The sequence below is a fragment of the Sporosarcina aquimarina genome (assembly GCF_023715615.1).
Classification (GTDB): Bacteria; Bacillota; Bacilli; order Bacillales_A; family Planococcaceae; genus Sporosarcina; species Sporosarcina aquimarina_A.
Genome location: NZ_JAMBOM010000001.1, coordinates 634,388 through 865,073 on the forward strand (window position 1 = coordinate 634,388; position 230,686 = coordinate 865,073).

Sequence of the window (230,686 nt, forward strand, 5' to 3'; positions counted from 1 at the left end):
AGAATATCGCAGATTGAGCGAACGAGAACATAAAGGCTCATTCCATCAGCACGAAATACGCCGACCTTTGCATCTGTTAACGAAGAGGGAATGTGAAGTACTGCAATTGTTGACGGATGGCCAAAGCAACCGGGCAATTGGAGAGACTTTGTTCATCTCAGAAAAGACTGTAAAAAACCACGTCTCAAGTATTTTACAAAAAATGAACGTGAACGACCGTACACAAGCAGTTGTCACAGCAATTAAAAACGGTTGGGTTGAAGTGAAGTAATGCAGTATTTATAAAAGGACCTCCAATCGGATGGTCCTTTTGTTATGAAAGGAGAAGGCATATGAAGAAAATTACAGGACTCGTCGGAATGGTAACACTAGCACTTATGCTAAGCGCTTGCAGTGGGGATGATGATAGTGCTCAAAAGAATTCAGGTTCGATCGACGATGGTGAACAGACGAACGAAAACGGTTCGATTGACCATGGAGTTAAAGAAAGTGGTGAAAAAGAAGGGAAGAAAGATGAAACGGGCGAAGATGGCATTGATGTAGGCTTCAGTCTGGAAGGGGGCAGTATTGAAGAAGCGGCCAACGTTCCTGCAGAGCAAAAAATAGCCATTGTAGAATCTTTTAGTCGATATATCGATACATTGAATGTAGGGGACGTGGATGCGTACCTTGAAACGCTTTCTGCAGATGGCTATAATGTTGAAGAAGAGCGGGCTGCGACTAAAGAATTGCTTGCTACCCATGTACTGACGCGCACTCCAGAAGACATTACAATCGTTAAGTATTCCGATACAGAAGCACAAGTATTCACGTCGATGGAAACCGCAGTAAAAGATAAAGAAAGCGGCGAACAAGATGTAAACATAGGACGCCAAGTAACAGTAATGACAAACGAGGATGGCAACTGGAAAGTAAAATCAGTTCACTACATTGGTGATCAGGAACCAAAAGAATAAAATTCTATTTCAAGCAGTGGATTAGATGGCAATTTGCCTTCTAATTCACTGTTTTTTGGTTGCATTTTTTCTTAGTATGTCATAAAATAATAAATAGAACAAACGTTCGATTATTGGAGGTGGAGAAATGACAGCCTTGAAAACAGAAGTGATTCCCTATTTAGAGAATATGATTTACTTACCGATGATATTAACGATTTTGGAGAGGGATCGATTGCATATACAGCAGGGGGAATTCAAGTTGAAAAAACCGTACTTGGGGCTCGTGGATGATGTCGCAAAGCGCGTACACAAAGAGCTTGGAAATACGGCTGCATATTTGCGTATGAATCATTTATCGGTGGTGAGGGGGAAAATGGATGATATTTTTACAGAATATATTTTTGTACACGACCACCAACAGGACTGCCGAAGATACCTAAATGTACGCTTACGCAATCGAACGGAAGAGTTGCTCACTCAGTATCTTCGACAACCGGGTATCTAAACGAACCTTCTTGTGCAAGGTACGTTCTAGGTCTGTGCAACAAAAATTGTTTTTTTGCAAAGTCCCGTTCAAGTAAAGCAGCAAAAGCAAACTGGCGCCACATAGTCGGAGTAGATACGTTTACTTTCACTTTATAGCCATTCTCCAGTAGAATGGAGCACCCGACATTCTCTTCCTGAAAGTCAACAATTGCCTGGTAGGAAATCCAAATATTCTCTTCTGCATTCGGTGACATAGTAGGCAAAAAGATATAAGGAGTATCAAATGCATGTGCCACAACAATAGGTGTTTTATGGCGATTGCCTAGAGCGTGTCGCGCAGTTAGTGTACGAGTTTTTAATGAAGCTCCATAAAGTTCACACGTTTTTTTGACAATTTGAATCGGCTTCTTAGGAAGTTCAAATTCGGCATTGCGCTCAATTACACGAGTCGTTAATTTGTAGTCCTCACGAATGGGTTGTAACACAAACGTATCGGAATTGATGAGGTAATTCTCCGCATTTTTTCGTGAATGCATTCAAGTCACTCCTACTCAATAAGTAATAACTCCTATTATATAGGATAAATATTGGAAAGCAATCAGTTAAAATGAAATAATTATAAAAAGTAAAAAAACTCTGAACTTGCCACAACTTGACGACCTTTCGTGAAAAGGGCAGCAAGACATGTAGCAGAGTTGCAGAGTAGATGGTTATTTTATTAGTTTTGATAAGCAAGAGCGGCTGCACCGAGTGTTTTGGCAGCAGTTAGCATTGCGGATTCATCAAAGTCGAATCGCGGGTGATGATGAGGAAATGCGTTTTCAGGTTGTGCACCTGTGAAAAAGAACGTTCCAGGAACTTGTTCCAAGTAGTAAGCGAAATCTTCGCCGCCCATTTGAGGGATGGTTTGAACTACTTCTTTTACTCCTGGGACTTCTTTGGCAACGTCACGCAAAAATGCTGTCTCTTTTTCGTGATTTACGACAGCTGGATAGCCGCGCGTATATGTGACACTGATTTCACAGTTGTTCATAAGCGCAGTTCCTTCAGCGATTCTATGGATCTCTGATTCCATGAGATCGCGAATTTCAGGAGAAAACGTTCGAACGGTTCCTTTGAGCTCTGCTTGATCGGCGATAATGTTGAACGCATTGTCAGATACGAATGAGCCAATTGATAGAACAGCGGACTCAATCGGATCGACACGACGAGAGACAAGCTGCTGGAAGTTAGTGACGAGTTGGGAAGCAATCACGATTGCATCTTTAGTTTGGTGCGGAGAAGCACCATGACCACCAGCACCTTGAACTGTAATTTCGATACGGTCTGCGGCTGCCATAATTGGACCGCTTACGTACTGAATTGTGTTCGGTTCCATCATTGACCATAAGTGAGTACCGAAAATAACATCCACACCGTCCAGGCAACCGTCTTCAATCATAGAAATAGCACCTCCTGGAGCATATTCTTCAGCGTGTTGGTGAATGAAGACATATGTACCAGCAAGTTCATCTTTTAGCTCATTCATTGCTTTAGCAAGGTGAAGCAGTGTGGAAGTGTGGCCATCATGACCGCAAGCGTGCATAACACCAGGGACGGTTGATTTATAAGGAACATCTTTTTGGTCGTGGATCGGTAGTGCATCAAAATCAGCTCGAAGTGCAACTGTTTTGCCAGGTTTGCTACCTTCAATACGAGCAACAATACCGTTTCCACCAACATTACTCCTAAATTCTACGCCTAATTTCTTATAGAAATCTTGAATGTATTGTGCTGTATTGGTCTCGTGGAATGACACTTCTGGATGCTGGTGCAAGTAACGGCGCACGTCAACCATGTCATCAAAAGAGTTGTCGAGTAGTGTAAAAAGTTTTTCATTCATGAAAGACATCTCCTTTTTCGAATATGGTATCCAGTATATCAGTGTGTTTTCGAACTCGCAATTGTTTGATAACAAAAAGAAAGGCACAAGGCCTCTCTGGAATTATCATTCTGAATCATGATTTTGGAGTGAACTAAATAATGTAATATAAGGTGCACTTGAGAAGATATGAATGGAAGGACCAGCGACGATATCCCTTTTTGTAGTATCATATGCAGCTGAAAAAGAAGGGGTGTTCTTATTCAAATCGAATGATTGGCTATCTTCCCACTCTGTTAAAATGATATACGTATCTGAATCGATGGATCGTAGTAATCGGAAAGCGATAAAACCTGAAGTGTCTTTCATAGCTAAATGATCTTTTTTGAAGCGTTCTTCAAAAATGGGTTTCCCTTCATCGGAAACGGATATATTGTTAAGTGCAAAAAATCCATGTTCCTGAAGTTGCCCCATTTCTTCGAGGACTTCATATCGCTGCGGTGTTTGAAAAACCGTTTTTCCTGCGGTTTCGTGTAGCAGCTGAGAAGACCCACTACCGTGCATTAAAATCATATTCTCTCCTGCATATTTCTCTTTGACCTTCTCCATGAATTCTGGAGTGCCTCGTGTAATGTATAAATTTTTCATAATTGGTACCCTCCTTGGCTAGTTTAACCAAATAATACTCTTCTTCAGTTATTTCCCCGAATCCTGCTCCTAAAACAAACGATGTCAAAACAATGACGGAATGTGGCACAAATTTATGACAATGGGTGTATATTGCTATACATCCCAACAGTTTACGTCTATATTGAAAACGATAAGCTACTCGTGAAATTCATAATTCAGTTCGGTAGAAAGAGAATGGGGGAATTTGTTCATGACAATAGTAAATGATACGCTTCTTAGAGCTGCCCGTGGAGAACATATTGATCACACACCGGTTTGGTATATGCGTCAGGCAGGAAGATCGCAACCTGAATATCGGAAAATCAAGGAAAAGTACTCACTTGAAGAGATTACGCACCAACCTGAATTGTGTGCCTATGTTACAAAATTACCAGTCGACCAATATGGCGTAGATGCTGCAATTTTATATAAAGATATTGTCACACCACTTCCTGGAATGGGCGTCGATGTTCAGATTAAAGCTGGAATTGGGCCGGTTATTTCGAATCCGATTAAATCAGTCGCGGATATCGAGAAATTGACAGCGATGAATCCTGAAGATGATATTCCATTTGTTCTTGAAACGATTCGAATCCTAACCGAAGAACAATTAGATGTACCTCTCATCGGTTTTGCAGGAGCTCCCTTCACACTTGCGAGCTACATGATTGAAGGAGGTCCATCAAGAAATTATGCACGTACAAAAGCGTTTATGGTATCCGAGCCTCAAGCTTGGTTCGCGCTCATGGACAAACTTGCGGACACAATGATTACCTACGTCACTGCACAAGTCAAAGCAGGTGCGTCAGCGATTCAACTGTTCGATTCTTGGGTAGGAGCCTTGAATGTATCCGACTATCGTATTTTCATTAAACCTGTAATGGAACGTATTTTCACAGAACTACGCAAATTGAATGTTCCTTTGATCACGTTTGGAGTAGGTGCAAGTCACCTAGCGAACGAGTGGCATGAGCTTCCTGTTGATGTCGTCGGTCTAGATTGGAGACTCTCGATAGAAGAAGCAGGACAACGTGGATTAACAAAACCACTACAAGGGAATCTTGACCCTACACTATTGCTGGCGAATTGGTCCGTCATTGAAGAACGTGCAAAAGTGATTATTGAACAAGGGGTTGCACACGGCAGCCACATCTTTAACTTGGGGCATGGAGTATTCCCAGAAATCGAACCTGCCAAGCTGAAAAAACTAACTGAACTGATTCACACGTACAGTGCGGAATTACGCGCAACTAAAAACTAAACTTGAGGTGATTGACATGGGAAAACGCACAATGGGACTTTTAGTAATGGCTTATGGTACACCTTACAAGGAAGAGGACATCGAGCCGTACTACACACATATCCGTCACGGACGTAAACCTGCACCGGAGCAACTTGAAGATTTGAAGAATCGTTACGAAGCAATCGGTGGAATTTCTCCACTTGCTCACATCACTGAAGGTCAAGCACAAGCACTTTGTGACACGTTGAACCAGGCTCAAGATGAGATTGAGTTCAAACTATATATTGGTCTAAAACACATTACGCCATTCATTGAAGAAGCCGTGGCGCAGATGGATAAAGACGGAATCAAAGAGGTAGTAACTGTTGTCCTGGCTCCTCACTATTCAACATTCTCTGTGAAATCGTACAATACACGTGCGAAAGAAGAAGCGGATAAATACGGGATTTCCATCACTTCTGTTGAAAGCTGGTACAAACAACCGAAGTTCTTAAAGTATTGGGAAGAGAAGATTCGTGAAACCTTCGACAGTATGAGCGATGCAGAACGCGAAAAGTCAGTACTTGTAGTTTCAGCACACTCACTCCCACAAAAAATTCGCGAAGCTGGTGATCCTTACCCAGACCAGCTAGAGGAAACAGCAAAACTACTTGCAGAGGCAGCAGATGTGAAGGAATACGCTGTCGGATGGCAAAGTGAAGGACAGACAGGCGAGCCATGGCTTGGGCCAGATGTACAAGACTTAACACGTGAATTAAACAAGAAAAAAGGGTACACGTCATTTGTCTATACTCCAGTAGGTTTTGTTTCAGATCACTTAGAAGTACTTTTTGACAACGACTATGAATGTAAAGTGGTCTGCGATGAAATCGGCGCAGCGTACCACCGACCTGCAATGCCAAATACAGATCCACTCTTTATCGGAGCTGTTGCAGATGCAGTGATTGAAAAAGTAAACCAGTAAGTTTTGAAAAGGACGTGTGAAGGCAATGGACGAACAGCGTAAAAAAGTTGTCATTGCGGGGGGCGGCATCACGGGTCTATCTGCTGCATTCTACATGCAGCAACAAATCCGTGAGCAGAATCTTCCCATCGATATTATTCTTGTCGAAGCAACTAACCGACTTGGTGGTAAGATCCAAACTGTCAGACGCAACGGCTATATTATAGAACGCGGTCCAGATTCCTTTTTGATACGAAAAAAAAGTATGGACCGTCTTGCACAAGAGCTCGGTATCGCCGATCAGCTCGTGAAAAATGCAACAGGACAGTCGTATGTATTGTTGAATGATGAATTGCATCCAATTCCGGGTGGTTCGATTATGGGAGTTCCGACAGAAATCGGACCTTTCCTGAAAAGTAATCTGTTTTCATTGACAGGTAAAATTCGTGCAGCAGGGGATATTTTCTTACCCCGCTCTGATATTAAAGGCGATCAGTCATTAGGTGCATTTTTCCGACGTCGTTTCGGAAATGAAGTCGTGAATAACCTGATTGAACCGTTACTCTCTGGAGTCTATGCGGGTGACATTGACCACATGAGCATGGAATCGACATTCCCGCAATTTGTCAGCGTAGAAGAAAAACACAGAAGCCTCATCCTAGGCATGAAGAAAACACAACCAAAGCCTGAACAACTACCGAACAAAGGGCATGCTGCAAAAAAAGAAGGCGCATTCCACACATTCCGTAATGGACTTGAAACAATTGTGGAGGCTCTGGAAGAACAGTTGCCTGAGGTGAATTTCATCAAAGGCGTTCGAATCGAGAGAATTGAAAAAGAAGAGGGTCGGACATTCGTAACCCTCAATGAAGGTTCTGTTATCGAAGCGGATGCAGTCATCCTCACTACGGGACATGCAGTCGCTCGTCAATTATTCGAGCCGCATGGGATTTTGCAAGAGCTGGAAGAGATTAAAACGTCATCCGTTGCGACGATAACGCTCGCATTCCCGGAAAGTGCTGTTGTCCAAGATAAGGAAGGAACAGGCTTCCTAGTCTCACGGAGTGGCGACTATTCCATTACCGCTTGCACGTGGTTGAACCGTAAATGGCCGACTACGACACCTGACGGTAAAGTATTATTGCGTGCATTCGTCGGACGGATCGGCGAAGAAGCCATCGTCGATTTACCGGATGATGAAATTGAACAAATCGTTCTAGCGGATTTGCGAAAAATCTTTGAAATTAATGAAGATCCTGAGTTCTCCATCGTCACACGTTGGAAAGATGATCGTCCGCAATACCGGGTCGGTCATAAAAAACTCATTGCAGACGCCAAAGAACAATTACGCACCGCATTTCCAGATATTGAGCTAGCAGGCGCATCTTATGAAGGAGTCGGCTTACCAGACTGCATCGACCAAGGAAAAGCAGCAGCGGAAAGCGTCATGCAGCGATTGACTCGCTAAAATTGATTAATCTGAAAGACCTCACCCAGCCTATTTTGGCATGTGTGAGGTTTTTTTGTTTGCTCGTCAGGTTAAAATGGCGGTTTTGGACGTTGTCGGACACTCAGCATAGATTCTCGATCACTCATGGGGGGTTCTCGATCAAACTTATGGAATTCTCCGCCACTTCGTGTGGTTTCTTCGACACATCTCGTAATTTCTTGATAACGGTACACAATTCAACGACTTAAAGGGATTAATTGGTGGCGCTTCGCTTGTTTAGTGAAGGGCTATCCCGTCGCACGTCATCATTTCTGTGTTCACTGACAGTCCGCAGTGATTCCCCGATACTTCGAGAGATTTCTCCGACACAAGAGCATGTTTCTCCATCACCCCAGAATATTTCTCCGACACCTAGCAGAATTTCTCGATAACGGGACACAATTCCCAAAATTTAAAGGATAAATTGGTAGCGCTTCGCTTGATTATTATGAGGGGGATATGGAGGGAGTATCCTCATGGACTTATTATGACAATGGGAACAACTAAAGTTAACAATAATACGTAGATTTCAGCGTAGGATGGCGACTCCTGAGGGATCAGGGAAGATTGAAGACCCTGGACGGAGCAAAGCGAAGGAAGCGGCTGAAATCAAGCCCCGCGGAAAGCGTCCATCCGAAGCAGAAATCAACAAAGTCTAATCTTTCCCACTCCCACAAAAAAACTGCCTCAGAAGCCAGTATGTACTGACGTCCTGTGACAGCCAATCAATCTAACCTATAACAGCAGCTCGTTATTCTGAGCACGATGGGCATTTTGTTTGATAGCACTCATGTTGTTCTTCCATCTGTTCACCGCAAGTAACACACTGTTTCGGAGGCAAATTCTTAAAAAATTCTACAACGTTTTCAATCATTTCTCATCCGCTCCATTCAATTTGTAGTAGTACTACCTTGTCCAGTGACGAGTGTTATGCAACAGAGGCGACAAAAAAATTTGCTCTTCAGCTCCTTTGTACTAGCACTTCGACTTGTTACTCATAGTGTATTATAACAGATGGTCGACTGTCAATAATTTTTTAACAATTTAGAAAAATGGTTCTATCTTCATATGACAGCATAAGTCTATTTATTCACGAACAGCTGTAGGCTACACTTGTCCCTATCATTACAAGTTATGTTAGAATGTCACTATCAGCTTCATATAAAGGGGAGACTAGCATGCGTTTTGTAGATAACCAAGGCATTACGGATCCGCGAATTAACTTAGCGATTGAGGAATACGTACTCAAAACAATGGATACCGATGAGGATTCTTATCTTCTGTTCTATATCAATGAACCTTCCATCATTATTGGGAAAAACCAGAACACAATTGAAGAAATTGATACAGAGTACGTGGATGCAAACGGGATTCATGTCGTACGCAGACTTTCTGGTGGTGGCGCAGTGTACCATGATAAAGGAAACTTGAACTTCAGCTTCATCACAAAAGATGATGGCCAGTCGTTCCGTAACTTTAAAAAGTTCACGGAACCAGTTGTGGAAGCACTCGCTATAATGGGTGTGAAAGCGGAGTTACTTGGACGCAACGACTTACTCGTTGACGGTAAAAAAGTTTCAGGAAATGCACAATTTGCAACCCAAGGTCGCATGTTCAGCCATGGGACGCTCATGTTTGACACGGAAATTGAAGAAGTAGTCAATGCGTTACGTGTAAAGAAAGATAAGATTGAGTCCAAGGGGATTAAATCGATTCGCAGTCGTGTTACGAATATTTCTGAGCATATGGACAAACCGATGACGATCGAACAATTCCGTATGGAAATCTTAAATTCGATTTTTGGTGGCGAAGAAAAAATACAATACAAAGTATTAACTGAGGAAGACTGGAAGAACATACACCAATTGTCCAAAGAGCGTTATGGCAACTGGAATTGGAACTATGGTCGCTCGCCGAAATGTAACGTCCAACATTCACATCGCTTCCCTGTGGGGAGCATCGATGTTCGACTACAAGTTGAAAAAGGGACAATCCATGAAGTACACATTTTTGGTGACTTCTTCGGAATCGGTAGTGTCACAGAGATTGAAAATCGTCTCGTGAATTGTCAGTATGACCGAGAATCGATTACAGCTGCAGTCAGCAATCTCGATATTCCTAAGTTACTCGGTGGCATTACACAAGAAGAATTCGTGAATTTGATTTACTGACATCCAAACAGGTTTCTTCTGCCCAATCGGCGAGAGGAGCCTGTTTTTCATATGTGTGAGAAAGGCGAGTGGAGAGGATTTACGGTATACTGATACTACTTGTAAAGGGGGCGCGGATCTATGGAGAAACATCGTATTTTTATCGTTGAGGATGATCGTAAAATCGCGGAACTGCTTGCAGACACACTGCGGAAATACCAGTATGACGTAGCCGTTGCGGAGGATTTTGATCAAATCGCGGATGAGTGTCTGTCGTTCGATCCGCATCTGATTTTACTCGACATCAACTTACCTACATATGACGGCTATTATTGGTGCCGCCAGTTGAGGACTCAAACGACATGTCCGATTCTTTTTATTTCGGCACGTTCAGGTGATATGGACCAAGTGTTTGCACTTGAAAATGGTGGAGACGATTTTATCACGAAACCATTCCATTATGACGTCGTTTTAGCAAAAATCAGAAGCCATCTACGCCGTTCGTTTGGCGAATATGCACCTGCGCAGTCGGAACGAATTGTAAAAGTAGGGGCGTTGACGCTGTTTGCAGAAAGAATGGAACTACAATCAGGAGACACCCTTGTTCCACTTCAGAAAAAGGAGTGCATTATTCTGGAGTTGTTGATGGAGGCGGCACCGAAAGTGGTATCCCGCGAGACGTTACTCGAAGAACTCTGGGACGATCAGTCATTTGTAGATGAAAACACGTTGAATGTCAACATTGCTCGCGTCCGAAAAAAACTAGCGGATTTTGATATTCTTTCAACAATCGATACAGTTCGTGGAGCTGGTTACCGATTTGTACTAGCGACTGAAGAAGTATGAATAAGTACAGGCTATTTATAAAGGAACATGCCTCATTTTTGCTGTTCCAGTTTGTATTGCTGCTATTTATTGTCCTTCTTTTTTGGCTCGATGGTTCGCGCGACTGGGGCACAGCCGTGTACGCAATAGTGATGGGGATCATGTTGACCATTGGCTACTTACTCGTGAAATTCATTACACGGCGATCGTTTTATGAAGTGTACGAGCGAGATCCGGGGCGGATGGAAGATGCCTTAATCGGACGGCCACAAACGCCGGAACATCGGATGACAGCACAATATATGCGTAAATTGTATAGACTCTATCATAGTGATGTTCAAAAGCTTGACGCAGCACAACATCGACAACTGCATTTCATTAACCAATGGGTGCATCAGATGAAAACACCGATTTCAGTTCTTGGCTTACTCTTGCAAGAAGAAGAAATCGATCGAAAAAGTTTCCATGAAGAGCTCGATAGATTGCAGGATGGACTAGATGCGGTGCTCGTCAATGCACGACTCGAGACATTTGAAGATGATATGAGAATTGAGCGGATTGTATTGGAAGACCTCGTTCGACAAGTGGTGACAGAGCATAAGCGGTTATTCATCACAAATGGGGTGTTTCCTGAAATTCATGTAGATCCGGAATATGTCGTCGCAACCGACCCGAAATGGATGAAAATTATACTTGGACAATTTATAACGAATGCGGTGAAGTATACGTTTAAAAAAGGCAAAAAAGTGTACATGACTGCTGATAGAACGGAGCAAGGCATCAAGTTGACCGTAGAGGATGAAGGTATTGGTATACCTGAAACGGATGTGAAGCGAGTAACTCGTGCGTTTTTCACTGGAGAAAACGGTCGGAAAACTGGAGAATCGACAGGGATGGGATTATATATCGCATCTGAAGTATGCGAACGACTTGGACACGCGTTGACAATTGAGTCGAAAGTGGGCGAAGGGACAGCAGTGTCTGTGTTGTTTTCGAATGGAGAGGCGGTAGAAAACGATGGCGCGGAAAATCGTCGAGTTATCGGAAGTGACGAAAATTTATGAAGGCAAAGTGATGCATCGAGCGTTGAATCGTCTCGATTTTGAAGCAGAAGAAGGCGAGTTCATCGCGATTATGGGGCCATCTGGTAGCGGTAAAACGACATTGCTTAATCTTATTTCAACAATTGACTTGCCAACGTATGGAAGGATTGCGGTGAATGGGATTGAACCCGAAGCGCTCAATCAAAATGACCTCGCGTTATTTAGAAGAAGGAACTTAGGATTTGTCTTTCAGACAATCAATTTGCTACAAATGCTGACAGTTGAGGAAAACTTGGTGCTCCCGTTAACGCTCGATCACGTGTCAGTGCCTGAGATGAAACAAAGAATTGCAGCTCTCGCGGACAAACTGTCACTAAATGAAATTTTATCCAGAAGACCAGACGAATTATCTGGTGGGCAAGCACAACGCACAGCAGTCGGCCGTGCGCTTATCCATGAGCCAGAACTCATTTTGGCAGATGAACCGACAGGAAATCTCGACTCGAAATCAGCACGGGATGTATTGGAACTACTATCGAAAATCAATCAAACTGCAGGCACCACGATTATTATGGTGACACATGATCCGCTTGCCGCAAGTTATTGTGATCGTGTGTTGTTCATCAAAGATGGTGAGTTTTTCAATGAATTGTACAAAGATGAACAGCGCCGGACATTTTTTCAGCAGATTTTAAACGTGCTGTCGTTGCTCGGAGGGAACGTCAATGACCTTTCGTCAGTTCGCCTACCGTAACGTCGTCCGGAATCGACGTATTTACGCAGCCTTCTTTATGGCGAGTGCCTTTTCAGTCATGGTGTTCTTCCTTTACTCTATGCTATTGTTCCACCCTGCGATGAACGAAGGCTTTGTCCAAGATATTGCGACGAGTGGAATGATTACTGCAGAATTTGTGTTGTTCATCTTCACACTTTTTTTCTTGTTCTATTCAATGCGCGCTTTTTTACAAGCTAGGACGAAAGAGTTTGGTATTTTGTTATTGATCGGTATGGCAAGGAGGCAGCTCCAACGACTCATTTTCCTTGAAACGATGTTGATAGGAGGTGTTGCAATCGTTGCAGGAACATTTCTTGGATTTGTTTTCTCGAAATTTTTCTTGATGATTGTCAAAGAACTCATCCAAGTTCCGACACTGCCGCTTTATTTCACATGGCATCCCTTTGTTTTGACAGTGGGGAGTTTCGCGAGTGTATTCATCATCATTTCACTGCTTGCTCCCATGTTCATCCGAACGGGGGAAGTGTACGATTTACTGCAAGGAGAAGCAGCGGAACAAGATGCGTATTCGACGTCAAAATGGCGTGCGTTCGCTGGAATTGCAATGCTGGTATTGACGTATACAATGGCTGTCTACGCAACGCATACGTATGTCATCCGGGTTATTTTTATGTTACCGGCTGCGGCTGTAATTGGAACGTATTTCTTCTTTAGCGACTCCTTGCCGTATTTGATTCAGCTGTTACGGACACGAAAACGCATTTATTGGCGGCCGTTTTGGCTACTATCGCTCTCAGAAGGCGTTGTCCGTTTGAAAGAAAATGCGCGCATGTTTTTTATCGTTACGATGGTATCTACGCTTGCGTTCATGTCAGTCGGATTGCTCGCATCCCTCACTTCTTTTGCCAATCAATACCGGGAAATCAACCCTTTAGGGCTTGTCTACAAGAGTTATCCAGGAAACGTGCTGGAGCAGATTCATGTTCGGGAGCTCACAGACGAGTTGAATGAGAAGGCAATCGACTATAATCTCGTTGAATTTCAGGTGCTTGAACAGAAGTCATCCTTTACTAATATGAATGTGTCGATTGTTAGACTGTCGAGTATCAATGCACTCGGATACACGTTCGGTTATCCGGCTGTTGACATAGAAGATGGGGAAGCACTCTTTTTGCCACAGTCTGAATCATCCTACCAACAATTAAAAGATCGAACAGTCAACACCTCACTAGAAAAAAGTGGTCTCGATATAGAAATCTCTGGAGCGTATTCACATCAGCTATTCCCACCGAATGCAATTGGAGCCAATGCAATCATTTTGACGAACGCAGACTTTGAACGGGTACTTATGGGGGAGAACGGATCGGAGTCCTCGCTATTTCGCTATTACGCGTTTAATATATCGGATTGGCAAGAGACGAAAGATGTTGGACGCGCACTACATGAAGACGAATTACAGTCCATTTTACTTGGTGGCGAATCGGGAACGTTGTTTTCGTTCGGCAATCCAGGCCTGAATTATTCCATCATCCGTACAACATTTTCTTTATTGCTGTTCATGGGATTAATGCTCGCGGCGGTGTTGTTCCTTGCTGCAGGCAGTTTCGTTTATTTCCGTTTATATACTACCTTGGACCGTGACCGCAGACAGTTTGATGTGCTGCGACGTATGGGAATAACGGATAGCGAGTTAAAGAAGATTGTGAATCGACAGCTGCTACCACAGTTTTTCATCCCTTGGGGAGTGGCATTTGTGCATAGTGCGTTCGCATTCTTAGCGCTTCAAGTCATTTGGGATGCACTCGCAGAAATTTCAATTGTAAAAGAGCTTACGCTGGTATTAGGTGGATTTGCGGTCTTACAAATCTCTTATTTCTATCTAATTCGATGGCGGTATCTATCTCACATTCGGACACCGGAGTAATTTTCGGTGTCTTTTAATTTGGTGGAAAAGTAGTTTGTTGATAAAATATCGAAAAATATAGGCTATTGAATTATTTAAATTTTTCTTATATACTAATAGTTGACGGTAATGAATGACTATTCATTCAACTACGAAGGGTGGTACTACGATGAACTTAGTAGAAAGAGTCCGGGCAACCGCTAAATCACAGCCTGGAAAAACAGCATATCACTTTACAGGTAAGGATACATCGTACGCAGAATTTGACCAATCAGTCGCATTATTCGCATCCGCTTTACAAGACTTAGGAGTTAACAAAGGAGATCACGTCGCTTTGTTACTCGGCAACACACCACATTTTCTTATATCGCTCTATGCAACCATGCGATTAGGTGCAACTGCGATTCCAGTAAATCCAATCTATTCACCAGATGAAATCTCGTACATTCTGCAAGATAGCGATTCAAAAGTAGTAGTTGCGCTCGAACAACTACTTCCACTCGTTGAAGCAGCATCTGTTCAACACCCTGCTATTGAACAGTATATTGTGTGTGAGACAACGGCTGAAACAAGTGAAAAAGTCAGTGTATTATCTGCTGGAGCAAAAGCGAAAACACACTTATTCACCCAAGTACTTAGAAGTGGAAAGCCTGACATGGAGCCAGTTTCTGTTGATGAAAATGAAACCGCTATCATTCTATATACATCTGGTACGACAGGACGTCCAAAAGGCGCGATGTTGACGCATCGAAACTTGTATTCAAACGCTAGTGACGTTGGTGAGTATCTCGGATTTTCTTCTGAAGACCGCGTCATCGCAACGTTGCCAGTGTTCCATGTTTTCGCTCTGACTGTTGTCGTCAACGCACCTCTCGTTAAAGGTGCAACGATTGTTTTGATGCCAAGATTCAGTCCGGCTGAAGTGTTCAAGGCAGTGAAAGAACAGCAAGCGACAATCTTTGCGGGTGTGCCGACGATGTACAACTTCATGGTGCAATACCCGGAAGCAACGCGAGAAGATTTTTCATCGATTCGACTTGCAATTTCAGGCGGGGCATCCCTTCCAGTTGCTCTCCTTGAAAGCTTCGAAGAGAAGTTTCAAGTGAAAGTGTCGGAAGGATACGGTTTGTCGGAAGCCTCGCCAGTGACATGTTTTAATCCACTAGATCGGGAACGGATTCCGGGATCAATCGGAACGTCGATCTTAAATGTAAAGAACAAAGTAGTCGATGAGCTTGGAGATGAAGTACCTGTCGGACAAGTCGGCGAACTTATCGTTCAAGGCGACAATGTCATGAAAGGCTATTACAAGATGCCTGAAGAAACAGCAGCTGCCCTTCGTGACGGCTGGTTGTACACAGGCGACCTCGCGCGCAAAGACGAAGATGGCTACTTCTACATAGTCGATCGCAAGAAAGATTTGATCATCGTGGGTGGATATAATGTCTATCCGCGAGAAGTAGAAGAAGTATTGTTCACACATCGCGACCTCATCGAAGCAGCAGTGCTCGGCGTACCAGATCCTGATTTCGGTGAAGAGGTGCTTGCTTATGTGGTTGCAAAAGAAGGCGTAGATGTGACCGAAGAGCAGCTGATCGCATTTTGCGAGAAACGTCTCGCAAAGTACAAAGTGCCGAAGCATATCGAATTTCTGGATGAACTACCAAAGAACACAACCGGCAAAATCTTGCGTCGTTCTTTGAAAGATTACGTGAAAGTTTGACGGAAAGTGGGGGAAGAGAGGGGGCGCGCATTTGCGTCCTCTTTTTTGTGCAATAAAACTTGAGCTACCTGTTCGTTTCGTGGTGAAACCCGCCCGTTTTCGAGGTGGCCCCGCTCGTTTCGGCGTGGACCCCGCCCGTTCTCGAGGTGGCCCCGCCCGTTTCCACACGGAACCCGCCCGTTCCCGAGGTGGCCCCGCCCGTTTCGGCCCGGAACCCGCCCGTTCTCGAGGGGCCCCGCCCGTTTCGGCGTGTGCCCCGCCCGTTCTTGAGATGAACCCGCTCGTTTCGTGGTGAAACCCGCCCGTTCCCGAGGTGGAGCCGCTCGTTTCGGCCCGGAACCCGCTCGTTTCGGCGTGGACCCCGCCCGTTTCGGCCCGGAACCCGCCCGTTCTAGAGGTGGACCCGCTCGTTTCGGCGTGGAACCCGCCCGTTTTAGAGGTGGCCCTCCCGTTTCGGCGTGGGACCCGCCCGTTCTTGAGATGAACCCGCTCGTTTCGTGATGAAACCCGCCCAATTACGTAGTTTAAGCGCTCCATTCCACAAGGCACCCCTTCCACTCCATCAACCCTTTTCACCACACCTTGCAAATATATTAAAAATTCACACGTATGTCGAATCTCTATAAGTTTTGGTCGATATATACGCTATATACTAAAAGTATCAAAAGGGGGTGCCTTATGAAAAAGTCGGTTAGAGGAAAATTGAATGCTGTTTTCGGAACTATTTTGGTCTTGATCCTCGTGCTTGGAAGTATTGGTGTGGTTAGTTCGTACAGGTTGAATGAGAACACAAAGGCTATCGATGAAGGGGTTCTGCCGAAGATTCAATACAACAACGAACTCGAGCAAACGGTGCAACAGATGCTAAGTGCTACGCAGCGTCATCTTGTGTCGAAAGATCGTCCGTTTGAAGAAAAATATGAAGAAGAAATTGCATCCAACCAAGAACAATTGCAAGCGACAGAAACCGCTTATAAGAAAGTGCTCTCCTCAAACGAACAACAAGCTTTTGATGCAGTACAAGTTCAACTTGATACCTACAACAGTCAAATCAAGCAGTTATTGCAAACAAGCAAAGCAGGAGATAAACAGACAGCTATCCAAAACTCCTATGAAACGGGAGTTACCATCGATACACTGAGAAGTGACCTACTCTCGCTTGAACAGGCACATAAAGATGAATTAACAGCAATCGAAAAGGAAGGAGAAGCTTTATACTTAAGTGTTCTTATTACAATGATTGCCGGTGCAATCCTAGGCATCGTAATTGCCGGACTGGGCATTCGCTATTTGCAAAGCAAAATCCAAAAACCAATCACCAGCATTACGAACCGGATGAATGCAATGGCGGAAGGTAAATTGACGCCAGAACCAATCGAAGTCGGAGATCCCGACGAAATTGGACAATTGACACGAGATGCCAATATGCTATCCGACAATTTATATCGAATCATTGCGGAACTACAGACAACGATTGCTACAATCGCTTCGACATCAAGTGAATTGACAGCGAGTGCGGACGAAACTGCACAAGCTTCGACACAAATTACGGAAGAAATCGTCGGCATATCGGAAGGTTCGTCCGAACAATTGGAATACACACACTCAACGACGACAATCGTTTCTGAAATTTCTCAAGGTATGGATCAAACCGCAACGGCGATTCATACAGTGTCGGACCTTGCAATTTCCACAACGGAGGAAACTCAAAATGGTACAGCCGTCATGGAACAAACCGTTAAAAAAATTGAGCAAATACAAGCGTCCACGGAACATACGGCAAGTGTGGTGGATGAACTCTCCAAGAGATCTGAGAAGATTGGGAGTATCGTTGAGCTCATTACAAAGATTGCGGGGCAGACGAATTTGCTAGCATTGAATGCTTCAATTGAAGCGGCGCGCGCTGGGGAGCATGGGAAAGGGTTCGCTGTTGTTGCGGGTGAAGTCGGAAATTTGGCGTCGGAGTCTGCGCAAGCGGCGAGTGAAATCAACCGATTAATTGGAGAAATCCAAATGGAAGTGAAGAGTGTGCAACAGGCAACAACTGTAACGAAGTCGAATGTCGAAGAAGGGTTGTCGATGGCAAATCGTTCAGGCGAGCGTTTCCATGAGATCGCGAAGATGATTGGCGAGGTGTCAGCCCAGACGGAGGAAGTGTCTGCGATTAGTGAGGAAATCAATGCAAGTACGCATTCGATGAAATCGCTTGTTGGGCAAGTGGAGGAGTTGTCGGAGCGGTCTGAGGGCAGCGCGCAAAATATTGTGGCGGCGGCTGAGGAGCAGAATGCCACGATGGAGGAGATTTCGGCTAGTGCACATGTGTTGAGTGATATGGCGGAGTCGCTGAAGACGATGATTGATGTGTTTGAGTTGGAAACTGGTAATCCAGATAATCGACAGGGCTGATTTACTCTACAGACGGACGCTTTCCGAGGGGCTTGGTTTCAGCCTCCTCGGTTCGCTTCGCTTCCTGCGGGGTCTTCAACCTGCGCTTATCCCTCCGGAGTCGCCGTCTTCCGCTGCAATCAGCGGAGAATGGGTGGCATAGGATTCCTCTACTAAAACAGATGGAGAAGAAAAAGAAAAACCATAAATCCACAGGAAATGTTTCATGAATAAAAGGAAAAGTCTTCCGAGTGTCGAAATAGATGGCATTAGGGAGGAATGAAGATGACAGGTAAACAGATGGTTCGGCAAGAGGATTTATTTGAATTGAAATCGGTGACGAATCCGGTGTTATCTCCGGATGCTTCTGAAGCGGTGTTTATTGTAACGCAGATGGATAAAGAAGAGAATGCGTATCATGCACATTTGCATCACCTCGATGTGGAGTCTGGTAGTTCGACGCAATGGACGTATGGGAAAGAGCGCGTTTCTCAGCCTCAATGGTCGCCGGATGGAAGTCGAGTCGCATTTTTGTCGACGCGTGATGAGAAGAACCAGCTATTTGTTATGCAAGTTAGTGGAGGAGAAGCACGCCGTTTGACGGATTATGAGACAGGTGTGACTAGCTTCTTGTGGGCGCCATGTGGAACGAAAATCTGGCTAACTAGTACACTGAAAGACGGAAAAACATTTACAGATAAAGAAGAGAAGGATGAAAAGAAACAGCCTGAAGCACTTCGCGTTACGACGATGAAATATAAAGCGGATGGGGCAGGTTTTGTGAAAGACGACCGTCATTCGCAAATCGGTTGTCTCAATCTTGAAAGTGGAGAAATCACAGCATTCACTGAAGATGTGTACGATCATTCCTTACAAGCAGTGTCACATTGCGGAAAGAAGCTCGTTGTCGGCGTTAACCGCGCGGAAAACAAAGATTTCGACTTTCGTCAGCCTTTGGTGCTCGTTGATATCGAAACGAAAGAAGAAACGGTTCTTGTCGATGAACAAGGTTATTTTGGTGGTGCAACGTTTTCCGAAGATGATCGCTATATTGCTTATGGCGGATCGGATCGGACGTTTGAGAACGCGACCCACTCTAACCTATTTGTCTATGACTGTGAAAACCAGACGACGCTTAATCTGACGGAAGCACTCGATGCGCCTCTTGGAGATGCAGTAGTCGCGGATCATCAGCAAGGACCGAACCCGCCTGAAGCGGTTTGGACGGAAGGCAATTACTTGTACTTCCAAGTCACGACGATGGGTGATGTTCGACTGTATTTCGCAGATTTGGAAGGTAGCTTGTATCCTGCTTCTCCTGAGTCGGCGCATGTCTACGATTATGATGTCGCTAAAAACGGACAGTTCGCACTCGTAGCTGTTAGCACTCCGGTGAATCCAGGCGAATTGTATCGTCTTGACATTTTTACGGGGGAACGAAAAGCACTGACTTCGTTCAATGAAAACTACTTAGCTAATACGATTTTAGTAAAACCAGAAACGATTCAATTAGAAGGCGCTGGAGGCTTTGACGTACATGGTTGGCTAATGAAACCTGCAAACTATCAAGAGGGCAACACGTATCCGCTCGTCGTGAACATTCATGGTGGTCCACACGCGATGTACGGCAATTCGTTCTTCCACGAAATGCAAGTGCTAGCGGCAAACGGTTGGGGGGTTCTCTACATTAATCCACGCGGTAGTCACGGGTATAGCCAAGCATTTGTCGATGCAGTGCGTGGCGATTATGGTGGTGGTGATTATCAAGACATTATGGATGCACTTGATGATGTTTTAAAAAATCATAGCTGGATCGATAAAGACCGGCTCGGCGTAACAGGCGGAAGCTATGGCGGATTCATGACGAACTGGATTGTTGGCCACACGGATCGATTCAAAGCCGCTGTTACACAACGTTCTATTTCCAATTGGATCAGTTTCTTCGGAGTTTCAGACATCGGGTATTATTTCAGTGACTGGCAAATGAAAGCAGATATGACGGATGTGGACACATTGTGGAAGCATTCGCCGCTGAAATACGCAGAAAATGTGAAAACTCCAATTCTTATTCTTCACTCTGAAAATGACTTGCGTTGTCCGATAGAACAAGCGGAACAGTTGTACATTACATTGAAAAGCATGAAGAAGGAAACCGAATTCGTTCGGTTCCCGGAGTCCGACCATAACTTGTCCCGTATAGGAAAACCGAACTTGCGTGTTACACGATTAAATGAGCTGACGGGCTGGTTTGAAAAATATTTGTGACATGAGGAAAACGCCTGTCCCGGGGGAAGGGACAGGCGTTTTTTGATGAGGAGGGGAAGGGGTTAGCGTGAGCAGCAATCTCCTACATATGGGGGATTTACTGAATCGTCGGCTGCATCGATTGCGATGCCTGCTCTGATTTTCTTAACAACTGCGTCTTCGATACAACAAACGCCTTTCAATACATCAGCGAGAGCTTTGTCGAACTCAATTTTTTCGCAAGGTGACGTATCATTGTCATTGAATTCGCGGAACTTTTCTACCTCTTCAAACAAGAGAAGTGTAACTGCAAATTCTGTCAGCAAAGCAGAAACGATAGTGATCTCACCCAATGTGACACGAGGATTGTTGAGGGATTCTGCCGCTGCTGCTTGAAGTTGATTAAGCATTTTAGCGTGGTCCATGTTCATTCACCTCCTTTAAATGTGGTGCGTCCGGACACTTCTAGTATATGCGGCTCGTTTTACAAGAGTTGGACAACCGTCCGTGGGACAATCTGCTCAACGTGTTGTGGATGTGTTTTTGATCGACATGTCGAGGAAGGATGGTTTTACTAGTCCGTACATTAATAGTGTATGATGTGAACTTTGCAAGAGTTGGACAAGCGTCCGAGGGAAATTGTCTTGTGGATGTGTTTTGAACTATGCGTTGTTTTAGGTAGGATTAATTCGTCCGAACACTATTACTATATGCTGCTTGTTTACTGAGAATTGGACAACCGTCCGAGGCCAACTGTCTTGTAGAGACAAAGTGCTGATGTGAGTGCGTTTCAAGCATGTTTCATCCGAACACTTCTACTATATTCCGCTCCGTCAATGGTAAAGGGACAGACGTCTGAGGACAAACTTCTTAGGGGGACTAGGAATTTCAGCAAAACAAAAGCGATTGCAACTATTTAGGAAATATTGTAGGATGTACGTATTAGAAAAACTGTCCATACTTTTCCAGATTCCTTGAAGGATTGGATAGCTACAAAGAGTCTTGAAGGGAATTTGAATGGAGGAGAACGAAGTGGGAGTCCACAATGTAATGGAAGATGTCGTTCGTGATACCTTGTTGTCATATAAGAATAATATGAATCTAGCGTGTGACTGCGAACAGTGCTTGAATGACATTTCAGCACTTGCCCTCAATGAATTACCACCTCGGTACATAGCTAACTCAAAATATGGTCCGTATGTCCGGGCAACACATGAAGCGAATCACCAAGGAATTACTAATATCATAGCCATCATCGCTAAATCAGCAGCTCTTGTTTCTCAGAGCCCACGCTGTGAGACATTTGCATTGAAACAAGAACAGTAAAAACACCGAAGCGCATGTGGCTTCGGTGTTTTTTCTTTACTCACAATACAATTCACGGTGTTGATTTCCGCTTCTGGCGGACGCGGGCCTACAGGATGTAGGTCATGCAACCGTTGCGGCAGGACGCCGCGAACTTAGGTTGTTTCCATTGGCATCCCTCCGGAGTCGCCGCCATCCGCTTCAATCAACGGGACTGTCTTGAATCACTAGATATTGACATTGAAATTTATTTCAACAATCCAAGTGACTCCTGCAATGTGCTGTTCACATGCTTAATCAGCAACTCGTCGCCTTTCTTCCGGATGTCGGATCCGACAAAGTCCATCATTTCTCTTGCCATATCGGCGTCTTCTAATAGTGATAACGACTTATTCAAGTTCACTTCAAAAACGCCAGCGTTCGTTAGATGATGCTCAAGTGATTCCATTTGCGAACCGATTTTTGTGAGATAACCTGTCACTGTACCTAGCGCATTATCAATCGTGCTTATCAGCTTGTCTGCGTCTTCCTGAGTCGCTAGCGATGCACCGCCGAGCCCGATTGCATCTGTGTGGACGTCGAATAAGCTTATTTTCATTTGCTGAGAAGCATTTCCACCTACTTGAAGCGTCAGCTCGCTATCTTCTCCAAGAATCTTCTTCGTGTTGAACTCAAGCTTATCCGCTGTATCATTGATAGCAGCAAAAATTTGCTCCAGTTCCAATCCGCTTGCTATACGGTCTGAATCCGTAAACGTTCCATTCGCAGACTGAACCGCCAATTCCCTTGCCCGTTGCAACAAGCCGTTGACGTTGTTCATCCCTTCATTGGAAGATTCGAGAACAGACAATCCGTCCTGCATATTGCGCTGGGCTTGCGAAATCCCACGAATTTGCGCGCGCATTGTTTCAGAAATCGCAGAGCCCGCTGCATTATCGGCACTCGTTGCAATTTTTAATCCACTTCCTAGATGGCGTAACGACTTCTCAATCTGCTTGTCGTTTCGTACGCCGCGATTCGCTGCCATTTGAATTTGTTCGTTGCTATTTATACGCACGTGGCTCACCTCATTTATGTAAATAATGGCTTCTCACGTTATATCGACCGAAAGTCATAAAATTGAATGAGAACTTACCGATATAGATAGAAGAATGGAGGTGGAGTGGGTGATCACTGTCAAACAAGCGGTCACAGCCTATCGCAACATGAATGCCAAATCACTACCGCCACTTACCGCGGTATGCCAAGCGCTGGAAGCAATCGATCAAAAGTTGGATGCTTCACTTCATCATCTCGAACAAAATGACAAACGCTGGCGAGACGGACTCCTACTAGCCCAGCAATTGGTCTTCGAATTAATGGCGATGACAGATGCTACCTCTGTAGAAGGCCAACGACTACTAACCCTCTACATCTATGCCAATCAAACCCTAGTGACGGCATCGCTCAAAGCGGACGTGGATGCAATTGCGGAAGTCCAGGCGATTGCGAGGAACCTACATACCGATTGGCAACACGCAAAGAAGAAGCAAGTTCATACAACATATGTTTGAAAAGCTGCCAGAACCAGTGGCGGCTTTTTTGTATGGAAAGGGAAGATGAGAGAAGGGAGAACGGACGGGTGCGGAGAGGAAACGGACGGGTGCGGAGAGGAAACGGGCGGGTGCGGAGAGGAAACGGGCGGGTGCGGAGAGGAAACGAGCGGGTACGGAGAGGAAACGGGCGGGTGCAGAGGAAAAACGAGCTGGTGCGGAGGAGAAACGAGCGGGTGCGGAGGAGAAACGAGCGGGTGCAGAGGAGAAACGAGCGGGTGCGGTGAGGAAACGAGCGGGTGCAGAGGAAACGGGCGGGTACGGAGAGAAAACGAGCGGGTGCAGCGCAGAAACGAGCGCGTACAGCGAATCTACTCCACCCATCCCAACAAAAAACACGAATCCACCACAAAAGCAGATTCGTGTGTCCCCCTCTTATCTTCCTTTAAACTCCGGCTTCCTCTTTTCCGCGAACGCATTCAACGCTTCCATTCGATCCTCTGTCGGAATCGTGATTTCGTACGCTTTTCGTTCAATCGTAAGTCCTGTCGCAAGATCCGCCTTCATTCCTTGTTTTATCGCAAATTTCGCTTGTTGTACTCCAATTGGCCCATTTGCGAGAATTTTGTCGGCAAATGCCTGTGTCTCTTCTTTCAACATAGCATCTTCGACAGTACGTGTCACAAGTCCGCACAATGCGGCATCAGATGCAGATACTCGTTGAGCGGTCAAAATGAGCTCAAGTGCTTTTGCTTCTCCTACGAGACGCGGCAAACGCTGGGTTCCTCCTGCACCTGGAATGATCGCAAGCCCTGTTTCCGTCAGCCCCATAACAGCGGACATCGCTGCGAATCGGAAATCACAGGCGAGCGCAAGTTCCATTCCACCACCGAACGCAAACCCGTTGATCATCGCAATTGTCGGCTGCGGCAGCTGATCAATCATCGTGAAAACATCACCGATTTTATTCAAATTACGTTTCACGTCAACGTCCGTTAACGTCTTTCGTTCTTTTAAATCGGCCCCCACACTAAGCGCACGGTCTCCAGATCCTGTCAATATAACGACGCGTACTTCCGGATCCACTCTAAGTTGTTCGACCGTTTCCCCAAGTTCGCGAATCATGTCGTAATTAAACGCATTCATCGAATCAGGTCGATTCAACGTTACCCAAGCGAGTCCATTTTTCTTTTCCAATAAAATTGTTTCCATTCTATACACCCCCGAAATCATTGAATACTCTTAAAACATATCATTTCAAAGAATTTGAAGCCAGAAGAAGGATATTATAGTAAAATAGTGAACTTGCAAGTTAGTGCTAATTTGCTACAATATAGGAAAATGGACTAAGTTAGGTGGAATCCCAGTGGACGCAAGTGTATTTGTAGGCAGACAGCCGATTTTAGATCGTAATGGAAACCTTTTCGGCTATGAACTTTTATATCGCAACAGTGAAGTGAACCGGTTTCCAAACGTCAATCCAGAAAAAGCGACAATCGGTGTATTAGTCAATACATTTCTCACGATCGGTGTCGATCGCGTTTCTGGGGCATACCCTTCCTTCATCAACTTTACCGGTGAGTTGTTGGCGCAAGATTTGTATGATCACCTCAATCCAGCGAGAGTCATTATCGAAGTGTTGGAAGATGTCGAAATTACGCCGACACTTCTTACTAAGCTACGGAAATTGAAAAACCAAGGCTTTCGTATCGCGCTAGATGATTTTGTCCTGACGAAACAATATGAAGTCGAAAAAGGACTGTTTGAAATTATCGATTTCATCAAAGTCGATTTCATCCAATCAGATCGACAAGAACGCGAACGGATTCAAAATTTCATACGTGTCTATCCGAATGTACAATTGCTTGCTGAGAAAATTGAAACAGAAGACGATTTTCAGGAAGCAAAAGATGCGGGGTACGCGCTCTTTCAAGGGTATTTCTTCGCTACACCTGAAATAGTAATGGGCGCTGAAGTTCCTGCGATTGATGAGCACAATTTCCGGATTATGGACCGATTGAATACCGAGCTACCGAGTGTGCAGGAAGTGGCGGGACTCATTACGCAAGATATGTCACTTACTTACAAACTACTCCGCTTCATCAACACCTATGCGTTTGGGATCCCGAGAAAAATTACATCCATTCAACAAGCGATTGTCCTTATTGGACTGCAAGAAACAAAAAAATGGCTCTACATCATTACGCTCCATCAAATGGGCATCGGTCAAGGGAAAGGCAGAACGAAAGTACTTGTTGACTACTCCCTCGTACGAGCGAAGTTATGTGAACTGCTTGCAAAACGAAATGGTCACCAAAACTCAGATGAATTTTTCTTAGTAGGTATGTTTTCGATGTTGGACGTAATTCTCCATCGTGATTGGCAGGAAATTGAACATGATATTCCCCTTTCGGATGAAGTCATGCAAACACTAATGGGGGACGCGACAAAGATGACCCCGTTTCTTCAAATCGCAGTTGCTGTTGAACGTCTCGACTTACCACAAATGAAAGTGCTATGTGAGGAACTGGACATCCCGTTGAACGATTTGTGTGTGTATTCCCAAGAAGCAATCCGTTGGGGACGTCAACTTGACTAAAAATCTTTTACTTTTCATCGCATTGCATTTCCCAATTCTAGCGCAATTCGTTAGAATGAGGAAAGGAGTTGATGAGAGTGAAAATTGCAGTTGTTACAGACAGTACGGCCTATCTACCCGAAGACTTGCGCAAGCGGCTAAAGATCCATATTGTTCCGCTCGCAGTAACAATAGAAGGACAAGACTATGACGAAGAAATCGATTTAACCTCTAAAGAATTTTACGACAAAGTGCGTGGAGATGGACCCCTACCGAAAACTTCGCAACCGTCAGTCGGCCAATTCGCATCGAAGTTCAACGAATTGAAAGACGCAGGTGTAGAGGGAATCGTTTCTATTCACTTGTCGAGTGGCATCAGCGGTACATACGCTGGTGCCGTCCAAGCGGGTGAATTAGCTGCAAACTTGGACGTTCGTGTCTTCGATTCGGAAATCTCCTGTTACATGCAAGGGTTCTATGCGATTCGTGCAGCTGAGCTGGCACTAGCAGGCGCTTCGATGGATGAGATCATGAGTGAACTCGCTGAAATGAAACAAACGATGCGTGCGTATTTCATGGTTGATGATTTGTCACACTTGCAACGTGGTGGGAGACTATCCAGCGCTCAAGCATTAATTGGCGGCCTATTACAAGTGAAACCTATTTTGCATTTTGTCGATAAAGTCATTGTGCCATTCGAGAAAATTCGGACTCGTAAAAAAGCGATGAAGCGGATTGCAGACATGCTTGCAGAAGACGCAGCGAACATGCCTCTTGAAGCCTCCATCATTCATGGCAACCAACCCGAAGAGGCGGAGGCATGGCTAGCAGAATTGAGTGACCGCCTCCCGGATGTGAAATTCACCATCAGCCATTTCGGTCCCGTTATCGGTACTCATCTCGGCGAAGGTGCCATGGGACTCGGTTGGGTCAAGCGAAAAACGAACAACTAAACAGTAGGGGGTGTGCGGATGAACAAACCATTCGATCCGGCCGTCAGAGACTTTCTGGACGGTCGCATTTGGTTGCGTCAGCACACGCCTTTTTCTGTGGAAAAAATCAACGAGCATATCGAAAGTGGCATGGTTGAAACAACTCCGGGAGTCAAGATGAAAAAAGGTTTGTTCGGGCAACCAAGTTGTAAATGTGTTCGGTGCGAAAACGTAGACCCACAACTATTCACCTCGTTCGACTGCCTGCAATGCGAAGGTCCATGTGCATATTGCCGTAACTGCCTGCAAATGGGAAGAGTCTCCGTTTGTACGGAGCTTATTGTCTGGAAAGGTCCATGTACCGAGTACCCGACAGAACACGCTCTTGCCTGGGAAGGAACATTGACGAAACGCCAGAAACAAGCGTCAAAAGAGTTATATGAAAGTATTGTGAGGGCACGTCCCCACCTAATTCATGCAGTGTGTGGATCTGGTAAGACGGAAATTTTATTTGAACCGATACATAAGCTACTCTTAGCAGGCAAACGAGTTTGCATCGCAGCACCTCGCGTCGATGTCATTTTAGAACTGGAACCACGACTACGCGCAGCCTTTCCATCGACCAAACTGGAGGCATTGTATGGAGGTGCAGATGTCCAAGCATTCGACGCCCAACTTATTCTAGCAACGACCCATCAGCTGTACCGATTCCGTCATGCATTCGATGCGATTTTTGTCGACGAAGCCGATGCTTTTCCATATACTGCAGAGAAAACCCTTCAGCACGCCGTCCGAAAAGCTGCAAAACCAGATGCACCAATCCATTTCGTCACCGCAACGCCCTCAGACAAATTACTGACAGACATCAAGAAAACAGGCGCAGTCTCGACCATCTATCGTCGTTATCACGGTCACCCACTCCCTGGTCCACGATATGAATCGCTCTGGAACTACTCAAAACAGCTATCTAAAGGAAAAATGCCGAAAGCACTCGAAAAATGGATTCAACAACGACTTGAACTGAGCGAACCATTCCTAGTATTCTTTCATGAAATTGAACTAATGATGAAAGCGGAGCAAGCCATCCGACAACTCGACGATCGGATCCGAGCTGTCCATTCCGCGCATCCTGATCGTAAACAGCACGTCCAAGACTTACGGGCAGGGAAGATACCGGGGTTGCTGACGACAACTATATTAGAACGTGGGATTACGATTAAAAACATCCAAGTGGCGGTCGTCGGTGCAGAACAATCCTTATTTGACGCTGGTGCACTTGTTCAAATTGGAGGTCGGGTTGGTCGAAATGTGAACCATCCTTCCGGCGATTTCGTGTTGTTCCATAACGGAATCAGTTATGCGATGGACCAAGCGCGTCGGGAAATAAAACGGCTCAATGCAGGAGGGGATCAACCATGAACCCATGTTTATTGTGCATGAAACCAATCTCAGAAGTCGCCTCTTGGCAATCGTTCTTCGGCATAGAAAAGAAAAAGACACTTTGTGACGACTGTTCAAAACGGTTCGTTCGTGCCGACATAAAGGAAGAAGGGGACGTATTGGATGCCGTTCATTCTCTATATGAATACGATGAAGCCATGCGGGATTGGCTACATCAATACAAGTTCCTCCAAGATGTAGCACTTGCACAAGTGTTCTCAAACGAACTGCGACGAGCATTTTCAAACAAGGATACGATCGTTCCCATACCGATGCATCCAGAACGGGCACGGAATCGGACCTTTGCTCACGTAGAAACGCTATTGGATGGTGCAAAACGACCCTATGTGCAGTTACTGACTAAGACCAATACAACTGTCATGGGCGAAAAATCCAGACACGAACGACTCAACATGGGTCAGTTATTTGAACTCGTACCAGGTGCAGTAGTACAACCAATCACGTATCGATTGGTGGACGATATTTATACGACAGGAACGACATTGCGTCGGGCAGCAACTGTCTTGAAACAAGCAGGCGCTGCAAGAGTAGAAGCAGTGACCTTGATTCGATCAATTCAGAAATGAGTACAGGAGGAACTACAAATGGCAGAACTAAGACATTGCCCATCATGCGGCGATTTTTTCAACTATACAGGAGTGCGTGACGTGTGCGGGAAATGTGGGATGAACGAAGAACGAGTGTACGAAGAGGTATACCGTTTCTTACGGAAGCGAGAAAACCGTGCAGCGACAATCGAACGCATTGTAGAAATGACAGAAGCGACTGAGTCCATGCTTCACAAATGGGTTCGAAAAGGACGCTTGCAACCTGCTTTGTTTCCGAATCTAGGCTATCCATGCGATAATTGTGGAAAGTTGACTTCTAAAGGGAAATTGTGTGACGAGTGTACAGCAGACCTAAAACAAGATTTAAAAACGTTTGAAGCAGCTACAGAGTTCCGTGAAGCGATTCAACAGAAAGAACAAAGCACGTATCTTTCAGAACGTAAAAAATGATTAATTGGCAGTTCCAAGGGTCATACAATGACTAAGTGGGATTGCCATTAATTTTTCTGGTATTGAACTGGATTGTTGACGGTGTTGATCTACGTTTCAAGTGGACGCTTTCCGAGGAGCTCGATTTCAGCCTCCTCACTCGTTTCACTCACTGCGGGGTCTTCAAAAGAAATGCTCTTAACGTTGCGCTTTTACTCGCAAAAGCAGTTCTTCGTTACGGCTTTCGCTGATCCCCCGGGAGTCGCCACTTTCCAATTCAATCAACGAAGTTTTCTGAAAATCAGGGTTGTCTACAATATAATACGCATCTAATGAATTAGTTTTATAACTATTAAAACGGGTACGTGTAAAGCGCTACCAAACCCGTAGGTATACAGATGTATATATCCGGAAAACTGTAATTTCGTACAAAAGACCCTTCAACAACTCGGAATTCAACCGAAATAGTAACTAATAGCCAAAAAACTCGAAAGGAGCGAGAACAGACATGAAGATTACAAACAATAACATTCCTCCGGTGAACCCTTATCGGACGAACCAAGTGAAAAACGAACAAACAAAGAATGACACAGCTGTTCAGAAAGACCGTCTAGAAATTTCAAAAGAGGCCAAGCAACTTTCCGAACCGAGCCCGATTACGTCACAACGTAACGAAAAAGTCAGCGCATTGAAAGCACAAATCCAAGCTGGCACGTATAAGGTCGACGCGGAACAGCTCGCTTCCGATCTAATCGGCTATTACCAACCAAAACAATAAGCGAGCGCACTTAACTTGAAGAAAGCAGGGAATTCCATGCCAATCGAACAGATTCTAGCCTCGCTGGACCAACTAGAAAAGTTACATCGAAGCCTGCTACGCATCGCAAACGAAAAAACAACGCTCATCAAGAAAAATGACATCAGCGGACTCGATCAGCTACTAAAAGACGAGCAAGCTCATCTCGCTGCAATCTTGCAGACAGACAAAGCCCGCGAAACAGCAGTCGTTGCTTTTTTTACCGAACAAGGACGTCCGGTACCATTACAACCGACAATCACAGATGTACTCAACATCATCCAAGAGCCGGAACACGCACAGCTCAAGGAGGCGAAGGACCGTCTCCTGCACGCGATTCATGAATTGAAATGGCAGAACGATTTAAACCAGAAGCTTACCTACCAATCGCTTCAATTTGTGAATCTGTCGCTGGACATGGTCCGTCCACGGACCGAATCCGTGAACTACTCGAAAAAAGAAGTACAAGGCAAACCACTAACAGAGAAAATCACATCATTCGATTCGCAAGCTTGAGGAGGAAATCATCATGGGCTCAACATTTATGGGACTAGAAACTAGCAAACGCGGCCTGCAAACCCAGCAGTCCGCTCTTTATACGACAGGGCATAATATTAGTAATGCGAATACGCTTGGCTACTCGCGTCAGCGTGTCAATATGCAGGCGACCAGTGGATTCCCAGGAGTGGGAATGAATGCTGGGACGATGCCTGGATTCTTGGGCACAGGAGTTCAAGCCGGTTCTATTCAGCGAATTCGTGATGGATTTGTGGATCAGCAATACCGTGGGGAGTTCAATAAATTGGGATACTGGGATACGCGTTCAAATGCGATTGGTCAGGTTGAAGATATTATGAACGAACCTTCTGAATATGGATTGCAGAAATCACTCAGCCAGTTTTGGAGTAGTTTAGAAGATTTAGGAGTCCACCCAGAAAATGGTGGAGCTCGTAAAGTTGTCATTGAACGAGGGAAAGCAGTAGCCGATGCGTTTAACTATATGAATAAGTCATTGCAAGAGTTAAAGACCAACACTGGCCAAGAACTGGATATCGCGGCAAAAGACATCAATTCAATTTTAAAACAAATCGCGGGCCTCAATGAACAAATCTCCAGCATTGAGCCTAACGGATACTTACCAAACGATTTATATGACGCACGGGATTCATTGATCGACGAGCTTTCAGGCTATTTGCCAATCGAAGTGAGTTATACAAAATCAGGTGGGAATGCTTCTGCAGTTGCTGAAGGTTCCGTGACGATTAAGTTGAAATCGAATGATACGACTACCACTATGAATCTCGTATCAGGAAAAGATCATACTACAATGACCGTGAATAAAACGGATGAAGCTGTCACTGGTATTTCTTTTTCTACAAAAGATCCTACGCCTTACACACTTAACGTTGAAGATATGATAACTACAGGGAGTATCAAGTCACTGATCAATACATTTGGATACGTGGAGAACAACGAGGTGAAAGGTCTTCTCCCTGATATGATCGGGAAGTTAGACAGAATGGAAAAAGCCTTTGTGAAAGCATTCAATGATCAACACGAAGAAGGTTACCAGTTAAATTCAGACAATAAGGGAGAAGTTTTCTTTATCAAAAACTCTGATGGCAAATTGGTAGTCAATGAAGAAATCATTAAAGATCCTTCCAAAATCGCAGCTTCTTCTGCGAAAAATGCAGAGGGAAATGGTGATAATGCAAAAAAACTAGGCGGAATTCAGTTCCTGAAAATTGACGGGGAAGGGGATGGCCAATTGGGCGGTGCTACGGTCCAAACCTACTTCCAAGGGATAATCGGTGAACTAGGCGTTGATGGAGAACAAGCAGCTAAAATGAAATTCAACTCAGAAACGCTCATGATTTCAGTATCGAATCGTCGTGATTCCATCAGTGCCGTATCACTCGATGAAGAAATGACAAACATGATCACATTCCAGCAAGCTTACAATGCTTCTGCGAGAATGGTTACAGTTGTTGACGAAACGCTCGACAAAATCATCAACGGTATGGGTGTCGTCGGTAGATAATAAGGAGGAATCATAGAAATGCGAGTTACACAATCAATGCTTTCCAATAATATGCTTCGCAATTTAACGTCCAGCTATAGCAAAATGGGCAAACTTAACGATCAGTTAACTACCGGAAAAAAAGTAAACCGTCCATCCGATGACCCTGTCGTAGCTATGCGGGGTCTAGGCTATCGTATGCAGGTAGATAAAGTCGTACAGTATCAGCGGAACATTGGTGAAGTGAATAACTGGCTCGATAGTACGGATGATGCTCTTGATAAGGTCGGTCAGGCATTGCACCGCACAAAAGAACTTGTTACAAACGCTGCAAACTCGGGAGCTATGACAGATGCAGACCGTGAGAAAATCAAATCCGAGCTAGACCAACTTCGTCAACAGATTCAAGATACAGCAAATACAAAAGTTGGCGATAAATACATTTTTAGCGGTACGAAAACGAATTCACCTTTACATGATAAAACGATTACTCCACCAAGTACAGAACCTAACGGCTATCCGGATTTAACGGACCCGAACAATGCAGCATTTACTTCGGATATCAACATAAATGTCTTTGATGGAGTTGAGTTAAACGTTAACTCGAAGTCTGCTGAACTATTTAAAGAAATTGACGACATGTTTAAAAGCTTCAATGACCCTGATGTCGACTTCGGTGCTGCAATTGGAAAAGTCGATGGCATGATGGATGAACTCTTGACTGAACGTGCAGATGTTGGTGCACGTCAAAATAGAGCAGAACTTATGAATGACCGCTTAGAAACACAAGAATTAATTTCTACTAAGCAAATGTCAATGAACGAGGATATCGATTTCGAAAAGGTCATTACTGAAATGATTTCACAAGAATCAGTCCATCGTGCAGCTCTTTCAGTTGGTGCACGTATCATTCAACCATCCCTCGTAGATTTCTTAAGATAATAATAGATTCTGCACGAGTTGTGCCAGGTACTCTTGTGCCTGGCATTTGTTGTTTCACATATAGAAGGAGGTGCCACTCATGCAAATGCCAGAACTTCAAATTCAGACAACACCTGGTAAATTAGGTCTAAACATCGAAAAGTCAGTACAGCAAATCGAACAACCAAGAGCGACAATCGATCAACAGCAACCCGCTGCCATATTAGAAATTTCAACTACAAAGCCTCAGCTATCTTTAGATACCTCCGCAGTACGTGAAGATATTGATATGAAGAGTGTATTTAAACGTACTGAAGAATACGCTCAACTGGGACGACTAGCAGCGATAGACGGAGTAGGGAGGCGAGCTGAAGAGGGACAGCAGCTATTGAGGATAGAAAACGGTGGCAATGCAATTGCAGACTTAGCGAAGCAAAATGGCACACCGCCTCCAGCACCTTTAGGTATTCGATTTGTTGCCAATCGCTCTAAAATACAAATGTCCATTACACCTGGATCGCTCACCATAAACGCAACACCGCAAAAACCGATATTTAATGCGCAAATTACCAAACCAATGCACATGTACACGTCCGGCAAAGTGACCGGCACCATGGAACAGTACCCATCCATCCAGATCGACTGGAAAGGATAATCCGTATACCAAAGGAGACACCCGTATGACCATCCAGACCAAATTTCACGGCGAACTCGACCTGGACATACTAACACAATGGACATTCCCGAAAGGACTGCCCGGACTCGAAGACGAGACTGCATTCGTCCTCCTGCCAATCGAAGGAAACGACAGCTTCCAGGTTATGCAGTCTGTGCAGTCACCTGCCGTCGCTCTCATCGTCGCCAACCCGTACACCGTCGTCAGCGACTACTCATTCACCATCGACGACCCGACACTCGAACTGCTCGGCATCGGCTCCCAGGAAGACCTCATGATCCTGTCTGTCATGTCCATGAAAGACCCGTTCGACGCATCGACCATCAACCTGCAGGCGCCGCTCATCTTCAATATCCAGAATCACAACGCCAAGCAGATGATCCTGAATGACACCAGTTACAGCCTGCGAACGCCAATCGGTGCTCCGGCACAAAAGGGGGACCGCTGACATGCTCGTCCTTTCCCGTAAACCGAACGAATCCATCAAAATCGGCGACACCATCGAACTTAAAATCATCGAAATCAAAGGCGAAACGGTCCGCATCGGCATCGAAGCCCCCAAATCCGTCGAAATCCTGCGCGGCGAACTCGTTGCCTCCATTTCCGAAAACAACACCAAAGCCATCGAAATCGACCTAAACCTCTTCAACCAACTGAAAAGCAACTAAAAAAGAGCCCACCCGGCTCTTTTTTCATACATTCACACCACCACCCACCAGGTAGATGTACCTGCTGCCTGGCACCATCACACACCAGGCGTACCGGTATATTACATCCATTACCGTCCTACTGTGAATTGTGACATGCACAGCGTAACCGGGTTGATTGGAAGTAGTCCGCATTCATCCCTCCCTTCACAAAGAGAAAAAAATCCAAAAAAACTCTCAAAAAACACTAAACAACCCCCAGCCACTTCCGATACTATTACTGTAAGCAAGAGAAGGATGGTTCGGCCGGCATTCCGATCGCGCAAACAAAAAACAAACGGGTCACAAGGACGTGAACCCTCACAACTCAAGGAGGAAACAACAATGATTATCAATCACAACATCGCTGCAATGAACACACACCGTCAATTAGGATCGAACAATGCAGCAGCATCTAAGAACTTGGAGAAACTCTCTTCTGGTCTTAAAATTAATAAAGCTGGAGATGACGCGGCGGGTCTTGCAATCTCTGAAAAAATGCGTGGACAGATTCGTGGCCTCGATATGGCTGCAAAGAACTCCCAAGATGGTATTTCGCTGATTCAGACAGCTGAAGGAGCATTGAACGAAACTCACGACATTCTTCAACGTATGCGGGAATTAGCTGTCCAGGCTGGTAACGATACTAATACTGATAAAGACCGTGGCGAGATTCAAAAAGAAATTAATTCACTAACTTCTGAAGTGAATCGTATTGGTAACACTACCGAATTTAATACACAGAAACTATTAAACAGCGAGAAAGACGGATCAGCTGCAGTTGCTGGGGTGCAAGGTAAATATACTTTGACACTAACTGCAGGAGCAGCAGCAAGTGATAAAGTGACTATCGATGGTAAAGAGTTAACATTTGGAGGAGCAGCAGCAGACGAAACTGCTGCAGCAAGTGCTCTTAAAACTTTGATTGAAGCAGATACAGATTTGAACGCTAAGTATACAGTAACAACTGCAGCAGGGGTTATTACTCTTGAACAAAAAGCTGGTTCAGAATCTGCAACAGCACCTACCTCAACTTTAGGAACAGTTGCTACTGCTACTGAGGGAGTAAAAGGAAAAGCGGCTGGAGCTGGAGATAGCTTGAATTTCCAAATTGGTGCAAATCAAAATCAAAGTCTCACATTAGATATCTCTGATATGAGAGCAAGTGCTTTGGGAATTACAACTGCTGGAACTAACGCTGACTTGGCAGTTAATGATGGAACAAGTAAGACACAGACAGAGCAAGCTCTGGATGTATCTACCCATGAAAAAGCAGCAGAAGCTGTGACTAAATTCCAACAAGCTATTGACACTGTATCAGCAGAGCGCTCGAAACTCGGTGCAACTCAAAACCGCCTAGAGCACACAATCAACAACCTCGGAACATCTTCCGAAAACCTCACAGCTGCGGAATCACGGATCCGCGACGTGGATTATGTTTTATCAGCTGCGTAAGCAACTGAGACAAACACAGTCGTCCTGACTGGTAACGGTCAGTGAGTACGATCGGGTGAATTGCTGGAAACCCCTGAGAGCTGTTCTTGCCACAACGAAACCGGAAACGGTAGGCGTGACGGCCTGAAAAAAGAACAAATTGGGCAATCAGCAGCCAAGCTCCTGTCTCGAAAGAGTGGAGAAGGTTCAACGACTAGGGTATACCATCTACCGGCTGCGGCCCATGATGATGAAACCCGTAGGAAACGCAGGACTGAGTACCCTACCGCTCCGAAGTGCCCGACCCCTACCCGATGTGGAGGGTGAAGATATAGTCTGGTCATTCATGAAAGTGGATGTTCGCACGATGGCGAAAGAAATGATGTCGTTCACTAAGAACAACATCCTTACTCAAGCAGCACAAGCAATGCTTGCGCAAGCTAACCAACAACCACAAGGCGTACTTCAATTGCTACGTTAATTAGGTTAACGAAACGCGATCCAATTTATTGGGTCGCGTTTTATATTTCAATAACAATCATTGTAGGAGGAATTTATTTTGAAACTAATACGTATCTCTCTAATCATTAATAAACTAGTTTTTGAAGGAGATTTTCCACAAAATAATGACCTGATTAATGAATGGGCATTCAGCTCGGAAACTGTGAACAAATCATCTCTTACTAATTTGTATAATAAAGCAATAGACCCATCTCGGATTGGATGGTCATCGTATGAAATAGTAGTAACTGCATCTGAAACTAGAATAGAAATAAGACCAACTTTTTTTGTGGACTCAACTGATGATAAATATAGGGAAACTGAAAAAATATTAATCAGAGCTATTGAAAATGAAATTGAAAAGTTTGTATATGATAATGAGGCAAAGAGCATCGAATTTAATTTGGATGAAAAAAGCGATGATAATGATTATAATGTGTTTATTTATAGTTGTCCCGGAGCTAGTGATAGTAATGAATTTAGAGACTTTATTAGTGAATTAGAGCAGGATACGATTTCTTATAAAATCGAATATGAACGCTCTCAAGTAACTGATCAAGGAGCAAGTGGTGGCATATATGAGGTTTTGCTTTATATTGTAGACACAATTACTGCTGGTGTTGTATATGATTTGATTAAGAAGATGCCGGAATTTAAAATAATTACCAATTTAAAGAAAAGTAGAATTGAAAATTTTAAGAAAAAAGCAGCTTTATGTTTAAATACGTTACCTGGAAATCTTGAGCTAAATGAAATTAACGAGATAAGCAACGGAAATAAAAATATGCAAGTTACCTTTCGCTTTAATAGGAATTATTATGATTTTGTTTTTGATAATGATAATGAAATAATACATTTCATTCAAAAACAGGACGGATGATATAAAATATTTGTCTGGGTATGACACACTTTAAATGAAGTGTAAATCAGTCCCAAAAGTCTGTTCGAGTTTGGGGTTCGTCACACAAATAAAAGGAGCAGGTACTTGTACCCCGTACAATTCGAATGCTATTCAGCCAACTATAGTTTTGGATGCTTGTGCAACAAACTTTTACGGTTCTTGTACAACATATGAGTAGGTACCTGGACCGCACACCAATCAGATACTATTCAGATGACTTTGTTTTATAATCTCACCATCTCAATCAGCCTTTAGTCAGTCCTTGTTGGAGTATCGCAAAAATGTATAGTAGTAGCCTGTATTGAAAGCAGAAACTTTACATGAAAAGAGTGTTACTGTGAATGATAATAGACATAGTGAAATAGAACAGGTCAAGAAACAGTTAGAGTTATGTAAGCATCAAGATCAGCTCCTGGAGGAAATTGAAGTTCTATTGCATGAAATGAAAAAGATTGCTTTATACGCAGCAGCGAGTAAACTTCCTTCTCATGAAAGTGAGCACCTGAATAATGAAATCCTGAAGAAACAACAAGCTATTCACGTTTTGGAGGGCAAGTTATTACAGTTGCAGTCCACGCTATATCTACAGTAGGAAATAATAGAGACACATACATTGTCTATATACTACCGTCTTTCTACACAATTTTGTTCAAAACAGTAAGTGATTAACTCGCTGATTGTTAATCCTGTATGTTGCCGTATCTCTGCTAAAGAATCTCGATATTCATAGTTAATACTTACCTGATAGGGCTTCGTTGGTTGTCTGTTCTTCCGTTGCAAAAGAATCTGGAGAATGTCTGAGTCTTTTATTGCCAAGCTGCATTTATAATCGTTAAAAGAAGATAGAGTTGTTAGCTGTTCATTGATTTCCCTGGTAGGATGATGGAGTTCAAACCGTTTTGGTAAGTAAACAGTTGTTCTATTTGCAATCGGTTTCAAAGGCGGAAGGAGATGTGCTTTTCTTTCCATGCACGGTTGCAAGTAAGGTGCTACTATGTTCAAGAATCGGATGATTTGTGCTTGGTCATAGAGGAGTAGTCGGTTTTGTCCATCGAGTGAAAACTGTAGATCAAATTTGTTTCTTAATAATTGAATTAGCCATAAGTTCTCGGCCATTGTGAAGCTGTCAGTTGATAAAACGATTTTCTTCATTATACCGTTGTGTATTTTTAGATGTCCGTCGTCTTGGTACCACCATGCGAGTGCTTCTTCAGTGAGGTGAGTAGTTATGAAAGGGATAGGCAGTTGTTTGGATTCGTTTGGGTACCAAATCTCTCGTAACTCGGTAATGATAGGTGATGTTTTGCTTTGTACCATAATACTTTCCGTATATCCTTTTACCATTCTTGAATCGATGGTGGTTCGAAGGAACGGATGAGCTAGAGGAATGTGATTTCTTAGTTTTTCATGGCAATACGCGGTCCATGGCTCATCCTCTATTCGGTGTATGAATTGAAACCTTGGCTTTCTCCCTTTCTGTTGTACGATACTCCCATCCCCTAAAAGCTTTCCACACATTCTTGAAAAGAATATAGAATCCATCTCCATCTCTCCCTCAACTATGGTGTACTAAGTATACCATGGAAGGGAACGTATATTCCCGTTTGAACTTGAATTTATTTTCGGACTAATGATTAGGTATCTGGATTCTCTGCAATTCGAATACTATTAAGACAACTAGAGTTTTAGATGTTTGTGCAGCAGCCTTTTACGGCTCTTGTACAACATCTCGATGCAATTCAAATTAACACCAAGTAGTATAAGGAGGTGGATTTGACTTATTGAAAAGTATGAACCCTTCCTTTTACGAAAAAGCGGCCACCCATTAGCGGGAAAGCCGCTTTTTTGTCGTCTGTTGTTCGATAGTAATCGGCATGTGCTTTGCCGCTTTGCCAAGTCCGTATTTGGGCATGTTGACATAGACGGATTCGTATTGTCCTTTACGAATGATATATGTTTCGTGGTAGATACCGACTGCGTCATTAGTGGCGGTTAGCTGATTGAACTTTCTCCAAGCTTTTAGGTGATTTTCGTTTCTCGAATAGGCGAGCAGATCGTCGAGAGACTGCCAATATTGGATCATTGCGGTTGTACGCAGTCCGAAGTAATTTTCAGCTGATAGAAAACCAAGTTCGCTTTTATGTGTGTGCAGCTCCCTTATCATACCTGGCATGGAAAGAAAAACGGGCAGCCATTTGTGGATGGAAAGCCTTTTATTGATGCGCATACCGATGATAAAGACAACGATGTCTTCCGAATTATCGGCTGTATGCCTGCAGGTAAAAATAGATGATAACATTTAGGTAATCCTCCTTCGCTTAGTCTTGCACGGCATTTATATCCACTACGACATCCCCATTTTCGTCCAGCAGTGCAGTCCGCCGAGATATCCATCCCAGCTGTATAAGTAGTGGACGCCTGTTATCTTATCTACTCATATTTAACACCAGATAAATAACATCCTGATGTACAATCACGAACCGCTTTTTGTCATGTTCTTTCATCTTAACGCCCCCACTTTTTGTATTACTATCTTTACGTTTCTACTATTATAAAGTTTCGCCGGCTTCTAAATATCTCAATATGTACCTTCGATTTGCTGTATGCTTATTTCCCAGTTTATAAACCGCCTTAAAGAAGATTGCAAAAACCATTGCAATCTTCTTTTTTTGTATATAGTGTATATAAAGTGTATATACGATATTTTTAAAAGACGATTGTGAAGAGGGATAGCATGCAGATAATATTATCGAATCAGTCAAAGGAACCGTTGTACGAACAGATCATGAACCAAGTCATCTCTGCCGTTTTGTCGGGGGAGATGGAAGAAGGGAGTGCGTTGCCGTCGATTCGTCAACTGGCGAAGGATTTGCATATCAGTGTGATTACGACGAAGCGTGCTTATGAGGAGTTGGAGAAAGTGGGTTTCATTTATTCCATTGTTGGCAAAGGGTCGTTTGTGGCGGAGCAGAACATGGAGGTTATTCGGGAGAAGAAATTGAAAGCGATTGAGGAACAGCTCGGAAATGTTATCCGAAACAGTAAGGAAATCGGGATTTCCTATGATGAGTTGCAGGACATACTGAAGATTCTATATGAGGAGTGAATGGGTTGGAACCGATCATTGAGTTTACGAATGTATCCAAACAGTTGAAGGGTTTTGCTATTGAGAATATGAATTTGGGTGTGAATAAAGGGTTTGTCACAGGATTCATCGGCGCAAATGGTGCAGGGAAATCGACGACCATCAAGCTGATGATGAACTTGCTGAGACCTGATGAGGGGGAAGTGCGCATCTTTGGGCTCGATTATGCGACCCATGAAAAAGCGATTAAAGAGCGTATTGGCTTTGTGTATGATGGCAATGTGTTTTACGAAGGGATGAATTTAAAGGACATTCAACGGATTGTCGGTCCTGCATATAAGCGATGGAATGATGCCTTGTTCCACCGGTATGTGGAACAGTTCGAACTGCCACTGAATAAGGCCATTAAGACATTCTCCAAAGGGATGCAGATGAAGGCTTCGCTGGCATTGGCGCTATCCCATCAGGCAGAACTGATTATTATGGATGAACCGACCGCAGGCCTGGACCCTATTTTTCGAAGAGAACTGCTCGATATGCTGCAGGAAATCATGTTGGACGGCGAGCGGACGATATTCTTTTCCACGCATATTACAAGTGATCTGGACAGAATCGCGGATTATATCGCATTCATAAAAAACGGTGAGCTTATGTTCAATCAATCCATTCATAACGTAGAGGAAAATTACGGACTGGTGAAAGGCACTGTGGACTTGTTGGACCGGGATACGGAAAAGTTGTTCGTTCACGTGAACCGCACACAGGCTGGATTTGAAGCATTGACTTCAAATGTGAGGGAAGCGGGTAGCGTTTTCGGTGAGTCGGCTTTGATTGAAAAGGCCACGCTTGAAGATATTATGTATTATTCCAAGAGGAGTGAAGTTCATGTTTAACTTGATAAAACGGGAGGTCATTATTCAGAAAAAACAGTTGCTGTTGTTTATTCCTTTCATTATATTTTTTATTGTGATGGATTCGCATCCGGTCTTCATTTTTTTAGTGACCAGTCTGTTTGTACCTTTTAACGCATTGGCGTTTGATGAAAAAACGAATGTCAATGTGTTGCTGAACTCGCTGCCTTATACACGTAAAGAAATCATTGCTTCCCGATATCTTGGTAGCTTAGTCTATATGGCAATTGCAATTGGTTTGACAGCATTGGCTTTATTCGTTGCGGACCGATCCTTCACGTTTTCACATATTGCACTCGGAGCTGGACTGTTTCTATTGTTTTCGGCCATGACTTTTCCGCTGTTTTACATCCTCAAACAGGGTTATATTTTTCCAATTGTCATGATCAGTTTTTTCCTATTCGTAGGGGGAGGGCCGGCTGTGTTTGAGCTCGTAAGTGGTTCCCTTCAAGGCATCATCCAATTTGTGATGGGCTTATCCATGCCAATCATTCTGTCTGGGTTCCTCGCGATCGCAGCGGTGATTTACAGTCTGTCTTGGGTAGTATCGGCTACGGTTTATGAGCGGAAGGTTTTTTAAAACGATAGAATTACGTGAAGATATACTAAATGTAATTCGCTAGAGGTAAATCTAAAAAGAGCATCCAAACACTACTAGAAGCGGCTCCCAAACAACGAGAAAGCTGATTGTCCGCTTCTCCAACGTGATCGGTGAGAGCACTGGCACTAGTGTAAGGCGCCAGGGGAACAAAATATCACGCTTGTTTCATGCACAACACTTGATACTCAAGTCTTTGAATTATTCATCTAATGGATTTAAAACCTTCAAATCTGGGAATACATCAATAGCGACCAAAACCATCCACGGATCTACGGATGGTTTTGCTATTTTATTTTTAAAGGAGATTTCCATCATGAAACCACTAATAGGCATTACTTCAGACATAGACGAAAACGGAGAAACCTTCCTAAAAGCAGACTACAGCAGGGCAATTTTGCGAGCGGGAGGATTACCCGTAGTACTTCCGGCGGGACTTGAAGATATCGATGAAATCTGCGACCGAATTGATGGGTTACTATTGACTGGAGGGGAAGACGTAAATCCGCTTCTATTTGGAGAGGAGCCCAAACACGAGCTTGGCAAAATTGCCCCTGAGCGAGATGAGATGGAGATGGCACTTGCGAAATGTGCCGTTGGTAAGGACATGCCAGTTCTCGGAATTTGCCGTGGTCATCAAATTTTGAATGTTGCGCTGGGAGGAACTGTCTATCAGCACATTTACTCCGATTTAGAAAGAGATTTGTTACAACATAAGCAACAAGCAAATAGAAACTATCCGACACATACTGTTCAAGTAACAGAGGGAAGCCGTCTAGCAGAATATGCTTCGGACAAAGATATACTTGTGAACTCTCTCCACCATCAAGCAGTGAAGGAAGTACCTGAACCATTGAAAGTCATTGCTACTGCGACTGATGGGATTATCGAAGCGTTAGAAAGTACGAAGCATCGTTTTGTGTTGAGTGTGCAATGGCATCCCGAAGCACTCTTCAACCGAGGGGATGAAACTTCGTTGAGATTGTTTGAGGAGTTCGTTCAAGCTTCTAGCAAATCGTAATTCATCATAATAGAACGATCAAAAGGGACTGCCGTGTAACTTTGGCAGTCCCTTTTGTTTAAGTCCTACATCTTAAACCGATCAATTGCATGACTCAATTCTTCACTCAAGTTCGTCAACGTCTCTGCTGCATCCGTCACCGACTGGATCGCACGAAGTTGCTCTTCCGTTGAGGCACTCACTTCTTCACAAGTAGCTGCAGTCTCTTGCGACGTTGCCGCCATCGTTTGAATCGTCATCGCTACCTCATCTTTATGCTGTGAAACAGTTAGGATCTCAATTGAAATTGCATCAATGGAAGCTTGCATGTCCGCCATTAACGCTGACAATTGACCAAATGTCGATTCGGTTTCTTGGACGACGACGCCTTGATCACGGAACGTTGTAATCGTTTCTTCCATTTGTTTAGTCACTAGATGCGATTCTTGTTGCAACTGCTGGACAGTCGTTTGAACTTCTTCAGTGGCACGCGCGGATTGTTCTGCGAGTTTCCGTACTTCCTCTGCTACCACTGCAAAGCCTTTTCCGTGCTCACCTGCACGTGCGGCTTCAATGCTAGCGTTCAATGCGAGTAAGTTCGTTTGAGATGAGATATCCGTAATCGTATCCATCACGCCGCCAATCGCTTTTACTTTCTCACCAAGCGTTGCAATCGCTGCACTCATAGATTGCAGGTTCGTACCGGACGATTTAAATGTTTCTTGCAACTGTGCCATTTGTGTTTGTCCGTTCGTGTTTATGTTGCCTGTGCGTTCCGCAATTTCAGTCATGGACGTAGCTCGTTTTGTAATGTCGTTAATTTGACGAGCGAGTTCCTCTGTTCGATCCGTGGCCATTTCCGAGTCTTGCGCTGACTTCGATGCCCCTTCTGCAATCTCATTCACCGCGTGCGCAACTTCTGCACTCGACGCGCTAGTTTCTTCTGCGACTGCACTTAAACTTTCAGAGTTTGACCGTACATTATCTGCAGATTGATTGACGACAGAAATGATGCTGTGCATATTTGTGAGCATCTGGTTGAAGTTATCGCTGAGCTGTCCGATTTCATCTTTCGAACGAATATCAGATTGAACAGTCAAATCACCTTCTGCTACTGCATCCATCGAATTGCGTAGTCGCCCAATTGGTTTCAACAATTTTCCGATGATGAAGTACAAGCCAGTACCTACAATGGCTAGAGTGATAAGTGAAATAATGAGAATGGAAACTTGCAATTGTTTGGCCATGCCCATCAAGTTCTTTTCTTCATATACGGTTCCAATCTTCCATCCATAATCGGGAAGTGTCTTAAAGACGTTTACACGTTCTATCCCTTTTTCGTCTTTATAAAGTAAGCTTCCTTGTTCTTTGGTAAACAAATCTTTCACATAGGATACGTCCATCAAGTTGTTCCCACTCTTTGTCGGATGGGAGATGGCAGTTCCTTCGCTATCATACAACACTGGAAATCCATCATAAGCGATTTTAGTAGCATTCAGTGCGGCAGTCATCGAAGAAAGTTGGATGTCTACACCTGCGACACCAGCAAGTGTTCCATTTTTCTCAATGGCTTTTGATGCGGTAATTACGAATTCGCCTGTTGCTTCATCCACATATGGTTTGGACCATTGGACTTCATCGGGATTCGATGCTGCCTTTTGGTACCATTCTCGCTCTGTCGGATCGAAACCTGTTAAGTCCACCACCGGAAAGATTCCTGTATATTTCGAGGGGAGGGCGTAATAGGAAGATGATGCATCCGGATAAATCTCAAGAAATTCCTCCAACTCCTTTAACAGCTCATTTTCAGTGATTTCTCCGCCCTCAGGACCGGTAAAGTTCATGAGTTTATCTGACGTTGTAACGAGGTTAATTCCTTTCCCGTACTGGTTAAGAAACGTTTCTACAGAATAGCCCATCTGATCAGCCAAACCTTCGCTCGAATCAATTACGCGCTCTAAAGAACGTTTTTTTACTTGGTCGTTCAGCATGTATGCCATTAGGGCCATACCTACTAAAAAGAGTACGATTGTTGCTAGAATAATTTTTGTTTTCAGCGACTTCGCCATACTCATTACCCTCTTCCCTTGTATTATATGTATATATACTAGTTACTTCGACAATCTTCGCAGGAAGTTGAGTTCGAATCATTTAAATATTTCTTAATTATAGGCGAAAGAGAGTAAATGAATTGACGGATAGTAGCGGTAGGGATTGAAAAGAAAAAATTGCTAGATTTCAAGAAAAAAGAGGCTGCCTATTATATGGCAGCACCCTGTTATACATCTTTTAAACGTTAAATCGAGCAATTGTTTGACTCAATTCTTCACTTAGATTCGTCAATGTCTCTGCTGCATCCGTTACCGATTGAATGGCACGTAGCTGTTCTTCCGTAGATGCACTTACTTCTTCACAGGCAGCAGCGGTTTCTTGTGACGTTGCCGCCATAGTTTGAATTGTAGAAGCCACATCGTCTTTGTGTTCTGAAACCGTCTGAATTTCAGATGAAATCGAATTGATGGATACTTGCATATCCTCCATCAGAGTAGATAATTGACCGAATGTTGTTTCGGTATCTTTGACGACCATGCCTTGGTTATAGAACGTGGTAATTGTCTCTTCCATTTGTTTTGTAACGAGACGTGACTCATCCTGCAATTGCTGAACAGTCGTTTGAACATCTTTGGTTGCTTGCGCTGATTGTTCTGCAAGTTTGCGAACTTCTTCGGCAACCACCGCGAATCCTTTTCCATGCTCACCAGCACGTGCTGCTTCAATGCTTGCGTTTAGTGCCAACAAATTCGTTTGCGATGAAATATCCGTGATTGTATCCATTACTCCGCCAATTTCTTTCACTTTCTCACTGAGTGTGAAAATTGCTTCATTCATCGATTTCAAATTCATGCCGGATGTCTGGAATGTCTGCTGCAATTGAGCCATCTGAGCTTGTCCATTTGTGTTCATGGCCCCTGTACGCTCAGCGATTTCTGTCATCGATTCAGCACGGTTTGTAATGCCGTTAATTTGACGACCGAGCTCGTCTGACCGTTCTGTCACCATTTCAGCATCTTCTGCAGATTTTGCAGCACCTAAAGCAATTTCATTCACAGCATGCGCGACTTCTGAGCTCGATGCACTCGTTTCTTCAGCAACTGCGCTCAAACTTTCAGAGTTAGCTCGTACATGTTCTGCAGATTGGTTCACGACGGAAATGATACCATGCATGTTGATAATCATCTGATTGAAGTTCGTGCTTAACTGGCCAATTTCGTCTAGGGTTTGAATATCGGATTGAACAGTAAGATCACCCTCCGCCACTTCATCCATGAGTGCGCGAAGACGAGCAATCGGTTTAAGCATTCTTCCGATTAGGAAATACAACACGACAGCAACAAATACTAAAACGATTCCAGAGATGATTAGAATGGAGGTTCTCATCTGTTTTGCCATTCCCATCAAGTTATCTTTCTCGTATACAGTTCCAACCTTCCAACCGAATTCGGGGAGTGTGTTGAAAATACTTACCATTTCTTTTCCGTTTTCCTTGTAAGTCAGGTCACCTTGTTCATAATTGTACATATCTTTCACATAGGACAAGTTCATAAGGTTCTCACCAATTTTTGTGGGATGAGAAAGAGCCGTCCCTTCTTTATCAAAGAGAATTGGTCGTCCGTCATAAGGGATAGATGTTTCATTCAGCATCTCCGAAATAGCAGTCAGTTCAAGGTCCACAGCTGCCACTCCAGATAGCGTTCCGTTCGTTTCAACGGCAAGAGAAGCGGTTGTCATGAGATTACCGGTTGCTTCATCTGCATATGGAGGAGTCCATTGGATTTTACCGGGAGATTCAGCGGCTAACTGATACCATGGACGTTCTGTCGGATCGAAAGCAGTAGTATCTCCTTTTGGAAATTGTACAGTGTGCTTGGATGGGGCCGAAAAGTAGACAGCAACGGCATCATCATAAGAGCTAAGGAAGTGTTCAAGCTGTTCCTGCAGCTGGGCTTCAGCAGGTGCACTTTCTTTAGTAGTAGTGAAGTCCGCTATTTCCTTTGAATCTGCAAGAAAAGACAATCCTTTACTGTATTGTGATAAGAAATTTTCTACGGAATCGGACATTTGGTCTGTTGTCCCTTCGCTAGAACTGATGACCCGTTCAACGGAGCGGATTTTGATCATACCATTCAGCATATAGGCCATCAGCAGAACACCGACTAAAAATAGTACAAGTGTTACTGAAATGATTTTGGTTTTAAGAGACTTTGTCATGATTTTCCTTCTTTCATCTATAATGTTCACAAAGCCTATTTCGGTAGATTGAACTAAAAGTTTAGCAACAATTTAATTATTTTAAAATAGTAATTCAAAAAAGAGCATGCTCGTTTTCCATCCTGCATTCCAAAACTCCTGTAAACTTCTCTCAATCATTGCCGATATAACAAATAGTAAAGTGTGACTTTAGAGGAGGACGGAGAAATGGTCAGTCAAATAGGGGGAGGCCCAGACCGCCAACATACGGCAGGGCAGACGGATGGAACTGCATCCGGAATTGTGACAAAAGTTGAAGCCATTCACGACCAAGCACAACAGCAAGCATCTAGAGAACAGGATCTCCCCATCAAGAAAGCCAAAGAATTAACAGCGGGGTTAAATAAGTTTCTAGAGAGCGTAGATACGCAGTTGAGGTTTAAAATGCACGACGAACTTCACGAATACTATGTGACGATTGTAGATTCCAAAACCGAAGAAGTAATCCGAGAAATCCCATCCAAAAAGCTGATGGACATGCACGCAGAAATGAAAAAATTCCTCGGACTGCTCATCGATCGTAAAATCTAAAGGAGTGACTGGATATGAAAATAGGCGGATTAGCTAGTGGAATAGATACTGAATCAATTATTAAGGACTTAATGAAAGCTCAACGTATACCGTTGGATAAAGTAACACAGAAGAAACAGTATTTTGAATGGCAGTTGAATGATTATCGCAGTGCGAATCGGGATTTGAAGAGCTTTAGTGATAAGTTGTTTGATAATGTGATTTTACAGAAGAACTACACTGCGAAGAATGTTTCAATTTCAGCCCCTGATGATATTTCGATTAAGTCAAAAGGCAATACGGAAAATTTTTCTGGGACGATTAATATTAAACAGCTTGCGACGAATGCCACGTATACAGGGGGCACTACACTTAATATTGATAAGAAGTTAAAAGGCGATTCATCAATTAAAATACAGGGCCCAGGTGACTCAGAACCTGTAGAGATTGAATTTGCTAAAGGCGATAGCATGGATGACATTGTAAAGAAGATTAATGAGAAATCTAGTGTTCGTGCATTTTATGATGAAAAAACAGGTAATTTTGGTTTCACTGCAAAACAAAGTGGTGAGGGCAATATCGTGATTACAGAAGGTAGTAAGGGAACTGGTATAGCTGGCTATTTGGGAATTTCAAGTAAGACTCAAGGCACAGGAACGGCGGGGGTGGATGCTAAAATTCAATATAACGGAATGGATATAACCCGCTCGTCCAACATATTCGAATTAGACGGTATGGAAATCACTCTTAAAGCTGCAAATCAGAAAGATATAACATTTGATGCAACAACTGATACAGATAAAGTGTTCGAAACTGTCAAAGGATTCGTCGACAACTATAATAAACTAATAGAAGATCTAAACAAAAAAATCCGAGAACCCAAATATCGCTCGTACCAACCTTTATCTGCAGAAGAAAAAGCAGATATGAAAGAAAAGGAAATTGAGTTATGGGAAGAAAAGGCGAAAAGCGGAACACTCCGTAATGATCCTGAACTCTCAAATCTTTTATCTTCAATGAGAACTGCACTTACAGGAACTGTTGAAATAGATGGCAAAAAACTCAATTTAAGCTCTTTAGGAATCACCACCTCTAAAGACTATCTCGATAATGGTAAATTAGTGATTAATGAAACCAAGTTGAAAGAAGCAATTTCTAAGGATCCTGTTGAGGTACAAAAGTTATTTTCAAACGATGGTGCCGGTAAAGAACAGGGGCTTGCTCGTAGAGTGCGTGCTGCTGTCGATGCAACGCAAAAATCTATTCAAAACAGTGCCGGCAAAGTAGGCGACAGTAATAAGTCATTTAGTTTAGGTCGTACTCTTGATGATATGAATAAGCAAATTGAACGTTTCGAGACACGCATGCAAATGGTCGAATCCCGCTACTGGAAACAGTTCACGGCGATGGAGAATGCAATTCAACGTGCAAATGCGCAGTCTGCAAGTTTGATGTCTGCGCTCGGTGGCGGTGCTTAATTGAAACACGTAATACAAAAGGAGAGTCTTTAAAATGGTTATGCATAATCCGTACGCTACGTACCAAAATAATTCTGTCACAACGTCGACGCCTGGTGAATTGACTCTGATGCTGTATAACGGTTGTTTGAAGTTCATTGAACAGGCGAAACGTGCTGCGGACTTGGGTCAGATAGAACAGAAGAATACGGCTGTGCAAAAAGCGCAAGCAATTATTTCTGAACTGATGATCACGTTGGATGCCTCGTTCCCTGTCGCGAAAGACATGCTCGTGTTGTATGAATTCGCAAACAGCCGTCTGGTTGATGGGAATATAAAAAATGATGCAAAGCTGTTTGATGAAGCCGCTGAAATCATTACGGAGTTCCGTGATACGTGGAAGCAAGTCATTCAATTGAATCGTCAAAAGCAATACGGGAACGTGAGTGAGATATGATTCGGACAGAGCTCATTCAATGGAAAGAAGCAACAGATCGGTTGCTTGCACTTCCCATCGTAAATGATGACGACCAACGCGATGCGATGATTGCTTCCGTTAAAAAGATTTTAGATGAACGGGAGCAATTGCAACCTTTCATCCAGCCACCTTTTTCCTTGGAAGAAGAAGTGTTTGGAAAAGAATTAGTTGCTCAGGAGCCGAAAGTCGCTGGAAAGTTGGAAAATTATCTAACTGCCATTCGAAAAGATCTCTCCGCTTCTCAAACAAAAAAAGATGGTGTGCGGAGTTATGTCAATCCTTATAGCAAAGTAGCCCGTGATGGTACATTTTACGATGCAAAACAATAAGAATACCAGCCGACGAATTTATATTTCGTCGGTTTTTATGTGTCTTTAAGTCTATTATCAGAGGTTGTCAGATGAGGTATAATAGTAATAAGAAATTGGAAGAACTATCAAAATGAGGAGTGATGCTATGACGATTGAGCAGTTGAAACATGCTGACTGGCTTAGGAAAAATCATATTCTGTTTATTGGTTTTGCGATTGGTGGAGGACTAGGACTCGTTGCACAGCTTATTTTCCAATCTAATATACAAACAATTCTTTCCGTAGCCATCCCTTTACTCATCGGATCTGCGTTTTATGTTGCCTTTCGTTTTACGAAAACTAAATGGCTGACGCTCAGTTTGCCGTACATATTATTAGCATCTACATTTGCGGTATCACTTGGCGTTATTTTATTGTCACAGGCTAATTTGGGTTCTATTGGGATTATCTTTTTCTTATTAGTATTTGGTGCAATCCATGGACGCTTGCTTATTATGGGTGTCGCTTATGTGCTAAGTTTAGGAGCACTCATCCTGAATAATGGGGTGTTTGTGAACCCCGAATTAGTCGATGGAAGTGGTGCGAATTTAATCTTGCTGCACTTTTTGAGTGGAATGATTCTACTGCTCGTCGTCCATCAAAATGCAAAGAACTTTTCGGAGATTGAACGCTTTACTGAGCAAACGGAAGCGCTGAGAAGAGAAGAAGCAGAACTTGCAGAACGTCTGGATCGAACTGTTGAGAAAATCACGAGTAACTTGAGTAAACTTCGTGCTTCTTCCGAGACTTCATTAGGCTCTCAACGTGAAATGCTGGCAGCCATTCATGAAGTAAGCGGAGCTAGTCAACATCAGGCGGACCACATTTCGGAAATTGCTGAGCGTTCTGAACAGACGTATGAATCAATTGAGGAAATTTCTAAAGGACTTTCGTTGCTTGTCCAAAAAGCAAATGATGCGGGTGCGAGTGCGGGTGAAGGAAGTACCAAGATTGCTGGATTGAAAAGTGGAATCGATGCATTTGCAAAATTCTTTGATGAGCTAAACAGTACGTTTTTGGAGTTATCCGATAAGATTGCGGAAACAAATGCGTTTGCAGGTTCCATTAAAGAGATTACGGATCAGACGAATTTGCTTGCGTTGAATGCTTCCATTGAAGCAGCAAGAGCGGGTGAGCACGGGAAAGGCTTCGCTGTCGTTGCTGATGAAATCCGTAAGCTTGCAGGAATGACAGATCAAACGTTATCTAAAATCGATACGAACCTCTCTGAAGTGAATACGTTCAGTGAACTCGCAGTATCCAAGCTAGCTACTGGGAAAAAACAGATTTCTAAGCAAACGGAAGTAGCGGATTCGTCGAACACGACATTTACCACATTGCATGAAGGCATGCGCGACTTGCAGAAAGAAATGCAATTGTTCATCGCGGCATTTAAAGAAATCTCAGTGAACACGGGCAATGTTCAGGAGCGGACGATGGAATTTGCTTCGGTTATTGAAGAAAGTACGGCTACCATTGAAGAGTTGGATGCGACACTTACACATCTTGTGGACGAACAAAGTGAAATCGACGCATACTTACAAGAAACGTATCATGAAGCAGTTAGCCTACGCGGTTAACGATGGCTCACTCGGCTGTTGTTGGGTGAGCATTTTTTATAAATGAGTCCAAGTTCGGAAACATATGGTTAACGACGCCCACATTTAGAGAAAGAGGTTTCGTCTCGCGTCTGTTTGGTAATAGTAGAGGACGGAACACTTACTAAAGTATTCGGTGAAATGAAGGACACGGAACTGGTAACGATTTGATATACTGAAGGGACTAGAGACATGGATGGAGTGTGAAGATATGCACTATAAACGTGACGAAGCTTTCAGATTTCCCTTTAATGAACCTATCCCAGCAGAATTCAGTATTTATCTCAAAAACAGTGATCGTCCTGGAACCGGAACGGGTGACTCTAAGTTGCTGGATATTAGTCCGGGCGGAACCCGCATGGAAACGTCATTTAATATTCCAGTAAAAAGAGAAGAAGTCGCTATTCGATTGCGCTTCAACCTTTTTCAGCAACCAATTGAAACAGACGGAGTCATTGTCTGGAAGGAAGCGGTTGGAACGGGTTGGATGTACGGCATAGACTTTGACGAGAACGAGGAAGTGGCTCAAACAATCGTCAATGATCTTAAGCTTCGCAGACAAGCTGAGCGTTAATCAGCTAGAAAAGCGCTTCGGCAAGTTTCGACAAAATTCTTTTTAAATTTCATAAAGAAAAGAAGGGTTTTGTTCATTCAATGGAGAAGATAGAGATAGTGTCAAATTAAAGGAGGAGTTTATATGTTAGACTTCAACATTCGTGGCGAAAACGTAGAGGTTACTCCAGCAATTCGAGAGTACGTTGAAAAGAAAGTCAGTAAACTGGAAAGGTACTTCACTGAGGGTGTGAAAGCAACAGCCCACGTGAACTTGAAAGTATACAGCGACAAGCAAACTAAAGTTGAAATTACAATTCCAATGAAAAATTTGACACTCCGAGCAGAAGAACGTCATAACGATTTATACGCAGCCATCGACTTAATCGTCGATAAACTCGAGCGTCAAATCCGTAAATATAAAACACGTGTGAATCGTAAGTTCCGCGAGCGAGAAGGCGTTGGTGCATTCTTGCAAGCAACAATGGAAAACGAATCGAAAGAGCAAGAGTATGCAGATGACGAAAACGACTTCAACGTAGTTCGTACAAAGCAACTCGACTTGAAGCCGATGGATCAAGAAGAAGCCATCCTTCAAATGAATATGCTCGGACACGATTTCTTCATCTTCACTGATGGAGAGTCTGATTCGACAAACATCGTCTACAAACGCCGTGACGGCAAGTACGGCTTGATTGAAACAGGAGCTACTCTATAATTGGAAACCGCCCATAACTTTGGGCGGTTTTTTTGTGAGAAATTTTAGGTTTGCTTTCATGTGCTCCATTATTGTTGGTAGCGGCTCCATTACGCGGTTGAGTGCTCTAGAAGGTACTTACACGCTCAAGCGAGGTCGAAAGTGATCAAGCAAAAGGTGAATCTGCTCAAGCGAGGTCGAAAGTGATCAAGCAAGTGGTGGATCCGCTCAAGCGAGGCAGAAAGTGATCAAGCGAGAGGTGAATCTGATCAAGCGAGAGGTGAATCTGATCAAGCGAGAGGTGAATCTGATCAAGCGAGAGGTGAATCTGATCAAGCGAGTCAGAATGTGATCATACAAGCCAAACTTGCTCAATCCCGCGGCAACCTCCCTTTTTCTAAATAGGTATCCTAGCTCGCGACCAATCCATCTTTCCTAGATCTTAAAACCAAGACTGATTGGTGTGCTCCGCTACGCTCCGCATTTAGTGATGAGAAGTGGGGAATTTAGGATTTCGTCTCAAGCGAGGCAGAAAGTGGTCAAGCGAGTAACAAAACTGCACAAGCGAGGTCAAAAGTGATCAAGCAACCAGCAAATCAGCTCAAGCGAGCCCCAAGAGTGATCAAGCCACCACAAAATCCGCTCAAGCACCTCCCATACTTCCTCCCAACATTCAAAAGTCGGAAATTTCATTGCATTGCATTTGCGCCTACCCATTCACAATGTTAAAATGAAGGGTGAACTTTGTGAGGATGTGACCAAATTATGCTAAGCGTATTGAATAAAATGTTTGATCCGAATAAACGTGATTTGAAACGACTAGAAAAGATTGCTGATCAGACAGAAGCCTTTGCTACCCAAATGGAGCAACTATCAGATGCTGATCTGACTGCAAAAACAGCGGAATTCCAAAAACGTGTGAGCGAAGGGGAAACCCTGGACCAGATTCAACCGGAAGCCTTTGCGGTTGTTCGTGAAGCGGCGCGCCGTGTTCTCGGCTTGTATCCATTCCGTGTTCAAATCGTGGGTGCAGCAGCACTACACGAAGGTAATATCGCGGAGATGAAAACCGGTGAAGGTAAGACGTTAACGTCAACGCTTGCGGTGTACTTGAATGCCTTAGACGGCAAAGGCGTACACGTCGTTACAGTTAACGAATACTTGGCTTCGCGTGACGCACAGGAAATGGGACAGTTGTATGAGTTCCTTGGATTGACTGTCGGCTTGAACTTGAACAGTTTAGGTAAAGATGAAAAGCGTGAAGCGTACCTTGCTGATGTGACGTATACGACGAATAATGAACTTGGCTTTGACTATTTGCGCGACAACATGGTGTTGTACAGCGAGCACAAAGTACAGCGCCCACTTCATTATGCAGTCATTGACGAAGTTGACTCGATCTTGATTGACGAAGCTCGAACTCCACTTATCATTTCGGGGCAGGCTGCGAAATCAGCAGAATTGTACCGTTTGGCGAATCGTTTCGTAACGACGCTGAAAAAAGAGGAAGACTTTGCATTTGATGAAACTACTAAAGGTGTCACAATGACAGAGAGTGGGATTGAGAAAGCGGAGAAAGCTTTCGGGATCGATAACTTGTTCGATTTGCAGCACGTGACTCTCAACCACACGATTAATCAGTCGTTAAAAGCGCATGTAAGTATGCATGTTGACGTAGACTATGTCGTGCAAGAAGGCGAAGTGGTCATCGTCGATTCATTCACAGGTCGACTTATGAAAGGTCGTCGCTACAGTGATGGACTTCACCAAGCAATTGAAGCAAAAGAAGGCTTGGAAGTTCAAAACGAATCGATGACGCTTGCGACGATTACATTCCAGAACTATTTCCGGATGTATGACAAGTTGTCTGGAATGACAGGTACTGCAAAGACGGAGGAAGAGGAATTCCGCAACATTTACAATATGAACGTTGTGGCGATTCCGACGAACCGTCCGATTGCTCGTGATGACCGCCCAGATTTAATCTTCTCTTCAACAGAAGGGAAGTATAAAGCGGTTGCGGATGATATTAAAGAGCGTCACAAAAATGGCCAGCCGGTTCTTGTCGGTACGGTTGCGATTGAAACGTCTGAGATCATTTCGAACTTCTTGAAGAAGTACGGGGTGCCTCATAATGTATTGAACGCGAAAAACCACGGTCGTGAAGCAGAAATCATCGAGCAAGCTGGCCAACCAGGTGCGGTTACGATCGCAACGAACATGGCGGGGCGTGGTACGGATATCAAGCTTGGCGAAGGCGTTCAAGAAGTCGGCGGACTTGCAGTAGTTGGTACTGAGCGACATGAATCTCGTCGTATTGATAATCAGTTGCGTGGACGTTCTGGTCGTCAAGGGGACGCAGGAATTACCCAGTTTTACTTGTCACTTGAAGATGAACTCATGCGCCGTTTTGGTTCTGAGCAAATGAAAGGCATGATGACGAAACTCGGTATGGATGATGAAACCCCAATCCAATCGAAAATGGTTTCACGCTCTGTTGAATCTGCTCAGAAGCGCGTAGAAGGAAATAACTTCGACTCCCGTAAACGATTGCTTCAATATGATGATGTGTTGCGTCAACAACGTGAAATTATCTATAAAGAACGTAATGACGTACTCGAATCAGACAACGTACGCCCAGTACTAGAAGCAATGATTGAACGTGTCATCGAAAATGCGGTGGCGATTCATACGACTGAAGAAAAACAAGAAGACTGGGCACTTAAAGCTCTTGTTGATTACTTAGGCGCAAACTTCTTGCCTGAGGACCAGCTGACAGTTTCAGACTTCGAAGGTAAATCGGCACAGGAACTCACTGAATTCATCAAAGCGGAAGTTATTAAACGGTACGATGAAAAAGAAGAGGAAATGTCTGAAGAGAAAATGCGTGAGTTTGAAAAAGTTGTTCTCCTTCGTGCGATCGATACAAAATGGATGGACCATATCGATGCGATGGATCAACTCCGTCACGGTATCCACTTGCGTGCGTATGGTCAAAACGATCCTCTTCGCGAGTATCAGGCAGAAGGATTTGGCATGTTTGAAGAGATGGTGAATGCTATTGAATCGGATGCTGCGAAATACGTCATGAAAGCGGAAATCCGCAACAACCTAGAGCGTGAAGAAGTCGCAAAAGGGCAAGCGGTAAATCCGAAAGAGGACGGCGAGAAACCAGCTAAAAAGCCGGTTCGTCGCTCCGTCAATATCGGCCGTAATGACCCATGTCCGTGTGGCAGTGGGAAGAAATATAAGAATTGTCATGGTCAAGAATAACTTGGTTGTGAACCTGAATTTTTGGAGGAACAATATATGATGGAATTATCAGATGTACGTAACGAGCTCGACAAAACAGCTAAGAAATTAGTGGACTTTAGGGGGTCTCTTTGACTTAGAAAACAAAGAGGCTCGTATGCAAGAACTAGAGGAAATGATGTTAGATCCTACGTTTTGGGATAACCAAGACGCAGCTCAGACCGTCATTTCTGAATCGAATGCACTCAAAGACGTCGTCGGCGAGTTCCATGAGATGAATGAAGAGCAAGAAAATCTAGAAATGACAGTTGAATTGTTGAAAGAAGAGCCAGATGAAGAGCTCCAAGAAGAACTCGGTAGCGAGTTGAAAACATTCTTGAAGCGTATGGAAGACTTCGACTTGCAGATGCTTTTGAGTGAAGAATACGACAGCAGCAATGCCGTCCTTGAAATTCACTCAGGTGCTGGTGGTACGGAGTCTCAAGACTGGGCATCCATGATATTACGGATGTATACACGCTGGGCAGAGCAGCGCGGGTACAAAGTGGAGACACTCGATTACCAAGCAGGCGACGAAGCTGGCGTAAAATCTGTAACACTTTCCATCAAAGGTCACAATGCGTATGGCTACTTGAAAGCTGAAAAAGGCGTTCATCGTCTTGTTCGTATTTCACCGTTCGATTCGTCAGGTCGTCGTCACACGTCATTCTCTTCTGTTGAAGTGATGCCTGAATTCTCAGGTGACGTAGACATCGATTTGAAGATGGAAGACGTTAAAATCGACACGTACCGTTCAAGTGGTGCGGGTGGACAGCACGTTAACACGACGGATTCAGCCGTTCGTATGACTCACCTTCCAACAGGTGCAATCGTTACGTGTCAGACAGAACGTTCACAGATCAAAAACCGTGAACGGGCTATCAACTTATTGAAAGCCAAAATTTATCAAATCCGTGTCGAAGAAGAAGAGGCACGCCTTCTCGAAATCCGTGGAGATCAAAAAGAAATCGGATGGGGCAGCCAGATTCGCTCTTACGTTTTCCACCCATATTCAATGGTCAAAGACCATCGTACCAATGAAGAAACGGGTAACGTCGGTTCTGTAATGGATGGCGAAATCGATCCATTCATTAACGCATTCTTGCGTTCACGTATTTCGTAATACACCTAAAATAGCTAGGCTGTCATCGAAAGTCACGTAATTGACATTCGAAGGCAGCCCTGTTTTTTATAATAATTTATTTGAAAATTTAGTTCCCTTATACATAGAATAATCCTTACCCGGAGGTGAGAATATGTTTTTTAAAAAGAAAGAAAAACCGATTCAAGTGCTATATAACGTTCTAGTCTTTACAAGCGATTCGACGGATGAAGACACGTTACAAGAGTGGACTGATCAGCTAATGGACGCTGCTGACAATGTGGGGACAGCTGAATGGATTATTGCTGAAAAATATGACAGCCGGGAACTTGAGTTACTTCAGGAACGGTTTCCAGCCGTTGATCAGCAACGTCCTTTTTTCCAAATCAATGAAATTGACTATGCCGCGATTCGAAATGAAGAGGAAAAAATGGAAAGCACCCAGAAGTGGCGGAAGTTTTTCAACCTCATCCCTTTAGAAAATTATCTTGAAATCGAAGACAGAATTGTTTCAGATGCATCGAAGGCGCTATTCTGCACAAATGATTTGGATGAAGCTGAACGATATTTAGTAAAACAGGCGAAGATTGATAATTGAGGATGAATAAATAACCGCCAATTGGCCAGCCTAAAGAGGTAGATGGCAATTGGAAGAAACAGTTGCAGGCGTCATTTTGATGAAGGTTGACAAACAGTAGTGAAATAGTGGTCGAAATCAACAAATGATCATTTCAAAACGAATACTTCATCAAAATAGGTTTGATTTCTGTAGAAAAGAGAATATTAACTAGTAGGAGAGCGCTCTATATAAGGTATTCGTCCTGATTTTGTCACACGGTTTAGAGCGGGTTTGGTCTTTTTTTGCTATACTAGGAAAGCACGTATTTATTTTATCTAAAGGAGGAAATTTCATGAAAATGAAAAACAAATTCTTAGCAACAATCTTCGGCGCAGCACTTGTACTTGGTGCTTGTGGTGGCGGCGGAGATGACAAAGGTGGAGACAAAGATTCAGCTGCTGGCGGCGTAGACGCGGACAAAGTATACCAAGCGAACTGTGCAACTTGTCACGGTGGGAAATTGGAAGGTATGAACGGTCCTGCACTCGCAAACATCGGTGGAGAGCTTTCTGAAGACGAAATCCACGACATCATCGAAAACGGTAAATCCGGCGGAATGCCTGGAGGTCTCATTAAAGGGGAAGAGCTTGACGCAGTTGCTAAATGGCTTTCTGAAAAGAAATAAGCTGCTGTAAACAATCAACCAACATCCACATAACGAACAGAGGTATGCTTCGGCTGCCTCTGTTTTTTGTTCTTTTTACATACAAAAGCGCATGTCCACTCTTCGACATAAACTCAATGAGACTACCAAAAACGGGTTCCATATTACAGATTTGTTGAAAAGCTGTGAACGTTTTAGGGAAAATGAAATATTCCTGTAATATTGTGTAGGTTTATATCTGTTATACTTAAAAAGCTGAAAACAAGTTTTGAATCAGGTGGTTACAAAAAATGATTAAAATGAAAAACGTGTACAAAAAGTATTCTAACGGTGTCGTTGCCGCCAATGGTATTAATATCGACATCAACCACGGTGAATTTATTTACGTCGTGGGTCCGAGTGGTGCAGGTAAATCGACATTCATTAAAATGATGTATCGTGAGGAAGCTCCAACAAGCGGACAAATTTTGATTGACGGGACAGACCTTGGTTTGTTAAAAAACAAAGAGATCCCCTACTTGCGTAGACAGATTGGGGTTGTGTTTCAGGACTTTAAATTGCTTCCAAGACTCAATGTTTATGAGAATGTGGCATTTGCGCTTGAGGTAATTGAAGAGACACCAACAGAAATACGTAAAAAGGTAACAGATGTTTTAGCGCTGGTCGGATTATCCCAAAAAGCGAGAATGTTTCCTAACGAGTTATCAGGCGGAGAACAGCAGCGAGTGTCCATTGCACGTTCGATTGTGAATGAACCTAAATTGGTCATTGCAGATGAACCAACAGGAAACCTCGATCCGGATACGTCGTTAGGCATCATGAACATCTTCGAGAAAATTAACAACCGTGGGACGACCATTATTATGGCGACACACAACAAAGACATTGTGAACAGCATCCGCCATCGGGTTTTGTTAGTAGAAGGCGGAATGATTACTAGAGATGAATATGAAGGAGAATACAGTTATGAAGGGTAGAACGCTAAGCCGACACTTCCGGGAAAGTTTCAAGAGCCTCGGACGAAATGGCTGGATGACGTTCGCCTCCATCAGCGCCGTTGCGGTTACTCTCCTACTTGTAGGTAGTTTCATTGTGATGATGATGAACTTGAACAAGATGGCAGATAACATTGAAAACGACGTAGAAATTAAAGTGGTTGCGGACGCTGCAGCAAGTGATGCGGCCGTAAAAGAGTTGAAAGAGAAAGTAGAAAAGATAGACGGCGTGGCAAGTGTAGAATTCGCCTCGAGAGAAGATGAGTTAGATAAGATTATTAAATCTTACGGGAAAGAACTCTCACTCTACAAACAAAGTAATCCATTAGGAGATGCCCTTTATGTGAAAGCGGCAGATCCACATGATACGGCTGCTATTGCGAAAAAAATCGATACATACGAGTACACAGCAGATGTTGTCTATGGAGCAGGGAAAGTCGAGAAATTGTTCGATGTCGTAGAAATCAGTCGGAACGTTGGTCTGATTTTAATATTGGCGCTACTCTTTACGGCAATGTTCCTCATCTCCAATACAATTCGTTTGACGATTATTGCACGTGGTCGAGAAATTGAAATTATGAAACTGGTAGGAGCGACCAATAATTTTGTTCGCATACCGTTTATATTAGAAGGTGTTTGGTTAGGAATCTTCGGATCTATTCTTCCGATGGCCGCCATCGCTATAGCGTATCAACAAATCTATGCTTACTGGCAACCTAAATTGGTCAATGAAATGTTCCAATTGCTAGATCCGATACCGTTCATCATACAGGTAGATGGTTTGTTGTTGTTCATGGGAGTGTTTATCGGCGTGTGGGGCAGTTTGATGTCCGTACGCAAATTCTTGAAAGTCTAAAAAGCCGATCGAATTGAAAGGGGAACTGGGACTGTGAGAAAGAATAAGGGTTTGCTACTATCTACAATGGGTGTGTTGTTGCTTTCAACTACATTATCTGGAACAGTAGCATCAGCGAGCTCGCTGAAAGATATGCAGGACGAACAGAAGGTGCTTCAACAAAAACAACGAGAGTTGAATAAAGGCATCCAAAACAAATCCAATGAGATTAATAAAAAGCAAACAAAGAAACAATCGTTTTTGGAGCAAATTACAAAGTTGAATGGTGAAATCGAAACCAACAACGAGAAAATTCGTGACGTTAAGGAACAAATTAGCCAAACGACTACAGAAATTACGGAACTTCGTGCTTCTATCAAGACGTTGGAAAAGCGAATTAAAGAGCGTGACGAAGTGTTAAGAGAAAGAGTTCGTACGATGCAGGTGAAAGGCGGAGACGTCAGCTACCTGGACGTGCTACTTGGTGCGAACAGTTTTTCTGATTTCATTGACCGTTTCTCAGCAGTCTCGACTTTGATGGATGCTGACCGTAAAATCATGCAACAGCAAGAAGATGACATGAACCAACTTGAAGAAGAAAAGCAAATGGTTGAGACTAAACTTGCGCAACAAGAAGAGCGTAAAAACAAATTGACAGAGTTGAAGAAAAAGCTTGAAGGTCAAAAAGTTGAAAAGGACAAGCTTGTCGATCAGTTGGAAACTGAACAAGCTAAACTTTCAACTGAAAAAGCAAGCTTAGAGAACGAATATGACGAAACACACGAACTTTCCGCAGATCTTGTGAATCAAATTAGTGCTGAACAAGATCGTTTGGCAGAAGTTGCTCGTCAAGCAGAACTTAAGCGTAAAAGTGAAGCAGAAGCTGCAGCGAAGCGCCGGGCACAACAAGCAGCGAATTCATCAAGTTCTTCGTCGTCAAATAACCATGATTATAGCCAACCGACTGCTCCTCCAGTTTCAAGTGGCACATGGACTCGTCCAGCAAGTGGTCCACTTACATCGTCATTCGGTTGGAGAATGCACCCAATCTTCCATACACAGAAGCAACACCGTGGACAAGACATTGGTGTTCCAGTTGGTACAACAGTCGTTTCTGCCGCTGAAGGTGTAGTGTCCCATGCAGGACCGATGGGCGGATTTGGTAATGCGATTATGGTTACACACTCCATAAACGGGCAAATCTTTACATCTGTTTACGCACACTTGTCTAGTATTGGTGTGAGTACAGGACAGCACGTTGGCAAAGGACAATTCATTGGGAAATCAGGGAATACAGGAAATTCAACAGGGCCACACTTGCACTTTGAAATTCACGTAGGTAACTTCTCTGCATCCGGTCCAAGTGCCGTGAACCCGTTACGTTATGTATCATTCTAAGTAACCCTTCTATAAGTTCTATTACCGGTTTTTCCCTAAAACAAACATGTTGGAATCAGGGATTACCGATTAAAAGGAAAGGCTCGCATACATGCGGGCCTTTTTCTTTATAAACCATAAGTAAATTTAGTGGTTTTGGTAGGCACTTTACGATACCATATGAGGTATACTGGACTAAAGGAGATTCCGATGCCTGTCACAGACTATTTTCTATTATGGAAGGTTACTGTACCTTCTTCTTGGATTGCAGCCATCATTGGATTTATTCTCGCTTGGCTCGCTGTTAACATGAGATTTGGTAAACCAGTCGCAGATATTGTGGTGGATGCGCTCTTTACCACGATTATTGTATGGAAACTGTCCGTAATTGTAACGGACTTTGAAACAGTACGTCGTGCACCCATGGCCATCGCTTATTTTAATGGGGGCATGTTTGGATTCCTAGCAGGGATTATTATTGCTGCTCTGTTCATTCTTTTTTCACGTAAGCCTAAGCCGCCAAAAGTTAGTAATGGACTTTTGCTAGGCGTTATTAGTGCACAGACAGGCTATCAATTGATGATGGCGTTGCTGAATGAGGGAACGCTTGTAACAAAGGTGATCACAATCGTCTTGTTTACATCGTTTGCTGTGCTTGCCTTTATTTATGCAAAACATGAAAACATACCGGTTATCTATGTGGCAGGGTTGTTTGTGGCTATCCACGTGTTCATTGCTGCACTGCAGCCTGCTGGATTTACGGGAATTCCGTTCGCCGCAACATGTATGACAAGCATCTTAGTCGTAATAATTGCGGGTCGTTTGACACAAGGTAAGGAAACAGATGGAGGGATACGATGAATAAAAAGTGGATTGGCTATGCAATCGCAATTCTATTGATCGGTACGATGATTGTTTTGATGGTAAAGTCCAATTTGGATAAACCTGAAGTCATCAACACGGCTTCTACTAAAGCAATGTCCAAAAGCACAGTGGGGCTTGAACAAGGAGATACACCGCCAGACTTTGAGCTCGAAACATTGGATGGGGATAAAGTTCGGCTTTCTGATTTGAAAGGCAAGAAAGTTATTTTGAACTTTTGGGCAACGTGGTGCCCACCTTGTAAAGCAGAGATGCCCCATATGGAAAACTACTATAAGAACTTAAAGCCCGAAGACAATGTAGAACTGATTTCCGTCAACTTGACGACTGCAGAAAACCGTGGGGTTAAAGCTGTCGAAGAGTTTGTGGATGCTTATGAGCTAACGTTTCCAATTTTGCTCGATACAGAAGAACTCGGTATGACCGACTACAAAGTATTCTCTATTCCCACGACCTACATCCTTAGAACTGACGGAACCATCGACAACCAAATCGTCGGCCCCATGGACGAAGAAATGATGAAGCAGCTAGTGAAGGATGTTAAGTAACGGTCTTGACCTTTTTCTTTTTTAACCCTTTCATTCAATGAAAGTCATAAATCCAGTCAAATTCGTTGATTGAAACGAAAGACGGCGACTCCGTAGGGATGTTAATGGAAACAACCTAAGTTCGCGGCGTCCTACCGCAACGGTTGCATAACCTACATCCTGTAGGCCCGCGTCCGTCTGTAGTGTAATTCAAACATGTTAGTTCTAATTACAAATAGCGGTTCTTGCTTGTCGTAACCTTCTCCCTTCTTTCATATAGTGGAAAGAGGAGGGGATGGTGACGATGCGCAGGAGCCGTTTTTTGGCGTTTGTAATTTTAGCCGCAGTTGCGGTTTGTCTAGTACTGGTGTTGGATGGCTGCGGGAAAAGTGAGGAAAAAACCCACAACTCGAGTGGGAAATTTGGAGTCCTTGACGAAGCGTATGAGGTCATAACAGGGAACGCGGTGTATAAACTCAAAGACGATGAGTTAATCGAAGGCGCCTTGAGAGGTATGGCGGACGTAATCGGTGATCCATATTCAACGTACTTGACGAAGGAAGAAGCAGCGTCCCATAAAGAATCGCTCGCTGGAGAACGGGTGGGGATAGGAGCAGAGATTACGCGTACCAATGGCAAGTTTGTAATTGTTTCACCAGTCAAAGGATCGCCTTCAGAAAAGGCTGGGTTGCTTCCTTATGACGAACTGGTGCAAATTGATGGAGAACGTGTGGATGGACTCACACTAAAAGAAGTCGTCAAAAAAATACGAGGGAAACAAGGGACATCTGTGAAAATGGTTGTCTATCGTCCGGAATCTGGTAAGCATGTAGAATTTACAATTGAACGTGATGTGATTGCTGTTCACACAGTATCTTCGGAAATCTTGGAAGAACGCGGCAAGAAAATTGGCTACATAGGGTTGACGATGTTTGGAGAAGATAGTGCGAAAGAGTGGCAAGCGGCGACAGAGTTACTTGTTAAGGAAGGTGCAGAAGCACTACTCATTGATGTTCGTGGAAATCCGGGAGGCTACTTGCATGCCGTAGGGAATATTGCAGGGAGTATGCTTCCTGAAGATACAGTATTTGCGTATATGGAAGACGTGAAAGGTCAATTGACACCACTTGTAACAGAATCGGCCAAAGAATTGGAGTATAATCCGAAGCTGCAGAGCATACCGGTAGTCTTGTTGCAGGATAAAGGAAGTGCTTCTGCAAGTGAAGTATTGAGTGGTGCACTCCAGGATCTCGGCCGAGGCTTCATTGTAGGGACGACAAGTTTCGGGAAAGGGACAGTACAAGAGACGATGAAGCTATCGAATGGTGGAGAAGTGAAGTTGTCTACCCATAAGTGGTTAACCCCAAAAGAACGCTGGATTCACTCGGAAGGGGTCGCTTCGGATTTAGAAGTGAAGCAGAATAGCTTGTTTTCTGAGCATTTGAGAGTGATTGCAGACGTCTATAAAGAACAGCAATTTAACGACGACATCGCGTATGCACAGCGAGTACTCAAGTCACTAGGCTATGACCCAGGTCGGGTGGATGGTTTCTTTGACGAAACAACGAGTCAGACAATAGCGGATTTCATGAAAGATGAAAAAGTAGAGTCTACTGGGGAAATGGACAGTAAATTCTTCCAAACATTGAAAGCGAGTGCGGAGGCATATCGCAACGATCGTGCCAACGATGAACAGCTGTCGATGGCAGTCGGCTATTTGCATCACAAGCTGTCTGAAAACTGATCGATTTGCCCTACTCATAAATTACAGTCTGTCGCGACTATCCATTCCAATCCAATCTTTGTTACAATAGAAGAAAACAGCGGGATTGGATTGGAGTGTGATAGAACGTGTCAGAGAATTGGTTGTTCGATGTCTTACAAGCAGTGGGAGTATTCTTCTTGAATCCACTATTTCTGCTAATTCTCCTCGTTGCGGTTGCGCTCGGGTATATGAGAGTGAAGCGGGAGCGAAAAGACTTCAACATTAGGAAGTTGCCAGGGCTCACGGAATTGAGACGGCTCGTTGCGGACTCATGGTTGCATGCACTCATTTTGTCCGTCCTGCTAAGCGGAATCGGATTTGTGGTGGATGCAGGATGGATCGTAATGTTTTCTGCGATCATGCTTGTCGTTTTAGTGAGTTTTTATTACCAATGGGGATCTCCGATATACACAACTGCGATTGCGTTTTTCGGATTGTACGCATGGCAAGAATTTGGCGGTACGTTTACGTATCGTGGATGGTCTTTACAGGATGTGGATTTGTTTGGACAATTGTCTGTAACGATCCCTGTTATTGCAGGGCTATTTCTCATAGCAGAAGGAGCGCTCATCCGAAAGTCTTCAGTGCGCTATGCGTCGCCACATCTTGAGAAGACAAGCAGAGGACTTCGTGCAGCGGTCTTTAAAGTGAAGAAAATATGGTTATTACCAGTAATTTTACTTGTACCTGGTGACATGATTTCAGCATATGTACCGTATTGGCCACAATTTACACTTGGTGCTGTATCGTTCAGCTTCGTTCCAGTGCCGGTGTTGATTGGCTTTAGCCAGATTGCCCGCAAACGTTTTCCAGACCAAATCTTTCCGAAACTCGGGATGTCAGTTAGTTGGACAGGTGTCGCTGTCGCGGTGCTCGGTTTAGGCGCACTCTATGAACCTTTCATTGGATGGGGAGCATTGGTTCTAGGTGTCCTCCTAAGATCGGTGTTAACGATGGCCGTTGCGGTACAAGAACGCAGTGGTGGTTATGCAGCATTGCCGAGTGCGAAAGGTGTTGTCATTGCAGGAGTTCTTCCTGGATCACCTGCAGAAAAGCTAGGGTTGTTACCTGGTGAAGTGATTCGTGCGGTAAATGGGATACAAGTAGCGAACGATAAGGAATTGTATGATGCGATTCAAGTGAATGCAGCGCATTGCCGCCTGCAAGTTGCAGATCGAAACGGAGAAGTCCGTCTTATGCAACAAGTGCTATACCGGCATGATCATTATCAACTTGGACTGTTGCTCGTTCGATGATAGATAGAAAGGAGGCGGTGCAAAGTGGAGAGTCTAGCAACTAAATTAGTGATGGCGTTGTTCATCCCAGGAGTTCTAGTCGTGTTTTTCACGCGGGTTACGTTCCATCAACTAGTCGGTTTGGTGCTAACGATTGCGCTAATCGCCGCCTCTGTGTATGCAGGCTATACGCATAACTGGTTGCTGTACGTGGCAGATGCGTTGTCGTTGACGGTCGGATTTTGGATTGCGAATCGAATGGTCGCAAATTCCCACCGTCAGTCCAATGAAAATCTGCATGAATAACGAAAAAGCCTTGCACATGGTGTAAGGCTTTTTCATTTCTTCTATTCTACAAGTATGAGAAACGAAATTTATGGGTATGATAGGTTTAAAGGGATTACATGAACAAACTGTAGAATGCGAGAACTCCAATTGTTCCAAGGACAACGGTCATCAGTCCGAAACCAAAGATTGCAATGAGAAATGCAGTTACAGCCCCTATCAACCCGAAAAGAAAGTTGCCTTCCTGTACATAGAATACTGCTGGGAAAATGAGTGCACCAAGCACAGCAAATGGGATGTTGCTTAAAATTCCAGTGACGAGTGGCGGTAACTTTCTCCCATCGAGGACTGTGAGTGGGATCATACGTGGAATGTACGTCACAAGCGCCATTCCGAACAACATCCACCAATAGGTTGGACCCATCAGCTCTCCTCCTTTTCAACAGCTGGAATTGGGGCTAGTCCGTATTTTGCATAAAGCAGTTCGATAATTATCGATGATAGTAATGTAGACGCAAGAATTGCCCACCCAGTGGATAATAATTCGGTATAATAAAAGAAGCAATGTAAGAGTGCAGCAAGACTCGCGAGTAAAATAACTTTCCGGTTGCCTTTCATCGATGGGACAAGTAATGCGATGAAGAGGGCATAGAGCGCGATGGACATGGCAGCTTGAAGAAATAGCGGTAAGTTGGCGCCAATGACATGCCCTAAAGCCGTGAAAATTACCCAGCTTCCATAAGCAATGGTGATGACGCCAAACGCGTGGGCACTCGATACTTTGTCTTGTTTACTCGTCGCGATGACGGAAAAGGTTTCATCTGTCACCCCGAATGCGTATGCAGCTTTGATGGGCTTTGGTGCAGGTTGCATCTTTTCATTCAGCGAAGCCGTCATAAGGAAGTGACGGATGTTGACGATGAATGTATTCATGACAATTAATAATGGATCGACGCCAGCAGTTACCAAGCTGAGCGATATGTATTGTGATGCGCCTGCAAAGACGAAAATGCTCATCGCGGTCGCTTCGAACAGCGAAAGACCGGTCGATTTGGCAAGGAGCCCAAATGTAAGCGCGACTGGGAAATACCCGATGGCTATGCTGAGACCGGCGCGAAGTCCGTTGTTAAATTCACTGCGTTCCATTTCACATCCCAGCTTTCTTATGAATTTCAATACTAGTGATTATACTACAACTGCTAAAGACAACAAGACTGAATTTTTAAATGGTTTAAAAAAGGGAGAAAAGGTTGAGGTGACTCAAGATGCAAGAATGGTTAAGTGTGGATAAAGTTACTGAACTTGCAGAACATTATAGGGCATTCGGTCCGTTCATAGGCATTTTGTTGCCGTTCATCGAGTCGTTTCTGCCTTTTTTACCGTTATTTGTGTTTGTCATCGCAAATATCACCGCATACGGATTGTGGTTAGGCTTCATTTTTTCCTGGGGTGGAACAGTCGTCGGCTCCTATGTCGTATTTTTGATCATCCGAAAATATGGTCAAAGTCGCATACTAAACTTCCTCACCAAGCATAAAAAAGTGAAAAAGCTCATTTTATGGGTGGAGAGCAATGGATTTGGTCCGTTGTTCTTGTTCATTTGTTTCCCATTTACGCCATCTGCTCTCGTAAATCTAGTGGCGGGACTGTCGAATATGAAGAAGACGTACTACTTAATGATTTTGATAGCAGGGAAGTTTGTCATGGTATTCATGATCAGTTTTGTCGGCTACGATTTGAAAGCATTGTTTACACAACCGATTCGCTCCGCCATTGTTGGTGTTGTAATTTTGCTAATGTGGCTAGCAGGTAAATATTTTGAACGACGGTTGAACAAGAAAGTAGAACGCCATGCAAGGGAGTGGAATGGACACAAACATTGGGACAAGTAAGAAGTATTTGTAGATAAAGATGTGCGCTTCGCCTTTGCGAAGCGTTTTTTTGATTAAAAGTAACTAGATTTTTGAGTACGTGCTTGGAGTTTGGTTGGGTGCTCATAAAAGTGGAAAAGTGATCATAACTCATGGAAAGTGCTCATAAACCTGGAAAAGTGATCATAAACTCATGGAAAGTGCTCATAAACCTGGAAAAGTGATCATAACTCATGGAAAGTGCTCATAAACCTGGAAAAGTGATCATAACTCGTGGAAAGTGCTCATAAAAGTGGAAAAGTGATCATAACTCATGGAAAGTGCTCATAAAAGTGGAAAAGTGATCATAACTCATGGAAAGTGCTCATAAAAGTGGAAAAGTGATCATAACTCGTGGAAAGTGCTCATAAAAGTGGAAAAGTGATCATAACTCATGGAAAGTGCTCATAAACCTGGAAAAGTGATCATAACTCATGGAAAGTGCTCATAAAAGTGGAAAAGTGATCATACCTCATGGAAAATACTCATAAACCTGGAAAAGTGATCATACCTCGTGGAAAGTGCTCAAAAAAATGGAAAAGTGATCATAACTCATGAAAAGTGCTCATAAACCTGGAAAAGTGATCATAACTCGTGGAAAGTGCTCATAAAAGTGGAAAAGTGATCATAACTCGTGGAAAGTGCTCATAAAAGTGGAAAAGTGATCATAACTCATGGAAAGTGCTCATAAACTTGAAAAAATGCTCATAAATCTCACCAAACGCTCATAAACTACTACACAATTTTTCATCTAACAACCTTCAAGTTGTATCACTCACAAAAATACGAACGTTCATTCGTTAAAAAGCCTCTCAAACTTTGATTCTTCTTACGAAAACAATTACAATGAGGAGACTAGTAGGACAGAGAGGGGCTATCTGATGACGCTGCGATTTATAACGGGACGTTCCGGGACTGGAAAAACGTACACTATTGAGCATGAAATTGTGGAAGCACTTCGACAAGATCCTCTTGGCGCACCGATTGTGTTAATCGTGCCAGACCAAATGTCGTATTCGTTAGAGCATAGTTTAGCGGCTCAATTCGGATTGAATGGAATGGTACGCACACAAGTACTGACATTTAAACGATTGGCTTGGCGAGTGCTACAAGAAACAGGAGGAATCACACGACGCGAAGTGGACGGATTCGGATACCGGATGCTCATTCGCAGTGTGTTGGAAGAAAATCGAGAGGACTTCAAGTTGTTCCGACAGGCAGCTGATAAACGTGGATTCACTGAGCAAGTAGAAGGGGTGTTGAAAGAGTTCAGCCGATATTGCTTGGACCACACGAGATTGGCACAGCTTCATACCGAGTTAACGGCAGTTTCTGCACCGCGTTCATTGGTAGACAAAGCAGGAGATTTATCGCTTCTATTGGAGAAAGTTGAAGAACGTCTTGGCACTTCCTACGTTGATAGTGAAGGACACTTATCGATGCTTTCCGGACAAGTTCAATTCTCTTCATATATCAAAGAAGCAGACATTTACATAGACGGATTTGAGCTACTGACAAACCGTGAACACGAGATTATTAAAGAGTTATTGAAACATGCAAAACGAGTGACAGTAGCGCTTCCGACAGACGGTGATGGGGAAGCAACTGCTGACCACGAGCTGTTTTTCAGTCCGATGCGCACAAAACAACTCATAACGGAACTAGCACGTGAGGTATCGGTGGAAGTGGAGCCTGAGATGCGATTGACGAAAACTCACCGATTCCGGAATCCTGATGTGATGCATTTGGAAGCCCAATTTGATAAGTATCCGGCGACACCACAAGCGAGTAGTGGAGATGTCAAAATATTAGAAGCGACGGATCGCCGTGCTGAATTACATGCAGTGGCGCGTTCGATTCGAAAACTTGTAATGTCAGGCAAACGGTATAACGAGATTGCTATTTTGTACCGCCAACCGGAAGTGTACGATGAATTGATGGAGACGATTTTTCCGCAGTACGACATTCCGGTGTTCATTAGTCAGAAAAAGCCGATGCTACACCATCCCCTCATTGAATTCACACGATCGGTACTAGAAGCGGTGACTGGAAATTGGTCATATGAAGCCATATTCCGTGCAGTGAAGACAGACTTGTTCTTCCCGCATGGAGAAGACCGTCAATTATGGCGAGAACGTGCGGATCGCTTGGAGAACTATGTGTTAGCGCATGGAATCCATGGACACCGGTGGTTTGACGATGTTCGGTGGCGGGTGAAAAAGTATCGTGGTCTTGAATTGCATACGGAAGTTCAAACGGATGAAGAACTTGCTATGCAGGAAGAGTTGCATAGTGTACGGGACTTGATTCGCAGACCACTTGAGAAGTTCGAAAAACAGTTGAAAGTGGCAAAAAACGGCAGGCAAGTTGCGGAAGCGTTGTTTGCATTCATGGAAGAACTCCATGTGTATGATAAAATCATTGACCTTCGTGCCGAAGAAGAGCGTGCAGGACGATTGCTTGGCGCATCGGAGCATGAACAGGCTTGGAACGGATGGATCAATATTCTCGACCAGTTTGTGCTGATGTTTGGTGATGTCAAAATGGCACCAAAAGACGCAGTACGAGTACTCGATGAAGGATTCGATACACTTGAATTTTCAAGGATTCCGCCATCGCTCGATCAAGTGACCGTGATGACGATTGACCTCGCAACTTTTTTAAGTATTGATGAAATTTTTGTCATTGGGACTAACGATGGCGTGTTGCCACAACGAATTGACAATGAAGGGCTCATATCCGATGCCGATCGACAATGGTTTGAAACGGTCGGATTTGAACTGGCCCCTTCTGCTAAATCACGTTTAATGGATGAAACGTACAAAGCGTACCGTGCGTTTACTGCAGCCTCAGAAGGATTGACGATATCCTATCCCATAGCAGACGAAGCAGGAAAAGCGCTCATACCTTCACTATATATTCCTAGAATCGGTCAACTACTTGAAGGAATAACTACGGAAATCGTCGTTGCCGATCCGTTAGATTTAGTAGGTGATGTGGACGAATTTTCGTATGTTAGCCATCCGAGAGCTGTGTTGCCGTACGCGTCCGCTCAACTTCGTCAAGCGGAAACGGGGAGATCCTTATCCCCCTTATGGCTGGCGGTAGTGGCATATTATGAGGACGACCCTCTCTGGGCTTCGATCCTTAGAGGTATTCAAGGAAAGAGGAAGCATGGGACCGATACGGAGCGGCTGACGCCAGATTTAACATCGGGTTTATATGGTGAAACGATGTCATCGAGTGTCTCGCGTGTCGAATCGTATTACAGTTGTCCGTTTCAGCATTATGCGACATATGGTCTCGGGTTACGTGAAAGAACTGAATTCACATTGGAAGCACCTGCAATCGGAGATTTATTCCACGCGGCTCTGAAATGGGTATCGGATGACATAATGAGAACAGGAGCAACATGGGCCGGGTTAACGAAAGAGGACTGCTTCCGATTGGCGCGGGAAGCGGTAGACGGTATTGCACCGTATTTCTTCCATCGAATTTTGTTGTCGACGAACCGTCATGTTTACATTAAACGCAAACTGACACGCATTATCCAGCGGACGCTGTTTGCGCTCCGCAGCCAAGCGTCGGCGTCTAGTTTTGAGCCGATTGCAGTCGAAGTTGGATTTGGACAAGGAGAGCAAATGCCACCACTGTCCATTCCGTTAAAACGCGGTGGGCACATGAATTTACGTGGACGGATTGACCGTGTCGATGCATCGAAAGTGAATGAGAAGACATATATCCGCATTGTCGACTACAAATCTTCTGCAAAAGCGCTAGATTTGACCGAAGTGTATTATGGATTGTCGCTACAAATGCTGACATATCTGGATGTTGCACTTGAGCATGCGGACGAATGGCTAGAAGTGCAGGCAAATCCTGCTGGCATGTTGTATGTTCACGTTCACAATCCAATGGTGCGCAGTATTCAGGAGTTGACAGAGGATGCAGTTGAAGAAGAGATGCTGAAGTCATTTTCGATGAAAGGGTATGTGCTTGAGGATTTATCTGTTGTCAAAGAAATGGACAGTGACATTGAACAATCGTCCAAAATCATTCCTGCTCGTGTGAAGAAAGATGGTTCGTTCTATGCGACCTCTAAAGTGCTCGCACCAGACGATATGCACGTTCTGCGTGGGGCAGTTCGTTCTCGACATCGTCAAGCGGGTGACGCGATGCTTGCAGGGGATGCACGGGTGTATCCATATCGATTGAAAGAGCGGATGCCATGTAACTATTGTCCGTATCAAGGGGTATGCCAGTTCGACACGACCGATCCGGACGCAAAGTACCGGAATTACGCAGAACTCTCCGCGAAAGAATCGCTTGAAAAAATGAGGAAGGAGGTTAAAGGCGATGCACATACCACCGAAACCGAGTGACGTGACGTTTACAGACGACCAATGGAAAGCAATTTACGCTTCCGGGCACGACATCCTCGTTTCCGCAGCAGCGGGATCTGGGAAAACGAAAGTACTCATCACCCGACTTATTGAAAAGGTCTTAGATGATAAAAATCCGATCAACGTGGATGAATTGCTCGTCGTGACCTTCACGAATGCTGCGGCTGCTGAAATGCGCCATCGTATGGGAACTGCGCTGGAAGAGGCGATCGCCTTGCATCCAGAATCCCCGCATTTGCGAAAACAGCTCAGTTTATTGAACAAAGCTCAAATTTCATCGATGCACTCATTTTGTCTGAATGTCGTTCGACAATATGCGTATCTGCTAGATATTGACCCAGGATTCCGGATAGCGGATCCTACAGAAGCGGCGTTACTGCGCGACGATACGATTGCAGATGTGTTGGAAGATGCTTATAGCGCAGAGAATCCCGAAGCAGTTTATCGATTGGCGGACAGTTTCACTTCGGACAGGAATGACCAGTCATTGGAATTATTAATTGATCGACTGTATGACTATTCTCGTGTGCATCCTGATCCTGAATCATGGTTGCTGCAAATTCCGCAACAATACGAAATCGGCGAGGAAATCACGATTGATGACTTGGAATTTATAGGACCTTTGAAATCCGCTATTCAGCAGAAACTGGAAGAAGCGGCTGCACTCACAACAGATCTGCATCGTATTGCTGATTTACCTGACGGGCCAACACCACTTATTAAGACGGCAGAAGCGGACTTGGTTTGGATCAACGAAGCCATTCGTTCAATTTCAACAAGTACTTGGGAACAAACTCATGCGTTGTTCCAACAGTTAGTCTGGGTGAAAGCGGGAGCAGTGAAAAAAGATTCGTGTGATGAAGAACTCGCAAAGCGCGCGAAATCCTTAAGGGATTCCGTGAAAAAGCTTGTCACTGGAATTAAAGATGCCTATTTTGTCCGGACGCCAGCGCGTTTGCTTACGGAAATCCGTTTAATGGCACCGATGATGCATACGCTCATTGAGCTGGTCATAGAATTTGGTCATCGCTATCGCACAGTTAAATCGGAGAAAGGAATTGTCGACTTTTCCGACCTTGAGCATTTTGCGCTAGATATTTTAACTAATCGTGAAGGTGACGTTCTTGTCCCATCTGATATTGCGATGGACTATCGTTCCAAATTCAAAGAAGTGTTAGTCGATGAATACCAAGACACTAATTTATTGCAAGAAGCAATCGTGCAATTCGTGAAAAGTGGAACGGAGTCAGATGGCAATTTGTTCATGGTTGGGGATGTGAAGCAATCCATCTATCGCTTCCGTCTTGCAGAGCCCGGCTTATTCTTAGGGAAATACGGGCGTTTTACTGAAGACGCCATGGAACAAGGGTTGAAAATTGATTTGAACGCGAATTTCCGGAGTCGTAAGGAAGTATTGGATGCGACGAATTTCATCTTCTCACAAATCATGGGGGAGCGTGTTGGTGAAATCGAATACGATGAGGCTGCAGAGTTAAAATACGGTGCGCGTTATCCAGAGATGGAAGCGGCTGCGCATTTGACTGTCCTTTATTCTGAAGAGGAAGAGTTTGAAGATGAAACGACGGAGGACTTAGAAAATCTGAAGAGTTCTCAGGCAGAAGCACGTTATATGGTTAAGAAAATCAAACAGTGGATGTCGGACGGACATGAAGTGTGCGATGCATTCAGTGGGGAGAAACGTCCGATCCGATACAGCGACATTGTAGTGCTTATGCGTTCGATGACGTGGTCTGCTGAAATTGCAGAGGAATTTAAGCGTGCTGAAATTCCTGTTTACGTTGAACTGTCCCGTGGCTATTTCGATGCACTTGAAGTGACGATTATGTTGAACACATTGCGGGTGATCGACAATCCTTATCAAGACATTCCGCTCGCTTCTGTGCTACGTGCGCCGTTCGTCGGTATGACGGAAAATGAGTTAGCAGAAGTGCGTCTCGCTGCGAAGAACGTCCCGTTTTATGAAGCATTGAAGACGTTTATAGCGACTAAAGGATCTGGAATGGCACCAGAAACACAGAGAAAGCTGCAACGATTCATGCTTGCTTTTGAAGAGTGGCGGAATCTAGCACGTCGTGGATCATTATCCGAGCTTATCTGGCAAGTGTATAGGGATACGAATTACTATGAAATGGTTGGAAGTATGTCGAATGGTAAACAACGGCAAGCGAATTTGCGTGCGCTGCATGATCGAGCCATTGAATATGAGAAGACTTCATTCCGTGGACTATTCCGCTTTTTGCGATTTGTCGATAGGATGCAACGGCGTGGTGATGATCTAGGAGCTGCACGGTATTTGAGTGAAAAGGAAAACGTTGTACGCATTATGACGATTCACTCGTCAAAAGGATTGGAGTTTCCGAATGTGTTTGTTGCTGGGATGGGCAGACAGTTCAACAAAATGGATTTTAACGAACCCTATCTGTTTGACCAGCACTTCGGTTTGGCGGTTAAAGCGATTGATCCGGATAAACGGATTATGTATACGTCATTGCCGTTTCTCGCGATGAAAGAACAGAAAGAGTTGGAGATGCGTTCTGAAGAAATGCGTATTTTGTATGTCGCAATGACTCGTGCAAAAGAACAGTTGGAACTGATTGCGACGGTGAAGGATATCGAAAAGTCGATAACGAAATGGCAAGATGCACAACTCGTAGAACCGGGAGATCGATTGCCAGATTACATGCGCTCCCGTGCAAATGGGTACTTAGATTGGATTGGTCCAGCGGTAGCGCGCCATGCAGATTTCATGAAGTTCGGAACGACGCAAGGTGCTCTGGTGAAAGAACACCCTTCCAAGTGGGCTATCAATGCACTGCCGGTATCCTACTTCAGCGAGTCTTTGTCTGAGCCGGAACTCATTGAGGATTTATCCGAACCGGAAGAACTGCAGATACCCGTTGTAGATGAATCGATTCATGCAGAAGTGACGAAGCGCTTTGACTATCATTATCCATACGATGCGTCTGTCAAAAAGCGATCGAAAGTCTCTGTGACCGAATTGAAAAGGATTGCACAACTGGAAGCGGAAGCCTCGCATAATGATCCGTTTGCAAGTCGGAATCTAGAAGTGAGCCAAGCGTATTTGCACGCACGACCTGCGTTTTTACAACAACGATCGATCAGTGCAGCTGAAGTCGGAACGGCGATGCATACTGTGATGCAACATATCGACTTAGCGAAAACGAATGATCTGGCAAGTGTAGACGTCTTGTTGGAGGATTTGTTGCAGCGTCAGTTGTTGACGAAAGCTGAAGTAAATTCCCTTAATAGGGATGCGATTGTCCAATTTACAAACTCGCCGGTTTCAAAGAGAATGCAGCAAGCAACACGCGTTTTAAAAGAATTACCCTTCACGTTTGCGGTTGAAGGAGAAGACGGGGATTCACAGATTTTACAAGGAATCGCGGACTGTTTGTTTGAAGAGCCGGACGGATGGGTGTTACTGGATTACAAAACGGATCGATTGAAGGGCCGTTTTGCATCACAGGAAGCGGCAGATGTTGAGATGCGTTCGCGTTATCACATGCAACTGAGCTTATACAAAACCGCGATAGAAGCGATTACTCATGTGACGATTAAAGAAATGCTGTTGTACTTGTTTGATGAAGATCGAGCACTGACAGTTCAGGAGGAGACAGTTTGACTAGACTACCAACCGGTGAGACCGGACGTATTGAATCGTTAGATATGCTAAGAGGATTTGCATTACTTGGTATTTTTATCGCCAACATGCTCGTTTTTCATTCGCCATATATGTACATGGATCCATATAGTTGGTTTGAAAGCAACGGTGATGGTTTTTCGTTTATGTGGCTAGATATTCTCATAGAAGCGAGTTTTTATCCGATATTTGCGATGCTTTTCGGGTATGGACTAAGTATGCAGTATGAAAAGTCGTTGCTGCAAAAGTCTCCATTTGGACCGGTTGTGGTTCGTCGTATGGTGATACTGCTCTTGTTTGGTCTGATTCACGCGTTTTTCATCTGGTCAGGGGATATTTTATTCACGTATGCGATGATGGGCTTTCTTATGATTGCGCTCGTCCGAATTCCTCCTAAGTGGTTGTTTTTCGGAGCATTGGCGCTCTACATCGTGCCAAACGGATTACTTACAGGGATGACGTACGTCGTTGAACAAATTGACACAGATGGGGTATTTTCGGAGTTTGCCGATATTCAGCGAATTCAGGAGACCATTGAAGCGTATGGACACGGAAGCTATTTGGCGGCTCTCGCATTTCGTGCAAAAGAATGGTTGTTTGTAAGTGGTGCAAATCTATTCTTAACACCGTTTATGATTTTACCACTTATGATGATCGGGGCAGCATTTGCGAAGTGGAAACTTTTTGAACGAGCGAATGAACTGAAGGGACGTCTACTTGTAGTTGGAGGTAGTCTCCTCATTGTTGGGATATTACTAAAGGCATTGCCGTTTTTGGTAGTCCCCAATTTTTCAATGCAACTTGTTCAAACTTATTTTGGAGGTCCACTCGTTGCCTTAGGGTATGGAGCACTCGTGTTGCTGTTGTGCACAACGCCATGGTTTTCGAAAGTGTTCCGTCCAGTTGCAAAGGCAGGTCGTATGTCACTCACAACCTATCTTAGCCAGTCCGTTATTGCGACACTCATTTTTTATAATTATGGGTTCGGGATGTACGGCAAAGTGGATATTATGACGGGAACTCTCATCGCGATTGGAATCTTTGTTGTTCAGGCGTTACTCGCTGACTTGTGGCTATCTCGATACAAAATGGGGCCAATTGAATGGATTTGGCGTATTGGCACATATGGTACATTTTTATCGAATAAAAAGGAGAAACGACAAGACTTGTCGTAACAGTACGTAATGCAAACCAATGATGGAAGGGATGGACTATTCAATGAAACTACTTTCGTTCAAGTATGATGGGAAGACGTTATTCGGACCTAAAGTGAAAAAGGAAGAAGCGGTATGGGATGTACAGAAAATTGCTGAGGCAGTTGGAGAGCAGAACTTTCCTGCTTCAATCGCAGAAGGCGTTGCATCAGGAATGGATTTTGTAGAAAATATCCGTAACTTGTGCGAAAAAGCCCACTCTCATGAAGACATGGATACCTTTAAGTACTCGTTCGAAGCAATTGAATGGTTATCTCCAATTCCACGAACACCTAAAAATGTACTAGGTGTTGGTAAAAACTACGCTGATCACGCATCCGAAATGGGAGGCGAAGGTGTACCCGCCAAGATGATGATTTTCACAAAAGCTCCGACTGCGATTGCTGGAGATGAGCAGACGCTGTCCATCCATGAAACCCTTACAAGTCAGCTGGATTATGAAGGCGAACTTGCGGTTGTCATTGGAAAAGGTGGACGTAATATCCCGAAACAGCTCGCATACGACACGATTTTCGGATATACCATCGCGAACGATCTAACTGCGCGTGATTTACAGGCAGAGCGCAAACAGTTCTTCCTCGGAAAAACACTGGATGGCAGCTGCCCACTAGGACCTTACATCGTTACGAAAGACGAGATTCCAAATCCACATAACTTGTCAATTGTCACCAAAGTGAATGATGACGTTCGCCAAAATGGCAATACCGGATCTATGATTATTCCTATCGATGAAATCATTGAGGAACTGTCTAAGTTTGTCACACTGGAGCCGGGAGATGTCATTTTAACAGGGACTCCAGCAGGTGTTGGAAAAGGGATGAATCCTCCGAGTTACTTGAAGGCGGGCGACACTGTGAAGATATCTGTTGAAGGAATCGGAACACTCGTCAACTATTTCGAGTAAAGGTCCCTCTATTTTCCCTAACTTATGATGTATGGTAAGATGAGGGATGCACATATGAAATTTAAACGAGGTGACTAACTTGGATTTTTTATCGAACTCGACACATTTACACATTTTCTCGTGGGTAGTCGGCATTATTATGTTCTTGATTGCAGCGACTCAACCCCTCGACTCCAAAGGTCGTAAAATTACGAAGATGGTGCTCCGTGTATTCTACATTCTAATCATTATTACTGGAGTTGCGTTGTTCATTCGCTATATGAACATAAATGCTGCTTTATACGGCGTGAAATTCGTATTCGGTATTGTAACAATCGGTATGATGGAAATGGTATTGGCACGACAATCTAAAAGCAAACCCACACAACTATTTTGGATTTTGTTCGTAGTTTCCGTACTAATTACGATGTTCCTTGGCTTCAAATTGCCAATTGGACTGGACTTCTTCGCTTAATAATTTTTCAATGAACGACTAAGGAGGGTGCTTGAATGGTAGGATGGATGGTATTGCTAGGTGTTTTCGGCATCATGCTACTATTCGCACTCTCTGTAGTTGTGACATCGCGGAGAATGCAAACGAATGATGATCATGATGAGTTAGAATGAAAGCAAGTAACCCGCTGATATAATCATCAGCGGGTTTTGCTTTGTAGTTTTCACAAGTTTGCCTTATTTTTGTAACATGGTTTTAGTTTTCTTTAGAAACCATGGCGATGGTGGATGCGGTTTGGTAGTATAAAGTGATGAGTTAGGATTATTATTCATAAGTTATGAGCATAATTTGAGATTTATGAGCGAAAACCGTGAGTTATGAGCACAATTTGAGAGTTATGAGCGGAAACCGTGAGTTATGAGCATAATTTGAGAGTTATGAGCGGAAACCGTGAGTTATGAGCATAATTTGAGAGTTATGAGCGGAAATCGTGAGTTTATGAGCATAATTTGAGAGTTATGAGCGAAAATCGTGAGTTTATGAGCATAATTTGAGATTTATGAGCGGAAATCGTGAGTTATGAGCACAATACGAGATTTATGAGCGAAATGTGTGAGTTATTAGCATAATTCAAAACTTATGAGCGAAACTCGTAGACTATGATCACATTAAAGAATTTATGAGCAAATTTTAAGGATGAATTGTTGAAGGAGGCTTTTTGGGTGAACGTCAAACGACTACTTAGTGTTATGATGATGGTTATTTTACTTGTTCCAACAGCACTACCAAGCTGGGCTTCGGCTGAGACGAAACGGACCTTGAATGACGAAAGTATATATGATTTATTGGTGGACCGTTTTAATAACGGGGATGGACAAAACGATATAGATACAGATACACAGGATTTGTCCGCATTCAATGGTGGCGATTTCTCGGGGATTGCCCTCCGTTTACAACATATTTTAGATATGGGCTTCACAGCTGTTTCCATCGGGCCAGTTTTCCAAACAGCAACTTACGACGGCAGTGAGGTTCTCGATTATACGAAACTTGAAAAACACTTTGGAACCGAAGAAGATTTCAAGTCAATGCTCAAAGAATTACATGATAAGGATGTCCGTGTCATTGCTGATTTCCCGCTAGCGGGAGTGAGTAAAGATCATGTATGGGCCAACAAGCTCTCGTTCATACAAGGGAAAGGGAATACCATTGATTGGAAAGCAGACGATGCGGATGTGCAACGTAATTTGGAAGAAACTATGGTCGACTTTGTGAAAACTTTTGAGTTGGACGGGATTCGTCTAACAAAAACGGAAGGGTATTCGAAAGAAGTGCTCGATCAATTTATTGCTTCTTTAAAAAAAGCATCACCTGATCTGTATATATTGTCTGATGAAGAAACTGACGCGGCTGTCGATGCCAAACCGAACAATTCCTCTATGGAGGCCTTACGTAAGTCGTTTGTAAGAGTGAATCCTGATTCATCTCAAATAAATCAATTTGAAACAGGTGAACCGAATGATTTGATCCAATTCGATCAGCTAACAGGCCCGCGTTTCACTTACAACATCGTGGAGCAGCGTATGTTTCCACCGACCCGTTGGAAAGTAGGCGTTACTGCACTATTTACGCTACCAGGAATTCCGGTCATGCCTTATGGAACCGAAATTGCGGTGAACGGAAAAGAAGCACCTGAGAGCCACCCACTATTCAACTTTAAGACCGATATGGAACTGAAGGAGCTTATTGGAGATTTAAATACGCTTCGAAACCAGTCGAATACACTTCGTAACGGGAACTTCAAAATGCTTCACAATCAAGATGGATATATCGTGTACAAAGTTTACGATGATGAAGAATCATGGATCATCGCCATCAACAACACTTCTGAAACACAAAGTTATGCTTTAGATCCAGAGGAGATTGGTAGTAAAAAACGGTTACGTGGATTGTTGGATAATGATCAAATTGTGGAAACCGAGGATGACAAATATCACGTTGTTCTGGACCGTGAAATGGCAGAAATCTATTTGGTGAAAGAAGACAAAGGATTCAATATCCCTTATCTGATCGCATCGATTATGGTATACGTCCTCTTCTTAAGCTTCCTTTGGGCAGTTTGGAGAAAAGGTCGAAAAGCACGTCAAGAACGGAAAGCAGCAGCCAAAAAGTAAGGATGAAAGAGAGCGCATCAGTGCTCTCTTTTTGTTTGGAGAAAATCTAGATCGAGCTTCAAGAAAAACGCAAAAAAAAGCAGCTCAGACGTCATAATAGATGAACGACGGAGTTGCTTATAACTAACTTACTGTTTGTTTAAGAAAAATACGGCGAGCGTACCAGGGCCTGCATGCGAGCCGATGACCGAGCCAATCATGTGGACTTGAATTTCTTTAGGGTGGAACTTTTCCTCGATTAAGTCCCGTAACTCAAGAGCGCCTTCTTCGTCATCGCCATGACTGATTGCTATCACTTGTTCGGAAACATGATCCCCGCGTTCTTCCATGAGTTCTAGAATTCGACGAAACACTTTTTTGCGTCCGCGATGCTTTTCAATTGGCACTAAACGTCCACTCTCTACATGCAACAATGGTTTGATGTTCAACAGTCCACCGAAAAACGCGCTTGCTTTTGAGACGCGTCCCCCTTTAGCGAGGTAATCGAGATCTTCGACAGTGAACAAATGCTCCATGTTGCTGGCCATTTTACGAATTTTGCGTTCAATGGTTCGGACATCTTCTCCCGCATCGCGTAAACGTACAGCTTCCTGGACAACTAATCCACAGCCAAGGGAAGCGCAACGTGTATCGACAACAATTAAGTTCATACGCGGATTGCCTTCTTTCACCTGATCCCGCATCATGACAGATGTCTGATATGTACCCGACAATTCGGAAGAGAATGAGATGTAAATTCCATCTTCTCCAGTCTCAGCAAATTCTTTCCAGAGCGCAAGCACCCGATCTGGAGAAACTTGAGATGTTTTTGGCTGTTTGCCTGCACGAATGGCTTGGAATACTTCTTTTGCGTCAATATCCACGATATCTTGATATTCTTTTCCGTCAAGCAACACTGTTAAAGGAAGCAACGTGACATCATTTTCATCTAAATAAGATTTTTGTAAGTCACAACCACTATCTACAAAAATTTTCATGTGAATCCTCCAATCTCTTTATGAAGTTTTTAAATTAAGTCGTTCTTGTAACATTATGGCTATGCCATCTTCATTATTCGTCAAGGTCACTTCATTCGCAATCGATTTCAGTTGATCAATCCCGTTGCCCATTGCAACACCAATTCCCGCGTAATCGAGCATTTCCAAATCGTTGTCTTCATCCCCGAATGCAATAATTCGTTCTTGTGGTATACCAATCCACTCGGAAACTTTGGAAATTCCGACCGCTTTGTTGAGACCGTGACGAATGACTTCGACGATTTCCCAAGGAGCTCCCCAGCGTCTATGCTCGATGACTTCTGCATGGACTTCTTCCAAGTGCTTACGAATCGGGTCGGCCATTCCTTCGCCACCATGAATGAGAAGACTCGTCGGGTTCACTTGTAGGTATTGACGAATATCACCTTCTTGAATTTTCGGGCTCCCGGTACTGAAGATATCAAGCAATTTCTCATCGTGGTAATGCAAGTAGACGTCATCCATAACTTCCGCCACAATGTTTTTCAAGTTAAAGTCTTGCATGGCATCGATTACATCTTTAGCAACAGTTAAATCAATAGTTTCATGGACGGTTTTCCAAGTACGGTCAGTAGGGTGATGTACGAACGCTCCATTAAAGTTAACAATCGGTGTTTTAAGTCCTAGCTGGCGGTAATAGACTTCACTGGAGCGATAGGGGCGTCCGGTCGCAATCATGATTTGATGCCCTTCTGATTCCGCCTGTTTTAGTGTAGCTAGCGTTTTCTCAGAGATTACTTTTTGATCATTTAATAACGTTCCATCTAAATCGAGTGCAATTAAATGAGGTTTCATGGCAAAACGCCTCCTTCCTAATTCAAGTGTAGCCTTTTGGAAGTGTACAAGTCAAAAAACTAATTATCCGTGCACAACTTTTGTTTTTCTAGAAAAATATTGGTATGCTCAACAAAACTGTAAACGAGGTGTCCAGCATGATTATCAGTGAAGAACAATGGGGCACAGTCCCTCTATTGCATATTGTAGATGAGCAACAAGAATCGTCTGAGATGCCGGTCGTCATCTTTTTCCACGGCTTTACGAGCGCAAAAGAACATAACTTGCATTACGCTTTCAATCTTGCGAAGAAGGGAATCCGTGTGTTATTGCCTGAAGCGCATCTGCACGGTGTCCGTTCCGAAGCACTTGATGAAGTTCAACTTAGCTTGCGATTCTGGGAGATCGTACTGACTTCCATAGAAGAAGCAGGATTGTTACACCAACAATTGAAAGAAAAAGGATTGTTGAATTCTGGGCAAATCGCATTTTCTGGAACGTCCATGGGAGGCATTACGACACTTGGTTGCTTAGCAGCGTATCCCTGGATCACAAGCGCAGCGGTTATGATGGGGACCCCTGGTTATGTGAAACTTGCAAAAGGTCAAATGAAGCAATTTGAGAATAAAGGATTCAAACTTCCGATGAAAGACGAAGATGTTCACAAGCTACTGAGCACGCTCGCTGAATTTGATTTGACTCAACATCCAGAACGTTTGAATGGCCGACCTGTCTTTTTCTGGCATGGCATGAACGATACAATGGTACCGTTTGAACCGACACATCATTTCTACAATGCCGTGAAAGAGAAGTACAGCGAGCAACCAGAAGACTTTGAGTTCATGGTGGACGAGCATGCAGGTCACGCTGTTTCAAGACCTGGCATGTTGCGTGCTGTGGACTTCCTTGCAGACCGTTTGAACGATTGAGTTCGTTTTGATATGATGAGTACAACAAATTGTAAGAGAAAGGGGAATTCCAATGGCTGATGAAATGAAAGAAAGCATGATGGGCGTTCTTGAAAATGTGATTGACCCTGAGCTTGGTGTAGATATAGTAAACCTCGGTCTCGTCTATGATGCAGAATTGCTTGAAGGCGGAATCGGTAAAGTCACGATGACACTTACATCTATCGGTTGTCCGATGGGTCCTCAAATTGTTGCGAATGTGAAGCAAGAACTGATGGAGCTCCCAGAAGTGAAAGACGTCGAAGTCGACATCGTTTGGAATCCACCTTGGTCACGTGAAAACATGTCACGCTATGCAAAAATGGCGCTAGGCGTGCGATAAATAAGCAGAATAAGATCCGGCTGGTGAGTTTTTCACTGGTCGGATTTTTTGTGTTTTACTAATATGTGCGCGGGAAATACTAGTTAATGAGACCTAAGCATCTGACTTTACATGCGCAGAAAAGCGAGGTATACTATTATTAGTCAAAGATAGTCAAAGTCAAATTAACAATAAATTATAATGAGGTGATGGTTCATGAGAATGGACGGCGTACAAGAAGATCAGCGTTTACCATTAGAACAATTTGGACGCAACCTGGTTGAAGAAGTGAAAAACGGAAAAATGGATCCCGTTATTGGCCGAGATGAAGAAATTAGAAATGTGATTCGAATTTTATCGAGGAAAACGAAAAATAATCCGGTCTTAATCGGAGAACCTGGTGTTGGTAAGACGGCAATCGTCGAAGGACTTGCTCAACGTATTGTAAAAGGTGATGTGCCAGAAGGGTTAAAAGACCGTCAAATTCACGAACTCGATATGAGTTCACTCATTGCGGGAGCGAAGTATCGTGGAGAATTTGAAGAACGACTTAAAGCGGTGTTAAAACAAGTAAAAGAGAGTAATGGTGAAATTATTCTCTTCATTGACGAAATTCATACGATTGTTGGCGCAGGGAAGACGGAAGGAGCGATGGATGCTGGAAATATGTTGAAACCGATGCTTGCACGAGGTGAATTATACTGTATCGGTGCCACAACATTAGACGAATATCGGATGTATATCGAAAAAGATCCAGCACTTGAGCGACGTTTCCAGCAAGTAATGGTGCGAGAACCATCAATTGAAGATACGATTTCGATTTTACGTGGATTAAAAGAGCGTTTTGAATTGCACCATGGAGTACGAATCCATGACCGGGCTCTTGTTGCATCGGCAACATTGTCAGATCGCTATTTAACAGAACGATTCATGCCAGACAAAGCGATTGACCTCATGGATGAAGCAAGTGCAATGATTCGTACAGAAATCGATTCGATGCCGCAAGAGCTAGACCAAGTGACACGTCGTATTTTGCAACTTGAAATTGAAGAACAGGCATTGACGAAAGAAAAGGATCCCATTAGTCAAAATCGACTCGCCGCCTTGCGTGATGAACTAAAAGAGTTGAAAGATTCTTCGGCAGGCATGCGCGAGCAATGGGAGACCGAAAAGAAAAAACTACAAGATGTGCAAGATGTGCGCGAGAAGTTAGATCGTTATCGTCGTGAATTGGAAGATGCGGAAAACAAATTCGACCTGAACAAAGCCGCGGAATTACGTCACGGTAAAATTCCTATGCTGGAACACCAACTGCATGAATTAGAAGAGCAGTTTAAGGGTGGGGCAGAAAACCGTTTGATTCGCGAAGAAGTAACCGAAGATGAAATCGCGATGATTGTAGCGCGCTGGACAGGAATCCCAGTAACGAAGCTGATGGAAGGCGAACGTGAGAAGTTGTTACGATTGGGCGATACGTTGAAAGAGCGGGTCATTGGTCAAGATAATGCCGTTCAACTTGTGACGGAAGCGGTATGGCGTGCTCGTTCAGGCATTAAAGACCCTGATAAACCGATTGGCTCGTTCCTATTCCTAGGTCCAACAGGAGTCGGAAAAACGGAGCTTGCGAAAACACTCGCAGGCACACTATTCGACTCTGTGGAACACTTCATTCGAATTGATATGTCTGAGTATATGGAGAAACACAGCGTCTCCCGTCTTGTCGGAGCACCTCCAGGATATATCGGTTATGAAGAAGGGGGACAATTGACGGAAGCGGTACGTCGTAATCCATACTCCGTTGTCTTGCTTGATGAAATTGAGAAAGCCCATCCAGATGTCTCAAATATTTTATTGCAAATCTTAGATGATGGTCGAATTACGGATAGCCAAGGTCGTCTAGTGAGTTTTACGAACACCGTAGTCATCATGACGTCCAACATTGGTTCGCAGTTTTTAATGAGTGGTCAGTTTGAATCTGAAGAACACGCTGCAGAAGATTTGGTGATGGCGGAATTGCGCAATCACTTTAAGCCGGAGTTACTGAATAGAATGGATGACATTATCATTTTCCATTCACTTTCAGGCAATGCGTTCGTTGAAATCGCACGGAAGATGTTAGATGATCTTGTGCGTAGATTGGATGGCCAAGATATCCCGTTGACGTATGAGGAGCCTGTTCTCGAATGGGTCGTTGAAGAAGGGACAGATGCCGATTTCGGTGCGCGACCATTGAAACGGTTCATCCAACGATATGTGGAAACGGCAGTTGCGAAGGAAGTCATCAAAGGCGATTTAGCGGAAAATCAACGCTTGCATCTTCGGATGGAAGACGGGACGCTGATTGTGGATATACGTTAACTAATCGTTCGAGCCCCCTTTCGTAACATTCGAAAGGGGGCTTGTTTTTTTGTGGAAATGAATGCCCCCGCTTGTTTCCAGAGGCAAGGCGATCGATCCGAGCAAGAACCCGCTCGTTTGCGAAAGCAAGGCGCTCGATCTGAGCAAGCCCCCGCTCGTTTCCGAAAGCAAGGCGCTCGATCTGAGCAAGCCCCCGCTCGTTTCCGAAGGCAAGGCGCTCGATCGGAGCAAGCCCCCGCTCGTTTCCGTAGGCAAGGCGCTCGATCGGAGCAAGCCCCCGCTCGTTTCCGAAGGCAATGCGCTCGATCCGAGCGAGAACCCGCTCGTTTCCAGAGGCAAGGCGATCGATCCGGGCAAGAACCCGCTCGTTTGCGAAAGCAAGGCGCTCGATCTGAGCGAGAACCCGCTCGTTTACGAAAGCAATGCGCTCGATCCGAGCAAGCCCCCGCTCGTTTCCGTAGTCAAGGCGATCGATCCGGGCAAGAACCCGCTCGTTTACGAAAGCAAGGCGCTCGATCGGAGCAAGAACCCGCTCGTTTCCGAAAGCAAGGCGCTCGATCCGGGCAAGCCCCCGCTCCATTCACAACACAAGTTGCCGAATCCCACTAACTAAATTCTTCTCTCCACAAAAAAACAGCAAAAGGGAACAAACCCTTTCGCTGCGATATGGATCAATGCTCTGCAACTGGCTCGTCCGGAATAATCGCAGTAATTGCGAAAACCATCACAGACAAAACAAGTGAGACAATGATTCCAGTTGTAAATTCAAACGTTGGTACGTTCGCAATGGAACCTGCTACATAGTTGAGCATAGAAACCAATAGGAATGACCAAACAAACGTCATGATGAACTTCACAGAAATCACCTCTAGAATACTTTTTCACCTTTCATCATATCATAGCGACGCTCGTTTCGAAACTTAATTTACATCCTCGATAAAAGAGTTTGACGGTTTCGTGTCTCCATTGTTGAAAAAAATCACGATATCCACTATTATTGATACCAGGTACTAACAATAGATAACAAGGAACGGGGTATGAGCAATGGGTGTAGGACTTCTAAGTATTGGCAAGTATGTCCCTGAACACGTGCTGACAAACGCAGATCTTGAAAAAAGAATGGATACATCAGACGAATGGATTCGTACACGCACAGGAATTGAAGAACGCCGTATTGCTGATAATTGTACAGATACATCAGATATGGCTTATGCAGCTGCAAAAGAAGCGATAGAAAAAGCAGGCATTGAGCCTGAGCAAATTGGAATGATTTTAGTGGCAACTGTAACACCGGATCGTCCATTTCCTTCTGTAGCAACGATGCTTCAAGCACGCCTAGGTGCAAAAAATGCTGCTGCAATGGATGTTTCTGCAGCATGTGCAGGATTCATGTACGGCGTTGTCACTGCAAAGCATTTTGTAGAAGCTGGCACATATGATTATGTACTTGTGGTAGGTGTTGAAAAACTATCCAAGATTACAGATTGGAAAGATCGCAATACAGCAGTCTTATTTGGAGATGGTGCTGGTGCGGGAATCGTTGGAAAAGTGAGTGGAAATCGTGGTATCCTTTCATTCGAATTGGGTGCAGATGGCGCTGGCGGTGAGCATCTTTATCAGGACCGTTATTTGCATATGAACGGACGTGAAGTATTTAAATTTGCTGTTCGACAGATGGGTGAGTCGGCAGTGAATGTCATAGAAAAAGCGGGACTGTCAAAAGAAGATGTGGACTTCCTTATACCACACCAAGCGAACATCCGAATCATGGAAGCATCTCGTGAACGTCTCGGACTTCCACCTGAAAAGATGTCTAAATCTGTACACAAATATGGCAACACATCCGCAGCATCGATTCCGATTTCGTTACATGACGATATCGAAGAAGGACGCGTGAAGGACGATGATATTCTCGTCCTTGTTGGTTTCGGTGGCGGTCTCACTTGGGGCGGCATCTGTATGCGCTGGGGCAAATAAGTCATCTGATATAAATCATACCGAAGGAAGCAACTATTCTATCTATGAAACGAAGGAGAGTTCAACTAATGGAAAAACGACGCGTAGTCATTACCGGAATCGGGGCCGTTTCCCCGGTAGGAAATACGGCGGAGGAATCATGGCAGTCCGTTCTTGACCGCAAGTCAGGCATCGGGCCATTAACGAGACTCGATACTGAGTTATTCCCAGTGAGTGTAGCTGCGGAAGTAAAAGATTTTGACATCGAAGAGTATTTATCTAAAAAAGAAGCTCGTAAAATGGACCGGTTCACGCACTATGCAATGGCGGCTTCCATCATGGCAATGAAAGATGCGGGGCTTGAAGAGTTGGATGAAGCGACCGGTCTTCGCACTGGTGTCTGGATTGGCTCAGGCATCGGCGGAATGGAAACGCATGAAAAGCAGTTCCTTACATTCCAGGAAAAAGGCTACCGACGTGTCAGCCCGTTCTTCGTTCCGATGATGATTCCTGACATGGCTTCTGGTCAAGTATCCATACATTTTGGTGCCAAAGGTATTAACTCTTGTACCGTGACGGCATGTGCGTCAGGTACAAACTCGATTGGAGATGCATTCGAAGTAATTCTTCGAGGCGATGCAGATGTCATGATCACTGGGGGAGCAGAGGCCCCGATCACAACGATGTCTGTCGCAGGTTTCTGTGCAAATACAGCATTATCACTTAATCCGGATCCCAAAACAGCTTCACGTCCATTCGATAAAGAGCGTGATGGGTTTGTCATCGGTGAAGGAGCCGGGATTATTATTTTGGAAGAATACGAGCATGCTGTTCAACGTGGCGCTAAAATCTACGCGGAAGTAATTGGGTATGGGTCGACAGGGGATGCACACCACATTACAGCTCCTGCTCCTGAAGGTGAAGGCGCTGTGCGTGCCATGCAACAAGCGATTCAGCAAGCTGGAATTTCACCTGATGAAATAGGTTACATTAATGCACACGGTACGAGTACTGCTTACAATGACTTATTTGAGACGATGGCAGCAAAAACTGTATTTGGCGAACATGCGTACAAACTTGCTATTAGTTCAACAAAGTCGATGACAGGACATCTGCTTGGAGCTGCAGGTGGACTGGAAGCAATCTTTACGGCAAAAGCGTTGCAAGAAGGCATATTGCCACCGACAACTAATTATGAAAATCCAGATCCAGAGTGTGATCTCGACTACATTACAGACGGTCCTCGTAAAGCGGACGTCACGTATGCAATGAGCAACTCACTTGGATTCGGTGGTCATAACGCATCACTTATATTCAAGAAAATCTAATTGATTCCAATCAAAAGAGCTACTCGGATTATTTCTCCGAAGTAGCTCTTTTTCATGTGTACCGTGTCAGTCTTAAAAAGTGGATAGTTTTCATATAGTAGGACAAAACTAAAAAAGGATCGATGTCATGACGCGACTGTTCTTATTTCTACTTAGCTATGGCCTTATTGTCACCACATGTACAACCATGATCACGTATTTGAACTACACATCGATGGGCTTCGATATGCGGACTGTTGGGCTTTTTATCCTGAAATCCGCGGACTTTGCGCTATTTATAGGGGCAATCATCTTACTATTGCTTACCGTTTACGTCCGAGTCCCATCGCGGCTTCCATTTTCGTAAGCGTTGTAGATGCAATTGCATTCGCTTTAATGGCGCCTTCATCCAGAATCGTATCCAATTTGTCGGACTCCATCAATTCATGATAAGTCTTTTGAATGGGCGCTAGGTGATTAATGACGCTTTCAGCAACACCCGCTTTAAACGCACCATACCCCTGACCATCATACTTAGCAACTAGGTTCTCCACAGAAACACCCGTCAGCGCAGATTCGATGATCAATAAATTCGAGACACCGGGCTTATTCTCGACGTCAAAACGGACAACTCCTTCAGAGTCTGTGACGGCACTTTTAATCTTTTTCTCAATTTGTTTCGGCGTATCCATTAGGAAAATCGTTGCTTTCTGATTCGGATCCGATTTACTCATCTTTTTCAACGGATCTTGCAACGACTTAATGCGCGCGCCGACTTTTGGTATGCGCACTTCTGGAATCGTTAGCACATCTGCATAACGACGATTGAATCGTTCCGCTAAATCACGTGTTAACTCTAAATGTTGTTTCTGGTCTTCTCCAACGGGGACAACATCTGTGTTGTAAAGGAGAATATCAGCTGCCATTAGTGGTGGATAGGTTAACAAGCCAGCAGAAACCCCATCTTGCCCATCAGATTTATCTTTGAACTGTGTCATGCGCTCGAGTTCTCCGATGGATGACGTACATTGCATGATCCATCCTGCTTGTGCATGAGCAGGGACTTCAGATTGGATGAAGAGTACAGACTCCTCAGGATCTATCCCGCTTGCAATATAGGTTGCGGCAAGTGACCGGATCGCTTGTTTCAACTCATCAGGATCCTGCTGAACGGTAATCGCATGTTGATCAACGATACAGAAAATGCAATCCGCCTCGTGCTGAAGCTCGATGAATTGTCGGAATGCTCCAATGTAATTTCCTAACGTAATAATACCTGTTGGTTGAACACCTGAAAAAATAGTTGTCATTGTTGGTTCCTCCTTAAAGTTAAACACAAAAAAACACCGACACATCCCTATAAAAATAGGGACGGTCGATGTGTAGGAACCGCGGTGCCACCCGAATTGCCCGAAGGCCACTCAAACCCCTTAACGCGGGGGAACGCAGCGGAATAGTAGTGGTATTCTACACATTCAACCGAGCTCGGGAGCCCATTCCTTTTAACTGCTTCACCTGTTCACACCACCCACAGGCTCTCTTTAGAAGCTCCATTAAAAGTACTTGTTCCGTCTAAGCCGTTCTTATAATTGGAGTAATTATAATATGCATACACATGGATTGCAAGTACAAATCAGTTTCAAAAAAGATTCTTCGGGAATACTCAAAATAATCAACGAAACTTCTTCAAAAATGGAACCTTTTGACGTTTGAAACGTACTAGTAGACAAGAACACATTTTCACTAAGGTTTTGTAATTGATAATAAGATTTGAAAAAATTTGATGTTTAATCTCTTTCAGATATGGGAATAACAGTAGAGATTACATAAATACGGTGTTGAGAAGTAGCGATTATTGCGGAAATGTTACAATCTTGAAGAGTGCAAGAAATAATTTTTTAAAAGTGTATTCATTGAGAACAAATGTGTGTATAATAGTCATTATGAACATTAATTTAAAATAATTCTAATGTAAAAAAGATAGTCACCATTATATGAAGCCGATTGAAAGGGAGTGTCAGCAAATGGGCGTTACATTATTTACATCACCAAGCTGTACATCATGTCGAAAAGCGAAAGCATGGTTAGAGGAACATGAAATTCCTTACGAGGAGCGTAATATTTTCTCTGAACCTCTAAATATTGATGAAATCAAACAAATTCTTCGAATGACTGAAGATGGAACTGATGAAATCATTTCTACTCGCTCTAAGATCTTCCAAAAACTAAATGTTGACGTTGAGAGCTTACCACTTCAACGATTATATGAATTGATCCAAGAACATCCGGGTCTATTAAGAAGACCAATCATCTTAGATGAAAAACGTCTTCAAGTAGGGTATAATGAAGATGAAATTCGCCGCTTCTTACCAAGAAAGGTTAGAGCCTATCAGTTACTAGAAGCACGTCGCATGGTAAACTAACGAAAACATATAGATAGCTGATAGGGGATGTCATGGTGAATGCCGTAAACCTATCAGCTTTTTCCATTCTCCTAGTTTCTGTGCACGGTGCAATGGATAGATTCTACTTAGAAATTTAGCGTAGGGAATGGTTTTTTCACACTTAAAAAAATTTGTCTGCAACCTTCGAGGCAAAACCCTTTCGTTACTGAAGAATTGAACATATAGTAGAAGAAGCATCGCGGGAACGAAAAAGAAGTTGGACGGCATGTCTACTTCAGGGGAAAGGAGAGAGAAATCATGGAAATCGAGAGAATCAATGAGAATACGGTCAAATTTTACTTGTCCTACATGGATATCGAAGAGCGAGGCTTCACTCGTGAGGAAGTGTGGTATAACCGCGATAAGAGTGAGGAATTGTTTTGGGATATGATGGAAGAAATAGATGCGGAATCTGACATTGAGTTTGAAATTGAAGGGCCTTTATGGATTCAAGTGCATGCAATGAGTGGTGGTATCGAAGTTCTCGTTACGCGAGCTCAGTTACCGGAAGAAGGGGAATCGACGGAATATCCTTATGGCATTGACGATCCTCGTAAACTCTTCCAGCCTGAACTTGAAGGAACAGATGGATCTTCTGAGTCGACAAATGAGCCTCTTGCTGATAGCAAAATGGCGACAGCACGTGAGTTGTTCGTGTTTAAAGAGTTTGATGATTTAATCCCTTTGGCTTCTCAACTTTCTAATCTTGATGAATCAACTTCATTGTATTCATTCGAAGATAAGTATTACTTGTATATTGACTATAGTTCATCAGATAAAGAAACTTCAGATAAAATTGATGTGGAAAGTATTATTCTTGAGTATGGAACACCAACGAACTTGACAATCCATCGCTTGAGAGAGTATGGAACAGAAGTAATGGGCTCTCATGTGTTCCAAACCATCGAAACTTATTTCTAAAATGTTCACAGCCACCTTTTTTCGAGGTGGTTTTTTTATGTTAAAAATATACTTGTGGTGCACTACTCAACCGAGAGATTCTTCAAACTTAGTCACGAATAAGCTGATAATGAGGTTAAATTTGCTATTTTACAGTTAAATTTGTAAACTATTCAGTGAAAGGGGTGATTTAGATACTCACAGCAAACTTAGCCGATGGAACGCCCGTTGTTCTCGACGATACCGTTAAACGAGAGCGCCTGAGAACGTGGCGAACCAATAAACAATTCCGTTGTCCCGAATGTGGTGACCGAGTTGTTTTGAAAGTGGGCTCCATACGGGTTCCTCATTTTGCTCATGAAGTGGACTCTACTTGTACCTCCAGCTTTTCGGAAGGCGAGTCAATTCCACATCTTCAGGGAAAACAGCTCCTGCACTCGTTCTTTCAGCGCATCGAAAAACCGTCTGTATTAGAACCACTCATACCCGATCTAGCACAGCGTCCGGACCTGCTTGTGCAACACGAAGGCCGGGCAATCCCGATTGAATTCCAATGTAGCCGCTTGCCGGAAGATGTGAAATCCAATCGCACAGAAGGGTATCGATCCTTGGGAATGGAGCCTATTTGGATCTTACAAACTCCTGAAAAATATAAAGGGCGCCCTGAAGGAATGGGACTGTTCAGTTTTTCAGCCTTCCATCAATTGTTCTTTACAACGAGCGTATCCCCAGAACATACACTGCTCACATTATCCCCAGAGACAAAGGAATTCCATTATTTTAGTCATCTTCTCCCCGTTGATGGAAATCGCTTCATAGCAATTCATCGAAAGTTACCTGCTAATTTACAAACCTTTCCGTTCGCACGTCCGAAACTTCCTGATCAGCATGTGCTCCTTCACTACTATAAGTCTTACAAATTCCACAGAACTACGTACTTGGAGCGCTCTATTTTTTGGAATCGACGAGGCGTCCAGAATCCTTTTTTACGTCAATGTTATGAACTGAAATTACGTCCGTCAGAACTCCCTCTGTGGATAGGTGTTCCCGTGAAAGGGAATCGTGCATTCGCTGTTCATGATTGTGAATGGCAGCTTGGCTTGATTTACTTATTGCGACGGTTCGAACTTTCACCAAACTCTTTTCCGATTCAGCGATTGCGCCAATTTGTACATGCCTATACGGGGGACAGCACAGAACAAATTGGAGCCTGTAGGGATTATTTACAGTTCCTTCAAAGAATTGATTGGAAAAAGAAGGAGTCCCTCCCGAATGCGCGAATAGAGGAAGAGATTGTTCACATACTTCTAGAGCGATTCCTTGCAATACAGATAGAAAATTGAGAAAATGGAAAAAGATTCGATTCTCGAATTATCGGGATCAAGGAGGAATTACATTGGCAGAGAAATTACTTACGCGCGATGAAGTCAAAGTGGAAGAAACATGGAACTTAGAAAACATCTTTGAAAGCGATGCGGCATGGACTGCAGAGTATGAGGAAATTGAAAAACTTTCGTCACAAGCAGAATCATACCAAGGAACCTTGAATGATGGACCAGAAGCCCTTTTGAGCGCACTTACTTACCGTGATGAGCTCTCACAACGGTTAGGCATGTTATACACATATTCACATTTAAAGACCGATCAAGATACAACAAATAGCACATATCAGGCGATGGATAGCCGTGCCAAGTCGTTAGCTGTAAAAGTTTCCACGAAGCTCTCGTTTTTCTTACCAGAGTTGCTTTCAATTGAAGAAGCAAAGCTCAATCAACTGGTAGAACAAAATGAAGGACTCTCCCTATATAAGCAAGAAGTGAAAGAATTGAACAGTATGCGACCTCACGTGCTACCTGCGGAGCAAGAAGCGCTGATTGCACAAATGTCTGAAGTTGCACAAGGATCATCCAAAACGTTCAGCATGTTGAATAACGCAGACTTGACGTTCCCTACTGTGAAAAATGAAAAAGGGGAAGAAGTTGAGCTATCTCAAGGTCGCTTCATAAACTTCCTTGAAAGCCCGGATCGTTCTGTTCGTGAAGAAGCGTTCAAAGCGATGTATGCGACATATGGTTCGTTCAAAAACACATTTGCAGCAACTCTATCAGGAAATGTGAAGACAAATAACGTCAATGCGACAATCCGTAATTATGAATCGGCTCGCGATGCTGCTTTGTCAAACAACCATATTCCTGAGCAAGTGTATGAGAACCTTGTGAATACAATCTCGAATAATGTCGGGTTGCTGCACCGTTATATCGCACTTAGGAAGAAAGTATTTGAATTGGACGATCTTCACATGTGGGATCTTTACGCACCACTCGTGAAAGATTTAGATATGAAAATTACGTATGAGGATGCAGCGAAAACGATGCTAGAAAGCTTTGAGCCAATGGGCGAAGAGTACCGTTCAATCATTAAAAAAGGCCTCGAAAGCCGTTGGGTAGACGTCCGTGAAAACAAAGGGAAACGATCCGGTGCTTATTCTTCAGGCTCTTACGGCACGAATCCCTATATTTTAATGAACTGGCAAGACAATGTGAATAACATGTTTACACTTGCACACGAATTTGGACACAGTGCTCACAGCTACTATTCACGTGCCAATCAGCCCTACATCTATAGCGGATATTCAATCTTTGTAGCTGAGGTGGCGTCAACAGTAAATGAGGCGTTGCTCAACGATTATTTATTAAAGACTACAGAAGATGAACAGAAACGCATTTACTTGTTGAATCATTGGCTCGATGGATTCCGTGGAACAGTATTCCGTCAGACAATGTTTGCTGAATTCGAGCATAGGATTTATCAGTTGGATCAACAAGGTGAGGCATTGACGGCTGAGAAGCTCACGGAAGAGTATTATGCGTTAAATGAAAAGTATTTTGGTGGCGCAATGACAGTGGATGAGGAAATTGGATTAGAGTGGTCACGAATTCCTCACTTCTATATGAACTACTACGTATATCAATATGCAACTGGATACAGCGCAGCGGTTGCGTTGAGTCATCAGATCTTAACTGAAGGCGAGCCTGCTGTAGAGCGCTATGTGACAAATTTCTTGAAAGCTGGATCGTCGGATTATCCAATTGAAGTGTTGAAGAAAGCTGGAGTCGATATGACAACAACTGCACCCATTGAGGAAGCATGCCGAGTATTCGAAGAGCGCTTGAATGAGTTGGAACAATTACTCGCTAAACAATAATTGAGAAATTTAGTATATCAAAATAGTAACGAAACAGACATTCATGTGTATTCCGCATGAATGTCTATTTAATGCTTAGAAAAAAAGTCCTTAAGTAAGCGTTTTCAAAGAATTCATATGTGACAAATCCATGAAATTGTTTGTGAATAGTTGATGTAACAATTATTTTGTGATAGATTTAACTTGTGAATGAAACTCACAAACCAAACATACACCCCTTTTGTTTGAACGTGAACATTTTTCCCATTCCCTTTATATGAACACCGCTTCCCCCCAGGAGCGGTGTTCTTTTTGTTTTCGTTTGAATATCACGTGTTGCATGATGATGATTGTGTGGTTGAAGGGCAAAAGTGAAGTTAAGCCTGGGAAAGTGCTCATAAAGTGTGGAAAGTGATCATAAGCCAGGGGAAGTGCTCATAAAACAAGGGAAAGTGATCACATAACCCAGGGAAAGTGATCATAACCCAGGGAAAGTGATCATAAAGCGTGGGAAGTGATCATAAAACAAGGAATGTGCTCATAAATCATGAAAAGTGATCATAACCCAGGGAAAGTGCTCATAAAGCGTGGGAAGTGATCATAACCCAGGGAAAGTGATTATAAAGCGTGGGAAATGATCATAACTCAGGGAAAGTGCTCATAAAGCGTAGAAAATGATCATAAACCAAGGAAAGTGCTCATAACGCGAGAAAAGTGATCATAACCAAGACATAGCCACTCCATCCTCTCCATAGCCCACCCAAATTTCACCTCAAATCAAAAAAACAGATGGAGAAAAATTCTCCATCTGTTTTCTATATCAAGTATCTTAGCGTTTGCGCCATAGGAATTTATCGTCAATGAAAATGCGTTCTACTTCTTGTTTCAGTAAAAGTTTCTTAAGTTCTCGCTCGCTTTCTTTTTCAGGGACACCGTAAATTGCTGCAATTTCAGAGGTTGCGAGCATTTCGAATCGGCTGAATAACTCTTCCAATGAAGGTGCGCGATCCCGTATGATAGGAGATCCCGTAAGCTCTTCTAAAATTTGTTCATAGATTTCATAGCTGTATGAACCATCCACCATGAGTCCTTCGTCTTCAATATTTTCATTGAAAAATACGAATGTTGGGGATTTCACGACTTCCATCTCTTTTGCTAAATGTAAATCGACTTGTAAAGATTGCAGAACGTTTCTAGAGAAGAAATCGCTTATGAACTCCTGTTTGTCCAATTTCAATTTCTCGGCAATTTCAACGAGTACTGCAAATGATTTGACGTTTCGTGATTTTAAAAATGAATACTCGAATAGTTTTGTGAGAAATTTAAAACCTGCCCGTTTTCCTTGGAACTCAGCTGCCTTGATTGCAATGCTTGGGAATGCAGGATGTGCTTTTTCAAATGCGCTCATCTCTTTACATTCGTCATCGACTAAAGGGAGTGCTTTGTAATTCATCTTCGGTAGGGACGTAAGCAGTCCGATGCGCAACGTGAAATATCGTTCGTATTCTACTTGTAATCTTCTAAGGATGGGTTGCAATGCCCAGCAGTCCTGACATAAAGGATCTAGAAATACGTATAATTCAATCGGCCGAGCATGTGCTATCGGCTGCTGATCAACTTCTGCAAAAGTTCTTCGATTCACTGATCTCCCTCCTCGTTCCGGTTCACCATGTGATTGGCTGTTAAGACGAGGCGCTGGTAATAAATTTCACGAAGAGGTCCATCAAGACCAACTTCATCCATCGCTTCAGCCATACAGGCGAGCCAAGCTTTTGCTCGTGTTGGTGTGATTGCGAATGGCATATGTCTAGCTTTCATCATCGGATGTCCATGTTCTTCTGTATATATATTAGGTCCGCCTAGGTATTGTGTCTGGAATTGCTTTTGTTTACGAGCGGTTTCTGTTAGGTCTGATGGGAAAATGGGAATTAAGTCCGGATGAACAGCCACTTTGGCGTAGAACCGGTCGATAAGATCCGACAAACGAGCTTCACCGATCTCTTCAAAGGGTATCAAAGGCTTTCGTGTCATGGATGTCATTCTCCTTTGTTGTTACTCTGTACTTCTATTTTATCAACCACATAAAACATTCACAAATAAATAGCTTTCATTCGTTAGGTTCACCTTACGCATTGAAGGTATTATAGTTGTTCATAACTTTGGTGACGTAATTCTGTGTCTCGCGGAATGGCGGGATTCCTCCATATTTACGGACGTTTCCCGGACCTGCGTTATATGCGGCAAGAGATAATTTCAAATCTCCTCCGAACTGATCGAGCATTTGTCGTAAGTATTTAGCGCCGCCCATAATATTTTGCTCTGGATCAGCTGCGTTCGAAACACCTAGAAACTTTGCCGTTCCGGGCATGAGCTGCATTAGTCCTGTTGCACCAGCGTGGCTGACTACATCTTTATTGAAATTTGACTCTTGCTTGATGACTGCGGCAATCAGTGATGGCGGTACGTCATATTTTTTTGCAGCTTTGCTGATTAATGGCGCATAAGCTGTGCTGACACTGCCACCGTTATACACAAGCGGAGGTCTGCTTGCAGAAACTTGGTCAATGTATTGAGTTGCATCAGTAGGCGATTGGACAGATGGAGTGGAGTAGAACGCAAACGGATTCATCCCTTGTGGAGATTGAATACTACCAAGTGTTGTCGCTGAGAAGCTTGAAAGCGAATCGGAAATAGAGCTCTCACTCGTCATTTCGTTTAATAACGATTGAAAGAAATCCGTGCCTTCTGTTTTCGTTTCGGTTGCAGAGTGAACAGCCCCTAGTGACTGTAGTGAATTCAATTCGAACAGTGTACGAATCATTTTCGTGTCCATACTAATCGATCCTTTCCGATACTTAATCATCCGTGGCAATTCTAGTTCTTCTTTCAGTATATCAATTTCATTGCTGAAAGCACAAACCTGACTGCAACTGTGATGACTCTATGGTAAACTATTCATACTGACTGATAGGGGAAGGGAAGAGGGAAAAGTGCGTATAGAACATCGAATTACTGAAGGACAGATAAAAGAAGGAACCGTTTGTTTCACGTATGATGGTACGACAAAAATGCTTGGAGATTCCCCTTCTGGGAAAATGATTACCGATTCAGATGCACTTAGTTTTGTGTATCTATTCGAAGATGGAGAAGGGTATCGATACTTGCATTTTACGCAGGAAGTATGGGCACTCATGCAACATCTTATTGAAATGGATAATGGGGATCCTGTAATAGAGTGTGAAGATGGATCTATCACACTAATTGGATTTACAGAAGAATTGATGATGTTGATTTTTAATATAGAAGGTAATGGAAATTACGGGGAAGAGTTCATGCTCGCTGTGGAGCAGGCATTCAAAGAGACGCTACAAAAAACTAGCTAACATGAACGGATGGGAGGCGGCCTTTATATGAGAATGTGGAATGATTTTCTTGCTCCCTATAAGCAAGCAGTGGTGGAGCTAAAGGTGAAATTAAAAGGCTTACGGCACCAATACAAATTAGAAGACCTGCATGCGCCAGTTGAATTTGTGACAGGGCGCGTCAAACCACTCGCTAGCATATACGACAAGACTCTCGAAAAGAACATTCCGTTCGAGCCATCTCCGGAACTGGCTGCTGAAGTCCCTGATATTGCTGGACTTCGGATAATGTGTCAGTTTGTCGATGATATCGGCAGTGTCGTGGGTATGCTTAGACAGCGGAATGACTTAAAGATTGTCGAAGAGAGAGACTACATATCGAACAAAAAACAGAGCGGTTATCGCTCGTTCCATATTATTATCGAATATCCTGTCGAGACGATTCATGGCGAAAAGACGATTCTTGCTGAAATTCAAATTCGAACACTTGCGATGAATTTTTGGGCTTCAATTGAGCATTCTTTAAATTATAAGTACCAAGGCGAGCTTCCAGACGTAATTCGACAGCGACTTGAAGGAGCTGCAGAAGCCGCTTTCCGACTGGATGAAGAAATGTCACTCATACGAGATGAAATTCATGAAGCACAATCCTATTTCAGTTCGTTTAAGGAAACGGAAAAACGAGATATTCAAGATACCTCATGGAAGGGGGAACCAGAATGATGAAGTTTGTCATCCAATCACGGGGCGATGAGTTATCCAATCGTTTAATGGCAGAGGCAAAAGAGTATTTGGTGGAGTTTGGTTTGGAATATGACGAGGTGGAACCCGATATCGTGCTTTCAATTGGCGGTGACGGTACGTTATTGCATGGTTTTCATAAGTATGTACATCGACTGCAAGAAACTGCGTTTGTTGGAATACACACTGGCCACCTTGGGTTCTATGCAGATTGGAAGCCTGAAGAAATTGAGAAATTAGTCATTATGATTGCACGAAAAGATTATCATGTCGTGCAATATCCGCTCCTAGAAGTAGAAATTTCATATACGCATTCCGAAGAAAAGTCCACGTATCTTGCATTGAACGAATCGACGATCAAATCACCCGAAGTTACGCTTGTCATGGATGTGGAACTGAACGGAGAACATTTCGAGCGATTCCGTGGTGATGGTTTATGTATGTCCACACCATCCGGTTCAACTGCATATAGTAAGTCATTGAATGGTGCGATTTTGCATCCTTCATTGTCATGCATGCAATTGACTGAAATGGCGTCAATAAATAACCGGGTATTCCGGACTGTAGGCTCACCACTAATCCTTCCATCACATCATTCCTGTTTATTAAAGCCAGTAAAGGGGCCTGATTTCATGGTAACTGTTGACCACCTGCAGTTGCTTCAAAAAGATGTGAAGTCCATCGAATACAAAGTGTCGAAAGAACGCATTTCGTTCGCTCGTTTTAGACCTTTCCCATTTTGGAAACGGGTGTCCGAATCGTTTGTTGCCAGCGATGAAGAAAAGTAACGTTTCGACGCTGTTACTAAAATTCATTACAGAAGAGCGGATTCTTCTAAGAGACTTTCTTAAGAAGAAAGGTATCTCCAAAAGAGCATTGACTGCTATTAAATTTGACGGTGGTCGGATTTTAGTGAACGGAGAAGAACGAACTGTCCGGTGGATGCTTGAACTGGGGGATCACGTAATTATTGAATTTCCTCCTGAAGAGATAGGGAATGGATTACAGCCGGAGCATGGAGACCTTTCTATTTTAGACGAAGATGATTCGATTTTAATTGTGGAAAAACCTGCTGGGCAAGGTACTATTCCATCAAGGAATCATCCTAATGGAACGCTTGCGAATACAATTTATGGGAAATATTCAAGTGAACAACATCCTGCGACAGTTCACGTAGTAACGCGCTTGGACACAGACACATCCGGTGTTGTCTGTATCGCAAAAAATCGTCATATCCATCACCTCATGAGCTTGCAAATGCAGCAAACAGGGTTTGATAGACGATATATTGCGTTCGTAAGTGGTTGGGTAATCGAAGAAGAGTTTACCGTAGACTTATCCATTGGTAGAAAAGATGGCAGTATCATTGAACGTGTAGTTCGCCCAGATGGTCAACACGCGCGTACAGATGTACATGTAATCAATCGTTTTGAGATGGGTGGTAGTCGATATACGTGTGTCGAGCTCCAGTTGCATACAGGTAGAACTCACCAAATCCGCGTTCATATGGCACATATTGGACATCCATTGTTAGGCGATGATTTGTATGGAGGGCCATGTGAACTGATTACACGACAAGCTTTACATTGTAGCTCCATATCATTTATGCATCCTTCCACGAACAAGTACGTTACTTATGTGAGTGGACTTCCACAAGATCTGGCAAGGCTACTGCCGGAGGAGAAACAATCTCAAGAAGAATACACAGTAAACTTCTCAGGTTGAGAAGGTTGTTTGGAAGCTACTGAGACGGTTTCAAGTTCTGGCCATCGAAGAGCAGTGAGCTTACCGCCGAACACACATCCAGTATCTATATTAACTGTATGATGTTTGAAACGAGGTTCTTTGACTGGGGTATGACCATAAACTATCCATGGGGTTCCGTGATAATGCTTTGCCCAATCACGACGATCAGGACGTCCGTCTGGTAATGTTTTCCCTGTTATATCGCCATATAAGACAAATGTGCGGACAGCTCGCGAGAAAGGAACTCCTATCAATTGCTCAGAGAGACCAGCGTGTGCGATGATTAGTTTTCCGCTGTCTAACTGATGGTATAAGGGCAGTGCCTCATAAAAATGCTGATAGCGGTTAAGAATTTGAGTTTTCTCTTTTTGCGATAACGAGTCAAGCTCTGCTATTGTCGTTTCTAAGCCGTGTGTTTGTTGGACATTATTGCCCTTAGCAAAACGATACAATTTGTTACAATGATTTCCCGGGGAATAAATAAGTTGACCTTTGTCTTGTAACGCAAACAAAAGCTGCATCACTTGTAAGGAGGAAGGGCCACGATCCATGCCATCGCCAACAAAAGCAAGCTCCCTACCGGATGGGTGGATTGGAATTCCGGACTTTAGGGAATAGCCTAGAGTGTTTAGTAAATCAAGCAGTTCATCATAACAACCATGTATGTCACCGATAATATCGAACATATACATTCACTCCTTTTTACGAAGTATTTGTAAAGTACACAATTAGTATACAGGAGAAGTGCCAAGTGGCGAAAAGAAAGGAAGGTGTAGCCATGGAAACAATAGAGGACCGCAATGAAGAAGTGGATTTCAACGAGGAGAAGCTACGGGAAGATTTAGAACGGCAAGATATAAAAGCGTTCCGAGATGAGTATTTGCTACTCCATCCTTATGATCGCGCAATCTTCTATGAAGAGGCTGGAGCTGACCTGCGGAAAACGATGTACTACTTCTTATCACCTAAAGAAATGGCGGAGATTTTTGAAACAAGTGAAATTGATGAAGATGAATACGAAGAGTTCCTTCAGGAGATGGAGGCGACGTATGCCGCAGAGATGATTTCTTACATGTTTGTGGATAACGCGGTCGATGTCCTGAAAGAACTCGATAAGTCTCAAAGTGTTAGCTATTTGACACTCATGGACAAAGAAGCAGCTGCTCAAATCAAGGAGCTATTGCACTACGAAGAGCACACTGCTGGATCGATCATGACGACTGAATACGTAACAGTTCCCCAGAACTCCACTGTTCGATCTGCCATGAATATCCTTCGCATTCAGGCTCCAAGTGCTGAAACAATTTACTACGTCTTTGTTGTGGATGACGACAACCGACTAACTGGGGTTGTATCGTTACGTGACTTAATCACCTCTGAAGAAGATGTCCTGATTAACTCCATTATGAATGAACGTGTTGTTAGCGTACTCGTGTCAGACGATCAGGAAGACGTTGCCCGTACAACTCAAGACTATAATCTACTTGCTGTACCAGTTGTGGATTTCCAGCAACATATACTCGGAATTGTTACAGTCGATGACGTGCTCGATGTCCTCGAAGAAGAGGCATCGGATGACTATTCGAAATTAGCCGGTGTATCAAATATGGATACATTTGACAAAAACTCCCTCTCGGCAGCGAAGAAACGAGTACCATGGCTTATTATTTTGCTCATACTTGGGATGATTACTGCGAATTTAATTGATATGTTTACTGACACAATTTCCCAAGTAGCCTTACTGGCAGCATTTATTCCTTTAATTGCAGGAACTGCTGGTAACAGTGGTACACAGGCTCTGGCCGTTGCGGTCCGAGGAATTGCAACACGTGATATTGAAGAAGAAAGTAAGTTCAAATTATTAATAAGAGAAGCGGGAACCGGCCTAATTACTGGATTTATATGTGGAGTCTTTGTAATCGGCTTGATCTTTTTCTGGAAACACGAATTGGTGATTGGAATGCTAGTCGGAGCCGCAATTTTCGTATCAATTTTTGCGGCAACTATATCCGGGTCGTTCATCCCTTTGTTTATGCACAAAATGAAGATTGATCCGGCTGTCGCTTCAGGTCCGTTTATTACCACATTGAATGACTTAATTAGTATTTTAATTTACTTAGGTTTAGCGACTACATTCATTAACCTATTATAACGTCAGTCACCCATGGGCAGATGTTGCATATAATGCAGTAAAAAGGATGTGGCGCATATTTCACTTCAAGTTCCTTTACTGTTCATCGACGGGCCCCCTATGGTAACGATTGTCGAGGTTGTTAAAGAAGAGAGTACGTCCATTTATTGGTCAGGTAATGAACCTGAACTAATGGAACAAAACGAACAATTGCAAGAAGCAACTGTGCCTCAACAAGTGATTGAAGCAACGGGGGATTCTCGGCTAGTCAAAAAGTTACGTTACTTAGCTGAACCGTTTCCACGCAATGCATATCGCCCTCTTCAATTTTTAGTGAACGGGCAATTACTGACAGGCGGTATTTCCGCTATGACCGATTCACAGATTGCGATTGAAGTGAAGCAAGAAAGCAAAGATATGGACGAAATTCGAACGCTGGACTTGCAGGAAATCGAAGAAGTGTTTTGGAAAGGTACCCCGTTCACGTGAAACAAAGCGTCTCAGGCTAAGTCGTCTGAGACGTTTTTTAATAAAATTAAAAAGGAGACTACCCAAGTGGGTAGTCTCCTTTCGAGCATCGCGGGGAGGATGCTTATGCTGGTGTATTGCACTGTGTAACAAATGTATCTGTAATACATTGGATTGCACAGAAGCAATTCAAGTCAACTGTGATACAAGACTTTGTTGCTCTGAAGCGCTCAACTTTGCAAAGTTTATCCAGACAAACTTTGCCGCAATCTGTAATGTCGACCGGTTTTCCGTCTTTATCTAGAGGCTCAAGCACCATCAGGGTTGCGCAGCAATTGTCAAAGATGTTTTGAACTCTGAAGAATACAGAGAAACAATTGATGCCATGATGTGTATGGCTCTTCGGGCGGAACATCGCTTTAAAGAAGTCACCGTCTTCTGTTAACAGTGAGAACACCCGTGTATTAAAGCGTTCGTTCGCAGGGTTAACCAAGCTGCCTAAAGGTCGCATGAAACAGTCTGTATCGCAGTCGAAGCAGTCGTCGTCTCTATGCGTATCCTGAAGGCGTTTAATGAAGCGAACTGCCTCACAAACACAGTGTCCTTGAATTGGATTCACCTTATCCCCCGTATTTTCGTTCTTTCCACATCCACAACTCATTGATCATTTCCTCCTCTCGTTTGTTCTCTATACCTTATGGCTTTCAGCTACCTATTGGCAGGGCGCTTGAACCGTTTTGAATAAAATGCATGCAAAACAGACATACTGGTGAAAAAAGGAGGGGATGGCGATTCGTAAAATACTGCTCCTTGTATTCATCTTAGTTCTGCTGACGGGTTGCTCGACTTCGGTTGGTTTTAAAACCGTTAATACAACAGATATAGATGAACAACAAGCAGAAACGTTGTTGAAAGAAGATAAACGGATAAAAAATGCAGTTATGCTGATCCATGATGATCGGTTGATTGCAGGGTTACGAGTGAATACTTTTGAGAGATTTTCAAAGCGTAAGATTGCCAAGGAACTTTCGAAAGAGCTGAAAAAAATGTATCCAGACCTAAAAATTACGGTATCTGCAGATAGCAAAGTACTGTTAGAAACAAACAAGTTAATCGAACAAGAGAATGAACAGAACTATGTAAAACAGATGAAAAAAATTAGTGCATTGGTAAAGGAAGAGACTTAATGGATGAAAAAAAATACCAGCAACTTGAACAACAGATTACACCTAAGCCGAAGTATTTAAAAAATTGCATAGCTGCCTTTTTAGTCGGAGGTTTTATTTGCTTTATTGGTCAATTTGTCGCGCTATTTTATATCAGTTATTTTGACTTTACCGAACGTACTGCAAGTAATCCGACTGTCGCGACGATGATATTCATCTCCATGCTATTGACTGGATTTGGCTACTATAAAAAAATTGCTCAGGTCGGTGGAGCAGGAAGTGCTGTACCCATTACGGGATTTGGAAATGCCATGATATCCGCCGCAATCGAACACAGATCTGAAGGATACGTATTAGGTGTCGGTGGTAATATGTTTAAACTGGCAGGTTCCGTCATTCTATATGGTGTCTTTTCGGCATTTGTAGTTGCTCTCATTAAAACGGTACTCGTTGGATTAGGAGTGGTATCTTGGTAAACAAACGAGGGTTATTGACATTTGCATCCAATCCTGTGATTGCATCAACTGGTGTCACGGTTGGGCCATTGGAGATGAAGAAGAGTCCCTTTTCCAAGTATGCCGATAAGAATTATGACGATGAGCGTTGCGGATTAAAGACGAATGAGCAAGGTCATGCAAAAATGATGGAAGATGCTTGTATGATCGCATTGAGTAAGCTGGACAAGACCCCATCAGATGCCGAATTTGTATTGATGGGTGATTTAGTTAACGAAATGACTCCTTCAAACTTTGCAGCAAGCACAATTGGGATTCCTTATCTGGGGATGTTTTCAGCTTGTGCAACTTCTGTTTCCTCTCTACTAATGGCTGCCTTGTTGACGGAATCTGGAATGGCTGAATTAGTAGTAGCGGGTTCCTCCAGTCAGCATAATGCTATTGAACGTCAATTTCGTTATCCCGTTCAATACGGAAGTCAAAAAGGGGCTACTGCTCAATGGACTGTAAGTGCAGCAGGAGTAGCTACGATTATCCCTCATATAGAAGGAGCGCCAATTATTACGTGCGGAACAATTGGTATTGTAACGGATTTAGGATTGACTGATCCTTTAAATATGGGAGCCGCTATGGCACCAGCTGCTGCAGATACATTTAAACGCCATCTGGAAGGTCATGGTTCCACGGTTGAAGACTATGATTTGATTATGACAGGGGATTTAGGAAAAATCGGATTCGAGCTATTTAAAACGTTACTTGATCGTTGGGAATATGATGTTTCAAGTGTTTTTCGTGATGCTGGAGCAGAATACTATGGTAAACATCCAGAATTTCTTGCGGGAGCCAGTGGTTCCGGATGTTCGGCATCTGCTTATTTCACTGAAGTGTATGATAAGCTGCTGTCCGGAACATACAAGCGTGTACTACTAATTGCTACCGGTTCCCTGATGTCCCCCCTATCTTATCAGCAAGGCGATACGATTCCCTGTATTGCTCATGCAGTGGAAATCCAAATGAAATGAGTGGTTTGAATTGCTTTCCATTTTTATAACAAGTTTTATAGTCGGTGGACTGATTTGTGTCATCGGGCAGTTGATGATGGACGTGGGGAAACTCACCCCGGCACATACATTGTGTACATTAGTGGTTGCAGGCTCTATTTTGGATGGTTTCGGACTGTATGAACCGCTCATCGACTTTGCTGGTACAGGTGCAACGATTCCAATTACATCTTTTGGGAATGCACTAACACACGGTGCCCTAGCTGAGGCAGAAAAGCATGGCATCATAGGTGTTTTGACTGGAATGTTTGAAGTAACCAGTTCAGGTATCAGTGCTGCCATCATATTCGGATTCGTCGCTTCCCTAGTATTTAAGTCAAAAGGGACCATCTAAAACCTCAACAAAAAATAAATATGCGAATGTCCCGCCCGCTTCGCTGTGTCTTTGCATAGGATACAGAGAAGAGAGGGGGGATTTTCTTATGTACGGAAACTATTGTTACGGAGAACCGCGTTATGAAGGTGCATATGACCGTGGTTGTAATCATGGAGGCGGCTCTACGTTCGTTTTGCTAGTCGTTTTGTTCATTTTGCTAATTATTGTTGGAAGTACGTTCTGCTAAATGAGAGGGGGGAACTAGGAGTATGAATGACTCCTTCTTCAAGAAAATAGAATCTAAAACTGGTGTGCCGATGACGGAAGTATTTGCACTAGCGAATGCAATCCAACATGCTGATTTTAAAGACGAACGACAAGTGAGACGAATTATTCAAAATGTCGGGATGCTTGCCAATAAAAATGTACCTCAACATTTAGAAGATGAACTTGTCAATTCACTTGTTTCAAGTGGTCAGCCTGTAAATATTGCAGATATTCAAAGGATGTTAGGGAAGTAAAGAAATAGGTTTAACTTCTCTAACAACCGGGTACAGTGAACTAACAACTTAACGAGAAGGAAGGTGGAGGCAATGGGTTACCTGCTGCCGATTCAGAACATCCAATCACAAATGTATGCAAACCGCTTGGAGGAAGCTTCGCCTGCAGTTTCTTATATTGACAGAGTCCAATCTATTAAATCACAGGCAGAATATGAAGAATGGCAACGAGTTCTTCGGCGAGAGCGGGAAAGGAATTCTGAAGAGGAGTTTGGTGGAATTGCGAATCAGCAACGACCATTGTCTCCGGCAAAAAAAGGTTTCATCCAACCGGATCCAACTATTTTGTCAAAACAAGTTGCGGCAGTGGTAGGAAAAGGTCTGGCTGTAAACGAATACGCATAATAAGCACCCTCATTAAAAGCCCCATTCCAAAACTTGGAATGGGGCTTTTCAATAGTTTAAAGTGCTGGGTCCATTTGTTTTTCCATGGCGCGATGGGGAATATCCGCATCCATGAATTCGGGAGAAGTGACTCCATACCCAAGTTTCTCGTAAAAAGGAATTGCATAAGACTGGGCATTCAACAAGATTTTTTGAATGCCAGTCTTTTTTGCATGTTCCTCAAGAGCGTTCATAATCAGTACACCGAGGTGTTGACCCCGATACTCTTTTAATACACAAACACGTTCTACTTTTCCCACTTCGCTTGCGATACTTCTGATGCGGCCAGCAGCGATGGCTTTAGGACCATCATAGACGACAAAATGGGATGCAGACATGTCGTGTTCGTCGATTTCCATCGTTAGGGGAACCCCTTGCTCTTCTACAAATACTTTCTTCCGTACAGTAAATGCAGCTTCACGTTCCTGTTCTGACGCGGCAATCTTTACCTCGTACAAATCAGTTTTCCTCTTGTAGACGGAACGTTTCGTATACTGTCCAAGAGCCGTCCTCTAGTTGATACAGAAGGTGAATGCGATCAATGACTTCTGAGTGATCTGCACCAAGCATCTTCAACTGACCGATAATGTCGTCATGCTCACCGGAAGTTAGATTTTGAGCAATTGTGATGTGAGGAACGAACGCATATTGTGGGAGTGGACCGAAAAACTCATCATTATTAAGAGCTTTGTGCAATGCAAGTAACTCCTCATTTGGGGCAACTTTAAAATATATAGTGTTTGTTATTGGCGCAAAAGAGCTAACTTTTGAAACGTTCAGTTCGAATGGCTTGTTTTTCATTGCGACGTTACGCAATGCTTCAGCCACTTCTCTAATTTCAGTTTCATCCGCTTCAAAAACACCTTTTACCGTCATATGGGGAGTGATTTGAGCGTAGTGAGGATCATACCGTTTGCGATATCCATTTGCTAGATCTTGCAATTTTTTTGATGGAAATGCTACAACACCGTATTTCATGTAAAAAACCTCCTTAGGAAAGTGAAAACAATTCTTTTTTCAAGTATAGCAGAATTGTTTAGAATTGTCCGATTGGTTATTGTCCATATACCATTTGGATAGCACGACGCACATCTGGTTGCCAATATTTCCAGGTATGCTCTCCATTAAATTCTTCATAGAAGTATGAAAATCCTTTATTTCCAAATAATTTATTGAGCGCACGATTCGGAGTCAAAAAGTCTTGTTTTCCATCTATCGTCGTAGCGACTTCAGTTTCTCCAGTTCCGATGACGTGATAAACCGATAGTCCAGATGGGTTCTTAGCTAAATTTACGGCTTCAAGCACGTTTTCGTCCACGTATGGAGAATGGAGTATGACTTTGCCAAAACAATTAGGGTATTGCACTGCAGCTTGTAACGAGACGGTGGCAGCAAGAGAATCACCAATCAGCCCTCGTCCTCCACCAATTTGGTAAGTGGGATAATGTTCGTCTATATAAGGGACGAGTTCGTGGACGAGGAAGCGGATGTAGTCTTTTTGACGATCTCCGTCAGGATGATACATTCTACGACGTTCAGCAACAGATTTGTATGGAATGCCAACAACAATGACATTTTCAATTTCATCCGTAGCTAAATAGTCGTCTATAACTTTCCCGATTCTTCCGTACTGAAAATAGTCTTTTCCATCTGATGCGAATAGGACAGAGTATTTATATAGTGGAGAATAATTATACGGAAGGTAAATGAGTAGCTCCATTTCTTCCTGAAGTTCATTGCTGTAAAATTGAATATCATGAATCTTTCCATTGTTCATCATGTAACCCCCTCACAAGTCTATTCAAGGAAATTGTAACATAGGATGGTTAGAGGGTATAATGTGCACGATTGGTGGAAAGTCTGGCAGGTAGAAATTAGAAGGGGATGGTAGCTATGTTTGACGGGAAAAGCAAAGTACGATCAGAAGTAATTGCATTAGCAACAAAAGAAGCGTTGCAGCGCCGAGGGGTCGAGCTGATAGATATTGCAAAAATCGTTTATGAAATGCAAGCGCCTTATAATGAAGAGTTACAGCTTGAACAATGTGTGGACTCTGTCGTAAATGTATTGAAAAAGCGTGAACTTCAACATGCAATCCTAGTCGGCATTGAGCTGGACGAGCTTTGTGAACAAGGCAAATTATCAAAACCGTTACAAGATATCGTTGAGTCAGATGAAGGCCTTTTCGGAGTGGATGAAACAATAGCTTTAGGAGCAGTATTTACGTATGGATCGATTGCAGTGACAACGTTTGGTCACTTGGATAAAAACAAAGTAGGTATTATTAATGATTTAGATACTAAAAAAGGAAATAAAGTCCATACATTTTTAGATGACTTAGTTGCTAGTGTTGCTTCATGTGCGGCAGCTCGAATTGCCCATCGTTCACGAGATTTGGAAGAAGCCGGTTTGACGTTTGACGATGTGAAGGATGCTGCCAAATAAGAAAATGACCAAAAACTACATTTGAAAAGAGTGATGAATCACTCTTTTCTTTTTTTATATATACATAATGAAAACGGTTGCAAATAATTTTGTTTTCTGAAAAAGATTGACAATTGAACCCGCTTACATGGTAGAATATACATTACTAGAGGAATAGATAAATAGGGGGTTATTGGATGAATAAGAAACTTTTAGGGCTCATCTCGATGCTACTCATTGCAGTGCTTGCACTTGCAGCGTGTGGCACATCGGATGATGCTGGGGAAAAGGAAGATGGAGCAAAAGGGGATTCAGATAGCAGTAAAGAGTATAAGTTCCTTAGTGTATTAACTGGAGGAACTCAAGGTACGTACTACGCTCTTGGTGGTGCCATTGCAGAGTTCATCGAAAAAGATACAGGTGTGAAAACATCAGCTGAAGTATCTCAGGCTTCCGCTGCTAACATGACAGCACTTAAAGACGGGGATGCTGAAATCGCTTTCGTACAAACGGATATCGCGTACTATGCACAAGAAGGCGAAATGATGTTTAAGGATGATAAAGTCGATACAGTTTCTGCAATCGGATCACTTTATCCTGAAACTGTACAACTAGTGACACTAGACAAGACGGGAATTAAAACATTTGATGATTTGAAAGGTAAGAAAGTGTCAGTTGGAGCTCCAGGTTCAGGTACGTATGCAAATGCAGAGCAACTTCTTGAAATCCATGGTTTGACAATGGATGACATTAAGCCACAAAACCTGGACTTTGGGGAGTCTCAGGAGAGTTTACAAGCAGGTCAAATCGACGCAGCATTCATTACAGCTGGTACTCCAACTGGTGCTGTTGAAGGTTTGAACGCAGTAGCGAAAGTTTTTGTAGTACCTGTTGAAGATGACAAGGCAGATGAACTCATCAGCAAGTATAAGTACTATGCGAAGGAAGTTATTCCAGCTGGAACTTATGGATTGGCTGAGGACACACCAACTGTGTCAGTTGGAGCTATGCTTGTTATCCAAAACGAAGTTCCTGAAGATCTTGCTTATGAAATTACAAAAGCAATTTACGACAATGCACCAAAACTTCAGCACGCAAAAGGGAAACTGATTAAAGCTGAAACTGGTCTTGACGGAATTGGGATTCCAGTTCACCCAGGTGCTCAAAAGTACTTTGACGAAGTAAACAAATAAGAGTTAAATGATGGAATGGGGCGGTGAGGCGATCTATGCTTCATGCGTCCCTTCTGCATTCATAGAACTTTACAAAGAGGTGAGCGGATGAAACGATGGGAGATTCCGCTTGGATTGTTAGTTGTAGTTTTTCTGATTGTTGGTGGTCTAACGATTCCAGTAAAACGAGCATATACGTTTACAGAAACGAGGACGGAAAATCCCGAAATGACTTATCGGATTTTATCAAATGATTCAGAATTTCAAATCAGATATGTCCACTCTATTTTTTTAACAGATGTACTAGAATCCTACCAAGTACAGGAGAACAACTCGTTAAAATTCTTAACGATGCATTATGAGGATGTTGGAATTGGCCTTCCCGGATATGCAGAAGAGGGAGAAACGTTGTCTGTGACGGAAGAAGGCATTTATACACTTACATATGAGGATAAAGTAGTCGATTCTTTTGTACTTTATATTGGAGATGTAGATGCACAATTAGCATTTCGTTATAAAGGGAAAGAAACGAATTTAAAAGCTTACTTGGAACGTGGACATTCGTACGAATTCCGTGTGAAGAAATTAACCCTATATGAAATGATGAAAGGAGTCAACTTGAATGGCAAAGCGAAAAAAAGAACAGAAAGTGGATCCTATAAAGAATCCAAATGACGAGCGTTTTGAAACACTTTCCGAAAAGGAACAGTTAGAGCTCCTTCAAAAATACGATCCAGAATCCAACACGAGGGATTTAGCAGGCATATTTGGCAAAATTGTGTTTTTTGGTCTGTTGGCTTTTTCAATTTTTCAATTGTATACCTCAATCGGAACACCGTTCACGGCCTATATTCAGCGATCCATTCACTTAGGATTTGCGCTATCTTTGATTTTTCTACTGTTTCCTGCACGTAAAAAGCCGGGGAAGAAACGAAACAAAATTCCATTTTACGATATGATTTTATCTCTTCTTTCTATTGGTGTCGGATTGTACTGGCCACTCAATATGAACGAACTTGTTTTAAGAGTAGGTCGTGTGTCTGATTTAGACTTGATCGTCGGAATATTGGCTGTTCTATTAACGATGGAAGCAGCTCGTCGTGCTGTAGGCTTACCAATTACGATTATTTCAGGTGTGTTCTTAGTTTATGCATTTTTCGGACCTTATTTCCCAGGTTTCCTAGCACACAGAGGTCAGAATTTAGATAATCTTGTCCAGTTGATGTTCTTTACAACAGACGGGATTCTTGGAACACCGATTAGCGTATCTGCTACCTTCATTTTCGTATTCCTGTTGTTCGGCGCATTCCTTGTGAAAACGGGAGTCGGCAACTATTTCAATGATTTAGCAGTTGTACTGGCAGGTAAATTGACAGGTGGACCAGCAAAAGTTGCCATCTTCTCAAGCGCACTGCAAGGGACAATTTCCGGTAGTTCTGTAGCAAACGTTGTTGGATCAGGTTCTTATACAATTCCAATGATGAAGAAGCTCGGCTATCGAAAAGAATTTGCTGGCGGTGTTGAAGCAGCTGCTTCAACAGGGGGACAGATCATGCCACCAATCATGGGGGCTGCTGCATTCCTAATGGTAGAATTCATTGGCGGCGTTACGTATTGGGAAATTGCTAAAGCAGCTACAATACCAGCATTACTTTATTTCACAGGAATTTGGATTATGACGCATTTTGAAGCAAAACGGGTCGGACTAGAAGGAATGAAACCTGAAGAGATTCCGAATCGTAAAGAAACATTGAAAAAGATTTATTTACTACTTCCTATCATCGGAATCATTGTATTCTTGTTACTTGGAATTCCAACGATGAAAGCTGCGTTACTCGGAATTGTGCTAACACTTGTTGTTAGTTCGTTCAACAAAGAGACACGTCTCGGATTTAAAGATATTATTCAAGCACTCGTTGACGGTGCACGTACAGCGCTCGCTGTTGCTGCAGCGACAGCATGTGCTGGTATTATCGTTGGGGTAGTTGTAAAAACGGGTCTTGGACTAAGTTTAGCAAATGGACTTGTGTCAGCTGCTGGAGGAAACATTTTACTGACGCTTATCTTTACAATGTTTGCTGCAATCGTTCTTGGTATGGGTTCACCAACAACAGCAAACTATGTCATAACTTCTACGATTGCAGCACCAGCAATCATTACGTTGCTGATGTTGGATACACCTGATGCAACAGTACCGGTAGTCGTTGCGATTTCTGCTCACTTATTCGTATTCTACTTCGGTATTATTGCAGATATCACACCACCAGTTGCACTGGCAGCTTTTGCGGCGTCTGGAATCTCAGGTGGAGATCCAATTAAGACCGGTGTCACATCCGCCAAACTCGCCATTGCGGCATTCATTATTCCGTATATGTTTGTATTTAACCCCGCTATGCTCATGATTGACGCCAGTGTGTGGGAAATTATATGGGTCACCGCCACGGCCATAATTGGGATGATAGCGATTGGCGCAGGTCTAATTGGTTTCTGGTATCGAAAAATCAATTGGATCGAACGAATCATTACGGTTGCGACGGGTATGATGCTAATCTATCCAGAAACGAAAACAGATTTTATTGGCCTTGGATTGTTTGTTATTCTGTTTGCAATTCAACTAGTCACTAAAGACAAAAACAAAGAAGAAGAAACTGCAACTGTATAATCCTAGCCCGTCTGTCATACTATACAGGCGGGCTTGTTTTTTGAAACTTTGTAAGGTGCTGAGCGTCTAATGAATAATGATTTGAAGGAGGAAAACGAACGTGAGGTTTATTAAAAAACTCATGATGACAGTAGTTGTAGTTGCACTACTAGTCGGTGCTGCCTATTATTTCGGAACGAATTGGATCGCTGACAAAGCAATGGATCAAGTCACTGCTCAGTTGGAAAGTAGTGGGCAACTGGATTCAGTCAAACAAGAAATCAATAGCAATCCAGAAGTTCAGGCATATTTGCAAGACGCAAAAACTGCGGATCGCAGTAAATTACCTATTCAAACAAAAGAACAGGCTACTCGAGTTGTGCTCAAGAAGTTCAGTATTAGCGAGTTGCAAGACATACAGAAAAAAGCACAGTCTGGAATGACTGCACAAGAACAACAGCAATTATTGCAACAAGTTGAAAGTCGTCTTACTGAAGAAGAACTTCTTTCGTTAAAAGTTTTAGCTCTGGATGAACTTTCGAAATGAAGATTTCTTTGCTTCTATAAAACAATTAAAGCAGGGACAGCACCATCGCCTTTTCAAAGGCGCCATGGACTATCCCTGCTTTGGTTTTTCTTAAGCGATTGAATTTCATTCGTTAAGTACAGGATTTGCTCTTTCATCTCTTTTAACTCATTCACTAAATCTAAATTGTTTGAAGCATTCTTTTTTTCCTTTTTTTCTTCTTCAATTGCGAGCACAGCAGCATAGGTTGAAATGGATTCTCCGATTATGGTGATGACACTTCCAATCACATCTATTTTGGCCGCTTGCCCGCCGACATCGATATCTATGAAATCCAGACTATCAGGATTTACCACGGCGTACCCTCCTATCTGATAACTCCCTACTTCAATGTATGCGTTGGGCGAGAAGTGGTGAATGGATGACCTGGATACTAAAACTATTTCACAAATTTGTATTGCAAGAATCTCAGGATCATGGTATTATCTTAAATGTGCTAAGTGATAGATCGTTTACCTCAAACGAGTGCTTGTCATTGTAGCAGATTGAAAATTCCCGATTCCTTAGCTCAGCTGGGAGAGCGCTACCTTGACAGGGTAGAGGTCGCTGGTTCGAGCCCAGTAGGAATCATTGGGTGCCAAACCCGCAGGAAGTATCGTCGGAACAACGATACTTCTCCAAGACAGACCTATTAGGCCGGATGCCTAGGGTCTGTTTTTTTGTGCTTGAGAGACCGATGAGTGACCAATTCCGGAGAAATACCAAAATCACAGCAAATCCCGTAAGCCATCACCGCTTATTCATCGTCCTTTTCAGTGATATGAGAAAAATATTTAGAGTCGTTTTGATGTTCCGATGCCCTAATCTATTTTGCAACACTATCATGTTCACACCATAGCTAAGTATGAGTGAAGCGGACGAATGTCCAAATCCTGGAAGTGAATTCTCTTGAGACCGGAGCGTTCCATGAAGCGACCCCAAAAAACGTGTGACGGCATTTGGCTGATAGGGGACTCCAAAGTCGTCAGATACAAACAGCATGGCCTCTTCACCTATTATATCTCTAAATCCTTTCCACAAGTTTTCGACTTCCATCCTTCCTTTTTTGTAAACTGCAGCGATCGCTTAATGTGGATCTGATTTTAGCAAAGTCTACTTGATCATATGCAATCGCCATCACGTCACCAAGTCGCTAATCACCGACAAGGGCCAATTTAATCATAAGTTGATGGCGCGGCTCTGGATTGATATGTACACTGTTATAAACTTCTACTTCATAGGTAGCAAGCATCTTGGCTGCTTGTCTGGGACCAGTCGCTACGATAGTTTTTGTCTTCCGGATCCGTCTCCCCTTTGCGTCATCCCCTAACTCAACAAATAACTTAAACCTGCCGTTTCTCATATTTCTATATGAAGCCATTTATTTTTCTTTTTGAATCAAATATATGTTCTTTTTTGTGTTGTAATAAAACCACCTTGAAATGAAGAGGTAAGTATAAAAAAGTATTGATATAACTAAATTGTTTATATAACTCATAGGCTATCAACCCAGCTACTGCGTTCTGACCAAGCTAAGACTTCTACATCATAATTCTTTAAGGAGCTTCCAAATTTATCTGCTATCGGGACATAAACATCATTCGCAAGCACAAAGAACTCTGAACTTGGTCTTGCCTCTCTGAAATCTATCTTCTTTTTTGTATGTGGTAATATAAAATCAAAGTTTTGTTGATTTCCCGACCTTCCTATAAAACCTGGATTGGGTGTATAAAAAACATTAGTGCTCTCGAAAAAATCTGCAAATTCCTCTGAAAAAATACTTACAACAGTATTTCTAGCAGTAAGTAATATATCTGATGCACGCATTATACACTGCAACAAATTATTTTGTCTTTTTGAGTATTCTTCTAGGGAATCGAAAGTTACAAATAGTTCGTTGCTCTTTGTATAAAATGAGATTCCAAAAACTTTCAAGGTTGTATTAAAAAGGTCATTTCTTTTTTTGCATTATCAATTTTAACTCCAAGCATATCTAGTTCTTGTAGAATATACCGGTCATCAGTAATTTTATTAGTTCCATCTTTTTTATGAGAAAAATACAATAGAGAATGATCATGGTTCATATCTACAAAAGGTGTAGTGATTTCAATGAAATCATTAAAATCTTCAAGTTTCAATTTAGGTTTATTTTTTAATTCCTGAATCAGGCAACGAATTTATGTGAGACCTAAATCGGGAATTTAAAGACTTCTTATATCCACCCACTGGTAGATGTCCTATACAAGACAGGATTATTATTGCTGCAAAAATAAGTATTAGTTTCTTCAATTATATAATCTTCTTCCTAAAAATTTTCATTTGGGAATTATACACTTTTCTATGTTTTATTGCAATAACTTATTTTAGTTTTGGATAAACAACAATGTGAAGGAAGAGGTACAGTAATGCATTATGAGTGTAGATATTGCGATTTAGGATTTCCGGCAACTTACGATGGGGATACGGTGTACGGTTCTTGTGGTGCTGAATGGGAAGCAGCAAAAATACCTGTTGAAGATGAAGAAGACTAGGACAAAATCCAAAGAAAATGCGTCGTATCAATATCCGTGAAAGACATAAAAAAACCTATCAGAAAATTGATAGGTTCAAAGAGGAAGAGATTGAAAAATAAAAAAATATAAATTATTTTTGTTCAACTGTATATCTAACCTGTTTAAAACTGGTTATATCTCCCTCTTCAGTATCATCTACAGTCTGCAAAAATTGAACTTTCGGATAGTAATTCGTTCTATGAGCATCTTTTATGCCCTTAATGTTAAGTGTGTAAGATTTATCATTTGTTATTTTTTGTTCAAAAACTTTTTTATTCGCAACAAAAATAAAGGTCAATTTATTTTCATCAAAGTCCTTAGTTGTAAATTCTAATTCATTATCTTTCGTTGTAATCGTTGGTGTTAATAATTCAATACTCCCATATCCAGTATCTCCTTTGAAAGCAGTTTCATAACCAGCTTTATCACTTGAATCTAAAGACTTTTCTATTACATCTGAGCATCCAGATATGGTGATAATAGCAAATAGAATAATACTTAATCCCATCATCTTTTTCATAAAATCACCCCATCTCGTTATTACGGAAGATAGTAAATTGACTATCAACCTCTTGGAATTATACAGTCTACTGTTAAAAAATTCAAATAAATATAAATTTAGTGTAATCAAGGCAATCTGAAGTAGGGAATTGAGGAAAAATAGTAATGCATATTTCTAACATTTAACCACAGCAAGTAAGTATATTCATGACATTATTAACAACTCCAGAAGCGGTAGTAATCATTGCAGGAGGAATCTTGCTAGCGATATTCAGCTTTGGTATGGGACGGGGAAGTAATCAAAAAAAGACAGCTGATCCTACTCGATTAGCCGTCTCATTACAGTAAGGATATCCTTGATTTCTAAAGTTGATTTAAAAAATACAAATACCAAACAGCGTGATTTTGTTCATCAGCAGAGGCTTGAATGAAAGCATTCTTAATTATTGGGTTATCGGTACTCCTCGATATCTTATGATAAAAGTCAACGGTTTCTTGTTCATCAATAAAAGCATCAATTACACCAGTTTTATAATTATTTGCACACTGCTTCGTAACTTTTGGATTTGGTTCTTTATCTGTTAAGGAATAATAAAGGTACCAAAAGGTTTCGTAGTGTCTCATTTCATCATTTCTGATTTCGAGAATGCGCTTTTTTTTCTCTTCATTCGGAGCTTGGCTCGCTAATAATTCATAGCAAGCAATTGCAGTGTACTCACTATCAATAGCTTTCAGAATATCGTCTAAAACTTTCGTGTCTATAGAAGTTTCAGTAGTACTTTTATTCAATTAATTAGCCCCCTTTTTCTTAATGTATGCCTAACTCAATACAAGGGAACATGTATGAGGGGGAAAAGTTTTTAAGTATTTTTATGGTTAAAATCTTGAAGATTTAAATTTAGCTAATTCTTTTGTTAATTGATCAATTTGCTTTTGCATACGGTCTAGCCTTTCATCAGAATCTGATTGATCTTGCTTTTCTTTTTGAGCATCACTTCTCGCTTCATCTATAGCGGCAATTGCGGAGATAGTCGCAATCCCGTCTGCAATTGTTGTAAGGATTGCCGCTATTAAAGCTAGTTGTAGACTAGTACTAATTGGTTGCTGTTCATCATGGTTATTTTGCGATTTATCGTTGGAGTTGTTCATGAAAAGTCTCCTTTCACGTTCATAGTTACGAGAATCATAATCATCATATGCTATCAATTTTGTGGTAATGAACCGCCTTAGGGAAGCAAAGATGTAGAATGGGAGTAAACACAAAAAAGACAGCTGATGCTACTCAAGAAGCTTCCTCTATACAGTCACCTGTATAACGTGATAGGAGTATTTACAGGAAAAGAACAGGTAAAATATTTATAGGGATAACTAATTGTTTCACTCATGTTTATTTATTTTATGGGAACAATAACATCAAATATCGATGGTGAAACGGAGTGGGGCACAAGTGGATTTTTTTCACAGCCAAGAAAATCTTACAAGTATTCAATGGATATTACGAGCAATAGTTTCTTTTTCCTTTTTACTTTTAGCAACTAAACTAATGGGACGCCGCTCAATCGCACAGTTAAGGCTTCTTGACTTTACGATAGCATTGATACTTGGAAATATACTTGCACACCCATTATCAGACGAGCAGTTAGGATTAAAAGGTTCAATTATTACGACAGGAGTACTAATTGCTCTTTACTTGTTAAGTGTCCTAGTAAGTTTAAAATGGAGGCGTATTAGTAAATGGTTTGAACCTACCCCATTCCCTTTAATAAGGAATGGAGAAATTCTATATAAAGAATTAGGTAAAGCACGAATTACAATTGATCATTTATTATCAGAAGCTAGGAAAGCAAAAGTAACAGAAATTAATAAAGTTGCATTTGCAATGTGGGAACCTGATGGGACCATTTCGTTCTTCTTATCCCCACAACTCCAAGCTTTAACTCCAGAAGATATTCAGTTAGTCAAAAAGCCTTTTTTTATTCCGAGAACTATTATTAAAGAAGGAAAAATAGATTTCTCTGAATTAAGACACCTAGGTAAAGACATAGCTTGGTTAGAAAATAAAATGTCGGTTTTGGATGTTAGAACAAAAGAAATTTTATTGGCAACGATGGATGATCAAGAACAATTAAATATCTTTTTGTATGAATGAAATTCATAATTCTAATTCCTTATACGCAAAATTTTGAAGATATAAACAAAGTCACTAGCGTTGCGTTTATATTTTATAATATTCTGTTTATATTTTTTCTGGTTTCAGAGAAAAACGAAAACACCAGTATAACGAATACTAGACAAAGAGCGTCCTGATGGGCGTTTTTTTTTACCTAAAAAGAGACAATGATGGATGGAGGAAGAGAAATTAGAGAGTATGCTGAATGGTCATGAAAAGCAACTAGTGATGATTAATGAGAAAGAGTAAAATCCATAAGGAACAGACTGTTGTACAAAAGTCTTGGAGTAAAACGAAAAAATGTTATATATGCAGAATACAGAACATTAGATCTGTTAATAAATATCTGGCAGGATAAACAGAAATTCTGGTTATTTTTTGAGTCATCCACTAGGCATCAAAAATGTAATCAGTAAAGGGAGGGCTTACTCATTACTATATTAGCGGTGAAGGAGCCCTATCTTTATTGATTGAAACTTTACAAAAATGGAGTGGAGAATCATTAAATTACAAAGGAATGAATCGTACTTACTTCAAATACCTTGGCAGTCACTGAAGTTTTTTAGCAATCAATAGAAAAACATCCTACTCATTAAACTTTCACCGACTAGAGTGTAATGTTCAGATTATGGGCAGGCGGTTTATTTGGACTAACCGTTACTGGATTTTCTGGGTAGGTTCATCAAATGAAAGCAATCCCATTAATTATTTTTTTGAAATGCATGTTCGTAGCCTGTAACCTCATTCAAAATTAACGTAAGTATAACTGAAAGGAGGAAAATATAATGGCGAAATTCTTTATTGATCCAGGACATGGCGGTCACGATTCAGGAGCATCAGGTAAATTCTCAAAAGAAAAAGACAACGTTCTGAAAGTTGGCATGCGATTGAAAAGTTTGCTTGAAACTTATGGTCATACCGTAAAAATGTCACGGTCAACTGACGTGTTTGTATCACTTTCTGGTCGTGCTAAAATGGCTAACGACTGGGGGGCTGATTACTTCATTAGTCTTCATAACAATTCTGCAACGACTAATGCATCAGGATTCGAAACGTTTATCCAGGACAGTGCTGTGAGCGTTGCAACATCAAAATTACAAGCCACTATTCATAATGCTATTGCAAGTAAAATTGGAGTCCGTGATCGTGGTATGAAGAGGAAAAACTTAGCAGTATTGCGCGAATCAAATATGCCATCTGTATTAATCGAGTATGCGTTTGTATCTTACCCAGAAGATGAAAACATCTTAATCAACAAAGTGGAACAACTAGCACAGTGGACAGCACAGGGGATTATAGCTTTTGCAGGGGGAGGTAAACCTGCTACTACACCTCCAGTTCCAGAGCCGTCACTCCCACAACTTGGAGACAAAAGTTTGTATAAACCAACATCTTCGGCAATACTAAACTCAACTGCAACAGTACTAAAACGTCTCGAACAAAAAACAGATTTGCCATTAGATCCACAATGGCGTGAAAAATTATTAAAAGGTGAACTAACAATATCAGATGCAATCGGTCTCTTGTATGTGGCGATTGATCGTGGCCATATAGTTGGGAAAACCGAATAAACAAGCAAAAGCTATATCTTAAAGAAGTGATTTCACAAAAAGATAAGATTTCTTATTGACTTGCAAATCGTAAGAATAAAAAGAGGTACAATTTCGGACAAACTTTAACGGAATTGTGCCTCTTCCTTACAATAAACTTTACAATGGGACAAATGATTTTTAGGTAAGATTGTTTGCGAAAACCCAACTTGGCAATATGACCATCTTTCTGCCGAAACGGTCCGAAAAATACCCACACCGATATGTCCGTTTCATAATAACCAACGACAAGGGTATATGAGGTATCGGATTGACGTGTACCAGACAAACTACCACACTAACTCACTATCGGATAATACGCCTTACACAACTTCTCCTGAAGAAGGAGGTTATGTATCTTTTCCAAAAAAAGTAGAAGGGCATGTCATACGGGAACGGAGCAAATCATTTGATGACTTTTTTACTCAACCTAGGATATTCTGGAATAGTTTAACGCGAATTGAAAAACAGCATACAATTGAAGCGCTTAGTTATCAGCTCGGCAGTGTGAATAGTGAATCTGTTCGACAGCAAAACGTAGACATGTTGGTCAACGTTGACAAGGAGATGTCATACATCGTTGCAGATAATATTGGTGTAAATCGACCAAGCGGTTCTCAAGTGCTTGTCTCGACGATTTATCCTTCACTTAGTCAGGCCAACACGCCAAAGTACGCTTATTCCCAAAAAGTTGGTGTACTAATTGGGAATGGTTTTAATGGTAAAGAGGTAGCAAATGTGTTGAATATGTTGAAAGAATACGGGGTGTTCATAGTCATTGTAAGCGAAACACTAGGAACTGTTACGGGGAAAGATGGAACACAGTTCAAAATGGAGGAAACGTTCCTGACAACAAGTCCTTATCTCTTAGACTCAATCTATATAGTAGGTGGAAACACTAAAAATCAAAATAAGTTCACCTATGATGTAAATGAATACTTAACTGTCGCATACAAGCACTATAAACCGATTGGAGTAGCCTCTTCTGGACATTTTTTCATCAAAAAATCGAAAAAAACAATTTGGCCGAAGTTGTTTTTGCTTGTGACAATCCGAACTTTGGAGAGGAATTTGTCTCTGCGATTGCCCAGCAGCGATTCTAGGAAAGAAAATAGTTTGAACACTTTTTTGAAAAAAAGATAGTTGGATTCATTTCAAGTAAGACTCAGCATTTTAATATAGCTATAGCAACAGATCCGCTTTTACACTTCATATCTATTTCTGCAAGATTTAAGGTAGAAAATATACTTCGATTTATTTGAAATCATTTATTTATAAAGCAAATTTATTTAACTTAATTAACTTTAGCTGTATCTTGTACCCATTAAGTTGTTGTAACATCAACTTAATTTTCTCAGTTTATCAGGATTGGTTTAGTAGTACAAAATTGACAGGGGAGAGGTCGCTGGTTCGAGCCCAGTAGGAATCATTGGGTGCCAAACCCGCAGGAAGTATCGTCGGAACAACGATACTTCTCCAAGACAGACTTATTAGGCCGTATGCCTAGGGTCTTTTTTTTTGTGATTGGGGTGAATGATGAGTGACCAAATCTTTTGTAACACAAAAAATCATTAAACCACCTTTACCGCTAATTACAAAGTACGTAAAACTTCAAGAAATTAAGAAACTTAGTAAACATATCTCTTAAAGATGTTCCTTACCCAACGTTTTTGCATTATTTGTTGGTAGCGCTTAGTCATCATTTCACTTATATTGAATATTAATAGACAACATAGTGTCTGTTAATTGGAGGGGAAAAGATGAAAAACAAGTTTTTGGTATTGCCTTTTATTGCGGTCATGGTATTAGGAATTATTTTTCTATCAACAATGATCCCAACTGTTAAAATGAGCCCAAAAGATTTACCGGTTGCTATTGTGTCTGAAGATGCTGGAGAAATGGGAGAAACCTTATTGCAGAATTTGCAAAAGCAATTAGCAACAACTGGCATGGATATGATTAAGTTCAAAGTTTACGATTCCGTTCAATCGATGAACGAAGCGATGAAAGAACAAGAAGTGTATGGGGGATTAGTGGTACCTAAAAATTTCTCCGCACAATTTGCTTCTCTACAAACGTCTTCACCTGAAAATCCAAAGATGCAAATTTATATTAATCAAGGAGCCAATGCATCCGTATCAACGATGTTAACCTCTGCTTTAGATAACATTGTCAAGCAAATGAATACGGTCATGAGTACACAACTGCTTCAAAATATTGAGAAGGCTCAAGTACCAATTCAAGTAAGTCAAGTCACAACATTAGTTACGCCAATACAAGCTGAAACAATTCCTGTAAACGCTGTAGGTGAGTTAGGAACTGCACCAACTGCATTCTTCCAACCTCTTTGGTTTGCAAGTATTATTGGCGCTGTTTTATTGTATTTTGCTAGTAAAAAGACCATTTTTAGTTCAAAGCAACAAAAACTCAAATTCCATGGATTGCAATCTTTTATTGCAATTATCTACTCGTTCTTTGCTGGATATTTTGTGACGTGGGCAGCGACATGGATGCTAGGTTTTTCTTTTGAAAATTTCAATACAGTCGCTTTATTTAGTTCACTTGCATGTTTAGGTTTCCTATTTTTAATACTTGCAACAGTTAATTGGCTGGGTCTACCTAGCATAGCTTTCTACGCTTTACTGATGTTCTTTGGTTTACCTTTAATTCAAATGGCACCGGAAATGTTACCTGCTTTTTATCAAGATTACATTTTGCCTTGGTTACCGATGAAGTTCTTAATTAATGGTTTAAAAGATATTTTCTACTTTGGCCAGGGTGTATTTAATGGCAATGGCGTTATATTAACCTGGATTGCCGTAATTTCGTTTATTTTACTATGGGTAAAGCAGCTGATTGAAAAGCCTAGTCAACCTGAAGAAATAGAGAAAGAAGTTATCAAATAGCATAAAGAAGCAGGCCTCTGCGCTAAAAGCAGTGGCCTGTTTTCTATGTTGTCGGTATGCCAATTGAGGTTCCTTTTCTCCTTTCCAGTTACTTTTTTAAACCAGTAGCAAAAAAAGGACCATTAATAGTCATCGTGGATATTATACGAGCCATCTCTTGTGGTGATTCGTCTCTATCACTGTTAAGCCATTGCTGAATAACACCTATATGTGCTGATGCAACATAGGAAATAAAGTATTCAGCTGGAACTAGAAAATTCTCTTTATGAATAAGTGTGGGTTGTGATGCGTTGTTGCTGTCAAATAGTGATTTCCAAACAAATTTTTTCAATTTCGTTTGGAAGGATATGTCTCCTTTTGGACCCAACATGGCTTTTGTAAACCTTCTATTTTGATTTAGATAATCAAAAATTGAGACAAGTATGGTAAAAGGTGTGGTTGCCGGATTGTTTGACTCAATATCTGCCATCATATTCGGATAATTCGTGATGATTTTGTCAGTTAGTTCTTGCATAAATTCTTCTTCACATTTGTTCATTAAATCATACTTATCCTGATAATGGGCATAAAAGGTACCGCGATTTATCTTTGCTCTAGTTGTTAGATCTTTAACAGTAATTGCCTCAAATCCTTTTTCTTCTATCAAATCAATAAATACATTCCGTATAGATTCTTTTGTACGAACTACACGTAAATCCATATTTAATTCCCCTCCTAACGTTTCCAACACATTGAGAAAAGGTGTTGGTTAAACAACACAACCTATATTACTGATTATTGATAAGTCATGTATCTGCGAATATAATTTGAAGTATGATAAACAACAGGGTGTTGGTAATTGTAACTGAAAATTAGTGAGAAGTGAAGTGAATATTTTCAAGATTAAGTTTGAGTTTCTATAGACCAAGATGTTTGAACATACTCAACAGTAAATTCGTAATATGGGTGTATTAAAACGATCGTAAAACTAAGATTACTATAAGGAGTGAGAAGATGACGGTGATGTCATCTGAATAAAGAACCTTATTTATAGAAAGGATTAACTATGAAAAATTTTCTTATCAAGAATAACCTGTATCTAATCACTGTTTTGGGCATCGTTATAGCTGTTATTACAGTACTGAATTGGTCTGCGATGCCAGTTGTACAAAGGATGGTAGGCTTGTTCTTCTTAGCATTAGTTTTCCACTTGTGGGAGGAGGGGAAGTATCCCGGTGGTTTTACGGAGATGATCACGAAGACATTGAACTTTACGGCTCGAAATCGGCACTTTGGTGAAATCGTTACGGCTTCTTACGCTTTGATAATCATCCTTTTTCCATTATTCTTCCCAAATGTTGTTTGGTTATCTATGGCACCCATGATGCTCGGTATTCTTGAAGTAGTCGCTCATTTGGCCGCTATAAAAATGTTCAAATTGAAAAGGTTCTACTCGCCTGGTCTTGTTACTTCTGTGGTATTGATGTTACCCATCTCAATTTATACTATTGTTTACGTTGTGCAAAACAATCTGATGCAGCCCATATCATGGCTGTACGCCTTCGGGTTCATTCTGATAAGTATAATGACGGCACAGCAAATCGTAGTAAGAATGAGTGGCATGAAGTATGCCGATTTTCTGAAAAATGTCAGAGGTACTATATTCGCTAAACGTAAGTAAACTAGGGAAGAATCTTAGCCCTATTATTAATTGACAAAGGTTAATCTAAATCCCTATTAGAGAATTATTCAATAGGTTTAGCAAGAAGTTATAATAAAACTAAAGAATAGCTAAAATCCCTAAATTTCATAGAGATTCAAGGAGTGAGAAGAGACGATGACAGTAATTTCATTAGAAAATGTAACCAAAGATTATGGACATGGAAGAGGTATTTTTGATGTTTCATTTAACGTGAAAAAAGGCACTGTGTATGGCTTTTTAGGACCAAACGGTGCTGGGAAAACGACAGCTATTCGTCATGTTATGGGATTTTCGAAATCCCAAAGAGGTATCGTAACAGTAGATGGTCTAGACAGTTGGACAAATGCTAGTACTATCCAAGAAAGCCTTGGCTATTTACCTGGTGAAGTAGCATTACCCGAAAACCTAACAGGTGAGCAATTCATTCAAATGATGATGGATTTACGAAAAGTTAATGATGATACACGTTGTAAAAAACTAATTGAATTCTTTGAGCTTGAAGCTTCTGGGAAGATAAAACGTATGTCACTGGGGATGAAAAGAAAATTAGCGATTGTGACGGCATTCATGCATGATCCAGATGTACTCGTACTTGATGAACCAACAAGCGGTTTAGACCCGATAATGCAACAGCGCTTTATCGATTTCGTGAAAGAAGAGAAAAAGCGTGGAAAAACAATTTTACTTTCAAGCCATATCTTTACTGAAGTTGACGCTACTTGTGATGAGATTTCAATTATTAAAGATGGACATTTAATTTCTTCATTCAACAAACAAGAGCTTTTGAAAATAACAGAAAAGGTCTTTAATCTGACAATTCAAAACGAAACCCATTTTAAGCAACTTGTACAAAAGATTGAAACGAATGAAGCAATCCATCTACTCTTTAAAAATGAACAAACAAAAGAACTACAAATTGGCTGTTATCCAAGTGATTTATCAAAGTTCATAAAAATACTAGCTGATTTTCCTGTATCAAGTTTCAATGAAATTCCATTCAGTTTAGAAAAGCATTTCATGAAATTTTACGATCGACGTGTAGGAGGGGAATTAGCGTGGCAATAATTGAATTACAAAATGTAACGAAAGATTATGGAGATAGTCGAGGTATTTTTAATATCAATCTTTCAATTGAATTGGGTGAAGCAGTTGGATTTGTGGGTACAAATGGTGCGGGTAAAACAACGACGATTCGCCATTTAATGGGGTTCTTAAAATCCAATAGCGGTACAGTGAAAATTAAGAATCTTGATGCTTGGTATGATGCTGCAGAAATAAAGCAGTGGATTGGCTATATTCCAGGAGAAATTGCCTTTCCTGATGTGAAAACTGGCTGGGAGTTCATCCATCAGCAAGCAGAACTTTTACAGCTAAAGGATTTAAGCTTTGCTAACCATTTGATTGAAAGACTTCAGCTTGATCCTTCAGCAAATATTAAACGTATGTCAAAGGGAATGAAACAAAAAACCGCGATTGTTGCCGCATTAATGGCTAATTCACCAATTCTAATTTTTGATGAGCCTACAACGGGTCTTGATCCATTAATGCGTGAGGAATTTATACAAATTGTTAAAGAAGAAAAAGCAAAAGGTAAAACGATTTTTATGTCTAGCCATATGTTCGAAGAAATCGAGGAAACGTGTGATAAAGTAGTAATGATTAAAGAGGGCAAAATCATTACAATGGAGTCTATTTCAACAATTATGTCAAATGAAAATCAACAATTTATTATCGAGTTTAGTAATGATCAGGAATGTAATCGTTTTATGAAAGAACAGATTGATTCGGTGGCAATTAGTAATACAACCGTATCAGTTGATGTTGATAATCAAACTTTAAATACATTATTAGCTGTCTTATCAAAGTATCAATTCGATAATTTAACAGAACAAAAACATACACTTCAAGATCAGTTCTATAACCTATATTCGGGGGGGCAATTACATGATTAATGGTACAATTTTCAAACAAACTTTGCGTTCCAATGTAAAGCTTTGGCTAATGTTTACGATTGTTTTATCTATATTACAAGTAGTGATGATTGCTGTATTTGATGCGAGTACTTTAGAAAATGTTGGTGGTTTAGTAGAAGGTACACCATTAGCAGGGCTTCTTGCACAAACAACGTTACTAAGTATGCTTGCTTCAACATTTTATTCAATTCACGGTGTTATATTCCCGATTATTTTCATCATAATGACTGCAAATAGTTTAATTGCCTCACAAGTAGACCGCGGATCCATGGCGTATTTGTTATCAACACCTACAAAACGATCTACAATTATTATGACACAAGCCATCTACTTAATTATGGCTTTAATTGTAATGTTTTTAATTGAAACAGTTGCTGGTATTGTATCAATTCAAGTATTCCAATCTGATACAGATATTGTAGTATCTGATTTTGTTATGTTAAATCTCGGATTGTTATTATTAATGTTTGCAATCAGCGGTATATCATTCTTTTTTTCAAGTTACTGCAACTTAACGAAAAATTCCCTTGCTTTTGGGGCGGGAATTCCAATCGCCTTTTTCTTGTTCCATTTGCTAAGTACAGTTGACCAAAGCCTTGATGTACTCAATTACTTTACAATTAATGCATTGTTTGACACTACTGCTATTCTAGAAGGAGAAAACTATTGGTGGAAGCTGAGCGTACTTTTAGGTATTGGTATAGTTCTGTATATAGCGAGTCTAGAAGTATTTAAAAGAAAAGACCTGCCACTTTAATTTTCATAAATCAAAATGAGCATAGGATCTTGATAATTCAAGTGCTCGTTTTTTAATATTTCTAATAATAGTAAGCGATCTATAATATCATTTTACAAAAAGCGGTTTTAGTAAATTATATATAAGACGGTAATTATAATGTTAAGCACTTAAGATATCTTTGGCGATTGTGGGATAACCTGTACAAATAATCATTAAACAGATTTCCGTGCCATGAGAATAAGTTGAACACAATAAAAGAGAGGGGGCAGATGCCTCCTCTTTTTGTAGTAGTGGCTGTCGAGTGACCAATTTTTATTTTCTATGATAAAAGATGAGCATTGTTGACAGAATGGTAGTCAGTAAACATTGATACTGCAAGATTTAGACACCTGGTGATTTAATGTTAAAGTCAGATTTCATACTTTTACAGGGTAGAGATCGCTAGTTCGAGCCCAGTAGGAATCATTGGGTGCCAAACCCTCGGGAAAGCCGTCGGAACAACGGTTTTCATCCAGAACAGACCTATTGGCCGGATGCCTAGGGTCTGTTTTTTGTGCTTTTATTTCGCTTCTACACGACTACGGGAATTAGAATTGAAAGATGCGATTCCAAAAAAGTTTGTCTCTTACAAATCTAAGTTGAGGTAAGTCACTCTTCTTCATTAACTCCTAAGCACGGGTTTGGATATTTGTAAAAACACCCTAATATCCACTTGCGTTAAAATAATTAGTCTCCGATTTATCTAGTTATAACAAGTCTTGTTTGTACAACTGGAGATGATCCGTTAGATACTATAGATTGTCTTCTTTTTTTGTTTATTATTTTGGCATCCTAGTGAAATAACAATGTTATGAGCACCTACTTCGCGACAACGTAAATTAAAGATGGAAAGAAAGATGCTATGTATGTTCAAATTATGACGGCACATTCAAAGTTTCTTCTTAATATGACAACTATCACTAGTATCCATAATATTATGTAGTGTAAGTTATCGGTAGTAGTTAGCTAATTCCGATATGAAATTTACAGTTAGAGGAGAAGTTCCAAAGAAGAAAATAGCTTGGATTACGGATACAGCTGCGCAATTAGCGGAATCTTTCATCCGCAAACACAATGTACATATTTTGCCCCTCGGTGTTGTTTTTTTCTGATGGGTCATATAAGGAATCCATCGATCTTATACAGGAAGAGTTTTACGAAAAATTACATATATCGAAAGTTTCACCTAAAACAACGCAGCCCGCAATTGGAGACATGTTTTCTTTATACGAAAAACTGCAGTTAGAAGGGCACGATTTTGCCATTGCATTACACTTATCAAGTGGACTTTTAGGTACAGTTGAATGCGCACAGGCGGCTTGTGAAATGACGGATTTCAAAGTGTATCCTATTGATTCGAAAATCTGTTCTTTTCCTATGGTTAAAATGATTGAAATAGGGAATGAACTGTTTGCGGACGGTAAAGATGTAGAAGAAGTTGTTTCATCCATTAACGAAATAACATCCAAATCTAAGTTGTCCTTTATACCCGCCAGTCTAAACCAATTACAGAAAAGTGGACGTGTTTCTGGAACTCAGAACTTCTTAAGTAATTTTGTGGACATTAAAGTAATCATTAGTTTTGAGAATGGTAAACCGCTCATGAAAGAAAAAATCCGTTCAAATAAGCGAGAAAAAATAAACGTGACTTCTTTACTTCGTGCGGACATGGATAATGGTAATGTTCCAGAAGTTGCTGTTTTTAATTGCAATAATGCCCCTGACGCGGAAATTTGGAAGAAGGAGTTATTGCCAGAGTTTCCAACGTTAAAAGTACAAGTTGTTCCACTTAGTATTTGCGTGGGCGTACATGCGGGTGAAGGGACTACAGGATTAAGTTGGGTTACTTACTAATTTTATTACCTTCAGTTAGCTGAGAAATTGTATTACGTTTACGGGTTTTCTTGAGAGGTACTAACCTCAAAAATGTGAAAAAGGGTACGAATCCGTATTGGATTCGACCCTTGATTATTTGTTGCTATACCTTGGTTTGACGACTTAACCTTTTTGTGGTTAATCGGCTTTTTGCACTTTTGTTGAGAAGTAAAGGATGAAGAATGCTTCTGCAACCAGTAACAAGATCATTGAAATTGTAGCGACAGAAGGCATTGTAAAGAAGAGGATAGCCGTTATGATTAGCAATACTACCAATATGCTAGGAAATTTTTCGAGCATGGTTATGTTAGAATAAGAGGTGAAGTCTTCGGTGTTGTTGCGAACAGCAAGAATGAGTTGCTGGATAATATAAAATATCATAATCATGCCAGCCACCGCTAATGATGTAAGACTCATAGCAATCACAGTATCGATTCCTGTGGAAAGCGAAATGGTTGTAATCGAATGTCCAGATCCATTTAATACTGAGAATCCAATGCTATGCAAAATCATGAAAAGAACAACTGTTTGAATACGTCGAGTGGATTCTATGCCGCTACTTATACTCATTAATCCGACATAGATTAACATGTACCCGATGCTATTTGTAACGTAATAAAGTACCCCGGTATCGAGGAATTGCAAATTGAATTTAGCAAATACAAACAATACACCTAGTATAAATAGACTCATTCGTTTCCTCCGAAAGTTGAAAAATTTAGGATATGTATCTGTTTTTATTTTATAATATTCTTACAATTGCAACAAGTAAATTCAGAGGAAATCGTTAATTATCTTGCAAGGAGGTTATTCTTTTGAACATTGAATTGAAACTATCATTCCCATATGATTTCAATCGTGCGCTAGAAAGATTATCCGGGACACCTGTGAATTTTGTAGATATTCATCAACGCTTCGTGCGTGTTCCGATGGAAGAGGGCAATCTGGTCACGGTTCGAGCAACAGGGACATTACAAGAGCCGAATTTCATTATAGAAGGACTAAAAGACAAAGAACAACTTGCACATATCAAATGGCTTTTCCACTTTGAAGAATCTCTTGATGGGATCGCTGCTCATTTTGCTCGGACAGACCTTGCTCCTATCTTTCAAGAACATATCGGCACACCGCTCGTCAGAAGCTTTTCACTTTATGGTGAGCTTATGAAGAGTATTATCCATCAACAATTAAATCTGGCATTCGCTAACACGTTGCTTATGCGTTTTGTGGAAAAATACGGTTCCCAGCAAGATGGGGTCTGGCGGTATCCAAAACCGGAACTGATTGCGGCTGTCACAGTTGAGGAGCTTCGAGAAATGCAGTTCAGTACTAGGAAAGCAGAGTATGTTATTGGTCTTTCGCAAGCGATAGCTACAGGAGCGTTAGATCTTGAATCGATGCGAATGAAAGACGACGACGAAGTGACTGCAGAACTCATTGCCTACCGTGGTGTTGGACCATGGACCGCGCAAGGTTTTCTGATGTTTGGTCTCGGGAGGCCAAACCTTTTTCCACTAGCAGATATCGGACTTCAAAATGCACTCAAAACGTTATGGAAGTTAGATCGCAAACCTACTCAGGATGAAATACGTGCACGTTTTTCGGACTGGTCGCCTTATTTAAGTTACGCAGCATTGTATTTGTGGAGAAGTATTGAAGTAAGAACTATATAGTAGGAGAAAAAAGAGAGATGATTGAATTCAATTATCTCTCTTTTTTCGTTGAATTCAAAGAGGTCAGTGACTGGATACTTCAAACAAGTTGATCTAAATTATTGAAAATTCAAATATACTATTGCATACCGCTTATTCATTCCTGTATAGTTAATTCATAACTTGATAATATCTGAAAATTCTGTTCATAATGAAAGGAGAAGGTATGGCACAATTTCATTTAAACCCGAACTCGATTCAAGAAGTTCTGGAAACTCACGATGAGGATGTTATTGTTACAAATCACGAGGGAATTATCATGAAAGCTACACGGATTAGCGGTCACAGATATGGATTAGAAGCGGAAGATTTAATAGGGAAGTCAGTATATGAATTAGAAAAGGAAGGAATATTTACTCCTGCAGTTACACCATTAGTTTTAAAACAGAAGAAGAAAATCGTCACGATTCAGAAAACAGCATCGGGTTCAAAAATTTTAATCACAGGAATGCCGTTTTTTGATTACAACGGGGAAGTCGATTATGTCATTAGCTATTCCTATGATGTGTCTGAGTTACTCGTAATCCAGGATTATATGAAAGAAATTGAATATGAAATGGCAAAAGTGCAAGAAGAAGTACAGCATTTACGTAGACAAATGTTTACTGCTTCTGAATATATAATGCGAAGTAAGTGTACGCAGGAAGCCTTTTCAACTGCACGACGTGTTGCTTCTCTTGATGTACCTGTCGTCATATATGGAGAACTAGGAACAGGAAAGACAACGATTGCGAAAGAAATGCATAAAGAGAGTATGCGAAGTAATGGGCCATTCATTGAACTCGATTGTGCAACCATTCCTGAATCCATATTTTTAAAAGAACTTGTAGGTGAACAATCAAGTGACACTATCACAGTGCCTGGCCTTCTAAGCATCGCGGAGGGAGGTACCTTCTTTCTGAAAAATGTCGATAGAATGTCGCTTCATTTGCAATCGAAAATTACAAAAATTTTCAAAGAGGAACGTTTTCAACCTCTTGGGTGTGAATTCTCGATCCCATTACATGTAAGAATAATATGTTCCTCGGAGACGGATTTACAGCAAGCAGTTAGTGAAAAAAAGTTTATGGGAGAGTTATATTACTTACTCAATATCGTTCCTATTACCTTAAAACCCTTACGAGAACGTATTGAAGATATAAGCGCTCTTATTTCGCATTTTCTTCAAACCTTCTCGGCAAAATATAAGACGGGAAAAATGATGACTGACCTCGTCTTTACTCAACTATTGCAATTTGAGTGGAGAGGCAATATTCAAGAACTTCGTCATGTCATTGAACGATTAGTTGTTCATAGTGTTGGCGATGTTATCGATCTTCATGATTTGCCGCATGAATATAGATTGCCTGAAGATAACTTTTCAGACTTCACTTTGGACGGTGAAACACTGCCGGTCATTCTTGAACAAGTAGAAATGCAAATACTTAATAGGGCGAAGAAACGATACAAAACAACGACTGAAATGGCAAGGATTCTAGGAATAAGTCAGCCCTCTGTGGTTCGAAAGCTGAAGAAATATACACAGACAGAAGAAAAAATATAAAAATACATTGAATAAAAATCCGTTTTAGTCTATATTTATACGATTAGATATTAGAACAGATAGTATTAGGAGGTCATTTTATGCAAAAACAAACTAACGCCCAGGGAGACTGGGTTCAAATGGTTGACTCAATTGGTAACTTTTTAGCACCTAGTATGGCAAAAGATCATCCGAACTTGCCAGTGAAAAGTGCAGAAGGTTGCTACTACTACGGTGTGGATGGCAGAGAGTATTTAGATTTCACTTCAGGGATTGCAGTTGAAAACGTTGGCCACCGGCATCCGAAAGTTGTGCAGGCCATTAAAGATAGTGCGGATCATTTAGTTCACGGACCGTCTGGCGTCATTATATATGAATCGATTTTAAAGTTGGCTGCGGAGCTGCAAAAAGTATTGCCTCCAAACCTTGATAATTTCTTTTTTGCGAACAGTGGAACAGAAGCGATTGAAGGAGCACTCAAGCTTGCAAAATATGTTACGAAGCGACCATATGTTGTTTCCTTTACAGGGTGTTTTCATGGACGTTCGATTGGAGCGCTCAGTGTTACAACCTCGAAGAGTAAATATCGAAAACACCTTCAACCTTCATGGCTTGCCTACCAGTTGCCCTATGCACTTCCAGATTATCTACCTGAAGGAGAGGATCCAGATGTGTATTTCGCTGAAAAACTAGAACGGGATACGAAGGAACTGTTTAGTCATCAAGTTGATCCGGAAGAAGTTGCATGCATGATCATCGAACCGATCCTCGGTGAAGGTGGTTATATCATTCCTCCTGCATCGTGGCTGAAAAAAATTAGGGAAATCTGTGACCGCCACGGGATTTTACTAATCTTTGATGAAGTTCAAACTGGATTCGGGCGTACCGGAAATTGGTTTGCGGCTCAAACATTCGACGTAACACCGGATATAATGGCGGTGGCGAAAGGGATTGGTGCAGGCTTACCACTCAGTGCAACGATTGCTTCAAAAGAATTGATGGATCAATGGCCACTAGGAGCACATGGTACCACGTTTGGTGGAAATCCAATTGCATGTTCTGCAGCACTTGCTTCATTAGAAATCATTAAAGAAGAGAAATTACTGGAGAACGCCCAAAAGATGGGTGCCTATGCAATGGCAAAGCTACTTGAGATGAAGGAAGAATCATCTATCGTTCGGGATGTACGGGGAGTCGGACTAATGATTGGCATCGAATTAGGTGATCCGAAAACAGGAATTGCCTCTGGGGAAGTAGTAATGGAAGTTCTCGACAAGTGTTTGGCTGACGGTGTTTTGTTCTATCTTTGTGGGAATTCGGGTGAAGTAATTCGAATGATTCCGCCACTTACAATCACAAAGGATCAAATTGATAAAGGTATTGATGTATTGAAGACTGCCATTCAATCAGTTTCAAACTAAAAGGGGGGGAAAGCCATGTCTGTTGCGTTCAAAGGGGAGAACACTAGCTCTAAAAGTGCTGTTTGGAAGTTTTTGATTCCATCACTTATTGGTATATCACTATTTTTAGTACCGATCAAAATGAATGGGGAAGTTACAATCGGGGTTGGGGTTCTCGCATCGATGCTTCTTAAAGGAGCTGGGGATTATATTCCTCACTTCATATTGATACTGTTAGGCGTTACAGTTGCATTCACACTTTTAACAGTCATATTTAAGCCGTCAGTGATTGTCAACCGACCATTTTTTAAAAACGTATTCCTAGTCGGTTGGTTCGGTATTACAACTCGAGTATTCGGTCTGGCGGTTGGAGTTATGGCTTTCTTTAAGATTGGACCAGAGTTCATTGCTTCTCGTAACACGGGTGGGGTCGTGTTATATGACTTAGCTCCAGTTTTATTGACATGGTTCTTGTTTGCAGGGATTCTACTTCCACTCTTAGTTGAATTTGGTCTCATGGAGTTTGTCGGTGCTTTGCTGAAGAAAATTATGCGGCCGTTATTTACACTACCTGGCCGTTCATCCATTGATACCATGGCATCATGGATGGGAGCGGGGACAGTTGGTGTGTTAGTGACGATGAAACAATATGATGAGGGATATTATACGAAACGGGAAGCAGCTGTCATTGCGACTACGTTTTCAATTGCTTCGGTGGCATTTTCGCTGGTAGTCGCAAACGTTGCGAATATCGGTCACATGTTTGTTCCATTTTATATTACTGTTTCTATTGCAAGTGTAATCGCAGCAATCATTATGCCTCGTATTCCACCGTTGTCCCGTAAGGAGGATACGTATTATGAGCCAGTAGGTCAAAGAATCGATGAAATCCAACCTGAAGGTGTTTCTAATATCCAATGGGGATGGAGACAGGCATTGGATAAGGCAAGTACTGCAAAAAGTCCAATGGGATTAGCGAAGGATGGTATTCAGACAGTATTAGATATCTGGTTAGGTTTAATTCCACTTGTAATGAGTCTGGGTGCACTTGCACTAATTGTTGCTGAATTCACACCAGTTTTTAGCATCATTTCGTATCCTCTTGTCCCGATATTAGAACTTATGCAATTACCACAAGCGGCTGAAGCAGCACCGACGATGTTAGTCGGATTTGCAGACATGTTTTTACCTGCAGTAATCGGAGGATCGATTGACGCAGAAATTACACGGTTCGTTGTAGCAGCACTTTCGTTAACACAATTAGTCTACATGTCTGAAATTGGAATTCTTATATTACGTTCAAATATTCCAGTATCAATTGTTGATCTGTTTATTATCTTTCTAGAGCGCACGATTATAACGTTGCCGATTATTGTGCTGATTGCACACCTATTCATCTTTAACTAATAAAATAAGCTTTATCGGCCCAGTTGGAAGTTGAGCTGAGTGCGATAAAGCTTTTTAATCTTCATTCAAAAAGGGGAGTAGGAAAATGATTACTACAGCAGAAATACAACCGGTGTTTGAAAACGTGTTAGAACGAAAAGCATACGAAAAGATTCGCAGAGAAGCGTTCGATTACATAGCTAGAGGTGCGGGCATTGAAGCAACGATGAAAGAGAACCTTCAAGTTTTTTCAAAGTGGAAAATCAGGCCGCGCGTTTTGCGAAATGTTACCAAAATAGATCTGTCATGTACTGTTTTCAATGAAAAGCTGTCTTCGCCGATTCTGTTCGCACCTATTGGAGTACAGCGTATTGCTCACCCAGAAGGAGAATTAGCCTCAGCAAGAGCAGCTAAAGCAGTAAATATCCCATTTGTCGTCAGCAGTGCATCATCTTTTTCGATGGAAGAGATTACGAATGAGTTAGGGGATGGTTCACGTTGGTTTCAGCTATATTGTTCGCTTGAGGATTCGATAACAAGGAGCCTCGTGCAGCGAGCTGAAGCGAATGGCTATTCTGCAATTGTCGTCACTGTAGACACTCCGATATTGGGCATTCGTGAAACGGATGCTCACAATCAATATTCCCCATTAGAAGAAGGAGAAGGGTGTGGGAATTATTTAACTGACCCCGCATTTTGTGCATTACTAGAACATTCACCTGAGGAAGATATGGAAGCGGCTTTACAAAAACAAATTGACATTATCGACCAGCCAGGACTCGATTGGAATGAGCTCAAGAAAGTTCGGGAGATGACGAATTTACCGATTTTGTTGAAAGGAATTTTACATCCTGAAGATGCAAAGTTAGCCCTTGAGCACAATATTGATGGTATTATCGTTTCTAATCATGGCGGAAGACAGTTAGACCAGTGTATGGCTTCATTAGATGCCTTACCCGATATAAAACAAATCGTACAAGACCGTATTCCGATTTTACTAGATAGTGGAATCCGAACAGGGGGCGATGTATTCAAAGCACTCGCACTAGGTGCAGACGCAGTCTTATTAGGTCGCCCACTCATCTATGGACTAGCTATTAGTGGAGAAGAAGGAGTAAAACAAGTAGTTCAGAAAATTCTTCACGAACTCGAAATCTCCATGGCGTTAGCAGGAGTTCGAACAATTTCAGAAATCAATTCTGATTTTCTCTTTAAGGGTTAGATGAGAAGTCTTTTATACCACGAAAGATTAGCGAAGTCGCTAAATAATAGAAGCTCCGTTGTTTGAAGTGGAAGATCGCGACTCCGGAGGGATACAAAAGGAAACAACCTAAGTTCGCCGCATCGTCGGCAACGGTTGCATGACCTACATACTGTAGGCCAGCGTCCATCTGAAACGTAAATCAACACCGTTTAATCACCCATAATAATTAACCAATTTAAAAAGCTGTCCCAAAAAGTCAATTCATGACCTTTTGAGGCAGCTTCTTTTTTTATTAACCTTATTTAACCATATAGCCCCAACGCATTGCGAACAATGTCCCGAAAATCGTGACGAGTCCAACAAACAAGGCGTAAAGGATATTCAAATACAGCGTCTTGCTCTCTGCATTTTCTTTCACGTGCATGAACAGGAACAGTTGCAATCCTGCTTGTACAAGAGCTGTAACAACGAGAATCGTCATTCCTGCAGCAAATGATAAGTCAAAAAGTACTGCTACAAGTGCTACAAGTGATAGTAATAGGGAGAATAAGAATCCCATGACGTGCTGTGCTGGAAAAAGTTGTTTCATCTTACATCAGTCCTTTCAAGTAGACGAAGCTGAAAATGAAAATCCAAACAACGTCAAGAAAGTGCCAATACAAGGAGAAGATGAACGACTTATTCGTAGTTTCTGGTGTAAAGCCGCGCTTTTTGATTTGTAGTAAAATCGAGCCACCCCAGAGGAGACCAAATGTTACGTGCAATCCGTGTGTTCCAAGTAGTGTGAAGAGGGCAGATAGGAATCCGCTTGTCTGAATTGTTGCGCCTTCACCGACGTAAGTCACGAATTCATAAACTTCAACACCAAGGAAAGCAGCACCAAGAACAAGTGTGATGCCGAAGAACGTCATCATTGGTTTTTTCAATCCAAGGCGCATCGCATGTACACCGAGACCAATCGTGAAACTACTAGACAAGAGAAGAATCGTTTCAATCATGACCGGACTTAGATGGAACAAATCAGATGCAGTAGGTCCGACATTCGTATTGCCTTGTAGTGTGAAATACACTGCAAAAAGAGTAGAGAAGAGGGCGATTTCCGCCCCCAGGAAGATCCAGAATCCAAGGATTTTCATTTTGTTTTCATCGGTACTATATTCCATTGGTACTGAGTGATCAATTTTCATGCTGTTCACCTCGCAATGCTTTTTCTGTTCGTTCGATTTCTTCCACAGAAATGTAGTGTCCATGATCTTTTTCGAAAGTGCGGTAAGCTAGCGTACCTAAAATCACAACTCCGAATACGATGGCAGGAATCCACCAACTAAATACCATGAAGAAGCCCCAGAAGAAGAACGCAGCCCCCATGATAATTGGAACACCACTGTTATTTGGCATGTGAATTGGTTCGTACTTACCAGTCGCCAGTGGTTTTCCTTCTTTCTTGGAGAACCAATGAGCATCTAATCGATCCACAGTAGGGATCAATGCAAAGTTGTATTCTGGAACTGGGCTGTGAGTGCTCCATTCAAGTGAGCGAGCATCCCATGGATCGCCATTCGTATCGCGAGGACTATAACGCACACTGTAGTAAATATTGTATACGAGAATGATGAAACCGACAGTAAGACCTAATGCGCCTACCATAGAGACCATGTTAAGAGCTCCATAGCCTGTACTTTCGGAATACGTATACATACGGCGTGTCATTCCGTTCAATCCAAGGATGAACAGTGGGAAGAACGTTACGTTAAAGCTAACTGTGATAAACCAGAATGCCCATTTTCCTAATTTTTCGTTCAGGCGGAAACCAAACACTTTAGGGAACCAGAAATGGAACCCGGCGATGACCGCAAATACTGTACCTGGTATCAGTACATAGTGGAAGTGAGCAACTAAGAACATTGTATTGTGATACTGATAGTCAGCACTTGCCATCGCAAGCATGACACCTGTTACTCCACCAATGGTGAAGATTGGAATGAACGCAAGTGAATACAACATAGGTGTCGTAAAGCTGATCTTACCTTTACGTAACGTGAACAACCAGTTGAATATTTTCACTCCAGTTGGTATTGCTATGGCCATCGTTGTAATTGAGAACACACTATTAACCATTACGCCATGACCCATTGTATAGAAGTGGTGGGCCCAAACGACGAAGGATAGCAGTGAAATTGCAACCATACTGACAACCATCGATTTATAACCGTAGAGGTTCTTGCGTGCAAATGCGGAAATGATTTCACTGTATATACCGAATGCTGGTAAAACTACAATATACACTTCAGGATGGCCCCAAACCCAGAACAGGTTAGCCCAAAGCATGTCCATACCGCCACTTTGCATGGCGAAGAACTGCGTGCCAAACTGACGATCGAGTGTCATCAATGCAAGTGCCACTGTCAAAACAGGGAATGCAAACACGATAATGACATTAGTGATCAAGACTGACCATGTAAACATCGGCATTTTCATGAGTGTCATACCAGGTGCACGCATTTTCAGAATCGTTACCAAGAAGTTAATTCCCGTTAACAGTGTACCTATACCTGCAATTTGAAGAGCGATTGCATAATAGTTATTCCCGACAGTCGGGCTGAACTCTAGACTTGCAAGTGGGAAGTACGCAGACCAACCAGCATCTGGTGAACCACCGATAACGAACGAAATATTGAAAAGCATAGCTCCAGAGAAGAATAACCAGAAGCTAACTGCATTTAATCGAGGAAATGCAACGTCGCGTGCTCCAATTTGAAGAGGAATCACAACGTTCATTAATCCGATGATGAATGGCATCGCCATAAACAGAATCATAATAACCCCGTGTGTTGTAAAAATCTCATTGTAATGCTGACCGTCTAGCAATCCATTATCAGGAACTGCTGTCTGAGCACGCATTAGGAGTGCATCAACACCTCCGCGGAATAGCATCAGTAGTGCAGCAAGAATGTACATGACTCCGATTTTCTTGTGATCAACCGTAGTTAACCAGTTCGTCCAAAGCCAATTCCATTTTTTAAAGTATGTGAGCGCAATCGGTATTGCGAGAGATACCACAACAATACTTACCATCGCTGCGTAAATCATCGGTTCCCCGGTTACGAAAAATTCGTCCCATTTCATATCATTGAACTCCTTTCGTTTGTAAAGTAAGTGAATGGAAGGTTGGATTTGCTAGGCATGCACTTAGTGAGCATCATGATCCATATCCATATCCATATCCATATCCATATCCATATGTTCTTCGTGCTGATCATCAGTGGATGTAGTCCCACCATGGTTGTGTCCGCTATCTTCCCCTTCAGGAGCGGGTTTGAATTCAAGGTGGTTTGAGGAATAAGTCTTACGACCGACGTGTTCAGCTTCTAACAAATCGTCGAACTCATCTTCTGTTAGTTTAGGGGCAGTTGTTTTCACATCATTCACCCATTCTTTGTAATCGGCATCTGACAGTGATTGAGCTTCAAATTCCATTTTGGCAAAACCTTCACCACTGAAGTTCGAGTTTTTCCCGATAAATGAACCAGGGACATCCGCAGACATATGGATGGTATTCACCATGTCACTCATCGCATACTTTTGACCAGCGAGTTGTGGAATCCAAAAACTTGTAATCGGTCCGAAAGAATAAAGTCGGAACTCAATTGGACGGTCAGCAGGGAAATTCACATAATTTACAGTTTCGATTCCCTCTTCAGGGTAACTGAAATGCCATTTCCAGTTGGAGGAAGAAGCATAGATAACAAGTGGCTTTTCATCTGCATAAGCGACAGATTTTTGCTCCACTGTACTAGTGGTAGACACGGTAACAACCGAAAGAATTATTACGATGACGACCGGAATGGCTGTCCAAATGATTTCTAACCATTTGTTTCCTTCTTCGTGTGGTGGTTCGTAATCGTCGTCTAGTTTTGAAGCACGATACTTCACTAGAACAACTGTGTAAAGTACATAAACAACGAGAAGGATACCTGCCATCATTGCGATAGAGAACAGGATTGTGCTCGATAATGTCCTAGCTTGCGGACCTTTTGGATCTAATATGAGCAGTGGGTTGTCACAACCGGCAAGCAAAATGGCTGTAATAGAAAATAGCGTTAGGGCTATCCACTTTTTTTTCATGATAGAACTCCTCTCAAGGGTGAAATGGTGACAATGGAAGTCAATTTAGTTAACCGTTAAAATATATTCAAATAATTAAAAACGGTCTGTATTTTTCATGAAAATGTAAACGACTTCCGTGCGAACTTTATAATAGTACCCTGAAACCTAGATTACAATGCTCAAGTGAGTATGTCACAAAAGGTTCTTATCTGTTTTGATTCATGAGCGAACTAGTTGCACCCCCCATTAAATGGGTGATATAATAATTAAGAATTTGTCTAATGAAGTTATTAGAAATATAGGTTTTTTTAGGCAAGTCGGAGAGTTATGAGGATTTAGAAGTGACAAGGATGTCCATTTTTAGGCAAACAAAAACAGCTTTTCTTTATGCGTTAAGCAAAAGAAAAGCTGTTTTATGTATCAACGTCATCTTGAAAAGTCTGTAGGTTGAGTTGTGCTTTCAAAATCAGTTGACAACCTCGTGAGTAAGTTCTTCATCTTTAAAGTATAAGAAGTGTTCTTCGTCTAATTCATTTATACGTTCCTTATTCAAGCCAGCAGCTAGATGTCCTTCGAAAATTGTTTCCCACCAAGTATCAGTTGTTGTCATCATTAGTTCCTCCCTTAAAGAATGTGGTTGGTTGCTTGTTATACACTCTTTACCCAAACTTTAATTAGCTCAAAACGTTCTTCTAAAAAAAGCTCCGATAGTCCTGCAACTAAATTCTAATTTTGTAGGACTGCCTGATGTGGTTAGTATATGAATCGACAGGAGTTGCTAACCTGCGTATTTTGTCGGAATTAATGAAAACGAAAACAGATCCTTTTGAATGATTGACTTTTAGACAGCTTTTTGTTATTTGTAGGTTGGATTTTTGCTTAACATTCGAAGGGCAGTTAAGATAGAAGAAACTGCTTAAGAGGAGGAACGTCCATGAATTTTACATCTCAAGACGTAGAATCAATAATTAAGCGTCAGCATGCTTATTACTTTTCAGGGGTAACTCGTTCTGTTGAATTTAGAAAAGAAATGCTAATCCGTTTAAAAGAAGCGATTCAAGCAAACGAACAAGATATCGAAAAAGCGCTCTACAAGGACTTGCGGAAAAATCCTTTTGAATCATATGTAACTGAAATCGGATTTGTTCTTTCAAGTATTGGTCATGTGCTGAAACATTTAGATGAATGGATGGAACCAGAAATAGCAAAAACACCATTGTATTTACAACCAGGGAAAAGTTATGTACTCCGTGAACCGTATGGATCGGTTTTAGTAATTGGACCGTTTAATTACCCGTTTCAACTAGTCATTGAGCCGGTCATAGGTGCTATAGCTGCTGGAAACTGTGTAGTTGCAAAGCCATCTGAAGCAGCACCTCATACTGCTGCAGTTGTTAGAAAAATACTGGAACAGCAATTTCCACCCGAGTATGTTTGTGTAGTAGAAGGTGCAAAAGAAGAAACTTCAGCCTTGATACATGCCCCGTTTGATTCAATTTTCTTTACCGGCAGTGTTGCGGTAGGCAAAATTGTTATGAAAGCGGCATCTGAACGTCTAACCCCCGTAACTCTTGAACTAGGTGGTAAGAGTCCTGCAATTGTAGATCAAACAGCAAATTTAAAAATAGCTGCTGAACGGATTGTATGGGGAAAGTTCTCGAATGCGGGTCAAACGTGTGTTGCACCAGATTATGTAGTGGCACATAAATCCATTCAGGAACAACTACTAAAAGAAATTAAAAAAGCCATTCGCCGATTTTATGGAAAAGATGCATCCTCAAGCAAGGATTACGGTCGAATTATTAATGAGAAACAATTCGAACGGCTTCAAACTATTCTTGAAAAAGAGCAACCTTTTGTAAGTAGTGGTGGAACTACTGACAGAGCTGACTTATATATCGAACCGACTGTCCTAGAAGGTGTTCATTTTGACAGCCCTTCTATGGAAGATGAATTGTTCGGACCGATCTTGCCTGTACTTGAGTATGAAAACTTAGGGGCTTTGTTGCATAAAATTCGTAAAATGCCAAAACCACTTGCTGGATATATGTTTACTGAAAATGAGGAAGCCGCTACATACTTCACAGAACAGTTGCCATTTGGAGGAGGATGTATCAATGATACGATTTCTCATGTTGGCAACATTCACATGCCATTCGGAGGAGTGGGATCTTCAGGACAAGGTAATTATCATGGAAAAGCAAGCTTTGATGTCTTCACCCATGAAAAAGCTATGATGAATCGTAGTACTGCGATTCCGATGAGAGCTGCTTTTCCTCCATACGGTAATAAGCTGAAATACATTAAACCGCTGATTCGTTAAGAACAGCGGTTTTTCTTTTGATTCGTTAATTCAACCATGACGTAGCAACAAAAAAAACGTATAATGAATGTATTGCCTAAAAAAGCAGATGGTCGAAAATCGAAAATGGATCACTGTAAGGTACGGCTGAACGGAGGAGTACAATGAATACAAAACAATTATTGGCGGTTTTGCCAGTTAAACGTGAGGTAGGGGTACTACCTGAACAAGTAACAGATTTAACAACAGACTCTCGAGCTGTCAGTGCAGGAGGATTATTTGTCTGTATCGAAGGCTTTACAGTAGATGGCCACCAATATGTTAGACAAGCAGTCGAATTAGGCGCAAGGGTCATCATCGCTTCCAAACCAATAGAAGTCGATCTTGATAAAGTGGCGGTGGTGTACGTAGAAAACACTTCTAGAGCAATTAGCTTACTCGCTTCTGCTTGGTGTGGCTATCCATCTAAACGAATGAAAATGATCGGGGTAACAGGGACGAACGGAAAAACGAGTGTAAGTAATATCATTCATGGCATCCTAATGGGAGTTGGTGAACGTTCAGCTGTCTCAGGGACAATCGGGTTCAACTTGGATGGCGTATTGTATGAAACAGAAAATACTACGACGGACGTGTTGACAACACAAAAGATGATTGCTCGTGCAGCAGAAGAAGGTTGCGACACGATGACGATGGAAGTTTCTTCTCATGGTCTCATAGAGGGACGGTTAGCAGGAACAGAATTCGATATTGCCATCTTCACGAACTTGACACATGATCATTTGGATTTCCACGGAACGATGGAGAACTATGGTAATGCGAAAGGTCTTCTGTTTGCTCAGCTTGGGCAAGATTTACAACAACATAAAGTTGCCGTGTTGAACGCAGATGATAAGTGGCACACTAAGATGAAGGAGATGACATCCTATCCTGTGCTAACTTATGGAATTCATGCGGATGCAATGTTCTCAGCTTCAAATATCGACCTTCGAACAGATGGAAGCTCGTTTACGCTACACTCGCCAGAAGGTGAATGGGAAGTAGAAATGCGAATGATTGGTGAGTTTAGTGTATCCAATGCGCTAGCTGCGATTACTGCGCTCTACGCAAAAGGACTTGCAATACCAGATATCTTAGCGCCACTCCGTTTTCTCGCGCCTATTAAAGGGCGAATGGAACGAGTGGAAACTGAACTGCCTTTAACAATCTACGTGGACTATGCTCATTCTGCAGATGCGATAGAAAAAGCGATCGATGCCATACTGCCGTATAAATCAGCAGAATCAAAACTTATCTTTGTCATTGGTACAGGAGGAAACCGAGATCGGAAGAAACGTCCAGTGATGGCTGAAAAAGCTTCAGCTGCAGATTACGTGATTTTAACGACCGACGATCCAAGAGACGAACCGTATGACTCCATAACATCTGAACTTGCAGCAGGAATGACCCATCAACAGTTTGCATGTATAGGAGATCGCGAAGCTGCCGTACGACATGCGATTGAAATTGCTGATGAAGGCGATATTATTATCTTTGCAGGTAAAGGACATGAAGATTATCAAATTATCGGTTCAACAAAATATCCACATTCAGATGCAACGATTGCACTTGAAGAGGCAGAAAAGAAATTTGGTAAAGGCTTGATCGGCAGCTAAATGTCGGGCTCATATATGAAGGAGAATAAGTAAATGACTAAAAATATGCAAGAAGAAATTGCTTCAAGACGAACGTTTGCCATCATCTCTCACCCAGATGCCGGGAAGACGACAATGACAGAGAAACTACTCTATTTCGGTGGTGCCATTCGAGATGCCGGAACAGTTAAGGGAAAGAAAACTGGTAAGTACGCAACGTCCGACTGGATGGAAATTGAAAAACAACGTGGTATTTCGGTAACTTCATCTGTTTTGCAATTCGATTACGATGGAAAACGGGTTAATATTTTGGATACACCAGGACACGAAGACTTTAGTGAAGATACCTATCGAACACTTATGGCAGTAGATGCGGCGGTTATGATGGTCGACTCAGCAAAAGGAATCGAGCCTCAAACCATCAAGCTCTTCAAAGTTTGTCGTATGCGAGGGATACCCATTTTCACGTTCATGAACAAAATGGACCGTCAAGGTAAAGAACCGCTTGAGTTAATGGAAGAACTAGAAGAAGTTCTTGGCATCGAGTCCTACGCAATGAACTGGCCCATCGGTATGGGGAAAGAGTTCATGGGGATTTACGATCGTTACAACAATCGCATTGAACAAGCCCGTGTTGTAGGGGAAGATAAGTATCTTGAGTTAGACGACGAAGGTCAACTGGCTAAACCTCATCCAATGATGGAAACCTCTTATTACAAACAAGCAGTGGAAGATGCATTGTTGTTAGAAGAAGCTGGAAATTCTTTTGATGAAACCCGCGTTGCAAAGGGCGAGCTAACGCCGGTATTTTTCGGAAGTGCTTTGACAAACTTTGGCGTACAAACATTTTTGGAGACCTTTTTAAACTTTGCTCCCGCTCCACAACCTCGTATAACAGAGAACGAGCAATATGTAGACCCTATGACGGATGAATTTTCTGGTTTCATCTTTAAGATTCAGGCAAATATGAATCCAGCTCACCGGGACCGGATTGCGTTCGTTCGAATTGTGTCTGGTTCGTTTGAAAGAGGAATGTCAGTAAACATACCTCGTATAGGGAAAACAGTAAAGTTATCACAAACAACTCAGTTTCTTGCAGATGATCGTGAGACAGTGAATGAAGCTGTAGCAGGAGACATTATCGGATTGTATGACACAGGGAACTATCAAATTGGAGATACTGTTGTTGGTGGCAAATCTACCTACCAATTCGAAGCGTTGCCACAGTTCAACCCAGAATTATTCGTCAAAGTTACGGCAAAGAATGTCATGAAGTCGAAACACTTCCATAAGGGAATTTTACAGCTTGTTCAAGAAGGGGCTATTCAGTATTACAAAACACTTCACACTGAAGAAGTCATTCTTGGTGCGGTAGGTCAGCTTCAATTTGAGGTATTTGAGCACCGTATGAAAAATGAATATAACGTCGAAGTCCAAATGGAGCACATTGGCTCAAAAGTTGCGCGTTGGATTGAAAACGAAGCAGACGTAAAGGAATCTATGACTGGTCCACGCTCTATGCTTGTAAAAGACCGTTTTGATAACTTAGTCTTCTTATTCGAAAACGACTTTGCAATGCGTTGGTTCGGGGACAAATTCCCAGATATTCGTTTATATAGTTTGTTATAAGCATTGTCCTACATTGAAAACTCGTTACATATTTATGTACGAGTTTTTTTACTATCATAAAATTTTTAAACGTTCTGTTTGAACTCAAGCGACGTATTGCATATGATGAAAGTACTGTATTACAGACAAAAGGGGACGCGCACATGAAAATAAGCGATTTTTCGATTAAACGCCCGGTGTTTACAATTGTTACGATGTTTTTAATTATTATCTTAGGGGCCGTATCATTTCTAAAAATACCCGTTACGCTCATACCAGATTTAAATCCACCTGTCGCAGTGGTCGTTGCGAATTATGGAGGGGCATCTCCAACAGAAGTAAGCGAAAAACTAACAAAACCATTAGAAGAAAGTCTTTCCACAGCACCTGGATTAAAGACCTTGCAATCTACTTCCCAAGAAGGTGCTACCTTAGTATTCATGATGTTTGATTGGTCTGCCGATTTAGATGATGTTCAACTAGATATCTTGCAGCGCATTGACCAGGTTCCTGTACCTGAAGGTGCGGATAAACCTCGTTTCATGAAGTTTGATCCTTCTCAATTCCCAGTTATTCAACTCTCACTTAAAACAGACTCTGATGATATTGATATTCGGAAGATAGCGGAGGAATTGGAAACAGAATTACGTCAAACTGAAGGTGTCGCAAGTGTCAGCGTATCCGGTAAACTTGTTGAAGAAATTCAAATCGTATTAGATGAAAGTAAACTAGAAAAGAACGGACTCACTCAAGCGGACGTGTTACAAGCAGTTCAAGCTTCGAATGTAACGATGCCAGGTGAGCCAGTTAGTGCCTCGGGTGGCAAACAACTTACTACGCGTATCATCAGTACCCTCAACTCAGCAGATGATGTGAAAAATGTCATTATTGGTCCAAACCCTGTAACTGGGAAGCGAATGTATGTAAAAGACGTCGCAGCTGTCACCCTCACAGAAGCAAATAATGGGACGTTAACTCGTGCAAATGACCAACAAGCCGTGTTACTCTCAGTCCTCCAGGAATCGGGAGCGAATACTGCTGAAGTGTCCAAGTCTTTCAAACAATCCTTAGATCAGATGTTAGACGAAAAACAATATAAAGACGTAGATGCGGATATATTATTTGACCAAGGTGATTATGTAAAATTGGCTATTAATAACATTGGTCAATCACTCATTCTGGGTGGTCTCTTCGCCATGATCGTTCTTTTCTTCTTCCTACGGGGAATTAGAAGCCCGATAATTATTGGCGTTGCAATTCCTTATTCTGTTATTGTGACATTCGTGCTAATGTTCTTTGCGGATTTCTCGCTCAATATTATGACGTTGGGTGCGTTAGCCCTCGGTATCGGAATGCTAGTGGATAATTCCATTGTCGTAATTGAAAATATTGAACGACACCTTGCTATGGGGAAAGACCGAAAAGTCGCAGCTAGTGAAGGGGCAAAAGAAATTAGTGGGGCAATCATTGCATCCACATTGACGACACTGGCTGTTTTTGTTCCAGTCATTTTCATTAGTGGATTGATCGGACAAATCTTTACTCAATTTGCGTTGACGATCTCATTCAGTTTATTTGCATCATTAGTTGTTGCATTGACTGTTGTGCCAATGATGGCGAGTCGCATGTTACGTAAACCACGTCGCAATGTAGAAGCACGTAGACGTCGCTCGAAAACACTCAGTACATTTGAGAAGTCCATCAAGTGGTCTTTAGGTCATCGATTCCTTATTCTAGTCATGACGGTAGTTTTACTTGGCGCTAGTGCATTTGGTTTGTTTAAAGTAGGGACGGAATTTTTACCGTCTACTGATGAAGGTTTCTTCAGCATTAATGTTGAACTTCCAAATGGATCTTCACTAGAAACAACGAATGAAGCAGTTAAAAAAGTAGAAGATGTGTTGAAAGAACAAAAAGATGTCGATGTATATGTCAGTCTAGTTGGAGGAACCCAACAGTCCATGGCACAAGGAGGTTCACAAGCGGATACGGCTGAAATGTATGTAAAGCTAAAACCACTAGACGACCGGGAACGCTCTGTATTCGATTTCATGGATGATGTAAAGCCCAAAGTGAACAAAGCAATTGGGGATACTGCTGAAATTAGCTTCAACGTACAAGCGGCTGCAGGTTCAAATCCAAATACGTTGACATTCGCTATTGAAGATACAAACGAGACCCGTTTAAATGAAGCAACTGAAAAAATAGATGATGCTCTTACTAAAGTGGATGGTGTGACGGATGTATCCAATAACTTGATGGATACAGTAGAAGAAGTTCAAGTAACTGTCGATCAAAAGTTAGCTGCTGATTTCGGTTTAGCCCCATATCAAGTGGCTCAAACGATTACAGACGTTACACGAGGTACATTTGCGACTCAAATTGTCGATGAAAATGATCAAGTATTGACGGTGAATGTCCAGTATGACAAAAAGTTTTACAAAGATACGGGTGCTTTAAGAAAGATTAAGCTCCGTACACCAACAGGGCAGTTTGTTAAGTTAGGGCAGATTGCGAAAATCGATATAGCTGAAGGTCCTGTTGCCATTCAACGAGTTGACCAGGCTCACTCTGTTTCTTATGAAGTGAAGTATGAAAATGATAAATCACTTGGAGAAATGACGAAATCCGTGAACGAGGCAATTGACGAACTCAAGTTGCCGGATGAAGTGAAGATGTCCTACAGTGGAGACCGCGAGCTCTTTGAGAGTGCAGCAAACGATATGCTGCTTGCACTTATACTTGCAGTAGTTCTCGTTTACATTGTTATGGCAGCTCAATTTGAGTCGTTTAAATACCCATTTGTTATCATGTTCTCTGTTCCGTTAATGGTGATTGGTGTCGCGATTGGTTTGTTTGTGACGGATACCCCTATAAGTGTCACTTCGATCATTGGTATTCTTGTGTTAGTAGGAATTGTTGTGAACAACGGAATTGTCCTTGTGGACTACATTAACCAGCAAAAGGCTGCTGGTATGAAATCGTATGATGCAATCGTCATCTCTGTTAAAAACCGGGTGCGTCCGATTCTTATGACAGCTCTGACGACAATTCTCGGCCTGTTACCACTTGCACTTGGTATCGGTGAAGGTACAGAAATAAACCAACCGATGGGAATTGCCGTAATTGGTGGGCTCATCAGCTCCACGTTCCTAACACTCTTTATCGTACCGATTATTTATAGTCTCTTCGATAAAGAAACAAGAAGACGTGCACGTCCAACGACATCTGTGGATAACAATAAAGATTGATAGAAGTTGACTTAAAAGCAGAGGAGAAGATCCCTCTGCTTTTTTGTATGGAATGAATAGGACAATCATTCATAGAATGTACCGATTTCTCATATAATGTGAGTATCTGCAAAGGAATGTTTTATTTGAAAAAACAGCAGCTACAAAATACGATTCTCCTTATTGGTATCGATTGTGTCGAAACTAAAACATCGAGAAGAAACTTATTTGAAAAAGCGGATGTTTAGTTTACAGAACAGCTGATGATCAGTATAATAAAGGGAGAAAAGTACCTAACATATGAATGTCTTTGACGTTTGTCAAAGGGGAGTAGCTATAGGGAAACCTATTTCATAGTCGTCAATACATGGTGGCAAGCCACCATCGGTTATGATAGCTGGATTTTTTTACAAATTCCGACTTAGCGAGACCTTTGCCTTTTATTAGGTGAGGGTTTTTTTGATTGAAAAAAAGGGAGGAATTTTTGTTGGAAAGTATTTTCTTTGAATACGCGTGGGTATTACTTGTACTAATTGTTTTGGAAGGCCTTCTTGCAGCAGATAATGCAGTCGTTATGGCGGTTATGGTGAAACATCTTCCAAAAGTACAACAACAGAAAGCATTGTTCTACGGACTATTAGGGGCATTTGTTTTCAGATTTACAGCTCTGTTTTTCATCACGTACCTTGTGAATTATTGGGAAATTCAAGCACTAGGTGCAGTTTACCTATTGTATATTTCGGCAAAGAATATTTACGACCAAAAGCATCATAAAAATGCCGATCCGACAAAGAAAAAACGGAAAGAGTCTGGTTTCTGGGTTACTGTATTGAAAGTGGAACTTGCGGATATTGCGTTTGCACTAGACTCCATGCTTGCAGCGGTAGCACTTGCAGTAACCCTGCCAGAACTAGGTAACTTCCATATCGGAGGCATTAATGGTGGACAATTTACCGTCATGCTGGTTGGTGGAATTATCGGTCTCATTATGATCCGATTTGCAGCTCGCCAATTTGTGACATTACTTGAGAAGTTTCCAGCACTTGAAACAGCCGCATTCCTTATTGTTGGCTGGGTAGGTGTTAAACTTGCTGTAATGACACTTGCACATCCTAATGTTCAAATTCTCGATACAGAATTTCCACACTCTCTTACGTGGAAACTTATTTTCTGGTCTGTCCTTGCAGCCATCGCATTAGGCGGTTATTTAACTGCTGTTGCAAGTAATAGAAAGACATCTAAGTAACGATACTAAAACTGTCCAATGTGAGAGATGTTTCTTGCGCTGGACAGTTTTTTTATTTGTGCACACCATAACTAGGTAGATTTTAATTTCGAGGATAAATGGGGTGACTGAAAATGAAACTAGCAGCCAAAACTATAAGAGAACCTAATTTTTCTGTCAGGATAAAATCGAATATGGTATGATTATGTCCTCCTGAAGGAAAGGATCGGATACAAAAAATGAAATTTAACCGTGATAGTTTACGCAAATTCACACCAGCTCAATTAATTGTGTTTTATTATTTTTTAGCCATTGCATTTTCATTTCTATTGTTGAATCTTCCAGGCGTTTATAAACCCGGTGTGAAGGTTTCTTTTATCGATAGTTTATTCACATCTGTAAGTGCTGTCAGCGTCACCGGATTGACGCCGATTAGTATCGCAGGTACGTATACAGTTTTCGGACTATGTATGCTAATGCTCGTTCTGCAAATAGGTGGAATCGGTATTATGTCAATAGGCACGTTTTTCTGGTTACTCGTAAAAAAACGTATTGGGTTGCGTGAACGACAGCTCATTATGGTGGATCATAATCAGTACTCACTCGCCGGAGTGGTGCAATTGATTAAACAAATTGTACGGATTATTTTTCTCATTGAACTAATTGGTGGAATTGTCCTGACCATTTATATTATGCCTCTCTACGATAGTTTTTCTGACGCTCTTCTAAATGGAATGTTTTTATCAGTTTCTGCTACAACGAATGCCGGATTCGACATTACAGATGCGTCCTTGCTGCCGTATTTCAATGACTACTTTGTACAATTTGTTATTATGGTGTTAATTATTTTAGGTGCGATCGGATTCCCTGTTCTTGTAGAGGTGAAAAGTTTCTTTTCAAAAAAGATTCCGCATTTTCGTTTTTCACTTTTTACCAAAATTACGACATCTACTTTCGGAATACTATTGGTAGCAGGTGCGGTATTGATCTTTATTCTAGAGTCATTTCATTCTTTTAAAGGAATGTCTTGGCATGAAAAGATCTTTTCTTCTCTATTTCACTCTGTTTCAGCACGATCTGCAGGTTTAACGACGTATGATATCACTAGCTTTAGTGATGCGACGGATATCGTAATTAGTTTATTGATGTTTATCGGTGCATCTCCAAGTTCAGTTGGTGGGGGAATTCGAACTACGACATTTGCAATTGCTGTATTATTTCTTATTAACTTTGCAAAAGGAAAAGATGTTATTCACATTTTTAAACGTCGTATAAAGCTTGTCGACATTTTTCGTTCGTATGCCGTCATTTTGCTAGCGGGCTTCATGGTTATGACTGCACTTCTCGTTATGTTAATTACGGAGCCTGGAGTCCCTGTGGTCTCATTGTTATTTGAAATAACCTCTGCATTCGGAACGTGTGGAATGTCTCTTGGAATTACTGCGGATTTATCTGTACCCGGTAAGGTTATTATTATGGCGCTCATGTTCATTGGACGAGTGGGGCTAATTTCTTTTTTATTCACATTAGGTGGAAAAGTAAACAAAACCTCTTTCCGTTATCCAAAAGAACGTGTAATAATAGGGTAGTAGGAAATAAATGGAGGATAATATTTTTGCTGAAAGATCAATTAAATGATTATATGTTTCTTTGAATAACCTTGTATGGAAGAAAATTCGTGCAATATAATTCTAAAGACCTATATAACGAGTTGTGGAAATATGGAATAATCTGAATTATACACTTTGGACCGTTTATTTATGTAAGTTATAACATATGGTGCTATTTCATATCTTGTCTAAACAGTCTCGGGAGGGTAAACAATGCTTGAACAATTAGAAAATGTGAATAGTTATGGCTCACTTTTCGTTACCGACAAACGTCACCCTTGTATTTTGGTCAGTATGGATGGTGTCATTGCTGAGGCAAATTTCTTGTTTTGTAAGAAGTTTTCGTTGGGACAAAACGATAACTTTTTATCGTTACTCAAAAGAGATGGTTTACGCAGCTGGAATGACTTTAAGCAAGAATGCACGGAAATAAAAGAAATTATATTAGATAATTTCGCACTGGTTTCTGAAGGAAATGTTGAGTGTTTATGCAAAGCTCATATAATTTATTTAAACCAAACACAGCAAGCTATCGTTACATTTATGGTACCGGCGGTTTGTACAGAACTACCATTAGCTGATTATTTAGGGTGCTTTACGCATGCCTCAATGTTAACGATGATTGTCAATCGTGAAGGTAACATTATTGATGTCAATAATCGAGTGAATGAATTATTTAACTTAACAAGGAATGCGGTTATTGGAAAACGTGTGCAATCGTTGTATAGAAAGTTCAACACACAAAAGAGAAATGCAGAGGCCCAGTATGAAGCATATATAAAAACACTTCACACTATCGGGGAAGTCACTATCAAAGAACGATTTGAAGATGAACCGAATACGATTCAGTTTTTTGAGATTCGTGCTGTGTATAACAGCGATAGCGACTTGTATATCGTGGAAATACAGGATTGTACAGAGATAGAAATGCTTCGCAGAAAGTTGGATCATTCCGGATCTTTGTCAACAGTAGGTCAAATGGCAGCAAGTATTGCACATGAAATTCGTAATCCGATGACGACGTTAAAAGGATTTGTGCAATTGATGGAAGTCACCGCAACAGGAGATACAGCAAAATATTTGTCCGTCGTGGATGACGAGCTGAAACGGATGGAAGCGATTCTGAATGAAATGCTTATGCTATCAAAACCTTCGGAAGAAAAAATTTCAGAGTTCTCTTTAGGAGTTCTAATTACAAAAGTGCTAGAAATCATGAAGCCAAAAGCCATGTTTGAATCGATTCACATTGACTGGCAAGATGCTTCTTTCTGCAATTCGATGATCTATTCAAATGCAGATAAAATCAAGCAAGTTCTTTTGAATATCTTTAAAAATGCATTCGAGGCTATGGAACCAGGAGGAATTTTGACCCTGAAACTTGAAAAGGCAGAAGGGACCGCATTTACACTTTCCGTTACCGATACAGGAAAAGGTATGACTCCGTTACAGATTAAAAACATATTCATGCCTTTTTTCACATCAAAACCAGAAGGAACAGGTCTAGGACTACCATTTGTTCTAAAGACAATGGAAGATCTAGGGGGAGCAGTAGCGGTTTCAAGTGTGGCAGAAAAAGGGACAACATTCACTTTAGTATTTCCGCAGCATTATTTGGAGAGTTGTGTAATAGTGGAGCAATCCTCAGCTAATTAATAATTCATATTAGATCAATTTTGACGAATTGGTATTCAACCAACTATACTAATTTCATAGATTAAATTGGAAAACAGCAGGTGAATAATTTATGGGGAAAGCAAACGAACGCGCACTAAAATTATTTGTAGTCCTATCACGGGCAAATAAAGTGCTGCACGAAGAGACGAATCGACTAATCTCATCTAAAGGGTTGAATCCGACTGAGTTTGCGGTTCTCGAGTTGTTGTACCACAAAGGAAAACAGCCTATCCAAAAAATTGGAGAAAAAATTTTAATGCGTAGCGGTTCAATGACCTATGTCATTAACAAACTGGAGTCCAACGGTTACTTACAACGAGAAGTCAATTCTATCGACAAACGCGTAACGTATGTAGAAATTACTACTCAAGGCGAACAGTTAATGGATGCATTGTTCCCTGGGCATGCAGAGAATATTACTCGATTACTCTCATCGTTGACGGCTGAGGAGCAAGAACAAGCGACAGGTTTGCTTCAAAAGTTAGGAGTATCCATTCGTGATTTGTCATCAACAAAAAGCTGAACAGCAATTTGCTGTTCAGCTTTTTGTTGATGTCTTATTTTGGTTGAATCGTTTCAGCCATTTTCAAATATTCTTCATAGTAGCTCTCATCGTTGTTATCATACATCATGACCCGAACGATTAGCTCTCCTTTTTGGAAAATCATTGCTGTAATGGGACCATCAGCTGAAGTTACACGATATGCCTGCACTTTTTCTAGTTCTTTGCTAGTTGGAAGTTTTGTCTCGTCTGTCAACTCAACAGGAGACGCATCTGTACTTGTAGCAGCAAGTGTTTCTTTCATGTTTTCAACAGCTTTGTCAAAATCAGTTTCAGTAGCTTGCATTGTTCCGATTACCATAAACTTGTCTTCATGTTCTTTCAGATAAAGAATGTCACGACCAGGCTCTTCACTCGTCAATTCATAAGTTGGGAGCACTTGCATTTTAAAGGGTTGCTCATCGCTCTCTGTTTCCACAGCATCTGGTAACGTCGCAACCTCATTAGATTCACTACTGTCTGCTTCGGAGTTTGAATCACTAGTTGAATCTTCTTCTGTCGCTTCATCTTCTTCACTTGTAGCGTTCTCATCGGTAGACTCTGTTCCCTCTGCTTCACCAGATTCACCATCAGTAGATTCAGTTTCATTTGTGCCAGTATCAACAGTTTGATCAGTATTTTCAATGGACTGCTTATCAGAGTCCTCTTCGCTTGTATCGGTTCCACAAGCAGCTAATAATAGTGAGGCAGACAATGCTGTGTAAAGTAGTTTTTTGTTTTTCATACGGTCAACTCCTCCTTACTCAATGTGACGCAAATTTGCAAAAAAAGTTTCAATTTTCTTTTTTATGAAGGATTGTGTAGCGCTTATGGTTCACAACTGTTTTTTCTTCAAGACCAAGTTCCTCAAAGTTTTCCATAAACGTTAAGTTCACAATAACCGAGTTATCATTCACTTTTTCTACAATCCCCTGTAAACCATCCTTAAATTCAATAATGGTTCCCACCTCTGCAATATTCAACTCTTCCATTTCATCCATCTGATTCAACTCCTTCTGCAACTGATTAAACCTATTATACTTAACAAAAGCAATACAGGTAAAGTATCATGAAATGAGAGAATGTACAAATTATTATTGTTTCGACAAGTATTTGTCGTGAATTGTCGAAAAGTTTTGACACAACTTTTTTTACTTTATGTTACTATATATTAAGCTTTGTTATTAATCGTGGGAGGGCTTCTCTATGGATAATCTGGAATATAAAATTGAATTCATTCGCAGGGAACTCTTGAAAACTGCAGAGGAAAAAGGTCTATCCTCCAATGAGACGGTCAATCTGAGCGTTGAATTGGATCACTTATTAAATATCTATTCATACGATGAAAAGAGTGCTGTTATTAAAAATAGTAGTATAGAGAGAAAAGTACAAATTAAAAGTGAAAATTTTGGCTGAATGTGTTTAGAATTCTGCCGAAGGGGGATACTACAATTGAACACAGCAACATTCTCATTTCCCCCTTTTGATGACGGTCCTTTCCCAGGACCGTCTCTTTTTTGTTCATAACAAGAAATGAAGCTTATTTTAGAGTATTATTAGTATAGCGTCACTATTTTTAGGGGGGATATTACATATGGAAAATATTTCGTTTATCGGAACGGGAGTAATGGGTTCTAGTATTGTCAGTCATTTGCTTCAAGCAGGCTATCCTGTAACTGTGCATACACGTACGAAGGGGAAAGCGGAGCCACTTATTGCTGCAGGCGCTAAGTGGGCTTCTACGGTAGCCGAGGCTGTACAAAAAGCAGATATTATCTTTACAATGGTTGGCATGCCTGCTGACGTTGAAGAAATCTATCTAAAGGTTGATGGTATTCTCGCTAACGGAAGAAGCGGACAAGTGCTTATAGATATGACAACTTCGAGTCCAGCGCTTGCAAAAAAAATCGAAAAAGCAGCTATTGAAAAAGGAATGTCTTCACTCGATGCTCCTGTTTCTGGTGGGGACGTCGGAGCTAAAAATGGGACACTCTCGATTATGTGTGGTGGTGACGAGTCCGTATTTAACCAAGTCAAAGCAATATTTTCGATATTCGGAAGTCAAATTGTACTTCAAGGTCGTGCTGGAGCTGGGCAGCACACAAAAATGAGCAATCAGCTGGCCATTGCGACCAATATGATCGGTGTTTGTGAAGCGCTTGCATATGCCGAAAAAGCAGGGCTGGACCCAGAACGTGTTTTAGAATCCATCTCTCCTGGTGCGGCAGGTTCTTGGTCGCTTTCAAATCTTGGACCTCGTATGCTTGGTGGGAATTTCGAACCTGGTTTTTACACAAAGCATTTTCTAAAGGATTTGCGGATTGCACTTGATGAAGCGAGTGCCATGGATTTGGATCTTCCGGGATTGCAGTTAGCAATCCGTCTGTATGAGGACCTTATTGCTAAAGGATACGGTGATAAGGGTACCCAAGTTCTTTTCAAACAGTATTAATGAAAAAAGGGACACGCCGATTTAGGCATGTCCCTTTTATCTTTTCCCATCTAAGTAGGAAGAACGGAAAACTTCTGTATTTGAAACCCGTCTAGTTTTTTTCTGTTGAGGTTTTTTAACGGATGGTGCCGGGACGTTCTCTTGTAGAATGCCCGTGAAATTAGTAAGCAGTTCGCGAGCGGTTTTTAAACTCATGCGCTCTTGAGGATTCCTAAACTCCAAATCTTGCTCACCTAGATGTGGCAACTGGGCGAAGTCATCTTTTTCAGGGAGAGTGTGAAAGAGGAATTCTCCACAACGTACTAGGACAGTGGAATGCTGTTTGCTGTATTTTGGATTTTCTACAAAATGTAACCCAACTTTTTCGGCGCCACCTGTTTCAAGAAGTTTAGCGATAGCTACTTTCTTCAATTGGTAAAGTGGTCGATTATCCGGAGCTGTTTTTGCATGCCTGTTAACGGTATAGATTGCTACGGCTAGTTCCCGCAGTGAATTGGCGTCTGCCAATACGTAGACCTCCCATCAAATAAAAAAAACTTCATTTTGACAGTATTGTACTAGTAAATTAGAAATAAGTACACCAAAAGCGACAAAGTCTTTTAAACTCTTGTCACCAGGAACTTCAAGAAATTGTGAACTAGCAGCAGATGCAAAAGAGTCAGAGTTATGGTACGATTTGAATGAGTATTCATTCATTTTACAAGGGGGAATAAAAATGGACGAGAAAAAGGTTATTATCGTTACAGGCGGGTCAAACGGTATGGGGAAATACATGGCAAAGAAATTTGTTCAAGACGGGGCAAATGTCATTATAACCGGAAGAGACTCAGAAAAGTTAAATGCTGCCAAAGAGGAAATTGGGGAAAATGCTTATACTTTTCAAATGGATGTACGTGAAATTGAAACTATCGAAGCACTTATACACTTTGCAGACAAAACTTTTGGGAAAATTGATGGACTTGTCAATAATGCTGCAGGAAATTTCATCGTACAAGCAGAAGATCTATCTCCGAACGGATGGAAGTCAGTAATCGATATTGTTTTGAATGGAACTTTCTACTGTTCAAGTGCAGTAATGAACTACTGGAAAGAAAAGGGGCAAAAAGGTGCGATACTAAACATGTTGGCAACATATGCTTGGGATGCTGGACCAGGTGTAGTTCACTCAGCTGCAGCGAAAGCAGGAGTTATGTCGCTCACACGTACACTTGCCGTAGAATGGGGAAGAAAATATGGTGTTCGTGTTAACGGTATTGCACCAGGACCTATTGAACGTACAGGTGGAGCAGAAAAGTTGTTTCAATCGGAGAAAGCAGCACAGCGAACTATTCAATCAGTACCACTTGGACGTGTTGGAAAGCCAGAAGAAATTGCTGAACTTGCAGCCTTCATCATGTCAGATAAAGCGTCCTATATGAATGGAGAGATTGTCACATTAGATGGCGGTCAATGGTTGAACCAATATCCGTTTTGACGGTTAGTTTGCCCATAATATGCACATCCTAAATCAACAGGTAGCAAAAAAATAGAGGCCTGTTGAGGAGGGAAAAGATTGTTTGATATTTGGGCGATTCCAATTGGTGTTGTCGTGGCGATAATGGTCATCATTGGAGTCTTAGCGGTTCGTAAAAAGCCGAATTATAATCCGGATGGAGTACTCAACAGACAGGATCGAAGTGTGGCAGAGCCGATTGAAGACCATCCCTTCACGTTTAATCCTATATTGTGGGTGATTCTCGTAGCTGCTCTATTTAGTGTAATCGTTATATTTTACTACTGGGCCTCTTTCTCATAAGGAAGAGGCTTTTTTGTTAAAAATGGTAAATACCTATACGAATCGTTCAGGACTTCTTCATTTTATAGCGATCTCTATGATATAGTAGAAGAGCAGCATAGCTTGAAGTAAATTGTTGCTGGAGGAGCGATTTAAATTGGTTGCTTTGAATAATAGTGACTTTTTGGTCATGCCAATATCCGACTATCTGATTTCTTCTGAAAAGGTTGCGCATGTGCAGGTTGGCAATAATGCAGAACATGCATTACTGGTTCTTACAAAGACGGGGTATTCAGCAATTCCTGTACTTGACGCAAAGTATAAATTGAGAGGTTTGTTAGGTATTGGAATGATTACAGATGCAATATTAGGCTTAGAAAGAATCGAATATGAACGTCTTTCAGATTTGAAGGTTGATGATATTATGCAAACGGATTTACCATTGATCCGGACAACGGATCGTTTTCAAAAAGGGCTAGATTTGCTCATCAATCATACATTCTTATGCGTGACAGAAGAGGACGGTACGTTTGCTGGTATACTAACACGTCGTGTGATGTTAAAGCAGTTTAAGAAATATGTATATAGCTCAAGGTAGACTACATGTGATAATAGTTAGAAACAAAAGTGATGAGGCTCTTTTTTAAGAGTCTCTTTCTTTTTAGATAGAAGGCTAAGAAACAAGTGACGAAGCAGCCGCTTCTTGAAAAGGATGATGAGAAACTAAATGAACACAACAGAAATCATGAAAGTCTTGGCAGAAGAAGGAAATATGAGGAAAGCAGCGGACCGATTGTTCATCTCTCAACCGGCACTTTCACAAAGGCTCCAGTCTATTGAAAAATCCTGGGGAGCAAAATTATTTGTAAGATCGCAAAAAGGTCTTGTCCCGACAGCTGCTGGAGAACTCGTCATTGAGTTTGCAAAAGAGACTGTTCAGAGGAAAGAAGAAACAATTGAACAAATTGCTGGGCTTGCAGACAAAGTGCATGGAACATTAAAAATCGCATGTGCATCCATCGTTGGGCAGACTTGGCTTCCAGAAGTACTTAAAGATTATGTGAAGCAATATCCAGACGCTAAAATTTCACTGATGACTGGTTGGACATCAGAAATATTGAAGGCATTGTATGAAGGGGAAGCCCACGTTGGAATTGTCAGAGGAGAAGTTGAGTGGAACAGCAGGCGTACTTATTTGTTCCGTGATCAGTTGTATTTAGTGGATAAAGAACTCACTTCACTCGAGCAATTGAAAGATACAGAACGGCCCTATATTCAATTTAAAAGTGATTCAAATTATTATACGGAAATTCAACAATGGTGGCAGAAACACTTTTCAAAAAATCCAACTAGACAGTTAACAGTGGACCAAATGGAAACCTGTCGACAACTCGTTTTAAATGGTATTGGGTATGCGATATTGCCATCAATTACATTACGTGGAGATGAACAAGTGAATAAAATTCCATTGTTGAATAATGAAGCAGAATTTGAATTGACAAGGGATACCTACCTTATTGGGTATCAGTCTAGTTTTGAGTTGAAACAGGTAGAAGCTTTTTCAAAGGTAATCGAAGCTCATGCGCTTCAATTAAAAAATGATTCCAGTTTACTTGAATGATGGAACTTTCTAGCAAGTAAAACGTACTAATTATCGATATAAGTAGAAAAATAATTCAGAAAGTGAGGCGGGCTATTTGAGAAAGTCGTTATGGAAGCCGTTTACTATGTTAGTAGTTCTAGTCGGAATCATTAGTCTATGGCCGATGACAAAAGCATTTGCTGCACCTGACTTGCATGTGTCCGTTCAAACTGGTCTAGACCAAAAAACTAAGGATGGAAAAGGTGCACCTATAGTTTTCACGATTGAAAACAAAGGAACCGCATTTGCTGGAGATTTGATTGTCAATACTTCAAGTCAAACGGGCGGTGTTGGTCAATCTATTGCACTAACGATTGGAGAAGGAGAGAAGCAGACGGTTACGATGACTGTTGACTCCATACAAGATTCAATGATGTATGGCAATCCCATTAAGAAAAATATCTTTTTCTATGAAAATGGGTGGAGATCAGGTGATGAAATCAAGCACTCCGGAACGCAACTCATTAAATCTACAGCGTTTCCTGAGCAAGTTTTATTCATTGCTGGACTAGCAGATAATATTGATCGGTTATCTTCTTTAAAAGACTTATATTTAAAAAACAAAGAAGGGACTCAACTCCTGAATTTAACAAAATCAGACCAATCTCCTTTACCCGCTGAAAAAGGCGGATGGGATGCAGTGGATATTATTGCTGTAGATGGTTTTGCCATCGCTGATCTTTCTTCAAAACAGCAAGATGCCATGTTGGAATGGGTTAAAGCAGGAGGAACTTTACTGATAGGAGGCTCTCAGAACGTAGCGGCTGAAGCAGGAGTTTTCCGTTCACTGTTACCGCTTGAGATTCAAGAAAGTAAAGAGTTTGCCCCAGCTTTATTCAATGACAAATTCAAAGATCCTGTACCAGGGTTTTCAGCGAAGAAAGCACCAGACGCTGCGATTCTATTACAGCAGGATGATACGATTCTAGCGGCCTCTCAACTTGTTGGGTCGGGAATGGTTCTCCAGACAACTTTTTCAATCGGTAACGAATCATTCCGGACTTCAACAGGTGCGAAAACCTTTTGGACAGATCTATTGAACAAGAGTAACCAACTGTTAAAACAACGACCTTCTCAAATGTATTACACACCTCCGACGGATGATTTAATGTTTACTGTCGGGGAAACAAATGAACTCTTTCCTTCTTTTAAAGTATCTACACCCTTATTGTTTGGCATTATCATTGTGTATATCATTTTAGTAATTCCACTACTCTATATCTTTTTGAGAAGAAGAGATAAGAGAGAACATGCTTGGTGGATTATTCCGGTTGTCGCAGTGGTCGTTTCTTTTGCAATTTTTGCTTATGGAGGCAAGGACCGCTTAGGCAAGGCACAGCTGCAACATTCCGCTGTCTATCTTGTGAAACCGGACAATACATTATCGGGATATTACGCTGAATCCCTACTAACCGATAAATCAGGGAACTTCACTTTTACAATACAAAAACCGAGCACAGTCTCGGCAAACTCATCGGCAAATTCGGTATTTGGCACTAATCTACCAGCCCATAATCACTCTATTTTAGAAAAGGGTGCGAGTGAAGAGGTGCTATCATTCAGAAATCTAGGGTTTTGGAATGTCGCATCCATTTATGGGGAAACAGAACTTGGTGCTGTTGGTAATTTTGATACTAATCTAACTCTTGAGGATAAGATATTGACGGGAACAGTAACGAATAATTTTCCATTTGGCGTGAAAGACGTTTCAATTTTATCTGGAAGTAAAACCATTAAACTGGGTTCCATTATGGCGGGAGAAACTTTAACGGTACAAGAAGAAGTAAAAGTGAATGTACTTGGACCACGGAGTACCTCTAATTATGGATACATGAACCCCATAGCAAACAATCAGGATGATTTGGTAAAAATGAGAAAAGATGGCCTTTTGAACTTCTCATCTATTCATATGAATGAGTCATCTAAACCAATCTTATCAGCAACTACAGAAACTCAAATTATGGAACTCTCACTAGCAGAACGAAAAGTTGAAAACTCACCAATCTCCATGTTACTTCAGCCAATCGATATTAATACTAAATTGTCAGGAACTGTAACTATCGACAGTGATTTAATGGAAATGGAATTACTGTCATCCAGCGGAAATCCTGCAGATTTAGTAGATGAAGTAAACAAAGAATACATCTTTTCTGAAAAGGAATATAGTCAGAAGTGGCAACTTAACAACGACTTTTCTCAGAAGGTGGACAACTGGACGAAGATTCAGCTGTTTGGCGTGGATCTTAATCGTTATGACGTAAGTATTCTCAATGTGAAAACAGGGAGTTATGAAGTGTTAGAAGGGAAATCGTCGCTAACAGTGGAACCAGCAAGTGATTATGTATCGAAGGATGGGAACTTAACAATTAAGTTGAATTTCAATAATTCGCAAATGGGAGAACCTTCTCATCCACCGGAACTCCGTTTGACAGGGGAGGTTAAAAAATGATAGAAATCTCCAAGCTCACAAAAAAATATGGACAATTTAAAGCGTTGGATGAGTTGACATTGTCACTCAAAGAAGGAACTGTTTTTGGGTTTGTTGGAGCGAATGGTGCGGGGAAGTCCACAACGTTTCTCATTTTAGCTACACTTTTACAGCCTACTTCGGGGAATGTAACAATTAATGGAGTAGACATTACAAAGAAGCCTGAGGAAATCCGGAAACTCATTGGCTACATGCCAGATTTTTTCGGAATATACGATCAGTTGAAAGCACATGAGTATTTAGACTTCTATGGAGCTAGCTATGGGATTCCAGTAGATAAAAGAAATCAGCTGATTACGGAACTACTGGAACTCGTCAATTTAACAGACAAACGAAATGCCTATGTAGACTCTCTTTCCAGAGGGATGAAGCAAAGACTCTGTTTGGCGAGAAGTCTCATTCATGATCCGAAAGTTCTTATTTTAGATGAACCTGCATCTGGGCTTGATCCTAGAGCGCGTGTGGAAATGCGAGACATTCTACGATCACTGAAAAGTTTAGGGAAGACAATCCTAATTTCGTCTCATATTTTACCTGAACTAGCGGAAATGTGTGATGAAATTGGAGTGATTGATAATGGTAAACTAATCGCCCACGGCTCCGTTTCGGAAATCCAGGCCAAACTTCTGGGGGATAAAACAATTACGACCCGAATTTCAGGAGACAGCGGTTCTGCAGTTGCATTTTTTGAAGAGAGTCCGTTTGTTTCCGCAATTTCTCATGAGATACATGACGGTGTGCTGTCGTTCACATTCAAAGGGGACGATATGCAGCAGTTTCAATTGTTGAAAGAAGCTGTAATGTCCGGAATTCATATCGTATCATTTACGGAAAACTCTGTTGATCTGGAAGATGTGTTCATGGAGATTACGAAGGGAGTGGAGCTCGTTGAAAAGCAGACTAAATAATCCTGTTCTCGCTAAAGAAATAAAGCTCCGATTCCGTAGCTCCAAAAGCTTTACAGGCGTCTTGTTCTATTTGCTAGCCATGTGTATCTTTGTTTTTGGATTTATCTACACCACGACTAGTCTCATGGGCACTGCCTATTTTAAGCCGTCTGAAAGTGTCATTCTATTTGCATTTTTAACGTTTATCCAATTGGGTCTAGTCCTTTTCATAACTCCAGGTTTGACTGCTGGAACTATTAGTGGGGAACGTGAACGTCAAACGTTACCCATGCTGTTAACAACTTCCCAAAGTTCGTTCCAAATCGTTACAGGGAAGCTGTTATCATCCGTCTTGTTTTTATTGCTACTCATCATAGCTGGGTTACCGGTGTATAGTATGGTGTTTCTGTTCGGTGGAATTTCCCCTGTGTTGTTTGTAAAATCTCTGTTCTTCTTATTTGTGACGCTGCTTGCAATAGGGAGTCTAGGTGTTATGTTTTCAACATTGATACGCAGAACGACGGTATCGATGATTGTAACGTACGGAAGTATGTTGTTTTTTACAGCAGTCATTCCATTTTTGTTTCTTATTCTCATACAGGTAAAACAGTTTGGGTCAATGGGTATGACGTCGTCTAAAACCTACGTAGGACATATCCTAGCATCCATTAATCCTGAAATCTTTTTTGCCTCGTTGGTATCGCCAGAGCTTGGAATGAGTGTCCAAGAGATGACTCAAGTTACATTTCCGTTGTGGATTGGTTATTTACTTTTTTATGGACTGATAACGATTGGATCCATCTGGATTGCGACAAAAAGATTGAGAGTGAATATGAAAAAGCATAAGTAGGGAGGAGAGTCACTATGGCTAATCCGTCTGGATATAAGGAAATGATTGAGCGGACAATTACTAAAGTCAGAAGAAGTTTGTTACTTGAACAAGCAATTTTTTTCTTTGTACGTGGATCTGCAATTGCAATTGTTGCTGCAACCGCAGTCATTGCTGTATCCAGATTGTTTGTCCTTCCTTATTACACGTTGTATGCATGGAGTGCTGCATTACTAATAGTGATTATTACCTGCGGCTTGTTTATTAAAAAACGTGTGAAGCGCACGGATGCAGTCCATACATTCGATCGTTACCTACCAGATAATCTATTATTGACCGTTTTAGATCAAGAAATTCAAGCTTCTACATTTGGAGAGTTTTTACTGGAACGGGTTGGGAAGAGACTTCCACCTGCAGAGAGCTTGTTTGCTGCTCGCAAAAAGAAAGCAATAGAATGGAAAATAATGATGGCTGGGGTTGGGGCAGCTATGGTATTGACTGCACTTTTGCTGGTACCCTCTCCTGCACAACAAGAAGCACAAACAATCGTGAAAGAAAAAGAAGTTATGAACGACCTTGTAAAAGAAACAAAGACACAGTTAAAACGTTCAACTACTCCTGCTGTAAAAAAGAAACTGGAGCAGCTCGTATCGGATTTAAAGAAAGTAGATGGGTCCGAAAAAGCATTGAAGGAATTCGTGAAAACCCAAAAAGAGTTGAAATTGCAACAAATGCAGTTGCTCGAGAAGAAGAGGAACCAACAGGGCGGGACTGGTAAAGAAGGATTGTCATCTGAAGAAAAGCAACAGCTGGCAGAGTTGGAAAAGCTAGCGGGGCCACTTACTGAACAAGCGGACAAAGCATTTCAAGATTTAGCAAGTATCGGAAAAGCTCCATCGATTCCACAATTGGCGGCTGGTCAGGCAGGTGCAGGCGGGCAAAAAACAGGATCTGAACGTTCTTTCAATGGAGAGAAAAACTCAACAACTGGAGGACAAAATCCAAATCCAAGTAAGCCATCGACTGGAACAAACAAACAATCAGGTAGTCAAGGCCAAGGCCAAGGTCAAGGCCAAGGCCAAGGTCAAGGTCAAGGCCAAGGACAAGGCCAAGGCCAAGGCCAAGGTCAAGGTCAAGGCCAAGGCCAAGGTCAAGGCCAAGGCCAAGGCCAAGGCCAAGGACAAGGTCAAGGACAAGGACAAGGCCAAGGACAAGGCCAAGGCCAAGGTCAAGGTCAAGGTCAAGGCAAAGGTCAAGGACCGGGCCAAGGGGGGAGAAACTTGCTCTCCATTCCGAATAATCGATTTGGTAACGCACCTGACATCGATCAAGATGGAGGAAAGCTAAGTGACGGCAAGTCGATCGACTCCTATGATAAACAAACAGCCAATGAACGGGGAACGATTCGACCTTATGAGGAAGTTGTAGGTCAATATAAAGATGCTTATTTAAAACGTACAGAGCAGTTACCTTTATCGCCTGAACTCGAAAAAATCTTAACTGATTATTTTTCCTCCATCGAATAATTCAATCTGGAAGGAGCATTTGCTATGAGTGATTTACTACAACGGTTTGAAGAGATGAGTCAAAAAATGAGTGAGGTCCGAACTGAAATTGAAAAATTCATTGTAGGACAGGAAGAGGCAATTGAATACACACTTCTTTCTATTCTTGCGGATGGGCATGCGCTTCTTGAAGGCGCGCCTGGACTTGGAAAAACAATGCTGATTCGTACGATTAGTGAAGCATTGGATCTGTCCTTTAAACGTATCCAATTCACCCCTGACCTAATGCCTTCAGATATTACAGGTACGACCTTACTAGAGCGGGATAGAGAAGGGCGCCAGAAGTTCACGTTTAACGAGGGACCATTATTCAGTCAGCTCGTACTAGCGGATGAAATCAACCGGGCCACACCTAAAACGCAAAGTGCGTTGCTAGAAGCGATGGGAGAAAAAACAGTGACGGTTTTGGGTAAAACATATCCAATGGAAAAGCCGTTTTTTGTACTCGCAACACAAAACCCGATCGACATGGAAGGTACGTATCCTTTACCAGAGGCACAGTTGGACCGTTTTTTATGTAAAATTAATTTACTTCATCCCTCTGCAATTGAATTGAAAGAAATTGTAAAACGCACGACTGGAACTACTATTATTTCCATTCAGAAGGTGATCAGTAGAGAGGAATTACTCCAAGCACAGCAGCTTGTTCGTGAAATCGTTATTGCTGAAGAAATGATTGACTATGCGATTAAACTCATTTCAATGACTCATTTTGAAACAAAAGAGGCGGATGAATGGTCCCAATATATCCAGTTCGGAAGTGGCCCCCGTGGCTTGCAAGCAATGATCCGTCTTGCAAAAGCAAGAGCCTTTCTGTCAGGGCGTGTGCACGTATCCATCGGTGATTTACGAGCGGTTGCGAAACCAGCTCTTCTACACCGTATTCAGTTGAACTATGAAGCAGAAGCAGAAGGAATTACAAATGAGACGTTTCTTGATCATGTGCTGGCGAGCATGCGGAGGGAGGTTGTCGGTTAATGACTTCTTTCTTTTCTTCTAGCTTATCTGCCCGTCTTGGTAGACTCTCATTTGTGCAGCATGGTGGACGGCTTGGTCATCACAAAGGGAGCCATGTATCTAAAAAAACGGGTGCTTCTTTGGAGTTCTCGGATTTTAAGGAATACCATCCTGGTGATGACATCCGTCATATCGACTGGAACGTGTACGCTCGAACTGACTCGTATTTCATCAAACAGTTTTTAGATGAACAGGAAATGCGTGTTCATATAGTGTTAGATACAAGTAAGTCCATGAACTTTGAAGATAAGTGGAAATTTGCACAACAAATTGCGATTGGGCTTGGGCAAATTGCATTGAAGAATGGTGATACGGTATCCATCAGTCGATTAGTTAGTGGGAAAAAGCAATTATTTACACGTAAAGGTGCGCGTCAGGCAGGTTCTTGGATGACTTATATTAGTCGCTTTGAACAACCTTCTGAAACAACTGGCTTATTGGATGGAATCCACACAATCCCCAAAGGAACGACTTTGTTATTTGTAATCACGGATGCATTAGAACCGAATGAAAATCTCACCCAGCTGTTTAACCAGCTTTCAACGAGATGTCGGGATGTGCGCGTAATTGCTATCCGTTCGAAATCAGAGCTTGCGCCTAACTACCAGGGAGATATTCGATTTATAGACAGCGAAAGTGAAAAAATTTCAGAAGTGACGATGATGCCCTCAATCGAAAACACATATTTGCTTCAGCAGAAGAAACATCAACTGCGCATGCTGGAAAGTGCAACGAAATACGGGATTGACGTGATAATGATAACACCTCAAACAGGACCAGAAGATGTATTTACAATACAAATGCGTAGACAAGGTTGGGTACGCTAGAGAGGAGGGGAGTGTATGGAGTTTGCCAGCTTGACGAACTTGTGGACACTGATATTTCCACTAACAGTAATCGTTTATTATTTATTCAGAAAACGTTTTGAACCGAAAACGATTTCATCTACACTATTTTGGGATGAAGATCGCCGTGAAGAGAATGTATCACCATTCATTCGTAATTTGCAGCGCAATGCTCTATTTTACTTACAACTGTTAGCGCTTCTTTTATTTGTATGGTTGCTCCTTGGACCATCCATCAAGCAAACTCAATCTGAAGGTATTCCCCTCGTATTCATCGTCGATAGTTCTGCATCGATGCTAGCAACTCCAAACGATTCCACACTATTTGAGATGAATCAAAGAGAAATGAATAACTTACTGGAATCAGCGGAAGGACGTCCTGTTTCCATCGTGATAACAGGGAAGGAACCAGAATTCGCGATACAAAACAGTGATTCTCAATCAGCTATCCAGGCAATTGGAGAATTGACTGTTAGGTATGAACAAAATCATCTGGATACCTCCATTGAGCTTGTTAAGTCGATGTATAGTGAGCACGGAGCGGAAGTTCATATCTTTACGGATGCGTTGGAACGGTCGGCATTCGTGTATGAAGGGACTACTATGAGTTGGCATGTACATACAAATGACCAAAAAGTAAACAACCATTCCATTCTCCGATTTGGAGCAAATCGGCGTGAAGAAGGGGTAGTAGCAATTGTAAAGTTACAGCATGATACAGAGAAAACACAGGTTGGGACAATTCAATTAAAAGAAGCTGGTACTGAAAAAGTACTTGCAGAGGAAGCGTTTAAAGGGGAACCGGGAAGTGAAGAATTGATTTCTTTTAAAAAGATTGAGACCGATGCTTCTGCGCTTCAAGTTGAACTGGTGGGTACTGATGACTATCGTGCTGATAACATCAGTCATGCATTGCTAGCGACTGAACGTACGAAAGTAGTAGTGGATGAAACACTTCATGAATTACTGAAAAAAGCTGCACAAGCTATACAGGAAGAGGTCACAATCGATAATGGGGAAGACTTCGATGAAGACGGTATTTTACGAATAACCAGTTCAGAAGTTTTTCTACAAGAAGGGAAACGACCGATTCTTCTAATTGGTAGAGAAGATGCTAAACCAATGAAAGCAAAGGGAGAAGTTTCGGTTACAAATGATCCATTATTTTCAATTGCAGCTCCAAAAGACATGTATGTTGAAGAAATTTATCCCCCTTTTGCAGACTATGAAGTGCTTGCAAGAGTTGGTAAGGATCCACTTATCCAACGCTCACCTCGTGGAGATATTATCTTACTTGCGGACTTGGAAGCAACGGACTGGCCGTTGCAGCCTACGTTTCCCCTGTTCGTTTGGAGCGTCGTAAAATCTTTGTCAGATGATGCTGAAACGTTAGGAGTATTCGCGCCACTTCAACGGAAGTCTGTTGTGATGACGGAACCTGTTGATATATATGAGGTGACTGGTTCTTATTTGTTCACTACAGAGTCGGCAAATACATTGCAGGCACCAGCAATACCTGGCATTTATAAAGCAACAGATGGGACAACTGACAAGTTATTAGCTGTTCAGCTTGAATCCTCTGAAAAAAGTGTAGCGACAGGAGATTCTTATTCAACAGGAAAGCTAACAACAACAGATGTGAAGAAGGAGCAAACAATCCCAGTCATTTGGCCATTTCTTCTACCACTCTTACTGCTAATGCTCATAGAATGGGAGGTGCAGAGACGCCGTGGATATCCGTATTGATCACCCTTTATGGTTGTTATTATCAGCTCCCCTTGTTGCCTATATGATTTTTACGTGGCGTTCTGTAAAACGAAAAACACCAAGGGCAACACTTTTATTTATACTTAGAAGTGCTTCCATTCTATTCTTGTTAGCGGCACTCGTGTCACCATATCTAGTCCTTTTCAATGAAGAGGAACAGATAATGTTCCTTGCCGACCGTTCAGCTTCAACCTCAGGTACATCAGAAGAAATGGATGCGTTCATTGAAAAAAGTCTAAGTTCAAAAAAAGCGGACCAAGCGGTAGGACTCTATTCGTTTGCAGGTGATTTTCGGACGGATACTGCGTTAACCAAAGGTCAAGTCCGCGTTCCCCAGGTTGAATCACTAGAAGAAGTAGGAGAAACAGATATTGAAAAGGCTCTTTCCCTGACAAATGCGATTGGTTCTGCCGAATCCGCCACGCGAATTGTTTTGCTTTCAGATGGATTACAAACTAGAGGAGATGCATTAAGCTACTTGCAGAAATTCACGACTAGTCGTGTGCAGATTGATGTTGCGCAGCTGAACCATCAGGTGTTCCCAGATGCGGCCATAACAAAGTTAGATGTTCCGAGGACGGCTTATGCCGGGCAACAACAGCTTATGACCATTGAAGTGAATGCATCAGATCGGACAACAGGGACCTTATATTTGTATCAAAACGATCGTCCTATTGGTGAAGAGGATATTGAACTGGTTCCTGGGAAGAATCAGTTCACCTATCCGTTACCTGCAGTGAATACAGGGTTAGTAAAGTATGAAGCGAAACTCGTCGTTGAAAATGATCATTTTTTAGAGAATAATCGGATGTTCGCAGCTGTGACTGTTCAAGGGCAACCTTCCGTATTAGTAGTTGAAACGGATGAACATCCATCCGTCATACCCAGTTTATTGGATCAAAACACATTGAACGTTACAACACTTCAAGCGAAAGACCTACCTTCAACTTTATCAGGCTATTTACCTTATCAGGCAATTATTTTTGATAATGTGCCAGGCACTCTAGTTGGAGAAGAAAAAATGGCTATGATTGAACAGACCGTGAAAAATTTTGGAACGGGTTTCATGATGACCGGGGGAACTAACAGTTTCGGACTCGGTGGTTATTTCAAAACGCCGATTGAGACTCTTTTGCCAGTTGAAATGGAAGTGAAAGGTAAAGAAGAGCTTCCTTCTCTTGGACTTGTCATCGCCATGGACCGATCGGGAAGTATGAGCGGCTCAAAATTAGTCCTTGCACGGGAAGCTGCAGCACGGTCGGTCGATTTACTTAGAGAAAAAGACACTTTCGGATTTACTGCGTTTGAAGACAGTATATGGGAAGTTGTCCCCGTAGGTCCTCTAGATGATAAAAAAGACGTGACCTCGAAGATTTTATCCGTACCTGCTGCAGGGGGGACTAATATTTTCCCTTCGGTAGCAAAAGCATATGAGGATCTGGCAGACCTATCTCTCCAACGGAAACACGTCATTCTCTTAACTGATGGACAATCTTCGATGCCGGCTGGATATCTCGATATTATTGAAGAAGCTAAAAATAACAATACGACGTTATCCACAGTGGGAATCGGTACTGATGCCGACGAATCCTTATTAGAAGAGATGGCAGAAGCAGGTGGTGGACGTTATTATGGTGTTTCTGATGAATCCACCGTTCCTGCAATTTTGTCTCGCGAAACCATAACGATGACCCGGACTTATATCGAAGATGATCCCTTCTATATGAAGCTTGGACACGTGCCGGAGTGGAATGAGTTATTCGCTGTAGGAGTCCCTCAGATGAATGCCTACATCGCAACTACTGCTAAACCAACAGCTGACGTTGCAGCGTTTAGTCCTAAGGAGGATCCAATCATTGCTGAATGGAAATACGGACTTGGACGAACTGTTGCATTCACTTCGGATTCATCAGGTAAATGGTCTGGAGAATTAGCTGCGTGGGAAGCATATCCTGAGTTTTGGAATACGGCAATGAGAAGAATTTTACCTTCTTATAGTTCTGCACCTTACGTTCTGACGCAAGGCGATGGCGGTAAATTCACTATTACAGATACGAGTGGAGAAGCGGCATTTCTTGAGGTGACTGCGGTGACAGAGGCTGGTGAGGAAATAGAAGTACTTGAAGATCAGACAGCACCAGGTAAAGTGAATATCTCACTCAACTCGACACCTGGTCTTGTTTATCTCAGCGTAACGGACGATCAAAACCGATTATTTGAGACAGGTGTGACAATTCCTTACAGTGAAGAATATAGACCGAAAGTGCCGAACGAAGACTTGTTAGCGGAAATCACTAAAGAAACTGGTGGACGTGTATTGGAAAATCCTAATGAGGCATTTCGGTCACTTCCTTATCGTGGTGAAGAGCGGAAATCCATTACAACCTGGCTCTTATTAGGATCTTTACTCCTATTCTTTGCGGATATCACATTGCGCCGTTTCAGCAGATTTGTGCCCGTGTTGAGAAAGAAAACTCCCATTGAAGAAATAGACTCAACAGGTCAGACGAGTGTTACTGAACTGCTTAAACAAAAGCGGAAGCGATAGATTCATACAAAAAACCCAAAGCCCTTTTTATGTGGCTTTGGGTTTTTTGAAGTTTACGAACGTGTAGCAGCTAATATATCTGTGTTTCTCTTTGCCCATGTAGCGGCTATTAGGAAGCATGTGAGGAGTATTGCAGTCCCGAGAAAGTAAGGTGCTGTCATTTTCCAGTCGAAAACGAAACCAGCTAACGCGGGTCCAACCATATTACCTAAGCTCATGTAAGCATTCATCATTCCGGCTGCATAGCCTTGTTCGTTACCCGCAAGTTTTGAAACCAAAGTATTTACTGCAGGTCTCAATAAAGCAGTAGCTGTTGAGAAAATCGTCGCAACTAGCAAGATGGACCAGAACATATTCACGAATGTAATACTGAGCATTGCCACCGCTGCAATGACTAAATTGATGAGGATGACACGCATTTCACCAAACCTTTTGAACAAGCGGTTGATGACAAACGTTTGGATGATAACGCCAACGAATCCCCCGACTGTAATGATGACTGCAATCATAAGAGGGGTGTAATTGTATTTTATCCCAACGTATAGTGAGATGGTCGATTGGAAGTTTGCTAATCCAAAAGAGAAGACGAACATGACAAGTAAGACGACGAAGTAGGGAGTTTTAGTAGAGCGCGCAATTTGTTGAAACAAATTATCTGTTCGTCTTGGCCCATTTTCAGCAGCGGGGCTCGGAGCGGGATTAGGTAAAATATAAAATGACATGACTGCAGCGAAAAGTGCAGCGCCTGCAGCGAAGTAGAAGGGAAACTGTAACCCGAATTTAGATAGAAAACCTCCAACTCCAGGTCCAATCATGAATCCGAGGGACATGGAGGCACCTAGTAACCCCATACCGCGACCACGTTCTTCAAAGGTTGTAATATCCGCAACAAAGGCCATCATCGGAGGAATTAAGAATGCCGAACCAAAACCAGAAAAGAATCGTGCTACAAAGAGCATCCAAAGCTCAGTGGAAAGGCCAAATGCAAGTTGGGAAACCCCATAAAGAATGAGTCCGAAAATGATGATGTTTTTTCTTCCGTGCTTATCCGAAAGGGAACCGGAAACGGGAGAAAATATGAATTGGGCAAATGAGAAAACGGCAATGAGAGAACCGAGAGCTGCACCAGCCACGCCAAACGTTCCTAAGTAATCAGGCATGATTGGAATGATAAGTCCAATACCTGACATGGTGATAAACATATTGAACATCAGAATATAAATCGCAAAAGAAGTAGATTTAGTGGCCACGCGTGTTCCTCCTTCCTATTCAGTTGTATCCTCATCTTAGTTTAGCATACAGCTTGTCTCTACTGGGGTGGGACAACTCGGGCAATTCTTGTAATACTGAAAATTTACGTATTTTAACTTAGATTCATATTTAGATTGACTAGCTTATCTGGATATCGGTGAAAGTGATCATAAAACTGGAGAAATGCTCATAAAACTCCCGAAATGCTCATAAATTGAGAAAAGTGATCATAAACGTCAAAAAGTGCTCATAAATTGAGAAAAGTGATCATAAGCGTCAAAAAGTGCTCATAAATCGAGAAAAGTGATCATAAAAATCAGAATGTGCTCATAAACTATGAAAAGTGATCATAAAAATCAGAATGTGCTCATAAACTATAAAAAGTGATCATAAATAAAATTCCAATCCCATAACCGTTGGTTCAACCTACCGCGGAACATAACATTTGCTCCCAAGACCATAATAACCTCGCGACCGATTAACTCCTTCCCCAAAAAAAACAGAAGCGATAATTCGCTTCTGCTGGAATCAAACAACTTACTTCATATTCATCTTAAACTCTAAGAACAGCTCATTATACGTACCAAGCATTTCCAATCCTAAATCTTTATACACTTCCAAATGCTCTCGAGCCTTTTCATCCGGGTAATACCGGTCATCAGAAACGACCTCTGGGTCTAGGAGAGATAGTGCTTTTTTATTAGGTGTAGAATACCCTACATAATCCGCATTTTGAGCAGCAACTTCGGGACGTAACATGAAGTTGATAAACTCATAAGCCCCGTCGATGTTTTTCACCGTCTTTGGAATCACGATGTTGTCGAACCATAAGTTCGAACCTTCTTCTGGAACCACATATGTGATGTCTTCGTTCTCAGACATCATATCCGCTGCTTGCCCGGACCATATGAGTGAGACGGCTGCTTCGTTATTCATCATCATTTGGGTTACTTCATCCCCGATAACTGCTTTAATATTCGGGCTGAGCGTTTTCAGTTTATCCGTCGCTTCACGAAGTTCGTCAACGTTTGTTGAGTTGAGTGAGTAGCCTAGTGAATTCAAGCTCATCCCGAGAACTTCACGTGCACTATCTACCGTAACAACCTGTTGCTTAAGTGAAGGATCCCATAAATTATCCCAGCTCTCAAATGTTTGGCCTTCTAACAAAGTTGGATTATAAGCAATCCCAAGAGTCCCCCAGAAGTAGGGGATGGAATACGTATTATTAGGGTCAAACGGAAGATCCATGAAATAAGGATCAATATTTTTGATGTTCGGAATCTTGTCGTAATCGAGAGGAATGAGCAAATCTTTTTCTCGCATCATCTCCACCATATACTCGGACGGTACTGTGATGTCGTAGGATGTACCGCCTTGCTCGATTTTCCCCATCATGCCTTCATTAGAATCGAAGGTTTCATAGATAACATTGATGCCTGTTTCTTTTTCAAACTGCTTGATGAGATCAGGGTCAATATATTCACCCCAGTTATAAACAGTCAGCGTATTCCCACCAGATTGTGCACCGCTTTTAGCTAGTTGTGCATTGATGATTATGAGAATGGCTGCTGTTGCTGCAATAAGAACGGCTCCACGTACTAACGCTTTCATCGTTTCAGCCCCCTAGCAGGTGTTTTAGAGCGATTTGTTAGGAAGTAATAACCCAAAATCAGACCAGCTGTTATTACAAAGATGAGACCAGAGAGTGCATTGATCGTTAATGTGACACCTGTTCTAGCCATCGAATATATTTCAACGGAAAGTGTTGAGAATCCGTTTCCGGTCACAAAGAACGTCACCGCAAAGTCATCCAAAGAATAGGTCAGCGCCAAGAAAAAGCCCGCGAATATCCCAGGTTTAATGAACGGCAAAATGACACGTGACATAATTTCTTTACGAGTAGCTCCAAGGTCGAGTGCAGCGTCGATCAGTGTCGGGCTCATCTCCTGCAATTTCGGTAAAACCATAATGACGACGATTGGAATACTGAATGCAATATGGGAAAGTAGCACAGAGGCAAATCCGAGTTTGATGCCGACTAGTGTAAACAGAATAAGGAACGAAGCACCGATGATGACGTCAGGACTTACCATAAGAATACTATTCATGGAAAGCATCGCGTTCCGCATCGCTTTGTTCTTCATGTAATGGATTGTGATTGCTCCCATCACTCCAATTGCAGTTGAAATCAAAGCAGAGAGTAAAGCAACGACTACTGTATTGAGCACGATGATGATGAGCCGTTTATCTTCAAAAACAGCAGCGTAATGTTCCCACGTGAAGGACTCGAAATGGGACATCGTACCACCAGAGTTAAATGAGTAAAAAATCAAATAGAAAATGGGTGCATATAAAACAAGAAAGACAGCTGTCAAATAGATTTTTGGGAGTTTACCGTTTCTTTCCACTTCCAGCCATCCCCCTTTCGTTCGCAGTCGTTAGAAGCAAGATGACTACCATGAATAGAATTAAGAATACGGCAATCGTTGAGCCCATTCCCCAGTTTTGTGTAACGAGGAATTGCTGCTCAATTGCTGTACCTAGCGTTATGACTTTGTTTCCTGCAATGAGTCGAGTGATCATGAACAACGAAAGGGCAGGGATGAATACGACCTGAATCCCTGACTTAACCCCATTAAGGGTAAGTGGCCAGATGACACGTCTGAAAGTCGTCCAAGCATTTGCACCTAAATCCCGAGAGGCGTCTATCAGTGCAGGATTCAATTTATCCAACGCATTGAAAATCGGTAATATCATAAATGGAATGAAGATATAAACAGAAACGAACACGAAACTGAAGTCTGTGAACAAGATCTGTTGCTTGCCAATACCAACAGTTTCAAGTAGCGCATTTACCGGTCCATATAACCCCATCAATCCGATGAATGCATAGGTCTTCAACAGTAAATTGATCCATGAGGGGATAATGATTAGTAATAGCCACAGCTGTTTATGCTTTAATTTCGTTAAGAAATAGGCTGTTGGGTATGAAATTAACAAAGAGAAGAACGTAATGAGAAAAGCATACCAAAATGAGCTAACTGTCAGTTTTAGATAGACAGACGTGAAAAAGTTTTTATAGTTATCAAATGTGAAATTGCCACTTAAATCGAAAAATGAGTAGTACACAATCAGTCCGATTGGTGCAATGACAAAAAGCAAAATCCAAAGAGAGTACGGAACCATGGACAACCGAAGGCCAGCGCGATTAGTTTTCATCCGCCGCACCATACGCTTCAAGTCGCGCATCATAGTCTTCTTCGGATTCGTTAAGACGCATGACGTGAATGTTTTCTGGGATAAAGTCTAGACCGATTTGCATGCCTACTTCAGCTTTTTTCGTTGAATGGACTAGCCATTCATTGCCATCTTGGTCGTATGTTGAAATTTCATAGTGTACACCTCGGAAAAGGGAGGTGTCTACTGTAACTGTAAGTTTCCCAGCATCAACGGGTGTAATTTCAATATCTTCCGGACGAAGCACGATGTCTACTTTCTCATTGGGCTGGAGTCCAGCATCGGCGCATTCAAATCGTTTCCCGTTGAATTCAACAAGGTAGTCTTCGATCATGACGCCAGATACAATATTCGATTCGCCGATGAAATCAGCAACGAAACGGTTAATAGGCTCATCGTAAATATCGATTGGAGTACCCGATTGTTGAATTTGTCCCGAGTTCATGACGAAGATTTCGTCGGACATCGCAAGCGCTTCCTCTTGGTCGTGTGTGACAAAAATGAAAGTTTTCCCAAGACGTTGCTGGAGTTCTCGTAGCTCATACTGCATCGCTGAACGTAATTTTAAATCCAGTGCAGAAAGGGGTTCATCCAACAATATGACTTCCGGATCGTTGATGATCGCACGTGCAATTGCAACACGTTGGCGTTGACCACCGGACATTTCCGTGATCTCGCGGTTTTCATAGCCAGCAAGGTTAACGAACTTGAGTGCTTCTTTCACACGGCGATCCACTTCGGCTTTTTTCACTTTTTTGATGCGTAACCCGAATGCGACGTTTTCATAGACATTCAAATGAGGGAACAGGGCGTAATCTTGGAAAACAGTGTTCACTTGTCGCTCGTTTGCGGGTGTTTGGTTGACAGATTTCCCGTTAAAGTAAATCGTCCCTTCAGAGGGCTCTGAAAATCCAGCGATAAGTCGTAGAATTGTTGTTTTCCCACAGCCGGAAGGGCCGAGAAGTGTGTAGAACTTTCCGCGTTCCATTTCAAATGAAACACCATCTAATACAGTTGTGTCTTCGCCGAAGCGTTTGCTGACATTCTCAAAGCGAATGATTGGTTGTGTGGACAATGAGGGTCCCCCTTTTTATAAGTAAGATTCTGTAGCGACGAGTAAGAGCTCGCTAATTCCGTCGTGTGCATTTGAAATGCGGTGCTGGTCTTCTGCAGAATAGTACACTGCATCCCCCTCACTTGCTGAATAAATACGAGTTCCGATCTCTATTTCAACGTTCCCTACAAGTACATAGATAAACGTTTCAGAAAGGGAAGGGGCAAACTGTTTTAGCTCTCCTTTACGTGAGAACGTAATATGTACGGGTTCCATTTCGTTTTCATTGGATCTAGGTATGAGCCAGCGTATTTTGTAATGTAACTCATCGTTTATATACGTTGTTTGGTGTTCAGGAGAGTAAACGACGGGATCACTCTTCTTTGTTTCGTCAAAAAAGTCTTTTGGAGTTGTACCGAGAACTTCGAGCAAGGAGAAAAGCGTTTCAATAGAAGGAGAATTCAAATCTCGCTCTAATTGAGAAATGTAGCCTTTCGTCAAATCAGTGCGTTCACCAAGCTCTTCTTGTGTGAGCCCGCTTTGTAATCGCAGCCGTTTGATTTTGCTGCCGATCTGCATGTGTCATCCTACTTTCATGGAAGTTTAGTATAACTGAACTTCAAGTTTACTTTTAGCATCTTTCATTATACAAAATCATCACAGGAAATCAAGAGTAGATTTAAGCAATACTAGTAGTCACTGTTTAATCCTAAAATACCTATCCCGCAGGTGTTATTAACAGAGAGTAATAACGGGCTTTCATTGTGTTATTACTAGAGGCGTAGTAGAATAATACCAAAGAAATGGGGGACTTCGATTGGGCGAGAAAATGCTGTTTTATTTTGACCCGGAAGACCGGCACTGGAATAATTTGATGAAGACTGCACTGAATAGTGACATGCAAACGGTAACGGATGGTAGTTCCCGTGTATTTTTATATCAGAATGAAGCGATGATTGAGTGGTCGGAAATGGCGGATCACTGTGTTCGTTGTATGAGCTCACTAGTTTATAATGAAGAATTTGATTCTGTTTACTGTGCAACGTGTGACGAATGGCGGGAAACATCGTGTGAAGATCCATCTTGCGACTTTTGTGGTGACAGACCTGCAAAGCCATCAATGTGCACGGATAGTGAAGAGTCATAATTGATCTTCTTCTCAATTACATGACATTTTTCGATAATGATTCTTATGTATGATTCATTCTAATTGATATTCCGACAAGCTTTTGATAAGCTATAGAAGAATTGAGCGGATGAGAATTCTGCTCAGAAGATAATTGGAGGGATTTTGAATGGTAGAACGCATGGTTGGTAAGCAAGCGCCAAGATTCGAAATGGAAGCTGTAATGACGGACAAGTCATTCGGTAAAGTGAGCCTTGAAGAAAACATGAAAAATGATAAGTGGACTGTATTGTTCTTCTATCCAATGGACTTTACGTTCGTATGCCCGACAGAAATTACTGCAATGTCTGATCGTTATGACGAGTTTGAAGACCTTGATGCAGAAGTTATTGGTGTTTCTACAGACACTATTCACACACATAAAGCTTGGATTAACACAGACCGTAAAGACAATGGTCTTGGAGATTTGAATTATCCACTTGCAGCTGATACAAATCACGAAGTGGCTCGTAACTATGGTGTTTTGATTGAAGAAGAGGGAATTGCTTTGCGTGGTCTTTTCATCGTCAACCCAGAAGGTGAAATGCAATACCAAACAGTATTCCACAACAATATTGGTCGGGATGTAGACGAAACACTTCGTGTACTTCAAGCACTTCAAACTGGTGGTCTTTGCCCAGCAAACTGGCGTCCCGGTCAAGAAACTCTATAATCTCATATATTGAAAATTGATTGAAGTTCCCCGCTAAGCTTTTGCAGCGGGGATTTTTATCCAAGAGGAGGAACTAACACATGAAATTACGTGAACAATTGCCAGAACTAGCTGGTGCAACAGCATGGTTGAACGGTGAAGTTACCAAATCTGAACTCGTAGGAGAAAAACCGACACTCATTCACTTTTGGTCAGTGAGCTGTCATATGTGTAAAGAAGCAATGCCAGATGTTAATGCATTTCGTGATAAGTACAAAGATGAATTGAATGTTGTTGCTGTCCATATGCCACGTTCAGAAGATGATGTGGATTTGGATAATATTAAAGCAGTTGCTGCTGAACACGACATTACACAGCCGATTTATGTAGACAGCGAACTTAAATTGAACGATGCGTTCGAAAATCAGTACGTGCCTGCATATTATGTATTCGACAAAGACGGTCAGCTTCGTCACTTCCAAGCTGGCGGAAGTGGTATGAAAATGCTCGAAAAGCGAGTAAATCGTGTACTCGATGAAATGAAGAAGTAAGATTCAAAACCCGGCTGCCGTTTCACGGTCTGTCGGGTTTTCTCGATATTTGAGAGTGTCGAGCTGCTATGGTAAACTTAACGCATTCTTACGTGAATCGGAGAGATGAGATATGAAAAAGGAATTTGTCGTCATCGGCCTTGGCCGCTTTGGTGGGAGTATCGTGAACGAACTAATTGAACTGGATGCTTCTGTTATGGCGATAGACAAATCTCAAGAGAGAGTGGATGAATTCGCTCAAATTGCGACACAAGCAGTTGCGGCGGATACAACTGATGAATCGTCTTTGCGATCACTTGGAATTCGTAATTTTGAACATGTTGTCGTTGCAATTGGTGAGAATATTCAAGCCAGTATTTTAACAACGCTAATTCTAAAAGAACTTGGTGTGCAGATGATTACGGTGAAAGCGCAAAATGATTATCATGAAAAAGTATTGCGCAAAATTGGGGCAGACCATGTCATTCATCCTGAGCGTGATATGGGCCGACGAATTGCGAATAGAATGGTATCGAACGATATTCTCGATTATCTAGAACTATCAGATGAGTATTCAATTGTGGAAATCCGTGCAAATGCAAAACTATCAGGAGCAACTCTGATAGACTTGGATATCCGTGCAAAGTATGGAGTCAATATTGTTGCAATTAAAAGGGAAGATCACATTTTAGTATCACCTCAAGCGATAGAGGAGATTCAATTGAACGATGTTCTTATTGTAATAGGATCAGATGTCGATATACATCGCTTTGAGAAAAAAGTACTGCACTAAAAAACAGCCTCACCCGGTTGGTTTAATCGGGTGAGGCTGTTTTTATTATACTTCTAAAATAACAGGTAGAATCATAGGTCTGCGTTTTGTTTTGTCATATAGATAAGAGCTGAGTGAATCAATGATATCACTTTTCAGCACTCCGATATCAGCTGGTCCGGTTGACAATTTGCGGTGCATTTGACGCGTTAGCATATATTGTGCTTCATTGATCATCGCGCCAGACTCACGCATGTAAACGAATCCACGAGAAATTAGATCTGGACCGGAAACCACGCGGTTACGTTTCTTATCTATCGTAGCCACGACAATAACAAGACCGTCTTCGGAGAGATTTTTGCGATCTCGAAGAACGACATTTCCGATATCTCCAATCCCACTACCGTCAATGTAGATGTCACCTGAAGGTACGCGGCCAGCAGGTCGTGCAGTATCCTCAGTAAGTGCAAGGACATCTCCGTTTGACATGATGAAGATATTATCTGGTTCTACGTCACATGCAATTGCAAGTTCTTCATGCATTTTCAACATTCGATATTCACCATGGATGGGCATGAAAAATTTAGGCTGAATAAGACGTAGCATCAGTTTTTGTTCTTCCTGTGAACCGTGACCGGAGGTATGGATATTGTTCAGAGCACCATGAATGACTTCTGCTCCAGCGCGGAACAAAGCGTTAATCGTCTTATTAACACTTAACGTATTACCTGGAATAGGTGAAGATGAGAAGATGACCGTATCTCCAGGCTGAATTTGAACTTGACGGTGTGTACCGTTCGCAATTCGAGACAAGGCAGCCATTGGCTCACCTTGACTACCTGTACATAAAATCATCACTTCGTTTGCAGGTAGACGATTAATGCTCTGAGCATCTACAAAGAGATCTTTTGGGGCATCGATGTAGCCGAGTTCTCGTCCAATCGTGATTGCGTTATCCATGCTGCGTCCAAAGACAGCGACCTTACGTCCGTGAATTTGAGCTGCTTCAATTACTTGTTGCAAACGGTGAATGTTTGAAGCAAACGTTGCAAAAATAATACGTCCGTCAACTTTTCTGAAAATATCATTTAAGCTATCTCCGACTTTACGTTCAGACATTGTAAAGTTTGGAACTTCCGCATTTGTACTGTCTGAGAGGAGACATAGGACGCCTTCGCTACCAATCTTCGCCATTTTAGCGAGATTTGCAGGTTCTCCGACAGGAGTGAAATCAAATTTGAAATCACCTGTGTGAACAATATTACCCGAAGGAGTTTTAACAACGACCCCATATGCATCAGGAATACTATGTGTTGTGCGGAAAAAAGATACTGACGTTTTTCGGAATTTGAAAACATCCTCTTCGCCGAACTCGATCAGCTTGGTAGAACGGACGAGACCGTGTTCTTCAAGTTTGTTACGCAAGAGGCCAAGCGCTAATTTACCACCGTAAACTGGCATGTTCACTTGACGTAACAAGTATGGAATTCCACCGATATGATCTTCGTGACCATGCGTGATGAATAACCCTTTGATTTTATCTGCATTTCTTTTCAAATACGTGTAATCAGGAATGACGTAGTCAATTCCAAGTAGATCGTCTTCAGGGAATTTAATACCTGCATCTATCAAGATGATTTCATCCTGAAATTGCACGGCATATGTGTTCTTGCCGATTTCACCTAGTCCGCCTAAGGCAAAAACGGCAGTTTCATTGTTTTTAATAGACTTCATGTGCATTACACCTGCTCAAGCTCGAAGTGTTCAGAAGCTTGCTCGTATTCGAGATGCTCCCCTTCAAGTTGTTGAATGAATTCAATGTTATAATTACGACTTTGTAACTTTTTGCGTACATCGCGTGCAGATTCAGCTTCTACATACAATGTTTGTGTGTTTTCGCGGACAGGTACTTGTACCTTGGTTTCTTGATAATAAACTTTAAAGATCATGTTGTGCTCTCCTTTTTCTTAACGTTCGATTTTTGGACTGATACTTTTAATAGTACCACGTCATTCATGGAAAATAAAGAAAAGCCCACCTTATGAAGGGTGGGCGTATTAACGTTATGCAATTGACTTTTTACCGAGGATGCCATTCAGCCGTTTTAACAGTTTACGTTTCAGGCGCTTATACATGGCAATATCACTCCTTGTTTAAAGAAGTGTAACGTATTTTGAACTTTCTGTCAAGTAACAATTACTCTCTTTCGTAAGGGAGCGCATCAGGAATCTCTTTATAAGGAGCTTTCGGGTCGATGTGATCGTAAAACATTATTCCATTTAAGTGATCAAGCTCGTGCTGAAATGCAATTGCAGGGAGACCTTTTAAGCGCTTTTTATATTCGTTTCCTTCCACATCGAATGCTTTTATCGTAATCCGTGAGTATCTTGGTACGAAACCTTCCACTTCGCGATCGACAGATAGACACCCTTCTCCTGTAGCTAAATACGTTTTTTCTACAGAATGACTGACAATCCTTGGATTGATCGCCACGAGACTAATATCTTTGTCTTTTTCTTGTTCAATATACAAAGCGAACATTCTTTTGGGGTGATTCACTTGAGGTGCTGCTAGTCCAATTCCAGCACGGAGCCCATATTTTTCAGCGATGGCATCGTCCTGACTATTCATAACATATTCTAGTAAATCAGATGCTAACTGTTTGTCTTCAGATGTAAGAGGGAATGTTACTTCTTCCGAACGCAACCGCAGCGTCGGATGGCCTTCTCGTATAATGTCTTCCATTAAAATCATGTTGGTGTCTCCTTTTCGTTATAGTGCCTTTTCTTAGTATAATGGAATTAGGAAACGTGTGAAAGGATTTACTGTTGAACTTGAAAAAGATAGGGGGAATACAGTGAGAAAATTATTATGGATAATCCCGATGAGTTTGATGCTTTTTGTAGGAGGATGCACAGAAGAGCAAGATCAAATGCAAAAAGAGTTAGCGGGAATTTTAACGGATATTCAGGAGTACGAGACTAAAGTTGTCGAGTATGAAAATCAGTTGGCAACTTTAGAGAAAAAGGAACAACTTTTATTTAATAAGACTGTGGACTTTACGATTGAAGAAAGAGAACTCATTGAAAGTGGAGTTTCCAAAATGGAAACGTCCCTCGAAGAGAGAGAAAATCTTATAGAGAAAGAAAGGGGAGTAATTGATGACGCAGAGCAAACAGCTAAACGTCTTGAATCACTCCCAACAGAAACTGGTGATGAAGCAGAAAGGGCGATTGCTAAGTTAAAAACCGCTCTGTCTAAAAGGTTTGAACTTCATTATGAAGTCATGGACTTATACAGTGAGCTAACGGAAAAACAAAGCTCTTTGTATGAATTATTGATTGAGGAAAATGTAAAACGGGTAGAGTTAGAAAGGGCTACAGTTGCGGTAAATAAACAACGAGCGAAACTAGAAGATGCAATTTTAGTTTTCAATCAATCAACATTGGAAGTGAATAGCGCTTTGAAAGAAACGCAACAAGTGGAATCTGAATGAAATCTTTCAGTTTATTCTATTATAATACAGAATGATATGTGTACTAATACAGTTATGGTGGATAAATAGAAGGTTTTTGGTGACGCATACAATCTATATGCTCCATACATTGACCGTTCCTTTACCTTTCAGTATACTGAGTGTGGAAGATTGATTGTATCAATAGAATGTCGTGATTTACCTAATACAGTTAAGCGAAGGAGAGTTGCCGAAATGGCTGCAGAAAAGAACAAGCAGTTCGATCCAACAGGTGTTTTACATGAGATCGAAGAAAAGTTTGAAATGTTCCAGATCCTAAATGAGGACGGAAAGATTGTGAATAAAGAATCAGATCCTAATCTATCCGATGACGAATTAACAGAGCTGATGGAGCGCATGGTGTATACGCGTATTCTCGATCAACGCTCGATTGCACTGAATCGTCAAGGGCGCCTTGGTTTTTACGCGCCAACAGCAGGTCAAGAGGCATCGCAACTTGCGTCTCATTTTGCTTTAGAAAAAGATGATTTCATTTTACCGGGGTACCGTGATGTTCCTCAACTGATTTTCCATGGTTTGCCGTTACATATGGCGTTCCTTTGGTCTCGTGGACATTTCTTAGGAAGTGAAATTCCTGAAGGACTTAATATTTTCCCACCACAAATTATTATTGGTGCACAATACGTCCAAGCGGCGGGAGTGGCACTTGGATTCCAAAAACGAGGCACTAAATCTGTTGTGATGACATACACAGGTGATGGTGGTACATCGCAAGGTGATTTCTACGAAGGCCTCAACTTTGCAGGTGCATTCCGCTCCCCTGCTATTTTTGTTGTGCAAAATAACCAATTTGCAATTTCAACACCACGTGAAGTACAGACAGCAGCGAAAACCCTTGCACAGAAAGGGATTGCAGCGGGAATCCCAAGTATTCTTGTAGATGGTATGGATCCACTTGCGGTTTATGCAGCTACGAAAGACGCACGAGAACGCGCAGTGAATGGGGAAGGTCCTACACTGATAGAAACAATGTGCTACCGATACGGTCCACATACAATGGCAGGCGATGATCCAACTCGTTACCGTACTTCTGATATTGATAACGAATGGGAAAAGCGCGATCCAATCGTTCGTTTCCGTACGTATTTGGAAGGGAAAAAACTATGGAACGAAGAAAAAGAAAATGAAGTGATCGAACGTGCCAAACAAGAAATAAAGGACGCGATTAAACAAGCGGACCAAGCACCAAAACAAAAGGTGACTGATTTCCTTAAAATTATGTATGCAGGCGATATGCCATACAATGTACAAGAACAGTTTGACATCTACACGGAAAAGGAGTCGAAATAACCGATGGCACAATTGACGATGATCCAAGCGATTACCGATGCAATGCGCACGGAATTGAAAAATGATGAAAACGTGCTCGTGTTTGGTGAGGACGTCGGTAAAAACGGCGGGGTTTTCCGAGCAACCGAAGGTCTTCAAAAAGAATTCGGAGAAGAACGAGTATTTGACACACCACTTGCGGAATCAGGAATTGGTGGTCTTGCAATTGGTCTTGCTTTGACAGGCTATCGTCCTGTAATGGAACTGCAATTCTTCGGCTTCTTATTTGAAGTGATGGACTCAGTAAGCGGACAAGCTGCACGTATGTCTTTCCGTAGTGCAGGTAAATTAAACGCACCAATTACTATCCGCTCACCATTTGGCGGGGGAGTGGCTACACCAGAAATGCACGCTGACAGTCTTGAGGGACTTGTTGCCGCTCAGCCTGGTCTAAAAGTAGTTATCCCTTCAACACCATATGACGCAAAAGGTTTACTAATCTCTGCAATCAAAGATGAGAACCCTGTCATCTTCTTAGAGCATATGAAACTATATCGCTCGTTCCGTCAAGAAGTACCTGAAGAAGAATACACAATTCCTTTAGGTAAAGCAGATGTGAAGCGTGAGGGAACTGATTTGTCCATCATCACTTACGGTGCAATGGTACAAGAAAGCCTAAAAGCAGCGGAAGCACTTGAAAAAGATGGTCACTCCGTTGAGGTTATCGACTTGCGTACAATTCAGCCATTAGACGTTGAGACGATTATTGCATCTGTTGAAAAGACAAGCCGTGCAATCGTTGTGCAAGAGGCTCAGCGCCAAGCCGGAATTGCTGCAAATGTCGTTTCTGAAATTATGGAACGTGCAGTATTAAGTCTTGAGGCACCAGTACTTCGCGTAACTGCACCGGATACAATTTATCCTTTTGCACAAGGTGAAAACACTTGGCTTCCAAAAGCAGATGACATTGTTGCAACAGCGAAAAAAGTACTTGAATTTTAATAGCCAGTCTATTGGACTGAGGAGAGGGTGGATCACGTGGCATATCACTTCCGTTTACCAGATATCGGAGAAGGAATTCATGAAGGTGAAATCGTAAAGTGGTTCGTATCTAAAGGCGACACTATTAACGAAGATGATACACTTCTTGAAGTACAAAACGACAAATCTGTCGTGGAAATCCCTTCACCTGTGTCAGGAACTATAGAAGAAATACTTGTAAGTGAAGGAACAGTAGCAATTGTGGGAGATAAATTGATTCGAATTGACTCCCCAGATCACGAAGATGAGGAAGAAGAGGCGCCTGCGGAAGAAAAACAGGAAGCTAAATCAGAATCTCAAGTTCAAGCTACTGCGGAAAAAGGACAAACTGTTGATAAAAAAGAAGCACCAAGAGATGAAGCAGGTCCTGCAACAGATGCAACGCCTGAGTCAACAGGAGAAGCAGCGAGTCAAGAAGTTGACCCGAATCGTCGTGTCATTGCAATGCCTTCTGTTCGTAAATTTGCTCGTGAAGAAGGCGTGGATATTCGACAAGTTGTAGGTTCAGGAAAAAATGGTCGGGTCGTCAAAGATGATATCGAATCATTCAAATCAGGTGGTAACCAATCAGCTCAAGCTGAAGCTGAAGCTGAAACTCAAGAAGATAGTGTTCAAACTGGTAGTCAGGGTGAACAACAACAGGAACAACAAGCTCAATCATCAGCAGTTAAGCTTCCTGAAGGCGACTTCCCAGAAACACGCGAGAAGTTAAGCCCTATTCGTAAGATGATTGCGAAGGCGATGGTGAACTCCAAACATACTGCGCCTCATGTAACACTTCTTGACGAGGTAGACGTAACTGAATTGGTTGCTCACCGCAAGAAGTTCAAAGAAATTGCGGCTGAACAAGATATTAAACTGACTTACTTGCCGTATGTAGTAAAAGCGCTCGTTTCAACATTACGTAAATTCCCGGAATTGAATACATCGTTAGACGATGCGACTGAAGAATTGATACAAAAGCATTACTACAATATCGGAATTGCAGCAGATACAGATCGAGGTCTTTTGGTACCAGTTATTAAGCATGCTGATCGTAAATCGATGTTTGCGATTTCAAAAGAAATTGCTGATCTTGGTGGAAAAGCCCGCGATGGAAAACTTACTGCTTCAGAAATGAAGGGTGCTTCCTGCTCGATTACAAACATTGGTTCTGCAGGTGGTCAATGGTTCACACCAATTATTAATCATCCAGAAGTTGCGATACTAGGAATTGGTCGTATTTCTGAAAAAGCTGTGGTTAAAAATGGTGAAATCGTTGCTGCACCTATGTTAGCATTGTCATTAGTGTTTGATCATCGGGTGATCGATGGAGCAACGGGGCAACAAGCGTTGAATCACCTTAAACACTTGCTAGGAAATCCAGAACTTTTATTAATGGAGGCGTAAACCATGGTAGTAGGAGATTTTCCAATTGAAACAGATACGCTCGTAGTCGGTTCAGGTCCTGGAGGATATGTAGCGGCAATCCGTGCAGCACAACTCGGACAAAAAGTAACGATTGTAGAAAGAGATACAATCGGTGGTGTTTGTCTAAACGTAGGTTGTATACCATCTAAAGCTATGATTTCTGTCGGACATCGTTTTGTGAATGCACAGAATGCTGACGATATGGGGATTACTGCATCAGACGTAAAGCTCGATTTTTCTAAAGCAATGGCTTTCAAAGAAAGCGTTGTTAAGAAGCTTACTGGTGGTGTTGAAGGTCTTCTTAAAGGGAACAAAGTTGAAATCGTTAAAGGTGAAGCATACTTTGTTGATGCCAATACAGCACGTGTGATGGATGACGCATCCGCGCAAACTTATAAGTTCAAAAATGTTATTCTTGCAACAGGTGCTCGTCCTGTAGAGATTCCGAACTTCAAATATTCGAAGCGCGTTATCAATTCCACAGGTGCCCTTGAATTGAAAGAGCTTCCTAAAAAGTTAGTAGTCATTGGTGGAGGTTATATCGGTACGGAACTTGGTTCTGCTTATGCCAATCTTGGTTCTGAAGTAACGATTATCGAAGGAGCAGATGATATTCTTGCTGGCTTCGAAAAACAAATGACACAACTTGTGAAAAAAGGATTGAAGAAAAAAGGCGTTGAGGTTGTTGTGAAAGCAACTGCTAAAGGTGCTGAAGAAACCGAATCAGGTGTTAAAGTTACCTATGAAGTAAAAGGTGAAGAAAAAACAGTAGAAGCTGATTATGTACTCGTTACTGTAGGGCGTCGCCCAAATACAGATGAGATGGGTCTTGAAGAACTTGGGTTGAAATTTGAAGAGCGAGGACTTCTAAGTGTTGACAAACAATGTCGCACTAGCATCTCTAATATTTACGCAATCGGGGATATTGTTCCTGGTTTACAACTTGCACATAAAGCATCTTATGAAGGCAAGATTGCTGCAGAAGCCATCTCTGGTGAAAAATCAGAAGTGGATTACTTGGCAATCCCTGCAGTATGCTTTACGGATCCAGAACTTGCTACAGTTGGTCTTAATGAAAAGCAAGCTAAGGATGAAGGCTATGAAGTAGCAGTAGGCAAATTCCCATTCGGTGCGAATGGTCGTGCGCTTGCACTAAATACTCCAGATGGCTTTGTGAAGCTTGTTGCTCGTAAAGAAGACGGATTGTTACTAGGAGCTCAGATTGCCGGTGAGAATGCTTCTGACATGATTGCTGAAATGGCAGTAGCTATTGAAAGCGGAATGACGTTAGAAGATGTTTCTATGACAATTCACGCACATCCAACATTGGGTGAAATCTCAATGGAAGCTGCAGAAGTAGCGCTTGGTAAACCGATTCATATTCTTTCTAAATAACATGTGGAGACTCCTATCCGGCATCTGTCGGATAGGTTTTTTCCTTTGTGTGTAAACTAATGAGAGACAGGAGGAGAAAAAGATGGAATATAGTTATCCACTACGTGCAGATTGGTCCACTAAAGAAATTATGATGGTGACTGAGTTTTTCACTTGCGTTGAAAAAGCATTTGAGCAAGGAATCGGTCGTGAAGAATTACTTGGGTCATACAATTCATTTAAGAAGGTAGTTCCTTCGATGGCGGAAGAAAAGACGTTATTTAAGGAGTTTAAGGAAGCTAGTAGTTATGAATGCTACAAAGTGGTGAAGCAAGCAAAAGAAGGCGGTAATGGAGATGTGATTAAAGGATAATTTGTTGTAAATCCTTATCGAGGACTCAATGTCCCACAATAATAATTTCTAAAAGACAGGTCCACTGATTGTGATTATGTATCCTGTTGACGAATGTCTCTACATTCAGTCGAATTTAAAAACGATTCGATAGGTTTGCGTAAATGGCAAACACCGAATCGTTTTTTGGTTAACCTCTTTTTTATCCAATTACTTGATCATAAACAGGTAGTAGGTGTTCAAACGTTTCTTCTGCGTATGATAAGAATTCTTGTTCCGTCATCGTTATGGCTTGTTTGCGACTAAGATGCCGTCCTACAAGGAACTCCGCTTTCTTTACATCGTGTAGACGTCCAAGTAATTCGGACACGCCTTCCTTACCAGAATCTTGAATTGACTGTGCACTTGGCTTCATATGATCTCCAGAAACAACATAATCCTTAGGGAGAGAAGTCAAAATAGACAAATCATGTTGAAGACGCTCGGAAATTCCTTTCTTATCGGGATTTTCGTAAATTATCGCGAGAATGATGAATAAATGTGAGCCCCAAAGACCAATCTGAAAGTGAGGAAGCGCTTTATACCCTCTTTTTGCTGGAGCAAAAGCAATCCAACTGTCTGACGGGGGATTTACTGTACGTCTTGCATGTCTTGCTACGTGAGGATAAAACTCACCCTTACCGTGAGCAGACAACAAAGGCGTGAATAGATCTCCTAGTTTAACGAATTTAGGCTGTATACGTTCTTGTAGTGCTGTCATTCGTTCGTCCAATCCTGTTACTTCGAAAACAGAAAAATCACTTTCCGTCCAAAATGTTTTTGTCAATTTTGTGACCCCTCTCTTTTTTCTACGTTTATAGAGACGTACTTTGGGGAATAATTGAAGGCAAGAGGACAAACATCTAGCCGTCCAACCGATTCCCGCATATCTTATGGTAACAGGAAATTGCACATACTTTCAAAAAAGGGGTGTTTTCGATGAAACAAGTCGTCCATGTTATTCGTAAAGCTGATGTCGAAAAAGAATTTCTTAAAGTATTGAACCTAGAGTTGGACTATGAATTAGCAACCCTTCATGATGCGTTAAATGAAGAAGACTTTAAGCAAATTGCGAAAAGCAAAAAAAGATTGACTGAAATTCATACTGAATTGGAGAAGTTGAATGGTTTTTAACGTAATGACTAACTGTAACTGTTAAGAAAGGCTAATGGACATTGTTCTCTCGAGGGAGTTCCATGCACAGGAGCCTTTTTTGTTTTGGCTCTGTATGGCTATGCTATACTTGTTGGAGATGAACTGGAGGGGTTTGAGATGAACTGGGGAGCCATGGACCGTTACGCGAAATCATTGATTAAAGAAGCAGGGCATCATATAAAGCATTCATTTTTCACTGAAATTGAAATTAGTTCAAAATCATCAGCGAACGATCTAGTCACAAATATTGATCGCGAAATTGAACAATTTTTTATCACTAGGATTCGTCGGGATTTCCCGAATCATCGAATTATGGGGGAAGAAGGATTTGGGGATGAAATCCAGTCATTAAATGGTGTCATTTGGTTTTTAGACCCAATTGATGGGACGATGAACTTTATCCATCAAAAACGAAATTTCGCCATTTCTTTAGGTATTTATATAGATGGCATTGGAATGCTAGGATATGTGTACGATGTAATGGCAGACGATTTGTATTCGGCTATGAAGGACGAAGGTGCATACCTTAATGATATTCGGTTACCACAGTTGACGGATACGACCATCGAAGAATCAATTATTGGCGTCAATGCAAGTTGGATTGCCCCGAATCGATATGTAGAAAATAATCCGATGATTGAACTTGTCAATACTTGTCGAGGGACACGTTCATATGGGTCTGCAGCTCTTGAAATGACACATGTGGCAACTGGCAGGGTTGATGTATACGTCTCAATGAGACTGTCCCCGTGGGATATTGCGGGCGGTATGATCATCGCGGGCGAAGTTGGTGCAATATCCTCTACGCTTAATGGGGAGCAATCCAGTTTGCTGGAGCAAGAGACATTCATCGTGTCGAATGCAAGTATCCACTCCCAGCTACTTGAAGATTTCATTGTATTAAAAAAGTGAAGCATTATTAGGTTTCCTAACAATCTTCACTCATCTATTAAAGAAGTCCTTGTTCACGAAACTTCTTTTTTGTTTTAAATCCATTTCCCATGATCAATACGAGAGAAATGATAGCAGCGATTGCTAATAAGAAACTTTTTACGCCAACAGCAATTCCAATCATAAACATGGATAGAATGGCTCCTAGAGCGTATAAAACAAATACCCATTTGACATTTTTCAAAAAAATGCGCCTCCTGATAAAGTAAATCTTTTTTTCTCGAAGTATCTTGTGCTATAATAACACAGTTAATCAACTGAATAAAGACAGATGGAGTGAAATGATGACAAACACACGAAATGATCTTAGAAATATAGCTATAATCGCCCACGTTGACCATGGTAAAACAACACTAGTCGACCAGTTATTGAAACAATCCGGTATTTTTCGTTCAAATGAGCACGTAGAAGAGCGCGCAATGGACTCAAACGAGCTTGAGCGTGAGCGTGGAATTACAATTCTTGCGAAGAACACTGCGATCGAATATAAAGACACGAAAATTAATATTTTGGACACGCCAGGACACGCTGACTTCGGTGGAGAAGTTGAACGTATCTTGAAAATGGTAGACGGCGTTGTTTTAGTTGTCGATGCATTTGAAGGGTGTATGCCACAAACTCGTTTTGTTTTGAAAAAAGCGCTTGAAATTAATTTGAAGCCAATTGTAGTAGTTAATAAGATTGACCGCGATTTTGCACGTCCTGAAGAAGTGGTTGATGAAGTCCTTGAACTCTTCATCGAATTAGATGCAAATGACGAACAGCTTGAATTCCCTGTAGTATTCGCTTCAGGATTTAATGGTACTGCAAGCCTTTCACCAGATCCTGCTGATCAAGAAGAGACACTAGAAGTGCTTTATGATGCAATTTTGGATAAAATTCCTGCACCAATCGACAATCGTGAAGAGCCGCTACAATTCCAGGTATCTCTTTTAGATTATAGTGACTATGTAGGTCGTATTGGTATCGGACGCGTATTCCGCGGAACAATGACAGTCGGTCAACAAGTAAGCGTTATGAAACGTGATGGTTCGGTGAAGAACTTCCGTGTTACTAAAATGTACGGTTTCTTAGGATTAAAACGTATTGAAATTCAAGAAGCGCATGCCGGTGACTTGATTGCGATTTCTGGTATGGATGATATCGACGTTGGTGAAACAGTCTGTCCGACAGATCATCAGGAAGCCTTGCCATTGCTTCACGTGGACGAGCCTACATTACAAATGAAGTTCCTTGTGAACAACAGCCCGTTCGCTGGCCGTGAAGGTAAATGGGTCACTTCAAGAAAAATTGAAGAACGTCTTCAACAGCAATTGCAAACTGACGTATCGTTACGTGTAGATCCAACGGAATCACCGGATGCATGGACTGTTTCTGGCCGTGGAGAACTTCACTTGTCGATTTTGATCGAAAACATGCGCCGTGAAGGATTTGAACTTCAAGTTTCAAAACCGGAAGTTATCGTTAAAACGATCGACGGTGTACGTTGTGAACCAGTAGAAAACGTACAAATTGACGTTCCTGAAGAATATACGGGATCTGTCATTGAATCTATGGGTGAGCGTAAAGGTGAAATGCTCGACATGGTTAACAATGGTAATGGACAAGTTCGTATGACTTTCCTAGTTCCAGCTCGTGGATTGATTGGATATTCTACAGACTTCTTAACTCTTACACGCGGTTACGGAATCTTGAACCACACGTTCGATTCTTATAAGCCGATGTCAGCTGGTAAAGTTGGCGGACGTCGTAATGGTGTTCTCGTTTCCATGGAAAACGGAAAAGTTACAGCATACAGCGTGATGCAACTTGAAGATCGTGGAATTATGTTTGTAGAAGCTGGTACGGATATCTATGCTGGGATGGTTGTTGGTGAAAACACTCGTGAAAGTGATATCACTATCAACTTAACACGTGTGAAACACGCGACTAACGTTCGTTCCGCAACAAAGGACCAAACCGTTTCAACTAAAAAGCCTAAAATCATGACTCTTGAAGAAGCACTTCAATATGCTGCAGACGACGAGTACTGTGAAGTAACACCAGAGTCAATTCGTATTCGTAAGAAAATCCTTGATAAGAACGAACGTGAAAAGGCACAAAAAAAGAGCAAATAAGCAGTTATGAAAGGGATGTGTTGAATGAAGGTAGAGGATTCAGAGCTCGTAGCCACTAAGATGTCCGGTATTGCTAAGTTCATATATGAAATGATGCCGAGTTTTTCATCTGCTGGGTACGTATTGTTCGCCCTCGTGTTTTTACTAGCTGCCTTAGTGTACAAACTAGGGTTCGCTAGAAAAATCAAGCCATTGCAAAATCTTGTCATTTATACGTTTTTGTTTATCGGCTGCCTCGTGTTAACGTTCTTGGCATTTTTCCTTCCAATTACGGAAGGGCTGATTGTAGCCGCATTGATTCTGATTATATATAGAGTCCGTAGATTAAATGAACACCAAAAAGATCCAGTCGCATAATGCGGCTGGATCTTTTTTAAAATTCAACTTCAGCTGGATGGGAACTTCGGCGGAAGGTGAATTTTCCTGTTGCTATTCGCGATTTCGTCAACTCACCAATACGATCTCTGCAAGGTTCACACATATATGTATGAATTGGTCGATTGCGTAATTTCTTTGCGAGTGGATCTTCGTCACTTAGTTTACCGATTTCATCACACATTACACATTTAACACGCATCGTTGCACCTCTCTTTAGCTAATGCGAATTGCCGTAACATTACGGATTGGATTATTTCGTGTTGAGCCGTCTTTTAGTAGGACATGAATCGGACCATCTTCTTTCAGTGGTTTACCTTCCAGACTGAACTGAAATAGCAGGTTCGCTGCATCTTCAATGGGGAAACTATGCTCTCCATCTAATGTTTCAAAAGTGATCGTAGTTGCATCCTCTGCCGGAATAGCATTTTTTAAAAATGGCTCAAAAATGATACCGAACGTACCGGTTAACATTTTTTGTTTCTCATATTTCTTTTCAGATTTCAATGTTGGAGGATAGGTAGCGCCTTCCATGATTTCACGGGACCAGTGCTTACCCATTCGTTCTTTATAGTCTTCCATTTCATCGAACTCATCAACCTCAGTGGTGAAGTAGGTTTCTAAATCGAGTCGTCTGTCGTCAAAAATCCAAACAGTTGGATCGAGCGTAATCGTATGTTTCACATTCCCTTTAATCGGTACAATTGTTTCCACAGTAAATCCTCCCAGCTCATTCGTTTCTATATTATAGTATACCGCTATTTGTCCTTAATCGGAAGTTATCTGGCTAGAAGTCGTTGGAACACTACGGGAAATACTTGCAATTTCAGCTTTCTACAGCTACAATTTACTCTATAGCAGCTTGCTGAAATAAGAATAATGGGGGCGTCCTCATGGATATAGAAGTACAGGAAACCTATCAGGAAAAAGCCATAATGCAGCTGCAGGCAGATGCAGACAAAATCGCCCAGCTCATTAAAGTGCAGATGGATCATTTGACGATGCCACAATGTCCGTTATATGAGGAAGTATTGGACACACAAATGTATGGGCTGTCACGCGAAATTGACTTTGCTGTAAAGCTAGGTCTTGTTGAGCGAGAGCGTGGAAAGAACATACTTTCTGCTTTAGAGAAGGAAATGAACATCTTACATGAACTTAGCATAAAAAAATAAACAAAAGACTCAAACTACACACAAGTTTGAGTTTTTTATTTACAGATACGAGGGGTTTTCTTGAAAAGTTATGCAAAGCGAATATTTCGCCATTTCGATTTTCCATTGTTTTTTACATATCTAGTACTTTGTCTTTTTGGGCTCGTCATGATTTACAGTTCCAGTATGGTATGGGCTGTGAATCGATATGGCTGGGAGCCTGATAAGTTTTTTAACCAGCAGCTTATTAGTGTGATTATCGCACTTTTGGCATTTTTCTTTACAGCTTTTCTACCATATAAACTATACCGTAAAAAGTATTTTATGGTAGTGACTGTCGCAGTCATGTTGATATTGTTGTTTCTTGTTCATTTCATTGGGTTTGGTGGAGAAGTAGGCTCACAATCCTGGATTAATCTTCCGGTAGGGAGTATACAACCTTCTGAACTTGCAAAGATTGTGATGATTATATATTTTGCAGGTGTGTTTGCAAACAAGTACGAGGCTGGAACAATTAACAGTATAAATACAGCAATCGTACCGCCGGTCATTATATTAGGTTTTGCAGTTGCGTCCGTTATGATGGAAACGGATATCGGGGCGACCTTTATTATTATTGCAACATCAATATGTGTGATGGCGACTAGTGGCATCAACGTCAAGACATTTTGGAAGTTAAGTTTGTTTGTTGCAGCAATTCTGGTTTTGGTAGGAATTGTTTTGTTTTTCTCATGGGATTCTGTCATGACAGGGAGTCGTATGGGTCGTTTTACAGCCTATCGCGATCCATTCCAATACATCCAAGGTTCTGGACTCCAAATTGTTAATGGTTATATTGCCATCGGTGCGGGAGGTCTATTTGGACTTGGACTAGGAAACTCGGTTCAAAAAATGGGGTATTTACCTGAACCACATACCGATTTCATCATGGCGATTATCGCTGAGGAACTTGGTATCTTTGGGACAATCATTGTAATCGGAGGATTAGGATTTTTAGTAGTGCGTGCTTTTTGGATTGCGTTAACTACTAAAGATCCCCATGCTAGAATGCTTGCTTCAGGTGTTGGTGCCATCATTGGTATTCAAACATTCATCAATCTCGGTGGGGTGACAGGGCTCATTCCATTGACGGGTGTCACACTTCCCTTTATTAGTTATGGCGGAACTTCGATTATTCTGTTATCTTTAGCTTTAGGAATATTGATGAATGTTTCAATGTTCACTAGATATGAGAAAAATAAATAGAAAAGGGCGTGCCTAACGTGGAAATGAAATCCATTAAAAAGATTCTAGTTGCAAACCGTGGGGAAATTGCAATTCGTATTTTCAGAGCGTGTACTGAACTTCAAATCCCGACAGTAGGTATTTATTCGGCAGAAGACCGAGGATCGTTTCATCGTTACAAAGCAGATGAATCCTATTTGATTGGTGAAGGAAAGAAACCAATTGATGCGTACCTTGACATCGATGGGATTATTGATATCGCTAAACGTTCGGGTGCTAATGCCGTGCATCCAGGTTACGGCTTTTTAGCAGAAAACGAAGAGTTTGCTGCACGTCTTGAAAAAGAAGGAATCATTTTTATTGGACCGACTTCTCGTCATCTTGAGATGTTTGGCGATAAAGTGAAAGCGCGTTCACAAGCAATACAAGCAGGGATCCCTGTCATTCCAGGTACAGATGGACCCGTTCAATCGATTGAAGAAGTGGAGGCGTTTGGGACGTCTCATGGTTATCCGATTATCATCAAAGCATCACTTGGTGGTGGTGGGCGCGGGATGCGTATTGTGGAGCATGCCGATGAAGTTCAAGAATCTTATAACCGTGCGAAATCTGAAGCGAAGTCAGCATTCGGATCCGATGAAGTATACGTTGAAAAACTGATTAGAGAACCAAAACATATTGAAGTGCAGATCTTAGGTGACACTCACGGCAATATCGTGCATCTGTATGAACGGGATTGTTCAGTACAGCGTCGCCACCAAAAGTTAGTGGAAATTGCACCTTCCATTTCGTTGTCTGATGAGATAAGACAAGCCATTTGTGATTCAGCGGTTAAACTCATGTCAAATGTAAACTACATAAATGCGGGGACAGTTGAATTTTTAGTCGCAGATAATGAGTTTTACTTTATTGAAGTCAACCCACGTATTCAAGTTGAACATACGATTTCGGAAATGGTGACAGGCATAGATATCGTCCATACACAAATTTTTATTGCAGATGGAGAGAATATTCATACGCGACAGTCGGCTGTTCCACAACAAGAGGATATTCCTTTGTTTGGATATGCGATACAAGCACGGGTAACAACTGAAGACCCTTTAAACGATTTCATGCCCGATACTGGAAAATTATCCGTTTACCGATCAGGTGGAGGTTTTGGTGTCCGTCTTGATGCGGGGAATGGATTCCAAGGGGCAGTTATTACACCTTACTATGATTCGTTGCTTGTAAAAGTTTCAACTTGGGGAATGACGTTTAGGGAAGCTGCGTCCAAAATGGATAGGAATTTACAAGAGTTCCGTATTCGTGGGATTAAGACCAATATTCCATTCCTTGCAAATGTTGTCCGACATGAAAGCTTCCTTACAGGAGATTACACAACGAATTTTATAGATGCAGCTCCAGAATTATTTGAATTCCCAGTCAGAAAAGACCGGGGAACGAAAGTGTTAAATTATTTAGGAACCATTACTGTCAATGGATTCCCAGGAATTGGACGGCAATCAAAACCTGTATTTGCGGTTCCACGCAAACCTGAAGTTGATATTGCGATTCCACCCAGACAAGGAACCAAACAAATTCTGGATGAAAGAGGACCAGAAGGGTTAGCGAAATGGGTCAAAGAACAGGAAGATGTGTTGCTGACAGACACCACATTCCGTGATGCTCACCAGTCATTACTTGCAACACGTGTCCGGACAGCAGATATGACAAATATAGCTGCAGAATCTGCTCGTCTGATGCCCGATCTATTTTCATTTGAAATGTGGGGCGGTGCGACGTTTGACGTTTCATATCGTTTCTTAAAAGAAGATCCATGGGAGCGTCTTGCAGTGCTTCGCAAGCAAATCCCGAACGTATTGTTCCAAATGTTATTTAGAGGGGCAAATGCAGTTGGCTACAAGAACTATCCGGATAATGTGATCAGGGAATTTGTTAAAGAGTCCGCAGCGGCAGGTATTGACGTATTCCGTATTTTCGATAGTTTGAACTGGATCAAGGGAATGGAAGTAGCAATCGATGCAGTACGTCAAGAAGGTAAAGTAGCGGAAGCCGCTCTTTGTTACACAGGGGACGTACTAGATCCAATGAGAACTAAATATACGATTGCTTACTATAAAGAAATGGCGAAAGAGCTTGAAAATGCGGGAGCCCATATTTTGTCCTTGAAAGATATGGCGGGTTTGTTGAAGCCTGAAGCGGCATATCAACTTATTTCTGAATTGAAAGCAACCGTCGATATCCCGATTCACTTACATTCTCATGATACGAGTGGTAACGGAATCGCTATGTATACACGCGCTATTGAAGCAGGTGTTGATATTGTCGATACCGCACTGGGTGCGATGTCTGGATTGACATCACAACCTTCAGCTAACTCGCTTTACTACGCGTTACAGAATGGTGGCCGTGGAGTCCGTGCAGATGTTAAAGCACTTGAAGAGTTATCCTTCTACTGGGAGGATGTCCGTGAGTATTACGCTCACTTTGAAAGCGGCATGATCAGCCCACATTCAGAAGTGTACGTCCATGAAATGCCGGGTGGCCAATACTCCAATTTACAGCAACAAGCGAAGGGTGTCGGACTCGGTAATCGTTGGAAAGAAGTTAAAGAAATGTTCTCCCGCGTGAATATGTTGTTCGGGGATATTGTAAAAGTGACACCTTCCTCCAAAGTTGTTGGAGATATGGCGTTGTTCATGGTCCAAAATGATTTGGATGAAGATGCGGTACTGGCTAGAGGAAACTCCATTGACTTCCCTGAGTCTGTCATTGAGTTTTTTGAAGGGTACATTGGTCAGCCTTATGGCGGTTTCCCAGAGGAGCTGCAAAAGGTTGTATTAAAAGGTCGCAAACCGTTAACTGTGCGTCCGGGGGAACTACTAGAGCCTGTTGATTTTGAACAAGTTATTGAAAAACTCGATGGGGAACTAGAGAAACCAGCAACCATACATGATGCATTAGCGTATTCGTTGTATCCGAAAGTATTTGAAGAGTATTTGGCGATGTATAAAGACTTTGGTAACCTATCTGTTATTCAAACTCCTGAATTCCTCTATGGTATGAGATTAGGAGAGGAGATTGAGGTCGAGATTGAAGTAGGGAAGACGCTTATAGTTAAGCTCGTTTCCATTGGTGAACCTCAAGCTGACGGAACTCGTGTCGTTTACTTTGAGTTGAACGGACAGCCACGTGAAGTGATTATTCAAGATGTGAGTGTTGAAACAGATTCTGCGAAGAAGCAAAAAGCCGATCCTGGAAATGATGCCCATATTGCTGCAACGATGCCTGGTACGGTTCTGCAGCTCGCGGTTGAGAAAGGGGACCGTGTCCGTAGAGGTCAACACTTGTTGATCACGGAAGCGATGAAGATGGAGACAACGATTCAAACGCCATATGACGGTATCGTAAAAGAAATTCATGTCACCCCAGGCGAAGCGATTTCAACGGGAGATTTGCTGATTGAACTCGAGCATTAATAGGGGAAGTGCTTGTTAAGTGATTACTAGTTGAATTCTGGTACTAGGTGAGAATGAGCGCATGCAATGATTGGTGTGCTCATAAAACTGGGAAATAGTTATTTAGGAAGTGAAGTGCTTTTAACACTCCCAAAGTGATCATAAAAGCAGGAAAGTGCTCATAACCCGTGAAAAGTGATCATAAAAGCAGGAAAGTGCTCATAACCCGTGAAAAGTGATCATAAAAGCTGAGAAGTGCTCGTAACCCGTGAAAAGTGATCATAAAAGCTGAGAAGTGCTCATAACCCGTGAAAAGTGATCATAAAAGCTGAAAAGTGCTCATAACCCGTGAAAAGTGATCATAAAAGCTGAGAAGTGCTCATAACCCGCGAGAAGTGATCATAAAAGCTGAAAAGTGCTCATAAATCCTGAAAAGTAAACATAACCCATGAGAAAATGTACACTTTATAACCTAATTAACCAATCATTCACTCTCCAATTAAATAGAAATCACAAAAACAGCCACTCGGGAAACTCGAGTGGCTGTTTTTTCATTATTTTTGAATTCGTACTCTAGATAGTAACAAGATCATGTAAGTAAGTAATCCGAATAATAGTGTTACAAATAAGGAATGAAGCAATGCGATTGTAAGATTTAACCGGGTGAAGATGGATAGCATACCGGTCGTTGCTTGCGCCAGAACAAGTAATAATGCAATTGACCAGCCCCATACCAAGACTTTTTGGTTACGATAGTTCCGCCAAACAAGGAAGGCAATATACACAAGCCAGATGACAATCAGTGCAGCAGCAGTTCGATGTCCCATTTGTACCCATTCATTTAAATTGGAAGGGAGCTCAAACTGATCATTTCTGCAAAGTGGCCAATCTGCACAAGCGAGACTAGATTCAGTGTGACGAACAAGTGCACCCGTATAAATGACGATATACGAGTAAACGGTAACTCCGATTGTATGGAATTTCAATTTGGATCCAACTTGAATTTTGTCGGCATCAAACTTTTTATCCACCTCAAATATGAGAAGGGTGAGAAGCAAGACTGCCGCAAAAGAAATCAATGAAATTCCGAAATGTAAAGCAAGTATAAAATCCCCTTGTCCCCATTTTACCTGTGCGGCCCCAATGAGTGCTTGTAAAATGAGGAAAAATAAGGCCATAACCGAAAGGAATTTAGTTTCGCGAACATGTCCAATTGCTTTCCATGACCATACAGATAAAATTACTATTAAAATTCCGACAGCACCAGTAACGAGACGATGAGAAAACTCAATGAGTACTTCTGCGGTAATTTCGTCCGGAATTAGTTGTCCATTACAGCCAGGCCAATGTCTTCCGCAACCCATACCGCTGTCTGTTTTCGTAACGAGCGCGCCGCCGAGCATAATGAGCAGCATCCCGATTGTCGCAGCTACCGCAAACCATTTTAAGTAGTTGTATCGTTTCAAACAAAGACACCTTCTTTTGTAAAATGTCGACCGTTGAAAAGGTCTCTAGTTTTTAATGATAGAGAATAGAACCTTAAAACACAATGCCGGAAACGAAGAAGGCACAAATAGGTTCTGTTTTTCACAAAATGTTCATAAAAAAGACCTGATAACTTCACAAATGGGTAGATGGAATGATTTACTATAGAGTGTGCACTGTATAATTCCTCGAGAGTTTGTGCAATTCTATACAAATTGCGATTTTGTATAGAAATTGTGAAGGATTTTCGATATAGTTAAGTACAGCGGTCATTTTTAATAGGCTTTGAAAGGGGGAGTAACATGTCAAATAGTCGTACGACTGCTGCAGAGAGGGTACCGGAAACTGTAATTGCACCAACATTCATGAAGGATTTTTTAGCACTTATTAAAATTGGAATTGTAAATTCTAACCTGATTACTGCATTTACAGGTCTCTTCTTAGCGTTCCAGTTTGCGAACATCAGCTTTGTACATAGACTGGACCTTATGATTGCTACGCTATTCGGAACTGCCCTGATCATAGCCGGTTCAGCAGCGCTTAATAACTTGATCGATCGTGATATCGATCCGATTATGAAGAGGACAAGAACTAGACCAACAGTAACTGGGCGATTTAAGGCCCCTGCAGTGCTCGCCATGGCGTTGGGCTTTGTAGCTATCGGAGAGATATTGCTGTTTTCTGCAAATTCTACTACTGGGCTTCTTGGACTCGCTGGAGTATTCAGTTACGTGGTTCTCTATTCTATGTGGTCAAAACGCCGTCACGTATCCAATACGATTGTCGGAAGTTTGTCTGGTGCTATTCCACCACTAATTGGTTGGGCAGCAGTGGAACCGTCACTTGGACTTGGAGCTTGGTCTCTGTTTCTAATTATGTTTGTCTGGCAGCCACCTCATTTTTACGCGCTTGCTATGAAGAAAACAGATGACTACGGAGCAGCCGGGATTCCGATGTTACCTGTTGTAAAAGGGTTTGCCCGCACAAAAAAATCAATGCTTGCATGGGTCGTGCTGTTGTTTCCTTTGCCATTTATGCTAACTGAGCTAGGAACTGCGTTTTTAGTTCTTGCCACATTGTTGAATGTAGGTTGGTTATTACTCGCACTAAAAGGATTCCGTGTAAAAGATGATTTAAAGTGGGCGACGTCCATGTTCATCTACTCGCTGAATTATATGACAATTCTTTTTGTCTCGATGATTATCTTTTCGATTTTCATCTAAATGTATGGAATTCTTTCTTTGACAGGAATTCATTATAGAGAGGTCTACACTCCTCGATGGAAGAAAACACTATTAGAAAGAGAGGGATTATGAAGCGATGATGAAAGGACTCAAAAAATGGCGTCTCTTTTCCTTATTAGCGGTTCTGACTGTATTTTTAGCAGGATGTGGCCAAGAGGAATTATCCACGCTTCTACCAGCTGGTCAGGTAGGTAAAGATCAGTTTAAACTACTGATGCTTGCTTCAGGAATCATGCTGTTCGTCATTCTTGTTGTAGTCGCAATTTATGTAGTAGCACTGATTCGTTTCAGACGTTCGAAACTAGGTGAGGATTTCATACCTGAACAAGTTGAAGGTAGTCATAAATTGGAGCTTGTTTGGACTATTATTCCAATTATCCTCATTATCATTCTTGCAGTTCCTACCGTATATTACACTTACAAACTTGGGGACGTAAAAGCAATGGAAGAAGTTACTGATGATGGTAAAGCTAAACACCTTGTTGTAGATGTAACCGCTAAGCTCTACTGGTGGGAATTCGAATACCCTGATCTTGGTATTGTGACAGCTCAAGAGCTCGTAGTACCAACAAAGGAAAAAATCTACTTTAACTTGAAAGCAGCCGATGTGAAGCACTCCTTCTGGATTCCAGCAATCGGTGGGAAAATGGATACAAACGTTGAGAACTTGAATAAGTTCTATCTGACATTCGACAAAGAATCAGAAGGTCTTAAAGATGGCGTATTCTATGGTAAATGTGCTGAGCTATGCGGGCCGTCTCACTCACTGATGGATTTCAAAGTAAAAACTTTACCACGTGATGAGTTCAACGCATGGGCGAAAAACATGAAAGCAACTGAGGATGGAAACTCTGTAGCAAACGCAGCAGGTGAAGAAGTCTTTAAACAAAGCTGTATCGGTTGTCACGCGACTTCTGGTGCTGGTGAAGGTGGATCTCAAGGTCCAAACCTAGCATCTTTCGGTGACCGTAACCGCGTAGCTGGTTTCTTAAAACATAATGAAGAAGACTTGAAAAAATGGATTAAAAATCCACAAAAAGTTAAACCAGGCAACACAATGCCTTCTTTTGAAAATCAGCTATCTGAACAGGAATTGGATGACTTAACTGAGTACTTGCTTGGCTTATCTGTTGAGCAGTAATACGTAACGCGATATTGAAGAGGAGGTAAAACAACGTGAGTTCTGTTGCTCAAAAAAGAGGATTCGGCGCAGCGCTTTGGGATTGGATGACAACCGTCGACCATAAGAAAATCGGAATTCTTTACCTCATTGGCGGCGGTTTCTTCTTCGTCGTCGGCGGTATTGAAGCGATGATTATTCGTCTCCAGCTGTTAAAGCCGAACAATGACCTTGTAAGTGCAGGTCTTTTTAATGATTTAATCACAATGCATGGTACTACGATGATTTTCCTGGCCGCCATGCCGATACTATTTGGTTTTATGAACTATATCATGCCACTCCAAATTGGAGCACGTGACGTTGCATTCCCATTCATTAACTCACTTGGATTCTGGATGTTCTTCTTGGGAGGCGTGTTCTTAAACGTTTCTTGGTTTTTCGGACAGGTTCCTGATGCTGGATGGACTTCATATGCATCACTTTCACTCGCATCAACTGGACATGGTATTGACTTTTATGCGATAGGACTTCAAATCGCAGGTGGAGGTACGCTGATGGGCGGGATTAACTTCCTTGTAACCATCATTAATATGCGTGCACCAGGTATGACGTATATGAGGATGCCATTGTTCACATGGACGACGTTTGTCGCTTCAGCAATGATCCTATTCGCATTCCCACCACTTACTGTAGGATTGTTCTTCTTGACATTCGATCGAATGTTCGATGCGAACTTCTTCGACCATCAGATGGGTGGAAACACAATTATCTGGGAGCATATTTTCTGGATTTTCGGTCACCCTGAAGTATATATCCTGATCTTGCCGGCATTCGGTATTTTCTCTGAAATCTTTTCGATTTTCTCTCGTAAACGTCTCTTCGGGTATCCGGCGATGGTATTTGCGACAGTATTGATTGGTTTCTTAGGATTCATGGTATGGGCTCACCACATGTTTACAGTAGGTCTTGGGCCAACAGCTAACGCAATTTTCGCAGTTGCGACGATGGCGATTGCTGTACCAACTGGTGTTAAAATCTTTAACTGGTTGCTTACAATTTGGGGCGGAAGTATTTCCGTTACAACTCCAATGTTGTATGCACTTGGTTTCATCCCATCGTTCGTAATGGGTGGTGTTACTGGGGTTATGCAGGGTGCTGCACCTCTTGACTATCAGTTACACGATAGTTATTTCATTGTTGCTCACTTCCACTACGTAATTGTCGGTGGGGTTGTACTTGCAATCTTAGCTGGAGTACACCTTTACTGGCCTAAGATGTTTGGAACAATGCTCAGTGAAACACTTGGTAAAATCACATTTGTATTCTTCTTTGTCGGATTCCACTGTACATTCCTTATCCAGCACTGGCTTGGATTCTGGGGAATGCCACGTCGAGTTTGGACATATATGGATGGACAAGGCTGGAATACAGCAAACTTGATTAGTTCTATCGGTGCGCTTCTCATGGCAATCGGTGTCATTGTCATGGTAATCAATATCATCATGACCACTGTTAAAAACGTGCGTGTTGGAAACGATCCATGGGGCGATGGACGTACGCTTGAATGGGCAATTCCGTCACCGCCACCGTTCTATAACTTTACTCAAACTCCACTCGTACGTGGACTTGATACTGTTTGGATTGAAAAGCAGGAAGGGAACGCAACTGGGCTAACATTTGCTGAACCCGTAACTGATATCCATATGCCACATGGTTCAATCATTCCATTCTTCATGTCAGTCGGTTTGTTCATCGCTGGATTTGGTGCGATGTTCCATCAAGAAACTTCTTGGGGACTTCCATTGCTCATCTTCGGTCTTGCTTGGACGTTCGTGGCAATGGCAATGCGTTCATTGAAAGATGACCTAGGCTATCATGTAACGAAAGAAGAAATTCAGCGTGACATTACCAATGCTAGCAAAGGGGGTCAAAACTGATGGATTTGAATAAAAAATTCACTCCGGAAACTTGGCCGGAACACCCTGAGCGTGCAACGCTTGAAGGAAAAAATAAGTTTGTTGGCTTCTGGCTCTTCCTTGGTGGCGAAACCATTCTATTCGCAACGTTGTTTGCTACTTATATGGCGTTGAAAAACAAGGGACCGAGCGGTTTCGGATTTTCAACACAAGAGTTGTACCAGCTTCCATTAGTGTTTGTCATGACCTTGTTGCTTTTAACTTCTTCACTTACAAGTGTGTATGCTATGCACCATATGAAGAACTATAACTTCAAGAAAATGCAACTTTGGTTAGCAATTACTGCATTCCTAGGACTTTGTTTCCTTGGACTGGAAGTATATGAGTTTAATCACTACGTACATGAAGGATTTACGTTTGGAAACAGTGCATTCAGTTCATCGTTCTTTACACTTGTAGGAACACACGGTTTCCACGTTGCAGTCGGACTCGTGTGGATAACACTGTTGCTCTTCCGAAATGCAAAACGTGGCTTGAACCTGTATAATGCATCTAAGTACTACACTTTCTCACTTTACTGGCACTTCATTGACGTCGTATGGGTATTCATCTTTACGGTAGTTTACTTGATGGGAGTGATCGGATAACATGGCAGAAGTAGAAATGTACAAGAGAACCCCTATTGAACAGGATCTATTTGTCCGTCGTTCTAAGGAAACAATGCGTGGTCAAGTTATGATGTTCTCACTCATGATCTTCATGACACTTGTCTCGTTTACATTCGTCGTGGCTTACCAGCAGGGAGTAGAAGGATTTACGAAGTATTTAGTAATTCCAGTTCTTTTCCTCTTTGCAGCGGTTCAAGTTGGACTACAGCTTTACTATTTCATGCACATGAAAGACAAAGGACATGGAGTTCCTCAAATGTTCATGTTCACAGGAGTCGTGTTTGCGTTCCTAATTCCACTGACTTTCGTTACGATTGTTTGGTGGTAAGCCTTACAACACCTCTGTCTTTGGCCAATTGCCAAGGCCAGAGGTTTTCTTATTTTTATGGATGTCAAAGAACGTTCATTGTTTTACATAAAAGAACCGCCTATAATAAGAACAGAACTTATAAAAGGAGCTGGGACACTTGTCGTTAAGTATTTTTGGCTTCCGCGCTTTATGGAGTCCGTATTTTTTCTTATTTCTCGTCCTTGTGACGGTCCTGTACTTTTTACTGACAAAAAAGTGGAGATCTCGATTTGACGGTAATGAGGAAGTTACAAAAAGGCAGATCACAATTTTCTTATCTGCAATTGTACTGTTGTATATTGTAAAAGGTTCACCAATGGATTTAATGGGACATATATTGTTTTCTGTCCATATGTCACAAATGGCACTTTTACTCCTGGTCATTGCACCGTTATTTATCGTCGGGATTCCGAACTTTTTATGGAAAAAAGTTTTTAGTTACCCGAAACTTGCGAGCATTATTCGCTTTTTCACAAAGCCAATTATTAGCTTGATTGTCTTTACAATTATGTTTTCTTTAAATCACTACCCATTAGTTTTGGATACCATAAAACTTAGTTTACCTTTGCATACTGCATTTACGTTAACTCTTTTCTTATCGGCTTTGTTCTTGTGGTGGCCGATATTTAATACCTTACCGGGCGAGTCACAGTTACATGGTTTGAAGAAGATCGGTTATGTCATATTAAGTGCGATTCTGTTAACACCTGCTTGCTCGTTGATTATCTTTGCGGACGTACCTGTTTACGAAACGTACAGTAGTGGTGAAGCTTGGTTACAAGCTATGGCCTTATGTGTTCCTGCAGGTACGCTATCAGGTTTGACGATTTCTGGTCCCGAGTTATTTACAAGTATGCCAACTCTTTATGATCAGCAACTTGGTGGCATTATCATGAAAGTCATTCAAGAATTATTGTATGTGTTCATCATTGGTAAAATCTTTATTACTTGGTATCGAGATGAACAAGATAACGCTGATGAAATTACCCGCCAAGATTTGATCAACCGAAAGAAATTATCAGTTCATGGCTGAGAGTTACATCTGAATAGAAATGGAGAACCTTTATGAACTTGCCTTTTCTGCCGACATTGAGCACATTGCTCATAATAATTTCTGGCGTCTTAGTGGTGATTGGATGGAAGTTAATCCGCAAAAAACGGAAGCAAGCACACAAAAATGTGATGATTGCAGCATCTATTTCAGCACTTCTGTTTTTAGTAATTTACTTATCCCGTACAATTATCATTGGGAACACCTCTTTTGGTGGCCCAGACAACATTAAAATCTATTACACGGTGTTTTTGATATTCCATATTTGTTTGGCTACGACTGGAGCGGTTCTGGGCGTTCTATCGCTCATCTCAGGTTTTAAGAACAACTTACCAAAGCACCGGCGTCTTGGCCCTGTAACGAGCACTGTGTGGGTCTTTGCAGCCTTGACTGGTGTTGTTGTCTATTTGCTCCTCTATGTGTTTTACAAAGGCGGAGAGACGACTTCAATGATCAAAGCAATTCTTGGATTTTAACGTAAAACACGCATGCCCCTCTAATTGGGACATGCGTGTTTTTGTATGGGTTGCATTCCAGCTAAATTCTAAAATTCAGCTTTATAATACCTGCTTCGATTGCAGTAGTAAAAAGAATGACGACCATTGGGCCGATAAAGAATCCAAGTACCCCAAATAATTTTAAGCCGATAAACATCCCGATCAGAGTAGGTAGAGGGGATAAACCGATTTGAGAACCCATCACTTTTGGTTCCACAGTTCTCCGTATAATTAGTAGTACTGCAGCTAATATTGCGAGTTTTGTGCCCATCGCAACGTCTCCACTTACGTATTCATAAAGGGACCATGGCGCAAGAATGATAATGGAACCTAGAATAGGAATTACGTCGATAACCCAGATGATAATCGCCATAATGACTGCGTATTTTGGAACGATTAACAACAATCCGACGAATGCAACTGCTAAAATTATGAAACTGACGAGCAATTGTGCTTTCATAAATCCAATGACCGTTGCATTTAGTTTAGTAGTCATATAACGTACTTTTTCTGCTGTACGGTCCGTTAGTAGATTAAACGCACTTTGTTTTAGTTGAGGGAGTTCAAGCATAAACAAGAACAAAGCAATCAGGAAGACGATGAAACTCACGAGGAAATTCGGGATTTCTGAAGCGAGTGCAATGATCTTTTCATAGCTCAACAGTTCAAGAAGGGAATCTTTGAAGGAAGTGAGCGCAGCAGTCAATTGTTCTTGTGTGGCTTTGACGATGTCTGAAGGCATTCCTGAAGTATATTTAAATACTTTCTCCTGCATATCGATCCAGACGCCGGATAACGAGTTTAAATAGTCCGGTGCATCTTTTGTGAATTGAATAATCCTACCGATTAATGATGTTACGGAATAATAGATTCCAACCGCAACTAGCAAAACAACAAAGATAAACACGGAAATAACCGATAATTTTCGTTTCCATTTGAATTTACGCTCTACTAACTTGACAAGCGGATCAATAATCAGCGCTGTCAGTAGGGCTAATATTAATGGTATGGAAACCGGGAGAATGAAGAATAGTGCAGCAGCTGCAACAAGTGCAGTTACTAAAATAAGCAAAGTTCGTTTTGTTAACCTTTTTGACACCCGGCATTCCTCCAAATCGTGTATTATTTCTATTATAGCCAAAAGAAAAGAAAATGGATATGAAAAACCGGAGAACATTTTATTCTCCGGTGGATAATTATTTTTGTAAGTTAAATGCTTGCAAATCTTTAACTAGGCCAGCCAATGTTTTTTTGCAATCATTTACAACGAATGATGGATAGAACTCGTCATCTCCGTATTCAACGCCGTGTGGATAGTAATGTTTACCGAGCTGAGGAGTGATGAATTCAATAACTGCCTCATTTTTACCAATGTCACCATTCGGAGTGAGTCCATAGACGCGTAAATAATATACTCCTTCGCTCACTGTATACTTTTTGTCGAATGTGACACGTTCGTAGTCCCATTGTCCAGCGAGAACTAAATCATATCTTTTAGCAATTTCTTCAAGATCGATTAGGCTAACAGCCAGCTCTTCAATACCTGTGTTTACAAAATCCATTGATTAGCTTCCTCCTTATGCAACATTCAATCGATTGCTATTCGTCTATAATCATAGAACAAAAGGAAGTTGGTTGCAATGGCAACATTGTGTCTTGAAGCTTATTTTGGAGAACGAGAGAAAAATGGATGACTTATTCATCTAATGTTGATTACAATAAGATAGAAAGTTATGTGTGGGGTAACTGTAAGAAGGGGTGGGGAATTGAAACGATTATGGAAAGTGCTTGTGTTATTCCTGATTGCACTTCTGGCTTTTTACTTTTGGGATGATGGAATTAGGGAAAACGAGCCGTTGGAGTCACCTGTTCAGCCTGGAACTGCGATTAGCGGGGAGAGCACTTTCGAACAGCAAGGCGATAGCAGTGCAAAACGACCCGAAAAAGGAATTTCGACAGTGGTTGGGCAATCTTCAAAAGAATTGACGAAACTGTTTGGAGAACCAGATCGAAAGGATCTTTCCGTATTTGGATTCGAATGGTGGATTTATAATGCAAACCCCATGATTATGGCAGGAGTCGCAGATGGTAAAGTGAATCAGGTTTATAGTGCCGATCGTGAAGCAGATGTCTATCCGTATGTAAATGGGCAAAACAGTCAGGACATCTATCGAAGCACAATCATTGAGTCAGAACTGGAAGTGGTTGTGGGGGACAATCAGTATACATTTGTGCTAAATGGGGACGACGTTAAAAACAAAATGCTTATTCAATCCGAAGGTCTTTTCACTCAACTTTATATAGACGAAACCGGTGAAGAGTTAGAAGGTGTACGGTTTATTGACCCGATGACTCTTGTTATGCAGCAACCTTATGATCTTTTCTATAAAGGGGAGCTTATGGAAGTGAAGAAACCGTCATCAGAAGATCAGATGGCTGTTGATAGGGCTCTTGAACGTCAAATACTCGATATCACTAACATTTACCGGGCAAATCATAATGTCGACAAATTGAAGCGTGATTACCAACTCCAACTGGTTGCGCGCGAGCATAGTAAAGAAATGGCATTACAAAACTATTTCTCTCAAGACTCACCTACATCTGGTACTCTTGCCAATCGGCTGAAACTTGCGGAAATAGACGTTAAAAAAGCAGGAGAAAATATAGCATTGAATTATACGGATGCGATTGAAGCGGTTCATGGTTGGTTGAATTCTCCTGCTCACCAAGAGGTCTTGTTGGATAAGAACTTTACACATATTGGTACGGGGGTATATGGAAATTATTATACACAAAATTTAATACAAGAAGTTGAGAAACCAACACGAGAATAGGGTATTTAAGATGAGTGTGGAACTATCCACGTACCCTCTTCAGCTACAGCAATTCCTCTAATACTGAGAGGAATCGCTGTTTTTTTTGCGTGAAGGGCTGCTCGTTTTTGAATAATCGGTCTTGCGCAGTCTAATAGAGGAAGGAATTCATCAATTGTCAGTGAATCGAATTTTTTAGCATCAGGATAAATATGAGGGTCTGCCGACATTACACCGGGGACATCTTTAAAAAACTCGACATGGCAGGCATTCAGACTACTGCCGAGAGCAATTGCAGTCAAATCACTCCCACCTCTACCTAATGTCATATAATCTCCAGATGCATTCATCCCTTGAAATCCAGGAACGATTAAACAGTTATGTTCTTGAAAGGTTTGTTCGATATAGCTTGTCTCGATTGTTTCTATTGTTGCGTTACCGAAGGAGCCAACGGTTCTTATGCCTGAGTTCACACTATGCATAACCCTGTTAGGGGTTCCTGCTTCTTCTAATTCTGCGCTTAGGATAGCGGATGCAAGCAGTTCCCCGCATGCTGCAGCTAGGTCCCAGGATGCTGTAGAGGGTTTTAAGGAGGGTGTAATGCTCAGGAGCCTGTCTGTTGAATATGGGCTTTCTTGCCGTCCAATCGCAGACACGACAACGATGACCTTTTCATTTAATTTTAGACCTTCTTGAATTCGTTCAATACATAAACGGCGCATCGCACGATCTTTCATCGCTGCGCCACCAAACTTTTGGATGATCATCTCTTCTCCCAACTTTCTTCGTGACATTTACCCGAAACATTTCATACGCTGTGGTAGGTTCACTCTTACTATATTCCCTGAAAGTAAAAACGTTCGGGAAGGAGAAGCTAATTTGTATCTGATCGAATTATTAAAAGATTGGCCGTGTACGATTCGCGGGAACTGGAGGGACGTCACCATTGAGTCAGTTACAGAGCATCCGGAACGTATTACGAAAGGGTGTTTGTTTATTGCTAGAAAAGGAGCTAAACATGATGGAATCGAGTCGATTGAAGAAGCACTTGAGAAAGGAGTCGCAGCGATTGTCATAGACCGAACAGTATCGGAACGTAAGATTTCCGAATGGAGTCAACGAGGCGTAGCCGTTGTGACAGTGCCAGACTGTAAGCGGTTCCTCTCTTATAGTAGTGCACAATTGTCTGGAGTACCTGCAGATGATTTGACGATAATTGCAGTCACAGGTACAAATGGAAAAACTACTGTGACCCATTTCATCGGCCAGTTGCTCGCCCGATTTGGTATTAAGACGGCTGTAATTGGAACAACAGGTTGTTATATAGACGGGGAAAAGCTAGATGAAGAGATTCCCCCTCTTACAACGCCTACTGCAGAATATTTACATCCCTTGTTAAGGAAATGCAGAGATCGAGGTGTTACCCATGTTGCACTAGAGGCATCTTCCCTAGGATTAGAAAAAGAGAGACTCGCTCATTGCAGAGTATCAGTAGGGGTCTTTTTGAATATTGGTACAGATCACTTTGAAGAGCATGGGGGGCGTGAAAATTATATCGCTGCGAAAAAAAAGCTGTGTTCGTTGTCTGAACAACTCGTAGTAAATTGTGAAGATAGCGAATGTATGGCTATTGTTAGAGATGTCGAGTTGCCAATACACTTGTTTGGAAGAAATGTCGCAGGGGGGTATATGCCATCGGAAGAGTTAATAGGAACGTTGCCTCCTGGAGAGCATAATCGGTTAAACGCAATGGCTGCTGCATCTGTTGTGAAGTTATTAGGATTTCCTGAGAGGGAGATTTTTTCATCATTTCGTCTCTTAAAATTACCCGTAGGTCGAATGCAGCTTGTGGAGCATGAAGGAAGGCGGGTGTTCATCGATTATGCACATACGCCGGATGCGTTATCCGCTGCATTGCAAGCGGTAGCAAGTTTGGAACCAAGAAAGCTCATTTGTGTATTCGGATGTGGTGGAGATCGAGACAAAGAGAAGAGACCTATTATGGGAAAAATCGCTGAAAATTGTTGTGACACCATTGTACTCACATCTGACAATCCTCGAAGCGAGCATCCATTAGAAATTGTTCAAAATATTTTAAAGGGAATGAACGATCCCTCGGTAATCCAAGTAGTAATGGATAGAAAACGTGCAATTCACCAAGCAATTGCTTCAAGCAAGCCGAATGATATTGTGCTTATTGCTGGAAAAGGTCATGAAACATCACAATACATTGCTGGTAAGGAAATCAGGATGTCTGATATTTCAGAAGCGATGACAGCTCTTCATCAGTTAGAATCACTTCAAGAATGAACAAGTGATGCGTTTGCTCCCTCAATTTGGTATAATGGGGAAGAATGGAGGGAATTCACTTATGATGATGACCGACGAATGGCTTGCCATCATCGAACAAACTGACGAATTGGCCGAGATGATTTTGACATCGGACGTACTTTTCGAATACCGCTCCTCTCATCAAGCAGTTTACAGTGATCCGGATTTAGTCAAGCAAATCCGTGACTTTTCTGAGATGAAAGACCGTTATGAAGAGGTGCAGCGCTTCGGAAGATACCATCCGGATTATAATAGAGTTATGAAATCGATACGACTCGATAAACGAGCGTTAGATATGAATGAGAAGGTTGCAGCCTTGCGACTGGCAGAGAATGATGTCCAATATATGTTGGATGAAATTAGTGTAGCTATTGCCCATTCTGTTTCAGAATCCGTAAAATTGCCAAGTGACAATACATTTGTAACCGATTCCTCATGCGGGGGGAGTTGTGGCACGGGTGGAGGTTGCTCGTGCTCTGCTTAAGAATAGAACACTAAAAAGCGGATGGCTAATAACAGCCATCCGCTTTTTAGTGTTCAAGTAACATATCTAATTGTGCCATTGTCGCCTCAGGAGAATTCGTAATGAATCCCGAAATGCCTGCTTGCGCCAGCTTAATGATGTCATCGGTCTCGTATTTTTCTACATAAACACTGATGTTTAGTTTGTTTAAAAATTGGATGAATCCCTCACTTGCTGGCTGAAATGGTCCGATCTTACCAGCTAGTACAAAAAAATCAGTACGAGGATGATAGAGGTGTCCGAAGCGGCTTGTATATGCTGCATAAGCTTGCTTCAGTTCGGTCACGCCAGCTCCTACTGCAGCCATATGTTGTGTGTACAAGTTGAAACGATCTACTTGTTCATCATAATGACTGATGACAGCGACTTGTTCTTGCGCTTCACATTCTTCAAGCAGTTTCCATAACTTCGAAGGCATCAGACTTCCTTCATAGGTATCTGGAGAATCGGCAATACGAATGATGAAAAGAAGATGTGGGTAACGAGTCAACATCTCTTTAAGCAAGCAATGAGGAGGATCCGGATGCTGATTAGTTACGAGAATAATCTCTTCATGGGCTGTAAGTTTTACATCCAAAGCAAATCCGTGAACTCCAAGAGAAGCAGCCTCAGCAGCTTGTTGCTCAATAGCTGTGACGTCAGTTAACTGTTGAATGACAACAGGACCTTCAAAGTGTAACGCTTTTTTTCCTGGTCTTGCGTTCGGACGAATGATTGCTTTTGAAGCGGCCCAGGCTGCTGCGCCTGCTGCACCGACAGATAGGGCAACTTTCGTTTTTCTTCCCATGTCAAATTCCTCCTTGTTTTGAAGCTGTTACATTCATTATAAAACAAATCGGACGAACTGTCAGTAAAGTCTGGTTGCGGCTTTTTTCAAACCTATGGTATTGTAAGGGGAAGAAAAGAGGGATACTATTGGTTGATCGTCAAGGAGTTATTATTTATCTCCATCATCTGAAACAGGCGAAATCGTTCCGTAAATACGGACACGTTCACTATATATCACGACGCATGAAGTATGTTGTCCTCTATTGCAGTCAAGACGACGTCGAGGACGTCATTCGTAAAGTTGAGAAGCTCTCGTCGGTAAAGAAAGCAATTCCTTCCTATAGACCGTTTGTGAGCACGGAATACGAGAATGTACGTCCTGACAAAGCCAAGGAATACGATTACAAAACAGGTTTATAAGATTAGTCGAGTGGCGGCAATAAGTGGTTAAGCCGTAAAACTCCAGTTACATAGTGGTAAAATAACTTTGTTTCTGGAAATTCAGAGGAATGTTTAAGGTCTACTGGAACCGGCTTGCTGCCGACAGATGCAGCGGCTTCTTCAAACATGAGTTGTCGTTTAGAAACGTTTCCTTCGTTAGATGGAATTCCTTCGCGGCAAATATAAATTGGATAAAAGCCACCTTCACCAGCAGGCGTGAAAGAAGCAGCTAAAGAAATGGAAGGTTTACCATCTTTTGTGGCTGTTTTGAATAGAAAGGTTCTTTCAAGTCTGTTTGCGTTTGTAGTCATTAGTTCGCACAATTCAAAAATATCCGAGTACCCTTCACCTAGTTCGATGAATCGTTGTTGTCGCATATGTGATACACACACCTTTCAAAAAGAATCTTTTCCATCATAGCATGCTAATGGATTCTTTGCAGATTGGGGCGAAGGGGATAAATAAGGGAGTTACAAAATGAGAGTCATCGCTGGAACAAGAAGGGGAATCCCTTTAAAATCGATTACGGGCACGGATACACGACCGACATCTGACAAAGTAAAAGAAGCGTTGTTTAGTAAAATCGGACCCTTTTTCGATGGAGGCATTGCGGTAGAATTGTTCGGAGGAAGTGGTTCGCTTACTTTGGAAGCGCTCTCGCGTGGAGCGGACAGCGCTTGGGTTTTTGAGAAGAATCCTAAAGCATGCGCGATCATTAAAGCGAATGCAGAGAAATGCAAGTTTATTGACGAACTTCATATTGTTCGAGGGGATGCTAGATCGGCAGGCAGTAAATTTGCTAAAGAAGGCATTCAAGCAGATTTATTATTTTTGGATCCACCCTATGCAAAAGTAGAATTTTACGATCTCGCATTAGAGTTTGTTGAACAGGATTTGTTGTCAAAACATGCAATTATTGTTTGTGAACACGAAAAACAACTTACTCTTCCACCTTCATACGGTGCGTTTGCAGCGGTAGGGACTACTGTGTATGGCGGAAGTGCAATCACTATTTACAAGAAATGAGGGTCTATCATGTCTAGAGTGGCAGTGGTGCCAGGAAGTTTTGATCCGCTGACGAATGGTCATCTTGATATTATTAAGCGGGCAGTAAAAATTTTCGATGAAGTCCACGTTGTGGTCATGAACAATTCATCTAAAAATCCGCTTTTCACGGTTGAGGAACGTCAACAGCTAATTGCACAGGCAACAGCAGAGTATCCGTCTGTGAAGATCGACTCTTCCTCAGGATTGCTTATTGACTATGCTAAAAGTATTAAGGCAATTGCGATTGTTAGAGGATTACGTGCGGTATCGGATTTTGAGTATGAAATGCAAATTACATCGATGAACCGCTTTTTGGATGAAGACATTGAGACATTTTTTGTCATGACAAAGAATCAGTACTCTTTCCTCAGTTCTAGTATTGTGAAGGAAGTAGCGAAGTATGGCGGAGACGTCTCGGCATTAGTTCCAGAGACGGTCAATCAGGCATTAAAGAAAGTGTATACATAACATAAGCAAACAAAGGGTACGGCAGTTGCCGTACCCTTTGTTTTTTGTGCAACTCGTTTATTGAATTTGCTTATAGCTGCAGGTGAACTCTTTTGTTTGAAGTGAATTTCAACACGGGATTACAAAGGTTGTTGGTCAAAGAAGTATATAAAGAATCACAGGGACTGCTAGGACACTCCAGATACGACCAATTACATAAGGTTTAAGTGACAGTTCGGCTGAACGCGCAATAACGAATACTTGCATGTGAATACTAAGGCCATTGATCGAGAGAATGGCGGCGATTAAATACGGAAAGATGGGGGAACCATAAAAATGCTGAGTGGCGGATTGGACACCCGATGTCATTTCAAAGAAGGAAAGTACAACTGTTTTCACAATCCCCATCTCCACTGATGCAGCTGCTTGGATAACAGTGGTCAGTACGTTGCCGAGTGAAGAAAAGAACACGACGGTTGTTGCGACTAAAATGATAATAGACGAGCTCTCTTTAAAGGCATCTAATAGAGGTGCTGAACTTGGTGCTGAGGTTGGTGCGTTTTTTGTCGTCTCCTGATGAGAACGTCGTGATGCCATTAACAAAAGTACGAACAGGAAGAACAAAATGTTGGCTACATGGATTGCGAAGAGCAATTTCCATCCTGACATTGAATTCCCAAAAAGTTCGAGACCAACATATCCAACAATGAACATTGGACCAGGTGCGTGACAAGCTGCTAGAAGAAGGCTGCTTTCGTAAGAAGTAAGCTGCCCGTTTCGTTTCATTTCACTTACTGTAACCGCTCCGACTGGAAATCCTCCAAATGAGCCAAGAGTGTAGGCTTTCAAGTAGCGCATCCAAGGAGGAGAAGAATTTTTGGAAGCGGGTAATTTTAAGAGCCATTGGGTTAGAATGATATAAGGAAGTAAATAGGGAAGCAATGCTTGCACAAATAATTTTACGCCTGTTTCTGCGCCGTCATGTGCAATCCCCGGTTGTAAAATGAATAAGACAATGAGCGCCCAAATCATAATGACGTTAATCATGCTTCGCTTGCAAGTATTGGTAGCTTTGTTTGCACGCTTGCGGCTCCTTTCTCTAATGTGTGAGAAGCTCAAACAAAAAACATTGTGCCGCTCTTTTTTCAGATGGTACACTTAACCATATGTAAAATAGGTACAGGCTATTAATGGAGGTGCAGGAAAATTACATTTAAACGAATTGGCATAACCGCAATGCTTACAATTTTGATTGCTTTGTTTATGCTATATCCACTCGATAGTTACATATCCCAACCTGGTGGTGCTTATGAATTAACACCGCTTGTTAAAGTGGAAGATGGAGACGAAGACGATGCAGGAACGTTTAGTCTCATGACAATATCTGTTGGGAAAGCTACACCTGCAACCTATTTTTGGTCTAAGGTTTCAGACAAAATGCAGTTACTTCCAGCGAATAAAGTAAGACGACATGGCGAGAGTGATCAGGAATACAATGTGCGACAGTTGCGTTTGATGAGTGATTCACAATTTAACGCTATTACAGTTGCCTTTGAAAAAGCCGGGAAACCAGTGGACATCGATTTTGCAGGCATTTACATTCAACACGTCGTGGATGGGAGTGCTTCAGACGGGAAACTAGAAGCTGGTGATCGAGTTGTTGGAGTGGATGGGAAGCCGCTAATTGAGCCCGACCAGTTCGCTACTTATATTGCGGATCAGCGAAAAGGTGACACGATTCAAGTTGAAGCAGAGCGAGACAAGAAAAAATTCCAAACAGATATTACATTAAAAGAAATTCCAGAAGCAAATGGAAAAGTAGGTTTAGGAATTCAATTTTTAGAAGATCGCTCTTTGAAAACGATTCCCAAAGTGAATTTCAATACATCTGAAATCGGAGGTCCTTCTGCTGGATTAATGTTTACGCTAGAAATTATTAACCAATTAAAAGAAGAAGATATCTCTAAAGGGTATACTATCGCGGGAACGGGTGAAATGATGCCAGGTGGAACTGTTGGAAGAATTGGTGGGATTGACTTTAAAGTCATGGCTGCTGATCGTGACGGAATGGAAATTTTCTTCGCTCCGGATGACGATTTACCTGAAGAAGTAAAAGCTGCAAACCCAGGCATTAAGACCAATTATGAAGAAGCCTCAGAAACCGCAAAAAAAATAGGTACGAAAATGAAAATCGTACCTGTAAAAACAGTGGATGATGCATTGAGCTACCTAGAGAAGTTAGAGTCAAAAAAGTGAGTTAGTACTTCCGAATAGGAGGAATCGTATAGTCTAGCCCGAGCTGTGGCTGAGTTGGATCAATGCCAAAAGCGTACAAATCCGAAATAGACGCAGAGAAGATAGCAGAAGCACTTTCGGAATTGGCTAGGCGACTCACTACAGGCAGTTTCATCTCCTCTTTCATTTCTTTTAAGTAGGATTGGCCGATGGATGTCATTCCGAGGAGTCGCAAGTGATCTGGATTCTGCATGGCCGCTCGATCATTGTATGTGAAACCTGTGAAGATATGAGTCAGCATGCGTTGAATCCGTGTCCAGGTGTATCGCTTTGATTTTACAATTGCCATGAATTGCTGAAACGTATCTGCTTTTTTTGCTGCTTTGTACAAAAGGTTTTCAAGTCCTTCTGAAACGTCTGCAATGGTTGCTAGCCTCTCAGGACCTTCTCGAAGGATTTGGAATCGAAGAAGTGGATAAAAGCCATCCCAGCTACCAAAACGTCCGCGCTGCGCAAGCCAATCATTCAGTGATTGAACAACTGAGTGGGGAACAAACTGCTGAATGTTTTCTGTGCTCTTACTTTCAAAAAACTCTTTCCGGATACCGGTTGCACTTGCAATTGGTGTGTCATGTGCGACATCATCATGATATCCGGCACCAAGTCGCGGAAGGGTGGCGGGAATCATCGCGGACCCCATTTTTTTAGCTGACTCCATATAGTGGAAGCCTAAAATGTTGTTAGGTAATGATAAATCCACTGTTTCATGTTCGTTCATAGAAGAACGAATGAGTGTTGAGTAGGCTCTGTTCAGCGCTTTTGGATAACTGATGCCTTCCTGAACTGCATCACGAATAGTTGCGTCATACTGCGCTTGAACCGAGTCGATACGGTTCAGCGTTTCAATAAAGGGGGCGATTGAACCGTTTTCACTTCCGAAACAATAGCTGGAACAGCCAGCAGCATCTAACAGTTGGATGGCACCCGATGCAAACGAAGGTGCGTTCGAGGTTGCCCGTTCATAAGGTAATTCGAAAACTAGGTCTACTCCATTGTCGATGGCCATTTTTGTACGTGTCCATTTGTCGATGAGTGCAGGTTCCCCGCGCTGTAGAAAGTTCCCACTCATTACTGCGATAACTAATTCTGATTCGGTTTGAGCTTTCGCAGAGATTACATGGTGCAAGTGTCCGTTGTGAAAAGGATTATATTCTACAACTATGCCAACTGCTTTCATGGAAAATCACTCCTGTTTGAAGAATTCTATTCGTTTAGTATAATGAACTAAGCGTTCAAGTGACAAGAAAATATCTTGACATCTTTTTTTATCCGCTATATAATCAAAAGTGTTGTCTTGAGGTGATAGGCATGAAATGGTCAATTCATCAATTGCGTAAGTTCAGGCAGGGAGCATCAATGCCGCTTGACGAAGTGGTTGATCTTGGATCTGTAAGGGAAAGAAACCCGGAAATTCGGGCAATTTCACCTGTTCAGTTAAAAGGAAGTTGTACAGTTAGTTCGAAAAAGATATCGTTTCGTTTCCATTTGGAAGGTTCGTTGACATTACCATGTGCACGCACATGGGAAGATGTTCATTTTCCGTTCTCTATTGAGTCGGACGAGCAGTACAGTTGGGATGAAGACGTATTAGCACAAGACGATGAGATCCACCCGATTACGGGAGATGTAGTCGATCCAATGCCGATCTTTGAAGAACTCATTCTTTTGGAAGTACCATTACAGGTCTACTGTGATGATGCGGATACCATGACGGAAGCCTCCGGCAAGGGTTGGTCATATGCGACTGACGAAGAGTACAATCTACAATTGACAGAAGAACAGGATAAGAAAACGGATCCTAGACTTGCAGGCTTAGCAAGATTTTTTGAATCCGATAACGACTAGTCGAAATAAAGGAGGTGCCCTCTAATGGCAGTACCAAAGAGAAGAACATCTAAAACCAAAAAGAACATGCGCCGTACACATTACAAGTTACAAGTTCCAGGTATGACAACTTGTGATAACTGTGGTGAAATGAAATTGGCACACCGCATCTGTAAGTCTTGCGGTCAATACAAAGGGAAAGTTGTTGTAGGCGAATAATTAGATTCTGCCGCAACTCCCGGATGGCGTTTGCTATCTAAAGGCTACCGTGAGACCATGGCTCACGGTAGTCTTTTTTTTACATATAATTAGGAGGCATCAGCATGTCCTTTAAGATTACATCCGATCAGGGAACTGTCACGTTTACAATCACGCGCCCTGAAGTTCGCAATGCCGTAAATTATGAAGTGATGGACGGACTTGAACAATTCGTTGACTTTGTTGAGCAAGATGGTGATGTGAAATGGTGTGTCATCACGTCTGAAGGTGGAAAAGCATTTTGTTCGGGAGGAGATCTCAGTGAGTTCCACTCGTTAGAAACGTCTGCTCAAGCACTTCCAATGCTCTCTCGAATGACGAAGTTGTTATACAGACTTGCAACGTTACCGATCCCTGTTATTGCACTGATGGATGGTGCAGCAGTCGGTGGCGGTTGCGAAATTGCATCGGCTTGTGATTACAGATTGATGAAGTCTGGTTCAAAAGCAGGGTTCATCCAAGGGTCTCTTGCAATTACAACGGGATGGGGTGGGGCATCGTTGCTATATGAGAAAAAGTCTGGGCATAGTGAAGTACTGCAACTATTGACAGAAGCTCGTGTCCATACAGCTGAAAAACTGCTTGAGTGGGGATGGATTACAGATACCTATTCAGGCGACAAACAAGTTGCACTCGATAAATTTACAGCTAAATTCGACCACATAGAGTCTTCAGTGCTGCAAGCTTATAAAGCCATTGCAATCCGCAAATGGGAACAATCTGACTTAAAAGGACGGATGATTGAAGAGTGCAAGCGGTGTTCAATTCTCTGGGAATCAGAAGCGCATCATGCAGCTGTTCATCAATTTCGTAGCCGGTAAACACTTGCTTAGTAGATTGAATATTCAAAAGATAAATGAATAGTTGAAAACGGTTTCATTGTTCAGATAAACTAGTAAATAGATAAATGAAAATCATCTATCTACAGCAAGCAAAAGTTGAGGAGGAAATAATATGGCTCAAGTACTTTCTACAATGACGGGAACAGTTTTCACAATTGAAGTTGAAGTGGGGCAAGAAGTGAAAAAAGGGGATGTCGTTGTTATCCTTGAATCGATGAAGATGGAAATTCCTGTTGAAGCTGAAATGGATGGAAAAGTGGCGTCAATTGCTGTGAAAGAAGAGGATTTTGTTGACGAAGGTGACCTTATTCTGACGTTTGAAGGATAAGCGAATTAGTTAAGGGGGAGTTCACATGACAAACCACACAGAAGAACAAAAGGGGTATAATCATAAGCTAGAACAGCAACTCGAGAAAATCTTTGCTGGCGGACAACCTAACTATCATGAAAAAGCTGCGCAACAAGGAAAGTTATTTGTACGCAAACGTCTTGAGTTACTTTTTGACGACGGTGAGTATACAGAAGATGGTCGCTTCGCGAATTGTGAAGCAGGAGACTTGCCAGCAGATGGTGTCGTTACCGCTATGGGGAAAGTCGGTGGCCAAACTGTTTGCGTTATGGCAAATGATTCAACAATTAAAGCGGGCTCATGGGGTTCTCGTACAGTCGAGAAGATTATTAGAATCCAAGAAACGGCAGAAATGCATCGAGTACCGATGCTCTATTTAGTCGATTCTGCAGGCGCCCGTATTACGGATCAGCTGGATATGTTTCCGAATCGCAGAGGTGCAGGACGAATTTTCCATAACCAAGTGAGACTGTCAGGGTTTATCCCGCAAATTTGCGTTCTGTTCGGACCTTCAGCCGCTGGAGGTGCGTACATACCAGCTTTTTGTGATATTGTCATCATGGTTAAGGGGAATGCATCGATGTATTTAGGTTCTCCGAGAATGGCTGAAAAGGTCATTGGTCAGAAAGTATCGTTAGAGGAAATGGGCGGTGCGGAAATGCATTGTTCCGTCAGTGGATGTGGGGATGTACTGGCAGAGGACGAGGAGGAAGCAATCGCTGAAGCGAAACGTTATCTTGCGTTCTTTCCTGCGAACTTTACGGAGCCTGCACCCGTAGCGGAAGCTGTGGCGGCAAAAGTAGGACGATCACTGGAAGAAATCATTCCTGAAAACCAAAACGCACCATTTAATATGTATGAAGCGCTAGATGTGCTGATTGACGAGGGAAGTTTCTTTGAAGTGAAAAAGAAATTTGCACCTGAATTGATTACGGGACTCGCGCGTATTAACGGCAAGTCTGTAGGGATTATCGCAAACCAGCCAAAAGCGAAGGGCGGTGTGTTGTTCGTCGATTCCGCAGACAAAGGTGCCAAATTCATCAATTTGTGTGATGCATTTTCAATTCCCTTGCTATTTTTAGCTGATGTTCCTGGATTCATGATCGGGACGAAAGTGGAAAAAGAGGGGATCATACGTCATGGAGCAAAACTGATTATGGCGATGAGTTCCGCGACTGTACCGAAAATTTCCGTTGTTGTTCGAAAAGCATACGGCGCTGGATTATACGCGATGGCGGGTCCTGCGTTTGAACCAGATGTTTGTATCGCACTGCCGACAGCGCAAATTGCAGTAATGGGCCCGGAAGCTGCTGTGAACGCAGTCTATTCCAACAAAATTGAAGCGATTGAAGATCCGAAAGAGCGGCGTGCGTATGTACAGCAAAAACAGCAGGAGTACAAAGAAGAGATTGATATTTATCGCTTAGCATCAGAAATGATTATTGACGAAATCGTGAAACCTTCTGATTTGCGTACAGTCCTTGCTGCACGTTTTAAGCTGTATAGTACGAAGAATATCCCACAGCCTCCTCGGAAACATCCGGTTTATCCAGTTTAAGTGATTAGAGTTTCTGTCCGCCTAAAGGGCGGACTTTTCTCATGGAAGGGGGGATAGAATGGAAGTCGTCATTGCAGGAGCGGGAGCAATGGGACTATTAATTGGTTCTTACTTAGCAGAAGCGGGGATGTCGGTGTCGTTTTTTACTAGACGTGAAGACCAAGCTAGTGAACTTCGAAAACATGGCGTGACAAGAATACAGAATGACCGAGAAAGAACTTTTCAAGTTGCTGCTTTTTCGGATTTGACGAATGTCCCGCAGAAGGCATTGTGGATTCTTGCTATGAAATCGAATGATCTTCGACATGTAATGAAAAAGCTGGAGAATCATGTACTTCTAGAACAACTGGTGTTCATCCAAAACGGACTCCGTCATTATGAACTTGCTCTCTCATTGTCCATCCCTTCTGTAGCAGTTGCTTCGTTGACACATGGCGCTTGGAAAAGAGATGACAGAACTGTGTTTCATAACGGTATCGGAGTGATGAGTATCGCTCCCGTTAAAAGCAGTCAGAAGGACTCCTTTTCGCTAATTGCAGTAGATTCCCCTTCGTTTCCTATTTTATACGAAAAGGATGCATATCAGATGTTGCTACGAAAAGTGTTAGTGAATTGTTGCATTAACCCGCTGACGGCTATTTTGGAGTTGAAGAATGGTGAATTACTCACTAATAATTCTGCTCATCATCTTATGAAAGCGATTTATGTAGAACTTGCAACTGAATATCCAGAGGTTGCCAAAAAAATGTCTTTTTCAGATATAGAAGCGGTTTGCAGACGTACTGCAGATAACTGCTCTTCTATGTTTGTTGATAAAATAAATAAAATCCCGATGGAAATCGACACGATTGTTAGTGCGATTTTAGAAGGACATGAAGAGAAAATGCCAACGCTTAAATTGTGTGAAACATTGTTGAAAGCAATTGATGAAAGGAAAGAAGACGCATGAAAGAGATGTTACAGTTTTTGTTGTCACTCATCGTCATTGTGCCCTATTTGTTGACAATGGTATTGTTTGTAATAGTAAAAGTGAGTGGTTATTCTTCTGTAAGGTCATTTCGAATTGCGGCAGATGTAACAGTGCCTTTTTTGTTCCTATCTGTGAGTGTGTTATTCACAATGATCACGGGGATACAAGGCGGTGTCTTCCTGATTGTAGGAGTACTTATAGCGGGGATAGGTTTTGCAATTGCGGAGAGAATTCGTAGTAAAGAGTTCCGTATGAAGTATATGTTCCGCAATCTGTGGAGAATGCTATTTCTTATCCTATCATTGCTCTACATCGTCTTGTTGTTGTTAGGTGTTGGGCAAACGGTTGCTGAATTTTTAAGGAGTTAGCGGATGAGCAAGCGTATGTTTTTTAACAATGACAGTGGAGTGATATACTCAATCCATAAATAGATGGTGAAAAAAGGGGCTTGAACGATGGAAATTGCATCACAAAACGTACATAAAAGCGCCGTTATGGAGGCGTATGGACAAGACGCGCAGTTCAACAAAACATTCTTCGATTATCCACTTAGCGCTGAAAGTTACCCACAGCGACTTGCTGAATTGAACAGTCGCCTGTTTCAACGAGAAGAACTTGCGCGGACAATCCGCTCCTATATGGAGCCTTTCGGAATTTCAGATGCTGCCTCTGCGCATTTAAATGAACTCTCAAACAATGGGGTTGTTATCGTCGGAGGACAACAAGCTGGACTCTTGACGGGGCCGCTCTATTCCATCCACAAAGCGATTACCGTTATTTTGCTTGCGGCACAACAACGGAAAGAATTGGGGGTTCCTGTTATCCCTGTATTTTGGGTAGCGGGTGAGGACCATGATTTAGAAGAAATCAATCATGTCTTTTCAGAACAAGATGGCAGACCGTTGAAACAGCAATATCCGGAAAGATTTGTCTTAAAGACAATGGCATCAGACACTGAGTATGATGCTGTGCAAATGACTAGCTACATACGTCAAGTTTTCCGAGATTTCGAAGAAACCGCATATACGAAGGAATTATTAGAAGAAGTGCTTCAATCAGCAAATCAAGAACACACCTTTACTGGTTTCTTTGTTCGATTAATGAACGGCCTATTTAAAAAACATGGACTGTTGTTCATAGACTCAGCAGAAAAGGCGTTGCGTAAGCTAGAATCCGACTATTTCAAAAAACTCATTAAAGAATCTGAAGCGATTGCCGAAAAGATTACCGAAAAGGAGCGGCTATTTAAAGAACAAGGCTTTGGGACACCTATTCAATCAGCAAAAGATGCGGCTCACCTTTTTTACATTCACGACACAGGCCGAGTCTTATTGAGTAGGAAAGGCGATTTGTTTATCAATGAATCTGCAGGTATTCAGTTTACAACTAAAGAAATGCTTGAAATCGCTGAACAAACCCCATGGCAACTAAGCAATAACGTTGCGACGAGACCTTTGATGCAAGATATGGTATTCCCTGTTCTTGCGTTTGTAGGAGGACCTGGTGAAATTGCTTATTGGTCGTTGTTAAAAGATGCTTTTAATCAGTTAAATATGAAGATGCCAATACTCGTACCTAGAATCTCCATGACGTTAGTTACTCAACAAACCTTGCACGCACTTGAAAAGTCAAAGCTGACAGTTGCCGGTGTGATGGCTGGAGAAGTCATTAGCAGAAGAGCCGATTTTCTAGACGAGCAACGAGACGTTCAACTCGAACAGTTACTACAAGAAACTGAAAATGTAATTCAGGAACAATACAACAAAATGAAGCAACACATCACTGACAAGGACTTGGCGAATCTCGCTGAAAAAAATCGTGCTTATCATTTACGTCAGCTTACCTATCTTCAAGATAAAGCGGAGGACGCGTTGTTAAGGAAATACGCCGTAGCGATCCGTGATTATAGTCGAGTAGAAGGGGATTTGTATCCTGAAAGAAATCTTCAGGAACGTACGTATACACCATACCCATATTTAAATGTATATGGACCTACGTTAATCGACGACTTGTTGAAAGCCCCGTTACCGATTAATGGTCAACATGTTGTTATTTACTTATAAATCATTTATGAGAGCATCTCTTAAGCACAGCAACTGTGCTTATAGGGGTGCTTTTCTTTGTAATAAATGTAACAATCTCAATAAATGAAGTACTATTGATACATTTTCATTGCAATTTGGGAAATTGGTGGAGGAAAGTGGGGGGATGTGGTACATTAAATTTATATAGTGGGGTGAAGGGTATGTTCATGGGTGAATATCAGCATACTATCGATACAAAAGGCCGTTTGATAATCCCTTCCAAATTCAGGGAAGATCTTGCGGATGGCTTTGTGTTGACTCGTGGTTTGGACAATTGCCTCTTCGGTTATCCAATGCATGAATGGAAAAAGCTTGAAGAGAAATTGAAAGCGTTGCCCGTGACTAAGAAAGACGCCCGAGCATTCACACGATTTTTCTTTTCTGGTGCAACTGAAGTTGAACTAGACAAGCAAGGACGTGTAAATATTCCATCTTCACTACTTGGCTATGCCAAAATCTCTAAAGACTGCATGGTTATTGGTGTTTCGGGAAGATTTGAAATATGGTCTGAAGAAAATTGGCAGACGTATTACGAAGAATCCGAGGAATCCTTTAACGATATCGCAGAAAATATTATGGACTTTGACTTTTGACGTTAATTTTAGAAAGCAGGCGGTACCAGTGTTCGATCATACAACTGTTTTACTTCACGAAGCTGTAGAAGGCCTTTCCATACAACCTGAAGGAATCTATGTAGATTGCACACTTGGCGGTGCGGGTCATAGTACAGAGATTGCAAAGCGTTTATCAGGTAAAGGAAGACTTATTTGTTTTGACCAAGATATGACTGCAATCGAAGCGGCGAAAGATACGTTATCCGAGTATTTAGATAGAGTGACATTCATTCACGCTAATTTCAGTCAGTTAAAAGAGGAACTCCTTAGAATTGATATAGAATCTGTTGATGGAATTTTGTATGATCTTGGCGTTTCTTCACCGCAATTGGATACACCTGAACGAGGATTCAGCTACAATCATGATGCCCCTTTGGATATGAGGATGGACACCTCAGCTGCCTTGACTGCTTTTGAAGTAGTAAACGAATGGAGTTATCAAGAATTGCTTCGTATCTTCTTCCGCTACGGTGAAGAGAAGTTCTCAAAAAGTATTGCTCGAAAAATTGAGGAAGCGCGAACTGAAAAGCCAATTCAAACAA

236 protein-coding genes, 1 tRNA gene, 2 pseudogenes and 1 other annotated feature (2 of these 240 cut by a window edge) are annotated in these 230,686 nt (G+C 41.9%); of the genes and pseudogenes, 173 read left to right on the top strand and 66 right to left on the bottom strand.

The window, feature by feature from the left end; all coding sequences use genetic code 11:
• From M3197_RS02765 to M3197_RS02775, 3 genes are all read left to right on the top strand, one after another.
• Positions 1–271, top strand: the 3' end of a protein-coding gene (locus tag M3197_RS02765; protein WP_025785977.1) for a response regulator. Its footprint begins 404 nt before the window's first position; the window shows 271 of its 675 coding nt (coding positions 405–675); its start codon lies off the left edge, out of view; the stop codon is at positions 269–271.
• A gap of 61 nt (positions 272–332) precedes the next feature.
• Complete coding sequence (locus M3197_RS02770; RefSeq protein ID WP_251658480.1) at positions 333–956, top strand: Cif family virulence factor; 624 nt, start codon at positions 333–335, stop codon at positions 954–956.
• Between the two features lie 127 nt (positions 957–1,083).
• On the top strand, positions 1,084–1,443 hold the full coding sequence (locus M3197_RS02775) for a YhjD family protein (RefSeq protein ID WP_251658481.1): 360 nt from the start codon (positions 1,084–1,086) through the stop codon (positions 1,441–1,443).
• Here M3197_RS02775 and M3197_RS02780 read toward each other — a convergent pair.
• The 3 genes from M3197_RS02780 to M3197_RS02790 all read right to left on the bottom strand — a co-directional run bounded on the left by M3197_RS02780 (position 1,412) and on the right by M3197_RS02790 (position 3,933).
• On the bottom strand, positions 1,412–1,960 hold the full coding sequence (locus M3197_RS02780) for a competence protein ComK (protein WP_251658482.1): 549 nt from the start codon (positions 1,958–1,960) through the stop codon (positions 1,412–1,414). The genes M3197_RS02775 and M3197_RS02780 overlap by 32 nt on opposite strands.
• A gap of 182 nt (positions 1,961–2,142) precedes the next feature.
• A complete protein-coding gene (locus M3197_RS02785) occupies positions 2,143–3,306 on the bottom strand; it encodes a M20 metallopeptidase family protein (RefSeq protein WP_251658483.1) in 1,164 nt (387 codons plus the stop codon).
• A 105-nt stretch (positions 3,307–3,411) separates the two neighbouring features.
• Complete coding sequence (locus tag M3197_RS02790; protein ID WP_251658484.1) at positions 3,412–3,933, bottom strand: antibiotic biosynthesis monooxygenase family protein; 522 nt, start codon at positions 3,931–3,933, stop codon at positions 3,412–3,414.
• 232 nt (positions 3,934–4,165) lie between these two features.
• On the opposite strand from M3197_RS02790, the gene hemE reads away from it, so the two are divergent.
• Genes hemE through hemY form a run of 3 tightly spaced genes read left to right on the top strand, consistent with a single transcriptional unit; the run spans position 4,166 to position 7,608 of the window.
• Positions 4,166–5,215, top strand: a complete 1,050-nt coding sequence (hemE, locus tag M3197_RS02795) for a uroporphyrinogen decarboxylase (protein ID WP_251658485.1) — start codon at positions 4,166–4,168, stop codon at positions 5,213–5,215.
• 16 nt (positions 5,216–5,231) lie between these two features.
• Positions 5,232–6,161: a ferrochelatase gene (hemH, locus tag M3197_RS02800; RefSeq protein WP_251658486.1), complete on the top strand. Its 930-nt coding sequence runs from the start codon at positions 5,232–5,234 to the stop codon at positions 6,159–6,161.
• Between the two features lie 25 nt (positions 6,162–6,186).
• Positions 6,187–7,608, top strand: a complete 1,422-nt coding sequence (hemY, locus tag M3197_RS02805) for a protoporphyrinogen oxidase (protein ID WP_251658487.1) — start codon at positions 6,187–6,189, stop codon at positions 7,606–7,608.
• Positions 7,609–8,380: 772 nt separating this feature from the next.
• On the opposite strand, the gene yhfH is transcribed toward hemY, so the two are convergent.
• Positions 8,381–8,503, bottom strand: a complete 123-nt coding sequence (gene yhfH, locus M3197_RS02810; RefSeq protein ID WP_081760271.1) for a protein YhfH — start codon at positions 8,501–8,503, stop codon at positions 8,381–8,383.
• Between the two features lie 304 nt (positions 8,504–8,807).
• Here yhfH and lplA point away from each other — a divergent pair, with 304 nt between their 5' ends.
• From lplA to M3197_RS02855, 9 genes are all read left to right on the top strand, one after another.
• Positions 8,808–9,800 carry a lipoate--protein ligase gene (gene lplA, locus M3197_RS02815; protein WP_251658488.1) on the top strand — a complete coding sequence of 331 codons (993 nt, stop codon included), beginning with the start codon at positions 8,808–8,810 and terminating at the stop codon, positions 9,798–9,800.
• A gap of 120 nt (positions 9,801–9,920) precedes the next feature.
• Entirely contained in the window at positions 9,921–10,625 is a 705-nt protein-coding gene (locus M3197_RS02820) for a response regulator transcription factor (RefSeq protein ID WP_251658489.1), read from the top strand.
• Entirely contained in the window at positions 10,622–11,668 is a 1,047-nt protein-coding gene (locus M3197_RS02825) for a sensor histidine kinase (protein WP_251658490.1), read from the top strand. The genes M3197_RS02820 and M3197_RS02825 overlap by 4 nt, the downstream gene beginning before the upstream one ends.
• Complete coding sequence (locus tag M3197_RS02830) at positions 11,622–12,401, top strand: ABC transporter ATP-binding protein (RefSeq protein WP_251658491.1); 780 nt, start codon at positions 11,622–11,624, stop codon at positions 12,399–12,401. Before M3197_RS02825 ends, M3197_RS02830 begins: the two co-directional genes overlap by 47 nt.
• Positions 12,373–14,307 (top strand): FtsX-like permease family protein, encoded by a 1,935-nt coding sequence (locus M3197_RS02835; protein ID WP_251658492.1) that lies wholly within the window; start codon positions 12,373–12,375, stop codon positions 14,305–14,307. The genes M3197_RS02830 and M3197_RS02835 overlap by 29 nt, the downstream gene beginning before the upstream one ends.
• A 148-nt stretch (positions 14,308–14,455) precedes the next feature.
• A complete protein-coding gene (locus tag M3197_RS02840; protein WP_251658494.1) occupies positions 14,456–16,009 on the top strand; it encodes a fatty acid--CoA ligase family protein in 1,554 nt (517 codons plus the stop codon).
• Positions 16,010–16,040: 31 nt separating this feature from the next.
• A complete protein-coding gene (locus M3197_RS02845) occupies positions 16,041–16,304 on the top strand; it encodes an internalin (protein ID WP_251658495.1) in 264 nt (87 codons plus the stop codon).
• Complete coding sequence (locus M3197_RS02850) at positions 16,298–16,510, top strand: hypothetical protein (protein ID WP_251658497.1); 213 nt, start codon at positions 16,298–16,300, stop codon at positions 16,508–16,510. The genes M3197_RS02845 and M3197_RS02850 overlap by 7 nt, the downstream gene beginning before the upstream one ends.
• 177 nt (positions 16,511–16,687) lie before the next feature.
• Positions 16,688–18,415: a methyl-accepting chemotaxis protein gene (locus M3197_RS02855; RefSeq protein ID WP_251658499.1), complete on the top strand. Its 1,728-nt coding sequence runs from the start codon at positions 16,688–16,690 to the stop codon at positions 18,413–18,415.
• A 75-nt stretch (positions 18,416–18,490) separates the two neighbouring features.
• On the opposite strand, the gene M3197_RS17320 is transcribed toward M3197_RS02855, so the two are convergent.
• Positions 18,491–18,622: a hypothetical protein gene (locus tag M3197_RS17320; RefSeq protein ID WP_285851053.1), complete on the bottom strand. Its 132-nt coding sequence runs from the start codon at positions 18,620–18,622 to the stop codon at positions 18,491–18,493.
• A gap of 57 nt (positions 18,623–18,679) precedes the next feature.
• On the opposite strand from M3197_RS17320, the gene M3197_RS02860 reads away from it, so the two are divergent.
• Entirely contained in the window at positions 18,680–20,659 is a 1,980-nt protein-coding gene (locus M3197_RS02860; RefSeq protein ID WP_251658501.1) for a S9 family peptidase, read from the top strand.
• Between the two features lie 62 nt (positions 20,660–20,721).
• On the opposite strand, the gene M3197_RS02865 is transcribed toward M3197_RS02860, so the two are convergent.
• Entirely contained in the window at positions 20,722–21,063 is a 342-nt protein-coding gene (locus M3197_RS02865) for an alpha-helical endospore appendage domain-containing protein (protein ID WP_251658503.1), read from the bottom strand.
• A 607-nt stretch (positions 21,064–21,670) separates the two neighbouring features.
• Here M3197_RS02865 and M3197_RS02870 point away from each other — a divergent pair.
• Complete coding sequence (locus M3197_RS02870; protein ID WP_251658505.1) at positions 21,671–21,964, top strand: late competence development ComFB family protein; 294 nt, start codon at positions 21,671–21,673, stop codon at positions 21,962–21,964.
• Between the two features lie 226 nt (positions 21,965–22,190).
• Here M3197_RS02870 and M3197_RS17395 read toward each other — a convergent pair whose 3' ends face one another.
• Positions 22,191–23,000: a flagellin gene (locus M3197_RS17395; protein ID WP_251658506.1), complete on the bottom strand. Its 810-nt coding sequence runs from the start codon at positions 22,998–23,000 to the stop codon at positions 22,191–22,193.
• Positions 23,001–23,109: 109 nt separating this feature from the next.
• Between M3197_RS17395 and M3197_RS02880 the strand changes: the two genes are divergently transcribed.
• Positions 23,110–23,496: a flagellar protein FliS gene (locus M3197_RS02880; RefSeq protein WP_251658508.1), complete on the top strand. Its 387-nt coding sequence runs from the start codon at positions 23,110–23,112 to the stop codon at positions 23,494–23,496.
• Here M3197_RS02880 and M3197_RS02885 read toward each other — a convergent pair.
• Both M3197_RS02885 and M3197_RS02890 read right to left on the bottom strand, forming a co-directional pair.
• Positions 23,440–23,874: a ribosomal eL19 family protein gene (locus tag M3197_RS02885; RefSeq protein WP_251658509.1), complete on the bottom strand. Its 435-nt coding sequence runs from the start codon at positions 23,872–23,874 to the stop codon at positions 23,440–23,442. The genes M3197_RS02880 and M3197_RS02885 overlap by 57 nt on opposite strands.
• A gap of 36 nt (positions 23,875–23,910) precedes the next feature.
• Positions 23,911–24,687 carry an enoyl-CoA hydratase-related protein gene (locus tag M3197_RS02890; protein WP_251658511.1) on the bottom strand — a complete coding sequence of 259 codons (777 nt, stop codon included), beginning with the start codon at positions 24,685–24,687 and terminating at the stop codon, positions 23,911–23,913.
• A gap of 154 nt (positions 24,688–24,841) precedes the next feature.
• On the opposite strand from M3197_RS02890, the gene M3197_RS02895 reads away from it, so the two are divergent.
• From M3197_RS02895 to M3197_RS02970, 16 genes and pseudogenes are all read left to right on the top strand, one after another.
• On the top strand, positions 24,842–26,074 hold the full coding sequence (locus tag M3197_RS02895; RefSeq protein ID WP_251658512.1) for an EAL and HDOD domain-containing protein: 1,233 nt from the start codon (positions 24,842–24,844) through the stop codon (positions 26,072–26,074).
• Between the two features lie 77 nt (positions 26,075–26,151).
• The gene (locus tag M3197_RS02900; RefSeq protein WP_251658514.1) at positions 26,152–27,006 is read left to right on the top strand and encodes a DegV family protein; all 855 of its coding nucleotides are present in this window, start codon (positions 26,152–26,154) and stop codon (positions 27,004–27,006) included.
• Positions 27,007–27,024: 18 nt separating this feature from the next.
• Positions 27,025–28,404 (top strand): ATP-dependent helicase ComFA, encoded by a 1,380-nt coding sequence (locus M3197_RS02905; RefSeq protein ID WP_251658515.1) that lies wholly within the window; start codon positions 27,025–27,027, stop codon positions 28,402–28,404.
• Positions 28,401–29,012 (top strand): ComF family protein, encoded by a 612-nt coding sequence (locus tag M3197_RS02910; protein WP_251658516.1) that lies wholly within the window; start codon positions 28,401–28,403, stop codon positions 29,010–29,012. The genes M3197_RS02905 and M3197_RS02910 overlap by 4 nt, the downstream gene beginning before the upstream one ends.
• Before the next feature lie 18 nt (positions 29,013–29,030).
• Positions 29,031–29,444 (top strand): TIGR03826 family flagellar region protein, encoded by a 414-nt coding sequence (locus tag M3197_RS02915; RefSeq protein WP_251658517.1) that lies wholly within the window; start codon positions 29,031–29,033, stop codon positions 29,442–29,444.
• Positions 29,445–29,931: 487 nt separating this feature from the next.
• Positions 29,932–30,201 carry a flagellar biosynthesis anti-sigma factor FlgM gene (gene flgM, locus M3197_RS02920; protein WP_251658518.1) on the top strand — a complete coding sequence of 90 codons (270 nt, stop codon included), beginning with the start codon at positions 29,932–29,934 and terminating at the stop codon, positions 30,199–30,201.
• Positions 30,202–30,237: 36 nt separating this feature from the next.
• A complete protein-coding gene (locus M3197_RS02925; RefSeq protein WP_251658519.1) occupies positions 30,238–30,735 on the top strand; it encodes a flagellar protein FlgN in 498 nt (165 codons plus the stop codon).
• Between the two features lie 13 nt (positions 30,736–30,748).
• On the top strand, positions 30,749–32,260 hold the full coding sequence (gene flgK / locus M3197_RS02930) for a flagellar hook-associated protein FlgK (RefSeq protein ID WP_251658520.1): 1,512 nt from the start codon (positions 30,749–30,751) through the stop codon (positions 32,258–32,260).
• Positions 32,261–32,278: 18 nt separating this feature from the next.
• Complete coding sequence (flgL, locus tag M3197_RS02935) at positions 32,279–33,181, top strand: flagellar hook-associated protein FlgL (protein WP_251658521.1); 903 nt, start codon at positions 32,279–32,281, stop codon at positions 33,179–33,181.
• Positions 33,182–33,260: 79 nt separating this feature from the next.
• Entirely contained in the window at positions 33,261–33,815 is a 555-nt protein-coding gene (locus tag M3197_RS02940) for a DUF6470 family protein (protein ID WP_251658522.1), read from the top strand.
• A 25-nt stretch (positions 33,816–33,840) separates the two neighbouring features.
• Positions 33,841–34,284 (top strand): flagellar assembly protein FliW, encoded by a 444-nt coding sequence (gene fliW / locus M3197_RS02945; RefSeq protein ID WP_251658523.1) that lies wholly within the window; start codon positions 33,841–33,843, stop codon positions 34,282–34,284.
• Between the two features lies 1 nt (position 34,285).
• Positions 34,286–34,504 (top strand): carbon storage regulator CsrA, encoded by a 219-nt coding sequence (gene csrA, locus M3197_RS02950; RefSeq protein ID WP_251658525.1) that lies wholly within the window; start codon positions 34,286–34,288, stop codon positions 34,502–34,504.
• A 363-nt stretch (positions 34,505–34,867) separates the two neighbouring features.
• Complete coding sequence (locus tag M3197_RS02955; protein WP_285851054.1) at positions 34,868–35,977, top strand: flagellin N-terminal helical domain-containing protein; 1,110 nt, start codon at positions 34,868–34,870, stop codon at positions 35,975–35,977.
• Positions 35,978–36,323: 346 nt separating this feature from the next.
• Positions 36,324–36,437 (top strand): annotated as a pseudogene (locus M3197_RS02960) (flagellin); the annotation flags it as partial.
• A 78-nt stretch (positions 36,438–36,515) separates the two neighbouring features.
• A complete protein-coding gene (locus M3197_RS02965; protein WP_251658526.1) occupies positions 36,516–37,337 on the top strand; it encodes a hypothetical protein in 822 nt (273 codons plus the stop codon).
• Between the two features lie 322 nt (positions 37,338–37,659).
• Positions 37,660–37,950, top strand: coding sequence for a hypothetical protein (locus tag M3197_RS02970; protein ID WP_251658527.1), 291 nt, complete (start codon positions 37,660–37,662; stop codon positions 37,948–37,950).
• Positions 37,951–37,982: 32 nt separating this feature from the next.
• Here M3197_RS02970 and M3197_RS02975 read toward each other — a convergent pair whose 3' ends face one another.
• The 3 genes and pseudogenes from M3197_RS02975 to M3197_RS17455 all read right to left on the bottom strand — a co-directional run.
• Positions 37,983–38,900, bottom strand: coding sequence for an endonuclease (locus M3197_RS02975; RefSeq protein WP_251658528.1), 918 nt, complete (start codon positions 38,898–38,900; stop codon positions 37,983–37,985).
• Positions 38,901–39,183: 283 nt separating this feature from the next.
• Complete coding sequence (locus M3197_RS02980) at positions 39,184–39,657, bottom strand: DUF4188 domain-containing protein (protein WP_251658529.1); 474 nt, start codon at positions 39,655–39,657, stop codon at positions 39,184–39,186.
• A 45-nt stretch (positions 39,658–39,702) separates the two neighbouring features.
• Positions 39,703–39,789, bottom strand: a pseudogene (locus M3197_RS17455) (hypothetical protein); the annotation flags it as partial.
• Positions 39,790–40,092: 303 nt separating this feature from the next.
• Here M3197_RS17455 and M3197_RS02985 point away from each other — a divergent pair.
• From M3197_RS02985 to M3197_RS03000, 4 genes are all read left to right on the top strand, one after another.
• Entirely contained in the window at positions 40,093–40,464 is a 372-nt protein-coding gene (locus M3197_RS02985) for a GntR family transcriptional regulator (RefSeq protein WP_251658530.1), read from the top strand.
• Between the two features lie 5 nt (positions 40,465–40,469).
• Positions 40,470–41,336, top strand: a complete 867-nt coding sequence (locus tag M3197_RS02990) for an ABC transporter ATP-binding protein (protein WP_251658531.1) — start codon at positions 40,470–40,472, stop codon at positions 41,334–41,336.
• Positions 41,329–41,934: an ABC-2 transporter permease gene (locus M3197_RS02995; RefSeq protein ID WP_251658532.1), complete on the top strand. Its 606-nt coding sequence runs from the start codon at positions 41,329–41,331 to the stop codon at positions 41,932–41,934. The genes M3197_RS02990 and M3197_RS02995 overlap by 8 nt, the downstream gene beginning before the upstream one ends.
• Positions 41,935–42,268: 334 nt before the next feature.
• Positions 42,269–42,973, top strand: a complete 705-nt coding sequence (locus M3197_RS03000) for a gamma-glutamyl-gamma-aminobutyrate hydrolase family protein (protein ID WP_251658533.1) — start codon at positions 42,269–42,271, stop codon at positions 42,971–42,973.
• A gap of 65 nt (positions 42,974–43,038) precedes the next feature.
• Here M3197_RS03000 and M3197_RS03005 read toward each other — a convergent pair whose 3' ends face one another.
• Positions 43,039–45,021, bottom strand: coding sequence for a methyl-accepting chemotaxis protein (locus M3197_RS03005; protein WP_251658534.1), 1,983 nt, complete (start codon positions 45,019–45,021; stop codon positions 43,039–43,041).
• A gap of 220 nt (positions 45,022–45,241) precedes the next feature.
• Complete coding sequence (locus M3197_RS03010; protein WP_251658535.1) at positions 45,242–47,221, bottom strand: methyl-accepting chemotaxis protein; 1,980 nt, start codon at positions 47,219–47,221, stop codon at positions 45,242–45,244.
• A gap of 207 nt (positions 47,222–47,428) precedes the next feature.
• Between M3197_RS03010 and flaG the strand changes: the two genes are divergently transcribed.
• The 19 genes from flaG (at position 47,429) to M3197_RS03105 (ending at position 66,439) form a co-directional block, all read left to right on the top strand.
• Entirely contained in the window at positions 47,429–47,791 is a 363-nt protein-coding gene (gene flaG, locus M3197_RS03015; RefSeq protein WP_251658536.1) for a flagellar protein FlaG, read from the top strand.
• Positions 47,792–47,805: 14 nt separating this feature from the next.
• A complete protein-coding gene (locus M3197_RS03020) occupies positions 47,806–49,248 on the top strand; it encodes a flagellar hook-associated protein 2 (protein WP_251658537.1) in 1,443 nt (480 codons plus the stop codon).
• A gap of 34 nt (positions 49,249–49,282) precedes the next feature.
• On the top strand, positions 49,283–49,684 hold the full coding sequence (fliS, locus tag M3197_RS03025; protein ID WP_025786023.1) for a flagellar export chaperone FliS: 402 nt from the start codon (positions 49,283–49,285) through the stop codon (positions 49,682–49,684).
• The gene (gene fliT, locus M3197_RS03030; RefSeq protein WP_251658538.1) at positions 49,681–50,034 is read left to right on the top strand and encodes a flagellar protein FliT; all 354 of its coding nucleotides are present in this window, start codon (positions 49,681–49,683) and stop codon (positions 50,032–50,034) included. Before fliS ends, fliT begins: the two co-directional genes overlap by 4 nt.
• Positions 50,035–50,161: 127 nt before the next feature.
• On the top strand, positions 50,162–51,634 hold the full coding sequence (locus M3197_RS03035) for a methyl-accepting chemotaxis protein (protein ID WP_251658539.1): 1,473 nt from the start codon (positions 50,162–50,164) through the stop codon (positions 51,632–51,634).
• 229 nt (positions 51,635–51,863) lie between these two features.
• Complete coding sequence (locus tag M3197_RS03040; RefSeq protein WP_251658540.1) at positions 51,864–52,226, top strand: PilZ domain-containing protein; 363 nt, start codon at positions 51,864–51,866, stop codon at positions 52,224–52,226.
• A 123-nt stretch (positions 52,227–52,349) separates the two neighbouring features.
• Positions 52,350–52,922 carry a ribosome hibernation-promoting factor, HPF/YfiA family gene (gene hpf / locus M3197_RS03045; RefSeq protein ID WP_251658541.1) on the top strand — a complete coding sequence of 191 codons (573 nt, stop codon included), beginning with the start codon at positions 52,350–52,352 and terminating at the stop codon, positions 52,920–52,922.
• Between the two features lie 744 nt (positions 52,923–53,666).
• Positions 53,667–56,174 carry a preprotein translocase subunit SecA gene (gene secA / locus M3197_RS03050; protein WP_251658542.1) on the top strand — a complete coding sequence of 836 codons (2,508 nt, stop codon included), beginning with the start codon at positions 53,667–53,669 and terminating at the stop codon, positions 56,172–56,174.
• 39 nt (positions 56,175–56,213) lie between these two features.
• Positions 56,214–57,315, top strand: a protein-coding gene (gene prfB, locus M3197_RS03055) for a peptide chain release factor 2 (RefSeq protein WP_251660062.1) whose coding sequence is annotated in 2 segments (ribosomal slippage) — positions 56,214–56,285 and positions 56,287–57,315 — 1,101 coding nt in all. Because the reading frame shifts where the segments join, the coding sequence is not laid out codon by codon here.
• A 133-nt stretch (positions 57,316–57,448) separates the two neighbouring features.
• A complete protein-coding gene (locus M3197_RS03060) occupies positions 57,449–57,892 on the top strand; it encodes a hypothetical protein (RefSeq protein WP_251658543.1) in 444 nt (147 codons plus the stop codon).
• Positions 57,893–58,205: 313 nt separating this feature from the next.
• A complete protein-coding gene (gene cccB / locus M3197_RS03065; RefSeq protein WP_432813966.1) occupies positions 58,206–58,538 on the top strand; it encodes a cytochrome c551 in 333 nt (110 codons plus the stop codon).
• Between the two features lie 269 nt (positions 58,539–58,807).
• A complete protein-coding gene (gene ftsE / locus M3197_RS03070) occupies positions 58,808–59,494 on the top strand; it encodes a cell division ATP-binding protein FtsE (RefSeq protein WP_251658544.1) in 687 nt (228 codons plus the stop codon).
• A complete protein-coding gene (gene ftsX / locus M3197_RS03075) occupies positions 59,484–60,368 on the top strand; it encodes a permease-like cell division protein FtsX (protein ID WP_251658545.1) in 885 nt (294 codons plus the stop codon). The genes ftsE and ftsX overlap by 11 nt, the downstream gene beginning before the upstream one ends.
• A gap of 33 nt (positions 60,369–60,401) precedes the next feature.
• Positions 60,402–61,745, top strand: coding sequence for a murein hydrolase activator EnvC family protein (locus M3197_RS17335; protein ID WP_349774083.1), 1,344 nt, complete (start codon positions 60,402–60,404; stop codon positions 61,743–61,745).
• Positions 61,746–61,934: 189 nt separating this feature from the next.
• Positions 61,935–62,585 (top strand): hypothetical protein, encoded by a 651-nt coding sequence (locus tag M3197_RS03085; protein WP_251658546.1) that lies wholly within the window; start codon positions 61,935–61,937, stop codon positions 62,583–62,585.
• Positions 62,582–63,154 (top strand): redoxin domain-containing protein, encoded by a 573-nt coding sequence (locus M3197_RS03090; protein WP_251658547.1) that lies wholly within the window; start codon positions 62,582–62,584, stop codon positions 63,152–63,154. Before M3197_RS03085 ends, M3197_RS03090 begins: the two co-directional genes overlap by 4 nt.
• 301 nt (positions 63,155–63,455) lie before the next feature.
• Positions 63,456–64,877 carry a S41 family peptidase gene (locus M3197_RS03095; protein WP_251658548.1) on the top strand — a complete coding sequence of 474 codons (1,422 nt, stop codon included), beginning with the start codon at positions 63,456–63,458 and terminating at the stop codon, positions 64,875–64,877.
• A gap of 107 nt (positions 64,878–64,984) precedes the next feature.
• On the top strand, positions 64,985–66,154 hold the full coding sequence (locus M3197_RS17400; RefSeq protein WP_251658549.1) for a PDZ domain-containing protein: 1,170 nt from the start codon (positions 64,985–64,987) through the stop codon (positions 66,152–66,154).
• Positions 66,155–66,178: 24 nt separating this feature from the next.
• Positions 66,179–66,439, top strand: a complete 261-nt coding sequence (locus M3197_RS03105) for a CsbA family protein (protein ID WP_025786039.1) — start codon at positions 66,179–66,181, stop codon at positions 66,437–66,439.
• A gap of 94 nt (positions 66,440–66,533) precedes the next feature.
• On the opposite strand, the gene M3197_RS03110 is transcribed toward M3197_RS03105, so the two are convergent.
• Both M3197_RS03110 and M3197_RS03115 read right to left on the bottom strand, forming a co-directional pair.
• Positions 66,534–66,842, bottom strand: a complete 309-nt coding sequence (locus M3197_RS03110; protein WP_251658551.1) for an AzlD domain-containing protein — start codon at positions 66,840–66,842, stop codon at positions 66,534–66,536.
• Positions 66,842–67,564: an AzlC family ABC transporter permease gene (locus tag M3197_RS03115; RefSeq protein ID WP_251658552.1), complete on the bottom strand. Its 723-nt coding sequence runs from the start codon at positions 67,562–67,564 to the stop codon at positions 66,842–66,844. The genes M3197_RS03110 and M3197_RS03115 overlap by 1 nt, the downstream gene beginning before the upstream one ends.
• A gap of 119 nt (positions 67,565–67,683) precedes the next feature.
• On the opposite strand from M3197_RS03115, the gene M3197_RS03120 reads away from it, so the two are divergent.
• From M3197_RS03120 to M3197_RS03150, 7 genes are all read left to right on the top strand, one after another.
• Entirely contained in the window at positions 67,684–68,310 is a 627-nt protein-coding gene (locus tag M3197_RS03120; protein WP_251658553.1) for a TVP38/TMEM64 family protein, read from the top strand.
• Positions 68,311–69,209: 899 nt separating this feature from the next.
• Complete coding sequence (gene addB / locus M3197_RS03125; protein WP_251658554.1) at positions 69,210–72,710, top strand: helicase-exonuclease AddAB subunit AddB; 3,501 nt, start codon at positions 69,210–69,212, stop codon at positions 72,708–72,710.
• Entirely contained in the window at positions 72,685–76,395 is a 3,711-nt protein-coding gene (addA, locus tag M3197_RS03130; RefSeq protein WP_251658555.1) for a helicase-exonuclease AddAB subunit AddA, read from the top strand. Before addB ends, addA begins: the two co-directional genes overlap by 26 nt.
• The gene (locus M3197_RS03135; RefSeq protein WP_251658556.1) at positions 76,392–77,588 is read left to right on the top strand and encodes a DUF418 domain-containing protein; all 1,197 of its coding nucleotides are present in this window, start codon (positions 76,392–76,394) and stop codon (positions 77,586–77,588) included. Before addA ends, M3197_RS03135 begins: the two co-directional genes overlap by 4 nt.
• A 43-nt stretch (positions 77,589–77,631) precedes the next feature.
• A complete protein-coding gene (locus M3197_RS03140; protein ID WP_251658557.1) occupies positions 77,632–78,531 on the top strand; it encodes a fumarylacetoacetate hydrolase family protein in 900 nt (299 codons plus the stop codon).
• Positions 78,532–78,610: 79 nt separating this feature from the next.
• Complete coding sequence (locus M3197_RS03145; protein WP_251658558.1) at positions 78,611–78,985, top strand: YisL family protein; 375 nt, start codon at positions 78,611–78,613, stop codon at positions 78,983–78,985.
• A 701-nt stretch (positions 78,986–79,686) separates the two neighbouring features.
• The gene (locus M3197_RS03150; protein WP_251658559.1) at positions 79,687–81,138 is read left to right on the top strand and encodes an alpha-amylase family glycosyl hydrolase; all 1,452 of its coding nucleotides are present in this window, start codon (positions 79,687–79,689) and stop codon (positions 81,136–81,138) included.
• Positions 81,139–81,266: 128 nt separating this feature from the next.
• On the opposite strand, the gene M3197_RS03155 is transcribed toward M3197_RS03150, so the two are convergent.
• Together M3197_RS03155 and M3197_RS03160 are read right to left on the bottom strand one after the other, a co-directional pair.
• Positions 81,267–82,115 carry a DegV family protein gene (locus tag M3197_RS03155; RefSeq protein WP_025786049.1) on the bottom strand — a complete coding sequence of 283 codons (849 nt, stop codon included), beginning with the start codon at positions 82,113–82,115 and terminating at the stop codon, positions 81,267–81,269.
• An 18-nt stretch (positions 82,116–82,133) separates the two neighbouring features.
• Positions 82,134–82,949 carry a Cof-type HAD-IIB family hydrolase gene (locus tag M3197_RS03160; RefSeq protein WP_251658561.1) on the bottom strand — a complete coding sequence of 272 codons (816 nt, stop codon included), beginning with the start codon at positions 82,947–82,949 and terminating at the stop codon, positions 82,134–82,136.
• Between the two features lie 137 nt (positions 82,950–83,086).
• Between M3197_RS03160 and M3197_RS03165 the strand changes: the two genes are divergently transcribed.
• The 4 genes from M3197_RS03165 to M3197_RS03180 all read left to right on the top strand — a co-directional run bounded on the left by M3197_RS03165 (position 83,087) and on the right by M3197_RS03180 (position 87,168).
• On the top strand, positions 83,087–83,857 hold the full coding sequence (locus M3197_RS03165) for a prolyl oligopeptidase family serine peptidase (RefSeq protein ID WP_251658562.1): 771 nt from the start codon (positions 83,087–83,089) through the stop codon (positions 83,855–83,857).
• Between the two features lie 52 nt (positions 83,858–83,909).
• Positions 83,910–84,218: a metal-sulfur cluster assembly factor gene (locus M3197_RS03170; protein WP_251658563.1), complete on the top strand. Its 309-nt coding sequence runs from the start codon at positions 83,910–83,912 to the stop codon at positions 84,216–84,218.
• 195 nt (positions 84,219–84,413) lie between these two features.
• Positions 84,414–86,555, top strand: a complete 2,142-nt coding sequence (locus M3197_RS03175; RefSeq protein WP_251658564.1) for an ATP-dependent Clp protease ATP-binding subunit — start codon at positions 84,414–84,416, stop codon at positions 86,553–86,555.
• A gap of 61 nt (positions 86,556–86,616) precedes the next feature.
• Entirely contained in the window at positions 86,617–87,168 is a 552-nt protein-coding gene (locus tag M3197_RS03180; RefSeq protein ID WP_251658565.1) for a hypothetical protein, read from the top strand.
• Positions 87,169–87,226: 58 nt separating this feature from the next.
• Here the strand turns inward: M3197_RS03180 and M3197_RS03185 are convergent, their stop codons facing one another.
• The gene (locus tag M3197_RS03185; RefSeq protein WP_039042092.1) at positions 87,227–87,412 is read right to left on the bottom strand and encodes a DUF2929 family protein; all 186 of its coding nucleotides are present in this window, start codon (positions 87,410–87,412) and stop codon (positions 87,227–87,229) included.
• Positions 87,413–87,599: 187 nt separating this feature from the next.
• On the opposite strand from M3197_RS03185, the gene M3197_RS03190 reads away from it, so the two are divergent.
• The 3 genes from M3197_RS03190 to M3197_RS17515 all read left to right on the top strand — a co-directional run bounded on the left by M3197_RS03190 (position 87,600) and on the right by M3197_RS17515 (position 90,185).
• A complete protein-coding gene (locus M3197_RS03190) occupies positions 87,600–88,532 on the top strand; it encodes a beta-ketoacyl-ACP synthase III (RefSeq protein ID WP_251658566.1) in 933 nt (310 codons plus the stop codon).
• A gap of 68 nt (positions 88,533–88,600) precedes the next feature.
• Entirely contained in the window at positions 88,601–89,839 is a 1,239-nt protein-coding gene (gene fabF / locus M3197_RS03195) for a beta-ketoacyl-ACP synthase II (RefSeq protein ID WP_251658567.1), read from the top strand.
• 127 nt (positions 89,840–89,966) lie between these two features.
• A complete protein-coding gene (locus tag M3197_RS17515) occupies positions 89,967–90,185 on the top strand; it encodes a YuzI family membrane protein (RefSeq protein WP_490723204.1) in 219 nt (72 codons plus the stop codon).
• On the opposite strand, the gene trpS is transcribed toward M3197_RS17515, so the two are convergent.
• A complete protein-coding gene (trpS, locus tag M3197_RS03200; protein ID WP_251658568.1) occupies positions 90,142–91,128 on the bottom strand; it encodes a tryptophan--tRNA ligase in 987 nt (328 codons plus the stop codon). The two genes, M3197_RS17515 and trpS, sit on opposite strands and share 44 nt — an antisense overlap.
• A 54-nt stretch (positions 91,129–91,182) precedes the next feature.
• Positions 91,183–91,402: a binding site (T-box leader), on the bottom strand.
• Positions 91,403–91,842: 440 nt separating this feature from the next.
• Between trpS and spxA the strand changes: the two genes are divergently transcribed.
• The 4 genes from spxA to pepF all read left to right on the top strand — a co-directional run bounded on the left by spxA (position 91,843) and on the right by pepF (position 96,367).
• Positions 91,843–92,241: a transcriptional regulator SpxA gene (gene spxA, locus M3197_RS03205; RefSeq protein ID WP_025786060.1), complete on the top strand. Its 399-nt coding sequence runs from the start codon at positions 91,843–91,845 to the stop codon at positions 92,239–92,241.
• Positions 92,242–92,520: 279 nt separating this feature from the next.
• On the top strand, positions 92,521–93,183 hold the full coding sequence (mecA, locus tag M3197_RS03210) for an adaptor protein MecA (RefSeq protein ID WP_251658569.1): 663 nt from the start codon (positions 92,521–92,523) through the stop codon (positions 93,181–93,183).
• Positions 93,184–93,356: 173 nt separating this feature from the next.
• Positions 93,357–94,505, top strand: a complete 1,149-nt coding sequence (locus M3197_RS03215) for a competence protein CoiA (protein ID WP_251660069.1) — start codon at positions 93,357–93,359, stop codon at positions 94,503–94,505.
• 53 nt (positions 94,506–94,558) lie between these two features.
• Positions 94,559–96,367 (top strand): oligoendopeptidase F, encoded by a 1,809-nt coding sequence (gene pepF / locus M3197_RS03220; RefSeq protein ID WP_251658570.1) that lies wholly within the window; start codon positions 94,559–94,561, stop codon positions 96,365–96,367.
• 808 nt (positions 96,368–97,175) lie between these two features.
• Here pepF and M3197_RS03225 read toward each other — a convergent pair.
• From M3197_RS03225 to M3197_RS17345, 3 genes are all read right to left on the bottom strand, one after another.
• On the bottom strand, positions 97,176–97,988 hold the full coding sequence (locus M3197_RS03225) for a DsbA family protein (RefSeq protein ID WP_251658571.1): 813 nt from the start codon (positions 97,986–97,988) through the stop codon (positions 97,176–97,178).
• Positions 97,985–98,377, bottom strand: a complete 393-nt coding sequence (locus M3197_RS03230) for a globin domain-containing protein (protein ID WP_251658572.1) — start codon at positions 98,375–98,377, stop codon at positions 97,985–97,987. The genes M3197_RS03225 and M3197_RS03230 overlap by 4 nt, the downstream gene beginning before the upstream one ends.
• Positions 98,378–98,471: 94 nt before the next feature.
• A complete protein-coding gene (locus tag M3197_RS17345) occupies positions 98,472–99,209 on the bottom strand; it encodes a lytic transglycosylase domain-containing protein (RefSeq protein ID WP_285851059.1) in 738 nt (245 codons plus the stop codon).
• Between the two features lie 127 nt (positions 99,210–99,336).
• On the opposite strand from M3197_RS17345, the gene M3197_RS03240 reads away from it, so the two are divergent.
• Genes M3197_RS03240 through M3197_RS03255 form a run of 4 tightly spaced genes read left to right on the top strand, consistent with a single transcriptional unit; the run spans position 99,337 to position 102,174 of the window.
• Entirely contained in the window at positions 99,337–99,729 is a 393-nt protein-coding gene (locus tag M3197_RS03240) for a UPF0738 family protein (RefSeq protein ID WP_251658573.1), read from the top strand.
• Between the two features lie 27 nt (positions 99,730–99,756).
• A complete protein-coding gene (gene yjbM / locus M3197_RS03245; RefSeq protein WP_025786076.1) occupies positions 99,757–100,431 on the top strand; it encodes a GTP diphosphokinase in 675 nt (224 codons plus the stop codon).
• The gene (locus tag M3197_RS03250) at positions 100,431–101,237 is read left to right on the top strand and encodes an NAD kinase (RefSeq protein ID WP_251660071.1); all 807 of its coding nucleotides are present in this window, start codon (positions 100,431–100,433) and stop codon (positions 101,235–101,237) included. The genes yjbM and M3197_RS03250 overlap by 1 nt, the downstream gene beginning before the upstream one ends.
• A complete protein-coding gene (locus M3197_RS03255) occupies positions 101,224–102,174 on the top strand; it encodes an RluA family pseudouridine synthase (RefSeq protein WP_251658574.1) in 951 nt (316 codons plus the stop codon). Before M3197_RS03250 ends, M3197_RS03255 begins: the two co-directional genes overlap by 14 nt.
• On the opposite strand, the gene prpE is transcribed toward M3197_RS03255, so the two are convergent.
• Complete coding sequence (prpE, locus tag M3197_RS03260; protein WP_251658575.1) at positions 102,141–102,881, bottom strand: bis(5'-nucleosyl)-tetraphosphatase PrpE; 741 nt, start codon at positions 102,879–102,881, stop codon at positions 102,141–102,143. The two genes, M3197_RS03255 and prpE, sit on opposite strands and share 34 nt — an antisense overlap.
• Before the next feature lie 92 nt (positions 102,882–102,973).
• Between prpE and mgtE the strand changes: the two genes are divergently transcribed.
• Both mgtE and M3197_RS03270 read left to right on the top strand, forming a co-directional pair.
• Positions 102,974–104,347 (top strand): magnesium transporter, encoded by a 1,374-nt coding sequence (gene mgtE / locus M3197_RS03265; RefSeq protein ID WP_251660073.1) that lies wholly within the window; start codon positions 102,974–102,976, stop codon positions 104,345–104,347.
• A 48-nt stretch (positions 104,348–104,395) separates the two neighbouring features.
• Complete coding sequence (locus M3197_RS03270; protein ID WP_251658577.1) at positions 104,396–104,815, top strand: hypothetical protein; 420 nt, start codon at positions 104,396–104,398, stop codon at positions 104,813–104,815.
• Positions 104,816–104,918: 103 nt separating this feature from the next.
• Here the strand turns inward: M3197_RS03270 and M3197_RS03275 are convergent, their stop codons facing one another.
• Complete coding sequence (locus tag M3197_RS03275; RefSeq protein ID WP_251658579.1) at positions 104,919–105,455, bottom strand: CotY/CotZ family spore coat protein; 537 nt, start codon at positions 105,453–105,455, stop codon at positions 104,919–104,921.
• A 124-nt stretch (positions 105,456–105,579) separates the two neighbouring features.
• On the opposite strand from M3197_RS03275, the gene M3197_RS03280 reads away from it, so the two are divergent.
• The 7 genes from M3197_RS03280 to M3197_RS03310 all read left to right on the top strand — a co-directional run bounded on the left by M3197_RS03280 (position 105,580) and on the right by M3197_RS03310 (position 108,697).
• Positions 105,580–105,981, top strand: coding sequence for a hypothetical protein (locus M3197_RS03280; RefSeq protein WP_251658580.1), 402 nt, complete (start codon positions 105,580–105,582; stop codon positions 105,979–105,981).
• A complete protein-coding gene (spoVAC, locus tag M3197_RS03285) occupies positions 105,981–106,436 on the top strand; it encodes a stage V sporulation protein AC (protein WP_251658581.1) in 456 nt (151 codons plus the stop codon). The genes M3197_RS03280 and spoVAC overlap by 1 nt, the downstream gene beginning before the upstream one ends.
• Positions 106,430–107,437: a beta-ketoacyl-[acyl-carrier-protein] synthase family protein gene (locus tag M3197_RS03290; RefSeq protein WP_251658582.1), complete on the top strand. Its 1,008-nt coding sequence runs from the start codon at positions 106,430–106,432 to the stop codon at positions 107,435–107,437. The genes spoVAC and M3197_RS03290 overlap by 7 nt, the downstream gene beginning before the upstream one ends.
• Before the next feature lie 10 nt (positions 107,438–107,447).
• The gene (gene spoVAE, locus M3197_RS03295) at positions 107,448–107,810 is read left to right on the top strand and encodes a stage V sporulation protein AE (RefSeq protein ID WP_039042079.1); all 363 of its coding nucleotides are present in this window, start codon (positions 107,448–107,450) and stop codon (positions 107,808–107,810) included.
• 88 nt (positions 107,811–107,898) lie between these two features.
• Positions 107,899–108,039 (top strand): YjcZ family sporulation protein, encoded by a 141-nt coding sequence (locus M3197_RS03300; protein ID WP_251658583.1) that lies wholly within the window; start codon positions 107,899–107,901, stop codon positions 108,037–108,039.
• A 22-nt stretch (positions 108,040–108,061) separates the two neighbouring features.
• Positions 108,062–108,313, top strand: coding sequence for a stage VI sporulation protein F (locus M3197_RS03305; protein WP_039042078.1), 252 nt, complete (start codon positions 108,062–108,064; stop codon positions 108,311–108,313).
• Positions 108,314–108,385: 72 nt separating this feature from the next.
• Positions 108,386–108,697: a hypothetical protein gene (locus M3197_RS03310; RefSeq protein ID WP_251658584.1), complete on the top strand. Its 312-nt coding sequence runs from the start codon at positions 108,386–108,388 to the stop codon at positions 108,695–108,697.
• A 56-nt stretch (positions 108,698–108,753) separates the two neighbouring features.
• Here M3197_RS03310 and M3197_RS03315 read toward each other — a convergent pair whose 3' ends face one another.
• The 3 genes from M3197_RS03315 to M3197_RS03325 form a co-directional block, all read right to left on the bottom strand.
• Entirely contained in the window at positions 108,754–109,194 is a 441-nt protein-coding gene (locus M3197_RS03315; RefSeq protein ID WP_251658586.1) for a GNAT family N-acetyltransferase, read from the bottom strand.
• 1 nt (position 109,195) lies between these two features.
• The gene (locus tag M3197_RS03320) at positions 109,196–109,714 is read right to left on the bottom strand and encodes a YjcG family protein (RefSeq protein ID WP_251658588.1); all 519 of its coding nucleotides are present in this window, start codon (positions 109,712–109,714) and stop codon (positions 109,196–109,198) included.
• Positions 109,715–109,790: 76 nt separating this feature from the next.
• Positions 109,791–110,513, bottom strand: coding sequence for an alpha/beta hydrolase (locus tag M3197_RS03325; protein ID WP_251658589.1), 723 nt, complete (start codon positions 110,511–110,513; stop codon positions 109,791–109,793).
• Between the two features lie 116 nt (positions 110,514–110,629).
• Between M3197_RS03325 and M3197_RS03330 the strand changes: the two genes are divergently transcribed.
• From M3197_RS03330 to M3197_RS03350, 5 genes are all read left to right on the top strand, one after another.
• The gene (locus tag M3197_RS03330) at positions 110,630–111,181 is read left to right on the top strand and encodes a phosphatidylglycerophosphatase A family protein (RefSeq protein ID WP_025783620.1); all 552 of its coding nucleotides are present in this window, start codon (positions 110,630–110,632) and stop codon (positions 111,179–111,181) included.
• Between the two features lie 176 nt (positions 111,182–111,357).
• Complete coding sequence (locus tag M3197_RS03335) at positions 111,358–112,353, top strand: TAXI family TRAP transporter solute-binding subunit (RefSeq protein ID WP_251658590.1); 996 nt, start codon at positions 111,358–111,360, stop codon at positions 112,351–112,353.
• A gap of 87 nt (positions 112,354–112,440) precedes the next feature.
• Positions 112,441–113,007, top strand: coding sequence for a DUF1850 domain-containing protein (locus tag M3197_RS03340; RefSeq protein WP_251658592.1), 567 nt, complete (start codon positions 112,441–112,443; stop codon positions 113,005–113,007).
• The gene (locus tag M3197_RS03345; RefSeq protein WP_251658593.1) at positions 112,955–114,994 is read left to right on the top strand and encodes a TRAP transporter permease; all 2,040 of its coding nucleotides are present in this window, start codon (positions 112,955–112,957) and stop codon (positions 114,992–114,994) included. The genes M3197_RS03340 and M3197_RS03345 overlap by 53 nt, the downstream gene beginning before the upstream one ends.
• Before the next feature lie 100 nt (positions 114,995–115,094).
• Positions 115,095–115,520 carry a hypothetical protein gene (locus M3197_RS03350; protein WP_251658594.1) on the top strand — a complete coding sequence of 142 codons (426 nt, stop codon included), beginning with the start codon at positions 115,095–115,097 and terminating at the stop codon, positions 115,518–115,520.
• Positions 115,521–115,573: 53 nt separating this feature from the next.
• On the opposite strand, the gene M3197_RS03355 is transcribed toward M3197_RS03350, so the two are convergent.
• Complete coding sequence (locus M3197_RS03355) at positions 115,574–115,855, bottom strand: hypothetical protein (protein ID WP_251658595.1); 282 nt, start codon at positions 115,853–115,855, stop codon at positions 115,574–115,576.
• Between the two features lie 201 nt (positions 115,856–116,056).
• Here M3197_RS03355 and M3197_RS03360 point away from each other — a divergent pair.
• Positions 116,057–116,129: transfer RNA gene (locus tag M3197_RS03360), tRNA-Val, on the top strand.
• Between the two features lie 562 nt (positions 116,130–116,691).
• On the opposite strand, the gene M3197_RS03365 is transcribed toward M3197_RS03360, so the two are convergent.
• From M3197_RS03365 to M3197_RS03375, 3 genes are all read right to left on the bottom strand, one after another.
• On the bottom strand, positions 116,692–116,901 hold the full coding sequence (locus M3197_RS03365; protein ID WP_251658596.1) for a hypothetical protein: 210 nt from the start codon (positions 116,899–116,901) through the stop codon (positions 116,692–116,694).
• A gap of 131 nt (positions 116,902–117,032) precedes the next feature.
• Positions 117,033–117,473: a DUF1829 domain-containing protein gene (locus tag M3197_RS03370; RefSeq protein WP_251658597.1), complete on the bottom strand. Its 441-nt coding sequence runs from the start codon at positions 117,471–117,473 to the stop codon at positions 117,033–117,035.
• Positions 117,470–117,676, bottom strand: coding sequence for a DUF1828 domain-containing protein (locus M3197_RS03375; protein WP_251658598.1), 207 nt, complete (start codon positions 117,674–117,676; stop codon positions 117,470–117,472). Before M3197_RS03375 ends, M3197_RS03370 begins: the two co-directional genes overlap by 4 nt.
• 267 nt (positions 117,677–117,943) lie before the next feature.
• Between M3197_RS03375 and M3197_RS17350 the strand changes: the two genes are divergently transcribed.
• Entirely contained in the window at positions 117,944–118,069 is a 126-nt protein-coding gene (locus M3197_RS17350) for a hypothetical protein (protein ID WP_285851069.1), read from the top strand.
• A gap of 112 nt (positions 118,070–118,181) precedes the next feature.
• Here the strand turns inward: M3197_RS17350 and M3197_RS03380 are convergent, their stop codons facing one another.
• Complete coding sequence (locus M3197_RS03380) at positions 118,182–118,610, bottom strand: hypothetical protein (RefSeq protein WP_251658600.1); 429 nt, start codon at positions 118,608–118,610, stop codon at positions 118,182–118,184.
• Between the two features lie 188 nt (positions 118,611–118,798).
• Here M3197_RS03380 and M3197_RS03385 point away from each other — a divergent pair, with 188 nt between their 5' ends.
• Complete coding sequence (locus M3197_RS03385; RefSeq protein WP_251658601.1) at positions 118,799–118,939, top strand: hypothetical protein; 141 nt, start codon at positions 118,799–118,801, stop codon at positions 118,937–118,939.
• Between the two features lie 15 nt (positions 118,940–118,954).
• Here the strand turns inward: M3197_RS03385 and M3197_RS03390 are convergent, their stop codons facing one another.
• Entirely contained in the window at positions 118,955–119,380 is a 426-nt protein-coding gene (locus tag M3197_RS03390) for a ferritin-like domain-containing protein (RefSeq protein WP_251658602.1), read from the bottom strand.
• Between the two features lie 87 nt (positions 119,381–119,467).
• A complete protein-coding gene (locus M3197_RS03395; RefSeq protein ID WP_251658603.1) occupies positions 119,468–119,740 on the bottom strand; it encodes a hypothetical protein in 273 nt (90 codons plus the stop codon).
• Between the two features lie 298 nt (positions 119,741–120,038).
• Here M3197_RS03395 and M3197_RS03400 point away from each other — a divergent pair, with 298 nt between their 5' ends.
• The 4 genes from M3197_RS03400 to M3197_RS03415 all read left to right on the top strand — a co-directional run bounded on the left by M3197_RS03400 (position 120,039) and on the right by M3197_RS03415 (position 125,256).
• Positions 120,039–120,740 carry a DUF421 domain-containing protein gene (locus M3197_RS03400; RefSeq protein ID WP_432813976.1) on the top strand — a complete coding sequence of 234 codons (702 nt, stop codon included), beginning with the start codon at positions 120,039–120,041 and terminating at the stop codon, positions 120,738–120,740.
• Between the two features lie 806 nt (positions 120,741–121,546).
• A complete protein-coding gene (locus tag M3197_RS03405; RefSeq protein ID WP_251658606.1) occupies positions 121,547–122,332 on the top strand; it encodes an N-acetylmuramoyl-L-alanine amidase family protein in 786 nt (261 codons plus the stop codon).
• Between the two features lie 276 nt (positions 122,333–122,608).
• Entirely contained in the window at positions 122,609–123,493 is an 885-nt protein-coding gene (locus M3197_RS03410; protein WP_251658608.1) for a catalase-related domain-containing protein, read from the top strand.
• 617 nt (positions 123,494–124,110) lie between these two features.
• The gene (locus M3197_RS03415; protein ID WP_251658610.1) at positions 124,111–125,256 is read left to right on the top strand and encodes a YhgE/Pip domain-containing protein; all 1,146 of its coding nucleotides are present in this window, start codon (positions 124,111–124,113) and stop codon (positions 125,254–125,256) included.
• 88 nt (positions 125,257–125,344) lie between these two features.
• Here M3197_RS03415 and M3197_RS03420 read toward each other — a convergent pair whose 3' ends face one another.
• Positions 125,345–125,956: a TetR/AcrR family transcriptional regulator gene (locus M3197_RS03420; protein ID WP_251658611.1), complete on the bottom strand. Its 612-nt coding sequence runs from the start codon at positions 125,954–125,956 to the stop codon at positions 125,345–125,347.
• A 390-nt stretch (positions 125,957–126,346) separates the two neighbouring features.
• Here M3197_RS03420 and M3197_RS03425 point away from each other — a divergent pair, with 390 nt between their 5' ends.
• The 5 genes from M3197_RS03425 (at position 126,347) to M3197_RS03445 (ending at position 131,542) form a co-directional block, all read left to right on the top strand.
• Positions 126,347–126,916, top strand: coding sequence for an HXXEE domain-containing protein (locus M3197_RS03425; RefSeq protein WP_251658612.1), 570 nt, complete (start codon positions 126,347–126,349; stop codon positions 126,914–126,916).
• A 156-nt stretch (positions 126,917–127,072) separates the two neighbouring features.
• Positions 127,073–128,002, top strand: coding sequence for an ABC transporter ATP-binding protein (locus tag M3197_RS03430; RefSeq protein ID WP_251658613.1), 930 nt, complete (start codon positions 127,073–127,075; stop codon positions 128,000–128,002).
• A complete protein-coding gene (locus M3197_RS03435) occupies positions 127,993–128,889 on the top strand; it encodes an ABC transporter ATP-binding protein (RefSeq protein WP_251658614.1) in 897 nt (298 codons plus the stop codon). Before M3197_RS03430 ends, M3197_RS03435 begins: the two co-directional genes overlap by 10 nt.
• Positions 128,882–129,667, top strand: a complete 786-nt coding sequence (locus tag M3197_RS03440) for an ABC transporter permease subunit (RefSeq protein WP_251658615.1) — start codon at positions 128,882–128,884, stop codon at positions 129,665–129,667. The genes M3197_RS03435 and M3197_RS03440 overlap by 8 nt, the downstream gene beginning before the upstream one ends.
• Before the next feature lie 1,116 nt (positions 129,668–130,783).
• Positions 130,784–131,542, top strand: a complete 759-nt coding sequence (locus tag M3197_RS03445) for a DegV family protein (protein WP_251658616.1) — start codon at positions 130,784–130,786, stop codon at positions 131,540–131,542.
• A 159-nt stretch (positions 131,543–131,701) separates the two neighbouring features.
• Here M3197_RS03445 and M3197_RS03450 read toward each other — a convergent pair whose 3' ends face one another.
• Positions 131,702–132,256: a hypothetical protein gene (locus M3197_RS03450; protein WP_251658617.1), complete on the bottom strand. Its 555-nt coding sequence runs from the start codon at positions 132,254–132,256 to the stop codon at positions 131,702–131,704.
• A 122-nt stretch (positions 132,257–132,378) separates the two neighbouring features.
• Here M3197_RS03450 and M3197_RS03455 point away from each other — a divergent pair, with 122 nt between their 5' ends.
• The 5 genes from M3197_RS03455 (at position 132,379) to M3197_RS03475 (ending at position 138,805) form a co-directional block, all read left to right on the top strand.
• Complete coding sequence (locus tag M3197_RS03455; protein WP_251658618.1) at positions 132,379–133,236, top strand: DNA-3-methyladenine glycosylase family protein; 858 nt, start codon at positions 132,379–132,381, stop codon at positions 133,234–133,236.
• A 205-nt stretch (positions 133,237–133,441) separates the two neighbouring features.
• A complete protein-coding gene (locus M3197_RS03460; protein ID WP_251658619.1) occupies positions 133,442–134,818 on the top strand; it encodes a sigma 54-interacting transcriptional regulator in 1,377 nt (458 codons plus the stop codon).
• Between the two features lie 80 nt (positions 134,819–134,898).
• Entirely contained in the window at positions 134,899–136,218 is a 1,320-nt protein-coding gene (locus M3197_RS03465; protein WP_285851070.1) for an aspartate aminotransferase family protein, read from the top strand.
• A 15-nt stretch (positions 136,219–136,233) separates the two neighbouring features.
• Positions 136,234–137,604, top strand: a complete 1,371-nt coding sequence (locus tag M3197_RS03470; protein ID WP_251658620.1) for a YjiH family protein — start codon at positions 136,234–136,236, stop codon at positions 137,602–137,604.
• A gap of 85 nt (positions 137,605–137,689) precedes the next feature.
• Positions 137,690–138,805, top strand: a complete 1,116-nt coding sequence (locus M3197_RS03475) for an alpha-hydroxy-acid oxidizing protein (RefSeq protein WP_251658621.1) — start codon at positions 137,690–137,692, stop codon at positions 138,803–138,805.
• Between the two features lie 280 nt (positions 138,806–139,085).
• On the opposite strand, the gene qoxD is transcribed toward M3197_RS03475, so the two are convergent.
• The 5 genes from qoxD to M3197_RS03500 all read right to left on the bottom strand — a co-directional run bounded on the left by qoxD (position 139,086) and on the right by M3197_RS03500 (position 143,504).
• Positions 139,086–139,376: a cytochrome aa3 quinol oxidase subunit IV gene (gene qoxD, locus M3197_RS03480; RefSeq protein WP_039042054.1), complete on the bottom strand. Its 291-nt coding sequence runs from the start codon at positions 139,374–139,376 to the stop codon at positions 139,086–139,088.
• 1 nt (position 139,377) lies between these two features.
• Positions 139,378–139,974, bottom strand: coding sequence for a cytochrome aa3 quinol oxidase subunit III (gene qoxC / locus M3197_RS03485; protein ID WP_251658622.1), 597 nt, complete (start codon positions 139,972–139,974; stop codon positions 139,378–139,380).
• Positions 139,964–141,913 (bottom strand): cytochrome aa3 quinol oxidase subunit I, encoded by a 1,950-nt coding sequence (qoxB, locus tag M3197_RS03490; protein WP_251658623.1) that lies wholly within the window; start codon positions 141,911–141,913, stop codon positions 139,964–139,966. The genes qoxC and qoxB overlap by 11 nt, the downstream gene beginning before the upstream one ends.
• 63 nt (positions 141,914–141,976) lie before the next feature.
• Positions 141,977–142,912, bottom strand: a complete 936-nt coding sequence (qoxA, locus tag M3197_RS03495; RefSeq protein WP_251658624.1) for a cytochrome aa3 quinol oxidase subunit II — start codon at positions 142,910–142,912, stop codon at positions 141,977–141,979.
• Between the two features lie 448 nt (positions 142,913–143,360).
• Positions 143,361–143,504, bottom strand: coding sequence for a hypothetical protein (locus M3197_RS03500; protein WP_251658625.1), 144 nt, complete (start codon positions 143,502–143,504; stop codon positions 143,361–143,363).
• A 324-nt stretch (positions 143,505–143,828) separates the two neighbouring features.
• On the opposite strand from M3197_RS03500, the gene M3197_RS03505 reads away from it, so the two are divergent.
• The 8 genes from M3197_RS03505 to M3197_RS03540 all read left to right on the top strand — a co-directional run bounded on the left by M3197_RS03505 (position 143,829) and on the right by M3197_RS03540 (position 156,700).
• Positions 143,829–145,217: an aldehyde dehydrogenase gene (locus tag M3197_RS03505; RefSeq protein ID WP_251658626.1), complete on the top strand. Its 1,389-nt coding sequence runs from the start codon at positions 143,829–143,831 to the stop codon at positions 145,215–145,217.
• A gap of 143 nt (positions 145,218–145,360) precedes the next feature.
• Entirely contained in the window at positions 145,361–146,851 is a 1,491-nt protein-coding gene (locus M3197_RS03510) for a UDP-N-acetylmuramoyl-L-alanyl-D-glutamate--2,6-diaminopimelate ligase (protein ID WP_251658627.1), read from the top strand.
• Between the two features lie 33 nt (positions 146,852–146,884).
• Positions 146,885–148,459 carry a peptide chain release factor 3 gene (locus M3197_RS03515; protein ID WP_251658628.1) on the top strand — a complete coding sequence of 525 codons (1,575 nt, stop codon included), beginning with the start codon at positions 146,885–146,887 and terminating at the stop codon, positions 148,457–148,459.
• A gap of 143 nt (positions 148,460–148,602) precedes the next feature.
• Positions 148,603–151,689, top strand: a complete 3,087-nt coding sequence (locus M3197_RS03520; RefSeq protein WP_251658629.1) for an efflux RND transporter permease subunit — start codon at positions 148,603–148,605, stop codon at positions 151,687–151,689.
• 466 nt (positions 151,690–152,155) lie between these two features.
• Positions 152,156–152,914, top strand: coding sequence for a TerC family protein (locus M3197_RS03525; RefSeq protein WP_251658630.1), 759 nt, complete (start codon positions 152,156–152,158; stop codon positions 152,912–152,914).
• Positions 152,915–153,132: 218 nt separating this feature from the next.
• Positions 153,133–154,482 carry a TrkH family potassium uptake protein gene (locus tag M3197_RS03530; protein ID WP_251658631.1) on the top strand — a complete coding sequence of 450 codons (1,350 nt, stop codon included), beginning with the start codon at positions 153,133–153,135 and terminating at the stop codon, positions 154,480–154,482.
• 234 nt (positions 154,483–154,716) lie between these two features.
• A complete protein-coding gene (locus M3197_RS03535; protein ID WP_251658632.1) occupies positions 154,717–156,156 on the top strand; it encodes an ATP-binding protein in 1,440 nt (479 codons plus the stop codon).
• 91 nt (positions 156,157–156,247) lie between these two features.
• Positions 156,248–156,700: a MarR family winged helix-turn-helix transcriptional regulator gene (locus M3197_RS03540; protein ID WP_251658633.1), complete on the top strand. Its 453-nt coding sequence runs from the start codon at positions 156,248–156,250 to the stop codon at positions 156,698–156,700.
• 34 nt (positions 156,701–156,734) lie between these two features.
• Here M3197_RS03540 and M3197_RS03545 read toward each other — a convergent pair whose 3' ends face one another.
• Together M3197_RS03545 and M3197_RS03550 are read right to left on the bottom strand one after the other, a co-directional pair.
• The gene (locus M3197_RS03545; RefSeq protein ID WP_251658634.1) at positions 156,735–157,463 is read right to left on the bottom strand and encodes an MSCRAMM family adhesin SdrC; all 729 of its coding nucleotides are present in this window, start codon (positions 157,461–157,463) and stop codon (positions 156,735–156,737) included.
• A gap of 49 nt (positions 157,464–157,512) precedes the next feature.
• Positions 157,513–157,719: a YkvS family protein gene (locus M3197_RS03550; RefSeq protein ID WP_251658635.1), complete on the bottom strand. Its 207-nt coding sequence runs from the start codon at positions 157,717–157,719 to the stop codon at positions 157,513–157,515.
• A 205-nt stretch (positions 157,720–157,924) separates the two neighbouring features.
• Between M3197_RS03550 and M3197_RS03555 the strand changes: the two genes are divergently transcribed.
• The gene (locus M3197_RS03555; RefSeq protein WP_251658636.1) at positions 157,925–158,134 is read left to right on the top strand and encodes an aspartyl-phosphate phosphatase Spo0E family protein; all 210 of its coding nucleotides are present in this window, start codon (positions 157,925–157,927) and stop codon (positions 158,132–158,134) included.
• 178 nt (positions 158,135–158,312) lie between these two features.
• Positions 158,313–159,170: an NAD(P)-dependent oxidoreductase gene (locus M3197_RS03560; protein WP_251658637.1), complete on the top strand. Its 858-nt coding sequence runs from the start codon at positions 158,313–158,315 to the stop codon at positions 159,168–159,170.
• Between the two features lie 36 nt (positions 159,171–159,206).
• Here M3197_RS03560 and M3197_RS03565 read toward each other — a convergent pair whose 3' ends face one another.
• On the bottom strand, positions 159,207–159,677 hold the full coding sequence (locus M3197_RS03565; protein ID WP_251658638.1) for a YkyB family protein: 471 nt from the start codon (positions 159,675–159,677) through the stop codon (positions 159,207–159,209).
• Positions 159,678–159,885: 208 nt separating this feature from the next.
• Between M3197_RS03565 and fadH the strand changes: the two genes are divergently transcribed.
• From fadH to M3197_RS03625, 12 genes are all read left to right on the top strand, one after another.
• Positions 159,886–160,644, top strand: coding sequence for a 2,4-dienoyl-CoA reductase (fadH, locus tag M3197_RS03570; protein WP_251658639.1), 759 nt, complete (start codon positions 159,886–159,888; stop codon positions 160,642–160,644).
• A 78-nt stretch (positions 160,645–160,722) separates the two neighbouring features.
• Positions 160,723–160,965 carry a hypothetical protein gene (locus tag M3197_RS03575; protein ID WP_251658640.1) on the top strand — a complete coding sequence of 81 codons (243 nt, stop codon included), beginning with the start codon at positions 160,723–160,725 and terminating at the stop codon, positions 160,963–160,965.
• Between the two features lie 136 nt (positions 160,966–161,101).
• Positions 161,102–161,542 (top strand): cyclic-di-AMP-binding protein CbpB, encoded by a 441-nt coding sequence (gene cbpB, locus M3197_RS03580; protein ID WP_251658641.1) that lies wholly within the window; start codon positions 161,102–161,104, stop codon positions 161,540–161,542.
• 129 nt (positions 161,543–161,671) lie between these two features.
• Positions 161,672–162,565 carry a transcriptional regulator CcpC gene (gene ccpC, locus M3197_RS03585; RefSeq protein ID WP_251658642.1) on the top strand — a complete coding sequence of 298 codons (894 nt, stop codon included), beginning with the start codon at positions 161,672–161,674 and terminating at the stop codon, positions 162,563–162,565.
• A gap of 106 nt (positions 162,566–162,671) precedes the next feature.
• On the top strand, positions 162,672–165,035 hold the full coding sequence (locus M3197_RS03590; protein WP_251658643.1) for a DUF8725 domain-containing protein: 2,364 nt from the start codon (positions 162,672–162,674) through the stop codon (positions 165,033–165,035).
• Positions 165,032–165,982 (top strand): ABC transporter ATP-binding protein, encoded by a 951-nt coding sequence (locus M3197_RS03595; RefSeq protein ID WP_251658644.1) that lies wholly within the window; start codon positions 165,032–165,034, stop codon positions 165,980–165,982. Before M3197_RS03590 ends, M3197_RS03595 begins: the two co-directional genes overlap by 4 nt.
• Positions 165,963–166,811, top strand: coding sequence for an ABC transporter permease (locus M3197_RS03600; RefSeq protein WP_251658645.1), 849 nt, complete (start codon positions 165,963–165,965; stop codon positions 166,809–166,811). Before M3197_RS03595 ends, M3197_RS03600 begins: the two co-directional genes overlap by 20 nt.
• 14 nt (positions 166,812–166,825) lie before the next feature.
• Positions 166,826–168,316 (top strand): DUF8809 domain-containing protein, encoded by a 1,491-nt coding sequence (locus M3197_RS03605; protein ID WP_251658646.1) that lies wholly within the window; start codon positions 166,826–166,828, stop codon positions 168,314–168,316.
• 24 nt (positions 168,317–168,340) lie between these two features.
• Positions 168,341–169,333: an AAA family ATPase gene (locus M3197_RS03610; protein ID WP_251658647.1), complete on the top strand. Its 993-nt coding sequence runs from the start codon at positions 168,341–168,343 to the stop codon at positions 169,331–169,333.
• Positions 169,333–170,199 carry a DUF58 domain-containing protein gene (locus M3197_RS03615; RefSeq protein WP_251658648.1) on the top strand — a complete coding sequence of 289 codons (867 nt, stop codon included), beginning with the start codon at positions 169,333–169,335 and terminating at the stop codon, positions 170,197–170,199. Before M3197_RS03610 ends, M3197_RS03615 begins: the two co-directional genes overlap by 1 nt.
• A 15-nt stretch (positions 170,200–170,214) precedes the next feature.
• The gene (locus M3197_RS03620) at positions 170,215–171,963 is read left to right on the top strand and encodes a vWA domain-containing protein (RefSeq protein WP_251658649.1); all 1,749 of its coding nucleotides are present in this window, start codon (positions 170,215–170,217) and stop codon (positions 171,961–171,963) included.
• Positions 171,947–174,532: a VWA domain-containing protein gene (locus tag M3197_RS03625; protein WP_251658650.1), complete on the top strand. Its 2,586-nt coding sequence runs from the start codon at positions 171,947–171,949 to the stop codon at positions 174,530–174,532. The genes M3197_RS03620 and M3197_RS03625 overlap by 17 nt, the downstream gene beginning before the upstream one ends.
• A 53-nt stretch (positions 174,533–174,585) precedes the next feature.
• Here the strand turns inward: M3197_RS03625 and M3197_RS03630 are convergent, their stop codons facing one another.
• From M3197_RS03630 to M3197_RS03655, 6 genes are all read right to left on the bottom strand, one after another.
• Positions 174,586–175,782 (bottom strand): MFS transporter, encoded by a 1,197-nt coding sequence (locus M3197_RS03630; protein WP_251658651.1) that lies wholly within the window; start codon positions 175,780–175,782, stop codon positions 174,586–174,588.
• A gap of 538 nt (positions 175,783–176,320) precedes the next feature.
• Positions 176,321–177,394 carry an ABC transporter substrate-binding protein gene (locus M3197_RS03635; RefSeq protein ID WP_251658652.1) on the bottom strand — a complete coding sequence of 358 codons (1,074 nt, stop codon included), beginning with the start codon at positions 177,392–177,394 and terminating at the stop codon, positions 176,321–176,323.
• A complete protein-coding gene (locus tag M3197_RS03640; protein WP_251658653.1) occupies positions 177,391–178,191 on the bottom strand; it encodes an ABC transporter permease in 801 nt (266 codons plus the stop codon). Before M3197_RS03640 ends, M3197_RS03635 begins: the two co-directional genes overlap by 4 nt.
• A complete protein-coding gene (locus M3197_RS03645) occupies positions 178,175–179,002 on the bottom strand; it encodes an ABC transporter permease (protein ID WP_251658654.1) in 828 nt (275 codons plus the stop codon). The genes M3197_RS03640 and M3197_RS03645 overlap by 17 nt, the downstream gene beginning before the upstream one ends.
• Entirely contained in the window at positions 178,992–180,095 is a 1,104-nt protein-coding gene (locus M3197_RS03650) for an ABC transporter ATP-binding protein (RefSeq protein WP_125101974.1), read from the bottom strand. The genes M3197_RS03645 and M3197_RS03650 overlap by 11 nt, the downstream gene beginning before the upstream one ends.
• 15 nt (positions 180,096–180,110) lie before the next feature.
• Positions 180,111–180,653, bottom strand: coding sequence for a helix-turn-helix domain-containing protein (locus M3197_RS03655; RefSeq protein WP_251658655.1), 543 nt, complete (start codon positions 180,651–180,653; stop codon positions 180,111–180,113).
• 238 nt (positions 180,654–180,891) lie between these two features.
• On the opposite strand from M3197_RS03655, the gene M3197_RS03660 reads away from it, so the two are divergent.
• The 4 genes from M3197_RS03660 (at position 180,892) to M3197_RS03675 (ending at position 183,214) form a co-directional block, all read left to right on the top strand.
• Complete coding sequence (locus M3197_RS03660; RefSeq protein WP_251658656.1) at positions 180,892–181,221, top strand: hypothetical protein; 330 nt, start codon at positions 180,892–180,894, stop codon at positions 181,219–181,221.
• A 148-nt stretch (positions 181,222–181,369) separates the two neighbouring features.
• The gene (locus M3197_RS03665) at positions 181,370–181,912 is read left to right on the top strand and encodes a peroxiredoxin (protein ID WP_039044088.1); all 543 of its coding nucleotides are present in this window, start codon (positions 181,370–181,372) and stop codon (positions 181,910–181,912) included.
• An 80-nt stretch (positions 181,913–181,992) separates the two neighbouring features.
• Entirely contained in the window at positions 181,993–182,442 is a 450-nt protein-coding gene (locus tag M3197_RS03670) for a redoxin domain-containing protein (protein WP_251658657.1), read from the top strand.
• 112 nt (positions 182,443–182,554) lie between these two features.
• Positions 182,555–183,214, top strand: coding sequence for a potassium channel family protein (locus M3197_RS03675; protein WP_251658658.1), 660 nt, complete (start codon positions 182,555–182,557; stop codon positions 183,212–183,214).
• A gap of 45 nt (positions 183,215–183,259) precedes the next feature.
• Here the strand turns inward: M3197_RS03675 and rnjA are convergent, their stop codons facing one another.
• The 3 genes from rnjA to def form a co-directional block, all read right to left on the bottom strand.
• Positions 183,260–184,927 (bottom strand): ribonuclease J1, encoded by a 1,668-nt coding sequence (gene rnjA / locus M3197_RS03680; protein WP_251658659.1) that lies wholly within the window; start codon positions 184,925–184,927, stop codon positions 183,260–183,262.
• Between the two features lie 5 nt (positions 184,928–184,932).
• Positions 184,933–185,142, bottom strand: coding sequence for a DNA-dependent RNA polymerase subunit epsilon (locus M3197_RS03685; RefSeq protein WP_251658661.1), 210 nt, complete (start codon positions 185,140–185,142; stop codon positions 184,933–184,935).
• A gap of 247 nt (positions 185,143–185,389) precedes the next feature.
• Positions 185,390–185,947: a peptide deformylase gene (def, locus tag M3197_RS03690; RefSeq protein ID WP_251658663.1), complete on the bottom strand. Its 558-nt coding sequence runs from the start codon at positions 185,945–185,947 to the stop codon at positions 185,390–185,392.
• A gap of 58 nt (positions 185,948–186,005) precedes the next feature.
• On the opposite strand from def, the gene M3197_RS03695 reads away from it, so the two are divergent.
• The 6 genes from M3197_RS03695 to M3197_RS03720 all read left to right on the top strand — a co-directional run bounded on the left by M3197_RS03695 (position 186,006) and on the right by M3197_RS03720 (position 192,195).
• Positions 186,006–186,689, top strand: a complete 684-nt coding sequence (locus M3197_RS03695; protein WP_251658665.1) for a YkyA family protein — start codon at positions 186,006–186,008, stop codon at positions 186,687–186,689.
• A gap of 213 nt (positions 186,690–186,902) precedes the next feature.
• Complete coding sequence (pdhA, locus tag M3197_RS03700; protein ID WP_251658668.1) at positions 186,903–188,018, top strand: pyruvate dehydrogenase (acetyl-transferring) E1 component subunit alpha; 1,116 nt, start codon at positions 186,903–186,905, stop codon at positions 188,016–188,018.
• Positions 188,019–188,021: 3 nt separating this feature from the next.
• The gene (locus M3197_RS03705; protein ID WP_251658670.1) at positions 188,022–188,999 is read left to right on the top strand and encodes an alpha-ketoacid dehydrogenase subunit beta; all 978 of its coding nucleotides are present in this window, start codon (positions 188,022–188,024) and stop codon (positions 188,997–188,999) included.
• A gap of 36 nt (positions 189,000–189,035) precedes the next feature.
• On the top strand, positions 189,036–190,427 hold the full coding sequence (locus M3197_RS03710) for a dihydrolipoamide acetyltransferase family protein (RefSeq protein WP_251658672.1): 1,392 nt from the start codon (positions 189,036–189,038) through the stop codon (positions 190,425–190,427).
• A 3-nt stretch (positions 190,428–190,430) separates the two neighbouring features.
• A complete protein-coding gene (gene lpdA, locus M3197_RS03715) occupies positions 190,431–191,843 on the top strand; it encodes a dihydrolipoyl dehydrogenase (RefSeq protein ID WP_251658675.1) in 1,413 nt (470 codons plus the stop codon).
• Positions 191,844–191,925: 82 nt separating this feature from the next.
• Complete coding sequence (locus M3197_RS03720) at positions 191,926–192,195, top strand: UPF0223 family protein (protein WP_251658676.1); 270 nt, start codon at positions 191,926–191,928, stop codon at positions 192,193–192,195.
• A gap of 181 nt (positions 192,196–192,376) precedes the next feature.
• Here M3197_RS03720 and M3197_RS03725 read toward each other — a convergent pair whose 3' ends face one another.
• Positions 192,377–193,000 (bottom strand): YktB family protein, encoded by a 624-nt coding sequence (locus M3197_RS03725; protein WP_251658678.1) that lies wholly within the window; start codon positions 192,998–193,000, stop codon positions 192,377–192,379.
• A gap of 152 nt (positions 193,001–193,152) precedes the next feature.
• Between M3197_RS03725 and M3197_RS03730 the strand changes: the two genes are divergently transcribed.
• Complete coding sequence (locus M3197_RS03730) at positions 193,153–193,347, top strand: YkzI domain-containing protein (RefSeq protein ID WP_039044101.1); 195 nt, start codon at positions 193,153–193,155, stop codon at positions 193,345–193,347.
• A gap of 138 nt (positions 193,348–193,485) precedes the next feature.
• On the top strand, positions 193,486–194,280 hold the full coding sequence (locus M3197_RS03735) for an inositol monophosphatase family protein (protein ID WP_251658680.1): 795 nt from the start codon (positions 193,486–193,488) through the stop codon (positions 194,278–194,280).
• 37 nt (positions 194,281–194,317) lie between these two features.
• Here the strand turns inward: M3197_RS03735 and M3197_RS03740 are convergent, their stop codons facing one another.
• On the bottom strand, positions 194,318–194,503 hold the full coding sequence (locus M3197_RS03740; protein ID WP_251658683.1) for a YlaF family protein: 186 nt from the start codon (positions 194,501–194,503) through the stop codon (positions 194,318–194,320).
• A gap of 100 nt (positions 194,504–194,603) precedes the next feature.
• Here M3197_RS03740 and typA point away from each other — a divergent pair, with 100 nt between their 5' ends.
• Both typA and M3197_RS03750 read left to right on the top strand, forming a co-directional pair.
• Complete coding sequence (typA, locus tag M3197_RS03745) at positions 194,604–196,436, top strand: translational GTPase TypA (RefSeq protein WP_251658685.1); 1,833 nt, start codon at positions 194,604–194,606, stop codon at positions 196,434–196,436.
• A 24-nt stretch (positions 196,437–196,460) separates the two neighbouring features.
• Positions 196,461–196,793: a YlaH-like family protein gene (locus tag M3197_RS03750; RefSeq protein WP_251658688.1), complete on the top strand. Its 333-nt coding sequence runs from the start codon at positions 196,461–196,463 to the stop codon at positions 196,791–196,793.
• Between the two features lie 16 nt (positions 196,794–196,809).
• Here M3197_RS03750 and M3197_RS03755 read toward each other — a convergent pair whose 3' ends face one another.
• Both M3197_RS03755 and M3197_RS03760 read right to left on the bottom strand, forming a co-directional pair.
• The gene (locus tag M3197_RS03755; protein ID WP_251658690.1) at positions 196,810–197,013 is read right to left on the bottom strand and encodes a YlaI family protein; all 204 of its coding nucleotides are present in this window, start codon (positions 197,011–197,013) and stop codon (positions 196,810–196,812) included.
• 14 nt (positions 197,014–197,027) lie between these two features.
• A complete protein-coding gene (locus M3197_RS03760; protein ID WP_251658692.1) occupies positions 197,028–197,525 on the bottom strand; it encodes a peptidyl-prolyl cis-trans isomerase in 498 nt (165 codons plus the stop codon).
• 179 nt (positions 197,526–197,704) lie between these two features.
• Between M3197_RS03760 and M3197_RS03765 the strand changes: the two genes are divergently transcribed.
• Genes M3197_RS03765 through pyc form a run of 3 tightly spaced genes read left to right on the top strand, consistent with a single transcriptional unit; the run spans position 197,705 to position 202,671 of the window.
• Positions 197,705–197,986 carry an Fpa/YlaN family protein gene (locus tag M3197_RS03765; protein ID WP_251658694.1) on the top strand — a complete coding sequence of 94 codons (282 nt, stop codon included), beginning with the start codon at positions 197,705–197,707 and terminating at the stop codon, positions 197,984–197,986.
• Between the two features lie 60 nt (positions 197,987–198,046).
• Entirely contained in the window at positions 198,047–199,210 is a 1,164-nt protein-coding gene (locus M3197_RS03770; RefSeq protein WP_251658696.1) for an FtsW/RodA/SpoVE family cell cycle protein, read from the top strand.
• A gap of 23 nt (positions 199,211–199,233) precedes the next feature.
• Positions 199,234–202,671 (top strand): pyruvate carboxylase, encoded by a 3,438-nt coding sequence (gene pyc, locus M3197_RS03775; protein WP_251660077.1) that lies wholly within the window; start codon positions 199,234–199,236, stop codon positions 202,669–202,671.
• 533 nt (positions 202,672–203,204) lie between these two features.
• Here pyc and M3197_RS03780 read toward each other — a convergent pair.
• A complete protein-coding gene (locus M3197_RS03780) occupies positions 203,205–204,116 on the bottom strand; it encodes a COX15/CtaA family protein (protein WP_285851071.1) in 912 nt (303 codons plus the stop codon).
• 321 nt (positions 204,117–204,437) lie between these two features.
• Between M3197_RS03780 and cyoE the strand changes: the two genes are divergently transcribed.
• The 7 genes from cyoE (at position 204,438) to M3197_RS03815 (ending at position 210,959) form a co-directional block, all read left to right on the top strand.
• Positions 204,438–205,358, top strand: coding sequence for a heme o synthase (gene cyoE, locus M3197_RS03785; protein WP_251658698.1), 921 nt, complete (start codon positions 204,438–204,440; stop codon positions 205,356–205,358).
• A gap of 97 nt (positions 205,359–205,455) precedes the next feature.
• Complete coding sequence (coxB, locus tag M3197_RS03790; protein WP_251658700.1) at positions 205,456–206,520, top strand: cytochrome c oxidase subunit II; 1,065 nt, start codon at positions 205,456–205,458, stop codon at positions 206,518–206,520.
• 35 nt (positions 206,521–206,555) lie between these two features.
• Positions 206,556–208,436 (top strand): cytochrome c oxidase subunit I, encoded by a 1,881-nt coding sequence (locus M3197_RS03795; RefSeq protein WP_251658702.1) that lies wholly within the window; start codon positions 206,556–206,558, stop codon positions 208,434–208,436.
• Entirely contained in the window at positions 208,436–209,062 is a 627-nt protein-coding gene (locus M3197_RS03800) for a cytochrome c oxidase subunit 3 (protein ID WP_251658704.1), read from the top strand. Before M3197_RS03795 ends, M3197_RS03800 begins: the two co-directional genes overlap by 1 nt.
• 1 nt (position 209,063) lies before the next feature.
• Complete coding sequence (locus M3197_RS03805; RefSeq protein WP_025785194.1) at positions 209,064–209,411, top strand: cytochrome C oxidase subunit IV family protein; 348 nt, start codon at positions 209,064–209,066, stop codon at positions 209,409–209,411.
• A 139-nt stretch (positions 209,412–209,550) separates the two neighbouring features.
• A complete protein-coding gene (gene ctaG, locus M3197_RS03810) occupies positions 209,551–210,465 on the top strand; it encodes a cytochrome c oxidase assembly factor CtaG (RefSeq protein WP_251658706.1) in 915 nt (304 codons plus the stop codon).
• A 32-nt stretch (positions 210,466–210,497) separates the two neighbouring features.
• On the top strand, positions 210,498–210,959 hold the full coding sequence (locus M3197_RS03815) for a DUF420 domain-containing protein (protein ID WP_251658708.1): 462 nt from the start codon (positions 210,498–210,500) through the stop codon (positions 210,957–210,959).
• A gap of 61 nt (positions 210,960–211,020) precedes the next feature.
• On the opposite strand, the gene ytvI is transcribed toward M3197_RS03815, so the two are convergent.
• Positions 211,021–212,079: a sporulation integral membrane protein YtvI gene (ytvI, locus tag M3197_RS03820; RefSeq protein ID WP_251658710.1), complete on the bottom strand. Its 1,059-nt coding sequence runs from the start codon at positions 212,077–212,079 to the stop codon at positions 211,021–211,023.
• 97 nt (positions 212,080–212,176) lie between these two features.
• Entirely contained in the window at positions 212,177–212,542 is a 366-nt protein-coding gene (locus M3197_RS03825; protein WP_251658712.1) for a YugN family protein, read from the bottom strand.
• A 204-nt stretch (positions 212,543–212,746) separates the two neighbouring features.
• Between M3197_RS03825 and M3197_RS03830 the strand changes: the two genes are divergently transcribed.
• The gene (locus tag M3197_RS03830) at positions 212,747–213,814 is read left to right on the top strand and encodes a CAP domain-containing protein (RefSeq protein ID WP_251658714.1); all 1,068 of its coding nucleotides are present in this window, start codon (positions 212,747–212,749) and stop codon (positions 213,812–213,814) included.
• Between the two features lie 5 nt (positions 213,815–213,819).
• On the opposite strand, the gene M3197_RS03835 is transcribed toward M3197_RS03830, so the two are convergent.
• A complete protein-coding gene (locus M3197_RS03835) occupies positions 213,820–214,587 on the bottom strand; it encodes an amino acid kinase family protein (RefSeq protein WP_251658715.1) in 768 nt (255 codons plus the stop codon).
• Positions 214,588–214,672: 85 nt separating this feature from the next.
• On the opposite strand from M3197_RS03835, the gene M3197_RS03840 reads away from it, so the two are divergent.
• Together M3197_RS03840 and M3197_RS03845 are read left to right on the top strand one after the other, a co-directional pair.
• Positions 214,673–216,103: a Mur ligase family protein gene (locus tag M3197_RS03840; RefSeq protein WP_251658717.1), complete on the top strand. Its 1,431-nt coding sequence runs from the start codon at positions 214,673–214,675 to the stop codon at positions 216,101–216,103.
• A 61-nt stretch (positions 216,104–216,164) separates the two neighbouring features.
• Positions 216,165–216,608, top strand: coding sequence for a YlbF/YmcA family competence regulator (locus M3197_RS03845; protein WP_251660081.1), 444 nt, complete (start codon positions 216,165–216,167; stop codon positions 216,606–216,608).
• A gap of 46 nt (positions 216,609–216,654) precedes the next feature.
• On the opposite strand, the gene M3197_RS03850 is transcribed toward M3197_RS03845, so the two are convergent.
• Complete coding sequence (locus M3197_RS03850; RefSeq protein ID WP_251658719.1) at positions 216,655–217,434, bottom strand: PI-PLC domain-containing protein; 780 nt, start codon at positions 217,432–217,434, stop codon at positions 216,655–216,657.
• Between the two features lie 128 nt (positions 217,435–217,562).
• On the opposite strand from M3197_RS03850, the gene M3197_RS03855 reads away from it, so the two are divergent.
• Entirely contained in the window at positions 217,563–217,835 is a 273-nt protein-coding gene (locus tag M3197_RS03855) for a YlbG family protein (protein ID WP_025785176.1), read from the top strand.
• A 2-nt stretch (positions 217,836–217,837) separates the two neighbouring features.
• On the opposite strand, the gene M3197_RS03860 is transcribed toward M3197_RS03855, so the two are convergent.
• Positions 217,838–218,233, bottom strand: coding sequence for a DUF7147 family protein (locus M3197_RS03860; RefSeq protein WP_251658721.1), 396 nt, complete (start codon positions 218,231–218,233; stop codon positions 217,838–217,840).
• Positions 218,234–218,333: 100 nt separating this feature from the next.
• On the opposite strand from M3197_RS03860, the gene rsmD reads away from it, so the two are divergent.
• Complete coding sequence (gene rsmD, locus M3197_RS03865) at positions 218,334–218,882, top strand: 16S rRNA (guanine(966)-N(2))-methyltransferase RsmD (protein ID WP_251658723.1); 549 nt, start codon at positions 218,334–218,336, stop codon at positions 218,880–218,882.
• Positions 218,883–218,891: 9 nt separating this feature from the next.
• Positions 218,892–219,371, top strand: a complete 480-nt coding sequence (coaD, locus tag M3197_RS03870; RefSeq protein ID WP_251658725.1) for a pantetheine-phosphate adenylyltransferase — start codon at positions 218,892–218,894, stop codon at positions 219,369–219,371.
• A gap of 135 nt (positions 219,372–219,506) precedes the next feature.
• Here the strand turns inward: coaD and M3197_RS03875 are convergent, their stop codons facing one another.
• Positions 219,507–220,397: a hypothetical protein gene (locus M3197_RS03875; RefSeq protein WP_251658727.1), complete on the bottom strand. Its 891-nt coding sequence runs from the start codon at positions 220,395–220,397 to the stop codon at positions 219,507–219,509.
• Between the two features lie 174 nt (positions 220,398–220,571).
• Between M3197_RS03875 and M3197_RS03880 the strand changes: the two genes are divergently transcribed.
• On the top strand, positions 220,572–221,606 hold the full coding sequence (locus M3197_RS03880) for a SepM family pheromone-processing serine protease (RefSeq protein WP_349774101.1): 1,035 nt from the start codon (positions 220,572–220,574) through the stop codon (positions 221,604–221,606).
• Between the two features lies 1 nt (position 221,607).
• Here M3197_RS03880 and M3197_RS03885 read toward each other — a convergent pair whose 3' ends face one another.
• A complete protein-coding gene (locus M3197_RS03885; RefSeq protein ID WP_251658731.1) occupies positions 221,608–222,822 on the bottom strand; it encodes a nucleotidyltransferase in 1,215 nt (404 codons plus the stop codon).
• A gap of 131 nt (positions 222,823–222,953) precedes the next feature.
• Between M3197_RS03885 and M3197_RS03890 the strand changes: the two genes are divergently transcribed.
• From M3197_RS03890 to rsmH, 10 genes are all read left to right on the top strand, one after another.
• The gene (locus tag M3197_RS03890; protein WP_251658733.1) at positions 222,954–223,490 is read left to right on the top strand and encodes a YceD family protein; all 537 of its coding nucleotides are present in this window, start codon (positions 222,954–222,956) and stop codon (positions 223,488–223,490) included.
• A gap of 24 nt (positions 223,491–223,514) precedes the next feature.
• Positions 223,515–223,688, top strand: a complete 174-nt coding sequence (rpmF, locus tag M3197_RS03895) for a 50S ribosomal protein L32 (RefSeq protein WP_251658734.1) — start codon at positions 223,515–223,517, stop codon at positions 223,686–223,688.
• Between the two features lie 104 nt (positions 223,689–223,792).
• On the top strand, positions 223,793–224,548 hold the full coding sequence (locus tag M3197_RS03900; protein ID WP_251658736.1) for an enoyl-CoA hydratase/isomerase family protein: 756 nt from the start codon (positions 223,793–223,795) through the stop codon (positions 224,546–224,548).
• 133 nt (positions 224,549–224,681) lie between these two features.
• Positions 224,682–224,897, top strand: a complete 216-nt coding sequence (locus M3197_RS03905; RefSeq protein ID WP_025785162.1) for a biotin/lipoyl-binding carrier protein — start codon at positions 224,682–224,684, stop codon at positions 224,895–224,897.
• A gap of 25 nt (positions 224,898–224,922) precedes the next feature.
• Complete coding sequence (locus M3197_RS03910; RefSeq protein ID WP_251658738.1) at positions 224,923–226,476, top strand: acyl-CoA carboxylase subunit beta; 1,554 nt, start codon at positions 224,923–224,925, stop codon at positions 226,474–226,476.
• A 58-nt stretch (positions 226,477–226,534) separates the two neighbouring features.
• Positions 226,535–227,425 (top strand): 2-dehydropantoate 2-reductase, encoded by an 891-nt coding sequence (locus M3197_RS03915; RefSeq protein ID WP_251658741.1) that lies wholly within the window; start codon positions 226,535–226,537, stop codon positions 227,423–227,425.
• Positions 227,422–227,814 carry a DUF3397 family protein gene (locus tag M3197_RS03920; RefSeq protein ID WP_251658743.1) on the top strand — a complete coding sequence of 131 codons (393 nt, stop codon included), beginning with the start codon at positions 227,422–227,424 and terminating at the stop codon, positions 227,812–227,814. Before M3197_RS03915 ends, M3197_RS03920 begins: the two co-directional genes overlap by 4 nt.
• An 87-nt stretch (positions 227,815–227,901) precedes the next feature.
• On the top strand, positions 227,902–229,509 hold the full coding sequence (gene bshC / locus M3197_RS03925; RefSeq protein WP_251658746.1) for a bacillithiol biosynthesis cysteine-adding enzyme BshC: 1,608 nt from the start codon (positions 227,902–227,904) through the stop codon (positions 229,507–229,509).
• 182 nt (positions 229,510–229,691) lie between these two features.
• On the top strand, positions 229,692–230,123 hold the full coding sequence (mraZ, locus tag M3197_RS03930) for a division/cell wall cluster transcriptional repressor MraZ (RefSeq protein ID WP_125102006.1): 432 nt from the start codon (positions 229,692–229,694) through the stop codon (positions 230,121–230,123).
• A 28-nt stretch (positions 230,124–230,151) separates the two neighbouring features.
• A protein-coding gene (gene rsmH, locus M3197_RS03935) for a 16S rRNA (cytosine(1402)-N(4))-methyltransferase RsmH (protein WP_251658748.1) crosses the window boundary here: on the top strand, positions 230,152–230,686 show its 5' portion. 398 nt of this gene lie beyond the right edge of the window; the window shows 535 of its 933 coding nt (coding positions 1–535); it begins with the start codon at positions 230,152–230,154; its stop codon lies beyond the right edge, outside the window.

What these genes read in the sequence shown, in the direction of transcription:
- M3197_RS03330 (WP_025783620.1), top strand. Translation starts at nt 110,630, where the DNA reads ATGTTTGACGGGAAAAGCAAAGTACGATCAGAAGTAATTGCATTAGCA.
- flaG (WP_251658536.1), top strand. Translation starts at nt 47,429, where the DNA reads ATGGTCAGTCAAATAGGGGGAGGCCCAGACCGCCAACATACGGCAGGG.
- flgK (WP_251658520.1), top strand. Translation starts at nt 30,749, where the DNA reads ATGGGCTCAACATTTATGGGACTAGAAACTAGCAAACGCGGCCTGCAA.
- M3197_RS03720 (WP_251658676.1), top strand. Translation starts at nt 191,926, where the DNA reads ATGGAATATAGTTATCCACTACGTGCAGATTGGTCCACTAAAGAAATT.
- M3197_RS03615 (WP_251658648.1), top strand. Translation starts at nt 169,333, where the DNA reads ATGACTTCTTTCTTTTCTTCTAGCTTATCTGCCCGTCTTGGTAGACTC.
- M3197_RS03620 (WP_251658649.1), top strand. Translation starts at nt 170,215, where the DNA reads ATGGAGTTTGCCAGCTTGACGAACTTGTGGACACTGATATTTCCACTA.
- M3197_RS02830 (WP_251658491.1), top strand. Translation starts at nt 11,622, where the DNA reads ATGGCGCGGAAAATCGTCGAGTTATCGGAAGTGACGAAAATTTATGAA.
- pyc (WP_251660077.1), top strand. Translation starts at nt 199,234, where the DNA reads ATGAAATCCATTAAAAAGATTCTAGTTGCAAACCGTGGGGAAATTGCA.
- M3197_RS03085 (WP_251658546.1), top strand. Translation starts at nt 61,935, where the DNA reads ATGCCTGTCACAGACTATTTTCTATTATGGAAGGTTACTGTACCTTCT.
- flgL (WP_251658521.1), top strand. Translation starts at nt 32,279, where the DNA reads ATGCGAGTTACACAATCAATGCTTTCCAATAATATGCTTCGCAATTTA.
- M3197_RS03320 (WP_251658588.1), bottom strand. Translation starts at nt 109,714, where the DNA reads ATGAAATACGGTGTTGTAGCATTTCCATCAAAAAAATTGCAAGATCTA.
- cccB (WP_432813966.1), top strand. Translation starts at nt 58,206, where the DNA reads ATGAAAATGAAAAACAAATTCTTAGCAACAATCTTCGGCGCAGCACTT.
- trpS (WP_251658568.1), bottom strand. Translation starts at nt 91,128, where the DNA reads ATGACAACTATTTTTTCAGGTGTTCAACCAACAGGTATTATTACGTTA.
- M3197_RS17350 (WP_285851069.1), top strand. Translation starts at nt 117,944, where the DNA reads ATGCATTATGAGTGTAGATATTGCGATTTAGGATTTCCGGCAACTTAC.
- M3197_RS03180 (WP_251658565.1), top strand. Translation starts at nt 86,617, where the DNA reads ATGCCCCCGCTTGTTTCCAGAGGCAAGGCGATCGATCCGAGCAAGAAC.
- M3197_RS03540 (WP_251658633.1), top strand. Translation starts at nt 156,248, where the DNA reads ATGGGGAAAGCAAACGAACGCGCACTAAAATTATTTGTAGTCCTATCA.
- fabF (WP_251658567.1), top strand. Translation starts at nt 88,601, where the DNA reads ATGGAAAAACGACGCGTAGTCATTACCGGAATCGGGGCCGTTTCCCCG.
- M3197_RS17515 (WP_490723204.1), top strand. Translation starts at nt 89,967, where the DNA reads ATGACGCGACTGTTCTTATTTCTACTTAGCTATGGCCTTATTGTCACC.
- M3197_RS02980 (WP_251658529.1), bottom strand. Translation starts at nt 39,657, where the DNA reads ATGTTATCATCTATTTTTACCTGCAGGCATACAGCCGATAATTCGGAA.
- M3197_RS03005 (WP_251658534.1), bottom strand. Translation starts at nt 45,021, where the DNA reads ATGGCGAAGTCGCTGAAAACAAAAATTATTCTAGCAACAATCGTACTC.
- M3197_RS03020 (WP_251658537.1), top strand. Translation starts at nt 47,806, where the DNA reads ATGAAAATAGGCGGATTAGCTAGTGGAATAGATACTGAATCAATTATT.
- flgM (WP_251658518.1), top strand. Translation starts at nt 29,932, where the DNA reads ATGAAGATTACAAACAATAACATTCCTCCGGTGAACCCTTATCGGACG.
- M3197_RS03430 (WP_251658613.1), top strand. Translation starts at nt 127,073, where the DNA reads ATGACAGTAATTTCATTAGAAAATGTAACCAAAGATTATGGACATGGA.
- M3197_RS03000 (WP_251658533.1), top strand. Translation starts at nt 42,269, where the DNA reads ATGAAACCACTAATAGGCATTACTTCAGACATAGACGAAAACGGAGAA.
- M3197_RS03675 (WP_251658658.1), top strand. Translation starts at nt 182,555, where the DNA reads ATGAAAAAGGAATTTGTCGTCATCGGCCTTGGCCGCTTTGGTGGGAGT.
- typA (WP_251658685.1), top strand. Translation starts at nt 194,604, where the DNA reads ATGACAAACACACGAAATGATCTTAGAAATATAGCTATAATCGCCCAC.
- yjbM (WP_025786076.1), top strand. Translation starts at nt 99,757, where the DNA reads ATGAGAATGTGGAATGATTTTCTTGCTCCCTATAAGCAAGCAGTGGTG.
- M3197_RS03535 (WP_251658632.1), top strand. Translation starts at nt 154,717, where the DNA reads ATGCTTGAACAATTAGAAAATGTGAATAGTTATGGCTCACTTTTCGTT.
- M3197_RS03460 (WP_251658619.1), top strand. Translation starts at nt 133,442, where the DNA reads ATGGCACAATTTCATTTAAACCCGAACTCGATTCAAGAAGTTCTGGAA.
- M3197_RS03120 (WP_251658553.1), top strand. Translation starts at nt 67,684, where the DNA reads ATGCAAGAATGGTTAAGTGTGGATAAAGTTACTGAACTTGCAGAACAT.
- M3197_RS03595 (WP_251658644.1), top strand. Translation starts at nt 165,032, where the DNA reads ATGATAGAAATCTCCAAGCTCACAAAAAAATATGGACAATTTAAAGCG.
- ftsX (WP_251658545.1), top strand. Translation starts at nt 59,484, where the DNA reads ATGAAGGGTAGAACGCTAAGCCGACACTTCCGGGAAAGTTTCAAGAGC.
- spxA (WP_025786060.1), top strand. Translation starts at nt 91,843, where the DNA reads ATGGGCGTTACATTATTTACATCACCAAGCTGTACATCATGTCGAAAA.
- M3197_RS02975 (WP_251658528.1), bottom strand. Translation starts at nt 38,900, where the DNA reads ATGGATTCTATATTCTTTTCAAGAATGTGTGGAAAGCTTTTAGGGGAT.
- secA (WP_251658542.1), top strand. Translation starts at nt 53,667, where the DNA reads ATGCTAAGCGTATTGAATAAAATGTTTGATCCGAATAAACGTGATTTG.
- M3197_RS03385 (WP_251658601.1), top strand. Translation starts at nt 118,799, where the DNA reads ATGACATTATTAACAACTCCAGAAGCGGTAGTAATCATTGCAGGAGGA.
- M3197_RS03175 (WP_251658564.1), top strand. Translation starts at nt 84,414, where the DNA reads ATGAGAATGGACGGCGTACAAGAAGATCAGCGTTTACCATTAGAACAA.
- def (WP_251658663.1), bottom strand. Translation starts at nt 185,947, where the DNA reads ATGATTTTAATGGAAGACATTATACGAGAAGGCCATCCGACGCTGCGG.
- rnjA (WP_251658659.1), bottom strand. Translation starts at nt 184,927, where the DNA reads ATGAAGTCTATTAAAAACAATGAAACTGCCGTTTTTGCCTTAGGCGGA.
- fliS (WP_025786023.1), top strand. Translation starts at nt 49,283, where the DNA reads ATGGTTATGCATAATCCGTACGCTACGTACCAAAATAATTCTGTCACA.
- M3197_RS03415 (WP_251658610.1), top strand. Translation starts at nt 124,111, where the DNA reads ATGAAAAACAAGTTTTTGGTATTGCCTTTTATTGCGGTCATGGTATTA.
- M3197_RS03605 (WP_251658646.1), top strand. Translation starts at nt 166,826, where the DNA reads ATGGCTAATCCGTCTGGATATAAGGAAATGATTGAGCGGACAATTACT.
- M3197_RS02955 (WP_285851054.1), top strand. Translation starts at nt 34,868, where the DNA reads ATGATTATCAATCACAACATCGCTGCAATGAACACACACCGTCAATTA.
- M3197_RS03610 (WP_251658647.1), top strand. Translation starts at nt 168,341, where the DNA reads ATGAGTGATTTACTACAACGGTTTGAAGAGATGAGTCAAAAAATGAGT.
- M3197_RS03410 (WP_251658608.1), top strand. Translation starts at nt 122,609, where the DNA reads ATGAGGTATCGGATTGACGTGTACCAGACAAACTACCACACTAACTCA.
- M3197_RS03115 (WP_251658552.1), bottom strand. Translation starts at nt 67,564, where the DNA reads ATGGAACGCAGTGAATTTAACAACGGACTTCGCGCCGGTCTCAGCATA.
- M3197_RS02985 (WP_251658530.1), top strand. Translation starts at nt 40,093, where the DNA reads ATGCAGATAATATTATCGAATCAGTCAAAGGAACCGTTGTACGAACAG.
- addA (WP_251658555.1), top strand. Translation starts at nt 72,685, where the DNA reads ATGCACATACCACCGAAACCGAGTGACGTGACGTTTACAGACGACCAA.
- M3197_RS03165 (WP_251658562.1), top strand. Translation starts at nt 83,087, where the DNA reads ATGATTATCAGTGAAGAACAATGGGGCACAGTCCCTCTATTGCATATT.
- M3197_RS03900 (WP_251658736.1), top strand. Translation starts at nt 223,793, where the DNA reads ATGTCCTTTAAGATTACATCCGATCAGGGAACTGTCACGTTTACAATC.
- mraZ (WP_125102006.1), top strand. Translation starts at nt 229,692, where the DNA reads ATGTTCATGGGTGAATATCAGCATACTATCGATACAAAAGGCCGTTTG.
- spoVAC (WP_251658581.1), top strand. Translation starts at nt 105,981, where the DNA reads ATGGATGAAAAAAAATACCAGCAACTTGAACAACAGATTACACCTAAG.
- M3197_RS02780 (WP_251658482.1), bottom strand. Translation starts at nt 1,960, where the DNA reads ATGCATTCACGAAAAAATGCGGAGAATTACCTCATCAATTCCGATACG.
- M3197_RS03915 (WP_251658741.1), top strand. Translation starts at nt 226,535, where the DNA reads ATGGAAGTCGTCATTGCAGGAGCGGGAGCAATGGGACTATTAATTGGT.
- M3197_RS02995 (WP_251658532.1), top strand. Translation starts at nt 41,329, where the DNA reads ATGTTTAACTTGATAAAACGGGAGGTCATTATTCAGAAAAAACAGTTG.
- M3197_RS02890 (WP_251658511.1), bottom strand. Translation starts at nt 24,687, where the DNA reads ATGGAAACAATTTTATTGGAAAAGAAAAATGGACTCGCTTGGGTAACG.
- M3197_RS03730 (WP_039044101.1), top strand. Translation starts at nt 193,153, where the DNA reads ATGAAACAAGTCGTCCATGTTATTCGTAAAGCTGATGTCGAAAAAGAA.
- M3197_RS03885 (WP_251658731.1), bottom strand. Translation starts at nt 222,822, where the DNA reads ATGAAAGCAGTTGGCATAGTTGTAGAATATAATCCTTTTCACAACGGA.
- M3197_RS03170 (WP_251658563.1), top strand. Translation starts at nt 83,910, where the DNA reads ATGGCTGATGAAATGAAAGAAAGCATGATGGGCGTTCTTGAAAATGTG.
- M3197_RS03325 (WP_251658589.1), bottom strand. Translation starts at nt 110,513, where the DNA reads ATGAACAATGGAAAGATTCATGATATTCAATTTTACAGCAATGAACTT.
- M3197_RS03335 (WP_251658590.1), top strand. Translation starts at nt 111,358, where the DNA reads ATGAATAAGAAACTTTTAGGGCTCATCTCGATGCTACTCATTGCAGTG.
- M3197_RS03645 (WP_251658654.1), bottom strand. Translation starts at nt 179,002, where the DNA reads ATGAAAACTAATCGCGCTGGCCTTCGGTTGTCCATGGTTCCGTACTCT.
- M3197_RS03590 (WP_251658643.1), top strand. Translation starts at nt 162,672, where the DNA reads ATGTTAGTAGTTCTAGTCGGAATCATTAGTCTATGGCCGATGACAAAA.
- M3197_RS02905 (WP_251658515.1), top strand. Translation starts at nt 27,025, where the DNA reads ATGAACAAACCATTCGATCCGGCCGTCAGAGACTTTCTGGACGGTCGC.
- pdhA (WP_251658668.1), top strand. Translation starts at nt 186,903, where the DNA reads ATGGCTGCAGAAAAGAACAAGCAGTTCGATCCAACAGGTGTTTTACAT.
- M3197_RS03825 (WP_251658712.1), bottom strand. Translation starts at nt 212,542, where the DNA reads ATGGATTTTGTAAACACAGGTATTGAAGAGCTGGCTGTTAGCCTAATC.
- M3197_RS03475 (WP_251658621.1), top strand. Translation starts at nt 137,690, where the DNA reads ATGATTACTACAGCAGAAATACAACCGGTGTTTGAAAACGTGTTAGAA.
- mecA (WP_251658569.1), top strand. Translation starts at nt 92,521, where the DNA reads ATGGAAATCGAGAGAATCAATGAGAATACGGTCAAATTTTACTTGTCC.
- M3197_RS02940 (WP_251658522.1), top strand. Translation starts at nt 33,261, where the DNA reads ATGCAAATGCCAGAACTTCAAATTCAGACAACACCTGGTAAATTAGGT.
- M3197_RS03805 (WP_025785194.1), top strand. Translation starts at nt 209,064, where the DNA reads ATGGCAGAAGTAGAAATGTACAAGAGAACCCCTATTGAACAGGATCTA.
- ccpC (WP_251658642.1), top strand. Translation starts at nt 161,672, where the DNA reads ATGAACACAACAGAAATCATGAAAGTCTTGGCAGAAGAAGGAAATATG.
- addB (WP_251658554.1), top strand. Translation starts at nt 69,210, where the DNA reads ATGACGCTGCGATTTATAACGGGACGTTCCGGGACTGGAAAAACGTAC.
- M3197_RS03140 (WP_251658557.1), top strand. Translation starts at nt 77,632, where the DNA reads ATGAAACTACTTTCGTTCAAGTATGATGGGAAGACGTTATTCGGACCT.
- M3197_RS03635 (WP_251658652.1), bottom strand. Translation starts at nt 177,394, where the DNA reads ATGAAAGCGTTAGTACGTGGAGCCGTTCTTATTGCAGCAACAGCAGCC.
- qoxD (WP_039042054.1), bottom strand. Translation starts at nt 139,376, where the DNA reads ATGAAACAACTTTTTCCAGCACAGCACGTCATGGGATTCTTATTCTCC.
- csrA (WP_251658525.1), top strand. Translation starts at nt 34,286, where the DNA reads ATGCTCGTCCTTTCCCGTAAACCGAACGAATCCATCAAAATCGGCGAC.
- M3197_RS17345 (WP_285851059.1), bottom strand. Translation starts at nt 99,209, where the DNA reads ATGATTAAGTATCGGAAAGGATCGATTAGTATGGACACGAAAATGATT.
- M3197_RS03405 (WP_251658606.1), top strand. Translation starts at nt 121,547, where the DNA reads ATGGCGAAATTCTTTATTGATCCAGGACATGGCGGTCACGATTCAGGA.
- M3197_RS03505 (WP_251658626.1), top strand. Translation starts at nt 143,829, where the DNA reads ATGAATTTTACATCTCAAGACGTAGAATCAATAATTAAGCGTCAGCAT.
- prpE (WP_251658575.1), bottom strand. Translation starts at nt 102,881, where the DNA reads ATGTTCGATATTATCGGTGACATACATGGTTGTTATGATGAACTGCTT.
- M3197_RS03815 (WP_251658708.1), top strand. Translation starts at nt 210,498, where the DNA reads ATGAACTTGCCTTTTCTGCCGACATTGAGCACATTGCTCATAATAATT.
- M3197_RS02910 (WP_251658516.1), top strand. Translation starts at nt 28,401, where the DNA reads ATGAACCCATGTTTATTGTGCATGAAACCAATCTCAGAAGTCGCCTCT.
- M3197_RS03750 (WP_251658688.1), top strand. Translation starts at nt 196,461, where the DNA reads ATGAAGGTAGAGGATTCAGAGCTCGTAGCCACTAAGATGTCCGGTATT.
- M3197_RS03560 (WP_251658637.1), top strand. Translation starts at nt 158,313, where the DNA reads ATGGAAAATATTTCGTTTATCGGAACGGGAGTAATGGGTTCTAGTATT.
- M3197_RS03520 (WP_251658629.1), top strand. Translation starts at nt 148,603, where the DNA reads ATGAAAATAAGCGATTTTTCGATTAAACGCCCGGTGTTTACAATTGTT.
- M3197_RS03835 (WP_251658715.1), bottom strand. Translation starts at nt 214,587, where the DNA reads ATGTCACGAAGAAAGTTGGGAGAAGAGATGATCATCCAAAAGTTTGGT.
- M3197_RS03395 (WP_251658603.1), bottom strand. Translation starts at nt 119,740, where the DNA reads ATGAACAACTCCAACGATAAATCGCAAAATAACCATGATGAACAGCAA.
- M3197_RS03035 (WP_251658539.1), top strand. Translation starts at nt 50,162, where the DNA reads ATGACGATTGAGCAGTTGAAACATGCTGACTGGCTTAGGAAAAATCAT.
- M3197_RS02820 (WP_251658489.1), top strand. Translation starts at nt 9,921, where the DNA reads ATGGAGAAACATCGTATTTTTATCGTTGAGGATGATCGTAAAATCGCG.
- fliW (WP_251658523.1), top strand. Translation starts at nt 33,841, where the DNA reads ATGACCATCCAGACCAAATTTCACGGCGAACTCGACCTGGACATACTA.
- hpf (WP_251658541.1), top strand. Translation starts at nt 52,350, where the DNA reads ATGTTAGACTTCAACATTCGTGGCGAAAACGTAGAGGTTACTCCAGCA.
- hemH (WP_251658486.1), top strand. Translation starts at nt 5,232, where the DNA reads ATGGGAAAACGCACAATGGGACTTTTAGTAATGGCTTATGGTACACCT.
- coaD (WP_251658725.1), top strand. Translation starts at nt 218,892, where the DNA reads ATGTCTAGAGTGGCAGTGGTGCCAGGAAGTTTTGATCCGCTGACGAAT.
- M3197_RS03530 (WP_251658631.1), top strand. Translation starts at nt 153,133, where the DNA reads ATGAAATTTAACCGTGATAGTTTACGCAAATTCACACCAGCTCAATTA.
- qoxA (WP_251658624.1), bottom strand. Translation starts at nt 142,912, where the DNA reads ATGAAAAAAAAGTGGATAGCCCTAACGCTATTTTCTATTACAGCCATT.
- M3197_RS03655 (WP_251658655.1), bottom strand. Translation starts at nt 180,653, where the DNA reads ATGCAGATCGGCAGCAAAATCAAACGGCTGCGATTACAAAGCGGGCTC.
- M3197_RS02775 (WP_251658481.1), top strand. Translation starts at nt 1,084, where the DNA reads ATGACAGCCTTGAAAACAGAAGTGATTCCCTATTTAGAGAATATGATT.
- M3197_RS03685 (WP_251658661.1), bottom strand. Translation starts at nt 185,142, where the DNA reads ATGATCTTTAAAGTTTATTATCAAGAAACCAAGGTACAAGTACCTGTC.
- M3197_RS03860 (WP_251658721.1), bottom strand. Translation starts at nt 218,233, where the DNA reads ATGCGACAACAACGATTCATCGAACTAGGTGAAGGGTACTCGGATATT.
- M3197_RS03755 (WP_251658690.1), bottom strand. Translation starts at nt 197,013, where the DNA reads ATGCGTGTTAAATGTGTAATGTGTGATGAAATCGGTAAACTAAGTGAC.
- M3197_RS03190 (WP_251658566.1), top strand. Translation starts at nt 87,600, where the DNA reads ATGGGTGTAGGACTTCTAAGTATTGGCAAGTATGTCCCTGAACACGTG.
- M3197_RS03510 (WP_251658627.1), top strand. Translation starts at nt 145,361, where the DNA reads ATGAATACAAAACAATTATTGGCGGTTTTGCCAGTTAAACGTGAGGTA.
- M3197_RS02865 (WP_251658503.1), bottom strand. Translation starts at nt 21,063, where the DNA reads ATGGACCACGCTAAAATGCTTAATCAACTTCAAGCAGCAGCGGCAGAA.
- M3197_RS03670 (WP_251658657.1), top strand. Translation starts at nt 181,993, where the DNA reads ATGAAATTACGTGAACAATTGCCAGAACTAGCTGGTGCAACAGCATGG.
- M3197_RS03340 (WP_251658592.1), top strand. Translation starts at nt 112,441, where the DNA reads ATGAAACGATGGGAGATTCCGCTTGGATTGTTAGTTGTAGTTTTTCTG.
- M3197_RS03040 (WP_251658540.1), top strand. Translation starts at nt 51,864, where the DNA reads ATGCACTATAAACGTGACGAAGCTTTCAGATTTCCCTTTAATGAACCT.
- qoxC (WP_251658622.1), bottom strand. Translation starts at nt 139,974, where the DNA reads ATGAAAATTGATCACTCAGTACCAATGGAATATAGTACCGATGAAAAC.
- M3197_RS02925 (WP_251658519.1), top strand. Translation starts at nt 30,238, where the DNA reads ATGCCAATCGAACAGATTCTAGCCTCGCTGGACCAACTAGAAAAGTTA.
- M3197_RS03890 (WP_251658733.1), top strand. Translation starts at nt 222,954, where the DNA reads ATGAAATGGTCAATTCATCAATTGCGTAAGTTCAGGCAGGGAGCATCA.
- M3197_RS03920 (WP_251658743.1), top strand. Translation starts at nt 227,422, where the DNA reads ATGAAAGAGATGTTACAGTTTTTGTTGTCACTCATCGTCATTGTGCCC.
- M3197_RS03905 (WP_025785162.1), top strand. Translation starts at nt 224,682, where the DNA reads ATGGCTCAAGTACTTTCTACAATGACGGGAACAGTTTTCACAATTGAA.
- M3197_RS02855 (WP_251658499.1), top strand. Translation starts at nt 16,688, where the DNA reads ATGAAAAAGTCGGTTAGAGGAAAATTGAATGCTGTTTTCGGAACTATT.
- M3197_RS03155 (WP_025786049.1), bottom strand. Translation starts at nt 82,115, where the DNA reads ATGAAAATTTTTGTAGATAGTGGTTGTGACTTACAAAAATCTTATTTA.
- fadH (WP_251658639.1), top strand. Translation starts at nt 159,886, where the DNA reads ATGGACGAGAAAAAGGTTATTATCGTTACAGGCGGGTCAAACGGTATG.
- M3197_RS03875 (WP_251658727.1), bottom strand. Translation starts at nt 220,397, where the DNA reads ATGATTAACGTCATTATGATTTGGGCGCTCATTGTCTTATTCATTTTA.
- M3197_RS02785 (WP_251658483.1), bottom strand. Translation starts at nt 3,306, where the DNA reads ATGAATGAAAAACTTTTTACACTACTCGACAACTCTTTTGATGACATG.
- cyoE (WP_251658698.1), top strand. Translation starts at nt 204,438, where the DNA reads ATGTCAAATAGTCGTACGACTGCTGCAGAGAGGGTACCGGAAACTGTA.
- M3197_RS03500 (WP_251658625.1), bottom strand. Translation starts at nt 143,504, where the DNA reads ATGACAACAACTGATACTTGGTGGGAAACAATTTTCGAAGGACATCTA.
- M3197_RS03345 (WP_251658593.1), top strand. Translation starts at nt 112,955, where the DNA reads ATGGCAAAGCGAAAAAAAGAACAGAAAGTGGATCCTATAAAGAATCCA.
- M3197_RS03665 (WP_039044088.1), top strand. Translation starts at nt 181,370, where the DNA reads ATGGTAGAACGCATGGTTGGTAAGCAAGCGCCAAGATTCGAAATGGAA.
- M3197_RS03010 (WP_251658535.1), bottom strand. Translation starts at nt 47,221, where the DNA reads ATGACAAAGTCTCTTAAAACCAAAATCATTTCAGTAACACTTGTACTA.
- M3197_RS03515 (WP_251658628.1), top strand. Translation starts at nt 146,885, where the DNA reads ATGACTAAAAATATGCAAGAAGAAATTGCTTCAAGACGAACGTTTGCC.
- M3197_RS03845 (WP_251660081.1), top strand. Translation starts at nt 216,165, where the DNA reads ATGATGATGACCGACGAATGGCTTGCCATCATCGAACAAACTGACGAA.
- M3197_RS02860 (WP_251658501.1), top strand. Translation starts at nt 18,680, where the DNA reads ATGACAGGTAAACAGATGGTTCGGCAAGAGGATTTATTTGAATTGAAA.
- rsmD (WP_251658723.1), top strand. Translation starts at nt 218,334, where the DNA reads ATGAGAGTCATCGCTGGAACAAGAAGGGGAATCCCTTTAAAATCGATT.
- M3197_RS03060 (WP_251658543.1), top strand. Translation starts at nt 57,449, where the DNA reads ATGTTTTTTAAAAAGAAAGAAAAACCGATTCAAGTGCTATATAACGTT.
- coxB (WP_251658700.1), top strand. Translation starts at nt 205,456, where the DNA reads ATGATGAAAGGACTCAAAAAATGGCGTCTCTTTTCCTTATTAGCGGTT.
- M3197_RS03275 (WP_251658579.1), bottom strand. Translation starts at nt 105,455, where the DNA reads ATGAGTTGTGGATGTGGAAAGAACGAAAATACGGGGGATAAGGTGAAT.
- ftsE (WP_251658544.1), top strand. Translation starts at nt 58,808, where the DNA reads ATGATTAAAATGAAAAACGTGTACAAAAAGTATTCTAACGGTGTCGTT.
- M3197_RS03765 (WP_251658694.1), top strand. Translation starts at nt 197,705, where the DNA reads ATGGATATAGAAGTACAGGAAACCTATCAGGAAAAAGCCATAATGCAG.
- M3197_RS02915 (WP_251658517.1), top strand. Translation starts at nt 29,031, where the DNA reads ATGGCAGAACTAAGACATTGCCCATCATGCGGCGATTTTTTCAACTAT.
- M3197_RS02770 (WP_251658480.1), top strand. Translation starts at nt 333, where the DNA reads ATGAAGAAAATTACAGGACTCGTCGGAATGGTAACACTAGCACTTATG.
- lplA (WP_251658488.1), top strand. Translation starts at nt 8,808, where the DNA reads ATGCGTTTTGTAGATAACCAAGGCATTACGGATCCGCGAATTAACTTA.
- M3197_RS17320 (WP_285851053.1), bottom strand. Translation starts at nt 18,622, where the DNA reads ATGAAACATTTCCTGTGGATTTATGGTTTTTCTTTTTCTTCTCCATCT.
- M3197_RS03255 (WP_251658574.1), top strand. Translation starts at nt 101,224, where the DNA reads ATGAAGAAAAGTAACGTTTCGACGCTGTTACTAAAATTCATTACAGAA.
- M3197_RS03310 (WP_251658584.1), top strand. Translation starts at nt 108,386, where the DNA reads ATGGGTTACCTGCTGCCGATTCAGAACATCCAATCACAAATGTATGCA.
- fliT (WP_251658538.1), top strand. Translation starts at nt 49,681, where the DNA reads ATGATTCGGACAGAGCTCATTCAATGGAAAGAAGCAACAGATCGGTTG.
- rpmF (WP_251658734.1), top strand. Translation starts at nt 223,515, where the DNA reads ATGGCAGTACCAAAGAGAAGAACATCTAAAACCAAAAAGAACATGCGC.
- M3197_RS03250 (WP_251660071.1), top strand. Translation starts at nt 100,431, where the DNA reads ATGAAGTTTGTCATCCAATCACGGGGCGATGAGTTATCCAATCGTTTA.
- M3197_RS03440 (WP_251658615.1), top strand. Translation starts at nt 128,882, where the DNA reads ATGATTAATGGTACAATTTTCAAACAAACTTTGCGTTCCAATGTAAAG.
- qoxB (WP_251658623.1), bottom strand. Translation starts at nt 141,913, where the DNA reads ATGAAATGGGACGAATTTTTCGTAACCGGGGAACCGATGATTTACGCA.
- hemE (WP_251658485.1), top strand. Translation starts at nt 4,166, where the DNA reads ATGACAATAGTAAATGATACGCTTCTTAGAGCTGCCCGTGGAGAACAT.
- bshC (WP_251658746.1), top strand. Translation starts at nt 227,902, where the DNA reads ATGGAAATTGCATCACAAAACGTACATAAAAGCGCCGTTATGGAGGCG.
- M3197_RS03090 (WP_251658547.1), top strand. Translation starts at nt 62,582, where the DNA reads ATGAATAAAAAGTGGATTGGCTATGCAATCGCAATTCTATTGATCGGT.
- mgtE (WP_251660073.1), top strand. Translation starts at nt 102,974, where the DNA reads ATGGAAACAATAGAGGACCGCAATGAAGAAGTGGATTTCAACGAGGAG.
- yhfH (WP_081760271.1), bottom strand. Translation starts at nt 8,503, where the DNA reads ATGATTGAAAACGTTGTAGAATTTTTTAAGAATTTGCCTCCGAAACAG.
- M3197_RS03450 (WP_251658617.1), bottom strand. Translation starts at nt 132,256, where the DNA reads ATGAGTCTATTTATACTAGGTGTATTGTTTGTATTTGCTAAATTCAAT.
- M3197_RS03230 (WP_251658572.1), bottom strand. Translation starts at nt 98,377, where the DNA reads ATGACACGAAAGCCTTTGATACCCTTTGAAGAGATCGGTGAAGCTCGT.
- M3197_RS02790 (WP_251658484.1), bottom strand. Translation starts at nt 3,933, where the DNA reads ATGAAAAATTTATACATTACACGAGGCACTCCAGAATTCATGGAGAAG.
- M3197_RS03800 (WP_251658704.1), top strand. Translation starts at nt 208,436, where the DNA reads ATGGATTTGAATAAAAAATTCACTCCGGAAACTTGGCCGGAACACCCT.
- hemY (WP_251658487.1), top strand. Translation starts at nt 6,187, where the DNA reads ATGGACGAACAGCGTAAAAAAGTTGTCATTGCGGGGGGCGGCATCACG.
- M3197_RS03300 (WP_251658583.1), top strand. Translation starts at nt 107,899, where the DNA reads ATGTACGGAAACTATTGTTACGGAGAACCGCGTTATGAAGGTGCATAT.
- M3197_RS03380 (WP_251658600.1), bottom strand. Translation starts at nt 118,610, where the DNA reads ATGAAAAAGATGATGGGATTAAGTATTATTCTATTTGCTATTATCACC.
- M3197_RS03110 (WP_251658551.1), bottom strand. Translation starts at nt 66,842, where the DNA reads ATGGGTCCAACCTATTGGTGGATGTTGTTCGGAATGGCGCTTGTGACG.
- M3197_RS03365 (WP_251658596.1), bottom strand. Translation starts at nt 116,901, where the DNA reads ATGAGAAACGGCAGGTTTAAGTTATTTGTTGAGTTAGGGGATGACGCA.
- M3197_RS03910 (WP_251658738.1), top strand. Translation starts at nt 224,923, where the DNA reads ATGACAAACCACACAGAAGAACAAAAGGGGTATAATCATAAGCTAGAA.
- M3197_RS03280 (WP_251658580.1), top strand. Translation starts at nt 105,580, where the DNA reads ATGGCGATTCGTAAAATACTGCTCCTTGTATTCATCTTAGTTCTGCTG.
- lpdA (WP_251658675.1), top strand. Translation starts at nt 190,431, where the DNA reads ATGGTAGTAGGAGATTTTCCAATTGAAACAGATACGCTCGTAGTCGGT.
- M3197_RS03545 (WP_251658634.1), bottom strand. Translation starts at nt 157,463, where the DNA reads ATGAAAAACAAAAAACTACTTTACACAGCATTGTCTGCCTCACTATTA.
- M3197_RS03850 (WP_251658719.1), bottom strand. Translation starts at nt 217,434, where the DNA reads ATGGGAAGAAAAACGAAAGTTGCCCTATCTGTCGGTGCAGCAGGCGCA.
- M3197_RS03160 (WP_251658561.1), bottom strand. Translation starts at nt 82,949, where the DNA reads ATGAAACCTCATTTAATTGCACTCGATTTAGATGGAACGTTATTAAAT.
- M3197_RS03420 (WP_251658611.1), bottom strand. Translation starts at nt 125,956, where the DNA reads ATGGATTTACGTGTAGTTCGTACAAAAGAATCTATACGGAATGTATTT.
- M3197_RS02825 (WP_251658490.1), top strand. Translation starts at nt 10,622, where the DNA reads ATGAATAAGTACAGGCTATTTATAAAGGAACATGCCTCATTTTTGCTG.
- M3197_RS03735 (WP_251658680.1), top strand. Translation starts at nt 193,486, where the DNA reads ATGAACTGGGGAGCCATGGACCGTTACGCGAAATCATTGATTAAAGAA.
- M3197_RS03550 (WP_251658635.1), bottom strand. Translation starts at nt 157,719, where the DNA reads ATGGATGAAATGGAAGAGTTGAATATTGCAGAGGTGGGAACCATTATT.
- M3197_RS03470 (WP_251658620.1), top strand. Translation starts at nt 136,234, where the DNA reads ATGTCTGTTGCGTTCAAAGGGGAGAACACTAGCTCTAAAAGTGCTGTT.
- M3197_RS02835 (WP_251658492.1), top strand. Translation starts at nt 12,373, where the DNA reads ATGACCTTTCGTCAGTTCGCCTACCGTAACGTCGTCCGGAATCGACGT.
- M3197_RS03555 (WP_251658636.1), top strand. Translation starts at nt 157,925, where the DNA reads ATGGATAATCTGGAATATAAAATTGAATTCATTCGCAGGGAACTCTTG.
- M3197_RS03465 (WP_285851070.1), top strand. Translation starts at nt 134,899, where the DNA reads ATGCAAAAACAAACTAACGCCCAGGGAGACTGGGTTCAAATGGTTGAC.
- M3197_RS03705 (WP_251658670.1), top strand. Translation starts at nt 188,022, where the DNA reads ATGGCACAATTGACGATGATCCAAGCGATTACCGATGCAATGCGCACG.
- M3197_RS02840 (WP_251658494.1), top strand. Translation starts at nt 14,456, where the DNA reads ATGAACTTAGTAGAAAGAGTCCGGGCAACCGCTAAATCACAGCCTGGA.
- M3197_RS03305 (WP_039042078.1), top strand. Translation starts at nt 108,062, where the DNA reads ATGAATGACTCCTTCTTCAAGAAAATAGAATCTAAAACTGGTGTGCCG.